Source organism: Pseudomonas sp. B35(2017) (assembly GCF_002113645.1).
GTDB lineage: Bacteria > Pseudomonadota > Gammaproteobacteria > Pseudomonadales > Pseudomonadaceae > Aquipseudomonas > Aquipseudomonas ekonensis.
This window is the reverse complement of sequence record NZ_NEIZ01000004.1, coordinates 1-223,625: the sequence shown is the minus strand read 5'-3', so window position 1 is coordinate 223,625 and position 223,625 is coordinate 1. Positions and strand designations below refer to the sequence as shown.

212 protein-coding genes and 2 pseudogenes (1 of these 214 running past the window's edge) are annotated in these 223,625 nt (G+C 64.8%); 109 read left to right on the top strand and 105 right to left on the bottom strand.

Annotation, left to right across the window (positions count from 1 at the left end; genetic code table 11):
* A protein-coding gene (locus CAG41_RS10060; protein WP_085706951.1) for an AMP-binding protein crosses the window boundary here: on the top strand, positions 1-134 show its 3' portion. Its footprint begins 1,564 nt before the window's first position; only the last 134 of its 1,698 coding nucleotides appear in the window; the start codon falls outside the window, past its left edge; the stop codon is at positions 132-134.
* Positions 135-771: 637 nt separating this feature from the next.
* Here CAG41_RS10060 and CAG41_RS10055 read toward each other — a convergent pair.
* The 3 genes from CAG41_RS10055 to CAG41_RS10045 all read right to left on the bottom strand — a co-directional run bounded on the left by CAG41_RS10055 (position 772) and on the right by CAG41_RS10045 (position 3,335).
* On the bottom strand, positions 772-1,671 hold the full coding sequence (locus CAG41_RS10055; RefSeq protein WP_085630577.1) for a hydroxymethylglutaryl-CoA lyase: 900 nt from the start codon (positions 1,669-1,671) through the stop codon (positions 772-774).
* A 146-nt stretch (positions 1,672-1,817) separates the two neighbouring features.
* Positions 1,818-2,219, bottom strand: coding sequence for a MerR family DNA-binding transcriptional regulator (locus CAG41_RS10050; protein WP_085579717.1), 402 nt, complete (start codon positions 2,217-2,219; stop codon positions 1,818-1,820).
* A 186-nt stretch (positions 2,220-2,405) separates the two neighbouring features.
* Positions 2,406-3,335 carry a LysR family transcriptional regulator gene (locus CAG41_RS10045; RefSeq protein WP_085579719.1) on the bottom strand — a complete coding sequence of 310 codons (930 nt, stop codon included), beginning with the start codon at positions 3,333-3,335 and terminating at the stop codon, positions 2,406-2,408.
* 159 nt (positions 3,336-3,494) lie between these two features.
* Between CAG41_RS10045 and CAG41_RS10040 the strand changes: the two genes are divergently transcribed.
* A complete protein-coding gene (locus CAG41_RS10040) occupies positions 3,495-4,724 on the top strand; it encodes an acyl-CoA dehydrogenase (RefSeq protein WP_085630575.1) in 1,230 nt (409 codons plus the stop codon).
* A 46-nt stretch (positions 4,725-4,770) separates the two neighbouring features.
* Here CAG41_RS10040 and CAG41_RS10035 read toward each other — a convergent pair whose 3' ends face one another.
* Positions 4,771-6,111 carry a substrate-binding domain-containing protein gene (locus CAG41_RS10035; protein ID WP_085706950.1) on the bottom strand — a complete coding sequence of 447 codons (1,341 nt, stop codon included), beginning with the start codon at positions 6,109-6,111 and terminating at the stop codon, positions 4,771-4,773.
* A 205-nt stretch (positions 6,112-6,316) separates the two neighbouring features.
* Positions 6,317-7,129 (bottom strand): exodeoxyribonuclease III, encoded by an 813-nt coding sequence (gene xthA / locus CAG41_RS10030; RefSeq protein WP_085579725.1) that lies wholly within the window; start codon positions 7,127-7,129, stop codon positions 6,317-6,319.
* A 198-nt stretch (positions 7,130-7,327) separates the two neighbouring features.
* Here xthA and CAG41_RS10025 point away from each other — a divergent pair, with 198 nt between their 5' ends.
* The 7 genes from CAG41_RS10025 (at position 7,328) to CAG41_RS09995 (ending at position 18,514) form a co-directional block, all read left to right on the top strand.
* Complete coding sequence (locus CAG41_RS10025; RefSeq protein WP_085706949.1) at positions 7,328-7,978, top strand: N-acetyltransferase; 651 nt, start codon at positions 7,328-7,330, stop codon at positions 7,976-7,978.
* A 66-nt stretch (positions 7,979-8,044) separates the two neighbouring features.
* On the top strand, positions 8,045-9,772 hold the full coding sequence (locus CAG41_RS10020; RefSeq protein WP_085706948.1) for an autotransporter assembly complex family protein: 1,728 nt from the start codon (positions 8,045-8,047) through the stop codon (positions 9,770-9,772).
* Positions 9,769-13,443 carry a translocation/assembly module TamB domain-containing protein gene (locus CAG41_RS10015; RefSeq protein ID WP_085706947.1) on the top strand — a complete coding sequence of 1,225 codons (3,675 nt, stop codon included), beginning with the start codon at positions 9,769-9,771 and terminating at the stop codon, positions 13,441-13,443. Before CAG41_RS10020 ends, CAG41_RS10015 begins: the two co-directional genes overlap by 4 nt.
* Before the next feature lie 261 nt (positions 13,444-13,704).
* On the top strand, positions 13,705-14,187 hold the full coding sequence (locus CAG41_RS10010) for a MarR family winged helix-turn-helix transcriptional regulator (RefSeq protein ID WP_085579733.1): 483 nt from the start codon (positions 13,705-13,707) through the stop codon (positions 14,185-14,187).
* On the top strand, positions 14,177-15,646 hold the full coding sequence (locus tag CAG41_RS10005) for an efflux transporter outer membrane subunit (RefSeq protein ID WP_085630567.1): 1,470 nt from the start codon (positions 14,177-14,179) through the stop codon (positions 15,644-15,646). The genes CAG41_RS10010 and CAG41_RS10005 overlap by 11 nt, the downstream gene beginning before the upstream one ends.
* A 15-nt stretch (positions 15,647-15,661) precedes the next feature.
* Positions 15,662-16,864 carry an HlyD family efflux transporter periplasmic adaptor subunit gene (locus CAG41_RS10000; protein WP_085630565.1) on the top strand — a complete coding sequence of 401 codons (1,203 nt, stop codon included), beginning with the start codon at positions 15,662-15,664 and terminating at the stop codon, positions 16,862-16,864.
* A gap of 120 nt (positions 16,865-16,984) precedes the next feature.
* Entirely contained in the window at positions 16,985-18,514 is a 1,530-nt protein-coding gene (locus CAG41_RS09995; RefSeq protein WP_085579739.1) for a DHA2 family efflux MFS transporter permease subunit, read from the top strand.
* Between the two features lie 52 nt (positions 18,515-18,566).
* Here the strand turns inward: CAG41_RS09995 and lpxH are convergent, their stop codons facing one another.
* Positions 18,567-19,319, bottom strand: a complete 753-nt coding sequence (gene lpxH, locus CAG41_RS09990) for a UDP-2,3-diacylglucosamine diphosphatase (RefSeq protein ID WP_085706946.1) — start codon at positions 19,317-19,319, stop codon at positions 18,567-18,569.
* Positions 19,316-19,822 (bottom strand): peptidylprolyl isomerase, encoded by a 507-nt coding sequence (locus CAG41_RS09985; RefSeq protein ID WP_085579743.1) that lies wholly within the window; start codon positions 19,820-19,822, stop codon positions 19,316-19,318. Before CAG41_RS09985 ends, lpxH begins: the two co-directional genes overlap by 4 nt.
* Positions 19,823-20,075: 253 nt before the next feature.
* Between CAG41_RS09985 and CAG41_RS09980 the strand changes: the two genes are divergently transcribed.
* Entirely contained in the window at positions 20,076-21,773 is a 1,698-nt protein-coding gene (locus tag CAG41_RS09980; protein ID WP_085706945.1) for a glutamine--tRNA ligase/YqeY domain fusion protein, read from the top strand.
* An 18-nt stretch (positions 21,774-21,791) separates the two neighbouring features.
* Positions 21,792-23,174, top strand: a complete 1,383-nt coding sequence (gene cysS, locus CAG41_RS09975) for a cysteine--tRNA ligase (protein WP_085579747.1) — start codon at positions 21,792-21,794, stop codon at positions 23,172-23,174.
* 201 nt (positions 23,175-23,375) lie between these two features.
* Here the strand turns inward: cysS and CAG41_RS09970 are convergent, their stop codons facing one another.
* A complete protein-coding gene (locus CAG41_RS09970) occupies positions 23,376-25,208 on the bottom strand; it encodes a sigma-54-dependent Fis family transcriptional regulator (RefSeq protein WP_085706944.1) in 1,833 nt (610 codons plus the stop codon).
* Between the two features lie 250 nt (positions 25,209-25,458).
* Between CAG41_RS09970 and CAG41_RS09965 the strand changes: the two genes are divergently transcribed.
* From CAG41_RS09965 to CAG41_RS09940, 6 genes are read left to right on the top strand one after another with little or no spacing between them, the layout of a single operon-like run.
* Entirely contained in the window at positions 25,459-26,553 is a 1,095-nt protein-coding gene (locus CAG41_RS09965; protein ID WP_085706943.1) for an ABC transporter ATP-binding protein, read from the top strand.
* A complete protein-coding gene (locus CAG41_RS09960; RefSeq protein ID WP_085579753.1) occupies positions 26,553-27,668 on the top strand; it encodes an ABC transporter ATP-binding protein in 1,116 nt (371 codons plus the stop codon). The genes CAG41_RS09965 and CAG41_RS09960 overlap by 1 nt, the downstream gene beginning before the upstream one ends.
* Positions 27,665-28,531: a carbohydrate ABC transporter permease gene (locus CAG41_RS09955; RefSeq protein WP_085656379.1), complete on the top strand. Its 867-nt coding sequence runs from the start codon at positions 27,665-27,667 to the stop codon at positions 28,529-28,531. Before CAG41_RS09960 ends, CAG41_RS09955 begins: the two co-directional genes overlap by 4 nt.
* Before the next feature lie 9 nt (positions 28,532-28,540).
* Positions 28,541-29,341, top strand: a complete 801-nt coding sequence (locus tag CAG41_RS09950) for a carbohydrate ABC transporter permease (protein WP_085579757.1) — start codon at positions 28,541-28,543, stop codon at positions 29,339-29,341.
* Between the two features lie 10 nt (positions 29,342-29,351).
* Positions 29,352-29,624, top strand: coding sequence for a DUF2160 domain-containing protein (locus CAG41_RS09945; RefSeq protein ID WP_085580095.1), 273 nt, complete (start codon positions 29,352-29,354; stop codon positions 29,622-29,624).
* 47 nt (positions 29,625-29,671) lie between these two features.
* Positions 29,672-31,414, top strand: a complete 1,743-nt coding sequence (locus CAG41_RS09940; RefSeq protein WP_085706942.1) for an ABC transporter substrate-binding protein — start codon at positions 29,672-29,674, stop codon at positions 31,412-31,414.
* A 59-nt stretch (positions 31,415-31,473) separates the two neighbouring features.
* On the opposite strand, the gene CAG41_RS09935 is transcribed toward CAG41_RS09940, so the two are convergent.
* From CAG41_RS09935 to CAG41_RS09920, 4 genes are all read right to left on the bottom strand, one after another.
* The gene (locus CAG41_RS09935) at positions 31,474-31,851 is read right to left on the bottom strand and encodes a type II toxin-antitoxin system VapC family toxin (RefSeq protein ID WP_085630556.1); all 378 of its coding nucleotides are present in this window, start codon (positions 31,849-31,851) and stop codon (positions 31,474-31,476) included.
* Complete coding sequence (locus tag CAG41_RS28810) at positions 31,848-32,279, bottom strand: type II toxin-antitoxin system Phd/YefM family antitoxin (protein WP_256575478.1); 432 nt, start codon at positions 32,277-32,279, stop codon at positions 31,848-31,850. Before CAG41_RS28810 ends, CAG41_RS09935 begins: the two co-directional genes overlap by 4 nt.
* 177 nt (positions 32,280-32,456) lie before the next feature.
* Positions 32,457-33,857: a heavy metal sensor histidine kinase gene (locus CAG41_RS09925; protein WP_085579763.1), complete on the bottom strand. Its 1,401-nt coding sequence runs from the start codon at positions 33,855-33,857 to the stop codon at positions 32,457-32,459.
* Positions 33,854-34,528, bottom strand: a complete 675-nt coding sequence (locus CAG41_RS09920) for a heavy metal response regulator transcription factor (protein WP_085580099.1) — start codon at positions 34,526-34,528, stop codon at positions 33,854-33,856. Before CAG41_RS09920 ends, CAG41_RS09925 begins: the two co-directional genes overlap by 4 nt.
* A 467-nt stretch (positions 34,529-34,995) precedes the next feature.
* Here CAG41_RS09920 and CAG41_RS09915 point away from each other — a divergent pair, with 467 nt between their 5' ends.
* From CAG41_RS09915 to CAG41_RS09885, 7 genes are all read left to right on the top strand, one after another.
* Positions 34,996-36,276 (top strand): TolC family protein, encoded by a 1,281-nt coding sequence (locus tag CAG41_RS09915; protein WP_085630554.1) that lies wholly within the window; start codon positions 34,996-34,998, stop codon positions 36,274-36,276.
* Between the two features lie 58 nt (positions 36,277-36,334).
* Positions 36,335-37,534, top strand: coding sequence for an efflux RND transporter periplasmic adaptor subunit (locus tag CAG41_RS09910; RefSeq protein WP_085579767.1), 1,200 nt, complete (start codon positions 36,335-36,337; stop codon positions 37,532-37,534).
* Between the two features lie 24 nt (positions 37,535-37,558).
* On the top strand, positions 37,559-40,708 hold the full coding sequence (locus CAG41_RS09905) for a CusA/CzcA family heavy metal efflux RND transporter (RefSeq protein ID WP_085706941.1): 3,150 nt from the start codon (positions 37,559-37,561) through the stop codon (positions 40,706-40,708).
* A gap of 223 nt (positions 40,709-40,931) precedes the next feature.
* Positions 40,932-41,132, top strand: coding sequence for a co-regulatory protein PtrA N-terminal domain-containing protein (locus tag CAG41_RS09900; protein WP_085706940.1), 201 nt, complete (start codon positions 40,932-40,934; stop codon positions 41,130-41,132).
* Positions 41,133-41,212: 80 nt separating this feature from the next.
* Positions 41,213-41,545 carry a DUF2790 domain-containing protein gene (locus CAG41_RS09895; RefSeq protein ID WP_085579773.1) on the top strand — a complete coding sequence of 111 codons (333 nt, stop codon included), beginning with the start codon at positions 41,213-41,215 and terminating at the stop codon, positions 41,543-41,545.
* 213 nt (positions 41,546-41,758) lie between these two features.
* Positions 41,759-42,232: an antitoxin Xre/MbcA/ParS toxin-binding domain-containing protein gene (locus CAG41_RS09890; RefSeq protein WP_139831330.1), complete on the top strand. Its 474-nt coding sequence runs from the start codon at positions 41,759-41,761 to the stop codon at positions 42,230-42,232.
* Complete coding sequence (locus CAG41_RS09885; protein ID WP_085579777.1) at positions 42,229-42,714, top strand: RES family NAD+ phosphorylase; 486 nt, start codon at positions 42,229-42,231, stop codon at positions 42,712-42,714. Before CAG41_RS09890 ends, CAG41_RS09885 begins: the two co-directional genes overlap by 4 nt.
* A gap of 125 nt (positions 42,715-42,839) precedes the next feature.
* Here CAG41_RS09885 and CAG41_RS09880 read toward each other — a convergent pair whose 3' ends face one another.
* The 24 genes from CAG41_RS09880 to CAG41_RS09765 form a co-directional block, all read right to left on the bottom strand.
* Positions 42,840-44,165, bottom strand: a complete 1,326-nt coding sequence (locus tag CAG41_RS09880) for an OprD family porin (RefSeq protein WP_085630548.1) — start codon at positions 44,163-44,165, stop codon at positions 42,840-42,842.
* 174 nt (positions 44,166-44,339) lie between these two features.
* Positions 44,340-44,654: a DNA-binding transcriptional regulator gene (locus tag CAG41_RS09875; RefSeq protein ID WP_085694833.1), complete on the bottom strand. Its 315-nt coding sequence runs from the start codon at positions 44,652-44,654 to the stop codon at positions 44,340-44,342.
* Between the two features lie 269 nt (positions 44,655-44,923).
* On the bottom strand, positions 44,924-46,387 hold the full coding sequence (gene nuoN / locus CAG41_RS09870; RefSeq protein WP_085579783.1) for an NADH-quinone oxidoreductase subunit NuoN: 1,464 nt from the start codon (positions 46,385-46,387) through the stop codon (positions 44,924-44,926).
* A gap of 7 nt (positions 46,388-46,394) precedes the next feature.
* Positions 46,395-47,927 (bottom strand): NADH-quinone oxidoreductase subunit M, encoded by a 1,533-nt coding sequence (gene nuoM / locus CAG41_RS09865; RefSeq protein WP_085579785.1) that lies wholly within the window; start codon positions 47,925-47,927, stop codon positions 46,395-46,397.
* A gap of 39 nt (positions 47,928-47,966) precedes the next feature.
* Positions 47,967-49,820 carry an NADH-quinone oxidoreductase subunit L gene (nuoL, locus tag CAG41_RS09860; RefSeq protein ID WP_085706939.1) on the bottom strand — a complete coding sequence of 618 codons (1,854 nt, stop codon included), beginning with the start codon at positions 49,818-49,820 and terminating at the stop codon, positions 47,967-47,969.
* Positions 49,817-50,125 carry an NADH-quinone oxidoreductase subunit NuoK gene (gene nuoK, locus CAG41_RS09855; RefSeq protein ID WP_003180046.1) on the bottom strand — a complete coding sequence of 103 codons (309 nt, stop codon included), beginning with the start codon at positions 50,123-50,125 and terminating at the stop codon, positions 49,817-49,819. Before nuoK ends, nuoL begins: the two co-directional genes overlap by 4 nt.
* A gap of 3 nt (positions 50,126-50,128) precedes the next feature.
* Positions 50,129-50,629 carry an NADH-quinone oxidoreductase subunit J gene (gene nuoJ, locus CAG41_RS09850; protein ID WP_085579789.1) on the bottom strand — a complete coding sequence of 167 codons (501 nt, stop codon included), beginning with the start codon at positions 50,627-50,629 and terminating at the stop codon, positions 50,129-50,131.
* Positions 50,630-50,638: 9 nt separating this feature from the next.
* Positions 50,639-51,187: an NADH-quinone oxidoreductase subunit NuoI gene (gene nuoI / locus CAG41_RS09845; protein ID WP_085579791.1), complete on the bottom strand. Its 549-nt coding sequence runs from the start codon at positions 51,185-51,187 to the stop codon at positions 50,639-50,641.
* 11 nt (positions 51,188-51,198) lie between these two features.
* Positions 51,199-52,206: an NADH-quinone oxidoreductase subunit NuoH gene (gene nuoH / locus CAG41_RS09840; protein ID WP_085579793.1), complete on the bottom strand. Its 1,008-nt coding sequence runs from the start codon at positions 52,204-52,206 to the stop codon at positions 51,199-51,201.
* On the bottom strand, positions 52,203-54,917 hold the full coding sequence (gene nuoG, locus CAG41_RS09835) for an NADH-quinone oxidoreductase subunit NuoG (RefSeq protein WP_085579795.1): 2,715 nt from the start codon (positions 54,915-54,917) through the stop codon (positions 52,203-52,205). Before nuoG ends, nuoH begins: the two co-directional genes overlap by 4 nt.
* 138 nt (positions 54,918-55,055) lie before the next feature.
* Entirely contained in the window at positions 55,056-56,411 is a 1,356-nt protein-coding gene (gene nuoF / locus CAG41_RS09830; RefSeq protein ID WP_085579797.1) for an NADH-quinone oxidoreductase subunit NuoF, read from the bottom strand.
* Positions 56,408-56,905: an NADH-quinone oxidoreductase subunit NuoE gene (gene nuoE, locus CAG41_RS09825; RefSeq protein ID WP_085579799.1), complete on the bottom strand. Its 498-nt coding sequence runs from the start codon at positions 56,903-56,905 to the stop codon at positions 56,408-56,410. Before nuoE ends, nuoF begins: the two co-directional genes overlap by 4 nt.
* A gap of 2 nt (positions 56,906-56,907) precedes the next feature.
* Positions 56,908-58,692, bottom strand: coding sequence for an NADH-quinone oxidoreductase subunit C/D (gene nuoC, locus CAG41_RS09820; RefSeq protein ID WP_085579801.1), 1,785 nt, complete (start codon positions 58,690-58,692; stop codon positions 56,908-56,910).
* A 73-nt stretch (positions 58,693-58,765) separates the two neighbouring features.
* Positions 58,766-59,440: an NADH-quinone oxidoreductase subunit B family protein gene (locus CAG41_RS09815; protein ID WP_085579803.1), complete on the bottom strand. Its 675-nt coding sequence runs from the start codon at positions 59,438-59,440 to the stop codon at positions 58,766-58,768.
* 10 nt (positions 59,441-59,450) lie between these two features.
* Positions 59,451-59,864, bottom strand: a complete 414-nt coding sequence (locus CAG41_RS09810) for an NADH-quinone oxidoreductase subunit A (protein ID WP_003223812.1) — start codon at positions 59,862-59,864, stop codon at positions 59,451-59,453.
* 611 nt (positions 59,865-60,475) lie between these two features.
* A complete protein-coding gene (gene aceA / locus CAG41_RS09805; RefSeq protein ID WP_085579805.1) occupies positions 60,476-61,801 on the bottom strand; it encodes an isocitrate lyase in 1,326 nt (441 codons plus the stop codon).
* Positions 61,802-62,276: 475 nt separating this feature from the next.
* Positions 62,277-63,038 (bottom strand): secretin N-terminal domain-containing protein, encoded by a 762-nt coding sequence (locus tag CAG41_RS09800; RefSeq protein WP_085706938.1) that lies wholly within the window; start codon positions 63,036-63,038, stop codon positions 62,277-62,279.
* 196 nt (positions 63,039-63,234) lie between these two features.
* Entirely contained in the window at positions 63,235-63,660 is a 426-nt protein-coding gene (locus CAG41_RS09795) for a GNAT family N-acetyltransferase (protein WP_085579809.1), read from the bottom strand.
* Complete coding sequence (locus CAG41_RS09790; protein ID WP_085579811.1) at positions 63,653-64,825, bottom strand: cupin domain-containing protein; 1,173 nt, start codon at positions 64,823-64,825, stop codon at positions 63,653-63,655. Before CAG41_RS09790 ends, CAG41_RS09795 begins: the two co-directional genes overlap by 8 nt.
* Positions 64,826-64,911: 86 nt before the next feature.
* A complete protein-coding gene (gene purB / locus CAG41_RS09785) occupies positions 64,912-66,282 on the bottom strand; it encodes an adenylosuccinate lyase (RefSeq protein WP_085706937.1) in 1,371 nt (456 codons plus the stop codon).
* Positions 66,283-66,409: 127 nt separating this feature from the next.
* Positions 66,410-67,033, bottom strand: coding sequence for a high frequency lysogenization protein HflD (gene hflD / locus CAG41_RS09780; protein WP_085579815.1), 624 nt, complete (start codon positions 67,031-67,033; stop codon positions 66,410-66,412).
* Complete coding sequence (mnmA, locus tag CAG41_RS09775; protein ID WP_085630538.1) at positions 67,030-68,154, bottom strand: tRNA 2-thiouridine(34) synthase MnmA; 1,125 nt, start codon at positions 68,152-68,154, stop codon at positions 67,030-67,032. The genes hflD and mnmA overlap by 4 nt, the downstream gene beginning before the upstream one ends.
* A 59-nt stretch (positions 68,155-68,213) precedes the next feature.
* The gene (locus CAG41_RS09770) at positions 68,214-68,660 is read right to left on the bottom strand and encodes an NUDIX hydrolase (protein WP_085630536.1); all 447 of its coding nucleotides are present in this window, start codon (positions 68,658-68,660) and stop codon (positions 68,214-68,216) included.
* 199 nt (positions 68,661-68,859) lie between these two features.
* Positions 68,860-71,085, bottom strand: coding sequence for an NADP-dependent isocitrate dehydrogenase (locus CAG41_RS09765; protein ID WP_085579822.1), 2,226 nt, complete (start codon positions 71,083-71,085; stop codon positions 68,860-68,862).
* Positions 71,086-71,568: 483 nt separating this feature from the next.
* Between CAG41_RS09765 and icd the strand changes: the two genes are divergently transcribed.
* On the top strand, positions 71,569-72,825 hold the full coding sequence (icd, locus tag CAG41_RS09755; RefSeq protein WP_085579824.1) for an NADP-dependent isocitrate dehydrogenase: 1,257 nt from the start codon (positions 71,569-71,571) through the stop codon (positions 72,823-72,825).
* Positions 72,826-72,905: 80 nt separating this feature from the next.
* Here the strand turns inward: icd and CAG41_RS09750 are convergent, their stop codons facing one another.
* Positions 72,906-73,187 (bottom strand): cold shock domain-containing protein, encoded by a 282-nt coding sequence (locus tag CAG41_RS09750; RefSeq protein ID WP_085579826.1) that lies wholly within the window; start codon positions 73,185-73,187, stop codon positions 72,906-72,908.
* Positions 73,188-73,411: 224 nt separating this feature from the next.
* On the opposite strand from CAG41_RS09750, the gene clpS reads away from it, so the two are divergent.
* Both clpS and clpA read left to right on the top strand, forming a co-directional pair.
* Positions 73,412-73,774 carry an ATP-dependent Clp protease adapter ClpS gene (clpS, locus tag CAG41_RS09745; protein ID WP_015094394.1) on the top strand — a complete coding sequence of 121 codons (363 nt, stop codon included), beginning with the start codon at positions 73,412-73,414 and terminating at the stop codon, positions 73,772-73,774.
* Between the two features lie 30 nt (positions 73,775-73,804).
* Positions 73,805-76,075 (top strand): ATP-dependent Clp protease ATP-binding subunit ClpA, encoded by a 2,271-nt coding sequence (clpA, locus tag CAG41_RS09740; protein WP_085579827.1) that lies wholly within the window; start codon positions 73,805-73,807, stop codon positions 76,073-76,075.
* Positions 76,076-76,336: 261 nt separating this feature from the next.
* On the opposite strand, the gene infA is transcribed toward clpA, so the two are convergent.
* From infA to aat, 3 genes are all read right to left on the bottom strand, one after another.
* A complete protein-coding gene (gene infA, locus CAG41_RS09735) occupies positions 76,337-76,555 on the bottom strand; it encodes a translation initiation factor IF-1 (RefSeq protein ID WP_002553999.1) in 219 nt (72 codons plus the stop codon).
* Between the two features lie 113 nt (positions 76,556-76,668).
* Positions 76,669-77,376, bottom strand: a complete 708-nt coding sequence (locus CAG41_RS09730; RefSeq protein ID WP_085579829.1) for an arginyltransferase — start codon at positions 77,374-77,376, stop codon at positions 76,669-76,671.
* A gap of 57 nt (positions 77,377-77,433) precedes the next feature.
* Positions 77,434-78,114, bottom strand: a complete 681-nt coding sequence (gene aat / locus CAG41_RS09725; RefSeq protein ID WP_085579831.1) for a leucyl/phenylalanyl-tRNA--protein transferase — start codon at positions 78,112-78,114, stop codon at positions 77,434-77,436.
* 496 nt (positions 78,115-78,610) lie between these two features.
* Here aat and CAG41_RS09720 point away from each other — a divergent pair, with 496 nt between their 5' ends.
* The 6 genes from CAG41_RS09720 to cysG all read left to right on the top strand — a co-directional run bounded on the left by CAG41_RS09720 (position 78,611) and on the right by cysG (position 86,172).
* Positions 78,611-81,022, top strand: a complete 2,412-nt coding sequence (locus CAG41_RS09720; protein ID WP_085579833.1) for a DNA translocase FtsK — start codon at positions 78,611-78,613, stop codon at positions 81,020-81,022.
* A gap of 79 nt (positions 81,023-81,101) precedes the next feature.
* Positions 81,102-81,722 (top strand): outer membrane lipoprotein chaperone LolA, encoded by a 621-nt coding sequence (gene lolA, locus CAG41_RS09715; RefSeq protein ID WP_085630532.1) that lies wholly within the window; start codon positions 81,102-81,104, stop codon positions 81,720-81,722.
* 61 nt (positions 81,723-81,783) lie between these two features.
* Complete coding sequence (locus CAG41_RS09710) at positions 81,784-83,109, top strand: replication-associated recombination protein A (protein ID WP_085579837.1); 1,326 nt, start codon at positions 81,784-81,786, stop codon at positions 83,107-83,109.
* A complete protein-coding gene (gene crcB, locus CAG41_RS09705) occupies positions 83,106-83,480 on the top strand; it encodes a fluoride efflux transporter CrcB (protein ID WP_085579839.1) in 375 nt (124 codons plus the stop codon). Before CAG41_RS09710 ends, crcB begins: the two co-directional genes overlap by 4 nt.
* Positions 83,481-83,495: 15 nt before the next feature.
* The gene (gene serS / locus CAG41_RS09700; RefSeq protein ID WP_085579842.1) at positions 83,496-84,776 is read left to right on the top strand and encodes a serine--tRNA ligase; all 1,281 of its coding nucleotides are present in this window, start codon (positions 83,496-83,498) and stop codon (positions 84,774-84,776) included.
* 1 nt (position 84,777) lies between these two features.
* Complete coding sequence (gene cysG / locus CAG41_RS09695) at positions 84,778-86,172, top strand: siroheme synthase CysG (protein ID WP_085579844.1); 1,395 nt, start codon at positions 84,778-84,780, stop codon at positions 86,170-86,172.
* A gap of 103 nt (positions 86,173-86,275) precedes the next feature.
* Here the strand turns inward: cysG and CAG41_RS09690 are convergent, their stop codons facing one another.
* The 7 genes from CAG41_RS09690 to CAG41_RS09660 all read right to left on the bottom strand — a co-directional run bounded on the left by CAG41_RS09690 (position 86,276) and on the right by CAG41_RS09660 (position 90,540).
* Positions 86,276-87,283 (bottom strand): glutathione S-transferase family protein, encoded by a 1,008-nt coding sequence (locus tag CAG41_RS09690; protein ID WP_085706936.1) that lies wholly within the window; start codon positions 87,281-87,283, stop codon positions 86,276-86,278.
* Between the two features lie 91 nt (positions 87,284-87,374).
* The gene (locus CAG41_RS09685; RefSeq protein WP_085706935.1) at positions 87,375-88,376 is read right to left on the bottom strand and encodes a glycosyl transferase family protein; all 1,002 of its coding nucleotides are present in this window, start codon (positions 88,374-88,376) and stop codon (positions 87,375-87,377) included.
* Positions 88,373-88,708: a TusE/DsrC/DsvC family sulfur relay protein gene (locus tag CAG41_RS09680; protein WP_085579851.1), complete on the bottom strand. Its 336-nt coding sequence runs from the start codon at positions 88,706-88,708 to the stop codon at positions 88,373-88,375. Before CAG41_RS09680 ends, CAG41_RS09685 begins: the two co-directional genes overlap by 4 nt.
* Positions 88,705-88,998 carry a sulfurtransferase complex subunit TusB gene (gene tusB, locus CAG41_RS09675; RefSeq protein WP_085706934.1) on the bottom strand — a complete coding sequence of 98 codons (294 nt, stop codon included), beginning with the start codon at positions 88,996-88,998 and terminating at the stop codon, positions 88,705-88,707. Before tusB ends, CAG41_RS09680 begins: the two co-directional genes overlap by 4 nt.
* A complete protein-coding gene (gene tusC / locus CAG41_RS09670) occupies positions 88,998-89,354 on the bottom strand; it encodes a sulfurtransferase complex subunit TusC (RefSeq protein WP_085580101.1) in 357 nt (118 codons plus the stop codon). Before tusC ends, tusB begins: the two co-directional genes overlap by 1 nt.
* Before the next feature lie 2 nt (positions 89,355-89,356).
* Positions 89,357-89,749 carry a sulfurtransferase complex subunit TusD gene (gene tusD / locus CAG41_RS09665; RefSeq protein ID WP_085580103.1) on the bottom strand — a complete coding sequence of 131 codons (393 nt, stop codon included), beginning with the start codon at positions 89,747-89,749 and terminating at the stop codon, positions 89,357-89,359.
* Positions 89,750-89,835: 86 nt separating this feature from the next.
* Complete coding sequence (locus CAG41_RS09660; RefSeq protein WP_085579855.1) at positions 89,836-90,540, bottom strand: YoaK family protein; 705 nt, start codon at positions 90,538-90,540, stop codon at positions 89,836-89,838.
* A 146-nt stretch (positions 90,541-90,686) separates the two neighbouring features.
* Between CAG41_RS09660 and CAG41_RS09655 the strand changes: the two genes are divergently transcribed.
* On the top strand, positions 90,687-91,037 hold the full coding sequence (locus CAG41_RS09655) for a hypothetical protein (RefSeq protein ID WP_085579857.1): 351 nt from the start codon (positions 90,687-90,689) through the stop codon (positions 91,035-91,037).
* Between the two features lie 168 nt (positions 91,038-91,205).
* Here the strand turns inward: CAG41_RS09655 and CAG41_RS09650 are convergent, their stop codons facing one another.
* Positions 91,206-91,631: a GNAT family N-acetyltransferase gene (locus CAG41_RS09650; RefSeq protein ID WP_085630524.1), complete on the bottom strand. Its 426-nt coding sequence runs from the start codon at positions 91,629-91,631 to the stop codon at positions 91,206-91,208.
* A 317-nt stretch (positions 91,632-91,948) separates the two neighbouring features.
* On the opposite strand from CAG41_RS09650, the gene CAG41_RS09645 reads away from it, so the two are divergent.
* The 3 genes and pseudogenes from CAG41_RS09645 to CAG41_RS09635 all read left to right on the top strand — a co-directional run bounded on the left by CAG41_RS09645 (position 91,949) and on the right by CAG41_RS09635 (position 94,382).
* Positions 91,949-92,584 carry a lytic polysaccharide monooxygenase auxiliary activity family 9 protein gene (locus CAG41_RS09645; protein WP_085580105.1) on the top strand — a complete coding sequence of 212 codons (636 nt, stop codon included), beginning with the start codon at positions 91,949-91,951 and terminating at the stop codon, positions 92,582-92,584.
* Positions 92,585-92,624: 40 nt separating this feature from the next.
* Positions 92,625-93,626: pseudogene (locus CAG41_RS09640) on the top strand (chitinase); the annotation flags it as partial.
* A 165-nt stretch (positions 93,627-93,791) separates the two neighbouring features.
* On the top strand, positions 93,792-94,382 hold the full coding sequence (locus tag CAG41_RS09635; protein WP_085706933.1) for an NUDIX domain-containing protein: 591 nt from the start codon (positions 93,792-93,794) through the stop codon (positions 94,380-94,382).
* Between the two features lie 85 nt (positions 94,383-94,467).
* On the opposite strand, the gene CAG41_RS09630 is transcribed toward CAG41_RS09635, so the two are convergent.
* A complete protein-coding gene (locus CAG41_RS09630; protein WP_085637635.1) occupies positions 94,468-94,983 on the bottom strand; it encodes a methylated-DNA--[protein]-cysteine S-methyltransferase in 516 nt (171 codons plus the stop codon).
* Between the two features lie 150 nt (positions 94,984-95,133).
* On the opposite strand from CAG41_RS09630, the gene ggt reads away from it, so the two are divergent.
* The 3 genes from ggt (at position 95,134) to CAG41_RS09615 (ending at position 98,663) form a co-directional block, all read left to right on the top strand.
* Entirely contained in the window at positions 95,134-96,861 is a 1,728-nt protein-coding gene (gene ggt, locus CAG41_RS09625) for a gamma-glutamyltransferase (RefSeq protein WP_085706932.1), read from the top strand.
* Between the two features lie 68 nt (positions 96,862-96,929).
* On the top strand, positions 96,930-97,463 hold the full coding sequence (locus tag CAG41_RS09620; protein WP_085579869.1) for a cysteine hydrolase family protein: 534 nt from the start codon (positions 96,930-96,932) through the stop codon (positions 97,461-97,463).
* 180 nt (positions 97,464-97,643) lie between these two features.
* On the top strand, positions 97,644-98,663 hold the full coding sequence (locus CAG41_RS09615) for a lysozyme inhibitor LprI family protein (protein ID WP_085694840.1): 1,020 nt from the start codon (positions 97,644-97,646) through the stop codon (positions 98,661-98,663).
* 21 nt (positions 98,664-98,684) lie between these two features.
* On the opposite strand, the gene CAG41_RS09610 is transcribed toward CAG41_RS09615, so the two are convergent.
* Entirely contained in the window at positions 98,685-99,326 is a 642-nt protein-coding gene (locus CAG41_RS09610) for a TetR/AcrR family transcriptional regulator (protein ID WP_085706931.1), read from the bottom strand.
* A 124-nt stretch (positions 99,327-99,450) separates the two neighbouring features.
* Here CAG41_RS09610 and CAG41_RS09605 point away from each other — a divergent pair, with 124 nt between their 5' ends.
* The gene (locus tag CAG41_RS09605) at positions 99,451-99,909 is read left to right on the top strand and encodes a GNAT family N-acetyltransferase (RefSeq protein ID WP_085706930.1); all 459 of its coding nucleotides are present in this window, start codon (positions 99,451-99,453) and stop codon (positions 99,907-99,909) included.
* Between the two features lie 5 nt (positions 99,910-99,914).
* Here the strand turns inward: CAG41_RS09605 and CAG41_RS09600 are convergent, their stop codons facing one another.
* Entirely contained in the window at positions 99,915-100,211 is a 297-nt protein-coding gene (locus CAG41_RS09600; RefSeq protein WP_085630516.1) for a hypothetical protein, read from the bottom strand.
* Between the two features lie 138 nt (positions 100,212-100,349).
* Here CAG41_RS09600 and CAG41_RS09595 point away from each other — a divergent pair, with 138 nt between their 5' ends.
* Positions 100,350-101,795 carry a SulP family inorganic anion transporter gene (locus tag CAG41_RS09595; protein ID WP_085694842.1) on the top strand — a complete coding sequence of 482 codons (1,446 nt, stop codon included), beginning with the start codon at positions 100,350-100,352 and terminating at the stop codon, positions 101,793-101,795.
* Between the two features lie 413 nt (positions 101,796-102,208).
* On the opposite strand, the gene CAG41_RS09590 is transcribed toward CAG41_RS09595, so the two are convergent.
* Positions 102,209-102,721 (bottom strand): carboxymuconolactone decarboxylase family protein, encoded by a 513-nt coding sequence (locus CAG41_RS09590; RefSeq protein WP_085579881.1) that lies wholly within the window; start codon positions 102,719-102,721, stop codon positions 102,209-102,211.
* 133 nt (positions 102,722-102,854) lie between these two features.
* On the opposite strand from CAG41_RS09590, the gene CAG41_RS09585 reads away from it, so the two are divergent.
* Positions 102,855-103,676, top strand: coding sequence for an AraC family transcriptional regulator (locus CAG41_RS09585; RefSeq protein ID WP_085579883.1), 822 nt, complete (start codon positions 102,855-102,857; stop codon positions 103,674-103,676).
* 3 nt (positions 103,677-103,679) lie between these two features.
* On the opposite strand, the gene CAG41_RS09580 is transcribed toward CAG41_RS09585, so the two are convergent.
* Positions 103,680-104,573 (bottom strand): DMT family transporter, encoded by an 894-nt coding sequence (locus tag CAG41_RS09580; protein WP_085579885.1) that lies wholly within the window; start codon positions 104,571-104,573, stop codon positions 103,680-103,682.
* A gap of 90 nt (positions 104,574-104,663) precedes the next feature.
* On the opposite strand from CAG41_RS09580, the gene CAG41_RS09575 reads away from it, so the two are divergent.
* On the top strand, positions 104,664-105,995 hold the full coding sequence (locus tag CAG41_RS09575) for a PLP-dependent aminotransferase family protein (protein WP_085706929.1): 1,332 nt from the start codon (positions 104,664-104,666) through the stop codon (positions 105,993-105,995).
* Between the two features lie 77 nt (positions 105,996-106,072).
* Positions 106,073-106,462, top strand: coding sequence for a cytochrome c family protein (locus CAG41_RS09570; protein ID WP_085579889.1), 390 nt, complete (start codon positions 106,073-106,075; stop codon positions 106,460-106,462).
* A gap of 1 nt (position 106,463) precedes the next feature.
* On the opposite strand, the gene CAG41_RS09565 is transcribed toward CAG41_RS09570, so the two are convergent.
* The gene (locus CAG41_RS09565) at positions 106,464-107,369 is read right to left on the bottom strand and encodes a LysR substrate-binding domain-containing protein (RefSeq protein WP_085637623.1); all 906 of its coding nucleotides are present in this window, start codon (positions 107,367-107,369) and stop codon (positions 106,464-106,466) included.
* A 160-nt stretch (positions 107,370-107,529) separates the two neighbouring features.
* On the opposite strand from CAG41_RS09565, the gene CAG41_RS09560 reads away from it, so the two are divergent.
* Positions 107,530-108,831: an FAD-binding oxidoreductase gene (locus CAG41_RS09560; RefSeq protein WP_085706928.1), complete on the top strand. Its 1,302-nt coding sequence runs from the start codon at positions 107,530-107,532 to the stop codon at positions 108,829-108,831.
* A 51-nt stretch (positions 108,832-108,882) separates the two neighbouring features.
* The gene (locus CAG41_RS09555) at positions 108,883-109,971 is read left to right on the top strand and encodes a polyamine ABC transporter substrate-binding protein (RefSeq protein WP_085579895.1); all 1,089 of its coding nucleotides are present in this window, start codon (positions 108,883-108,885) and stop codon (positions 109,969-109,971) included.
* 12 nt (positions 109,972-109,983) lie between these two features.
* Here CAG41_RS09555 and CAG41_RS09550 read toward each other — a convergent pair whose 3' ends face one another.
* Complete coding sequence (locus tag CAG41_RS09550) at positions 109,984-111,660, bottom strand: diguanylate cyclase (RefSeq protein ID WP_085706927.1); 1,677 nt, start codon at positions 111,658-111,660, stop codon at positions 109,984-109,986.
* A gap of 174 nt (positions 111,661-111,834) precedes the next feature.
* On the opposite strand from CAG41_RS09550, the gene CAG41_RS09545 reads away from it, so the two are divergent.
* On the top strand, positions 111,835-112,170 hold the full coding sequence (locus CAG41_RS09545; protein WP_085579899.1) for a hypothetical protein: 336 nt from the start codon (positions 111,835-111,837) through the stop codon (positions 112,168-112,170).
* 69 nt (positions 112,171-112,239) lie between these two features.
* On the opposite strand, the gene CAG41_RS09540 is transcribed toward CAG41_RS09545, so the two are convergent.
* Positions 112,240-112,719, bottom strand: a complete 480-nt coding sequence (locus CAG41_RS09540; RefSeq protein WP_085706926.1) for a phage infection protein — start codon at positions 112,717-112,719, stop codon at positions 112,240-112,242.
* 135 nt (positions 112,720-112,854) lie between these two features.
* A complete protein-coding gene (locus CAG41_RS09535; RefSeq protein ID WP_085706925.1) occupies positions 112,855-113,415 on the bottom strand; it encodes a chorismate mutase in 561 nt (186 codons plus the stop codon).
* A 173-nt stretch (positions 113,416-113,588) separates the two neighbouring features.
* Here CAG41_RS09535 and CAG41_RS09530 point away from each other — a divergent pair, with 173 nt between their 5' ends.
* On the top strand, positions 113,589-114,947 hold the full coding sequence (locus CAG41_RS09530) for an MATE family efflux transporter (RefSeq protein ID WP_085579905.1): 1,359 nt from the start codon (positions 113,589-113,591) through the stop codon (positions 114,945-114,947).
* A 53-nt stretch (positions 114,948-115,000) separates the two neighbouring features.
* Here CAG41_RS09530 and CAG41_RS09525 read toward each other — a convergent pair whose 3' ends face one another.
* Positions 115,001-116,434, bottom strand: coding sequence for an amidase (locus CAG41_RS09525; RefSeq protein WP_085694852.1), 1,434 nt, complete (start codon positions 116,432-116,434; stop codon positions 115,001-115,003).
* 120 nt (positions 116,435-116,554) lie between these two features.
* Here CAG41_RS09525 and CAG41_RS09520 point away from each other — a divergent pair, with 120 nt between their 5' ends.
* Entirely contained in the window at positions 116,555-117,460 is a 906-nt protein-coding gene (locus CAG41_RS09520; RefSeq protein ID WP_085630500.1) for a LysR family transcriptional regulator, read from the top strand.
* A 51-nt stretch (positions 117,461-117,511) separates the two neighbouring features.
* Positions 117,512-118,069 carry a YceI family protein gene (locus tag CAG41_RS09515; RefSeq protein ID WP_085706924.1) on the top strand — a complete coding sequence of 186 codons (558 nt, stop codon included), beginning with the start codon at positions 117,512-117,514 and terminating at the stop codon, positions 118,067-118,069.
* 6 nt (positions 118,070-118,075) lie between these two features.
* Here the strand turns inward: CAG41_RS09515 and CAG41_RS09510 are convergent, their stop codons facing one another.
* Positions 118,076-118,288 (bottom strand): YXWGXW repeat-containing protein, encoded by a 213-nt coding sequence (locus CAG41_RS09510; protein WP_085637608.1) that lies wholly within the window; start codon positions 118,286-118,288, stop codon positions 118,076-118,078.
* A gap of 41 nt (positions 118,289-118,329) precedes the next feature.
* On the bottom strand, positions 118,330-118,656 hold the full coding sequence (locus tag CAG41_RS09505; RefSeq protein ID WP_085706923.1) for a YXWGXW repeat-containing protein: 327 nt from the start codon (positions 118,654-118,656) through the stop codon (positions 118,330-118,332).
* A 213-nt stretch (positions 118,657-118,869) separates the two neighbouring features.
* On the opposite strand from CAG41_RS09505, the gene CAG41_RS09500 reads away from it, so the two are divergent.
* Positions 118,870-119,556, top strand: coding sequence for a GNAT family N-acetyltransferase (locus CAG41_RS09500; protein ID WP_085579917.1), 687 nt, complete (start codon positions 118,870-118,872; stop codon positions 119,554-119,556).
* A 203-nt stretch (positions 119,557-119,759) separates the two neighbouring features.
* Here CAG41_RS09500 and CAG41_RS09495 read toward each other — a convergent pair whose 3' ends face one another.
* Positions 119,760-120,389 carry a TetR/AcrR family transcriptional regulator gene (locus tag CAG41_RS09495; protein WP_085637602.1) on the bottom strand — a complete coding sequence of 210 codons (630 nt, stop codon included), beginning with the start codon at positions 120,387-120,389 and terminating at the stop codon, positions 119,760-119,762.
* A 99-nt stretch (positions 120,390-120,488) separates the two neighbouring features.
* Here CAG41_RS09495 and CAG41_RS09490 point away from each other — a divergent pair, with 99 nt between their 5' ends.
* On the top strand, positions 120,489-121,076 hold the full coding sequence (locus CAG41_RS09490) for an NAD(P)H-dependent oxidoreductase (protein ID WP_085706922.1): 588 nt from the start codon (positions 120,489-120,491) through the stop codon (positions 121,074-121,076).
* A gap of 21 nt (positions 121,077-121,097) precedes the next feature.
* Here the strand turns inward: CAG41_RS09490 and CAG41_RS09485 are convergent, their stop codons facing one another.
* The gene (locus tag CAG41_RS09485; protein ID WP_085706921.1) at positions 121,098-122,213 is read right to left on the bottom strand and encodes a P1 family peptidase; all 1,116 of its coding nucleotides are present in this window, start codon (positions 122,211-122,213) and stop codon (positions 121,098-121,100) included.
* A 160-nt stretch (positions 122,214-122,373) separates the two neighbouring features.
* Entirely contained in the window at positions 122,374-123,477 is a 1,104-nt protein-coding gene (locus CAG41_RS09480) for an extracellular solute-binding protein (RefSeq protein WP_085656356.1), read from the bottom strand.
* A gap of 111 nt (positions 123,478-123,588) precedes the next feature.
* On the opposite strand from CAG41_RS09480, the gene CAG41_RS09475 reads away from it, so the two are divergent.
* Positions 123,589-124,362, top strand: a complete 774-nt coding sequence (locus CAG41_RS09475) for a helix-turn-helix transcriptional regulator (RefSeq protein WP_085630494.1) — start codon at positions 123,589-123,591, stop codon at positions 124,360-124,362.
* 266 nt (positions 124,363-124,628) lie between these two features.
* On the opposite strand, the gene CAG41_RS09470 is transcribed toward CAG41_RS09475, so the two are convergent.
* Complete coding sequence (locus CAG41_RS09470; RefSeq protein WP_085630492.1) at positions 124,629-125,570, bottom strand: class I SAM-dependent methyltransferase; 942 nt, start codon at positions 125,568-125,570, stop codon at positions 124,629-124,631.
* A gap of 189 nt (positions 125,571-125,759) precedes the next feature.
* Here CAG41_RS09470 and CAG41_RS09465 point away from each other — a divergent pair, with 189 nt between their 5' ends.
* A complete protein-coding gene (locus CAG41_RS09465; protein WP_085706920.1) occupies positions 125,760-126,176 on the top strand; it encodes a response regulator in 417 nt (138 codons plus the stop codon).
* 65 nt (positions 126,177-126,241) lie between these two features.
* Positions 126,242-126,922, top strand: a complete 681-nt coding sequence (locus tag CAG41_RS09460; RefSeq protein ID WP_085656353.1) for an HAD-IA family hydrolase — start codon at positions 126,242-126,244, stop codon at positions 126,920-126,922.
* 132 nt (positions 126,923-127,054) lie between these two features.
* Here CAG41_RS09460 and CAG41_RS09455 read toward each other — a convergent pair whose 3' ends face one another.
* On the bottom strand, positions 127,055-127,714 hold the full coding sequence (locus CAG41_RS09455; protein ID WP_085630486.1) for an isoprenylcysteine carboxylmethyltransferase family protein: 660 nt from the start codon (positions 127,712-127,714) through the stop codon (positions 127,055-127,057).
* Positions 127,715-127,880: 166 nt separating this feature from the next.
* On the opposite strand from CAG41_RS09455, the gene CAG41_RS09450 reads away from it, so the two are divergent.
* A complete protein-coding gene (locus CAG41_RS09450; RefSeq protein ID WP_085630483.1) occupies positions 127,881-128,801 on the top strand; it encodes a pyridoxal-phosphate dependent enzyme in 921 nt (306 codons plus the stop codon).
* A 72-nt stretch (positions 128,802-128,873) separates the two neighbouring features.
* Positions 128,874-129,467 carry a DinB family protein gene (locus tag CAG41_RS09445; RefSeq protein WP_085706919.1) on the top strand — a complete coding sequence of 198 codons (594 nt, stop codon included), beginning with the start codon at positions 128,874-128,876 and terminating at the stop codon, positions 129,465-129,467.
* Here CAG41_RS09445 and CAG41_RS09440 read toward each other — a convergent pair.
* A complete protein-coding gene (locus CAG41_RS09440) occupies positions 129,388-130,308 on the bottom strand; it encodes a LysR substrate-binding domain-containing protein (protein WP_085579940.1) in 921 nt (306 codons plus the stop codon). The two genes, CAG41_RS09445 and CAG41_RS09440, sit on opposite strands and share 80 nt — an antisense overlap.
* 137 nt (positions 130,309-130,445) lie before the next feature.
* Between CAG41_RS09440 and CAG41_RS09435 the strand changes: the two genes are divergently transcribed.
* The gene (locus CAG41_RS09435; RefSeq protein ID WP_085637588.1) at positions 130,446-131,243 is read left to right on the top strand and encodes an SDR family NAD(P)-dependent oxidoreductase; all 798 of its coding nucleotides are present in this window, start codon (positions 130,446-130,448) and stop codon (positions 131,241-131,243) included.
* An 82-nt stretch (positions 131,244-131,325) separates the two neighbouring features.
* Here the strand turns inward: CAG41_RS09435 and CAG41_RS09430 are convergent, their stop codons facing one another.
* The gene (locus CAG41_RS09430) at positions 131,326-132,720 is read right to left on the bottom strand and encodes a HAMP domain-containing sensor histidine kinase (protein ID WP_085579944.1); all 1,395 of its coding nucleotides are present in this window, start codon (positions 132,718-132,720) and stop codon (positions 131,326-131,328) included.
* The gene (locus CAG41_RS09425; protein ID WP_085579946.1) at positions 132,698-133,381 is read right to left on the bottom strand and encodes a response regulator transcription factor; all 684 of its coding nucleotides are present in this window, start codon (positions 133,379-133,381) and stop codon (positions 132,698-132,700) included. Before CAG41_RS09425 ends, CAG41_RS09430 begins: the two co-directional genes overlap by 23 nt.
* Positions 133,382-133,557: 176 nt before the next feature.
* On the opposite strand from CAG41_RS09425, the gene CAG41_RS09420 reads away from it, so the two are divergent.
* From CAG41_RS09420 to hcnC, 5 genes are all read left to right on the top strand, one after another.
* On the top strand, positions 133,558-133,884 hold the full coding sequence (locus CAG41_RS09420) for a hypothetical protein (RefSeq protein ID WP_085630843.1): 327 nt from the start codon (positions 133,558-133,560) through the stop codon (positions 133,882-133,884).
* Between the two features lie 192 nt (positions 133,885-134,076).
* Positions 134,077-135,000 carry a hypothetical protein gene (locus CAG41_RS09415; protein WP_085579948.1) on the top strand — a complete coding sequence of 308 codons (924 nt, stop codon included), beginning with the start codon at positions 134,077-134,079 and terminating at the stop codon, positions 134,998-135,000.
* A gap of 372 nt (positions 135,001-135,372) precedes the next feature.
* Positions 135,373-135,687 (top strand): (2Fe-2S)-binding protein, encoded by a 315-nt coding sequence (locus tag CAG41_RS09410; protein WP_085579950.1) that lies wholly within the window; start codon positions 135,373-135,375, stop codon positions 135,685-135,687.
* On the top strand, positions 135,684-137,093 hold the full coding sequence (gene hcnB / locus CAG41_RS09405; RefSeq protein ID WP_085579952.1) for a cyanide-forming glycine dehydrogenase subunit HcnB: 1,410 nt from the start codon (positions 135,684-135,686) through the stop codon (positions 137,091-137,093). Before CAG41_RS09410 ends, hcnB begins: the two co-directional genes overlap by 4 nt.
* Positions 137,086-138,345, top strand: a complete 1,260-nt coding sequence (gene hcnC / locus CAG41_RS09400) for a cyanide-forming glycine dehydrogenase subunit HcnC (protein ID WP_085637581.1) — start codon at positions 137,086-137,088, stop codon at positions 138,343-138,345. The genes hcnB and hcnC overlap by 8 nt, the downstream gene beginning before the upstream one ends.
* Positions 138,346-138,540: 195 nt before the next feature.
* Here hcnC and CAG41_RS09395 read toward each other — a convergent pair whose 3' ends face one another.
* The gene (locus CAG41_RS09395) at positions 138,541-140,349 is read right to left on the bottom strand and encodes a monovalent cation:proton antiporter-2 (CPA2) family protein (protein WP_085579956.1); all 1,809 of its coding nucleotides are present in this window, start codon (positions 140,347-140,349) and stop codon (positions 138,541-138,543) included.
* Positions 140,350-141,705: 1,356 nt separating this feature from the next.
* On the opposite strand from CAG41_RS09395, the gene CAG41_RS09390 reads away from it, so the two are divergent.
* The 11 genes from CAG41_RS09390 to CAG41_RS09340 all read left to right on the top strand — a co-directional run bounded on the left by CAG41_RS09390 (position 141,706) and on the right by CAG41_RS09340 (position 153,995).
* Positions 141,706-145,317: an indolepyruvate ferredoxin oxidoreductase family protein gene (locus tag CAG41_RS09390; RefSeq protein ID WP_256575674.1), complete on the top strand. Its 3,612-nt coding sequence runs from the start codon at positions 141,706-141,708 to the stop codon at positions 145,315-145,317.
* Positions 145,318-145,391: 74 nt separating this feature from the next.
* Complete coding sequence (locus tag CAG41_RS09385) at positions 145,392-146,477, top strand: AfsA-related hotdog domain-containing protein (protein ID WP_085630471.1); 1,086 nt, start codon at positions 145,392-145,394, stop codon at positions 146,475-146,477.
* Positions 146,474-147,655: an NADH:flavin oxidoreductase gene (locus CAG41_RS09380; protein ID WP_085630469.1), complete on the top strand. Its 1,182-nt coding sequence runs from the start codon at positions 146,474-146,476 to the stop codon at positions 147,653-147,655. Before CAG41_RS09385 ends, CAG41_RS09380 begins: the two co-directional genes overlap by 4 nt.
* Positions 147,652-148,425, top strand: a complete 774-nt coding sequence (locus tag CAG41_RS09375) for an SDR family NAD(P)-dependent oxidoreductase (RefSeq protein ID WP_085579964.1) — start codon at positions 147,652-147,654, stop codon at positions 148,423-148,425. The genes CAG41_RS09380 and CAG41_RS09375 overlap by 4 nt, the downstream gene beginning before the upstream one ends.
* A complete protein-coding gene (locus CAG41_RS09370; protein ID WP_085630467.1) occupies positions 148,425-149,231 on the top strand; it encodes an SDR family oxidoreductase in 807 nt (268 codons plus the stop codon). Before CAG41_RS09375 ends, CAG41_RS09370 begins: the two co-directional genes overlap by 1 nt.
* A 40-nt stretch (positions 149,232-149,271) precedes the next feature.
* The gene (locus tag CAG41_RS09365) at positions 149,272-149,583 is read left to right on the top strand and encodes a hypothetical protein (protein ID WP_085579968.1); all 312 of its coding nucleotides are present in this window, start codon (positions 149,272-149,274) and stop codon (positions 149,581-149,583) included.
* 32 nt (positions 149,584-149,615) lie between these two features.
* The gene (locus CAG41_RS09360; RefSeq protein WP_085706918.1) at positions 149,616-150,974 is read left to right on the top strand and encodes a class I adenylate-forming enzyme family protein; all 1,359 of its coding nucleotides are present in this window, start codon (positions 149,616-149,618) and stop codon (positions 150,972-150,974) included.
* 35 nt (positions 150,975-151,009) lie between these two features.
* Positions 151,010-151,252 (top strand): acyl carrier protein, encoded by a 243-nt coding sequence (locus CAG41_RS09355; protein WP_085579971.1) that lies wholly within the window; start codon positions 151,010-151,012, stop codon positions 151,250-151,252.
* A gap of 2 nt (positions 151,253-151,254) precedes the next feature.
* A complete protein-coding gene (locus tag CAG41_RS09350) occupies positions 151,255-152,307 on the top strand; it encodes a ketoacyl-ACP synthase III (RefSeq protein ID WP_256575480.1) in 1,053 nt (350 codons plus the stop codon).
* 80 nt (positions 152,308-152,387) lie between these two features.
* The gene (locus CAG41_RS09345; RefSeq protein WP_085706917.1) at positions 152,388-153,008 is read left to right on the top strand and encodes a DUF2867 domain-containing protein; all 621 of its coding nucleotides are present in this window, start codon (positions 152,388-152,390) and stop codon (positions 153,006-153,008) included.
* Positions 153,009-153,086: 78 nt separating this feature from the next.
* Entirely contained in the window at positions 153,087-153,995 is a 909-nt protein-coding gene (locus CAG41_RS09340; RefSeq protein WP_085579977.1) for a LysR family transcriptional regulator, read from the top strand.
* On the opposite strand, the gene CAG41_RS09335 is transcribed toward CAG41_RS09340, so the two are convergent.
* The 4 genes from CAG41_RS09335 to moaA form a co-directional block, all read right to left on the bottom strand.
* Positions 153,985-154,752 carry a substrate-binding domain-containing protein gene (locus CAG41_RS09335; RefSeq protein ID WP_085706916.1) on the bottom strand — a complete coding sequence of 256 codons (768 nt, stop codon included), beginning with the start codon at positions 154,750-154,752 and terminating at the stop codon, positions 153,985-153,987. The two genes, CAG41_RS09340 and CAG41_RS09335, sit on opposite strands and share 11 nt — an antisense overlap.
* Before the next feature lie 10 nt (positions 154,753-154,762).
* A complete protein-coding gene (locus tag CAG41_RS09330; protein ID WP_085579981.1) occupies positions 154,763-156,055 on the bottom strand; it encodes an MFS transporter in 1,293 nt (430 codons plus the stop codon).
* 212 nt (positions 156,056-156,267) lie between these two features.
* Positions 156,268-157,167, bottom strand: coding sequence for a bestrophin family protein (locus tag CAG41_RS09325; RefSeq protein WP_085706915.1), 900 nt, complete (start codon positions 157,165-157,167; stop codon positions 156,268-156,270).
* Between the two features lie 27 nt (positions 157,168-157,194).
* Positions 157,195-158,193, bottom strand: a complete 999-nt coding sequence (moaA, locus tag CAG41_RS09320; RefSeq protein WP_085579985.1) for a GTP 3',8-cyclase MoaA — start codon at positions 158,191-158,193, stop codon at positions 157,195-157,197.
* 353 nt (positions 158,194-158,546) lie between these two features.
* Between moaA and CAG41_RS09315 the strand changes: the two genes are divergently transcribed.
* From CAG41_RS09315 to CAG41_RS09300, 4 genes are all read left to right on the top strand, one after another.
* Entirely contained in the window at positions 158,547-160,871 is a 2,325-nt protein-coding gene (locus CAG41_RS09315; protein WP_085706914.1) for an FdhF/YdeP family oxidoreductase, read from the top strand.
* Between the two features lie 109 nt (positions 160,872-160,980).
* Positions 160,981-162,396, top strand: coding sequence for a cytochrome ubiquinol oxidase subunit I (locus tag CAG41_RS09310; RefSeq protein WP_085580109.1), 1,416 nt, complete (start codon positions 160,981-160,983; stop codon positions 162,394-162,396).
* A 17-nt stretch (positions 162,397-162,413) separates the two neighbouring features.
* Positions 162,414-163,430, top strand: coding sequence for a cytochrome d ubiquinol oxidase subunit II (gene cydB / locus CAG41_RS09305; protein WP_085579989.1), 1,017 nt, complete (start codon positions 162,414-162,416; stop codon positions 163,428-163,430).
* A complete protein-coding gene (locus CAG41_RS09300) occupies positions 163,417-163,572 on the top strand; it encodes a DUF2474 domain-containing protein (protein WP_085579991.1) in 156 nt (51 codons plus the stop codon). The genes cydB and CAG41_RS09300 overlap by 14 nt, the downstream gene beginning before the upstream one ends.
* A 215-nt stretch (positions 163,573-163,787) precedes the next feature.
* Here the strand turns inward: CAG41_RS09300 and CAG41_RS09295 are convergent, their stop codons facing one another.
* On the bottom strand, positions 163,788-164,639 hold the full coding sequence (locus CAG41_RS09295; RefSeq protein WP_085579993.1) for a CAP domain-containing protein: 852 nt from the start codon (positions 164,637-164,639) through the stop codon (positions 163,788-163,790).
* Positions 164,640-164,839: 200 nt separating this feature from the next.
* Here CAG41_RS09295 and CAG41_RS09290 point away from each other — a divergent pair, with 200 nt between their 5' ends.
* Entirely contained in the window at positions 164,840-165,460 is a 621-nt protein-coding gene (locus CAG41_RS09290; RefSeq protein WP_085579995.1) for a cell wall hydrolase, read from the top strand.
* On the opposite strand, the gene CAG41_RS09285 is transcribed toward CAG41_RS09290, so the two are convergent.
* A complete protein-coding gene (locus CAG41_RS09285) occupies positions 165,457-166,344 on the bottom strand; it encodes a LysR family transcriptional regulator (protein WP_085579997.1) in 888 nt (295 codons plus the stop codon). The genes CAG41_RS09290 and CAG41_RS09285 overlap by 4 nt on opposite strands.
* A 102-nt stretch (positions 166,345-166,446) precedes the next feature.
* On the opposite strand from CAG41_RS09285, the gene CAG41_RS09280 reads away from it, so the two are divergent.
* Positions 166,447-167,838, top strand: a complete 1,392-nt coding sequence (locus tag CAG41_RS09280; RefSeq protein WP_085706913.1) for an MFS transporter — start codon at positions 166,447-166,449, stop codon at positions 167,836-167,838.
* Between the two features lie 296 nt (positions 167,839-168,134).
* On the opposite strand, the gene CAG41_RS09275 is transcribed toward CAG41_RS09280, so the two are convergent.
* From CAG41_RS09275 to CAG41_RS09260, 4 genes are all read right to left on the bottom strand, one after another.
* Positions 168,135-169,553 (bottom strand): heavy metal sensor histidine kinase, encoded by a 1,419-nt coding sequence (locus CAG41_RS09275; RefSeq protein ID WP_085579999.1) that lies wholly within the window; start codon positions 169,551-169,553, stop codon positions 168,135-168,137.
* Positions 169,550-170,221 (bottom strand): heavy metal response regulator transcription factor, encoded by a 672-nt coding sequence (locus CAG41_RS09270; protein WP_085580001.1) that lies wholly within the window; start codon positions 170,219-170,221, stop codon positions 169,550-169,552. Before CAG41_RS09270 ends, CAG41_RS09275 begins: the two co-directional genes overlap by 4 nt.
* Before the next feature lie 12 nt (positions 170,222-170,233).
* The gene (locus CAG41_RS09265; RefSeq protein ID WP_085580003.1) at positions 170,234-170,491 is read right to left on the bottom strand and encodes a DUF2790 domain-containing protein; all 258 of its coding nucleotides are present in this window, start codon (positions 170,489-170,491) and stop codon (positions 170,234-170,236) included.
* Between the two features lie 232 nt (positions 170,492-170,723).
* Positions 170,724-171,449 carry a murein L,D-transpeptidase catalytic domain family protein gene (locus CAG41_RS09260; protein WP_085580005.1) on the bottom strand — a complete coding sequence of 242 codons (726 nt, stop codon included), beginning with the start codon at positions 171,447-171,449 and terminating at the stop codon, positions 170,724-170,726.
* A gap of 148 nt (positions 171,450-171,597) precedes the next feature.
* On the opposite strand from CAG41_RS09260, the gene CAG41_RS09255 reads away from it, so the two are divergent.
* Positions 171,598-173,226: a murein L,D-transpeptidase gene (locus tag CAG41_RS09255; RefSeq protein WP_085633953.1), complete on the top strand. Its 1,629-nt coding sequence runs from the start codon at positions 171,598-171,600 to the stop codon at positions 173,224-173,226.
* A gap of 2 nt (positions 173,227-173,228) precedes the next feature.
* On the opposite strand, the gene CAG41_RS09250 is transcribed toward CAG41_RS09255, so the two are convergent.
* Together CAG41_RS09250 and CAG41_RS09245 are read right to left on the bottom strand one after the other, a co-directional pair.
* Positions 173,229-173,744: a DoxX family protein gene (locus tag CAG41_RS09250; protein ID WP_085580009.1), complete on the bottom strand. Its 516-nt coding sequence runs from the start codon at positions 173,742-173,744 to the stop codon at positions 173,229-173,231.
* Positions 173,745-173,803: 59 nt separating this feature from the next.
* Positions 173,804-174,001, bottom strand: a complete 198-nt coding sequence (locus tag CAG41_RS09245; protein ID WP_085580010.1) for a hypothetical protein — start codon at positions 173,999-174,001, stop codon at positions 173,804-173,806.
* 418 nt (positions 174,002-174,419) lie between these two features.
* Between CAG41_RS09245 and glsB the strand changes: the two genes are divergently transcribed.
* Positions 174,420-175,328, top strand: a complete 909-nt coding sequence (gene glsB / locus CAG41_RS09240) for a glutaminase B (RefSeq protein WP_085580012.1) — start codon at positions 174,420-174,422, stop codon at positions 175,326-175,328.
* A 186-nt stretch (positions 175,329-175,514) separates the two neighbouring features.
* Positions 175,515-177,017, top strand: a complete 1,503-nt coding sequence (locus tag CAG41_RS09235) for an aldehyde dehydrogenase family protein (protein WP_085580014.1) — start codon at positions 175,515-175,517, stop codon at positions 177,015-177,017.
* 48 nt (positions 177,018-177,065) lie between these two features.
* Here CAG41_RS09235 and CAG41_RS09230 read toward each other — a convergent pair whose 3' ends face one another.
* The 4 genes from CAG41_RS09230 to cynS all read right to left on the bottom strand — a co-directional run bounded on the left by CAG41_RS09230 (position 177,066) and on the right by cynS (position 179,473).
* Positions 177,066-177,842 carry an alpha/beta fold hydrolase gene (locus CAG41_RS09230; protein WP_085580016.1) on the bottom strand — a complete coding sequence of 259 codons (777 nt, stop codon included), beginning with the start codon at positions 177,840-177,842 and terminating at the stop codon, positions 177,066-177,068.
* A gap of 172 nt (positions 177,843-178,014) precedes the next feature.
* Positions 178,015-178,674 carry a carbonic anhydrase gene (locus tag CAG41_RS09225; protein WP_085580018.1) on the bottom strand — a complete coding sequence of 220 codons (660 nt, stop codon included), beginning with the start codon at positions 178,672-178,674 and terminating at the stop codon, positions 178,015-178,017.
* Between the two features lie 12 nt (positions 178,675-178,686).
* A complete protein-coding gene (locus tag CAG41_RS09220) occupies positions 178,687-178,923 on the bottom strand; it encodes a DUF2790 domain-containing protein (RefSeq protein WP_085580020.1) in 237 nt (78 codons plus the stop codon).
* A gap of 82 nt (positions 178,924-179,005) precedes the next feature.
* Positions 179,006-179,473: a cyanase gene (cynS, locus tag CAG41_RS09215; protein ID WP_085580022.1), complete on the bottom strand. Its 468-nt coding sequence runs from the start codon at positions 179,471-179,473 to the stop codon at positions 179,006-179,008.
* A gap of 118 nt (positions 179,474-179,591) precedes the next feature.
* Between cynS and cynR the strand changes: the two genes are divergently transcribed.
* Together cynR and CAG41_RS09205 are read left to right on the top strand one after the other, a co-directional pair.
* Positions 179,592-180,473 carry a transcriptional regulator CynR gene (gene cynR, locus CAG41_RS09210; RefSeq protein WP_085580024.1) on the top strand — a complete coding sequence of 294 codons (882 nt, stop codon included), beginning with the start codon at positions 179,592-179,594 and terminating at the stop codon, positions 180,471-180,473.
* A 46-nt stretch (positions 180,474-180,519) separates the two neighbouring features.
* Positions 180,520-181,581, top strand: a complete 1,062-nt coding sequence (locus CAG41_RS09205) for an MBL fold metallo-hydrolase (protein WP_085706912.1) — start codon at positions 180,520-180,522, stop codon at positions 181,579-181,581.
* A gap of 30 nt (positions 181,582-181,611) precedes the next feature.
* Here CAG41_RS09205 and CAG41_RS09200 read toward each other — a convergent pair whose 3' ends face one another.
* The gene (locus CAG41_RS09200) at positions 181,612-181,941 is read right to left on the bottom strand and encodes a hypothetical protein (protein ID WP_085580111.1); all 330 of its coding nucleotides are present in this window, start codon (positions 181,939-181,941) and stop codon (positions 181,612-181,614) included.
* 127 nt (positions 181,942-182,068) lie between these two features.
* Between CAG41_RS09200 and CAG41_RS28265 the strand changes: the two genes are divergently transcribed.
* Positions 182,069-182,440, top strand: a complete 372-nt coding sequence (locus CAG41_RS28265) for a hypothetical protein (protein ID WP_085580026.1) — start codon at positions 182,069-182,071, stop codon at positions 182,438-182,440.
* Positions 182,441-182,453: 13 nt separating this feature from the next.
* Here CAG41_RS28265 and CAG41_RS09195 read toward each other — a convergent pair whose 3' ends face one another.
* Together CAG41_RS09195 and CAG41_RS09190 are read right to left on the bottom strand one after the other, a co-directional pair.
* A complete protein-coding gene (locus tag CAG41_RS09195; protein ID WP_085580028.1) occupies positions 182,454-182,957 on the bottom strand; it encodes a GNAT family N-acetyltransferase in 504 nt (167 codons plus the stop codon).
* A gap of 44 nt (positions 182,958-183,001) precedes the next feature.
* On the bottom strand, positions 183,002-184,948 hold the full coding sequence (locus CAG41_RS09190; protein WP_085706911.1) for a DNA topoisomerase III: 1,947 nt from the start codon (positions 184,946-184,948) through the stop codon (positions 183,002-183,004).
* A 434-nt stretch (positions 184,949-185,382) separates the two neighbouring features.
* Between CAG41_RS09190 and CAG41_RS09185 the strand changes: the two genes are divergently transcribed.
* The 4 genes from CAG41_RS09185 to CAG41_RS09170 all read left to right on the top strand — a co-directional run bounded on the left by CAG41_RS09185 (position 185,383) and on the right by CAG41_RS09170 (position 189,752).
* Positions 185,383-186,858 (top strand): alkaline phosphatase D family protein, encoded by a 1,476-nt coding sequence (locus CAG41_RS09185; RefSeq protein ID WP_085580032.1) that lies wholly within the window; start codon positions 185,383-185,385, stop codon positions 186,856-186,858.
* Positions 186,859-186,882: 24 nt separating this feature from the next.
* Positions 186,883-187,644 (top strand): hypothetical protein, encoded by a 762-nt coding sequence (locus CAG41_RS09180; RefSeq protein WP_085580034.1) that lies wholly within the window; start codon positions 186,883-186,885, stop codon positions 187,642-187,644.
* 198 nt (positions 187,645-187,842) lie between these two features.
* On the top strand, positions 187,843-189,249 hold the full coding sequence (locus CAG41_RS09175) for a serralysin family metalloprotease (protein WP_085580036.1): 1,407 nt from the start codon (positions 187,843-187,845) through the stop codon (positions 189,247-189,249).
* 143 nt (positions 189,250-189,392) lie between these two features.
* The gene (locus CAG41_RS09170) at positions 189,393-189,752 is read left to right on the top strand and encodes a DUF427 domain-containing protein (protein WP_085580038.1); all 360 of its coding nucleotides are present in this window, start codon (positions 189,393-189,395) and stop codon (positions 189,750-189,752) included.
* 10 nt (positions 189,753-189,762) lie between these two features.
* Here the strand turns inward: CAG41_RS09170 and CAG41_RS09165 are convergent, their stop codons facing one another.
* The 4 genes from CAG41_RS09165 to CAG41_RS09150 all read right to left on the bottom strand — a co-directional run bounded on the left by CAG41_RS09165 (position 189,763) and on the right by CAG41_RS09150 (position 196,002).
* Positions 189,763-190,182 carry a hypothetical protein gene (locus tag CAG41_RS09165; protein ID WP_085580040.1) on the bottom strand — a complete coding sequence of 140 codons (420 nt, stop codon included), beginning with the start codon at positions 190,180-190,182 and terminating at the stop codon, positions 189,763-189,765.
* 16 nt (positions 190,183-190,198) lie between these two features.
* Positions 190,199-192,430, bottom strand: a complete 2,232-nt coding sequence (locus CAG41_RS09160; RefSeq protein ID WP_085706910.1) for a C1 family peptidase — start codon at positions 192,428-192,430, stop codon at positions 190,199-190,201.
* A gap of 175 nt (positions 192,431-192,605) precedes the next feature.
* Positions 192,606-194,228 carry an MFS transporter gene (locus CAG41_RS09155; protein WP_085580044.1) on the bottom strand — a complete coding sequence of 541 codons (1,623 nt, stop codon included), beginning with the start codon at positions 194,226-194,228 and terminating at the stop codon, positions 192,606-192,608.
* 127 nt (positions 194,229-194,355) lie between these two features.
* A complete protein-coding gene (locus CAG41_RS09150) occupies positions 194,356-196,002 on the bottom strand; it encodes a GMC family oxidoreductase (protein WP_085706909.1) in 1,647 nt (548 codons plus the stop codon).
* Between the two features lie 133 nt (positions 196,003-196,135).
* On the opposite strand from CAG41_RS09150, the gene CAG41_RS09145 reads away from it, so the two are divergent.
* Positions 196,136-197,020, top strand: a complete 885-nt coding sequence (locus CAG41_RS09145; protein ID WP_085637527.1) for a LysR family transcriptional regulator — start codon at positions 196,136-196,138, stop codon at positions 197,018-197,020.
* 122 nt (positions 197,021-197,142) lie between these two features.
* On the opposite strand, the gene gcvH is transcribed toward CAG41_RS09145, so the two are convergent.
* From gcvH to CAG41_RS09130, 3 genes are all read right to left on the bottom strand, one after another.
* A complete protein-coding gene (gcvH, locus tag CAG41_RS09140; RefSeq protein ID WP_085633932.1) occupies positions 197,143-197,511 on the bottom strand; it encodes a glycine cleavage system protein GcvH in 369 nt (122 codons plus the stop codon).
* 381 nt (positions 197,512-197,892) lie between these two features.
* Positions 197,893-198,636, bottom strand: a complete 744-nt coding sequence (locus CAG41_RS09135) for an anti-sigma factor (protein WP_085706908.1) — start codon at positions 198,634-198,636, stop codon at positions 197,893-197,895.
* Positions 198,629-199,141, bottom strand: a complete 513-nt coding sequence (locus CAG41_RS09130) for a sigma-70 family RNA polymerase sigma factor (RefSeq protein WP_085580054.1) — start codon at positions 199,139-199,141, stop codon at positions 198,629-198,631. The genes CAG41_RS09135 and CAG41_RS09130 overlap by 8 nt, the downstream gene beginning before the upstream one ends.
* 153 nt (positions 199,142-199,294) lie before the next feature.
* On the opposite strand from CAG41_RS09130, the gene CAG41_RS09125 reads away from it, so the two are divergent.
* The 6 genes from CAG41_RS09125 to CAG41_RS09100 all read left to right on the top strand — a co-directional run bounded on the left by CAG41_RS09125 (position 199,295) and on the right by CAG41_RS09100 (position 203,865).
* A complete protein-coding gene (locus CAG41_RS09125) occupies positions 199,295-200,263 on the top strand; it encodes a metallophosphoesterase (protein ID WP_085580056.1) in 969 nt (322 codons plus the stop codon).
* Positions 200,264-200,277: 14 nt separating this feature from the next.
* The gene (locus CAG41_RS09120) at positions 200,278-200,586 is read left to right on the top strand and encodes a cupredoxin family copper-binding protein (RefSeq protein ID WP_085633924.1); all 309 of its coding nucleotides are present in this window, start codon (positions 200,278-200,280) and stop codon (positions 200,584-200,586) included.
* A gap of 94 nt (positions 200,587-200,680) precedes the next feature.
* Positions 200,681-201,109, top strand: a complete 429-nt coding sequence (locus CAG41_RS09115; protein ID WP_139831332.1) for a hypothetical protein — start codon at positions 200,681-200,683, stop codon at positions 201,107-201,109.
* Positions 201,110-201,478: 369 nt separating this feature from the next.
* A complete protein-coding gene (locus tag CAG41_RS09110) occupies positions 201,479-201,895 on the top strand; it encodes a hypothetical protein (protein WP_085637516.1) in 417 nt (138 codons plus the stop codon).
* Between the two features lie 454 nt (positions 201,896-202,349).
* Positions 202,350-202,712, top strand: coding sequence for a DUF6124 family protein (locus tag CAG41_RS09105; RefSeq protein ID WP_085637513.1), 363 nt, complete (start codon positions 202,350-202,352; stop codon positions 202,710-202,712).
* 79 nt (positions 202,713-202,791) lie between these two features.
* Positions 202,792-203,865, top strand: a complete 1,074-nt coding sequence (locus CAG41_RS09100; protein ID WP_371917466.1) for an NAD(P)/FAD-dependent oxidoreductase — start codon at positions 202,792-202,794, stop codon at positions 203,863-203,865.
* Between the two features lie 27 nt (positions 203,866-203,892).
* Here the strand turns inward: CAG41_RS09100 and CAG41_RS09095 are convergent, their stop codons facing one another.
* Together CAG41_RS09095 and CAG41_RS09090 are read right to left on the bottom strand one after the other, a co-directional pair.
* Positions 203,893-204,261 carry a hypothetical protein gene (locus tag CAG41_RS09095; protein ID WP_085706906.1) on the bottom strand — a complete coding sequence of 123 codons (369 nt, stop codon included), beginning with the start codon at positions 204,259-204,261 and terminating at the stop codon, positions 203,893-203,895.
* 36 nt (positions 204,262-204,297) lie between these two features.
* Positions 204,298-205,650: a hypothetical protein gene (locus CAG41_RS09090; protein WP_139834964.1), complete on the bottom strand. Its 1,353-nt coding sequence runs from the start codon at positions 205,648-205,650 to the stop codon at positions 204,298-204,300.
* A 169-nt stretch (positions 205,651-205,819) separates the two neighbouring features.
* Between CAG41_RS09090 and CAG41_RS09085 the strand changes: the two genes are divergently transcribed.
* The 3 genes from CAG41_RS09085 to CAG41_RS28260 all read left to right on the top strand — a co-directional run bounded on the left by CAG41_RS09085 (position 205,820) and on the right by CAG41_RS28260 (position 208,256).
* Complete coding sequence (locus tag CAG41_RS09085; RefSeq protein ID WP_256582550.1) at positions 205,820-206,161, top strand: hypothetical protein; 342 nt, start codon at positions 205,820-205,822, stop codon at positions 206,159-206,161.
* 3 nt (positions 206,162-206,164) lie between these two features.
* Positions 206,165-206,776, top strand: a complete 612-nt coding sequence (locus CAG41_RS09080; protein ID WP_085706904.1) for a hypothetical protein — start codon at positions 206,165-206,167, stop codon at positions 206,774-206,776.
* A gap of 352 nt (positions 206,777-207,128) precedes the next feature.
* Entirely contained in the window at positions 207,129-208,256 is a 1,128-nt protein-coding gene (locus CAG41_RS28260) for a hypothetical protein (protein ID WP_139834963.1), read from the top strand.
* A gap of 262 nt (positions 208,257-208,518) precedes the next feature.
* Here CAG41_RS28260 and CAG41_RS09070 read toward each other — a convergent pair whose 3' ends face one another.
* From CAG41_RS09070 to CAG41_RS09060, 3 genes are all read right to left on the bottom strand, one after another.
* On the bottom strand, positions 208,519-210,303 hold the full coding sequence (locus CAG41_RS09070; protein ID WP_085706902.1) for a DUF262 domain-containing protein: 1,785 nt from the start codon (positions 210,301-210,303) through the stop codon (positions 208,519-208,521).
* 258 nt (positions 210,304-210,561) lie between these two features.
* Complete coding sequence (locus CAG41_RS09065) at positions 210,562-211,680, bottom strand: DNA alkylation repair protein (RefSeq protein WP_085706901.1); 1,119 nt, start codon at positions 211,678-211,680, stop codon at positions 210,562-210,564.
* A 2-nt stretch (positions 211,681-211,682) separates the two neighbouring features.
* Entirely contained in the window at positions 211,683-212,288 is a 606-nt protein-coding gene (locus CAG41_RS09060; RefSeq protein WP_085657207.1) for a glutathione S-transferase, read from the bottom strand.
* A gap of 313 nt (positions 212,289-212,601) precedes the next feature.
* On the opposite strand from CAG41_RS09060, the gene CAG41_RS09055 reads away from it, so the two are divergent.
* Positions 212,602-213,900: a hypothetical protein gene (locus CAG41_RS09055; RefSeq protein ID WP_139834962.1), complete on the top strand. Its 1,299-nt coding sequence runs from the start codon at positions 212,602-212,604 to the stop codon at positions 213,898-213,900.
* A gap of 54 nt (positions 213,901-213,954) precedes the next feature.
* On the opposite strand, the gene CAG41_RS09050 is transcribed toward CAG41_RS09055, so the two are convergent.
* Positions 213,955-214,830 carry a MurR/RpiR family transcriptional regulator gene (locus CAG41_RS09050; RefSeq protein WP_085586362.1) on the bottom strand — a complete coding sequence of 292 codons (876 nt, stop codon included), beginning with the start codon at positions 214,828-214,830 and terminating at the stop codon, positions 213,955-213,957.
* Between the two features lie 464 nt (positions 214,831-215,294).
* Here CAG41_RS09050 and CAG41_RS09045 point away from each other — a divergent pair, with 464 nt between their 5' ends.
* The 3 genes from CAG41_RS09045 (at position 215,295) to CAG41_RS09035 (ending at position 217,843) form a co-directional block, all read left to right on the top strand.
* Positions 215,295-215,699, top strand: a complete 405-nt coding sequence (locus CAG41_RS09045) for a TraR/DksA family transcriptional regulator (RefSeq protein ID WP_065260998.1) — start codon at positions 215,295-215,297, stop codon at positions 215,697-215,699.
* A 223-nt stretch (positions 215,700-215,922) separates the two neighbouring features.
* The gene (locus CAG41_RS09040; RefSeq protein ID WP_085586363.1) at positions 215,923-217,527 is read left to right on the top strand and encodes a methyl-accepting chemotaxis protein; all 1,605 of its coding nucleotides are present in this window, start codon (positions 215,923-215,925) and stop codon (positions 217,525-217,527) included.
* Positions 217,528-217,639: 112 nt separating this feature from the next.
* On the top strand, positions 217,640-217,843 hold the full coding sequence (locus tag CAG41_RS09035; protein ID WP_085633224.1) for a hypothetical protein: 204 nt from the start codon (positions 217,640-217,642) through the stop codon (positions 217,841-217,843).
* A 5-nt stretch (positions 217,844-217,848) separates the two neighbouring features.
* Here CAG41_RS09035 and CAG41_RS09030 read toward each other — a convergent pair whose 3' ends face one another.
* Entirely contained in the window at positions 217,849-218,103 is a 255-nt protein-coding gene (locus CAG41_RS09030) for a hypothetical protein (RefSeq protein WP_085657205.1), read from the bottom strand.
* A gap of 432 nt (positions 218,104-218,535) precedes the next feature.
* Between CAG41_RS09030 and CAG41_RS09025 the strand changes: the two genes are divergently transcribed.
* From CAG41_RS09025 to CAG41_RS09015, 3 genes are all read left to right on the top strand, one after another.
* Positions 218,536-218,985 carry a hypothetical protein gene (locus CAG41_RS09025; RefSeq protein ID WP_170930065.1) on the top strand — a complete coding sequence of 150 codons (450 nt, stop codon included), beginning with the start codon at positions 218,536-218,538 and terminating at the stop codon, positions 218,983-218,985.
* Positions 218,982-219,179, top strand: coding sequence for a hypothetical protein (locus tag CAG41_RS09020; protein WP_085586371.1), 198 nt, complete (start codon positions 218,982-218,984; stop codon positions 219,177-219,179). The genes CAG41_RS09025 and CAG41_RS09020 overlap by 4 nt, the downstream gene beginning before the upstream one ends.
* A 127-nt stretch (positions 219,180-219,306) precedes the next feature.
* Positions 219,307-220,317, top strand: coding sequence for an ABC transporter substrate-binding protein (locus tag CAG41_RS09015; RefSeq protein WP_085586373.1), 1,011 nt, complete (start codon positions 219,307-219,309; stop codon positions 220,315-220,317).
* A gap of 43 nt (positions 220,318-220,360) precedes the next feature.
* On the opposite strand, the gene CAG41_RS09010 is transcribed toward CAG41_RS09015, so the two are convergent.
* Together CAG41_RS09010 and CAG41_RS09005 are read right to left on the bottom strand one after the other, a co-directional pair.
* Positions 220,361-222,493 carry a TonB-dependent siderophore receptor gene (locus tag CAG41_RS09010; RefSeq protein WP_085706899.1) on the bottom strand — a complete coding sequence of 711 codons (2,133 nt, stop codon included), beginning with the start codon at positions 222,491-222,493 and terminating at the stop codon, positions 220,361-220,363.
* A 93-nt stretch (positions 222,494-222,586) separates the two neighbouring features.
* On the bottom strand, positions 222,587-222,973 hold the full coding sequence (locus CAG41_RS09005; protein ID WP_085586377.1) for a DUF2946 domain-containing protein: 387 nt from the start codon (positions 222,971-222,973) through the stop codon (positions 222,587-222,589).
* 93 nt (positions 222,974-223,066) lie between these two features.
* Here CAG41_RS09005 and CAG41_RS09000 point away from each other — a divergent pair, with 93 nt between their 5' ends.
* Positions 223,067-223,507, top strand: a complete 441-nt coding sequence (locus CAG41_RS09000) for a DUF3995 domain-containing protein (RefSeq protein ID WP_085586379.1) — start codon at positions 223,067-223,069, stop codon at positions 223,505-223,507.
* Positions 223,508-223,525: 18 nt separating this feature from the next.
* On the opposite strand, the pseudogene CAG41_RS28805 reads toward CAG41_RS09000, so the two are convergent.
* Positions 223,526-223,625, bottom strand: a pseudogene (locus CAG41_RS28805) (Na+/H+ antiporter subunit G); the annotation flags it as partial.

Below are 223,625 nucleotides of genomic sequence, written 5' to 3'. Positions count from 1 at the left end.
AGCGCATCGCCCACTTCAAGACGCCGCGTTACTTCCGTTTCGTCGAGGAGTTCCCGATGACGGTGACCGGCAAGATCCAGAAGTTCCGCATGCGCGAGATCAGCATCGAGGAGTTGCGCGACAGGCTGGGCTGACGCCATCGCCGGCAGGCTGCTCCCACAGGCTTTGCTTCGCGCATTGCCGTGTGGGAGCGCGGGGGGATCGGTCGTCGGGGGTGTTTTCAGGATCGCAGACAGCACAAAGGGGAGCCGAAGCTCCCCTTTAATTTTGTCGTCGCGTGCTCTTTTTTATTATTGAGGGGCGGCCTGTTGTTGTTTTTGGTGACCGTGGCCCTTTGCTGCGTTTTTGGCGATCCCCATCCGGGATCAAGAGCAAACGTATTTTTTTGAGCGCTGATCTGCTTTCTCGCTAGGCGATCCAACCGATACGGGAGCTACCTGAAGGTAGTTTTATTGTTCTCTGCCCGGTTGCGGGTCACTCCGAAGAGCACCCTGAAAAGCACACCTTCTCCAAAAAAATCTGTTAGCTGCGTCTCTGCCGTGTTGTTTTTGTTATGTCAGAGTCGTTTCGTCTTGTTTTTATTGGTTTGCCACTTTTTTATTCTTGTTATGCCATAGAGATAGCAGTTGCCGTGCCAACTTTTAAAAATCCTTTAAATTCAATGATTTAGGTTTTTTGAAGGATTTTTCACTCAGGCAAAACCAGACAATTTGTTTCCGTGTTACTCGTTCGTGCCCGCATTCCGGGCCGCAGCGGTAACACCGTGTCCCCTCACTGTGCGCTGCGGGCCTTGGCCACGCGCGAACCGGTCGGGCGGCCCAGCACGGCGCTGATCTGCAGGCCCGCGGCAATCAAGGCGTCCAGGTCGATGCCGGTCTCGATGCCCAGGCCGTTGAGCAGGTACACCACGTCTTCGGTGGCGACGTTACCGCTGGCGCCCTTGGCGTACGGGCAGCCGCCGAGGCCGGCGATGGAGCTGTCGAACACGTTGATGCCTTCGAGCAGGCTGGCGTAGATGTTGGCCATGGCTTGGCCGTAGGTGTCGTGGAAGTGGCCGGCGAGCTTCTCCCGCGGCACCTGGGCCGACACCACCTCGAACAGCCTGCGGGTCGCGCCCGCCGTGCCGGTGCCGATGGTGTCGCCGAGGGAGACTTCGTAGCAGCCCATCGCGTACAGCTCGCGGGCGACCGCCGCGACCTGCTCCGGTGCCACCGCACCTTCATACGGGCAGCCCAGCACGCAGGACACGTAACCGCGCACAGTGACGCCATGCTGTTTCGCCGCTTCCATGACCGGTGCGAACCGCGCCAGGCTTTCGTTGATCGAGCAATTGATGTTGCGCTGGGAGAAGGCTTCGGACGCGGCGGCGAACACCGCGACTTCCTTGACCCCGGCCGCCACGGCGTCCTCGAAACCGCGCAGGTTCGGCGCCAGCGCGCCGTAGGTCACGCCCGGCGTGCGCCGGATCTGGGCGAACACCTCGGCGGAGCCGGCCATCTGCGGCACCCATTTGGGCGACACGAAACTGCCGACTTCTATATAGCCAAGGCCGGCGGCGCTGAGCGCGTCGACCAACTGCACCTTGTCGGCGACGCTGATGGGCCGGGCTTCGTTCTGCAGGCCATCGCGCGGGCCGACTTCGATCAGGCGTACTTGGGAGGGGAGGGACATGGCGTTGACCTGTTGTATGTGTCTGGCGTCTACGAGAGCCCTTATGGCAGCCGGCCTGCCGGCGATTGCGGTGGTTCAGCCACGTCGATGTCGCCTGACGCTCCGCCATCGCCGGCAGGCTGGCTCCCACAGGGGATGGGGTGGGGCTATTGCACGGCCTGCTGACTCTTGAGCGTCTGCTCCAGCGCCTGCACGCAGCGTTCTTCGGCGGTGTCGAGTTCCAGCTTCATCTGTTCGATGTCCAGCAGTTGCTGTTCGAGCTGCGCGCGGCGTTCGCTGATTTTCGCCAGCATGCTGTTGAGCTGTTTGGTGTTGCCGCTGGACGGGTCGTAGAGCTCGATCAGTTCGCGGCATTCGGCCAGGGAGAAACCGATGCGCTTGCCGCGCAGGATCAGCTTCAGGCTGACCTTGTCGCGCGGTGAGTAGATGCGTTCCTGGCCTCGGCGCTCGGGGCTGAGCAGGCCTTGCTCTTCATAGAAGCGGATCGCCCGGGTGGTGATGTCCAGCTCGCGGGCGAGGTCGGAGATGCTGTAGGTCTGGCTGCTCATGGAAGCGCTCGAAAAGGGGTACTTGGCGCTAAGCTAATGGCAGGTTGACGTTTACGTCAAGGGGCGGCGGATTCGGTGTCTGTGTCGGCCCCATCGCCAGCAGGCTGACTCCTACAGCCATGTGCGCAACACAGGCCCATGTGGGAGCCAGCCTGCTGGCGATGAACGATGACGCGCAGAAAAGCCCTACACGCTGTCCAGCTTCTTCTCCTGCGCCGTCACCTGCTGGCACAGCTCGATCATCTGTTCGCGCATCCAGCGGTTGGCCGGATCCTGGTCGGTGCTTTCGTGCCAGTACAGGTGGGTCTCCACCGGCGGCACATCGTTGACCGGCAGGTTGAACGTCAGCAGGTCATGGCGGCGGGCGAAGCGTTCCGGGACGGTCATGACCATGTCGGTCTGCTGCAGCACCTGGGACGCCATCAGGTAATGCTGGGAACGCAGGGCGATCTTGCGCTGGATGCCCATCTTGCCCAGCGCCAGGTCCACATAGCCCAGCCCGTTGCGGCGGCTGGAGATGTGGATGTGGGTCAGCCCCAGGTAGTCGTCGAGGGTGACCTTTTCCTTGCCCGCCAGCGGATGGCCCTTGCGCATGGCGCACACGTAACGGTCTTCCATCAGCTTGACGTGGCGCACCTGCGGGTCGGTGTTGAGCGGGGCGTCGACGGCGAAGTCCAGGCGTCCGGCCGCCAGTTCCTTGGTGGTTTCCCGGCGTTTGGACAGGAAGCTTTCGATGACCACCGTCGGCGCCAGGCGCCGCAGGCGCTGGAACAGCGGCGGCAGGATCACGGCTTCCGTGAGGTCGGTCATGCTGATGCGGTAGGTCTTGACGGCCTGGGCCGGGTTGAAGATCCGGCTTTCCTGCACCGACACCCGCAGCAGCGAGAGCGCGTTGCGCACCGGGCCGATGATGTTCTGCGCCATGGGCGTGGGCACCATGCCCTGGGCGGTGCGCACGAAGAGCGGGTCGTTGAAGGTCTCGCGCAGGCGGGCCAGGGCGTTGGACACCGCCGGCTGAGTGATGCCGACGATCTGCCCGGCGCGGGTCAGGTTCGCTTCGGTGTAGATCGCGTCGAAGACGATGAAAAGGTTGAGGTCGACCTTGCTCAGATTCATTGCGCGGCTTCTCTTGTTTTGTAGGCGGCCCGGAAAATCAACCGATCATATATCGGTGATGAATGTTTATACATGCCGAGAATAGGCTAGGTAAATTATCAGCGCTGTTCTAGCATCGATTGCATGATCTGAACAACCTCTCACCAAAAGGTAGTGCCCATGGATTTCGCTTATTCGCCCAAGGTTCAGGAACTGCGTGAGCGCGTGACCGCGTTCATGGACACTTACGTTTACCCCGCCGAGGCCGTGTTCGAGCGCCAGGTGGCCGAAGGCGACCGCTGGCAGCCGACGGCGATCATGGAAGAGCTCAAGGCCAAGGCCCGGGCCGAAGGCCTGTGGAACCTGTTCCTGCCGGAATCGGAACTGGGCGCCGGCCTGACCAACCTCGAATACGCGCCGCTGGCGGAGATCATGGGCCGCTCGCTGCTGGGCCCCGAGCCGTTCAACTGCTCGGCGCCGGACACCGGCAACATGGAAGTGCTGGTGCGCTACGCCAACGAAGAGCAGAAGCAGCGCTGGCTCGAACCGCTGCTGCGCGGCGAGATCCGCTCGGCGTTCGCCATGACCGAACCGGACGTCGCGTCCTCCGACGCCACCAACATGGCCGCCCGGGCTGTGCGCGACGGCGACGAGTGGGTGATCAACGGCAAGAAGTGGTGGACCTCCGGCGCCTGCGATCCGCGCTGCAAGATCCTGATCTTCATGGGCCTGAGCAACCCGGACGCGCCGCGTCACGCCCAGCACTCGATGATTCTGGTGCCGGTGGACACCCCCGGCGTGAAGATCGTCCGTCCGCTGCCGGTGTTCGGCTACGACGACGCGCCCCACGGCCACGCCGAAGTGCTGTTCGACAACGTGCGGGTGCCTTACGAAAACGTGCTGCTGGGCGAGGGGCGCGGCTTCGAGATCGCCCAGGGTCGCCTCGGCCCGGGCCGGATCCACCACTGCATGCGTTCGATCGGCATGGCCGAACGGGCACTGGAACTGATGTGCAAGCGCTCGGTGAGCCGCACCGCCTTCGGCAAGCCGCTGGCGCGCCTGGGCGGCAACGTCGACAAGATCGCCGACTCGCGCATGGAGATCGACATGGCGCGCCTGCTGACGCTGAAGGCGGCGTACATGATGGACACCGTCGGCAACAAGGTGGCCAAGAGCGAGATCGCGCAGATCAAGGTCGTGGCGCCGAACGTCGCGTTGCGGGTGATCGACCGGGCGATCCAGATCCATGGCGGGGCCGGGGTGTCGAACGACTTCCCGCTGGCCTACATGTACGCGATGCAACGCACCCTGCGCCTGGCCGACGGCCCGGACGAAGTGCACCGCGCGGCCATCGGCAAGTTCGAGATCGGCAAGTACGTGCCCAAGGAAATGCTGCGCAGCGAGCGCTGAGCCGGCGCTTTGTTGTGGCGAGGGAGCACGCTCCCTCGCCCGACGCTCAGTAGACCCACACCTCCACCCGCCGATTCTTGATCCGCCCCTCGTCGGCGTTGTTGGCCGCCACCGGCATCAGCGCGCCGAACCCCCGCACCTCGCGCAGCGTCACTCCGTTTTTCACCAACTCCCGCCGCACCGCCATCGCCCGCAGCTTCGACAGCAGGTCGGCCCTTGCCGGATCGTCCTTGGCGTCGCCGAAGCCCACCAGGGTCACCGCCCGGTCGGTCTTGCCGTGGCGTTGCAGGTAATCGAGCACCCGGGCCAGGTCTTGGCGGGCCTTGTTGTCCAGGCTGGCGCTGCCTTCTTCGAAACGGAAGTTCACCGTCAGGCGCTGGGCGTGGCGGCTGAGGGATTGATAACCCTCGGGCATCAACGCGTTCGGGGAGACGGCGATGGGATGGATGGTCTGGGCGATGAACCCGTTGGCCGCCACGATCGCCTGGCCTTGAGGGCTTTGCGCGAACGCCGCCAACGCCATGGCCCAAGGGTTCCGGCTGGCGGGCGGCAAATAGAAGAACAGGCGCCGGGACAGCGGGTAGTCCTCGGTGGCGATCAGCCCCGGCAACGGTGGCATGGCCTGGGACTGGCCATCGATGATCGCCACCGCTTTGGCCTGGCGGATGTAAGGCAGGCCGATGAAGCCGATGGCCTGCGGGTCGGCGCTCACCGCGTCGGACAACTGCTCGCTGGACTCGAAACGCTTGGCTGCGCTGCTCAAGGTCTTGCCGCGTCCGCTGAGCACCAGTTCCTTGAAGGTGTCCCAGGTGCCGGACTGATCATCCCGCGCATACAGGTGGATCGGCCCGCCGCTGGCGCCGACGGCTTCCCAGGTCTTCGCCTCGCCGCTGAAGATCCGGGCCAGCTGTTCGGTGTCCAGTTGCCGCACGGGGTTGTCGGGGTGAAGGATGATCGCCAGGCCGTCGATGGCGATCACCTGTTCGGCGGCGGGGCTCTTCAGGTCGCCGAGGGCTTGCAGGGCGGCCAGTTCGCTGTCCTTGACCGGGCGCGACGACGCTGCGAGGTCGGCACCGGCGTTCTTGAGCGCGGTGAAGCCGGTGCTGGAGCCATGGGCGGCGATCTCCACCACCACGCGCCGGCCTTGGACGGTCTGGCCGACGATGCGTTGTTCGTTGGCGGTGTCCGGGTCTTCGTGGTGGATCTTGAGCAGGCCTTGCTCTTGCAGCAGCCCTTCGACCAGCGCAGGCCCCAGCGCCGCGCCGATGGTGTTGGAACCCTGGATGCGCAGCGCCGGGCCGTGTTCCGGGATCGGCAAGCCGTCGGCGCAGGCCATCGCCGGCAGCCAGGCGCCCAGCACAAGGATCAACAGAACACGCAGGGTCATGCCGGCACCGTTTGCGGCCAAGGGGATTGCCGGGGAGATTAAGTCAGAAGGGTTTCGGAAAAATGACAGCGGCCCCACAGGATCTGCGGTCACCGCAAAACCTGTGGGAGCGAGCCTGCTAGCGATGAGGCCGTTTTAGTCACCATTGCGGCGACGGAGTGGACGCTATCGCCGCCCGGAGCAGGCCCGCTCCCACAGGTGGGGATCAGCTCAGCTCAAGCCAGATCGGCGCATGGTCCGACGGTTTTTCCATGCCGCGCAGCTCGTAGTCCACGCCCGCCGCCTTCACCCGCGGCAGCAAGGCCTGGGAGGTGAGGATCAGGTCGATGCGCAGCCCGCGCTTGGGCTCGTCCTCGAACCCGCGGCTGCGGTAGTCGAACCAGCTGAAGGTGTCGGCCACGTCCGGGTTCAGGTGCCGGAAGCTGTCGGTCAGGCCCCAGTTCTTCAGGCGCGCCATCCACTCGCGCTCCTCGGGCAGGAAGCTGCATTTGCCGGTCTTCAGCCAGCGCTTCATGTTGTCCGGGCCGATGCCGATGTCGCAGTCCTCCGGGGAAATGTTCACGTCGCCCATCACCACCAGCGCCTGATCGTTCTTGAACTGGCTTTCCAGCAACTGTTGCAGGTCGCTGTAGAAGCGCTGCTTGGCCGGGAACTTGGTCGGGTGGTCGCGGCTTTCGCCCTGGGGGAAGTAGCCGTTCATGATGGTGACCTGTGTGCCGTCGGCATCGGCGAAGGTGCCCCAGATGAAGCGGCGCTGGGCGTCTTCCTCGTCGGTGGCGAAGCCCTTGTGCACGGCGATGGGCGCCTGGCGCGAGAGCAGGGCGACGCCGTAGTGGCCTTTCTGGCCGTGGAAATGCACGTGGTAGCCCAGGGCGCGGATCTCTTCCAGCGGGAACTGGTCGTCGTGCACCTTGGTTTCCTGCAGGCCGATGACATCCGGCTGATGTTTCTCGATCAGCGCCGTCAACTGATGCGGACGGGCGCGCAGTCCGTTGATGTTGAAGGAAACAATCTTCATGGTCGGCAGTCCTGGCAAAAGGGCGATGCTAGCTGACATGTGGGATGGGGGCCAGTGTGGGGTAGGGGGATTCGCGGTGTTCTGTCAGATGTGCGTTGTCCTGACGTGGTCTATACCTTTTGGGAACTGCGCCGCCACCGGCAGGTTCGTACCAACAAGAGCGCCGCCGCAGCCGCGCCACCGGGGAGAATCACCGCCATGCCTGAGACCTCGACCGCCATCGCCGACATCCACATGCTCGACCGCGGCTATTCCCGCGAGGCGCGATCGCTGCTGTACCAGGCCTACCGTCATGAGCCGACGTTCGCCTACCTGTTCGAGGCCGAGCGCCCGGGCTACGAGCAGCGGGTGCGGGCCACGGTGCGCGAACTGGTCAAGCAGCATTTCGCCCAGGAGCTGCCGGCCATCGGCCTGCTGGTCAACGACCGCCTGATCGGCATCGCCCTGATCGCGCCGCCGCAGCGGCGGCTGGGCGTCACCGAGAGCTGGGCCTGGCGCCTGCGCATGGTGCTGAGCACCGGTCTGCGCTGCACCCGGCGCTACCTGGAATACCACGCCGCCGTGGCGGCCTGCGTACCCGGCGAGGCGGTGCATGTGCTGCCGCTGCTGGGCATTCACCCGCAGTTCCAGGGCAAGCATTTCGGCGAGCAGTTGCTGCAGGCGGTGCACAACTGGTGCGCGGTGGACGAGCACTCCCGCGGCGTGGTGCTCGACAGCGGCAACCCGCGCTATCTGGCGTTCTACCAGCGCCAGGGCTATGAAGAAATCGGCGAGGTGGCGGTCGGGCCGGTGCGCGAGCATGTGTTTTTCCACACCAATCCGCAGGTGTTACATACTGCAACGGCTTGAGGGGCGAACTTTCCGCGCCCCCCAAGGCTCTATCACGCTCCCGAGCTCGTGATAGCATCCGCGCCTATGAAGTTTCCAGGAAGATTTACCGGTGGCGTGCTCCTGCTGTTAACCAGCTGCGCGGCGCTGGCGCAAAGTGAATTGGATGTGCGGGTCAAACCGTCCAACGATGAACTCAAGGCCAATATAGAAGGCTATATCGGCAGCCTCGGCGACCGCGACGAAGAAGCCTTGCTGCGCTTCAGCCGCGGCGCCGAAGAGCAGGCGCGCAAGGCTGCCCAGGCCTTGGGCTATTATCAGCCGCAGATCGACAGCGAAGTGAAGGGCGGCGACAAGCCGCGCCTGGTGCTCAAGGTCGATCCGGGCGAGCCGGTGCGCCTGCGCAACGTCACCGTGCGCATCGACGGCCCGGCCGCGTCGCTCAAGGTGTTCCGCGTACCGAAAAGCGACGCGCTCAAGCCCGGTTCGGTGCTCAACCATGGCCGCTACGAAGACGCCAAGCGGCTGATCCAGAACCAGGCCTCGCGCTACGGTTTCTTCAGTGGCCGCTTCACTCGTCAGAAGCTGTCGGTCGATCCCCGCGCCGGCGTCGCCGACATCGAACTGATCTACGACAGCGGCCCGCGCTATGCGCTGGGCCCGGTCAAGTTCGAAGGCGACACGCCGTTCGACGAAGACCTGCTGCAACGCATGGTGCCGTTCAAGGCCGGCGAACCGTACGATTCGGAGCTGATCGCCGAACTCAACCGGGCCCTGCAATCGAGCGGCTACTTCGAAGGCGTGCGCGTCGATGCCGCGCCGACGGCGGCCAAGAACGACGTGATCCCGGTGGACGTCAAGCTCGACACCCGCAAGCCGCGCACCATGGGGCTGGGCCTGGGCTACTCCACCGACGTCGGCCCGCGGGTCAAGGCCAACTGGACGCGCCATTGGGTCAACCCCCAGGGCGACAGCTACGGCTGGGAGGCCGAACTGTCGGCGCCCCGGCAGAACGTCGGGCTGTTCTACGACATCCCGCTCGACCCGCCCTTGACCGACAAGCTGCGCTGGGCCGGCGGCTACCAATACGAAGACATCGACGGCTCCGACACCCTGAGCAAGCTGCTCACCTTCGGCCCGGAGTGGCACAGCAAGCTGCCCAGCGGCTGGCAGCGGGTGATCTCGCTGAAATGGCAGCGCGAGGAATACCAGCTCGGCGATGACTCCGGCCTCAGCAACCTGCTGATGCCCGGCATCAGCTATGCGTACCTCAAGAGCGACAACCGCATCGACCCGCACAACGGCTATCGCCTGGCGTTCGAAAGCAAGGTGGCGAAGGAAGGGCTGGGCTCGGACAACAACCTGTTGTACGGCACGGCGCTGGTCAAGGGCCTGACCACGGTGTTCGACAAGCACCGTTTCCTCGGGCGGGTGCAGGTCGGCGGCAGCGCCACCAACGGCTACACGTCGGTGCCGCCGTCGCTGCGGTTCTTCGCCGGCGGCGACCAGAGCGTGCGCGGCTACGACTACCAGAGCCTGTCCCCGGAAAACGCCAAGGGCGACCGCATCGGCGGCCGCTACATGGTGGCCGGCAGCGTCGAGTACCAATACTCGATCGCCGAAAAGTGGCGGGTGGCGACCTTCGTCGATCAAGGCAACTCTTTCAACAAGCTCGAACTGCCGAACCTCAAGACCGGGGTCGGCATCGGGGTGCGCTGGGTGTCGCCGGTGGGGCCGATCCGCCTCGACCTGGCCCACGCGCTGGACGACGACGGCGGCATCCGGCTGCACTTTTCGATGGGGCCTGAGCTGTGAAGCGTGCTGTGAAGATTTCGTTGCTGGCGCCCGGGGCGCTGGCGCTTTTGCTGGTGTCGGGCGCCGGGCTGGTGCTCGGCACCGAGACCGGCAGCCGTTGGGCGTTGGGCCTGGTGCCGGGCCTGAGCGTGGACAATTTCCAGGGCCGGCTCGGCGGGCAGTGGAGCGCCGATCACCTGCTGTGGCAACAGGACGGCAACCGGGTCGAGCTGGACCGGCCGGTGTTCGAGTGGTCGCCGCTGTGCCTGGCCCGCATGACCCTGTGCATCGAACAGCTCAAGGCCGGACAGGTGCGCCTGCACTTTGCGCCGGGCACGGAAACCACCGAGAGCGGCCCGGTCAAGCTGCCGGATCTGCAACTGCCCGTGGCCATCGAGCTGGGCGACGTGCAGGTCGACAGCCTGCTGCTGGACGGCAATGAACAGCTCAAGGACTTGCGCTTGGCCGCGCACTGGACGGCCAAGGGCATGCAGATCGACAACGTGCAGTTGCAGCGCGACGACCTGAGCCTGAAGCTGGCCGGCCTGCTGCAACCGACCGGCGACTGGCCGCTGACCGTCGAAGGCCAGCTGACGCTGCCGGCGCCGGGCACCAAACCGTGGACGCTGGCGCTGAAGGTCGACGGCGACCTGCTGAAAACCCTCAATCTGCACGCCGACAGCCACGGCTACCTCGACGGCCAGTTGAGCGGCGAACTGCAGCCGCTGGCGGAACACCTGCCCGCCAAGGTGCGCATCACCAGCGACGCCTTCAAGCCGAGCGCCGATCTGCCGGACACCCTGCAATTCAACCAATTGCTGCTGACCGGCGAAGGCGACCTGAAAAACGGCTACCGCCTGCAAGGCAACGCCACGCTGCCCGCCGAGCAAGGCCCGGTGGCGCTGGTGCTGCAAGGCCAGGTGGATGCCAGCGGCGCGCAGATCGCCGGCCTCGACCTGAACGCCAACGACAAGCAAAGCCTCAAACTCACCGGTCATATCGACTGGAGCAAGGGCTTGAGCGCCCAGGCCAACATCGACTGGCGGGACTTCCCGTGGCGTCGGCTCTACCCGGAGATCGACGAGCCGCAAGTCGCCTTGCGCACCTTCACCGGCGAAGTCTCCTACACCGACGGCCAGTACCTCGGCAATTTCGCCGCCGCCCTGGACGGCCCGGCGGGGGCGTTCAGCTTGAGCAGCCCGTTCAGCGGCAACCTCAAGCAAGTCTTTCTGCCGCAACTCAAGCTGGAGGCCGGGCAGGGCAAGGCCGAGGGCCATGTGAACGTGCAGTTCGCCGACGGCATTGCCTGGGACACCGCGCTGGAACTGTCGGCCCTCAACCCGGCGTACTGGCTGGCGGAGCTGCCGGGCACCCTGGCCGGGCCGCTGAAAAGCAAAGGCGAGATGAAAGGCGAACGCCTGAGCCTCAACGCCGACCTCGACCTCAAGGGCAAGCTGCGCGGTCAGCCGGCGGTGCTGCAAGCCAAGGCCGACGGCGCCGGCGAGCAATGGAACCTCAACGCCCTGCAGATCCGCCTCGGCGACAACAGCATCAGCGGCAAGGGCAGCCTGCAGCAGAAGTTCACCGGGCAGATCGACATCAAGCTGCAACGCCTGGCCCAGCTCTGGCCGCAACTGCGCGGGCAGGTCAATGGCCGGGTCGATGTGGCCGGCACGCTCAAGGCGCCGCAGGGCAAGCTGGATCTGCAAGGCTCGCAACTGGCGTTCCAGGACAACCGCCTGCAAAGCCTCAACCTCGACGCCACCCTCGACGGCGCGCAGCGCGCGAAGATCGACCTCAAGGGCAGCGGCATTCAGGCCGGCGACACCTCGCTGGGCACGCTGACCGTCAGCGGCCAGGGCGACATCCGGCAGCAGAAGCTCAATCTCGACCTGCTCGGGCCGAAGCTCAAACTGGCCCTGGGCCTGGACGGCAATCTGGACAAGGGCAACTGGCGCGGGCGCCTGGCCAGCGGCGACATCCAGGCCGGCGGCCAGGACTGGAAGCTGCAAGGGCCGGCGAAGCTCGAACGCCTGGCCGACGGCAAAATCAACTTCGGCGCCCATTGCTGGATCTCCGGCAACGCCAGCCTGTGCGGCGAAGACCAGCGGCTGATGCCCGACCCGAAACTGCGCTACCACCTCAAGCAATTCCCGATCGAAAGCCTGGCCGCCTGGCTGCCCAAGGATTTCGCCTGGCAGGGCCGGCTCAACGCCGACCTGCAACTGGACCTGCCGGCCAGCGGCCCCAACGGCCTGATCAGCGTCGACGCCAGCGGCGGCACCTTGCGCGTGCGTGAAAAGGACCAATGGCTGGACTTCCCGTACCAGACCTTGCGCCTGTCCAGCAAACTCACGCCCAAGCGGATCGACACCGACCTCAACTTCGTCGGCGGCAAACTGGGCGAACTGATGGTGCAGGCCCAGCTCAACCCGCTGCCGAAGAATAAACCTTTGAGCGGTTCGTTCCGCCTGACCGGGCTGGACCTGTCGGTGGCGCGGCCGTTCGTGCCGATGGTCGAGAAACTCACCGGGCGCCTGAACGGCAGCGGCACGGTGTCCGGCGGCCTGCTGGCGCCGCAGGTCAACGGCACCGTGCAGTTGAGCGACGGCGAAGTCTCGGGGCCGGAGCTGCCGATGGAGTTGCAGGCCCTGCAGCTGCAAGCGGTGATCGCCGGGGAAAGCGTGCAACTGAACGGCGGCTGGAAAAGCGGCAAGGCCGGGCAGGGCAGCCTGAACGGCAATGTCGCCTGGGGCCAGGCGCTGGCGGTCGACCTGGCGCTCAAGGGCACGCAGTTGCCGGTCACGGTCGAACCTTACGCCAAACTGGAAGTGGCGCCGGACCTGAAGATTTCCATGGCCGGCGACGAACTGGCCATCGCCGGCAAGGTGATGGTGCCCAAGGGCGAGATCACCGTGCGCGAATTACCGCCATCGACCGTGAAAGTCTCCGATGACACAGTCATCGTCGGCCAACAGACCGAAGAGGGCAAAACGCCGCTGGCCATGAAGATGGACATCGACGTGATCGTCGGCCAGGACAAGCTGAGCTTCGCCGGGTTCGGCCTCACCGCCAACCTGCAAGGCCAGGTGCACATCGGCGACAACCTCGACACCCGCGGCGAACTGTGGCTCAACGACGGCCGCTACCGCGCCTACGGCCAGCGCCTCAACGTGCGCCGGGCGCGGCTGCTGTTCGCAGGCCCCATCGACCAGCCGTACCTGGACATCGAAGCGATCCGCCAGACCGACGACGTCATCGCCGGCATCCGCTTGAGCGGCAGCGCCGAACAGCCGACCACGCAGATCTTCTCGGAGCCGGCGATGAGCCAGGAGCAGGCACTGTCCTATCTGGTGCTGGGCCGTCCGCTGAGCAGCAACGGCGAGGACAACAACATGCTCGCCCAGGCCGCGCTGGGGCTGGGGCTGATGGGCAGCTCCGGGGTCACCAGCGGGCTGGCCAAGAACCTGGGGATCCAGGATTTCCAGCTCGACACCCAGGGCAGCGGCAACACCACCAGCGTGGTGGCCAGCGGCAACATTTCCGAGAAGCTCAGCCTGCGCTACGGCGTGGGGGTGTTCGAGCCGGCCAACACCATTGCCTTGCGCTACAAACTGAGCAAGAAGGTTTACCTCGAAGCCGCCAGCGGCGTGGCCAGTTCGCTGGACATCTTCTACAAGCGGGATTTCTAGGCCGCTCACTCCGAAACCGAGTCGTTCCCATCGCGGGCAAGCCCGCTCCCACAGGTTCCTGGGTCGTATACACAATTAGTGCACGACGCCGAACCCTGTGAGAGCGGGCTTGCCCGCGATGGCGTCCGCCTGTGTGCAACCAAAGACCCAGTCCGGCAGTCAACTAATAACAAAGCAACCTAACGATTGCGTTGACATTCGCTGCCTAAGCAGTAATATCTCGTCACACATTCACTGCCTAGGCAGTCATTAGGTGCGCAAATGAAGCATTTCACCCCCGACGAATTCAAGAACTGCCATCTGGGCCTGCTGCTGGGCCGTGCCGCGTTGCTCAAGGACCGGATCATCGACACCCACATGGAGCCCCACGGCATCACCGCCGCGCAGTTCAAGGTGCTGATCATCGTGGCCCAGTACGGCGTCGATACACCGGCCGAGCTGTGCCGGCACCTGTCGCTGGACAGCGGTTCGATGACCCGCATGCTCGACCGTCTGGAGCAGAAAGGCTTCCTGATCCGCCAGCGCAGCGAAGACGATCGCCGTCAGGTGCGGCTGAAGCTGACGGAGCAGGGCCAGCAACTGGCCGACCGCCTGCCGCAGATCGGCGCCGACGCCATGAACGAACTGGCCGGGGCGATCACGCCCGACGAGCTGGTGACCCTGCAACACATCCTCAAGAAAATTCTGCTGGCCGCCGGGGACTCGATCACCGTGCTGCGCCTGGGTGAGCACAATGAGCGGTAAGACCTTGCGCAGCGGCGTGACGCTGCTGCTGTCGGCGATGATCCTCGCCGGCTGCGCCAATTACAGCGGCCTCGAAACCGAAGGCGTGCGGCTCGACGCCAAAAGCCTGAAGGCAGGACAGTCGCTCGACGGCGTGACCCTGTCGCCCGCCGCCTGGCCGAAAAGCGACTGGTGGACCGGCCTCGGCGATCCCCAGCTCGACGGCCTGATCCGCGAAGCCCTGCGCGACAGCCCGGACATGCAGATCGCCGAAGCCCGCGCCCACCAGGCCAACGCCGCCGCGTCCGCCGCCGATGCCGAACGCTACCCGACCCTCGACGCCAGCGCCGGCATCAGCCGTTCGCGCCTGGCCCGCGACCAGGATCCGCGGGGGCAGGGCGGGGCGTACTCCACCGTGCGCAACCTCAGCGCCGGCTTCAACTACAACTTCGACCTGTGGGGCGGCCAGCGTGACGCGTGGGAAGCGGCCCTGGGCCAGGCCCGCGCCGCCGAAGTCGACCGCCAGGCCGCGCAACTGACCTTGGCCGCCGACGTGGCCCGGGCCTACAGCGACCTCGGTCAGGCGCACATCGTCCACGACCTGGCCAGCGAAGACCTCAAGCGCACCCGGCAGATGCTCGACCTGAGCGAGCGGCGCCTGCGTTCCGGCATCGACAGCCAATACCAGCTGCAACAGACCCAAAGCCTGGAGGCCAGCTCCGAAGCCAGCCTGGTCGACGCGGAAAAACGCCTGAACAGCGCCAAGATCGCCCTGGCCGTGCTGCTCGGCAAAGGCCCGGACCGCGGCAACGAAATCGCCCGGCCGAACGTCCTCAAGGCCAGCGCCGTGGCGCTGCCGTCGGTGCTGCCGGCCGAACTGCTCGGCCGTCGCCCGGACCTGGTGGCCGCACGCTGGCGCGTGGAGGCCGCGAGCAAGGACATCGCCTCGGCCAAGACCCGCTTCTACCCCAACCTGAACCTGACGGCCGCCGCCGGCGCCGAGTCCTTGCTGGGCGACGCGATGTTCGGTTCCGCCAGCCGCTTCTTCAACATCGCGCCGACCCTGTCCGTGCCGATCTTCGACGGCGGACGCTTGCGGGCCAACCTCGACGCCAAGGACGCCGACTACGACCTGGCGGTGGCGCAGTACAACAAAAGCCTGGTGAAAGCATTGGGCGATGTCAGCGACAGCCTCAACCAGTTGCGTGACATCGGCCGGCAGATCGGCGCCCAGCAGCACGCGACCGAGATCGCCCAGGAGTCCTACAACACCGTCGTCCAGCGTTACGGTTCCGGCATCGGCAACTACCTGGACGTGCTCAGCATCGAGCAGCAACTGCTGCAGGCCCAGCGTCAGCTGGCCAGCCTCAACGCCGAGCAGATCGACCTGTCGATTCAACTGATGCAAGCGCTGGGCGGCGGCTTCCAGGGTGACACCCTGAGCGCAGCCAACGCCGTTCCAGCCACGCCGCACAACTAATTCAAGGTACTTGCCATGGCCACTGCGCAAAACACTCAAGCTCAAGACAACGCTCAAGACACCGGCAACCCGCGCAAGCGCAAGGCGATGCTGGCGGGGCTGGCCGTTGCGGTCGCCGTCGCCTGCGCCGGCGTCTGGGGCTATCACCAGTTCTACGGCCGCTTCAGCGAAAGCACCGACGACGCCTACGTCAACGGCAACGTGGTCGAGATCACGCCGTTGGTGACCGGTACCGTGGTCAGCATCGGAGCCGACGACGGCGACCTGGTGCAAGAAGGCCAGGTGCTGGTGAACTTCGACCCGAACGACGCCGAAGTCGGCCTGCAGAGCGCCCAGGCCAAACTGGCCCGCACCGTGCGCCAGGTGCGCGGCCTGTACAGCAACGTCGACGGCATGAAAGCCCAGGTCAACGCCCAGCAGGCCGAAGTGCAGAAGGCCCAGGACAACTTCAACCGCCGCAAGAACCTCGCCGCCGGCGGGGCGATTTCCCAGGAAGAGCTGTCCCACGCCCGTGACGACCTGACCTCGGCGCAGAACGCCCTGGCCAACGCCAAGCAGCAACTCAAGACCACCAGTGCGCTGGTCGATGACACCGTGGTGTCGTCGCACCCGGACGTGATGGCCGCCGCCGCCGAACTGCGTCAGGCCTACCTGAACAACGCGCGCAGCACGCTGATCGCGCCGGTCACCGGTTATGTCGCCAAGCGCACCGTCCAGCTGGGCCAACGCGTGCAGCCGGGCACCGCGCTGATGGCGGTGATCCCGCTGAACCAACTGTGGATCGACGCCAACTTCAAGGAAACCCAGTTGCGCGACATGCGCATGGGCCAGCCGGTGGAGATCGAGTCGGACATCTACGGCAGCGACGTGAAGTACAGCGGCACCGTGGACAGCCTCGGCGCCGGCACCGGCAGCGCGTTCGCCCTGCTGCCGGCGCAGAACGCCACCGGCAACTGGATCAAGATCGTCCAGCGCGTGCCGGTGCGCATCCACATCAACGCCGAAGAGCTGGCCAAGCATCCGCTGCGCGTGGGTCTGTCGACCAACGTCGAGGTCAACCTGCACGACCAGAGCGGTCCGGTGCTGGCCCAGCAGCCGCCGCAGAAGGCGTCGTTCACCACCAGCGTGTATGACCGTCAGCTGTCCGAGGCCGACGCGATGATCACCCAGTTGATCCACGACAACAGCGCCGCCGTCAGCAAGACCGCGCAACGCTGACACCCTCCCTGTGGGAGCGGGCTTGCCCGCGAAGGCGACCATCCCGGCAACGCAGATGCCGGCAAGAGCGTCGCCCTCGCGCGCCCGCTTGCTCCTACAAACAGGCTCCAAGGATCCGCAATGAGCAATAACGCCTCTTTTGCGCCGCCCAGCCTGGTGCTCAGCACCATCGGCCTGTCGCTGGCGACCTTCATGCAAGTGCTCGACACCACCATCGCCAACGTGGCGCTGCCGACCATCTCCGGCAACCTCGGCGTGAGTTCGGAGCAGGGCACCTGGGTGATCACCTCGTTTGCCGTGAGCAACGCCATCGCGCTGCCGCTCACCGGCTGGCTGAGCCGGCGCTTCGGCGAGGTGAAGCTGTTCCTGTGGGCGACCATGCTGTTCGTGCTGGCCTCGTTCCTGTGCGGCATTTCCACGTCGATGCCGGAACTGATCGGCTTTCGCGTCCTGCAAGGGCTGGTGGCCGGTCCCCTGTACCCGATGACCCAGACCCTGCTGATCGCGGTCTACCCGCCGGCCAGGCGCGGCATGGCCCTGGCGTTGCTGGCGATGGTCACGGTGGTGGCGCCGATCGCCGGCCCCATCCTCGGCGGCTGGATCACCGATAGCTACAGCTGGCCGTGGATCTTCTTCATCAACGTGCCCATCGGGATCTTCGCGGTGATGGTGGTGCGCCAGCAACTGGCCAAGCGGCCGGTGGTCACCAGCCGTCAGCCGATGGATTACGTGGGGCTGATCTCATTGATCATCGGCGTCGGCGCGTTGCAGGTGATCCTCGACAAGGGCAATGACCTGGACTGGTTCGAGTCGAGCTTCATCATCATCGGCGCGGCGATCTCGGTGGTGGCGCTGGCGGTGTTCGTGATCTGGGAAATGACCGACCGGCATCCGGTGGTCAACCTGCGCCTGTTCTCGCACCGCAATTTTCGCATCGGCACGCTGGTGCTGGTGCTGGGCTACGCGGGGTTCTTCGGCATCAACCTGATCCTGCCGCAGTGGCTGCAGACCCAGATGGGCTACACCGCCACCTGGGCCGGGCTGGCGGTGGCGCCGATCGGCATCTTGCCGGTGGTGCTGTCGCCGTTCGTCGGCAAGTACGCGCACAAGTTCGACCTGCGCCTGTTGGCGGGGCTGGCGTTCCTGGCGATCGGCCTGAGCTGCTTCATGCGCGCCGAGTTCACCAACGAGGTGGACTTCCAGCACGTCGCCCTCGTGCAGCTGTTCATGGGCATCGGCGTGGCGCTGTTCTTCATGCCGACCCTGAGCATCCTGATGTCCGACCTGCCGCCGCACCAGATCGCCGACGGCGCCGGGCTGGCGACGTTCCTGCGTACCCTGGGCGGCAGCTTCGCGGCCTCGCTGACCACCTGGATCTGGATCCGCCGCGCCGACCAGCACCATGCCTACATGAGCGAAAGCATCAGCACCTACGAGCCGGCCACCCGGGAGGCGCTGAACAACCTGGGCGGGGCGGGCAACCCGGCGTATGCGCAACTGGATCATGTGCTGACCGGCCAGGCCTACATGCTTTCCACCGTGGACTATTTCACGCTGCTGGGGTGGGGGTTCATGGCGCTGATCCTGATCGTGTGGCTGGCCAAGCCGCCGTTTTCCGCCAAGGCGGGGCCGGAGGCCAGCGGCCACTGAGGTGTGCGCTTTGGCGTCCTTGCGGACGCTATCGCCAGCAGGCGCCGCAGGATTAAGGCGCGGGAGAAGGCAACGCCGGCGGCGGAGCGAAATCGAACGGCGCCAGCGCAAAGCCGTTGTCGTCCACCTGCAATGCCCAGCCCTGGCGGTCCCAGTCCCCCAGCACGATCCGCTTGGCCGCCTGGTCGCCCAATTGGAGCTTGTGGATGGCCGGCCGGTGGGTGTGGCCGTGGATCAGGGTCTTCACCCCGTGTTCCTCCATGATCCGCGGGATTTCCTCGGGCGTGACGTCGACGATGTCGTTGGCCTTCATCCGCGTCTGCGCACGGCTTTCGCTGCGCAGCTTGCGCGCCAGCTTGTGCCGCGTGCCCAAGGGCAGGTGGCGCAGGATGAACAGGGTGACGGGGTTGCGCAGGTAGCGGCGCAGCTTCATGTAGGCTTCGTCGCGGGTGCATAGGCTGTCGCCGTGCATCAGCAGGACGGGTTCGCCGTTGAGTTGCACGACACTCGGATCCTTCAGCAGCGTGCAGCCGGCCTCTTTGCAGAAGGCCTGGCCGAGCAGGAAGTCGCGGTTGCCGTGCATCAGAAAGATTGCGGTGCCGCTGTCGCTCAGTTCGCGCAGGGCCCGGCAGATGGAACGCTGGAACGCAGTCATGGCATCGTCGCCGATCCACGCCTCGAAAAAGTCGCCCAGGATGTACAGCGCACTCGCCGAGCGGGCGCGTCCGGCGAGCAAATCCAGAAACGCCCGGGTGATGTCCGGGCGCTCCTCTTCCAGATGCAAGTCTGAAATCAGCAATATCACGCTTCGATGATCTCGGCTTTCTCGATGATCACGTCGTCTTTCGGCACGTCCTGGTGGCCGGCCTTGGAGGTGGTGGACACGCCTTCGATCTTGTCGACCACGTCGGTGCCTTCAACCACTTTGCCGAACACGGCGTAGCCCCAGCCCTGAACGGTCTTGCCGGTGTGGTTCAGGAAGCTGTTGTCGGAGGCGTTGATGAAGAACTGCGCCGAAGCCGAATGCGGCTCCATGGTGCGGGCCATGGCGATGGTGTACTTGTCGTTCTTCAGGCCGTTGTCGGCTTCGTTCTGGATGCTCGGGCTCTTGTCTTTCTTTTCCGACATGCCCGGCTCGAAACCGCCGCCCTGGATCATGAAGCCCTTGATGACGCGGTGGAACACGACGTTCTCGTAGTGACCTTTCTTAACGTATTCGATGAAGTTGGCCACGGTGATCGGGGCCTTTTCAGCGTTCAGTTCGATGACGATGTCACCGTGGTTGGTGGTCAGTTTGACTTGAGTCATGGTCAGTACTCTTTATAAGGAATTCGTGGTCTTGGAGCCTCAGGCCCCGCAACCGGTTCAGCCGGTTTCGGCCAAGGTGCGCAGTTTAGCGTGACGGGCGCGAATTTCGAGGCTGTTTTTCACCGGTCCGCGATTAAATGCGTTCCTTTTGTGGGGCCTGCTCTGTCAGCCCCTTGACGGCATCGGCTATGATAGCGGCTTTGTTTTGTCTGGCCCCCTCACGGCGGCCGCGCACATGTACGTCAAGGATCCTATGAGCAAGCCCACCGTCGACCCGACCTCGAACGCCAAGACCGGCCCAGCCGTGCCGGTCAATTTCCTGCGCCCGATCATCCAGGCGGATCTGGACTCGGGCAAGCACACGCAGATCGTCACCCGTTTCCCGCCTGAGCCCAACGGCTACCTGCACATCGGCCACGCCAAGTCGATCTGCGTGAACTTCGGCCTGGCCCAGGAGTTCGGCGGCGTCACCCACCTGCGTTTCGACGACACCAACCCGGCCAAGGAAGACCAGGAATACATCGACGCCATCGAAAGCGACGTCAAATGGCTGGGCTTCGAATGGGCCGGCAAAGTGCGCTACGCCTCGCAGTACTTCGACCAGCTGCACGACTGGGCCGTCGAGCTGATCAAGGCCGGCAAGGCCTACGTCTGCGACCTGACGCCCGACCAGGCCAAGGAATACCGCGGCAGCCTGACCGAGGCCGGCAAGGACAGCCCGTTCCGCGACCGTTCGGTGGAAGAGAACCTGGACTGGTTCGCCCGCATGCGCGCCGGCGAGTTCCCGGACGGCGCCCGCGTGCTGCGCGCCAAGATCGACATGGCCTCGCCGAACATGAACCTGCGCGACCCGATCCTGTACCGCATCCGCCACGCCCATCACCACCAGACGGGCGACAAGTGGTGCATCTACCCCAACTACGACTTCACCCACGGTCAGTCGGACGCCATCGAAGGCATCACCCACTCGATCTGCACCCTGGAGTTCGAAGGCCACCGTCCGCTGTACGACTGGTTCCTCGACAACCTGTCGGTGCCGGCGCACCCGCGCCAGTACGAGTTCAGTCGCCTGAACCTGAACTACACCATCACCAGCAAGCGCAAGCTCAAGCAACTGGTCGACGAGAAGCACGTCAACGGCTGGGACGATCCGCGCATGTCCACGCTGTCGGGCTTCCGCCGCCGTGGCTACACGCCGAAATCGATCCGCAACTTCTGCGAAATGATCGGCACCAACCGTTCCGACGGCGTGGTGGACTTCGGCATGCTTGAGTTCAGCATCCGCGACGACCTCGACCAGAGCGCGCCGCGCGCCATGTGCGTGCTGCGTCCGCTGAAGGTGGTCATCACCAATTACCCGGAAGGCCAGGTCGAGAACCTCGAACTGCCGTGCCACCCGAAAGAGGACATGGGCGTACGCGTCCTGCCGTTCGCCCGGGAAATCTACATCGACCGCGACGACTTCATGGAAGAGCCGCCCAAGGGCTACAAGCGCCTGGAGCCGGCCGGCGAAGTGCGCCTGCGCGGCAGCTACGTGATCCGCGCGGACGAGGCCATCAAGGATGCCGACGGCAACATCGTCGAGCTGCGCTGCTCGTACGACCCGGACACCCTGGGCAAGAACCCTGAAGGCCGCAAGGTCAAGGGCGTTATCCACTGGGTGCCGGCGGCCGCCAGCGTCGAGTGCGAAGTGCGCCTGTACGATCGCCTGTTCCGTTCTCCGAACCCGGAGAAGGCCGAGGACGGCGCCAGCTTCCTGGACAACATCAACCCTGACTCCCTGCAGGTCCTCACCGGTTGTCGTGCCGAACCTTCGCTCGGCAACGCACAGCCGGAAGACCGTTTCCAGTTCGAGCGCGAAGGCTACTTCGTCGCAGACATCAAGGACTCGAAACCGGGCGCACCGGTATTCAACCGTACCGTGACCCTGCGCGACTCCTGGGGTCAGTGATTCAGTCAAGGAATTAACGTGCTTACGATCTACAACACGCTCACCAAGAGCAAAGAAGCCTTCAAGCCGCTGGACGGCAACAAGGTGCGCATGTACGTGTGCGGCATGACCGTGTACGACTTCTGCCACCTGGGCCACGGCCGCAGCATGGTCGCGTTCGACCTGGTGACCCGCTGGCTGCGGTTCAGCGGCTACGACCTGACCTATGTGCGCAACATCACCGACATCGACGACAAGATCATCAACCGGGCCAACGAGAACGGCGAGTCGTTCGAAGCGCTGACCGAGCGCATGATCGCGGCGATGCACGAGGACGAAGCGCGCCTGAACATCCTCAAGCCGGACATGGAACCGCGTGCCACCGACCACATCCCGGGCATGCACGCGATGATCCAGACCCTGATCGACAAGGGCTACGCCTACGCGCCGGGCAACGGCGACGTGTACTACCGCGTCGGCAAGTTCATGGGCTACGGCAAGCTGTCGCGCAAGAAGATCGAAGACCTGCGCATCGGCGCGCGGATCGAGGTCGACGAGGCCAAGCAGGATCCGCTGGACTTCGTGCTGTGGAAAGCGGCCAAGCCGGGCGAGCCGAGCTGGGAATCGCCGTGGGGCGCCGGGCGTCCGGGCTGGCACATCGAGTGCTCGGTGATGTCCACCTGCTGCCTGGGCGAGACCTTCGACATCCACGGCGGCGGCAGCGACCTGGAGTTCCCGCACCACGAGAACGAGATCGCCCAGAGCGAGGCGGCCACCGGCAAGACCTACGCCAACGCGTGGATGCACTGCGGCATGATCCGCATCAATGGCGAGAAGATGTCCAAGTCCTTGAACAACTTCTTCACCATCCGCGACGTGCTCGACAAGTACCACCCGGAAGTCGTGCGTTACTTGCTGGTGTCGAGCCACTACCGCAGCGCGATCAACTATTCGGAAGACAACCTCAAGGACGCCAAGGGCGCCCTGGAGCGTTTCTACCATGCGTTGAAAGGCCTGCCGGCCGTGGCGCCGGCCGGTGGCGAGGCGTTCGTCGAGCGTTTCACCACGGTGATGAACGACGACTTCGGCACGCCGGAAGCCTGTGCGGTGCTGTTCGAGATGGTGCGCGAGATCAACCGCCTGCGCGAAAGCGACATCGACGCGGCGGCCGGTCTGGCGGCGCGCCTGAAGGAACTGGCCAGCGTGCTGGGCGTGCTGCAGCTGGAGGCCGACGACTTCCTGCAGGCCGGCGCCGAAGGGCGTGTCGATGCGGCCGAGGTCGAAGCGCTGATCGCTGCACGCCTGGCGGCGCGGGCCGGCAAGGACTGGGCCGAATCCGACCGCATCCGCGACCAGCTCACCGCCATGGGCGTGGTGCTGGAAGACGGCAAGGGCGGCACGACCTGGCGTCTGGCTGACTGATTGCCGTTGCTTGCCGCAAAACAAAACCCGCCTTGTGCGGGTTTTGTTTTTTTGCTGCCTCAGGATCCTGAGGCGTCCGGGCTGACGCTATCGCTGGCAAGCCAGCTCCCACAGATTTCACAGGTGTTCATCAGTTTTGCGGACGACTCAATTCCCTGTGGGAGCTGGCTTGCCAGCGATGAGGCCCGCCCGTCTAGTGCGTCATTCAGCCTGGCGCAACCGCTTGTACAGGGTGTTGCGGCTGACCCCCAATCGCCGCGCCAAGTGGGAAATGTTCCCTCCGGCCGCCCGCAACTCCCGGTTCAGCGCTTCGGCATCGTTCAGGTCGATCCCCAACGGCGCCATCGTCTCCACCGGCTCCATCTCCAGATCGACAAAAAAATCATCCGGCAAGTGTTCGGGTCGCACCGGTTGATCTTCGGCCATGGCCAGCGCCACCTGCATCACGCTGCTGACCTGGCGCAGGTTGCCGGGCCACGGATGACGGCCAAACAATTCCAGCACCTCCTGGCTCAACCCCGCCCATTGCGTGGGTTCGCGATGCTGTTCCCATAACCGTTTGAACAGCGCCTCCTTATCGCTGCGCTCGCGCAAGGGCGGCAGTTCCAGCGTCAGGCCGCCGATGCGGTAATACAGGTCTTCGCGAAAGCGCCCCAGCTGCACCTGTTCGCGCAACGAGCGGTTGGTGGCGGAGATGATCCGCAAGTCCACCGGGAACAGCTCGCCGCTGCCCACCGGCTGCACGCAACGCTCCTGCAGCACCCGCAGCAGGCGGGCCTGGGTTGGCAGGGGCATGTCGCCGATCTCGTCGAGGAACAGCGTGCCTTTGTCGGCCTTGCGGATCAGGCCGATGCTGCCTTTCTGGTTGGCGCCGGTGAACGCGCCCTTTTCGTAGCCGAACAGTTCGGACTCCACCAGTTCGGCGGGGATCGCCGCGCAGTTGACGGCGATGAACGCCTGTTTGCTGCGGGAGCTGGCCTGGTGCAAGGCCTTGACGAAGACTTCCTTGCCGACGCCGGTCTCGCCGTGGATCAGCAGCGGAATGTCTTTCTCCAGCAGGCGTTCGGCCTGGCGCACGGCCTTTTCCACGCGGCTGTCGCCGAAGTGCAGGGTGCCCAGGCTGACGGCGGCGGGCGCAGCCGCCTTCGGTTCGGCGAACACCCGGGGCTGGACGAGCGCCTGTTTCGGCCGCCTCAGCAGGCACTGGAAGCGGTTGCGCCCTGCGGTCTGCAACGCGAACGGCAGGCCGTCGGGCTGGTTGATCAATTCCAGCAGCGACACCTGGAACAGGCTTTCGACGCTCACCCGCGACAGGCGCAGGCCCAGCAGGTTGTCGGCCCGGCGGTTGGCCGACAGCACCTGGCCGCTTTCGTCGAAGACCAAAAGCCCGGCCCACTGGCTGTCGAGGTTGTTCAACCCGGTGTTGAAGGTCAGCTCGAAGTGCTGGCCGCGGAACAGGTTGAGGATCAGCCGGTTCTCCACGGTCTGGCTCATCATCTTGACCATGCCCAGGGTGTGGGAGGGCGGCAGGTAGCTGTCGCTGGAGACATCCAGCACCGCGATCACCTTGCGTTCGGCGTCGAAGATCGGCGCGGCCGAACCGGTCATGAAGCGGTTGGCCTTGAGGAAATGCTCGTCATGCTCGATGTGCACCGCCTGCTCGCAGGCCAGGGCCGTGCCGATGGCGTTGGTGCCGCTGGAGCGTTCCATCCAGCTGGCGCCGGCCTGGAAACCCCGGGCCAGGTTCGGCTCGATGAAGCGCTGGGTGCCCCAGGACGTCAGCACCTGGCCCTGGTTGTCGGCGAGCATGATCAGGCAGTTGGAGTTGCTCAGGATGTTCTCGTAGTAGGGCAGCACTTCCTGGTGGGTGGTCTGCACCAGCGAGTGGTGGCTGTCGAGCAGGCGGGCGATGCCGGCGGCGGGCAACTGGTCGAACGCCGGGACGCTCTGATGGCTCAGGCCGTAGGCGCGGCAGCGGGACCAGGAGGTCTGGACGATGGCGTCATGGGACAGCGGCGAGGCGGGTGCGGCCATGGCGGTCAGCCTCCGGATGCAGCGTTCTTATTGTTGTTATGGGGCCCACGGGACCGGGCGAAAGCCTCGGTAGAGTGTTGTTCACCTGTGTTCATTGTCAATCGCCGAGGTGTTCAAATGTGTTCAGCAATGAACAGGGTTTGTCGGCGCTTTCGGCGATTTTCGCGACAAATCAACGGCTTGGGATTTCTGGCACGAATGTCGCTCTGCTGCACACGCCACAGGACTCCAACAATAAAAAGGCCGAGCCATGTCACTCACCCTGGAGCATGTCAGCCGCACCGTCGAGGGCCAGACCTGGATCGACGATGCCTGCCTGACCTTCGAACCCGGATCCTTCAACGTTCTGCTGGGGCGCACGCTGTCCGGCAAGACCAGCCTGATGCGCCTGATGGCCGGGCTGGACAAGCCCGACAGCGGCCGCATCCTGATGAACGGCGTCGATGTCACCCAGCGCCCGGTGCGGTTGCGCAACGTGTCGATGGTCTATCAGCAGTTCATCAATTACCCGACCATGACGGTGTTCGAGAACATCGCCTCGCCGCTGCGCCAGGCCGGGATCGCCGACGACGTGATCCAGGCCAAGGTGCTGGAGACGGCGAAGATGCTGCGCATCGAGAAGTTCCTCAAGCGCCATCCGCTGGAACTGTCCGGCGGCCAGCAGCAGCGCACGGCCATGGCCCGGGCGCTGGTCAAGGACGCCGAGCTGATCCTGTTCGACGAACCGCTGGTCAACCTCGACTACAAGCTGCGCGAGGAACTGCGCCAGGAAATGCGCGAGCTGTTCAAGGCCCGCCACACCATCGCCGTCTACGCCACCACCGAGCCCAACGAGGCGCTGGCCCTGGGCGGCACCACCACCATCCTTCACGAGGGCCGGGTGATCCAGAGCGGCGTCTCGACCGAGGTCTACCAGCAGCCCAAGACCGTGCTGGCCGCCGAGCTGTTCTCCGAGCCGCCGATCAACCTGATGCCGGGCCGGATCGCCGGCAACGAGGTGAGCTTCGCCAACTTCGTGCACTTCCCGCTGAACGTCGACCTGCGCCCGGTGGGCGAGGGCGAATTCCGCTTCGGCGTGCGTCCCAGCCACATCTCGCTGGTGCCGAGCAACGATGACGACCTGGAGCTGGCGGTCACCGTCGAAGTGGCGGAGATCAGCGGCTCGGAAACCTTCCTGCACGTGCGCAACGAGCATTTCCTGCTGGTGCTGCACCTGCCGGGCGTCCACGAGTACGACGTCGACGCGCCGATCCGCATCTACATCCCCACCCATAAACTGTTCGTGTTCGATGCGCAGGGCCGTCTGGTGCAGGCACCGGGCCGGCGCGTCGCGAGGGTCGCCTGATGGCCGAGATCCGCTTGCAGCACCTGGCCCACAGCTACACCCGCACCCCGGCGGGGCCTGAGGACTACGCGATCCGCGAGATGGATCACGTCTGGGAGCAGGGCGGCGCGTATGCCTTGCTCGGCCCGTCGGGCTGCGGCAAGTCCACCTTGCTCAACATCATTTCCGGCCTGCTCAGCCCGTCGCAGGGTCATGTGCTGTTCGACGGCAAAGCGGTCAACGACCTGTCGCCGGAGCAGCGCAACATCGCCCAGGTGTTCCAGTTCCCGGTGGTCTACGACACCATGACGGTGTTCGACAACCTGGCGTTCCCGCTGCGCAACCAGGGGCTGGCGGAGGCGAAGGTGCACAGCAAGGTGCAGGAGATCGCCGACGTCCTCGACCTGCAGAGCCTGCTGAACAAGAAGGCCCGCAACCTTACCGCCGACGAAAAGCAGAAAGTCTCCATGGGCCGCGGGCTGGTGCGCGACGATGTCTCGGCGATCCTGTTCGACGAGCCGCTGACGGTGATCGACCCGCACCTGAAATGGAAACTGCGGCGCAAGCTCAAGCAGATCCACGAGCAGTTCAACATCACCATGGTCTACGTCACCCACGATCAGCTGGAGGCCTCGACCTTCGCCGACAAGATCGCGGTGATGTACGGCGGCCAGATCGTCCAGTTCGGCACGCCGCGGGAACTGTTCGAGCGGCCGAGCCACACCTTCGTCGGCTACTTCATCGGCAGCCCGGGGATGAACCTGATCGAGGTGCAGCCGCAGCCCGGCGGGGTGGGGTTCGCCTCGACCCACCTGCCGTTGTCCGAGGCCCTGCAGCGCCACATCGAGCACGGCCAGTGGAAGAACCTCAAGGTCGGCATCCGCCCCGAGTTCGTCCATGTCTGGGACGAGCCGTTCGAGGACGCCCTGCAGGCCAAGGTCGTGCACGTCGAAGACCTTGGCACCTACAAGATCCTCACCCTCAACCTCGACGGCGTGCCGCTCAAGGTGCGCCTGGCCGAAGACAAGCCGGTGCCCCAGGGCATTGCGCACATCAGTTTTCCGGCCCAGTGGCTGATGGTCTATGCCGACGAGTTCCTGCTCGACACCACCGACGACAGCGAGGTGCTGCCATGAACAAGGTGCAGAACAACAAGGCCTGGTGGCTGGTGCTGCCGGTGTTCCTGCTGGTGGCGTTCAGCGCCGTGATCCCGATGATGACGGTGGTCAACTATTCGGTGCAGGACATCTTCGACCAGTCCAGCCGCTACTTCGTCGGCGCCGACTGGTACCGGCAGGTGCTGCTCGACCCGCGCCTGCACGACTCGCTGCTGCGCCAGTTCATCTATTCGGCCTGCGTGCTGGCGATCGAGATCCCGCTGGGCATCGCCATCGCCCTGACCATGCCGACCAAGGGCCGCTGGTCGTCGGTGGTGCTGATCGTGCTGGCGATCCCGCTGCTGATCCCGTGGAACGTGGTGGGCACCATCTGGCAGATCTTCGGCCGCGCCGACATCGGCCTGCTCGGGGCGGGCCTCAATGCCGTGGGCATCAGCTACAACTACGCGGCCAACACCATGGACGCCTGGGTCACGGTGCTGGTGATGGACGTGTGGCACTGGACGTCGCTGGTGGCGCTGCTGTGCTTCTCCGGCCTGCGGGCGATCCCCGACGTGTACTACCAGGCGGCGCGGATCGACCGGGCCTCGGCCTGGGCGGTGTTCCGCCACATTCAGTTGCCCAAGCTGAAAAGCGTGCTGCTGATCGCGGTGATGCTGCGCTTCATGGACAGTTTCATGATCTACACCGAGCCGTTCGTGCTCACCGGCGGCGGGCCGGGCAACGCCACCACGTTCCTGAGCCAGACGCTGACCCAGATGGCCGTCGGCCAATTCGATCTGGGGCCGGCGGCGGCGTTCTCGCTGGTGTACTTCCTGATCATCCTGCTGGTGTCCTGGCTGTTCTACACGGCCATGACCCACAACGACGCCAACCGCTGAGGCCCGGCCATGAGCAAGAGAAAGCTGATTCCGCTGCTGGTGTACATCCTGTTCCTGCTGGTGCCGATCTACTGGCTGCTGAACATGTCGTTCAAGAGCAACACCGAGATCCTCGGCGGGCTGACGGTGTTTCCCCAGGACTTCACCTGGCACAACTACAAGGTGATCTTCACCGACCCGAGCTGGTACACCGGCTACCTCAACTCGCTGTACTACGTGAGCCTGAACACGGTGATTTCCCTGAGCGTGGCGCTGCCGGCGGCCTATGCGTTCTCGCGCTACCGGTTCCTGGGCGACAAGCACCTGTTCTTCTGGCTGCTGACCAACCGCATGGCGCCGCCGGCGGTGTTCCTGCTGCCGTTCTTCCAGCTGTATTCGTCGATCGGCCTGTTCGACACCCACATCGCGGTGGCGCTGGCCCACTGCCTGTTCAACGTGCCGCTGGCGGTGTGGATCCTGGAGGGCTTCATGTCCGGGGTGCCCAAGGAAATCGACGAGACCGCCTACATCGACGGCTACAGTTTCCCCAAGTTCTTCGTGAAGATCTTCATCCCGCTGATCGGCTCCGGCATCGGCGTCACGGCGTTCTTCTGCTTCATGTTTTCCTGGGTCGAGCTGCTGTTGGCGCGCACGCTGACGTCGGTGAACGCCAAGCCCATCGCGGCGGTGATGACCCGCACGGTGTCCGCGTCGGGCATCGACTGGGGCGTGCTGGCGGCGGCGGGGGTGTTGACCATTTTGCCGGGCATGCTGGTGATCTGGTTTGTCCGCAACCACGTGGCCAAGGGCTTTGCCCTGGGCCGGGTATGAGGAACCGATGATGGAATGGATGAGCTGGACGATCCCGACGGCGGCGTTCTTTGGCGTCATCGCCCTGATCCTGGTGGCCATGACCACCTGGGAGCTGCGTTCGCCAAGCGTTGTGCGCAAAGGTTTCCTGCCGATCGCCACCACCCGTGGCGACCGCTTGTTCATCGGTCTTCTGGGCAGCGCCTACCTGCATTTGCTGGTGATCGGCGTCACCGGTTGGAGCATCTGGATAGCGTTTGCGTTGTCTGTGGTGTGGCTGTTGGCTGTGATGCGTTGGGGGTGACCGAATCGCTCGGCGATGCGGCTCCGGAACTTAAACAGGAGGTCTCTATGTTCGACAAAAACAATAAGCTGCGACATAGCATTTCATTGGCGGCCCTGCTGGCCTTGAGCGGTCTGAGCGCTTCGGCCTGGGCCGATGCCTACGAAGAGGCGGCGAAGAAGTGGATCGGCAGCGAGTTCAAGCCGTCCACCCTGACGGCCGATCAGCAACTGGCGGAACTGAAGTGGTTCATCAAGGCCGCCGAGCCGTTTCGCGGGATGGACATCAAGGTCGTCTCGGAAACCCTGACCACCCACGAGTATGAGTCCAAGGTGCTGGCCAAGGCCTTCACCGAAATCACCGGGATCAAGGTCACCCACGACCTGCTCCAGGAAGGCGACGTGGTGGAGAAGCTGCAGACCGTGATGCAGTCGGACAAGAGCATCTATGACGGTTGGGTCAACGACTCCGACCTGATCGGCACGCATTTTCGCTACGGCAAGACCGAAGCGATCAGCGACCTGATGGCCAACGAAGGCAAGGACTTCACTTCGCCGACCCTGGATCTCAAGGACTTCATCGGCACCTCGTTCACCACCGCGCCGGACGGCAAGCTGTACCAATTGCCCGACCAGCAGTTCGCCAACCTGTACTGGTTCCGCGCCGACTGGTTCGAGCGCGCGGACCTGAAGGCCAAGTTCAAGGAAAAGTACGGCTATGAGCTGGGCGTGCCGGTGAACTGGTCGGCCTACGAGGACATCGCCAAGTTCTTTAGCGAAGACGTCAAGGAAATCGACGGCAAGCGCATCTACGGGCACATGGACTACGGCAAGAAGGATCCGTCCCTGGGCTGGCGTTTCACCGACGCCTGGTTCTCCATGGCCGGCGGCGGCGACAAGGGCCTGCCCAACGGCTTGCCGGTGGACGAGTGGGGGATCCGCGTCGAGGACTGCCATCCGGTGGGCTCCAGCGTGACCCGCGGCGGCGACACCAACGGCCCGGCGGCGGTGTTCGCCACCACCAAATACGTCGACTGGCTGAAGAAGTACGCGCCGCCGGAAGCCGCAGGCATGACCTTCTCCGAATCGGGGCCGGTGCCGTCCCAGGGCAACATCGCCCAGCAGATCTTCTGGTACACCGCGTTCACCGCCGACATGACCAAGCCGGGCCTGCCGGTGGTCAACGCCGACGGCACGCCGAAATGGCGGATGGCGCCGTCGCCGCGCGGGCCGTACTGGGAAGAGGGGATGAAGCTGGGCTATCAGGACGTGGGTTCTTGGACGTTCATGAAGTCCACGCCCGAGAAGCAGAAGCTCGCGGCCTGGCTGTACGCGCAGTTCGTGACCTCGAAAACCGTGTCGCTGAAGAAAACCATCGTCGGCCTGACGCCGATCCGCGAGTCGGACATCAACTCCCAGGCCATGACCGACCTGGCGCCCAAGCTCGGCGGCCTGGTGGAGTTCTACCGCAGCCCGGCCCGCATCCAGTGGACGCCGACCGGCACCAACGTGCCTGACTACCCGCGCCTGGCGCAGCTTTGGTGGAGCCACATCGCCGAGGCCGCCAGCGGCGACAAGACCCCGCAGGAAGCCCTCGACGGCCTGGCCAAGGATCAGGACGCGATCATGACCCGCCTGGAACGCTCCAAGGCCCAGGCCACCTGCGCGCCGAAAATGAACCCCGAGCGCGATGCGCAATACTGGTTCGACCAACCCGGCGCACCGAAGCCGAAACTGGCCAACGAAAAGCCCAAGGGCGAGACCGTGAGCTACAACGAACTGCTCAAGTCGTGGGAGGCGGCGCGCAAGTGAGGGCGGGGACGTAACGAATGAACGGCACCGGAAGGTGCCGTTCTTGTTTCTGCATCGGATTAAACCAGAACAGCCAGATCGGTGTATTGAGCCACCACAGGGTCGGCGGTCAGCAATTTCATGGGCTCTGTCAGTGCGGCGGCGATGATCAGACGGTCGAAGGGGTCGCGGTGATGAGGCTGAAGATCCTTCACGGCGATGGCGTGTTCGGTGGATACGGGCAGTTCGATGAAACCGCTTTCGAGGCAGTATTGGCGGATTTCCTCCAGATCGACACTCAGCTTGCCGAGCCCCACTTTGATCGCCATCTCCCAAAACGATGCTGCACTGACATAGATGTCGGCAGCGTTGTCGATGAGCTTTCTGGCCTTGATCGACAGTCTCGGGTTGTCATCGAGTGTCCAGAGCAGGATATGGGTATCGAGCAACAACCTCATGCTTGAGTGCCTTCGAAGGCATCCAGCATCTCGTCTGACAATGGGGCGTCGAAGTCATCGGGTAGCGTCAGTTTTCCCTTCATGGCTCCGATGCGCCGGGCATCGGGTTTTCCGGCGGGAACGAGGCGTGCGAGTGCACGACCATGTTTGGCAATCGTGATGATTTTTCCGGCTGCGGCTTCATCGACGAGTTTGGACAGGTTGTTTTTGGCTTCGGCCAACGGAACGATGATCATCATGTTTCCCCTGAGTTCTGGACAAATATAGCCAGAATGTTGTGGGGCCGCAAAAGGGTGCGATTGTTCAGCGCAGACAAGTGCCCGGCGGACTGATCCCGCTCCGTATGCCGTTGCCGCGCCCCAAACCTGTTGTCGAACGGCCAACGTATCAAGGCCTTCAATCCATTCGCAAAAGGTGTCCCGTTTCATCATCCGGCCTCGCTCCGATAGTCCATCCGTCAGGCACTACCCTAAAGAGTTTCACTGAGGCTGGCTGTAGGACGAAACGGACGTTACGGCGCGAGCTTTCGGCGTTTGTGGGGGGATGGGGCGCAGCGGTAACGAATCCTACAAGAGCTGCGGTGCACCCCATCGAGCCGGAGCGACTCACGTATCCGAATTGGGAAACCCCAACCTGAACACCGTCATCGCGCCCGGCAGGCTCTTCACCTCGGCCACGCCCCGGTGCAGGCTCATGATCGAGCGCACAATGGCCAGGCCCAGGCCGGTGCTGCCCTGGGTGCGCGAGCGGCTGCTGTCGACCCGGTAGAAGCGGTCGAACAGGTGCGGCAGGTGCTGCGCCTCGATGCCGGCGCCGGGGTTGCTCACCAGCAGCGAGGACTGGGCGGCGCCCCGTTCGATCAGCAGGGTGACCGTCTTGCCGTCCGGGCAGTGGCGCAGGGCGTTGGAGAGCAGGTTGGAGATCGCCCGCTGGATCATCAGGCGGTCGCCCAGCACGCGGGCGCTGCCGATCACGCTCAGCTGGATCCGCTTGTCCTGGGCCGTCAGGGCGAACATCTCGGCCACTTTGCGCGCTTCGTCCGCCAGCTCGACCGGTTCGAACGGCGCCAGCGCCGAAGGATGGCTGACCTGCGCCAGGAACAGCATGTCGGACACGATCCGCGCCACCCGTTCCAGTTCCTCGATGCAGGACACCAGCACGTCCTGGTACTCCTCCACGCTGCGTTCCCGGGACAGCGTCACCTGGGCCTTGCCCATCAGGTTGTTGATCGGCGTGCGCAGTTCATGGGCCAGGTCGTCGGAAAACTGCGACAGTTGCTGCACCCCCGCGTCCAGGCGATGGAGCATGACGTTGATGCCCTGGGCCAGCTCGCTCAGTTCCTGGGGCATGTTCACCACCGACAAGCGATGATCCAGGTCCTGGGTCGAGACCATCGCCGCCACCTTGCGGAACTCGCGCATCGGCGCCAGCCCCCGCTGCACGGCGCCCCAGGCGCTGAGCCCGATGAAGATCAGCAGCAGCGGCAGCGCCATCAGCGTCGAGCGCAGGTAAGCGCTGAGCAAGGCCTGGTCGTGGGCGTTGTCCACCGACAGCAGCAGCGGCACGCGGGTGCCGTCCTTGAGGCGCACGAGCTTGGTCGCCGTGAGGAACTTGGCCCCGGCGGAGTCGGTGCTGGCGGTGTAGGCCAGTTCGTCGGTCGCCGTCCGCGCGGCCTTGAGCTCCAGACGCGGATCGGCCATGCCGGCGCCGGACTTGAGCAGCGGCGTGCGCGGGTTGTCGAGGTCGTAGAGGGTCAGAGTGAGGTTGTCATGGCCCATGACCTGATCCAGCAGGATGTGGGGTTTGGAGCGGATTTCGCCGGGGTCGGTGTACAGCGAAAGGCTGTGTTCGACCTGTTCCATCTTGCTGGCCAGGCTGTCCCGGGACAGCGCGTTCAGTTCGTGGGTCAGGGCGAAGTAGGCCAACACCGCCAAGAACACCACCAGCAGCGCGCCCAGCGCGCTGACCGTGATCCCCAGGCGCATCGACAGGCTGACCGGCTTCATTCCCGCGCCTCCAGCACATAGCCGACGCCGCGCAGGGTGTGGATCAGCTTGCTGGCGAACGGGTCGTCGATCTTGGCCCGCAGGCGACGGATCGAGACCTCCACCACATTGGTGTCGCAGTCGAAGTTCATGTCCCAGACCAGCGAGATGATCTGGGTGCGGGTCAGCACCTCGCCGGACTGGCGCATCAGCAGGTGCAGCAGGGCGAATTCCTTGGTGGTGAGGTCGATGCGCTGCCCGTCGCGAAAGGCCCGGTGACGGCCCGGGTCGAGCTCCAGGTCGGCCACCTTGAGCACCTGCGGCACCGGAATGTTCTCGCTGCGGCGCATGAGCGTGCGCACCCGCGCCAGCAGTTCGGGAAACTCGAACGGCTTGACCAGATAGTCGTCGGCGCCCAGGTCCAGGCCGCGGATCTTGTCGGCCAGGCGGCCGCGGGCGGTGAGCATCATCACCCGGGTGGAGCGGGTGCGGCGCAGTTGCTCAAGCACGCTCCAGCCGTCCAGTTCCGGCAGGTTGACGTCGAGGATCATCAGGTCATAGGCCTGCTGTTGCGCCAGGTGCAGCCCGTCGGCGCCGTTGGCCGCACGGTCGACGACATAACCGCTTTCCGTCAGCCCCTGGTGCAAGTATTCGGCAGTTTTAAGCTCGTCCTCGACAATAAGGATTCGCATGGTCAATCACCACTTTCATTGAAGGGTCAATTAATGGATCAGGCTGTGGAAGTTGTTGTTCTTATCGGCCGGTTCAGTTGTTTAGTTGCGGCGGTCCAATGTGTTTCCTGCGGGCATTTGGCCGAAGGAAGGCGTGCAGGATAAAGTCTGTAGTCACTTCAGGGTCAAACGAAGACGTTGATCGGATGCGCCTAAATCGGCCTTCTGCGACGGTCTGTCGCAGCGCTGAGGGCGATTTTTCATGCACTTCATGAATCCAGGAGTGCGGCAAGTGCTGTTCGGCAGATACTCGAAGAGTAAGTGTTTCGTTGTATTTCTAATTGGCCGTGCACACTTCCATGCTAGAGCAAAAGTTACCGGGCCAACGCTGGATAACGTATTTGTAATGTTCCAGTCACCTTGTCGATAAGTTCAAAACCCTACCGTGGCGGCATCGAAGATTCCCGAATCGAAAAGGAAACATTCAATTGCCCGGTTTAAATGAACGGACGGCGCGCCCGCGCCTGAAAAACACGCGGCGGGTGTTGTATGCCGCCGGCCTCCTGCTGTGGGGCGGCTGCGCCATGGCGGTCGTTTCGCCGGGCCCGGCGCTGACCCTCGACCAGGCCCTGCAGGCGGCCTTCGCCGGCAACCCCGAGTTGGCGGCGGCCGGCTGGGAAATCGGCATCGCCGCGGGCGAACGGCAGCAGGCGGGGCTGATCCCCAACCCGGAGGTTTCCTGGGAGGCCGAAGACACCCGCCGCGAGTCGCGCACCACCACGGTGACCCTCAGCCAGCCCATCGAGCTGGGCGGCAAGCGCGGGGCCCGGATCGACGTGGCGAGCCGGGCCCAGGACGCGGCGGGCATTGAGCTTGAGCGCAAGCGCCTCGGCCTGCGCGCCGACGTGATCCAGGCCTACACCGCCGTGCAGACGGCCCAGCAACGGCTGCAGCTGTCCCGTCAGTCGCTGGCGTTGGCCGAGCATGGCTTGCGGGTGGCGCAGGGACGGATCGGGGCGGGCAAGTCGTCGCCGGTCGAAGGCACGCGGGCCGAGGTGCAATTGTCGGAGGTGCGCCTTGAGCTGAGCCGGGCCGAGCGCGACCGGGCCAACGCCTGGCAGCAACTGGCGCAGGTCATGGGCGCGCCGTTGCCGGACGCGGCCGAGGTGCCGCCGGCTGCCGCGAGTCTGCCGGCGGTGCCGCCGTCGTCCCGGTTGCTCGGGCGCCTGAACGAGACCGCCGAACTGCGCCTGGCGGCGTTGCAGATCGACCAGCGCGAAGCCTCGTTGGGGCTGGAGAAAGCCCAGCGGATTCCGGACCTGACCGTCAGCGTCGGCAGCCAGTACAGCGAAACGGAACGCGAGCGGGTCAACGTCGTCGGGCTGTCGATGCCCATTCCGCTGTTCAACCGCAATCAGGGCAACGTGTTGGCCGCCGCGCGCCGCGCCGATCAGGCCCGGGATCTGCGCAACGCCACGGAGCTGCGCCTGCGCACCGAAATCCAGACCGCGCTGGAGCAATGGCGGACCGCCAACGGCGAAGCGCAGGCGTTCGACCAGAACATCCTGCCGGCCGCGCAACGGGCCGTGGACAGCGCCACCCGTGGCTTCGAAATGGGCAAGTTCGCCTTTCTCGACGTGCTCGACGCCCAGCGCACCTTGATCGGCGCCCGCACCCAATACGTCCAGGCCGTCGCCGAGGCGACCGACGCCCGGGTGCGCGTCGAGCGCATTTTCGGCGATCTCGACGCGTTCGCCGCCGGTCGCTGAATTTCATTGTTTCGATCACCGCAGCGCGGCATCGGCGGCGCGGCGCAGAGGAGTTTCCATGGATAAAAAACTGATGGCGGTCGCGGTGGCGACCTTGAGCCTGGGCATCGGAATCGGCGCGTTGTGGGTGGGCAACCTTTCCGATGGCGCCCATGCCGACGAGGCGGCCGAGCACGCGGAGCATGCGGCCGAAAGCGCAGCGGCCGAAGGCGGGCACGATGAAGGCGAAGAAGGGCAACTGACCCTGAGCGCCGAACAGATCGCCGCCTCGGGCATTCAACTGGCCCAGGCCCAGGCGGCGGGGCTGAGCTTCGGGTTGCCGTTCCCCGGCGAAGTGCGCTTCGACGAAGACCGCACCGCGCACGTCGTGCCGCGGGTGCCCGGCGTCGTGGAGTCGGTGCCGGTGGTGCTCGGCCAACCGGTGAAGAAGGGCCAGTTGCTGGCGGTGATCGCCAGCCAGCAGATCTCCGATCAGCGCAGCGAGCAGGCGGCGGCGCAACGCCGCCTGGCCTTGGCGCGCACGACCTATGAACGGGAGAAGCAGCTGTGGCAGGACAGGATTTCCGCCGAGCAGGATTTCCTTCAGGCCCGCCAGGCGCTGGAAGAGGCTGAGATCGCCCTGGCCAACGCCCGGCAGAAGATCAGCGTGCTCAGCGGCAGCATGGCCGCCGCCGGAGGCAACCGCTATGAGCTGCGCGCGCCGTTCGACGGCGTGGTGGTGGAGAAGCACCTGACGCCGGGCGAGGTGGTCGACGAGACCACCAACGCCTTCACCCTGTCGGACCTGTCGCGGGTGTGGGTGACCTTCGGTGTTTCGCCCAAGGATCTGAACCGGGTGCAGGTGGGCAAGCCAGTGACCGTCAGCGCGCCGGAACTCAATGCCGAAGTGGCCGGCACCGTGGCTTACGTCGGCAATCTGCTCGGTGAGCAGACGCGCACCGCGACGGTCCGCGTGACCCTGGCCAACCCGCAGGGCGCCTGGCGTCCGGGGCTGTTCGTGACGGCGTTGGTGGCCACCGACAGCCGGCAGGTCAAGGTGGCCGTGCCGGAGGCCGCGATCCAGACCGTGGAGGACCGGCCCACGGTGTTCGTGCGCACCGGCGATGGCTTCAAGGCGCAAGCGGTGGTGCCGGGCAGCCGCGCCGCCGGACTGGTGGAAATCACCGAAGGGCTGGAGGCCGGCACCCAGGTCGCCGCCGCCGGCAGCTTCATTCTCAAATCGGAATTGGGCAAGGCCTCGGCCGAGCACGCTCACTGATCCGTCTTCGACAAGAAGGTCCTCATGTTTGAACGCCTGATTCAGTTCGCCATCGAGCAGCGCTTCATCGTGCTGCTCGCCGTATTGCTCATGGCCGGCCTCGGCGTCGCCAGTTATCAGAAGCTGCCGATCGACGCGGTGCCGGACATCACCAACGTCCAGGTGCAGATCAACACCGGCGCCGCCGGGTTCTCGCCGCTGGAGACCGAGCAGCGCATCACGTTCCCCATCGAGACGGCGATGGCCGGCTTGCCGGCGCTGGAGCAGACCCGTTCGCTGTCGCGTTCGGGCCTGTCCCAGGTCACGGTGATCTTCAAGGACGGCACCGACCTGTTCTTCGCCCGGCAACTGGTCAACGAACGCCTGCAAGCGGCCAAGGAGCAGTTGCCCGAAGGCGTGGAGGCGGTGATGGGGCCGATCTCCACGGGCCTGGGCGAGATCTTCCTGTGGACGGTGGAGGCCCGCGAAGGTGCGCTCAAGGACGACGGCACGGCGTACACGCCGACCGACCTGCGGGTGATCCAGGACTGGATCATCAAGCCGCAGCTGCGCAACGTCCCCGGTGTGGCCGAGATCAACACCATCGGCGGGTTCGCCAAGGAGTACCAGATCGCCCCTGACCCGAAACGGCTGGCGGCCTACAAGTTGACGTTGACCGATCTGGTGACGGCGCTGGAACGCAACAACGCCAACGTCGGCGCCGGCTACATCGAGCGCAGCGGCGAACAGCTGCTGATCCGCGCGCCGGGGCAGGTGGCGGGCACCGAAGACATCGCCAACATTGTGATGGCCAACGTCGACGGCACGCCGATCCGGGTGAGGAACGTGGCCACCGTCGACATCGGCCGGGAACTGCGCAGCGGCGCCGCCACCGAGAACGGCCGCGAAGTGGTGCTCGGCACCGTGTTCATGCTTATCGGCGAGAACAGCCGCACGGTCTCCCAGGCGGTGGCCGGCAAGCTTGAGCAGATCAACCGCTCGCTGCCCAAGGGGGTGGTCGCGGTGCCGGTGTACGACCGCACGCACCTGGTGGACAAGGCCATCGCCACGGTGAAGAAGAACCTGGTGGAAGGCGCGGTGCTGGTGATCGCGATCCTGTTCCTGTTCCTGGGCAACATCCGCGCTGCGCTGATCACCGCCATGGTGATTCCGCTGTCGATGCTGTTCACCTTCACCGGCATGTTCACCAACAAGGTCAGCGCCAACCTCATGAGCCTGGGGGCGCTGGACTTCGGCATCATCGTCGACGGCGCCGTGGTGATCGTGGAAAACACCCTGCGCCGGCTGGCCCATGCGCAGCGGCATCACGGGCGGCTTTTGACCCGCTCCGAACGCTTCCATGAGGTGTTCGCGGCGGCGAAGGAGGCGCGGCGTCCGCTGATCTTCGGCCAACTGATCATCATGGTCGTGTACCTGCCGATCTTCGCCCTGAGCGGCGTCGAAGGGAAAATGTTCCACCCGATGGCGTTCACCGTGGTCATCGCGTTGCTCGGCGCGATGCTGCTGTCGGTGACGTTCGTGCCGGCGGCCATTGCGCTGTTCGTCACCGGCAAGGTCAAGGAAGAAGAGGGCGCGGTCATGCGGGGCGCGCGCCGGGCGTATGCACCGGCGCTGGCCTGGGTGATGGGCCACCGCAAGGCGGCGCTGGGCCTGGCGTTGGGCACGGTGGTGCTCAGCGGCGCGGTGGCCGCCCGCATGGGCAGCGAATTCGTGCCCAGCCTCAGCGAAGGCGATTTCGCCCTGCAGGCCTTGCGCGTGCCGGGCACCAGCCTGACCCAGTCGGTGGACATGCAGCAGCGCCTGGAAACCCTGATCCTGGGCAAGGTGCCAGAAGTCGAGCGGGTGTTCGCCCGCACCGGCACCGCCGAAATCGCCTCCGACCCGATGCCGCCCAACATCTCCGACAGTTACGTGATGCTCAAGCCCAAGGACCGGTGGCCGGATCCGGGCAAGTCCCGCGAGACCCTGATGGCCGAGCTGCAACAGGCGGCGGCGACCTTGCCGGGCAGCAACTATGAGCTGTCGCAGCCGATCCAGCTGCGCTTCAACGAGCTGATCTCCGGCGTGCGCAGCGACGTGGCGGTCAAGGTGTTCGGCGACGACATGGACGTGCTCAACGCCACGGCGGCGAAGATTGCGGCGTCGATGCAAAAGGTCGGCGGCGCATCCGAGGTCAAGGTCGAGCAGACCACCGGGCTGCCGGTGCTGACCATCAACATCGACCGCGACAAGGCCGCCCGCTACGGGCTCAACGTGGGCGATGTGCAGGACACCATCGCGGTGGCGGTCGGCGGGCGGCAGGCCGGCACGCTGTATGAGGGCGACCGGCGGTTCGACATGGTCGTGCGCCTGTCCGACGCCATGCGCAAGGACATCGACGGCCTGTCGGCGCTGCTGATCCCGGTGCCGGCGCTCAACGGCGCCGCCGACCGGGTCGGGTTCATCGCGCTCAAGGAGGTCGTCAGCCTCGACCTGGTGCTGGGGCCCAATCAGGTGAGCCGCGAGAACGGCAAGCGCCTGGTGATCGTCAGCGCCAACGTGCGCGGGCGCGACATCGGCTCGTTCGTCAGTGAGGCCGCCGAGGCGATCGGGCGCGACGTGCAGGTTCCGGCCGGTTACTGGACGAGCTGGGGCGGTCAGTTCGAGCAGTTGCAGTCGGCGGCCAAGCGTCTGCAGATCGTCGTGCCGGTGGCGCTGCTGCTGGTGTTCGGGCTGCTGTTCATGATGTTCAACAACCTCAAGGACGGCCTGCTGGTGTTCACCGGCATTCCGTTTGCGTTGACCGGCGGCGTCATGGCCCTGTGGCTGCGAGACATTCCGCTGTCGATCTCGGCGGGCGTGGGTTTCATCGCGTTGTCCGGGGTGGCGGTGCTCAACGGGCTGGTGATGATCGCGTTCATCCGCAACCTGCGGGAGCAGGGACGCTCACTGGCCGAGGCGATCGACGAGGGCGCGCTGACGCGGTTGCGGCCGGTGCTGATGACGGCGCTGGTGGCGTCCCTGGGCTTCATTCCCATGGCCCTGGCCACCGGCACCGGCGCGGAGGTGCAGCGCCCGCTGGCCACGGTGGTGATCGGCGGGATCCTGTCCTCGACCGTGCTCACGCTGCTGATCCTGCCGCTGCTCTACCGCCTGGCCCACCGTCGGGACGAGGACGTGGCCCCAGGCCGATAGCGGTCTCCCTGTAGGAGCGAGCCTGCTCGCGATAGCGTTTTGTCAGCCGGCATCGTAGTCGACTGACACGCCGCTATCGCGAGCAGGCTCGCTCCCACAGGTGGTTTTGGTGCGTGGTGCCTGCGGCGGCAGGCACATGACGGATATGTAATGTGCGCGCCACCGTCACGAAAGGTACGGGTTGTTACCTTGGATCCGTCAGTTACCCAATGAGGAATCAAGCATGAAACCTGTACAGATCGGTGCCTTTCTGGCGGCGTTGGCGGTGTCTTTCCTGGCCATGGCCGAAGGCGGCGGCGACCGGACGTTCGAGCGGATGATGACGGCCAACGAGCGTTCGGTGGAGCTGTTCGTCGCCAAGGAGAAGGCCCGCGAGCCGGTGGTCGTCAACGAGAAGAAAGACGACGCCACCCCAGACCTGTAAGCGTGCCGCGCTTGCGCAAGCCCGTCATCGCGCGTCGATGCCGGGCTTTTTCATGAGTCAGCTACGGAAAGGAAACGGATATGAAAGCCATCCGATCGATTGTGTTCGCCGGTGCCCTGGCGATGTCCCTGAATGCGTTGGCCGAGGGCGGCGGTGACCGTACGTTCGAAAAGGCCCTCGGCGCCAATGCCAAGGCCATGGAGCAGTACGCCGCCAGCCAAGGCAAGGCGGCGCCGGTGGTGCAGGCGTATGAGTACGGGATGAAGCTGGATGTGGTCAAGGTGGTGAGTGTCGTGCGCCCGCAGACAGCCTGCGCGGTGGTGCCGACGGCGATGACCTATGAGGATTCGCAAGGACGGCTCAACACGGTCACCTACACCGTGGCGGGCGATTGCCGCAAACGGGGAGGGTGAGCGCCTACAGCAAAGACCCGGTTTTCATGAAAAGCCCTGAATTCTCTGACAGCTTTTTAAGGTTGGCTTCAGAAGACTCGTCACTTACCCTCAGGGCGGATGGATTTCATTGGATACCAAAAGGACGGGTCAATCTTGGAAGCAGCATTCACTTGCCTGAGTGGCGACATTTGGCGTTATGATTGCGTCAAATGTCGTATGGAGGGCGTCGATATGTCCACGGTAACAACGGCCTCGGTCCCGAGGGTGCGCAAGACCATCAGAAGGCCGACCGAGGTGCTGCTTCATGGCCGCAAGGGCGACACGCGCCTGTCGATCCTCCAGTACACCAAAGAGGGTTTCAGCCTGAGCGCGGTCAAGGACATGCTGGCCCTGTCGGCGCTGTACATGGAGCACGACCTTGTCCAGCGCATCACGGGGAAGTCCATCCGCACCGTCCAGCGCCTGGCGAAGGAGACCGGTTCGGTTCGCCTGAACCCGCAGCAGAGCGCCGTCGCTTTCCAGTACGCGCAAGTGCTGGAGCATGCCACCGAGGTGTTCGGCAATCAGTTGCTGGCCGAGGACTGGCTGAAGAAGCCCTGCAAGTACCTGGACGGCAATGTGCCGCTGGAACTGATCGACAATCCGCTGGGCTTCCAGGTGGTGGAGGACTACCTGACCCGGATCGAGCACGGGGTCTATCAGTGAATCCCTTGCCCTGGGACGGCAAGTGGTACGCCTGGCGCCTCGACCGTGAGGTCTACAAGACGACCTGGGACAGCGGCATCGGTGCGCAACGCTCCGGCGGTCGCTGGAACCCGCCCGGTCGCCGGGTGATCTACGCATCGGCCGACCCGGCCACCGCCATCCTGGAGGTGGCGGCCCACCTGGGCTTCGATGCGCTGGACACCGTCCCGCACGTGCTCACCTGTTTCGAAGTGCGGGATCCCTCGACGATCAAGGTCGTCCAGCCCGAAGACGTCCCCAACCCCAACTGGCTCATCCCGGCCCAACCTTCCCCCAATCAGCAACAGTTCGCCGAGAGGCTGCTGGCGCAACATCCCTTTGTGCTGATCCCGTCGGCCGTGACACGGCATTCGTGGAACCTGCTGGTGAGCTGCGACCTGGCGGCGGATCAATTCACCTTGGTCTCGCAGGAGCGGTTCGGCCTGGACACGCGGTTGGTCTAGCAGGACTGTCCCGTCGGGCGACGTCATTGCCGGGCAAAAAAAAGGCGCCCCGAAGGACGCCAAAGATTCACCTCTTACCAAAGGAGCAAGGAGCTTCTAAAGGTGAATGGGGTTGATCCGCTCGGTCAGAGAATCGCCAGCGGGTACTCGACGATCACCCGCACCTCATCCAGATCCGACTCGAACGCCGTGGCTCGGGTCGTGGCTTGACGCAGGCGCAGCGACATGTCCTTGAGCGAACCGCTCTGCACCACGTATTTCACTTCGATGTCCCGTTCCCAGCGCTTCTGGTCGGTCAGCGGATTGCCCTCGGCGTCACGGCGCATGTACACGGCATTGGCGTTGGAGTAGTCGGCGTCCGTGCCGCGGGCGTAGCGGGTCATGAACGACAGGCCGGGCACGCCGTAGGCGCTCATGTCGAGGTCATAGCGCACCATCCACGAACGTTCCTTGGGCGAGTTGAAGTCGCTGTACTGGATGGAGTTGTCGAGGAAGATCGAGTCTGACTGACGCAGGTAGTCGAAGTCGTCGTCGCCGTTGTTGCGCTGGTGGGACAGGGCCACGGAGTGCGCGCCGAGCTTCACGCCGACCCGGCCGCTCCAGATGTCGTTGTCGAACTTGCCGAGCAACTGTTTGCCCTCATCGACCGCCTTGTAATAGTTCAGGCCGCCGAACAGCGACAGGTCGTCCGACAGCGGATACGTCCAGGCGGTGCCGGCGTAGTACTGGTTCCAGGCATCTTTCAGGCGACTGGAGTACAGGCTGAAGCTCAGGTTCTTGTTCAGCGCATAATCGCCGCCGCCGTAAGCGATCCAGGGCGAATTGACGGGGCCGGCATAGAAGGTCGCGAAGTTGTCGCGCAAGTCGCTGGACACCGGTTGGCTCATCGCATGCAACCGGCCGCCCTGGATCGACAGGCCTTCGATGCTGGTGTTGGTCGCCGTCACGCCGCGAAAGCTTTCCGGCAGCAATCGCGAATCACCCGCCGCCACCACCGGGTTGGCCGGGAACACGTCGCCGATCTTCACCACCGTATCGAAGGCCCGCACCTTGGCGGCGCCGCCGACCTTGGTGTATTCGTCCCGGGCTTGACCGTCACGATCCACCGGCAACACATCGAACGAACTGCGGCCGCCGTTGCGGCCGTCGCCGGTGTCGAGCTTCAGGCCGATCATCGCGAACGCATCCACCCCGACCCCGACGGTGCCCTGGGTGAAACCGGATTCGAACTTGCTGATGACGGCGTGGGCCCAGGCTTCGGAGTAGCCGTTGCCGGTGGGGCTGGATTGGCCGTCGCGGTGATCGCGGTTGAAGTAGTAGTTGCGGTTGAGCACCGTCAGGCTGCTGCCCTCGATGAAACCCTCGGCCTTTTCCTGCGCAAGCGCGGCGGTCGGTCCGGAGCCGACAACCACGGCCAATGCGGCCATCGACATTCTTGAATTGTTAACCATCAATCACTCCTGGAGTTCGGCAGAACGGGAACGTGCTTCGGCGTGGGTCTTGTTGTTCGGCGGAAAGGGCCGCCGTTGGGGTCGCCGGGTGACATCGTTGCAAGCTGCGGATAACGCCAAGGTGATGGGGGAATTACATTTTCGTCATGTGGGTGAGGGGACGGTCCTGAACGGTCAGGTCAGGGCTGCAAGTTGTTTGATCGTCTGCGGAAAACGCTCGACCAAGCGGATCAGGGTGGTGGCCTGGGCATTGGGGGTTGCCCGTCCCTGTTCCCAGTTTTCGAGCGTTCGGGTGTTGGTGCGCAGGTACATCGCGAACACCGAGCGCGAGAGATTGAGCTGTTGGCGGATAGCGATCAATTCATCGGCGGTGACAGGCATCAGTTTGGGCAACTGAACCTTGTGGGTTCGCAGTGTGATCTTGCCTTGGCGCTCGTCGGCCAGGGCTTCGACGCCATCCATCAGCTCGGAAAAAATGTCACGTTTCATAGTGGGAGCATTCATCTTCTGTACGTTACCTGCGTATAGTTTTGTCCCGAAAACCGAATGGGTCAAGGCCTCTAGGCCATCCTTTTCGCCCCCTTTTCAACGGTAGTCACGGATCGTAAAAACGCCTGTAGGAAGAATCGACCACTCACGCGAGAGACTTCGGGAATGGTTGAAGGTGGAAGGGGTAGGGCGCTCGCAACCGATCCCCTAAACGCAAAAACGGCACCCGAAGGTGCCGTTTCTGTTTACCGCCGAAGGTCGCCGGGGGATCAGCCCGCCAGACCCGATTGCTGAACCAGGTTCAGCAGCGGCTGAGGGTACAGGCCGAGGAAGAACGCCAGGACGGCGATGGCCAGCAGCATCACGCCGCCTGCCTTCTGCTCCCAGTGCAGCTGGGCGTCGTGGCGGCGCAGGTTCGGCTCGATCAGGTACAGGGTGACCATCACGCGCAGGTAGTAGAACACGCCGATGGCGCTGCCCAGCACCAGCGAACCGACCAGCCACCATTGGTGCGACTCGACACCGGTGGCGATGATGTAGAACTTGCCGATGAAGCCGGCGGTCAGCGGGATGCCGGCCAGGGACAGCATCATCACGGTCAGCACGGCGGTCAGGTACGGACGGCGCCAGAACAGGCCGCGGTATTCGTACAGGGCATCGGCGTCACGGCCGTTGTACGGCGAGGACATCAGGGTGATCACGCCGAACGCGCCGAGGCTGGTGATCACGTAGGTGACCAGGTACACGCCGATGGCTTCCACCGCCAGGCCCTTGCTTGCCACCAGTGCGATCAGCAGGTAGCCGAAGTGCGCGATGGACGAGTAGCCGAGCAGACGCTTGAGGTTGCTCTGGGTCAGGGCCAGCAGGTTGCCGAACAGGATCGAGGCGATGGCGATGACGGTCAGCACGTTGCTCAGCACGCCGCTGCTGGCGGCAGGGGAGATCTGGAACAGACGCACCATCACGGCGAACACGGCCACTTTCGACGCGGTGGCCAGGAACGCGGCCACCGGCGCCGGAGCACCTTCGTACACGTCCGGGGTCCACAGGTGGAACGGCACCAGCGACAGCTTGAACGCCAGGCCGATCAGCATCATGCCCAGGCCCAGCTGGGCCATCGAGCTCGGCAGGCCGGTGGCGGCCAGCGCCTGGCCGATGCCGTTGAAGCTCAGGGAGCCGGCGTCGGCGTAGAGCAGGGCCATGCCGAACAGCAGGAACGCGGAACCGGCCGCCGACAGCACCATGTACTTGATGCCAGCTTCCAGCGAACGCTTGTTGAAGAAGGCGTAGGCCACCAGACCGTAGACCGGCACCGACAGCAGTTCCAGGCCGATGAACAGGCCGGCCAGGTGCTGCGCGCTGACCAGGACCAGGCCGCCGGCGGCGGCCATCAGGATCAGCAGGTACAGTTCTTCACGGTTGCCCGGATAACCCGAACCGCCGTCGCCCAGGTAGGCGTGGGCGAGGGTGACGCAGGCGAGGGTGGCGACCAGGATCAGCGCCATGTACAGGCAGGCGAACGTGTCGATCTGCAGCAGCGGGGTCACGGCCAGGGGCGCGACTTTCAGTGCCGGCAGGATCGACAGCAACGCCAGGTTCAGGCCCGCCACCGAAATCAGGAAGGTCTGCGAGTGGTTGCGGCGCCAGGCGATGGCCAGCATCACCACGATGATGGTGAGGCTGGTGATCAACAGTGGCGCTAGCGCAATAAAGTGTTGGATCGTGAATTCCATAGCGCTCTTACCGGGCCGAAGCGAGTTGAGTGAAGGCGGAGCCGAGCCACTGCTGCACGCCATGCATGGTGGCGGCAGAGGTGTCGAGGAACGGCTGCGGGTACACGCCGAGGTAGATCAGCAGCACCGCAAGGCCCAGCACCATGATCAGTTCGCGACCGTCCATGCCGTGCAGGATCGAGTCCGACTTGGACGGGCCGAAGTAGGCGCGGTGGATCATGATCAGCGAGTAGACCGAACCGAACACCAGGCCGGACGTGGCGATCGCGGTGATCCACGGTGCGCTGGCGAAGGTGCCGATCAGGATCAGGAACTCGCCGACGAAGTTGCCGGTGCCCGGCAGGCCCAGCGAGGCCGCCGCGAAGAACAGGCTGATCGCCGGCAGGTACGCGATGCGCGACCACAGGCCGCCCATCTCGCGCATGTCACGGGTGTGCAGGCGCTCGTACAGCTGACCGCTGAGGATAAACAGCGCCGCCGCCGACAGGCCGTGGGCCAGCATCTGGATCACGGCGCCCTGCAGGGCCAGTTGGCTGCCCGAGTAGATGCCGATCAGGACAAAGCCCATGTGGGAAACGGACGAGAAGGCGATCAGACGCTTGATGTCGGTTTGCGCGAACGCCAGGAACGCACCGTAGAAGATCCCGATCAGACCGAGGGTCATGGCGATCGGCGCGAACTCGGCCGAAGCGTTCGGGAACAGCGGCAGGGCGAAGCGCAGCAGGCCGTAGGCAGCGGTCTTCAGCAGGATGCCGGCGAGGTCGACGGAACCGGCGGTCGGCGCCTGGGCGTGGGCGTCAGGCAGCCACGAGTGGAACGGCACGACCGGCAGCTTCACCGCGAAGGCGATGAAGAAGCCGAGCATCAGCACGTACTCGGTGGTGGCCGACATCTTGGTCTTCAGCAGGTCCGCGTAGTTGAAGCTGATCACGCCGGTGCTGTTGTAGTTCACCAGCACCAGACCGAGGATCGCCACCAGCATGATCAGGCCGGAAGCCTGAGTGAAGATGAAGAACTTGGTCGCGGCGTAGATCCGGGTCTTCTTGCCGTCCGAGGAGCTGTGACCCCAGAGCGCGATGAGGAAGTACATCGGCACCAGCATCATTTCCCAGAAGAAGAAGAACATGAACAGGTCGAGGGCCAGGAACACGCCGACGACACCGCCCAGGATCCACATCAGGTTCAGGTGGAAGAAACCGACGTGACGCTGGATCTCTTTCCACGAGCAGAGCACCGAGAGGACGCCCAGCAGACCGGTCAGCAGGATCATCAGCAGCGACAGGCCGTCGAGGGCCAGGTGCACGTTGATGCCGAAGCGCTGGATCCAGACATGCTTGAACTCAAGCGCCCAGGTCGGGTCGGCACCGGGTTTGGGTGCAAACGAATAGTCGCCGTGGGCCCACAGCCAGAGGCCGAGGGCGAGCAGCAGGGACATGGTGATCAGCGCAATCCAGCGGGGGAGGGTGGCGCCGAAGCGCTCACCCAGCCAGCACAGCAGGCCGCCGATGAAGGGGATCAGGATTAGCCAAGGCAGAATCATGACGGGCTCGTTTCCTTTCGCAAATTCGCAAGGTTCATATCAGACCGCTACCAGCACGACAGCACCGATGACCAACACGGCACCGGCTGCCATCGAGGCGGCGTACCAACGCAGTTGACCGGTCTCGGTACGGCTCAGGGCGGTGTGGCCGCCCTTGGCCATGCGCGGGATCAGACCGATGGTCTGGTCGAGCGGGTCTTTGCGCAGTGCATGGCTGATCGCAAGGTACGGCTTGACGAACAGTTTGTCGTAGATCCAGTCGAAGCCCCAGGCGGCGAACCACCAGGCCGACAGCAGACGGCCGATGCCGCTGTTGGCGACGGCGGTCACGAAGCGGCGCTTGCCCAGGAACAGCAGGGCGGCCAGCAGGATACCGGCCAGGGCGATGGCGCCCGAGGCGATCTCCAGGCTGTGCTTGGCTTCGCCGCCGGCGTGGCCGACGCTTTCCGGCAGCACACCGTGCAGCGGCGGAACGATCATGGCGCCGACGAAGGTCGACAGCACGATCAGCACCGACAGTGGCAGCCAGTGGGAGATGCCGTGGCCGGCATGGGCTTCGGTCTTGGCTTCACCGTGGAACGCGATGAAGATCAGGCGGAAGGTGTACAGCGAGGTCATGAACGCACCGACCAGGCCGGCATACAGCAGGCCCTCGTGGCCGCTGGCGAACGCTTCCCAGAGGATCTCGTCCTTGGAGTAGAAGCCTGCGGTCACCAGCGGCAGGGCGGCCAGGGCCGCGCCGCCGACGATGAAGCTGGCGTAGGCCAGCGGCAGTTTCTTCCACAGGCCGCCCATCTTGAAGATGTTCTGCTCGTGGTGGCAGGCGACGATCACCGCACCGGAGGCGAGGAACAGCAGGGCCTTGAAGAAGGCGTGGGTCATCAGGTGGAAGATCGCGCCTTCCCACGCGCCCACGCCCAGGGCCAGGAACATGTAGCCGATCTGGCTCATGGTCGAGTAGGCGAGGATGCGTTTGATGTCGGTCTGCACCAGGGCCGCGAAACCGGCCAGCACCAGGGTAACGCCGCCGACGATGCCGACCAGGTGCAGGATGTCCGGCGCCAGGGCGAACAGGCCGTGGGTACGGGCGATCAGGTAGACGCCTGCGGTCACCATGGTCGCGGCGTGGATCAGTGCCGAGACCGGGGTCGGGCCGGCCATCGCGTCCGCGAGCCAGGTCTGCAGCGGCAGCTGGGCCGACTTGCCGACCGCGCCGCCCAGCAGCATCAGGGTCGCCAGGACGATCCAGAAGTCGCCGGCCTTGAAGTGCTCAGGCGCCTTCACCAGCAGTTCCTGGACGTTCAGCGTGCCCAGTTGCTGGAACAGGATGAACAGGCCGATGGCCATGAACACGTCGCCGATGCGGGTGACGATGAACGCTTTCAGGGCTGCGTTGCCGTTGTTGCGGTTGCTGTAGTAGAAACCGATCAACAGGTACGAGCACAGGCCCACGCCTTCCCAACCGAAGTAGATGAACAGCAGGTTGTCGCCCAGCACCAGGAACAGCATGCTGGCGATGAACAGGTTGGTGTAGGAGAAGAAGCGCGAGTAGCCCGCTTCACCGCGCATGTACCAGGAGGCGAACAGGTGGATCAGGAAACCCACGCCGACCACCACGCCCAGCATGGTCACGGACAGGCCGTCCAGGTACAGGGTGAAGTTCGGCTGGAAGCCTTCCACCGACATCCAGCGCCACAGCACCTGGGTGTACACGCCGCCTTCCGGCGGTGCGACGTTGAATTGCCAGATCACGTAGGCCGCGACGATGGCGGACAGGCCGATGGAGCCGACGCCGATCAGCGCCGACAGGTTTTCCGAAAGGCGCCCGCGGGAGAACGACAGCAGCAGGAACCCGATCAGGGGAAATACGAAAGTCAGAAAGAGTAGGTTCATCCGCGCATCTCACTGGCAGCGTCGATATCGAGCGTGTGGAAGCGGCGATACAGCTGCAGCAGGATCGCCAGGCCGATGCTGGCCTCGGCGGCGGCAAGGCTGATCACCAGGATGAACATGATCTGTCCATCCGGCTGCGCCCAACGGGCGCCCGCCACGATGAACGCCAGGGCAGAGGCGTTCATCATCACTTCCAGGCTCATCAATACGAACAGAATGTTGCGGCGGACCATCAGGCCGACGAGGCCGAGGCAGAACAGGATGCCGGCGACCGCCAGACCGTGTTCGAGAGGGATAGCAGGCATACGTTACTCCTTCGCCTCGTTGCGGCCCACGTGGAACGCCGTGACGGCTGCGGCGAGCAGCAGCATCGAGGCGAGTTCGACCACCAGCAGGTACGGGCCGAACAGGCTGATGCCCACGGCTTTCGCGTCCACGGTGGTTTGGCCGATGGCCTGGCCGCTCTGGTGAGCGAACAGGACATACAGCAGTTCGGCCAGCAGCAGCGCGGCGAGGATCACCGGCCCCGCCCAGATGCCGGGCCGCAGCCAGGCGCGTTCCTGCTGAACCGAGGCCGGGCCCAGGTTCAGCATCATCACCACGAACACGAACAGCACCATGATGGCGCCGGCGTAGGCGATCACTTCCAGCACACCGGCGAACGGCGCGCCGAGGGCGAAGAACGTCATGGCCACGGCGATCAGCGAAATGATCAGGTAGAGCAGGGCGTGCACAGGGTTGGTGTTGGTGACCACGCGAAGCGTGGAGACAACCGCGATACCCGATGCGAAATAGAAAGCGAATTCCATCGTTCTTCCTTAAGGCAGCAAGCTCTTCACGTTGATCGGCTCGGCTTCGTTCTGTGCGGCGCCTTTCGGCTTGCCCGCAACGGCCATACCTGCAACACGATAGAAGTTGTAATCAGGGTTTTTGCCGGGGCCGGAGATCAGAAGGTCTTCTTTCTCGTACACCAGGTCCTGACGTTTGAACTCGGCCATCTCGAAATCCGGGGTCAGCTGGATCGCGGTGGTCGGGCAGGCTTCCTCGCAGAGGCCGCAGAAGATGCAGCGCGAGAAGTTGATGCGGAAGAAGTCCGGGTACCAGCGACCGTCTTCCGTTTCGGCTTTCTGCAGCGAGATGCAACCGACCGGGCAGGCCACGGCGCACAGGTTGCACGCCACGCAGCGCTCCTGGCCGTCGGGGTCGCGGGTCAGCACGATGCGGCCACGGTAGCGCGGCGGCAGGTAGACCGGCTCTTCCGGGTATTGCAGGGTGTCGCGCTTGCGGAAGCCATGACCGAAGATCATGACCAGGCTGCGCAACTGGGTACCGGTACCCTTAATGATGTCGCCAATATATTTGAACATGGGTCAAGTCCTCACTGAACCGCGACTGCAGGCGTGTTCCACAACACGATCGCAGCGGTCACCAGCAAATTGATCAGGGTCAGTGGCAGGCAGAATTTCCAGCTGAAGTCCATCACCTGGTCATAGCGCGGGCGCGGGATCGAGGCGCGCAGCAGAATGAACAGCATGATGAAGAACGCGGTCTTGAGTGCGAACCAGACGAAGGACAGTTGCGGCAGGATGCCGAACGGGCCGTGCCAGCCGCCGAAGAACAGCGTGACCAGCAGCGCCGAGATCAGGATGATGCCGATGTACTCACCGACGAAGAACATGCCCCATTTCATGCCGGCGTATTCGATGTGGTAGCCGTCGGCCAGTTCCTGTTCCGCTTCCGGCTGGTCGAACGGGTGACGGTGAGTCACGGCCACGCCAGCGATGAAGAAGGTGCAGAAGCCGAAGAACTGCGGAATGATGAACCACAGGTTCTGCGCCTGGTACTCGACGATGTCGCGCATGTTGAACGAGCCGACCTGCACCACGATGCCCATCAGGGCCAGGCCCATGAACACTTCGTAGGACACGGTCTGGGCCGAGGCGCGCAAGCTGCCCAGGAGGGCGAACTTGTTGTTGCTCGACCAGCCGGCGAACAGCACTGCGTACACCGACAGACCGGCCATGGCGAAGAAGAACAGCAGGCCGATGTTCAGGTCCGCCACGCCCCAGGTCGGGGTGATCGGGATGATCGCGAAGGCGATCAGCAGGGCGCTCATGGCCACCACCGGCGCCAGGGTGAAGATCACCTTGTCGGCGAACGGCGGCGTCCAGTCTTCCTTGAAGAACATCTTCAGCATGTCGGCGGCGATCTGGAACATGCCGAACGGGCCGACACGGTTCGGACCGTAACGGTCCTGCCACCAGCCCAGCAGGCGACGCTCGACGAAGCTGAGCAGCGCCCCGCAGACCACCACGGCCAGCAGGACGACGACCGCTTTGATGACCGTCAGGATCACATCGATCACTTCAGGGGTGAACCAGGTCATTGCGCTGCCTCCTGCAGACCGTCGACGGAAACGCCGGCGAACGCCGGAGGAATGCCGGCGATGCCCGCAGGCAGCGCCACCAGGCCTGCGCCCAGCTCTTCATTGATGCGCAGCGGCAGGCGCAGGCTGACGCCGGCGACGTTCAGGCTCAGCATCGCGCCGTCGTTGACGCCCAAACGGTCGGCCTCGGACTTGGCCAGCGCGACGTAGGCGGCCGGAATGCGCTCCTGCACCGGGGCGGCCTTGGAAGAGTTCTCTTCGCTGCCGAACAGGTGATGGAACGGCACGGCTTGCCAGGTGCCCTGGGCCGGGTTGAACGCGCGCGGAACGCTGGCGAACCAGTTCAGCGCATCGCCGGTGCTTTCGATCAGGCGGGTGCCCGGATCGCCGGCGCGCAGATGGCCGCCGACCTCGTCCTGGAACTTGTTCCAGGCCTGCGGCGAGTTCCAGCCCGGCGACCAGGCGAACGGCACTTGCGAGCGCGGTTCGGCGGAGCCCGAGTAGCCTTCCATGGAGAAGGCGAACGCGGTGTCCTTGTCTTGCGGGGTGCGCGGTTCGTGAACGCTGATGTTGGCGCGCATCGCGGTGCGGCCGGAGTAGCGCAGCGGCTCACGGGCCAGCTTCAGGCCCTTGATGCGGAACGCGGCGGACGGTGCGGCGTCGACGATGCCGGCCAGTTGCGCGGTGCTGGAAGCGACGGCAGCGGTGACCTGGTCGAGCTGGGTCCAGTCGATCGACCGGTTCAGCAGGGTGGCGCGCAGGGCGTGCAGCCAGCGCCAGCCTTCGTGCACCAGGATGCCTGCGTCCATGTATTGCGGGTCGAAGACCTGGAAGAAGCGCTGGGCGCGGCCTTCCTGGCTGACCAGGGTGCCGTCGCCTTCGGCGAAGCTCGCCGCCGGCAGCACCAGGTGGGCGCGGTCGCTGGTGGCGGTCTTCTGATGGTCGGCGACGATCACCACTTTCGCGGCGTTCAGCGCGGCATCGACCTTGGCCTGGGCGGTGCGGGTGTACAGGTCGTTTTCCAGCACGACGATGGCGTCCGCACGGCCGTCGATCACGGCTTGCAGCGCGGCATCGACCGATTCGCCGCCGAGCATGGCCAGGCCGAGGCTGTTGGCCTCAGGCACGACCAGGCTGATGGAACCGTTCTTCTCGCGCAGCTTCAGGGCCTTGGCGATGTTCGCGGCCGCTTCGATCAGCGCCTTGGAGCCCAGCGAAGTGCCGGCGATGATCAGCGGACGCTTGGCCGCGAGCAGGGCGTCGGCGATGCGCTTGGCCAGTTGCAGCGCTTCGGCGTCCAGGCCTTCGACGGCCGGGGCGCTGGCGTCCAGGGCGTGGGCGACGGCGAAGCCGATGCGGGCCAGGTCGTCGGGAGCGGCGTGCACGCACTCTTCGGCGACGTCATCAAGCTTGGTCTCGGCCAGGCTGGCGATGAACAGCGGGTTCAGCGCGTGCTGACCGATGTTCTTCACTGCGGCGTCGAGCCAAGGCTGGACGCGCATGGCTTCGGCCATGTCTTCGGCCTTGCCCTTGACCGACTGGCGCAGGGCCAGGGCCATGCGGGCGGCGGTCTGGGTCAGGTCTTCGCCGAGGACGAACACGGCGTCGTGGTCTTCGATGTCGCGCATCGTCGGAACCGGCAGCGGGCTGTCCTTGAGCACTTGCAGCACCAGGCGGATGCGCTCCAGCTCGGAGGCTTCGATGCCGCTGTAGAAGTGCTCGGCGCCGACCAGCTCACGCAGCGCGTAGTTGCTTTCCAGGCTGGCGCGCGGCGAGCCGATGCCGACGATGTTGCGGCCGCGCAGCAGGTCGGCGGCCTTGTCCAGCGCGTCGTCCAGGCTGAGCTTGGTGCCGTCGGCCAGCAGCGGCTGGCGCGGGCGGTCGGTGCGGTTGACGTAGCCGTAGCCGAAACGGCCGCGGTCGCACAGGAAGTACTGGTTCACCGAACCGTTGTAGCGGTTCTCGATGCGACGCAGTTCGCCGTAGCGCTCGCCCGGGGAGATGTTGCAGCCGCTGGAGCAGCCATGGCAGATGCTCGGGGCGAACTGCATGTCCCATTTGCGGTTGTAGCGCTCGGAGTGGGTCTTGTCGGTGAACACACCGGTCGGGCAGACCTCGGTGAGGTTGCCGGAGAACTCGCTTTCCAGGGTGCCGTCTTCGACGCGGCCGAAGTACACGTTGTCGTGGGCGCCGTATACGCCCAGGTCAGTGCCGCCGGCGTAGTCCTTGTAGAAGCGCACGCAGCGGTAGCAGGCGATGCAGCGGTTCATCTCGTGGGAGATGAACGGGCCCAGGTCCTGGTTCTGGTGGGTGCGTTTGGTGAAGCGATAACGGCGCTCGTTGTGGCCGGTCATCACGGTCATGTCTTGCAGGTGGCAGTGACCGCCTTCCTCGCACACAGGGCAGTCGTGCGGGTGGTTGGTCATCAGCCATTCGACGACGCTGGCGCGGAACGCCTTGGATTCTTCATCGTCGATGGAGATCCAGGTGTTGTCGGTGGCAGGGGTCATGCAGGACATGACGATGCGACCGCGGGTGTCGTTCTCGTCGGTGTACTGCTTGACCGCGCACTGGCGGCAGGCCCCGACGCTACCGAGCGCGGGGTGCCAGCAGAAATAAGGGATGTCGAGGCCCAGCGACAGACATGCCTGTAACAGGTTGTCTGCCCCGTCGACTTCGAGCGCTTTGCCGTCTACGTGGATAGTGGCCATGGTTCAAAGGTCTTCGTTGGCCCGGTGTCAGCGGGCGTGGCTAATGGAATCTTGTTGTCCGTCCGAATCCAACCAGCCCCGAAAGGCGTCATCGGACGCAAGGCGAAGGGCACGGACCCTTCGCCTCTCTTTAAGCGTTTACGCGCCGACGGTGATCGGCTTCGCCAGAGGCGGGACGGCGGCGCTTGCAGGCGCGATGCCGGCCTCGAACTCCGGGCGGAAATATTTGATCGCGCTGCCCAGCGGCTCCACGGCACCCGGTGCGTGAGCACAGAAGGTCTTGCCCGGGCCGAGGAAACCCACCAGACCCAGCAGGGTCTCGATGTCGCCTGGCTGGCCCTGACCCTTCTCGAGGGCCATCAGCAGCTTCACGCTCCATGGCAGGCCGTCGCGGCAAGGGGTGCAGAAACCGCAGGACTCGCGGGCGAAGAACTGCTCCATGTTGCGCAGCAGGGACACCATGTTGATGCTGTCGTCCACGGCCATGGCCAGGCCGGTGCCCATACGGGTGCCCACCTTGGCGATGCCGCCGGCGTACATCTGCGCATCGAGGTGCTCCGGCAGCAGGAAGCCGGTGCCGGCGCCGCCCGGCTGCCAGGCCTTGAGCTTGTAGCCGTCGCGCATGCCGCCGGCGTAGTCCTCGAACAGCTCGCGGGCGGTCACGCCGAACGGCAGTTCCCACAGGCCTGGGTTCTTGACCTTGCCGGAGAAGCCCATGAGCTTGGTGCCCATGTCTTCGCTGCCGTCGCGGGCCAACGATTTGTACCAGTCCACGCCGTCGGCGATGATCGCCGGCACGTTGCACAGGGTCTCGACGTTGTTCACGCAGGTCGGCTTGCCCCACACGCCGACGGCGGCAGGGAAGGGCGGCTTGGAGCGCGGGTTGGCGCGGCGGCCTTCCAGGGAGTTGATCAGCGCGGTCTCTTCACCGCAGATGTAGCGCCCGGCGCCGGTGTGGACGAACAGCTCGAAATCGAAGCCGCTGCCCAGGATGTTCTTGCCCAGCAGGCCGGCGGCCTTGGCTTCTTCCACGGCACGGTTCAGGTGCTTGGCGGCGGTGGTGTACTCGCCGCGCAGGAAGATGTAGCCACGGTAGGTCTTCAGCGCGCGGGCGCTGATGAGCATGCCTTCGATCAGCAGATGGGGCAGTTGCTCCATCAGCATGCGGTCCTTCCAGGTGTTGGGCTCCATTTCGTCCGCGTTGCACAGCAGGTAGCGGATGTCGATGGATTCGTCCTTCGGCATCAGGCCCCACTTCACGCCGGTGGGGAAGCCTGCGCCGCCGCGGCCCTTGAGGCCGGAGTCCTTCACGGTCTGGACGATGTCGTCCTGGCTCATGTCGGCGAAGGCCTTGCGGGCGGCGGCATAGCCGTTCTTGGCCTGGTACTCGTCGAGCCAGACGGGCTCGCCGTCGTCGCGCAGGCGCCAGGTCAGCGGGTGGGTCTCGGCCGAACGCTGGATGCGGTTGGCAGGACCGAAAGAAGTCAGGGTCATACGTAGCCCTCGAGCAGTTTGGCGACGCCGGCAGGCTGTACGTCGCCAAAGGTGTCGTCGTCGATCATCAGCGCCGGCGCCTTGTCGCAGTTGCCCAGGCAGCAGACCGGCAGCAGGGTGAAGCGGCCGTCGGCGGTGGTCTGGCCGAGGCCGATGCCCAGTTCGCTCTGGATCTGGCTGACGACGGACTCGTGGCCGCCGATGTAGCAGACCATGCTGTCGCAGACGCGGATGATGTGGCGGCCCACCGGCTGGCGGAAGATCTGGCTGTAGAACGTGGCCACGCCTTCGACGTCGCTGGCGGGGATGCCGAGGACTTCGCCGATGGCGTACACGGCGCCGTCCGGCACCCAGCCGCGTGCCTTCTGCACGATCTTCAGGGCTTCGATCGACGCCGCGCGCGGGTCTTCGTAGTGGTGCATCTCGTGCTCGATGGCCGAGCGCTCGGCTTCACTCAAGGTGAAGCGGTCAGTCTGGATAAGCGTGCTGTTCATGCTTAGCGGTCCACGTCGGCCATAACGAAGTCGATACTACCCAGGTACGCGATCAGGTCCGCGACCATGCTGCCTTTGATCACCGAAGGGATCTGCTGCAGGTGGGCGAAGCTCGGAGTGCGGATCCGGGTACGGTAGCTCATGGTGCCGCCGTCGCTCGTCAGGTAATAACTGTTGATGCCCTTGGTCGCTTCGATCATCTGGAAGGATTCGTTGGCCGGCATGACCGGGCCCCACGAAACCTGCAGGAAGTGCGTGATCAGGGTTTCGATGTGTTGCAGCGTGCGCTCTTTGGGCGGCGGCGTGGTCAGCGGGTGGTCCGCCTTGTACGGGCCTTCCGGCATGTTGCGCAGGCACTGGTCGATGATGCGCACGCTCTGGCGCATCTCTTCCACGCGCACCATGCAGCGGTCGTAGGCGTCGCCGTTGGCGGCCAGCGGTACGTCGAACTCGAAGTTCTCGTAGCCGGAGTACGGGCGCGCTTTACGCAGGTCGAAGTCGCAACCGGTGGAGCGCAGGCCGGCACCGGTGACGCCCCATTCCAGGGCCTCTTTGGTGTTGTACTGGGCGACGCCGATGGTACGGCCCTTGAGGATGCTGTTCTGCAGGGCGGCCTTGGTGTATTCGTCGAGGCGCTTGGGCAGCCACTCGACGAAGTCGCGCACCAGTTTGTCCCAGCCGCGCGGCAGGTCGTGGGCGACGCCGCCGATGCGGTACCAGGCCGGGTGCAGACGGAAGCCGGTGATGGCCTCGATCACGGTGTAGGCGCGCTGGCGGTCGGTGAAGGTAAAGAACACCGGGGTCATCGCGCCGACGTCCTGGATGTAGGTGCCCAGGAACAGCAGGTGGCTGGTGATCCGGAAGAACTCGGCCATCATGATGCGGATGACGTCGACCTTCTCCGGCACCTTGATGCCGGCCAGCTTCTCGACCGAGAGCACGTACGGCAGGTTGTTCATCACGCCGCCGAGGTAGTCGATGCGGTCGGTGTACGGGATGTAGCTGTGCCAGGACTGGCGCTCGCCCATCTTCTCGGCGCCGCGGTGGTGGTAGCCGATGTCCGGCACGCAGTCGACGATCTCTTCGCCGTCCAACTGCAGGATGATGCGGAACGCACCGTGGGCCGACGGGTGGTTCGGGCCGAGGTTGAGGAACATGTAGTCCTCGTTCGGGCCGGAGCGCTTCATGCCCCAGTCTTCAGGACGGAAGCGCGCGGCCTCTTCCTCAAGCTGCTGCTTGGCCAGGTTCAGGCTGAACGGATCGAATTCGGTGGCGCGGGCAGGGAAGTCCTTGCGCAGCGGGTGACCTTCCCAGGTCGGCGGCATCATGATGCGCGACAGGTGAGGGTGGCCTTTGAAGTCGATGCCGTACATGTCCCAGACTTCGCGCTCGTACCAGTTGGCGTTCGGCCAGATGCCGGTGACGCTTGGCAGGCTGAGGTCGCTCTCGGACAAGGCGACTTTGATCATCACGTCACTATTACGCTCCAGCGACATGAGATGGTAGAACACGGTGAATTCGGCGCCGTCCGGCAGCCCTTGACGCTTGGTGCGCAGACGCTCGTCCACGCCGTGCAGGTCATAGAGCATGACGTACGGCTTGGGCAGGTTGCGCAGGAAGGTCAGGACTTCGACGAGCTTGGCGCGGGCCACCCACAGCACCGGCATGCCGGTGCGGGTCGGCTGGGCGGTGAAGGCCTCGGCGCCAAAGCGGTTGTTCAGTTCGACGACCACATCCTGGTCGTCTGCCTTGTAAGGCGGGATGTACAGAGCACTGCCTGTAGTCATGGTTATTTTTTCGCTTTCGGTCAACGTAAAGAATGAAGCCAGCTTCTCGTTTCTATGGCAGAACAGATCTGGATCAGACTTCGTCAGGGCTGCGCAGGTTGGTTACCTGAATGCGCTGTTCGCGGCGCTGTTCCTTTTGCGAAGGCATGTCGGCGCGATAGACGCCTTGATCGCCAACGACCCAGGAAAGTGGGCGACGCTCCTGGCCAATCGATTCCTGCAGCAGCATCAGGCCTTGCAGGAACGCTTCTGGACGGGGCGGGCAGCCAGGCACGTAAACGTCCACCGGCAGGAACTTGTCCACCCCTTGGACCACGGAGTAGATGTCGTACATGCCACCGGAGTTTGCGCACGAACCCATGGAGATAACCCACTTCGGCTCGAGCATTTGCTCGTAGAGACGCTGGATGATCGGCGCCATCTTGATGAAGCAGGTACCGGCGATAACCATGAAGTCCGCCTGACGCGGTGATGCCCGGATGACTTCGGCGCCGAAGCGGGCGATGTCGTGGGGCGCCGTGAAGGCGGTGGTCATTTCCACGTAGCAGCACGACAGGCCGAAGTTGTACGGCCACAGGGAGTTCTTACGTCCCCAGTTGACCGCGCCGCTCAGCACGTCTTCCAGCTTGCCCATGAAAATGTTTTTGTGGACCTGATCCTCTAACGGATCGGCGACGGTTTCCCGTTTGCCGATCGGGTACTGCTCGTTAGGCGCATCGGGGTCGATTCGGGTGAGATTGTATTGCATTGCCAAAGCCTCATTGTTTCAGCTTCGCCTGCCGCTTACGACGAGCTTCCGGAGCCCAGTCAAGGGCGCCCACTCGAAATAGGTAGACAAGACCTGCCAACAGAATTGCTATGAAAACGAGAGCTTCGACGAATCCGGTCCAGCCGCTTTCGCGGACGGACACAGACCATGCAAAGAGAAAGAGGGCTTCGATATCGAAGATCACGAACAGCATCGCGACCAGATAGAATTTGGCTGAGAGCCGCAAGCGGGCGCCACCGGTGGGCAGCATGCCGGACTCGAACGGTTCGTTCTTGCTGCGACCCCAGGCTTTTGACCCGAGGAGGCTGGATACGCCGAGCATGAAGGCGCACAGGCCGACGACACCCAGAAGGAAAATGGCAAAGCCCCAGTTGTGGGCCATGAGTCCGGTCGCTTCGGGCATGCTGGTAATCCTTAACAGAGAGCAAAGGTCTCTGAGCTTGATAAAGAAATAAGGCAGTGACGATATGTCGCAGCAATCAATCGCGCTGATTTTATGGCTAAACACCCTGCAAGTAAAATTCCTATAGCGAAATTATTTATTGGAATAAGGACATAGCGCGCCTCGAATGCCCCGCAGCCCGCGGGTTTCGGGCATTAGCCGGGATTGCGTCAATGATGTTTTGTGAGGGATGTAACGAACATAGTTGCTGCTAAATGATAATTAATATCGTTTGGAGTGGGTTTGTTACTTTTTAGCGGTGCGGCAGTTGGGAAGTTGTCTTATATCTGCGTTACTGCAAGTAGCGGCGGCGCCCGTTTTAGCCGGTTTTTCTGCTGCCGGCACTGCGCTGGATCAAGGTTTGCGCGAAGACTTTGCGGGAGGGGTTGGCCTCGGCATGCGCCATCGCCAGCAGGCTGGCTCCCGCGGCGATCTCGGTTGACCCCGGAACCGATGGCGTTCGTTGAATAACGGGCAAAAAAACGCCCCGAACGAGTCGGGGCGTCAGTGGTGCGGCTGGGCGGTTAGCTTTCTGTACGATCCGCCAGGGCCGTTCGCTCAGGCGAAGTCGATCAGTGGAACTGCTCTTCTTCGGTCGAACCGGTCAGCGCGGTCACGGACGAGGTGCCGCCCTGGATCACGGTGGTCATGTCGTCGAAGTAGCCGGTGCCCACTTCCTGCTGGTGAGCCACGAAGGTGTAACCCTTGGCGGCGTCGGCGAATTCCTGCTCCTGCAGCTTCACGTAGGCGGTCATGTCGTTGCGGGCGTAGTCGTGCGCCAGGTTGAACATGCTGTGCCACATGTTGTGGATGCCGGCCAGGGTGATGAACTGGTGCTTGTAGCCCATCGCGGACAGTTCGCGCTGGAACTTGGCGATGGTCGCGTCGTCCAGGTTTTTCTTCCAGTTGAAGGAAGGCGAGCAGTTGTACGACAGCAGCTGGTCCGGGTATTCCTTCTTGATCGCTTCGGCGAAGCGACGGGCCTCTTCCAGGTCCGGTTTAGCGGTTTCGCACCAGATCAGGTCGGCGTACGGCGCGTAGGCCAGGCCGCGGGCGATGGCTTGGTCCAGGCCGGCGCGAACCTTGTAGAAGCCTTCCTGGGTGCGCTCGCCGGTCACGAACGGCTGGTCGTACGGGTCGCAGTCCGAAGTCAGCAGGTCGGCGGCGTTGGCGTCGGTGCGGGCCAGGATGATGGTCGGGGTGCCGGCGACGTCAGCGGCCAGACGGGCAGCGACGAGCTTCTGCACGGCTTCCTGGGTCGGAACCAGTACCTTGCCGCCCATGTGGCCGCATTTCTTCACGGAAGCCAGTTGGTCTTCGAAGTGAACGCCGGCGGCGCCTGCCTCGATCATGCTCTTCATCAGCTCGTAGGCGTTCAGAACGCCGCCGAAACCGGCTTCGGCGTCAGCCACGATCGGTGCGAAGTAGTCGATGTAGCCGTCGTCGCCCGGGTTCTTGCCGGCTTTCCACTGGATCTGGTCGGCGCGGCGGAAGGCGTTGTTGATGCGCTTGACCACGGTCGGCACCGAGTCCACCGGGTACAGCGACTGGTCAGGGTACATCGATTCGGCGGAGTTGTTGTCCGCAGCCACTTGCCAGCCGGACAGGTAGATCGCCTGGATGCCGGCCTTGACTTGTTGCACAGCCTGGCCGCCGGTCAGGGCGCCCATGCAGTTGACGAAATCTTTCTCAGGACGGAAGGCCGGCTTGGCACCCTGGGTCACCAGGTTCCACAGCTTCTCGGCGCCCATTTTCGCGAAGGTGTGCTCAGGTTGGACCGAGCCACGCAGGCGGACGACGTCAGCGGCGGAGTAAGTGCGAGTCACGCCTTTCCAGCGCGGGTTTTCAGCCCAGTCTTTTTCAAGGGCTGCAATTTGCTGTTCGCGTGTCAGTGCCATGGAGATAAACCTCGTCGCGTCTTTATGAAAAGTTGTTCTGCGGTGGAAAATTCCTGCGCTCGCTGACCAGAGATCCGGGTGGTCAAGTCGGGTTCGGCGGGATGGCGACGGGATGAACGACGGGCTCGAGGGGAAAGTGAGCAGGTAAAGGCGAACTGGCGGGCGCAGTCGGGGCGTCGTGGGCCTTTTCTGCGGGCTGCAGCGTGATGCCGGGTTACCTAAAAACGCTTCCGTCCCTCGGGACAACTTCGTTCCAGTCGCAACCTCGTCAAACACACCTTGTGGGCGGTACAGACACGAAACGGTTCGCGGGGTAGGTGCGAACATCGCTTCGAAGGCCCTTGCCAGGGCCTCTGATTAGCGGGAGCGAGGCCATCATGCCTTCGCTTTTTTGGCCCGTCAAACGTTTTGTAGTGCTTTTTTTCAAGCACTACATCTTTCGTCTAATACGACTGTGCGGTCAGTTTTCGGGGCTTCAGTCCAGGCTGTCGACTTTCACCCGCAAGGTCATGTCATTCCGGCCCTGAGTCGAGTAGCTGCGGGTCAGGCCCTGTTTGTCGGCCTGGGTCTGGCGATTCACGCCCGCCAGGGTGATCCACTCCCCGAGGCGTCCGGTGACGGTTGTGTCGGTGCTTTGCACGTTCACTACATCGGGACGTTCCTGGCTCATACGGTCACGGTTGGTACTGATGGCCAGATGAACGATGTCGCCGGTGACGCTGGCGGTGACGTAGAAACCCTGAGTGACGTTACGGTATTGGGTCTGGCTGCTGTAGCCGCCCCAGGAGTCGCTCTGGCTGCTGGTGATCGGCACGCTCTGGCCGACCTGGATCAGCGCCGGCATGCCTTCGCTGGCCTGCACCTGCTGGACGCCGCCGTCGCGGCTGGCGGTGCTGCGGCTGATGATGCGGGTCTGGTTCGGTTGGGCGCCGTTGACCGAGTAGCCTTCGTCGCCGCGGCCGTTGTTCTCGTTGGTGTCGACGGTGATCAGCAGGCGCTTGGGCGCGGTGTCGAGTTGCGTCAGCAGATCCTTGAGTTCCTGGATCTTGCCGGGTTCGGCCTTGACGATCAGTTGGTTGCCGTAGGCGCTGACCTGGCCGTCCTTGCCCATCAAGTCCTGCGCCATGGGCAGCATGTCGGCGCTGGTGCGGTACTTGAGGGGCACGATTTCTGTGGCTGCCATCGCCGACAGGCTGCAGCCGAGCAGCAGGGTGGCGAGCAGGGTGCGTAGGGACATGTCCGTTATCTCCGCTTTCGAAAGGCTTGATATTGCCACTTTGTCGGCCCGGGGTGGGGCAAGTTGAATCCCGGGCGGCAAAACGCCCCGGCATCGGCAGATGGCGGGGCGTTTTGGGTGTTCTTGCCGGCCTTGTCGCCAGCAGGCTGGCTCCCGCAAGGTTTGCTCTGCGAAAGCTGGCCTGGTGGTGATGGGCTCAAGCCGAATGGCGGACCATGTCGACATGGGGAATCCCGGCCTCGAGGAACTCCTCGCTGACCAGGTTGAACCCCAGACGCTCGTAGAACGGCGTCGCCTGCACCTGGGCGCTGAGCATCTGCTGCTTGAGCCCACGCGCTTCGGCTTCGGCGATCACCGCCTGCATCAGCGCATCGCCGACCTTCAGGCCGCGCCAGTCCTTGAGCACCGACACCCGGCCGATGTGCCCGTCGGGCAAAAGGCGGGCGGTGCCGATGGGGAAGTCGCCTTCGAACGCCAGGAAATGCACGGCGGTGGCGTCATCGGCGTCCCATTCCAGCTCCGGCGGCACCGATTGCTCAGCGATGAACACGGTTTCGCGGATGCGCCGGATCTCGGCGTTGTCCTTTTGCCAGTCTGCGACATGCACGCGAATCTTATTCATCGTCGGCGAACCCCAGGCTGCCTTGCTTGACCAGTTCGTACAGCAGGCCGCGGCCGTCCTCGTCGTCCATCCACTCGCCGAGGTTGTCGATGTGCAGCGCGTCGGCGGCGCAGATCATCTTCAGCAGCTCGCGCAGCTTGCCCGGCAGGTAACGGCTCTGGCCGCTGGCGAACAGCAGCAGGTCGTCGTCGACTTCGGACCAGGCCAGGCGGGCGCTCGGGTTGCGGATCAGCACCGCGCCGTCTTCCAGGGCGCCGAGGAAGTCGTCTTCCGCGACTTCTTCAAGGCCCACCACCAGTTCCGGGTAGCGCGGCTCGGTCATGTACTGGCCGAACCAGGTCAGCAGCAGGCGTTCATCGCCCATGTGCTCGGCCAGCAGGGACTTGAGGCGGTCGAGCGCGTCGTGCTGGATCTGGTGCGGATCGCTGACCGGCTTGGCGTCGGCGTCGGTGTAGCGCTCTTCGTCCGGCAGGAACTGGCTCAGGAAGTCGGTGAAGTGGGTCAGCACTTCGGCGGCGCTCGGCGCGCGGAAGCCGACCGAGTAGGTCATGCAGTCGTCCACGGCGACGCCGCAGTGGGCCAGGCGCGGCGGCAGGTAGAGCATGTCGCCCGGTTCCAGCACCCACTCGTCGGTCTGTTCGAATTCGGCGAGGATGCGCAGATCCGCATGCTGCAGCAGCGGGCTCTCGGAGTCGCACATCTGGCCGATCTTCCAGTTGCGCTTGCCGTGGCCCTGCAGCAGGAACACGTCGTAGTTGTCGAAGTGCGGGCCGACGCTGCCGCCGGGGGCCGCGAAGCTGATCATCACGTCGTCGACGCGCCAGCTCGGCAGGAAGCGGAAGTTCTCCAGCAGTTCGCTGACTTCCGGCACGAACTGGTCGACCGCCTGCACCAGCAAGGTCCACTCGCGCTCAGGCAGCTTGGTGAACTCGTCCTCGGCGAACGGGCCGCGACGCAGCTCCCACGGACGCTCGCCGTGTTCGATGACCAGGCGCGATTCGACTTCTTCTTCGAGGGCCAGGCCGGCCAGCTCGTCAGGGTCGATCGGGCTTTCGAAGTCAGGCATCGCCTGACGGATCAGCAGCGGTTTTTTCTGCCAGTAGTCGCGCATGAACTCGCGCGCCGTGAGGCCGCCCAGAAGTTGAAGAGGAGTATCTGGATTCATATGTAACCTATTGAAAAAAAGCACTTTTCAGACGGGAATAAAAACGCCCGGCGCGGCCGGGCGTCTCAAACGGTTCAAACGGTCGATCAGATGCGCTTGGCTTGCGCCACGGCGTTGCCGATGTAGCTGGCCGGCGTCAGGCGCTTGAGCTCGGCCTTTGCTTCGGCCGGCATGTCGAGACCGTCGATGAAGGTCTGCAGCGCTTCAGGGCTGATGCCCTTGCCGCGGGTCAGTTCCTTCAGTTTTTCGTACGGGTTCTCGATGTTGTAGCGGCGCATCACGGTCTGGACCGGTTCGGCCAGCACTTCCCAGCAGGCGTCCAGGTCTTCGGCGATCTTCTGCGCGTTCAGTTCCAGCTTGCTGATGCCTTTGAGGCTCGCTTCGTACGCGATCACGCTGTGGGCGAAGCCCACGCCGAGGTTGCGCAGCACGGTGGAGTCGGTCAGGTCACGCTGCCAGCGGGAGATCGGCAGTTTGCTCGCCAGGTGCTGGAACAGCGCGTTGGCGATGCCCAGGTTGCCTTCGGAGTTTTCGAAGTCGATCGGGTTGACCTTGTGCGGCATGGTCGACGAACCGATTTCGCCGGCGATGGTGCGCTGCTTGAAGTAACCCAGGGAGATGTAGCCCCAGATGTCACGGTCGAAGTCGATCAGGATGGTGTTGAAGCGCGCAATGGCGTCGAACAGCTCGGCGATGTAGTCGTGCGGCTCGATCTGCGTGGTGTACGGGTTGAAGGCCAGGCCCAGCTCGTCTTCGATGAAGGCACGGGCGTTGGCTTCCCAGTCGATCTGCGGGTAGGCCGACAGGTGGGCGTTGTAGTTGCCCACGGCGCCGTTGATCTTGCCCAGCAGCGGAACGGCGGCCACCTGAGCGATCTGGCGCTCCAGGCGGTAGACCACGTTCGCCAGCTCTTTGCCCAGGGTGGTCGGCGAGGCCGGCTGGCCGTGGGTGCGCGACAGCATCGGCACGTCGGCGAAGCGCTGGGCCAGTTCGCGGATGGCGTTGGCGGTCTGGCGCATCAGCGGCAGCATCACGTCGTCACGGCCTTCGCGCAGCATCAGGGCGTGGGACAGGTTGTTGATGTCTTCGCTGGTGCAGGCGAAGTGGATGAATTCGCTGACCTTGGCCAGCTCCGGCAGCTTGGCCGCCTGCTCCTTGAGCAGGTATTCGATCGCCTTGACGTCGTGGTTGGTGGTGCGTTCGATCTCTTTGACGCGCTCGGCGTGCTCCAGCGAGAAGTTTTCGGCCAGTTCGTTCAGAACGGCGTTGGCCTCGGCGGAGAAGGCCGGCACTTCCGGGATGCCGGCGTGGGCGGCCAGGCGCTGGAGCCAGCGCACTTCGACCAGGACGCGGGCACGGATCAGGCCGTACTCGCTGAAAATAGGGCGCAGGGCCTGGGTTTTGCCGGCGTAGCGGCCGTCTACAGGGGAAACCGCAGTGAGCGAAGAGAGCTGCATGGGGTGTTCTCGGACAGTCGGGCAACGAAATGGGGCGCGTATCATACATGAAAAAGTCCGCCGATCCGTCACCAACTGACCGGCGTATTACGCGTTACAGACTACAAAGCAATTGTCGCGGGTCGGTTCACTCGCTGCGCATCAGCGTGTACAGCTCTTTGAGCAGCTTGCGGCGGCTGATCACCAGTTGCCAGCGGTGGCCGCCGAGCTGGCGCCAAAGGCGCGCCGAGCGGATGCCGGCCAGCAGCAGGGCGCGGATCTTCGAGGCGTTGCTCGGCTGCTGCAGGTTGCGCATGTCGCCGTGCACCTGGATCCGCTGGCGCAGGGTGCTCAGGGTGTCCTGGTACAGCGCGCCGCACGCGGCGATCACGTTTTCGTGGGCCGGGCCGAAATGCTCGACCTGGGACTGGATCTGCGGCAGACGCTTGCCGATGGTGTCGAGCATGTCGTCGCGCTTGGCCAGTTGCCGCTCCAGGCCCAGCATCGACAGGGCGTAGCGCAACGGCTCGCGCTGCAGGGTGCTCGGGTCGCGTTCGAGGGCGCCGACCAGCGCGCGGTAGCCGTCGCGCAGGTTGATGTCGTCGCCGCCGTAGACGTCCAGCGTGTCCTTGGGGTCGCGCACCAGCAGGCTGCCGAGCATGCAGGTCAGGCCGGCCTCGTTGGTCTGGCCGGTCTTGGCGATCCGGTCGACCAGCACGGCGGCGAGAAACACGCCGCCCAACGCCGTCAGTTGTTCCTGGATCGGGCTCATGCCTGGCCGCTCCACGGCTCGGCGACTTCGATCACGCCGCCGCCGAGGCAGACCTCGCCGTCGTAGAACACCACCGACTGGCCCGGCGTGACGGCGCGCTGCGGCTCGTCGAACACGGCGCGGTAGCCGGTGGCGGTCTGCTCGAGGGTGCAGGCCTGGTCGTTCTGGCGGTAGCGCACCTTGGCGGTCAGGCGGCGCGGCTGGCTCAGGTCGATAGGGTTGACCCAGTAGATCTCGGAAGCGAGCAGGGCGCCGGAGAACAGCCACGGATGGTTGTTGCCCTGGCCGACGATCAGTTCGTTGTGCTCCAGGTCCTTGCGCAGCACGTACCACGGCTCGTCGCCGGCGTCCTTCAGGCCGCCGATGCCCAGGCCCTGGCGCTGGCCGATGGTGTGGTACATCAGACCGTGGTGACGGCCGATGACCTCGCCTTCGGTGGTCTTGATCTCGCCGGGCTGCGCCGGCAGGTACTGCTTGAGGAAGTCGCTGAAGCGGCGCTCGCCGATGAAGCAAATTCCGGTGGAGTCCTTCTTCTTGGCGGTGGCCAGTTCGTACTTCTCTGCGATGGCGCGAACTTCGGGCTTTTCCAGTTCGCCGACCGGGAACAGGGTCTTGGCGATCTGTTCGCCGCCGACGGCGTGCAGGAAGTAGCTTTGGTCCTTGTTCGGATCCAGGCCCTTGAGCAGTTCGGTGCGGCCGTCGATGTCGCGGCGGCGCACGTAGTGACCGGTGGCGATCAGGTCGGCGCCCAGGCTCATGGCGTAGTCCAGGAACGCCTTGAACTTGATTTCGCGGTTGCACAGGATGTCCGGGTTCGGCGTGCGGCCGGCCTTGTATTCGGCCAGGAAGTGCTCGAACACGTTGTCCCAGTACTCGGCGGCGAAGTTGGCGGTGTGCAGCTTGATGCCGATCTTGTCGCACACGGCCTGGGCGTCCGCCAGGTCGTCCATGGCGGTGCAGTACTCGGTTCCGTCGTCTTCTTCCCAGTTCTTCATGAACAGGCCTTCCACCTCAAAGCCCTGCTCGATCAGCAGGAGAGCGGAAACGGAAGAGTCCACGCCGCCGGACATGCCGACAATGACGCGCTTCTTGGATGTGTCAGAAGGGGCTGGATCACGCATAGGGATTCAATGAGTGTCTTGAAAAAGGACGCGATTCTAACAGGCTCACGGCCTCAAGGCTAAAGGGAAGGGCGGATCAGTTCGAGGCCGAAGCGATTGCCGGCCAGGTAATCGTCGATGCAGCGGATGATCAGTTCGCTGCGCCAGTGATCGCGCTGCTCCAATAATTCGTCGCGGGTCAGCCACTTGGCGCCGACGATGCCGTCGTCCAGTTGATAATCCGGGTGGTGCTTGACGGCCTTGGCGCTGAAGCACACGCGCTGGTAGGTCACGCCGTTGCTGGGGGCGGTGTACAGATAAATGCCGATGACGCCGGTGGGCTCGACGTCCCAGCCGGTTTCCTCAAGGGTTTCGCGCACGGCGGCCTCGATCAGGGTCTCGTCCGGATCCAGATGGCCGGCGGGCTGGTTGAGCACGTTGCGGCCGGCCTTGTGCTCTTCGACCATCAGGAAGCGGCCGTTGTCCTCGACGATGGTGGCGACGGTGATGTGGGGTTGCCAGTCCATGAACCTTCCTCAATTCCCAAAACTTGAAACACTATCCCTGTGGGAGCTGGCTTGCCAGCGATAGCGGTGGGCCAGTCACCATGATTGTTGGCTGATCGGCCGTCATCGCTGGCAAGCCAGCTCCCACAAGGGTTTGTGTCGTCTTCAGAAACGCAAACCCCGGCACTTGGCCGGGGTTTGTGATGTTGCCTTTACTGCCTTACACCAGCGCCGCGATGGCCGCGTTGAGCGTGGCGCTCGGGCGCATGGCCTTGCTGATCAGCTCGGCGTCGGCGTGGTAGTAGCCGCCGATGTCCACTGGCTTGCCCTGAACGGCGTTGAGTTCGGCGACGATGGTCGCTTCGTTCTCGGTCAGGGTCTTGGCCAGCGGCGCGAACTGCGCTTGCAGCGCGGCGTCTTCGGTCTGGGCGGCCAGGGCCTGGGCCCAGTACAGCGCCAGGTAGAAGTGGCTGCCGCGGTTGTCGATGTTGCCGACCTTGCGCGATGGCGACTTGTTGTTGTCCAGGAACTGGCCGGTGGCCTGGTCCAGGGTCTTGGCCAGCACCAGCGCTTTCGGGTTGCCGTAGTTCACGCCCAGGTGTTCCAGGGACGCGGCCAGGGCCAGGAATTCACCCAGCGAGTCCCAGCGCAGGAAGTTCTCTTCGACCAGTTGCTGCACGTGCTTCGGAGCCGAACCGCCGGCGCCGGTCTCGAACAGGCCACCGCCGTTCATCAGCGGCACGATCGACAGCATCTTGGCGCTGGTGCCCAGTTCCATGATCGGGAACAGGTCGGTCAGGTAGTCACGCAGTACGTTGCCGGTCACCGAAATGGTGTCCTTGCCTTCGCGGGTGCGCTGCAGGGTGGCCTTCATCGCCTCGACCGGGGCCATGATCTGGATGTCCAGGCCGGCGGTGTCGTGGTCTTTCAGGTAGGCCTGGACCTTCTCGATCACCACGCCGTCGTGGGCGCGCATCGGGTCCAGCCAGAAAATGGCCGGGGTGCTGCTTGCGCGGGCACGGTTGACGGCCAGCTTGACCCAATCCTGGATCGGCGCGTCCTTGGTCTGGCACATGCGGAAGATGTCGCCGGCTTCGACAGCCTGTTCCATCAGCAGGGTGCCCTTGCTGTCGGTCACGCGGACGACGCCGTCGGCCTTGATCTGGAAGGTCTTGTCGTGGGAGCCGTACTCTTCGGCCTTCTTGGCCATCAGGCCGACGTTCGGCACGCTGCCCATGGTGGTCGGATCGAAGGCGCCGTTGGCTTTGCAGTCTTCGATCACGGCCTGGTAGATGGTCGCGTAGCAGCGGTCCGGGATCACGGCCTTGGTGTCGTGCAGTTGGCCGTCGGTGCCCCACATCTTGCCGGAGTCACGGATCATGGCCGGCATCGAGGCGTCGACGATCACGTCGCTCGGCACGTGCAGGTTGGTGATGCCCTTGTCGGAGTTGACCATCGCCAACGCTGGACGAACGGCGTAGACCGCCTGGATGTCGGCTTCGATGGCGGCTTGCTGCTCGGCCGGCAGGGTCTTGATGCGGGCGTACAGGTCGCCGATGCCGTTGTTCAGGTTGAAGCCGATCTGCGCCAGCACGTCGGCGTGCTTGGCCAGGGCATCTTTGTAGAACTCGGCAACGATCTGGCCGAACATGATCGGGTCGGAGACCTTCATCATGGTGGCTTTCAGGTGAACCGACAGCAGTACGCCTTGGGCCTTGGCGCTTTCGATTTCGGCGGCGATGAAGGCGCGCAGAGCGTTTTTGCTCATCACGGCGCAATCGAGGATCTCGCCGGCCTGAACGCTGGTTTTTTCTTTCAGGACGGTGGCGGTGCCGTCCTTGGCGATCAGTTCGATCTTCACCGCGTCGGCGGCTTCGATCAGGGCAGCCTTCTCGCTGCCGTAGAAGTCACCGGCGCTCATGTGGGCGACGTGGGACTTGGAGTCCTTGGCCCAGGCGCCCATCTTGTGCGGGTGCTTGCGCGCGTAGTTCTTGACCGACAGCGGAGCGCGGCGGTCGGAGTTGCCTTCACGCAGAACCGGGTTCACGGCGCTGCCCTTGACCTTGTCGTAACGGGCCTTGGCGTCTTTTTCGGCGTCGGTGGCCGGGGTTTCCGAGTAGTCCGGCAGGTTGTAGCCCTGGGCCTGCAGCTCTTTGATGGCGGCCTGCAGTTGCGGTACCGAAGCGCTGATGTTCGGCAGCTTGATGATGTTGGCTTCAGGCGTGACCGCCAGTTCGCCCAGTTCGGCAAGGTGGTCGGCTACGGCTTTGTCGCCCAGTTGCTCGGGGAAGCTGGCCAGGATGCGTGCTGCAAGAGAGATATCGCGGGTTTCCACGGCGATATCGGCCGAAGCGGTGTAGGCCTCGATGATCGGCAGCAGGGAGTAGGTGGCGAGGGCTGGAGCTTCGTCGGTGAAGGTATAGATGATCTTCGAGCGGGTGGGCATATTCGGATTAACTCTCTCTTCTTTGCTAAAGCGTGCGCAGAAACTCGAGGGGCGCCGGGTAAGCGCGTTCGTTCAAAGTCATCCATGAACCGAGTGTCGAGGTTTCTTCGCGGTGATGTTGGGTGCATCAGTAGAGCGTCATGCGGTCAGGCTGCGGTATCAGCCCGGCCAAATCAGGCGGAAAGTCTCGTCGTAGAGAGGCCAGCCGTCGTGACCCTGTGGTCAGCGGGCGGCATTATACATAGGTAGCTGGCAATCTGCCGATGGTTCATATGCAACGATTCTCGTCCATTGGTCTAAAGGTCGCAGGGCAGCGGCGGGCGGCAAGTTGCCGGCAATGCTTGAGATTGGCGCTTTTCCCTTTGCTTTCAGGCTTGTAGGAAGCGGGATGGGCCCGTGCCCGGAACAGAGGGTTTGCGTGTTGATTCAAGTGGGTTACGCTCGGACGAAGCCAGATGTTCAATCCAATGAGTGGAGTTCAGCATGGGTTACAAGAAGATTCAGGTTCCGGCCGTCGGCGACAAAATCACCGTCAATGCAGACCATTCTCTCAATGTCCCTGATAACCCGATCATTCCCTTCATCGAAGGCGACGGCATTGGCGTCGACGTCAGTCCGGTGATGATCAAAGTGGTGGATGCTGCCGTGGCCAAGGCCTACGGAGGCAAGCGCAAGATTTCCTGGATGGAGGTCTACGCCGGCGAAAAAGCGACCCAGGTCTATGACCAGGACACCTGGCTGCCTCAGGAAACCCTGGACGCCGTGAAGGATTACGTCGTCTCCATCAAGGGCCCGCTGACCACCCCGGTCGGCGGCGGTATCCGCTCCCTCAACGTCGCCCTGCGCCAGCAGCTCGACCTGTATGTCTGCCTGCGGCCGGTGGTGTGGTTCGACGGCGTGCCGAGCCCGGTGAAAAAGCCAGGCGACGTCGACATGGTCATCTTCCGCGAGAACTCCGAGGACATCTACGCCGGCATCGAGTGGAAGGCCGGTTCCCCGGAGGCCACCAAGGTCATCAAGTTCCTGAAAGAGGAAATGGGCGTCACCAAGATCCGCTTCGACCAGGATTGCGGCATCGGCATCAAGCCCGTCTCCAAGGAAGGCACCAAGCGCCTGGTGCGCAAGGCCCTGCAGTACGTGGTGGACAACGACCGCAAGTCGCTGACCATCGTGCACAAGGGCAACATCATGAAATTCACCGAAGGTGCCTTCAAGGACTGGGGCTATGAGGTGGCGAAGGAAGAGTTCGGCGCCGAGCTGCTGGACGGCGGCCCGTGGATGAAGTTCAAGAACCCTAAGACCGGCCGCGAAGTCATCGTCAAGGACGCCATCGCCGACGCCATGCTCCAGCAGATCCTGCTGCGTCCGGCCGAGTACGACGTGATCGCCACGCTGAACCTCAACGGTGACTACCTCTCCGATGCCCTGGCGGCGGAAGTGGGCGGCATCGGCATTGCGCCGGGCGCCAACCTGTCCGACACCGTGGCCATGTTCGAGGCCACCCACGGCACGGCGCCCAAGTACGCCGGCAAGGATCAGGTCAACCCGGGCTCGGTGATCCTCTCGGCCGAGATGATGCTGCGCCACCTGGGCTGGACCGAGGCAGCCGACCTGATCATCAAGGGCACCAACGGCGCGATCAAGGCCAAGACCGTGACCTACGACTTCGAACGCCTGATGGAAGGCGCGAAGCTGGTGTCGTCTTCGGGCTTCGGCGAGGCGCTGATCTCGCACATGTAAGCGAATCCGCCGCAATGCAAACCGCCCGGTTCGATGATTCGAACCGGGCGGTTTCGTTTAGGGCGGCAGGTGCGCTCGGATCAGTGGGCGACCGTCTGCGCCTGGCCGGCGGCCGCTGTGCGTTCTTTGGTGGCGTCGGTAGTCGTGATCTTGACGGCATGCAGGCCTTTTGGCCCTTGTACGATCTCGAAGTTGACGAGCTGCCCGGCCTTGAGGGTCTTGTAGCCATCCATCTCGATGGCGGAGTAGTGGGCAAAAAAGTCGATTTCCTTGCCGTCCTCGTCCCGGCCTTCGCGGGCGTCGGTGTTGATGAAGCCGAATCCCTTGGCATTGTTGAACCATTTCACCTTGCCGACAGCCATGCTCAAATCCCTCTGCAACAGACTCCAACGCTGGAGTATCATCCGATTCATCCGCAGTCGAATTCGTTTGCGAACAGGACTCCGCGGATCTTTTTTACCCACCGTGGGTTCTATTGGTTGTAACACCGTTTTCCCGATAGTCAAGGTGACCGGGCAATCGGAGTTGAAAACGCGTGCAGCCGCCCCCACCACTGTATTTGCACAACTGACGAACCTTTCTTTCCATGCATGCAATCAGCCAGATTCGACTAACATTCAATCAGGATCGCCCTGATTTACACGACGACGATTCAGCGGGCATTGCTGTTCAGGAAGCAAAGCCTGCATTGCAGGCGCCGCCGATGTACAAGGTGGTTTTGTTCAATGATGACTACACACCGATGGATTTCGTCGTCGAAGTGCTCGAGGTGTTTTTTAACCTGAATCGCGAGCTGGCGACCAAGGTCATGCTGGCCGTCCATACAGAAGGGCGGGCAGTATGTGGAGTGTTTACCCGCGACATCGCCGAGACAAAGGCCATGCAGGTCAACCAGTACGCCAGGGAAAGCCAGCATCCGCTACTCTGTGAAATCGAGAAGGACGGTTAATCGCCGACCACTTGGGTATGAGGTGAAGCTATGTTAAACCGCGAGCTCGAAGTCACCCTCAATCTTGCCTTCAAGGAGGCCCGTTCGAAGCGTCATGAGTTCATGACCGTCGAACACCTGCTGCTGGCCTTATTGGATAACGAGGCTGCCGCCACCGTTTTGCGTGCCTGCGGCGCAAACCTCGACAAACTCAAGCACGACCTGCAGGAGTTCATCGACTCCACCACGCCGCTGATCCCCGTCCATGACGAGGACCGCGAAACCCAGCCGACCCTGGGCTTCCAGCGTGTGCTGCAACGTGCTGTCTTTCATGTTCAGAGCTCGGGCAAACGCGAAGTGACCGGCGCCAACGTGCTGGTCGCGATCTTCAGTGAGCAAGAGAGTCAGGCGGTTTTCCTGCTGAAGCAGCAGAGCGTCGCACGCATCGATGTCGTCAACTATATCGCCCATGGCATTTCCAAGGTGCCTGGGCATGGCGAACATTCTGAGGGTGAGCAAGATATGCAGGACGACGAGGGCGGTGAGTCTTCTTCTTCAGGCAATCCTTTGGACGCGTATGCCAGCAACCTCAACGAACTGGCGCGTCAGGGCCGGATCGACCCGCTGGTCGGCCGCGAGACGGAAGTCGAGCGCGTCGCGCAGATCCTCGCGCGCCGGCGCAAGAACAACCCGCTGCTGGTGGGCGAGGCGGGCGTGGGCAAGACCGCGATCGCCGAAGGCCTGGCCAAGCGCATCGTCGACGGCCTGGTGCCGGATCTCTTGATCAACAGCGTCGTCTATTCCCTCGACCTCGGTGCCTTGCTGGCCGGCACCAAGTACCGCGGCGATTTCGAGAAGCGCTTCAAGGCGCTGCTCAACGAGCTGAAGAAACGTCCGCAGGCGATCCTGTTCATCGACGAGATCCACACCATCATCGGTGCCGGCGCGGCGTCCGGCGGCGTCATGGACGCCTCCAACCTGCTCAAGCCGCTGCTGTCGTCCGGTGACATCCGTTGCATCGGCTCGACCACGTTCCAGGAATTTCGCGGCATCTTCGAGAAGGACCGGGCCCTGGCGCGGCGTTTCCAGAAGGTCGATGTCGTCGAACCGTCGGTGGAGGATACCATCGGCATCCTGCGGGGCCTGAAAGGGCGCTTCGAGCTGCACCACAACATCGAGTACAGCGACGAGTCCCTGCGCGCCGCCGCCGAACTGGCCTCGCGCTACATCAATGACCGGCATATGCCGGACAAGGCTATCGACGTCATCGACGAGGCGGGCGCCTACCAGCGCCTGCAGCCGGCGGACAAGCGCGTGAAGCGCATCGACGTGGCCCAGGTCGAGGACATCGTGGCGAAGATCGCGCGGATTCCGCCGAAACACGTCACCAGCTCCGACAAGGAACTGCTGCGCAACCTCGAACGCGACCTGAAACTGACGGTGTTCGGCCAGGACGCGGCGATCGACTCCCTGTCGACTGCGATCAAGCTGTCCCGTGCCGGGCTGAAGTCGCCTGACAAACCGGTGGGTTCGTTCCTGTTCGCAGGTCCCACCGGCGTCGGCAAGACCGAAGCCGCTCGGCAGTTGGCCAAGGCGCTGGGCATCGAGCTGGTTCGCTTCGACATGTCCGAGTACATGGAACGCCACACCGTTTCGCGTCTGATCGGTGCGCCTCCGGGTTATGTCGGCTTCGACCAGGGCGGCCTGCTGACCGAGGCGATCACCAAGCAACCGCATTGCGTGCTGCTGCTCGACGAAATCGAGAAGGCGCATCCGGAAGTCTTCAACCTGCTGCTGCAGGTGATGGACCACGGGACGCTGACCGACAACAACGGGCGCAAGGCGGATTTCCGCAATGTGATCATCATCATGACCACCAACGCCGGTGCCGAGACCGCGGCGCGCGCTTCGATCGGTTTCACCCATCAGGACCACTCATCCGATGCGATGGAAGTGATCAAGAAGAGCTTCACGCCGGAGTTCCGCAACCGCCTGGACACCATCATCCAGTTCGGTCGCCTCAGCCACGAAGTCATCAAGAGCGTGGTGGACAAGTTCCTCACCGAGCTCCAGGCGCAGCTGGAAGACAAGCGGGTGCTGCTGGAAGTCACCGACGCGGCCCGCAGCTGGCTCGCGGCCGGCGGCTACGACTCGGCGATGGGTGCCCGTCCGATGGCGCGCCTGATCCAGGACAAGATCAAGCGTCCGCTGGCGGAGGAAATCCTGTTTGGCGAACTGGCCGAGCATGGCGGTGTGGTGCACATCGACATCAAGGATGGCGAGCTGACCTTCGAGTTCGAAACCACGGCGGAAATGGCCTGAGGCCAAAACCGCGACACAGCAAAAAGGCGCCTTATGGCGCCTTTTTGCTGTCCGGGTATTCTTGGTCGTCCCTGTGCCGGTCGACATCATGGCCGACCGCGCGGACGCTATCGTGAGCAGGTTCGCTCCCACATTGGACCTGCGTGGTGCATTAACCTGTGGGAGCCAGCCTGCTGGCGATGGCGTCAGTCCGGGCGCCGCAGGTCAAATCCCGCGCAAACAAAAACGCCCGGCAGGGCCGGGCGTCTTGTATTGACTTGCTTAGCGAGCGCGGTAAGTGATGCGCCCTTTGCTCAAGTCATAGGGCGTCAGCTCGACGCGCACTTTGTCACCGGTAAGAATACGAATGTAGTTCTTGCGCATCTTGCCGGAGATATGCGCGGTAACGACGTGCCCATTTTCCAATTCCACGCGAAACATGGTGTTTGGCAGGGTGTCGACGACAGTGCCTTCCATTTCGAAGCTGTCTTCTTTCGACATGCAGTAAAGCCCTCGGTGTCCAGTGAATGGCCCGGTGCAACTGCGCCAGGCAAAAGCGGCGTGCATTGTGCCCGAAAAGTGGTGTTTACGCCAAGGGGTTTAAGGGTTTGCGTTCAGTTGAGGATGACCCAGCGCTGATTGATCAACAGTTCGATGGGGCGGTACTGGGTCTTGTAGTTCATCTTTTTGCAGTTTTTGATCCAGTAGCCCAGATAGACCGCGTCCAGCCCGAGGCGCCGGGTTTCGGCGATCTGCCAAAGGATGGCGTAGCGCCCCAGGCTGCGGCGTTCTTCCTCCGGCTCATAGAAGGTGTAGACCGCCGACAGCCCGTTGGGCAGCAGGTCGGTGACGGCCACGGCCAGCAACCGTCCGTCGAGCCGGAACTCGTAGAAGCGCGAGAAGGGCAGGTCGCGCACCAGGAACGTGGCGAACTGGTCACGGCTGGGCGGGTACATGTCGCCGTCGGCGTGCCGTTGCTCGATGTAGCGCTGGTACAGGTCGAAATACTCTTCGCTGAAGCCCGGCTTCACCGGTCGCACCTGCAGGTCGGCATTGCGCTTGAAAATGCGCTTCTGCTGGCGGTTGGGGCTGAACTGCAGCGCCGGGATGCGCGCCGGCACGCAGGCATTGCAGTTCTGGCAGTGCGGACGGTACAGATGGTCGCCGCTGCGACGAAAACCCATTTCCGACAGGTCTGCGTAGACATGCACATCCATGGGCTGACTGGGGTCGAGAAACAGGGTCGTGGCCTGCTCCTGCGGCAGGTAGCTGCAGGAATGAGGCTGAGTGGCATAGAACTTCAAACGCGCCAACTCGGTCATGATCAACCCTCGGGGTAAGCTTGTGAATTAAGTGTAAGCCAGGTGCGCAAAAGTCGCTCAGCAAACCCAGGTGGCCTGGTTCGGCCGATCCAGGTGCCGCGCCAGGTAGTCGGCGAAGGTGCGGCGCGAGATCGCCCGGGCGCCGAGGCTGTGCAGATGGTCGGTGGGCATCTGGCAGTCGATCAGGACGAACCCCGCGTCCTTCAGGTGCTGCACCAGCGTGGCAAAACCGTACTTGGAGGCATTGTCGGCGCGGCTGAACATCGATTCGCCGAAAAACAGTTGGCCCATGGCCAGGCCGTACAGGCCGCCGACCAGTTCGCCCCCGTCCCAGACTTCCACCGAATGGGCAAAGCCGCGCCGGTGCAGTTCGAGGTAAGCGTCCTGCATCGCTTGAGTGATCCAGGTGCCGTCGGCATAGTCCCTCGGCGCGGCGCAGGCGCTGATCACCGCCGCGAAATCCTGGTCGAACGTCACCCGGTAGCGCTGTTTGCGCATCAGCTTGGCCAGGCTGCGGGAGACGTGCAGTTCGTCGGGAAACAGCACCGTGCGCGGATCAGGCGACCACCAGAGGATCGGCTGGCCTTCGGAGAACCACGGAAAGCAGCCGTGGCGGTAGGCCTGGATGAGCCGGTCGGCGGACAGGTCGCCGCCGGCCGCCAGCAATCCGTTGGGATCGCGCATGGCCTTTTCCAGGGGCGGAAATGTCAGGGTGTTGCGTTGTAACCAGGTCAGCATGGCATTCGGGCTTGCGGAAGAGGGGAGGGCGGTGGCTGCGCTAGAGTGTGCCGCTAAATGACGGGAATGTCCTCCCGATCCTGCGCGGCTGCAACTTGGCCGGGCGGGCGCGGTCGTAATCGGGCGTCGCGCAGACGGGTGGCGCGGCAGGCGTCGGGCATTGTGCGGCGATCGGCGCCGGGCGCTTCGTGACGTTCATCAAATACACCTCATAAGCCTTTGTCACAAAAGGTAATGCATGCTCAAATTGAGCCGCAGGATCCGTGCGCTTGGCTATGCTTGTTGCACGGGCGCGGGCATGGCAACACGCGTGCAAACCCGTACAATGCCGGGCTGTTGCAGAATATTCTCCGTGTGCCGAGTTTATTAAGGCACCGATGCAGTGTTAAAACGGGTTTCGGTTGTGCCCGTCAATATTTTGCCTGCCTGGGATCGGGCAGTTCTTTATCGTCAATTCAATAGATGGACGCGCCTCAGGCGCAGGAAAAGAAGCGTTTTGAAGAAATCCACGGAAGCACCAAAAGCAGTCGTTCCGCTCTGGCGTCAGCAGTTGCACTACCGGCTCAAGGAAGGTGCGCTGATCGCCATCGGTGCCTTGTGCCTGTTCCTGATGATGGCCTTGCTGACCTACGGCAAGGACGATCCGGGTTGGAGCCACAACAGCAAGATCGACGACGTGCAGAACTTCGGCGGTCCGGCCGGCTCCTACAGCGCCGACATCCTGTTCATGGTGCTGGGTTACTTCGCGTACATCTTCCCGCTGCTGCTGGCGATCAAGGCCTACCAGATCTTCCGTCAGCGCCACGAGCCCTGGCAGTGGAGCGGCTGGCTGTTCTCCTGGCGCCTGATCGGCCTGGTGTTCCTGGTGCTGTCGGGCGCCGCGCTGGCCCACATCCATTTTCATGCCGCGGCCTCCAGCCTGCCGGCCGGCGCCGGCGGGGCGCTGGGCGAAAGCCTCGGCGACCTGGCCAGGAACGCTCTGAACATCCAGGGCAGCACCTTGCTGTTCATCGCCTTGTTCCTGTTCGGCCTGACGGTATTCACCGACCTGTCGTGGTTCAAGGTGATGGACGTCACCGGCAAGATCACCCTCGACCTGTTCGAACTGTTCCAGGGCGCGCTCAACCGCTGGTGGGCGGCGCGCACCGAGCGCCGGCAACTGGTTGCCCAGCTGCGCGAAGTCGATGACCGTGTGGACGAGGTCGTCGCCCCGGCGGTGCCGGACAAGCGCGAGCAGGCCAAGGTCAAGGAACGCCTGATCGAACGCGAACAGGCCCTGAGCAAGCACATGTCCGAGCGGGAGAAACAGGTGCCGCCGGTCATCATGCCGGCCCCGGTCAAGGCGCCGGAGCCGAGCAAGCGCGTGCAGAAGGAAAAGCAGGTGCCGCTGTTCGTCGACAGCGCCGTGGAAGGCACCTTGCCGCCGATCTCGATCCTCGATGTGGCGGAAAAGAAACAGCTCAACCATTCCCCCGAGTCCCTGGCGGCGATCGGTCACCTGCTGGAGATCAAGCTCAAGGAATTCGGCGTCGAGGTCACGGTGGACTCGATCCATCCGGGCCCGGTCATCACCCGCTACGAAATCCAGCCGGCCGCCGGCGTGAAGGTCAGCCGCATCGCCAACCTGGCCAAAGACCTGGCGCGTTCCCTGGCCGTGACCAGCGTGCGGGTGGTCGAGGTGATTCCGGGCAAGACCACCGTCGGCATCGAGATCCCCAACGAAGACCGGCAGATCGTGCGGTTCTCCGAGGTGCTGTCGACGCCTGAGTACGACAACTTCAAGTCGCCGGTCACCCTGGCCCTCGGCCACGACATCGGCGGCAAGCCGGTCATCACCGACCTCGCCAAGATGCCGCACCTGCTGGTGGCCGGTACGACCGGTTCCGGTAAGTCGGTGGGCGTGAACGCGATGATCCTGTCGATCCTGTTCAAGTCGGGCCCCGAAGACGCCAAGCTGATCATGATCGACCCGAAGATGCTCGAACTGTCGATCTACGAAGGCATTCCGCACCTGCTGTGCCCGGTGGTCACCGACATGAAGGACGCGGCCAACGCCCTGCGCTGGAGCGTCGCCGAGATGGAGCGGCGCTACAAGCTGATGGCGAAGATGGGCGTGCGCAACCTGGCCGGCTTCAACGCCAAGGTCAAGGAAGCCCAGGACGCCGGCGAGCCGTTGAGCGATCCTTTGTACAAGCGCGAAAGCATCCACGACGAGGCGCCGCTGCTGCAGAAGCTGCCGACCATCGTCGTGGTCGTGGACGAGTTCGCCGACATGATGATGATCGTCGGCAAGAAGGTGGAAGAGCTGATCGCCCGCATCGCCCAGAAGGCGCGGGCCGCCGGCATCCACTTGATCCTCGCGACCCAGCGGCCGTCGGTGGACGTGATCACCGGCCTGATCAAGGCCAACATCCCGACGCGGATGGCGTTCCAGGTGTCGAGCAAGATCGACTCGCGCACCATCATCGACCAGGGCGGCGCCGAACAGTTGCTCGGCCACGGTGACATGCTTTACATGCCGCCGGGCACCAGCCTGCCGATCCGGGTGCACGGCGCGTTCGTCTCCGACGACGAAGTGCACCGGGTGGTGGAGGCGTGGAAACTGCGCGGCGCGCCGGAATACAACGACGACATCCTCAACGGTGTCGAAGAGGCGGGCAGCGGTTTCGAAGGCAGCAGCGGCGGTGGCGAAGGCGACGATCCGGAAGCCGACGCGCTGTACGACGAAGCCGTGCAGTTCGTGCTCGAAAGCCGCCGGGCTTCCATCTCTGCGGTGCAGCGCAAGCTGAAGATCGGCTACAACCGCGCCGCCCGGATGATCGAAGCCATGGAAATGGCCGGGGTCGTCACGGCGATGAACACCAACGGTTCGCGTGAGGTGCTGGCCCCGGGGCCGGTGCGCGACTGAGTCAAACCCCCGGATTCAACAGCCGGGACGGCGCAATGAGGCGCCGTCCGCTCTCCCACGAGTATTCAAGAGGACTCCCATGCGTCTGATCCGCATGCTGCTGCCGGTACTGGCCCTGACCACGCTTTCGGCCCACGCCGACGAAAAGGACGTGGCGCGCCTGACCCAACTGCTGGAAACATCCAAGACCCTCACCGCACGCTTTTCCCAGCTGACCCTCGACGGCAGCGGCACCCAATTGCAGGAAACCGCCGGCGAGATGTCGCTGCAGCGCCCGGGCCTGTTCTACTGGCACACCGACGCGCCGGCCGAGCAGACCATGGTCTCCGACGGCAAGAAGGTCACCCTGTGGGACCCGGACCTTGAGCAGGCAACGATCAAGAAGCTGGACGAGCGCCTGACCCAGACCCCGGCCCTGTTGCTGTCGGGCGATGTGTCGAAGATCAGCCAGAGCTTCGACATCACCGCCAAGGAAGCCGGCGGCGTGATCGACTTCACCCTCAAGCCGAAGACCAAGGACACCCTGTTCGACAGCCTGCGCCTGTCGTTCCGCAACGGCCTGGTCAATGACATGCAACTGATCGACAGCGTCGGCCAGCGCACCAACATCCTGTTCACCGGGGTGAAGGCCAACGAAGCGATTCCGGCGTCCAAGTTCAAGTTCGACATCCCCAAGGGTGCCGACGTGATCCAGGAATAACCCCTGAACCCTGTGGGCGAGAGCCCGCAGGATCAACGCCTAGAGGTTTCAACGGTACGTGATGGATCTGTTTCGCAGAGAGCCCCTGGCCCAGCCTTTGGCGGCCCGGTTGCGCGCCACCAACCTGGACGAATACGTCGGCCAGGAGCACGTGCTCGCCCGCGGCAAGCCGCTGCGCGAGGCGCTGGAGCAGGGCGCGCTGCATTCGATGATCTTCTGGGGCCCGCCGGGCGTGGGCAAGACCACCCTGGCGCGGCTGCTGGCGGAAGTGTCGGATGCGCACTTCGAAACGGTGTCGGCGGTGCTGGCCGGGGTCAAGGAGATCCGTCAGGCGGTGGAGATCGCCAAGCAGCAGGCCGCGCAGTACGGCCGGCGCACGATCCTGTTCGTCGACGAGGTGCACCGCTTCAACAAGTCCCAGCAGGACGCGTTCCTGCCGTACGTCGAGGACGGCACGCTGATCTTCATCGGCGCCACCACCGAAAACCCGTCATTTGAACTGAACAACGCGCTGCTGTCGCGGGCCCGTGTGTATGTGCTCAAGAGCCTGGACGAAGCTGCGCTGCGCAAGCTGGTGCACCGGGCGCTGACCGAAGAGCGGGGCCTGGGCAAACGCCACCTCACCCTCAGCGACGAAGGTTTCCAGATGCTGCTGTCGGCTGCGGACGGCGACGGCCGGCGCCTGCTCAACCTGCTGGAGAACGCCTCGGACCTGGCCGACGACGACAGCGAGATCGGCACCGACCTGCTGCAGAGCCTGCTCGGCGACACCCGCCGGCGTTTCGACAAGGGCGGCGAAGCGTTCTACGACCAGATCTCCGCGCTGCACAAGTCGGTGCGCGGCTCCAACCCGGACGGTGCGCTGTACTGGTTCGCGCGGATGATCGACGGCGGTTGCGATCCGCTGTACCTGGCCCGGCGTGTGGTGCGCATGGCCAGCGAGGACATCGGCAACGCCGACCCTCGGGCCCTCAGCCTGTGCCTGGCGGCGTGGGACGTGCAGGAGCGCCTCGGCAGCCCCGAGGGCGAACTGGCGGTGGCCCAGGCCATCACCTACCTGGCCTGCGCGCCGAAAAGCAACGCGGTGTACATGGGCTTCAAGGCCGCGATGCGCGCCGCCGCCGAGCACGGTTCGCTGGAAGTGCCGCTGCACCTGCGCAACGCCCCGACCAAGCTGATGAAGCAGTTGGGCTACGGCGACGAATACCGCTACGCCCACGACGAGCCGGACGCCTATGCCGCCGGCGAAGACTATTTCCCGGAAGCGCTCGAGCCGATTCCGTTGTACCAGCCGGTGCCCCGTGGCCTGGAGCTGAAGATCGGCGAAAAGCTCAAGCACCTTGCCCAACTCGACCGGTTGAGCCCCCGCCAGCGGAGAAAACCGTGATTCCAGCGATCGTTGCAGTCTCCATCGGCGGCGTCACCGGCACGCTGCTGCGCTTTGCCGCCGGCAATTGGGTCAACGCCAACTGGCCGCGGCACTTCTATACCGCGACGCTGGCCGTTAATATCGTGGGCTGTCTTTTGATCGGCGTGCTGTACGGCCTGTTTTTGATACGCCCGGAGGTGCCTTTCGAGGTGCGTGCCGGGTTGATCGTCGGCTTCCTCGGAGGGCTGACGACCTTTTCATCCTTTTCACTGGATACGGTGCGCCTGCTGGAAAGCGGGCAGGTGCCGCTGGCCTTGGGCTATGCGGCGCTCAGCGTATTCGGCGGGCTGCTCGCCACCTGGGCCGGCCTGTCCCTGACCAAACTTTGACAACGAGAGACCGACATGCTCGATTCCAAACTGTTACGTAGCAACCTTCAGGACGTAGCGGACCGCCTGGCTTCCCGTGGCTTTGCCCTGGACGTCGCGCGCATCGAAGCGCTGGAAGAGCAGCGCAAGGAAGTCCAGACCGAAACCGAAAAGCTTCAGGCTGAACGCAACGCGATCTCCAAGAGCATCGGTCAGGCCAAGCAACGCGGCGAAGACATCGCCCCGCTGATGGCCAATGTCGAGAACATGGGCAGCCAACTGAACGAAGGCAAGGCTGCGCTCGACAAGATTCAGACCGAGCTGGACGCGATCCTGTTGGGCATCCCCAACCTGCCGCACGAATCGGTGCCGGTCGGCGAAGACGAAGACGGCAACGTGGAAGTGCGCCGCTGGGGCACGCCGACCGCCTTCGACTTCCCGGTGCAGGACCACGTCGCTCTGGGCGAGAAGTTCGGCTGGCTGGATTTCGAGACCGCCGCCAAGCTGTCCGGCGCGCGTTTTGCCCTGCTGCGCGGCCCGATCGCCCGTCTGCACCGCGCCCTGGCGCAGTTCATGATCAACCTGCACGTCACCGAGCACGGCTACGAAGAGGCCTACACCCCGTACCTGGTGCAGGCGCCGGCGCTGCAAGGCACCGGCCAGTTGCCGAAGTTCGAGGAAGACCTGTTCAAGATCGGCCGCGACGGTGAGGCCGACCTGTACCTGATCCCGACCGCCGAAGTGTCGCTGACCAACATCGTGGCCGGCGAAATCGTCGACGCCAAGCAGCTGCCGATCAAGTTCGTCGCCCACACCCCGTGCTTCCGCAGCGAAGCCGGCGCGTCGGGCCGCGACACCCGCGGCATGATCCGCCAGCATCAGTTCGACAAGGTCGAGATGGTGCAGATCGTCGAGCCGTCCAAATCCATGGAAGCCCTGGAGAGCCTGACCGCCAACGCCGAGAAGGTGCTGCAGCTGCTGCAGCTGCCGTACCGCACCCTGGCGCTGTGCACCGGTGACATGGGCTTCAGCGCGGTCAAGACCTACGACCTGGAAGTGTGGATCCCGAGCCAGGACAAGTACCGCGAGATCTCGTCGTGCTCCAACTGCGGCGACTTCCAGGCCCGCCGCATGCAGGCGCGCTTCCGCAACCCGGAAACCGGCAAGCCTGAGCTGGTGCACACCCTCAACGGTTCCGGCCTGGCGGTCGGCCGCACCCTGGTGGCGGTGCTGGAGAACTACCAGCAGGCCGACGGTTCGATCCGCGTGCCGGACGTGCTGAAGCCGTACATGGGTGGCCTTGAGGTCATCGGCTGACATGGACTATCTGCCGCTGTTTCACAACCTGCGCGGCAGTCGTGTGTTGGTCGTCGGCGGGGGGGAGATTGCCTTGCGCAAGTCCCGCCTGCTGGCCGACGCCGGTGCGCTGCTGCGGGTGGTCGCACCTGAAATCGAAGCCCAACTGCGTGATCTGGTGACCGCCAGCGGCGGTGAGTGCCTGTTGCGCGGTTATCTCGACACGGATCTGGACGGCTGCGGGCTGATCATCGCCGCCACCGACGATGAAGCGCTGAACGCGCAGGTCTCCGCCGATGCCCATCGGCGGTGCGTGCCGGTCAACGTGGTGGATGCGCCGGCCCTGTGCAGCGTGATCTTCCCGGCCATCGTCGACCGTTCGCCGCTGATCATCGCGGTGTCCAGCGGCGGCGACGCGCCGGTGCTGGCCCGGCTGATCCGCGCCAAGATCGAGACCTGGATCCCTGCCACCTACGGCCATCTGGCCGGTCTCGCCGCGCGTTTCCGGCATCAGGTCAAAAACCTGTTTCCCGACGTGCAGCAGCGTCGTGCCTTCTGGGAGGACGTGTTCCAGGGGCCGATCGCCGACCGGCAACTGGCCGGGCAGGGCGCCGAGGCCGAACGTCTGCTGCAGGCCAAGATCGATGGCCAGGCACCGGTGGCCACCGGCGAGGTGTATCTGGTGGGCGCAGGGCCCGGCGATCCGGATCTGCTGACCTTCCGCGCCTTGCGCCTGATGCAGCAGGCTGACGTGGTGCTGTACGACCGTCTGGTGGCGCCGGCGATTCTGGAGCTGTGCCGCCGGGACGCCGAGCGGGTCTACGTCGGCAAGCGCCGCGCCGACCACGCGGTGCCCCAGGATCAGATCAACCGGCAACTGGTGGATCTGGCCAAGGCCGGCAAGCGCGTGGTACGGCTCAAGGGCGGCGATCCGTTCATCTTCGGCCGCGGCGGCGAAGAGATCGAAGAACTGGCGGCCCACGGCATCCCGTTCCAGGTCGTGCCGGGCATCACGGCGGCCAGCGGTTGCGCGGCCTATGCCGGGATCCCGCTGACCCACCGCGACTACGCGCAGTCGGTGCGTTTCGTCACCGGGCACCTGAAGGACGGTTCCACCGATCTGCCCTGGGCCGACCTGGTCGCGCCGGCGCAGACGCTGGTGTTCTACATGGGCCTGGTGGGGCTGCCGGTCATCTGCGAGCAGTTGATCAAGCACGGGCGCGGCGCGGACACCCCGGCGGCGCTGATCCAGCAGGGCACCACGGTCAATCAGCGGGTGTTCACCGGCACCCTGGCCGACCTGCCCGGGTTGGTGGCGGAGCATGAAGTGCATGCGCCGACCCTGGTGATCGTCGGCGAAGTGGTGCAACTGCGCGAGAAACTGGCGTGGTTCGAAGGGGCTCAGGGGCAAGTCTGACGACAGACCGCATTGTGCCGATCACCAGCAGGCTGGCTCCCACATTGGATTCGTGAACGACACAGATCCCCTGTAGGAGCCAGCCTGCTGGCGATTTGGGCCCTCAAACGCTGATGTGATTCCAGATCCCTTTCCCGCTCAGCCGCGCCCGGTCATGGGCCGCGGTGAAGTCCTGCTCCGGACCTTTGGGCACGACGCCGGTCGGGTTGATGGTCTTGTGGCTGCCGTAGTAGTGGTGCTTGATGTGCTGGAAATCCACCGTGTCGGCGATGCCCGGCCACTGGTACAGCTCGCGCAGCCAGTTCGACAGGTTCGGGTAATCGGCGATCCGCCGCAGGTTGCACTTGAAGTGCCCGTGGTACACCGCGTCAAAGCGGATCAGGGTGGTGAACAGACGGATGTCCGCTTCGGTGAGGAACTCTCCCGCCAGGTAGCGGTGGGTGCCCAATAGCCTTTCCAGGTGATCCAGTTCGGCGAACACATCGTCGAACGCCGCTTCATACGCCTGCTGCGAGGTGGCGAAGCCGGCGCGGTACACGCCGTTGTTGACCGCCGGGTAGATCCGCTCGTTCAGCCCATCGATTTCACTGCGCAAAGGTGCCGGGTAGAAGTCCAGGCCGTTGCCGGTCAAGCCGTCGAACGCGCTGTTGAACATGCGGATGATCTCCGCCGATTCGTTGCTGACGATGCGCTTGAGCCGTTTGTCCCACAGCACCGGCACGGTGACGCGGCCGGTGTAGTCGGGGGTGTCTGCGGTGTAGCGCTGGTGCATGAAGTCGAAGCCGTCGAGCCGGTCGCCCGTGGAGCCCAGCGCCTTGTCGAAGGTCCAGCCGTTTTCCAGCATCAGCCAACTGACCACCGAGACGTCGATCAGGCTTTCCAGTCCCTTGAGTTTGCGCAGGATCAGCGTGCGGTGGGCCCACGGGCAGGCCAGCGACACATAGAGGTGGTAGCGCCCGGCCTCGGCGGCAAAGCCGCCTTCACCGCTGGGGCCGGGGCGGCCGTCGCGGGTGACCCAGTGGCGGCGTTGCGCCTGTTCACGCCGGAAGGCGCCGTCCTTGTCGCTTTCGTACCATTTGTCCTGCCAGCGGCCATCGACCAGTAAACCCATGTTCAAGACTCCGCAAACCAATAATCGTTGGAGTGGAGTCTATTCCGATGGGTTCGAACAAAAAGCGCAAAGATCGGGCAGCTATGATCGATTAAATCGATTTGTTCCGTGCGGCCCAGTATTGTTCGGCCGTTTCGAAGGCTTGCTCACGGCTCTGGCCCAGCCCCCGGAGGGCGAGCGCCATGGTCGAGATCAAAGCCATGCGGGCGTAGCTGTCGTCCGACTCGCCGCGCCAGACCGCCTTCAATTGGCGGGTCTCCAGCGATGCCGGTTTGACGTGTCGCTGGGCCGACAGCCGCGGCCATTCCTCGTCCCAGCTTGCGCCGCCGGCGGTGCCGTACAGGTGGCTGTCGGCGTCCGGGTTGATCTCGATTTCGCCGCCGTCGCCCTTGATCACGATGGCCGTGTCGCCCAGCAGGCCGCTGGCTTCACGGTGCACCGCCTGATAGCCGGGATGGAAAATGCTTTGCAGGCCGCAACGGGCGCCCAGCGGATTGAGGATCCGTGCCAGCGAGTGGATCGGCGAGCGCAGGCCCAAGGTGTTGCGCAAGTCGATCATCTTCTGCAACGGCGCCGCCCAGTCCACCAGCGGCATGAACGCCAGGCCGCCGTTGTCCAGCGCCGAGCCGACCTGCTGCCAGTCGCGGCACAGTGGGATGTTCAGCTCACCGAGCAGCTGTTCGCTGTACAGACGCCCGGCGGTGTGGGCGCCGCCGCCGTGCATGAAGATGCGCACGCCGTTCTGCGCCAGGCACTTGGCCGCCAGCAGATACCACGGCAGGAGGCGTTTCTTGCCGGCATAGGTCGGCCAGTCCAGGTCGACGGCCAACGACGGGGCATGCAAGCGTTCGCGCAGGGCTTCGGTGAAGCCGGCCATCTCTTCGGCGCTTTCCTCCTTGTGCCGCAGCAGCATCAGGAAGGCGCCGAGCTGGGTGTCCTCGACCTTGCCGTCCAGCACCATGCCCATGGCCTCGCGGGCCTCGGCGCGGGTCAGGTCGCGGGCGCCGCGCTTGCCTTTGCCCAGGATCCGCACGAACTGGGCGAACGGATGCTCGGCGGGCGTTTCGAGGGTCAGCGCTGGAAAGTCGGTCATAGGCAATTCGTCGGTTTGGGCAGGCCCGCCAGTTTCGCGGCGAGCTTGGCGGGGGTGCCTTTGAACAGGCGGTTCAGGTGCAGGCTGTTGCCCTTGTCCGGGCCCAGCTTCAGGGCGGTGTACTTGATCAGCGGCCGGGTGGCCGGGGACAGCTCGAACTCCGCGTAGAAGGCGCGCAGCAGCTCAAGGACTTCCCAGTGGTCGGGTGTCAGCTCGATGTCTTCGGCGACGGCGAGGGCAGCGGCGACCTCGGCCGACCAGTCGCTCAGGTCCACCAGGAAGCCGTCCTTGTCCAGTTCGATGGCGCGGGCGCCGACGGTCAGGGTCTTCATAGCCAGGTGTTGACCTTGTCGTGGCGCACCGACAGCTCGACGAAGGCCGGGTAGTCGATGGCGTCGGCCCAGTCCGGAACCTCAAGCCCTCGGGCCAGGGCGTCTTCGGCCAGCACGTACAGCCTGGCGTTGCGGGCCTGGAGCGCAGTGAACGGCGCGGTGCCGGGTCGCAGGGCATAGGCGGCGTCGCCGCACAGCAGCAAGGCGTCGGCGCTGCCCAGCAGGCGCAGGCAACTGGTCAGGCGTTCGTCGCCGAACGGGGAATGGGACAGCACATGCAAAGTCGACATCAGAGCGTGATCACTTGGTCGTAACGGTCAATGAGGGCGGTGATGCGGTCGGCGGCCAAGGGCTGCGCCTCGTCCAGCGACAGATCGCCGAGGCCGCGCAGGGCGGCGCTGTCGGCGCAGTAGAACAGTTCTTCGACGCCGAACATCGGCAGCGCCTGCAGATTGGCGCTCAGGTCCTTCTGCTGCAAGGCCTTGGCGTTCTGCCCGGCGGCCAGTTGCAGCACGCCGTCGTCGAGGAACAGCAGGCCGATCGGCAGATCGAACGCGCCGCCGGCCAGCACGATGTCCAGCGCCTCGCGGGCGCCGGGGCCGGACCATGGCGACTGGCGGCTGATGATCAACAGGGATTTAGCCATGTTCATGCGCCTCCGAAGCAGATGAGACGGTCGGCGTCCTGCACCGCATCGTGCAGTTGGCCCAGGCCGGACAGTTCCCACGGCGCACTGACGGCCACGGCGTCACGCTGGTAGCGTGCGGCCTCTTCGGCGTTCAGCACGCCACGGCGCAGGGCGGCGGCGATGCACACCACGCCGTCCAGCCGCTGTTCGGTGATGAAGGCGCGCCATTGCTTGGGCAGGTCCTGTTCGTCCTGCGGGGTGACCACGCTGTCCGAGGCGTTGTGCACGCCGTCCTGGTAGAAAAACAGCCGGACGATCTCATGCCCGCCGGCCAGCGCCGCCTGGGCGAACAGCAGGGCACGGCGCGAGGAGGGCGCATGGGCGGCGGAAAACAGCGCGATGGCGAACTTCATGACGGACTCGATCAGCGAAACTGCGGCCATGATAAAGCTTTCTCGCCGGGGCGGCGAAGCGGATGTTGCCGCAGGCGCGGTGAGTGTCAGCGCGGCATGTAGCCCAGTTGCCAGCGGCGGGGGATCTTCAGGGCGACCACCCCGAGCACGCCGGCCAGCAATGCGCTGAAAAACAGGGCCTGAAGGCCCAGATGGCGTTCCAGCAGCGCACCGATGACCGCGCCGACGAACATGCCCGTCCAGGGCACCAGTTGCACCCGCCAGCCGTTGCGTCGTTCGCCCAGCAGCCAGCGGCCCAGTCCCCGGCCGAACCGTGACAGGGCCCCGGTGACGTAGGTCAGCCCCACCGGCAGCCCGTTCACTTCCTCGACGCAGGCGTTGAGCATGCCCATGGCGGTGATCGCCGCCAGCAGGGCCGGCAATTGCTGCTCGAACGGCCAGGCCGCCGCGGCGCACAGCAGCGCGGCGATGCACAGCAGCAACGGCAGCGCCCGACGCCCGCTCAGCCGGCTGACGATGACGCCGAGGGCATTGCCGAAGACGAACGTGGCGACCAGGATCGACAGGCGCAGGGTCAGGCCCAGGTCGCCGTCGCTGATCGCCACCGCCAGGCGGGTCGTGTTGCCGCTCATGAACGAGACGAAGTCGCCGCTGGCCATGAAGCCGATGGCATCGGTCATGCCGGCCAGCACCGACAGGCAGGCGACCAGCGTCAAGCCGACGCGGCCGCGCCATTTCTGGGTATGCAGATGGCCGGGCGTGGCGCGGTGAGTGGTGGCGGACGGCAGCATGGGCGGGTTCCTGGCCGGGTTCCTGGGTGGGAAAACACGGTTTTACTCCATAGCGCGAGGGTTGTCGCGCCGTCCGATGCGGTAAAGCTGAACGAAACCTTGCCGGGCAGTGATACAGTCCGTTCTTTTTTGAATGAGCGAATGCAATGCGAATGCTGACGGTGGCGCTGGCGGCGGTTTTGCTGGCCGGTTGCGCGGGATCGGTGATGGAAGACGCCCGCACCCGAACCCCTTACAAGACCCTGACCTCGGAAAAGCCCGGCAAGGACGTGGCGCAGTGCGTGCAGTTCTCCTGGCAGGACGAAGCGGTGTTCGGTGTGGACGCGGCGGCTTATCTGGAGCCGGGCAAGCAGGGCGGCACCACGGTGTACACCCGCTCGGCGGAATCGTTCGTCGATGTGGTCAGCGACGCGTCCGGCACCACGCTCAAGTACTACGCGCAGAAGGACGACTTCGTCGCCAAGCGCCGGCTGGCGGCGCTGGCGACCTGCCTGTAGGTCGGTTGAGGCGGAGGCTGTTCCGGCCTCATCGCGGGCAAGCCCCACAGTGGATCTGTGCCATGCACCGATCCCTGTAGGAGCCAGCCTGCTGGCGATGGCATCAGCCCAGGCCCCGCAGAGCGAAAGCAAGGGCAATGCCGTTGCACTCGCAGGAGGCCTGCCGGCTCAGTCCTTCAACCGCTTCTGAAAGAACAGCCGCTTGTGCCCCGGCGGATAATCCGCCAGTTCACCGAATTCGCTGTAGCCAAGCTTTCGGTAGAACACCGGCGCCTGAAAATCGAAGGTGTCGAGCCAGATCCCGAAGCAGCCTTTCTCCCGCGCCAGCTCCTCGGCCATGCCCATCAGCCTGGAGCCGATGCCTTGGCCCCGTCCTTCTTCAGGCACCGACAGCAGGTCGACGAACAGCCACTCGCAGACAAAACGGCCATAAAGTCCGCCGAGAATCGCGCCGCTGTCGTCGCGCACCAGCAAGGTGAGGGGGGTGGAGGGCGCGATGCCGGCCTGGGCGACGTTGTAGGCGTGCAGCGGCGCCAGGATGGCCAGGCGTTCTTCTTCCGTATTGGTGTGCGACAGCTCGATTCGCAGGTTCATGTGCAACTTCCTTTTGGCAACGAAGGCGCAGCCTAACCCGGCGTTGACCTTTGATCCATCCCCTGGGTCGGCCTTGCGCCGTCGCCGGTGCCTTGATCCGCCGATGCCGGTTTTCATGCCTTTGGCGTGTAGGTTTTTTGCTACAGGATGAGTACGCGCTGACTTAGGGTGCTGTATATCCATCCAGTATTTATTGGCGATTGCTGGCGCAAGGCCGCCCGCTGCGACAAATCCGCCGATGGACAAAAAATCCCCCTCCGTTAGCTTGAAGGCCTCTCCTCGGGAAGGAGAGTTCTTAAATCAATGGAGTGAACAACATGAATCAAGCAACCCCTGAAACCCAACTGCGACACGGTCGCGTCACCTCTCCGGCCAGCCGTGGTTCGGTGGCCATCGAGCAAGGCCTGCTGGGCGGTTGGCAGGTCAATGAAATGGAAGGCGGCAAGAACTTCCCGGCGCTGGCGGCCGGCCCGTTCCCCGCGCCGTTCGGCACGGACAACCCGAGCGTCGTGCCGCCGGCCGACGGCTACATCCTCAGCGGCGGCAAAGATGACGCCCGCGACTGCGTGAACTTCACCGACGAGGAAATGAGCAAGAAGCTCGGTCGCCCGTTCACCTGGCCGCTGCTCAACGTCACACCGGGCCAGACCCTGGACATCAAATGGGAGTACACCGCCCCGCACACCACCCGCGGCTACCGCTGGCTGATCACCAAGGACGGCTGGGATCCGAAGACCCGCATCACCCGTGCGCAACTGGAGGCGCAACCGTTCTTCGAGGATTTCTACCCGCAGGTTCCGTACTACAGTCATGCGGGCGAACTGAAGGCCAAGGTCAACCATTCGGTGAAACTGCCGGCCAACAAGAAGGGGCGTCACGTGATCGTCCTGATGTGGATCGTCGCCAACACCGGCAACGCCTTCTATCAGGCCTTCGACGTCGACTTCAAGTAAGTCCGCGCCAACCGACCCACACGTTCTGAAGGATTAGAACATGTCGAACATTGATTTCACCCTGTTGCACAACCAGGCGGGCGACGCGGCGTCGCTGATGCCGAGCATCGCCGGCAAGAAGATCCTCATGGGCTTCTGGCACAACTGGCCGGCGGGGCCGAGCGACGGCTACCGGCAAGGGCAGTTCGCCAACATCGCGCTTGAAAACGTACCCAAGGAGTACAACGTGGTCGCTGTGGCCTTCATGAAAGGCAACGGCATCCCGACCTTCAAGCCCCACAACGTCTCCGACGCCGAGTTCCGCCGCCAGGTCGGCGTGCTCAACAGCCAGGGGCGGGCGGTGCTGATCTCCCTGGGCGGCGCCGATGCGCACATCGAGTTGCGCGCCGGCCAAGAACAACCGCTGGCCAACGAGATCATCCGTCTGGTGGAAACCTACGGCTTCGACGGGCTGGACATCGATCTTGAACAGAGCGCGATTGATTTCGCCGCCAACAAGACCGTCCTGCCGGCGGCGCTGAAACTGGTCAAGGATCACTACGCAGGACAGGGCAAGCACTTCATCATCAGCATGGCGCCGGAGTTCCCGTACCTGACCGCCAACGGCAAGTACGTCGGCTACCTGCAAGCGCTGGAAGGCTACTACGACTTCATCGCCCCGCAGTTCTACAACCAGGGCGGCGACGGGGTCTGGGTGCCGGAGGCCAACAACGGCAACGGCGCGTGGATCGCGCAGAACAACGACGCGATGAAGGAAGACTTCCTTTATTACCTGACCGAAAGCCTGGTGACCGGCACCCGCGGGTTCACCAAGATCGCGGCGGACAAGTTCGTCATCGGCCTGCCGTCCAACGTCGATGCCGCCGCCACCGGCTACGTGATCGACAAGACCGCGGTGGGCAACGCCATGAAGCGGCTGGCCATCAAAGGACATCCGATCAAGGGGCTGATGACCTGGTCGGTGAACTGGGACAACGGCATCAGCAAGGACCGGGTGCCGTACAACTGGGAATTCAGCCGCCGTTACGGGCCGCTGATCCATGGCGCCAAGCTGTCTGAGCACGCGTCGGACGACATGACGGTCGACATCGGCCAACAGCAGTAAGCGAACAGAAAGCCCGGTAGCGCTGCCGGGCTTTTTTTCGTCCGTGGGCCGCGTCTTTTCGCCTACCATGGGCGTCCTTCAAGGACACAAGGGTCAGGCGTCATGTCCAACACGACCGAACGGGTCAAATTCATCGATACGCAGGTGCTGTCCCACGATTGGTACTTGCTCAAGAAAATCACCTTCGACTACCGGCGCAACAGCGGCGACTGGCAGCGCCAGACCCGTGAGGTCTACGACCGCGGCAACGGTGCTGCGATCCTGCTGTTCAACCGCGAGAGGCGCACGGTGGTGCTGACCCGGCAGTTCCGTCTGCCGGTGTTCGTCAACGGCCATGACGGGCTGCTGATCGAAGTGGCCGCCGGGCTGCTTGAAGGGGCCGATCCCGAGCAACGCATCCGTGCCGAAGCCGAGGAGGAAACCGGCTACCGCGTGCATGACGTGAGGAAGGTGTTCGAGTCCTACATGAGTCCGGGTTCGGTGACCGAGAAGCTGCACTTTTTCGTTGCCGAGTACGACGCGTCGTCGAAGGTCGGCGCCGGCGGCGGCCTGGAGGAAGAGACCGAAGAGCTGGAGGTGCTGGAGTGGCGCTTCGATGATGCGCTGGCCGCTTTCGGGCGCGGCGAGATCTGCGATGCCAAGACCATCATGCTGTTGCAGTATGCGGCGATGAACGACCTGTTCTCCGCTTGAGGCCCTTTGGTGAGGGAGCAATCTCCCTCACCCCCATTGAAAATAGCCGTAGCGCCACAGTGGGCCGATCACTGAAGACAGGCGATCAGAACAGCTCCCCCGTCCGGCCGACCTCGGCCCACCGGCAACCTTCCAACTTCAATAGCCGCTCCTTGGCCTCAAGCCCTCCGGCGAACCCCGTCAGTTTGCCCGATGCGCCGATCACCCGATGGCACGGCGCAACGATCGAGATCGGATTGCGCCCGTTCGCCGCGCCCACTGCCCGCACCGCGCTGGGGTGGCCGATCTGCTCGGCGATCTGGCTGTAGGTGCGGGTCTCGCCGAAGGGAATGGTCAGCAGCGCCGTCCAGACCCTTTTCTGGAAGTCGGTGCCGGCGAAATCCAGCTCCAGCTCGAAGCGGTTTCGCGTGCCGGCGAAATATTCCTGCAGCTGCTGCGCGGTCTTGAGCAGCACCGGGTTGTCCGGCGCCTCGACCATCGGTCCCAGGCGCACCCGGTCGGGTCTGTCGTTTTCCCAGAGGATGGCCGCCAGTCGCTGGCCGTTCGCGACCAGCTTCAGTTCGCCGACCGGCGAGGGCAGGGTGATGAACGTGTAGGCCATAGGTCGGACTCCGTGGGGGGGCGGGAACAGCGCACAGCATACGGCGTGTTCCGGGAGGCGCAAATCGCAATCGCGGCCATACTGCTTGTGGCTCTTGCAGCGCTTCTCCCTGCTTTCCTGAAAAGCCTAATAACAAGAAGGGACCGACCCATGAAGTACGAACCTTTTGCCAAGACCCTGATCGCGACCTCCTTCGCCCTGGCCTGTCTCACGGCCCATGCCGCTTCGGTGGCCCCGGTGGCGGCGGAGAACGGCATGGTGGTCACCGCCCAGCACCTGGCCACCCACGTGGGCGTCGATGTGCTGAAGAACGGCGGCAACGCGGTGGATGCGGCGGTCGCCGTCGGTTACGCGCTGGCGGTGGTCTACCCCGCGGCGGGCAACCTGGGCGGCGGCGGTTTCATGACCATTCAACTGGCGGACGGGCGCAAGACCTTCCTCGACTTCCGGGAAAAGGCTCCCCTGGCCGCCACCGCGAACATGTACCTGGACAAGGACGGCAACGTCATTCCGGACCTGAGCACCCGCGGCCATCTGGCGGTCGGCGTGCCGGGCACGGTGTCGGGCATGGAGCTGGCGCTGAAGAAGTACGGCACCAAGCCGCGCAATGAGATGATCGCCCCGGCCATCAAGCTGGCCGAAGACGGGTTCGTGCTGGAGCAGGGCGACGTCGATCTGCTGGAGTACGCCACCGACGTGTTCAAGAAGGACATGCGCGACTCCGGCTCGATCTTCCTCAGCAACGGCGAGCCGATGCAGGTGGGGCAGAAGCTGGTGCAGAAGGATCTGGGCAAGACCCTGCGCACCATTTCCGAAAAAGGCGCGGACGGTTTCTACAAGGGCTGGGTGGCCGACGCCATCGTCACCTCAAGCCAGGCCAACAAAGGCATCATCACCCAGGCCGACCTGGACAAATACAAGACCCGCGAACTGGCGCCGGTGGAGTGCGACTACCGCGGCTACCACGTGATCTCGGCGCCACCGCCCAGCTCCGGCGGCGTGGTGATCTGCCAGATCATGAACATTCTCGAAGGCTATCCGATGAAGGACCTGGGCTTCCATTCCGCCCAGGGCATGCACTACCAGATCGAAGCCATGCGCCACGCCTACGTGGACCGCAACAGCTACCTGGGCGACCCGGACTTCGTGAAGAACCCCATCGAGCACCTGCTGGACAAAAACTACGCGACCAAGCTGCGCGAGGCCATCGCGCCGCAGAAGGCCGGCGTCTCCGCCGAACTCAAGCCGGGCGTCGCGCCCCATGAGGGCAGCAACACCACCCACTACTCGATCGTCGACAAGTGGGGCAACGCCGTGTCGGTGACCTACACCCTCAACGACTGGTTCGGCGCCGGCGTGATGGCCAGCAAGACCGGGGTGATCCTCAACGATGAGATGGACGACTTCACCTCCAAGGTCGGCGTGCCGAACATGTACGGCCTGGTGCAGGGCGAGGCCAACGCCATCGCGCCCGGCAAGGCGCCGCTGTCGTCGATGAGCCCGACCATCGTCACCAAGGACGGCAAGGTGGTGATGGTGGTCGGCACGCCGGGCGGCAGCCGGATCATCACCGCGACCCTGCTGACCATGCTCAACGTCATCGACTACGGCATGGGCCTGCAGGAAGCGGTCGATGCGCCGCGCTTCCATCAGCAGTGGATGCCGGAGCAGACCAACCTCGAAGACTTCGCCGCCAGCCCCGACACCAGGAAGATCCTCGAAAGCTGGGGCCACAAGTTCGCCGGCCCGCAAGATGCCAACCATATCGCGGCGATCCTTGTCGGCGCGCCGTCCCTGGGCGGCAAACCGGTGGGCAAGAACCGCTTCTACGGCGCCAACGACCCGCGGCGCAACACCGGGTTGTCATTGGGTTACTGACGCGCGTAAAAAAGAGGGGCGGGCGTTTGTCCGCCCCTGTCTCACGGATCGATCAAGGAAGGCCTGCCATGTCCACCGCATTGTTGATCATCGACGTCCAACGCGCCCTGTGCTCGGGCCAATACGCGTGCTACGACATCCCCCGCGTCATCGACACCCTCAACCGCCTCAGCGCACGCGCCCGCCAGGCCGGCGTGCCGGTGGTGTTCATCCAGCACGAAGAAGAGGGCGACCTGCTGGCCCACGGCAGCGACGGCTGGCAACTGGCGGACGGCCTGGAGACCGCGCCGGGCGACCTGTACGTGCGCAAGACCGCCCCGGACTCGTTCTGCCAGACTACGCTGCAGAAGCTGATCCCCAAGGAAGACTTCGACCGGTTGGTGATCGGCGGCCTGCAGACCGATTACTGCGTCAACGCCACCGTGCGCCAGGCGCATCAACTGGGCTATGACGTGGTGCTGGCGGCCGACGCCCACTCCACCGTGGACAACGGCAGCATGAGCGCCGAAGACATCATCGCCGAGCACAACAAGGATCTGGCTCATCTGAGCAGCTCGGTGGCGCGGATCGACGTCACGCCGGCGGCTCAGATCACCTTCTGACCCGCCGAGCAGCCTTCCCTGTAGGCGCGAGCCTGCTCGCGAGGCGTCGTGTCGTTCGCCTCGGACATTGAGGGGGATGACGCTTTGGCGAGCAGGCTCGCTCCTGCAGGCGGTGAAAACTCCGGGCATCGACCGGTCGCTCCCGGCATACTGCCGGCGCCTCAGGAATGGAATCTGTCGATGCCCGCGTTCAATGCCCGTCATGCCTGGCTGCTGGCCAGCCTCGTAATCGCCCCGATGTCCCACGCCGCCGGTTTCGACTGCGCCAAGGCGTCCGGCCCGGTCGAGAAAACCCTTTGCGCCGATCCGTACACCTCCGCCCTCGATGAGAAGCTGAGCGCGGTTTGGCGCACCACGCTGGCGGAGGTCGCCGACCCGAAGGCACTAAGGGCGGATCAACGAGCGTGGCTGAAGAACCGCGACCTTTGCGGCGAAACGTTGGGTTGCCTGCGCCGCCTGTACCTCATGCGCCTCACCGAACTTGAATACGCCGCAAAGCCGTTCAGCTGGAACGCGGTGTGGCAGCGGATTCCCGAAGGCGTGGCCTCGGGTGCAGAGCTGAACACGTCCCTACGGGACGATTCGCACGTGTCCTTCGCCGTGGAGGCCACCGCCGGCGCCAACGAAGGCAGCCTGGAGGGAACCGCCACACGCCGTGCCTCGGGGGCGGACTACGCCGAGGGCGAGTGCGCGTTGAGCTTCACGGCGATCAACGGCGTGCTGAACGTCGCGCAACAGGGTGACGACGCTGACTGCGGGGCAGGAATGGGAGTGTTCTATGCCGGGCGTTATGTCGCTTCGCCAACGCCCTTGAAGCTGGACTACGATCTGCTGGCGCTGAGCCTGGTGCGCACGCAACAGGAAGACGACACACTGCGCACGCTGCTCAAGGGCGACTACCCGGCACTGGTGCAAAGCGCGGGGACGATGACGATCGGCGATCCGTCCGCCGACGTGCCGGGCAGCGAGGTCGATGAGCTGTGGGTGCGCGGTTTGGGCAACTTCAACGCTGCCATCGTGATGAGCGCCGCCGGCAACCGCTTCTGGATCGCGCTGCTGGTGCCCGATGCCCAGGGCGAGTCCCGCGCCCGCTACTACACCAACGTCCCCGACTGGAAGGATCGCCTGCCCGCTGCCGTGCACGCCTGGTACGAGCGCATGCAGGGCGGCAGAACCCTGCCGCTGGAGCGCATGCCGTAACGCAAGCCTGTCGCCGCCACCTCAGGTCGCGAACATCAACCGGTACACAGGGGCTGCCGGCTCCCGCACCACGCCGCCCAGCACCAGCCGCGTGACGGTGTCCGCCGCCGCGGCGTAGTCCTCGTCCTGCGGCACTTCGCGCCCGGTGATGCACCCCATCTGCCAGCCGATGTTGGTGTAGGTGCGGGTCGCCGACCAGATGAACAGCATCAGGTGCTCGGGATCCACCGGGGCCAGCAGGCCGCGGTCGATCCAACTGCGCAGGCACTCGACGTTGCGCCTCGCTTCGGCGTGCAGCAGGTCGCGGCACTCGGGCGGCAATTGCGGGCCGCCGAGCAGCAGTTCGCCGCTGAACACCCGGGCGATGGCCGGGTGCTCGCGGGCGATGCGGATCCGCGCCGCCACGTACGCCCGCAGGCCGATCAGCGGGTCGTCGCTCTCGCGCAGCGCCGCCGAGGCGTCCAGCAGCGGTTCGACGAAACCCAGCAGCACCTTGGCGTAGAGGTTTTCCTTGGTCTGGAAGTAGTAATACAGGTTGGCCTTGGGCACGCCGGCACGGGCGGCGATGTCGCGGGTCTGGGTGGCGTCGAAACCCTTGGCGGCGAATTCCTCGCTGGCGGCGGCGAGGATCAGTTGCTCGTTGCGTTGACGGATGCTGCTCATGGAAGGCACGGCGGAGTCTGGCGGTTTCGGGTTCGCAATATACAAAACTATATAGCGATGAAGCCAGCAGACTCGGCAGACAACGCTATGCTGTGCCGATTCAATCGATCCCGGAAAAAACCACATGACCCTTCGCACCTTGCGCGCCGATGCCTCTCACCTCGATGCGGTGGCCGCGCTGTTCGACGCCTACCGCGGCTTCTACGGCCAGCCGTCCGATCTGGCGCAGTCGCGGGCGTTCATCGCCGAGCGCCTGGCCGCCGGCGAATCGGCGATCTACATCGCGCAGGACGCCGACGGCCAGGCGCTGGGCTTTGTGCAGCTGTACCCGTCGTTCTCATCCATCGACGCCCATCGCACCTGGCTGCTCAGCGACCTGTTCACCACTCCGGCCGCCCGTGGCCGTGGGGCAGGAAGGCTGCTGATGAACACGGCGCGGGACTTTGCCGTGCAGAGCGGGGCCAAAGGCCTGGTGCTGGAAACCGCCACCGACAACTTCACCGCCCAAGGCCTGTACGAGTCGCTGGGCTGGGTGCGCGACACCGGGTACTTCACCTACACCCTCGATCTGCGCAAGGGCTGAGCCGGTCACTCGGCCAGCAGCCGCTCGATCTGCGCCAGCTCCCAGGTGCTCAGCAGGCTGACCGGGTCGGTGCCGAAGCGTTGCGAGGTGTCGAGCCGCCAGGCCCGGCCATCGGGGCTGCGGCATTCGAGGCAATGCAGCAGGCGTGGCCCGTCGAGGTCGAGCGCCAACCGCCAGCCGTCGATATCGACCGTGACCCGCGCCGATCCGCACGGCTCAGCGGTGCGGCGCAACGGACACACGCCCAGCGCGGCATCGCGCAGGCGCTGGCAGACTTCCCGGGCGTTCAACGGGGTGGGCATGACGGGCTCTCGGTCAACGGAACAGGCGCGCCAGCTTAGAGCGCCCGACGGCGGTTGTCAGCGTCCGCTGGTTTGCCTGCGGGCACTTGCGTAACATCCGCAGCCCTGTTTTTCCGTCGACCCCGTATCAGGTAAGCCATGAAACCGAAACGTCTGCGCGCCGATGTCCTGGCCGGACTCACCACCTCGTTCGCCCTGTTGCCCGAATGCATCGCGTTTGCGCTGGTGGCCCACCTCAATCCGCTGATGGGCCTGTACGGCGCGTTCATCATCTGCACGCTGACCGCGCTGTTCGGCGGCCGGCCGGGCATGGTGTCCGGGGCGGCCGGCTCGATGGCGGTGGTGATCGTCGCGCTGGTGGTGCAGCACGGCGTGCAGTACCTGCTGGCCACCGTGCTGCTCGGCGGTCTGGTGATGATGGCGTTCGGGCTGTTGCGCCTGGGCAAACTGGTGCGGATGGTGCCGCACCCGGTGATGCTCGGCTTCGTCAACGGCCTGGCGATCATCATCGCGTTGGCGCAGTTGGAGCATTTCAAGGACGGCGAACACTGGCTCAGCGGCGCGCCGCTGTACCTGATGGCTGGGCTTGTGGGGCTGACGATGGCCATCGTCTACCTCCTGCCGCGCCTGACCCGCGCGGTGCCGCCGGCACTGGTGGCGATCCTCGGCGTGGGCGCACTGGTCTATCTGCTGGATCTGCCGACCCGCACCCTCGGCGACATGGCGCACATCGCCGGCGGCCTGCCGGCCCTGGCGCTGCCGGACATCCCGTGGAACCTGGAGACCCTGCGCATCATCGCGCCGTATGCGGTGCTGATGGCGCTGGTCGGCCTGCTGGAAACCCTGCTGACCCTGAACCTCACCGACGAAATCACCGAGACCCGTGGCTACCCGGACCGCGAATGCGTGGCGCTGGGGGCGGCGAACATGGTGTCGGGCGCATTCGGCGGCATGGGCGGCTGCGCCATGATCGGCCAGACCGTGATCAACCTCAGTTCCGGCGGGCGCGGGCGGGTATCCGGCGTGGTGGCCGGGGTGGCGATCCTGCTGTTCATCCTGTTCCTGTCACCGATGATCGAGCGCATTCCGCTGGCGGCGCTGGTGGGGGTGATGTTCGTGGTGTCGCAGCAGACGTTTGCCTGGGCCTCCTTGCGGGTGGTGAACAAGGTGCCGCTCAACGATGTGCTGGTGATCATGGCGGTGACGGTCATCACCGTGTTCACGGACCTGGCCACCGCGGTGATGTGCGGCATCGTCATCGCCGCGCTCAACTTCGCCTGGCAGCAGGCCCGCGAACTGTACGCCGATGCGCATCTGGAGGCCGACGGCAGCAAGCTCTACCGGCTGCACGGCACGCTGTTCTTTGCCTCGACCACGCCGTTCCTCAACCAGTTCGACCCGGCCGGCGATCCGGCCCGGGTGACCCTGGATTGCCGCCACCTGAGCTTTGTCGACTATTCGGCCATCGCCGCGCTGAAGACCCTGCGCGAGCGGTACGCCAAGGCCGGCAAGCAGTTGCAGGTGTTCCACCTGTCCGAGCGCTGCAAGAAACTGCTCAAGCGCGCCGGGGTGGAGCACGCTTGAGCAGGTGGGAGAGGGTGTCACTGCCGGCATCTTGGGTCGCTTGCAGGCCGCTATCGCCAGCAGGCTGGCTCCCACAGGATCGATGTTGGCCTGTCATTTCTGAGGATGCCGCTGAACCCTGTGGGAGCTGCGGTGCGACGACTCGACTTGCCAGCGATGGGATCGGCACAGGCAATATCTTGGGTGGCTGATAGACCGCTATCGCTGGCAAGCCAGCTCCCACAGGGCTTTGTGGTGTGCCTGGATCCTGCTAACACCCGGGATACCTGTGGGATTGCCTGCAAGCGATGGGGCCAGCACGGGCAACATCTTTAGCTGACAGACCGCTATCGCCAGCAAGCTGGCTCCCACAGGATCGATGGTGGCCGGTCATTTGTGCGGACACCGCTGAACCCTGTGGGAGCCGGCAGGTTTCAGATGGCGGGGAAGTCGATGTCGGTCAGCGCCACGTTGTTGAGGTAGTTGGTCAGGGTCTGCACGGCGACGAGTGCGACCGTTTCGATGATCTGCTTGTCGTCGATGCCGGCGGCGCGGGCGGCGGCGATCTGTTCGTCGCTCAACTGGCCGCGGGTCTCGGTCAGTTGGCGGGCGAGGGCGGCGAAGGCGTTCAGCCGGCCGTGGCGCGCCTGGGCGATGTCCTCGGCCGACAGCCCGGCCTTGCTGGCGAACAGCGTATGGGCGCTCAGGCAGTAGTCGCAGCCGTTGACCTGCGAGGTGGCCAGGTACACCGCTTCTTTCTCCTTGGCGCTGAGCGAGGTCTTGCCCAGGATGGCGGAGGCTTGCAGGTAGGTGTCCAGTGCCACGGGCGCCTTGGCCAGGGTCGTGAACACATTGGGCAGGAAGCCGATTTTCTTCTGCACGCCTTCCAGCACGGTGCGGGTGGCGTCGGCGGCGGTGTCGAGGCTGATCGGGGTGATGCGGCTCATGATGAATCTCCGAATGTCCGGTGCGGAGTGCACCGGGGATGGAGCTCATGTTAGGGAGCGCGGCTGGTGCTTTGGGTGCAAATCGTCGAGGATATGCGGCAGATCGTCCAAACCCGTCGCCGAGGATGCCGTCATGGATCGCCTCTCCACCTTGCTCACCCACTTCGGCGTCAATGCCGGCACGTTCCACAGCGGTGCGTTCTGCGGCGTCAGCGCCTATGGCGGCGAACAGGCGTGCGGCCATGTGCACCTGCTGCAGGCCGGCGAGGTGCTGCTCAAGCCCGGCAACGACCCTGAGCTGACGCTCAACGAACCAACCCTGATTTTCTTCCCCCGGCCCTTGGCCCACCGACTGTTCGCCGACGAATCGATGGGCACGCAACTGGTGTGCGCCTCGCTGACGTTCGACGGCGGTTCAGGCAACGCGCTGGCGTCGGCCTTGCCTGACTACTTGGTGCTGAAGCTCACCGACATCCCGGAGCTGGGCAGCACGCTGGCGTGGCTGTTCAAGGAAGCCTTCGACGGGCATTGCGGGCGCGAAGCGGTGATGGACCGGTTGTTCGAGCTGCTGGTGATCCTGCTGCTGCGCCACCTCATCAGCCGGCGCGACCAGCAGCCGGGCATGATGGCCGGGCTGGCCGATCCGAGGCTGTCGCGGGCGTTGGGGCTGATGCACGACGAGCCCGCCCGGGCCTGGAGCGTGGCCGAGCTGGCGGCGGCCGCCAACCAGTCCCGCGCCGGGTTCGCCGAGCACTTTCGCCGGGTGGTCGGGCAGACGCCGCTGGACTATCTCTTGAGCTGGCGGATCAGCCTGGCGCAGAAGCGTCTGCGCGAGGGCCGGCCGATTGCGCTGATCGCCGAAGAGGTCGGCTACGAGAGCCCGTCGGCGCTGGCCCGGGCGTTCCGGCGCAAGACCGGGCTAAGCCCGAGGCAATGGAAGGCCGACGCCCGCTGAGGGCTAGCGGGCGAACTTCTTCGCCCCGGCCACGCACAGGATCACCCCCAGCGTCACGGCCAGCATGCCCAGGCTGACCTGTTCATGCACCAGCGTCGCGGCCAGCGCCAGGCCGAAGAACGGCTGCAGCAGCTGCAGTTGCCCGACGGCGGCGATCCCGCCCTGGGCCAGCCCGCGATACCAGAACACAAAACCGATCAACATGCTGAACAGCGACACGTAGGCCAGGCACGTCCAGGCCGTGACGCTGATGCCGGAGAACGAGGCAGGCATCCGCCACAGGCTCAAGCCCGCCATCGCCGGCAGCGCCAGCACCAGCGCCCAACAGATCACTTGCCAACCGCCGAGGGTGCGCGACAGTTTCGCGCCTTCGGCGTAACCCAACCCGCAGGCCAGGATGGCCGCCAGCATCAGCAGGTCGCCGGTGGGCGAGGCGCTCAATCCCTGTGCCAGCGCGAAACCGACCACCAGCGCACTGCCCAGCAACGAGAAGATCCAGAACACCGGGCGCGGCCGCTCGCCGCCGCGCAGCACGCCGAACACCGCCGTGGCCAGCGGCAGCAAGCCGACAAACACGATCGAATGGGCCGACGTCACGTATTGCAGGGCGAGCGCCGTGAGCAGCGGAAACCCGAGCACCACGCCCAGCGCCACGATCACCAGCGGCCACCACTGGTCGCGCGCCGGGCGCCGCTCGCGGAACAGCCACAGCAGGCACAGCCCGAGCAGGCCGGCGAGCGTGGCGCGGGCCACGGTGAGGAACACCGGGTCGAATTCCAGCACCGCCAGCCGGGTGGCCGGCAATGAGCCGCTGAAGATCACCACGCCAATGAATCCGTTGATCCAGCCGCTGGTCTTCTCCAGGGCGGGGTGGGGCAGGTTCGACGTTCGTTCCATACAGGGTCGCACTCAAGGTTGGGGGTTGCCTGGGGCGAATCCTATGGCTGAGAATCAAGACAATCAAAGAATTGTCATGGATACGCCCGCATGCCCCGTTCCCGCTACAAGTCCCTGGTCGACCTCTACGCGGCCGACATCCGCGCGGGGCGTCTGGCGCCCGGCACCCGCCTGCCCACCCACCGACAACTGGCCGCCCGCGAAGGGCTGGCGCTGGTCACCGCCTCGCGGGTGTACGCCGAACTCGAGGCCATGGGGCTGGTGAGCGGCGAGACCGGGCGCGGCACGTTCGTGCGCGAAACCTCGCTGTCGCCGGGGCAAGGCATCGACCAGAAAGACGTCGCCGTCGGCATGATCGATCTCAATTTCAACTATCCGTCGCTGCCCGGTCAGGACGACCTGTTGCGCACCGCGTTGCGGCAACTGGCATTGTCCGGCGACCTGGAGGCGCTGCTGCGCTATCAGCCCCACGCCGGACGCCAGCACGAACGGGCCTCGGTCGCCCGTCACCTGCGCAGCCGCGGATTGGCGGTCGAGGCCGGCCAGGTGCTGATCGTCAACGGCGCGCAGCAGGGGCTGGCGGTGACGTTGATGGCATTGCTCAAGCCCGGCGATGTCATCGCCGCCGATGCCTTGACCTATTCCGGCTTCAAGGTGCTGGCTGAGGCGCTGCACCTGGAGGTGGTGGCGATCCCGGTCACCGCCCAGGGGCCGGACCTGGCGGCGCTGGATGCCCTCTGCCGCAGCCGTCCGGTGCGCGCCGTGTACTGCATGCCGACTTTGCACAATCCGTTGGGTTGGGTGCTGCCTCAGGGGCCGCGCGAGCAATTGGCGGCGATTGCCCGCTGGCATGACCTGACCCTCATCGAAGACGCGGCCTACGCCTTTCTGGCCGACAGCCCGCCGCCCCCGCTGGCGGTGCTGGCGCCGGAGCGCACGGTGTACGTCTCAGGCCTGTCCAAGAACATCGCCACCGGCCTGCGCGTCGGCTACATCGTCGCACCGCCGGCGACGGTGCCGGCGCTGGAGCGCATCATCCGCGCCACCACCTGGAACACCCCCGGTGTGATGACCGCCATCGCCTGCGGCTGGCTGGATGACGGCACGGTCGAGCGGCTGGAGGAGGAAAAGCGCCAAGACGCCCGGGCCCGTCAGGCGCTGGCGGTGAAGGTGCTCGAAGGGCTGCCGGTGGTGGGCCATCCTTCGTCGTATTTTCTCTGGCTGCCGCTGCCGGAAGACGCCCGGGCCGATCAGGTGGTGGCTGAGCTGATGCGCGGGCAGGTGTCGGTCACCACGGCGGAACCGTTCACCGTGTCGGCCCATGTGCCGCACGCGATCCGGCTGGCCCTGGGGTCGGTGGGCATGGACGTTTTGCGCCAGGCCTTGATCAAGGTCAGGCGGGTGGTGGGCGCTTATCTGTAATGTCCTCGGCGGCTTGAAGCTTGCGGCTTACGCAATCTGCTACCTTGCGCCGCCCGTCTGGCCTGTCTGGAACCCCGATGAAAAACGCTGCCCTGCTGACCCTCGCCCTGATCCTCAACACAGCCCTTTTGAGCCTTCCGGCCCGCGCCGCCGGCGACGCTGAGGCTGGCGGCAAGCTCTTCCCGCGCCTGTGCGGCGGTTGTCATCAGGTGGGCGAATCCGCCCGTCCCGGGTTCGGCCCGCAGCTCAACGGCATCATCGGCCGGGCGGCGGGGACGTCGGCCAACTATGTGTATTCCGAGGCCATGAAAGGCTCGGGCATCACCTGGGACCGCGAGACGCTGACGGCGTACCTCAAGGACCCGAAAGGCGTGGTGCCGGGCACGCGGATGATCTTCTGGGGGCTCAGCGACGAAGAGAAGATCGACAACCTGCTGGCGTATCTCCAGACCTTTCAGGCCGAATGACTCATGCGTCCGGGCCGTTGCGGATCCATCCCGTTTGCGCCTGCCCGGCGAACCATTGCTTTACCGCGGCGCAGTCGGGATGCGCGGCCGCTGAAGGCTGCAGGCACAAGGTGTAGGTGCCGCCTGTCTTGAGCGGTTGGCCGAACGGCACCGTCAGCACGCCCCGTTCGATGGACTCGGCCGCCAGGGTCATGTCCGTCACCGCGACCCCCAGGCCCCGCGCCGCCGCATCCAGCGCCAATTCATCCAGGTTGAACGGTATGTGCCGGTAGTCCTCCAGCGGCCTGCCGCCGTTCATCGCCAGCCATTCGATCCACGCTTGCCGGTCCGCCGAGCGGTGCAGCAGGGCAAAGTCCGGCAGTGCTTCGACCGACCGTGGGGCGTGCGGCAGATCCGGTGCGCAAACGGGCACCAGCGCCTCCTCGAACAACGTCAGGCAATCGGCGTCGCTGGACGCCGTCGGCAGGTAAAGGATGTAGGCGTCACTGTCGCTGGCCGGTTCGACGACTTCGGTGGCGACGGTCTCGATCGCCAGCGACACCAGGGGATGGCGCAGGTAGAAGTCGCTGAGCCGGGGCAGCAGCCAGCGCACCGCCAGCGACACGTGCATGCGGATCCTGAACGGGCGTCGCTGCGGGGCCAGGCGCTCTGCAAGGCTGCTGAGTTGGTCGAGGATGCTGTGGGCGCTGGCCAGCACCTGCTCGCCTTCGGGGGTCAGGAGCAGGCTGCGGCTGGTGCGCAGGAACAGGGCGACGTTGAAATGGCTTTCCAGTTGCTGGATCTGCCGGCTGACGGCGCTTTGGGTCAGGCACAGCCGCTGCGCGGCGCGGGTGAAGCTGCCGCAGGCGGCGACTTCCACCAAGGCCTGCATGGCTTGCAGCGACGGGACATGGCGGATTTTATCCATGCGTTTTCGGTATGCCTCGATGATTTTATAGCGTTGGTTCGGCCAGCGAAGACCTTATAGATTCTAGTCGTCAGGCTGAGCTTGCTTCGGATGGCATGCGATTCACGCATGGCTGGCCGCAAGAGGCAAGGCGCGCAACGACCGTCGAACGAGGTGAGGCATGGAAAACGTATGTGGCTGGATTGCGCAAGCGGGGGATACGCCGCAGCGCAGCCGCCTGGAGGGGGCGCAAAAGGCCGACTGGCTGGTGATCGGCGCCGGCATCACCGGCCTCAGCGCGGCGCTGACGCTCGCCGAACTGCACCCTCAGGCGCGCATCGCGGTGGTGGACCGCCAGCGGGCGGCCCAAGGAGCTTCGGCGCGCAATTCGGGTTTCGTCGTGGCCCATGAACACCCGGCCGGCGACGAACTGATCGGTGCGCAGGGCTTCGCCGGGTTCGAGACCGACACGATGATTGCCCGGGCAGCCAACGAAGAAGTCCGTCAGCGCATTGCCCGGCATGCCATCGAATGCGACTGGCGCGACAGCGGCTATTTTTTTGCGGTCAGCGACCCGGCCAAGCTCAGCCAGGTGGACGCCAAGCTGGCCACGCTGCGGGCGCTGGGTGCCCGTGCGGAGCTGCTGCAAGGGCAAGCGCTGCAACAACGGCTCGGCACGCCGCACTACCGGGCGGCGATCTGGTGCGGCAACGGCAACGCCTTGCTGCAGCCGGCCAAGTATGTGAAGGGTTTGCTCGATGCGGTGCCGGACAACGTCACGGCGTTCGAGAGCAGCGACATCACGGGCCTTGAGCGACTCGGCCACGGCCGTCTGCGCGCCAACGGGCCCGGGGGCAGCGTGGAAGCCGCTCGTGTGCTGGTGTGCCTCAACGCCTTCGTGCCCCGGGTGGGCATCGACGACAGCGCCACGTTCCCGATGGAACTGAGCGCCAGTCTCACCCGGCCGCTCACCGACCAGGAGTATCGGGCCATCGGTGCGGTCGAGCCCTGGGGCGTGCTTTCGACCCGCCCCCTGGGCGCCACGGTGCGGCTGACGCCGGACCGGCGGGTGATGATCCGCAACACCGCCGAATACCGCACGCGGGATCTGTCGGACCGCGAGCTCGCCGAGCGCCGGCGTCACCATGTCCGTGGGCTGCAGCGGCGTTTCCCGTTTCTCGGCGAGCAGGACATCCGTTACACCTGGACCGGTCACCTGAGTGCGACCCGCAGCGGGCAGGCGTATTTCGAGCGGGTGCAGGAGGGCGTGTTCGCCGTGGCCGGTTGCAACGGCTCGGGGGTGGCGCGGGGCACCCTGTGGGGACGGTTGCTGGCGGAGTTGGCGTCGGGCGTCGATTCGCCGCTGCTGCGCACGGTGATGCAGCGGGCGCAACCCGGCTGGCTGCCGCCGCGTCCGTTCTTCGACATCGGCGCAAGGCTGCGCATGCGCATGGAGGCGGTCAGGGCCCGGACAGAAGTCTGAAGTTGCGCACCTCAAACAAAAACAACCGCTCCACGACACAGGTGATCCACCATGCGCGTCCATGCACTTTCCCTGGCGATCCTGCTGGCGGCCGGCTCGTCCGCCGCCCTCGCCGATGAAACCGTCAACATCTCCAACTGGAACGGCTACATCGCCGACGACACGTTGCCCGACTTCACCCGGCTCACCGGCATCAAGGCGACCTACGACATCCACGACAGCAACGAGGTGCTGGAGTCCAAGCTGATGACCGGCAACACCGGGTACGACGTGGTCAGCCCGTCGAACCATTTCCTGTCGCGCCTGATCAAGGCCGGCGCGATCCAGAAACTCGACAAGTCGCAGCTGCCGAACTGGAAGAACCTCGACCCGGTGCTGATGAAAAAGCTTGAGGTCAACGACCCCGGCAACCAGTACGGCTATCCGTACATGTGGGGCACGGCGGGCATCGGCTACAACGTCGAGAAGATCAAGGCGATCTTCGGCAGCACCGACGTGACCCGTTCATGGAAGCTGTTCTTCGACGAGGACAACATCCGGAAGCTGAGCCAATGCGGCGTGGCGATCATCGACAACCCGACCCAGGTCTTGCCGGTCACCCTCAACTACCTGGGCCTGCCGCCCCACAGCCACGAACCGGCGGACTACAAGCAGGCCGAGCGGCTGTTGCTGAAGATCCGCCCGTATGTGCAGTACTTCCATGCCTCCAAGTACATCAGCGACCTGGCCAACGGCAACGTCTGCGCGGTGATCGGCTTCAACGGCGATGTGGTCCAGGCCGCCGCCAGCGCCCGGGATGCGAAAAACGGCATCGACATCGCGTACTCGATTCCCGAAGAGGGCTCGACCCTGTGGTTCGACATGGTGGTCATGCCCAAGAACGCCCCGCACGCCCGCAACGGCTACACGTACATGAACTACCTGCTGGAGCCCAAAGTGATCGCCAACATCAGCAACAGCATCCACTACGCCAACCCCAACGCCGCCGCAGACGCTCTGGTGACGTCGGCGGTGAGGCAAGACCTGGCGATCTACCCGCCCAGGGAGGTGATGGACAAGCTGTTCACCGTGGAAGAGTTGCCGGCGGCGATCGCCCGGTTGACGACGCGGCTGTGGACCCGGCTGAAAACCAACACCTGAGTGCCCGGGCCTTCATCCTTGCCGGTTCATCTCGCTGAAGGACGCCTGGCACACCACCCGGTTCCGGCCTTCGGCCTTGGCCTGATACAGCTGGCGGTCGGCCCGGGTGACCAGCGCGGCGGGGGCGTTGTCGGCCGGATCCGCCAGGCCGACGCCGATGCTCACGGTGATCTGGCCGACCACCGGAAAGTGCGCCTCGGCGACGGCGGCGCGGATCTTCTCGGCGACGATGTCCGGGGTGTCCGGCTGGGCGATCTCCGGCAGCAGCACGGCGAATTCCTCGCCGCCGTAGCGGGCCACGAAGTCGGTGGCGCGGGTGTTGGCCTGGATGAGCTGCGCCAGTTGCCGCAGCACGTCGTCGCCCACCGCGTGGCCGTGGGTGTCGTTGGTGCGCTTGAAGTGATCGGCGTCGATCAGCAGCAAGGCGAACGGGCGGCCGGTGCGGCGGAACAGCAAGCTGTATTCGGTGAGTTTCTCGTCGAAGCGGCGACGGTTGTGGACGCCGGTCAAGGCATCGTGGGTCGCCAGCGTCAGCAGTTCGGCGTTGGCCTGGACGAGGGCGGCGGTGCGCAGGGCGACCGTGGCTTCCAGCGAGGCGTTGGCCTGTTGCAGTTCGCGTTCCTTGCCGAGCAGGGAGCGGGTCATGGCGTCGATGGACTGGCCGAGCTGGGCGATCTCCTGCACCGGGTGCTGCAGTGCGAAGCGCACGCCGGATTCGTGGTTCTGCACCTGCCGGGCCGAGCGCGCCAGGTGTTCGATCGGACGGCTCAGGTACAGCGCCAGGTAGTGGCCGACCAGCGCGAACCCGACGGCGGCGAGGCCGCCCAGCAACAGCAGTTTGTAGAACAGCGAACGCGCCGGCTGCAGGGCGGTGTCCAGCGGCTGGCGCACGGCGATCGACCAGGACAGCGCCGTGCTGGCGGGGGTCGGCACCGTGACCTGGGCGGTCAGGTAACCGTTGGCGGCGATCCAGCCGGGCGAGGCGGGGTCGGTGGGCGCCAATTGCTGGCCGACCAGCGCTTCGGGGTACAGCACTTTGCCGTCGTGGTCGATGATCAGCGCTTCGATGTCCGGTGCGGCGTCCTTGTGCGAGACCGCCGAATCGACGATCCGCGTCACCCAGCTCCAGTGGGCGTGGGCGCCGAGCACGCCGATCACCCGGCCTTCGGCATTGTGGATCGGCGCGGCGAAGTCGATGAAGCGCAGCGGCTCGCCGTTCGGCAGGCCCGGCAGCAGTTTGGCCAGCAGCACGGCCTCGTGCGGGTCGCCGGTGTACTCACCGCGCAGGCCGGCCTGGAACCACGGCCGCTGCTGCACCGACTGGCCCACCAGCAGCCCGTTGACGGCCTGGTGCACCCGGCCTTCGGCGTCGGCCACGCCCATCCACGCGTATTCGGCGCGGGCTTCGCTGCGCAGTTTCATCGAGGTCAGGATGGCCGGATTGCCCAGGTCGCCGCGCTCCAGGTGCGGCGCCCGGCTGAGCAAGTAGACCTCCAGTTGCCGTTCGCGCAACTGCTGGCCCAGCAGCGCCGCCGCCGAGTGCGCGTTGCTCAGCAAGGCGTTGCCGCTGGCCTGCTTCATTTGTTCGGTGGCGATGTGGCCGATGTAGAAACCGACGCTCAGCAGCGTCAGGAGAGAAAGACCGGCAAACCAGAGAGTCAGGTGGCTTCGCAGACTGGCTTTGAGCATGGGCGGTGTCTGTTCTTATTGGAGTGGCGCCATGGTAGGCGCATTCGCGCTCGGGCTGCCAGTGAGTGCGGGACGAGAAAACCGCCAAGTTTGATATCAATGAGCTATCGCGTCCGGTAAAGTGTGCGCCGCCCGAGAGATGGATCCCGGGCGTTCACCTTATGGAGTCACGCAGTGAAGTACCTCAGCAAAGTCGTCGCCGCCGCACTGTTCGGTGCGGTTCTGGCAGGTTGCACCGGCACCCCGATGAACACCCAGCATTACGACAGCAGCCAATACACCGTGATTGGCCACAGCGAAGCCAGCGCCACCGGCATGCTGCTGTTCGGCTGCATCCCGATCCGTCAGAACAGCCGTTTCGTCCGCGCCCAGAGCGCCGCGATCCAGGCCCGCGGCGGCGATGCCATGATCAACACCCAGGTCCAGGAAAACTGGTTCTGGGCCTGGGTCCTCACCGGCTACACCACCAAGGTGTCCGGCGACGTGATCAAGCTGAAAACCGCGCAGTAAGCGACGGCGAAGGCGAAAAAAAACCGGCTGATCAGGCCGGTTTTTTTATGGGTGATGCAGTTGTAGGGATTAGGCGACGCGGCGCTCCAGCAGGCGGTCGGAACCACCTTCGGCGATGCGGCGCTCCAGCAGACGATCCGAGCCACCTTCGGCGACGCGGCGTTCCAGCAGACGCTCCGAACCACCTTCGGCGACGCGGCGTTCCAGCAGACGGTCCGAACCACCTTCAGCCACTCGACGCTCCATCAGACGATCCGAGCCACCTTCGGCGACGCGGCGCTCCAGCAGACGCTCCGAACCACCTTCGGCGACGCGGCGCTCCAGCAGACGGTCCGAACCACCTTCGGCGACGCGGCGTTCCAGCAGACGCTCCGAACCACCTTCAGCCACTCGACGCTCCATCAGACGGTCCGAACCGCCTTCGGCCAAACGGCTTTCGATCAGTTTGTCCGAGCCGCCTTCGGCGATCATCGTGTGGGCGGAAGGGGCTGCAAAAGCGTTCAGCGCAAGTACCGAGAAAGCGATGCCGAGGATGGTTTGGCGTTTCATGATCGTGTGCTCCAGGGTGTTGTCGGTGGGTATGGAGCCGATGTTACGCCCGGGATTTTTTAAGAGAACTTCATTGCGCTGATGGTGACTATCGATGCCGCCGATGAGGGCCGCAATCAAGGTCAGCCATCCGGATCAAGGCCTCACGGGGCGAACGCACAACTCGCCCGTGGCGCGGATCAGGGCCAGTTCATGCAGGGCGTCCTGAGCCAGCCCCTTACGCGCCCCGGCCAGCCACGCCGTGCAGTCCGGATCCTGGCGATAGGGTGCGAAGGCGGCCCATTGCTGCAGCAGCCGGGTCTGCAGTTCATCGAGGCGGGGCCTGATCTGCTTGCCCAGATCCGGGCGCGGCGTGTCCGGCGCGGCGCCGGCCGCCTGCCACTGTGACAGGAGGCCGTACTGCACCAGTTTGTTGGCTTCCATCTGGGCGGCGATCAATTGCGCGACGTCTTCCGGGTCGAGCTTTTGCTCGGCGGCCAGGGTCCGGGCGTTGGCGATCACCTGGGCTTCCCGGGCACTGTCCTGGATCGGCTTGCCGCTGTCCCATTTGGTCAGCGCCACCAGGTCGCCGATGTTCAGGCGTTCGTTGAGCGTCGTCAGCAAGGGTTTCAAGGACTCGGGAGATGGAGCAGCCTGGGCGGTGAGGGTGATCGTCGCAAGCAATGCGCACGTCATCAAACGCAGGGAGTGGGGCACGTCGGCAACCTCTATGAAGGGGCGTGTTGTTTACCACAACGGCGCGGCGGAACCCACCGATGGGTCACACCGGAGCATTTGCGGCAGAGGCCCGAAATGTTCATTGCGCCTTTGCGGCAACTCGCTGAAGCTATCGGTCATCAGCCCCGACCGCCGAGACGGATCTCTACCCCATGCAAAACCCTGCCGCCCAACGCCCCCTCTGGCAAACCTACTTTCTGTTCCTGGCGCCGATGGTGCTGTCGAACTTCCTGCAATCGATGTCCGGCACGGTCAACAGTATCTACATCGGCCAGATGCTCGGCACCCAGGCGTTGGCGGCGGTGTCGGGAATGTTCCCGATCATCTTTTTCTTCATTGCGCTGGTCATCGGCCTGGGTGCCGGGGCGGGCGTGCTGATCGGCCAGGCCTGGGGCGCGCGGGAGGCGCACATGGTCAAGGCGATCTCCGGCGCAACGTTGCTGTTGGGGGTGCTGATCGGTCTGGCGGCAGCGGTGCTGGGCAGCGTGTTTGCGCGGCCGGCGTTGCAGGGCCTGGGCACGCCGGCGGATGTGCTGGACGACGCGGTGGCCTATGCCCACGTGATGATGTGGATCTTGCCGTCGATGCTGGTGTTCGTGCTGTTCACCCAGTTGCTGCGCGGGGTGAGCGACACGCTGTCGCCGCTGCTGGCGCTGATGGTCTCGACCGGCGTCGGCCTGGCGCTGACGCCGGCCTTGATCCGCGGCTGGCTGGGGTTGCCGCAGATGGGCATCCAGAGCGCGGCGTACGCAGGGCTGGCGGGCAACCTGGCGGCGATGGGCTGGCTGGCGTGGCGGCTGATCCGCAAGGGGCACCCGCTGGCGCCGGACCGGGAGTTCTTCGCGGCGCTGCGCCTGGACGGGGCGATCCTGGGCAAGGTGTTGCGCATCGGCCTGCCGACCGGGGTGCAGATGATCGTGCTGTCGCTGTCGGAGCTGGTGATCCTGGCGCTGGTGAACCAGCACGGCTCCCAGGCGACGGCGGCCTATGGCGCGGTCACGCAGATCGTCAACTACGTGCAGTTCCCGGCGCTGTCGATCGCCATCACCGCGTCGATCCTCGGCGCCCAGGCCATCGGCGCCGGCCGGCTCGAACGGCTGGGACCGATCCTGCGCACGGGGCTCTGGATCAACGTGGGCCTGACCGGCGGCCTGATCGTGCTGGGCTACCTGGCGTCGCATTGGCTGTTGGGGCTGTTCCTGACCGAGGACGCGACCCGGGCGATGGCCGAGCACCTGCTGCACATCATGCTGTGGAGCCTGCTGGTGTTCGGCTTCCAGGCGATCATCGGCGGGATCATGCGCGCCAGCGGCACGGTGCTGGTGCCGGTGGGGGTGGCGATCTTGTGTGTGGTCGGCGTGCAATTGCCGGCCGCCTACTGGCTGGACGGGCACTACGGCCTCCAGGGCGTGTGGATGGCTTTTCCGCTGGCTTACCTGGGGATGCTGGTGCTGCAGACGCTGTATTACAGAATGGTCTGGCAGCATCAGAAGATCGAACGGCTGGTGTAATCCCCTGAGGCGAGGGAGCAAGCTTCCTCGCCTCAGGGATGGCCGCTTGCCGGTCAGGCGTTGCCGGCCCATAGCGCAGGACGGCGACCCTGCCACGGCAGGGCCTGTTCCAGTTGCGCCGCCAGGCGCAGCAGCACGTCATCGGCGCCGAAGCGGGCGGCCAGTTGCAGGCCGATCGGCAGGCCGTTGCGGGAGATGCCCAACGGCAACGAAACCGCCGGGGTTCCCGCCACGTTGAACACCGGCGTGAACGGCGAATGCTCGAACACCCGTGCCGTCCATTGCCGGCCGTCCAGCCGCTCGGCGCCGTGGTTGTAGGCGCCGAGGGCTTGCGGCAATTGCGGCAGGGTCGGGGTCAGCAGCACATCGATCGTCCCGAACCACGCGGCGACCTGCCGGGCAATGCTGTTGCGCAACTCCAGCGCCGCCGCAAAGTCCGTGCCCCGGGATTGCTGGCCGAAGGCGTAGCAGGCGAGGGTGGCCGGCTCCAGGGTGCTGCGGTCGATGGGGCGGCGGGCGGCACCGGCGAGGTGGTCGATCCAGCGCACCAGGCTCGCGCACCAGATGTGCGCGTTGGCGTTGACGAAGGCGTCCCACGAGACGCCGAGCGGCGCTTGCACGGTTTCGACCCGGTGGCCGAGCGCTTCGAGTTCGCGGGCGGTGCCGGACAGCGCCTCCTTGATCTCTGGGTCGACGGCGGCGCCGTTCCACGGCGTGTCGAGCACGCCGATGCGCAAACGGCCCGGATCGCGGCCGACCTGGGCCAGAAAGCCCTCGGCCGGCGCGGCGGTGTGGTACGGATCCCCCGGCGCCCAGCCCTGCACCACGTCCATCAACGCTGCGCTGTCACGCACCGAACGCGACAGGCCCAACTGCACGCCGAGGCCGGCGAACACTTCGTCCATCACCGGCCCGTGGGAACTGCGGCCCCGGGTCGGTTTGAGCCCCACCAGGCCGTTGAACGCCGCCGGCACCCGGATCGAGCCCGCCGCATCGGTGGCGTGGGCGATGGGCACGATGCCGGCGGCGACGGCCGCCCCGGCGCCGCCGCTGGATCCGCCGGCGGAGCGTTGCGCATCCCACGGGTTGCGCGTCGGGCCTTGCAGGGTGGAATCGGTTTCGGTGCTGAACGCCATTTCCGGCGTGGTGGTGCGGCCCAGCGTGAGCAGGCCGGCGGCGTTGAAGCGTTGCATCAGGTGGGAGTCGTTCGGTGCCACGAGCCCTTGGGCGAGGCGGCTGCCCAATTCATTGCGGCGGCCGGCGGCGGTGATGGCCAGATCCTTGATCAGGAACGGCACGCCGGCCAACGGGCCGCTGCCGGGCGTCACGGTGGGCGCCCAGTGTTCGATCACCGCATTGAGCGACGGGTTGACCCGTTGCACGGCTTCGCTGGCCAATGCGGCCAACGTCTGGGGGGTGACGTCACCGGCGGCGACCAACCGCGCCAGGCCGATGCCGTCGTGGGCGGCGTATTCTTCGAGCTTCATCAGGGGCACTCCAGTAAGGGGAGGCTTGATCCTAAGTCGCGCCAGCGGCGGTGATTAGCCCATAATCCCGGCATGCAATGTGCCGCAAACGGCACAGTCCGCCGTCGGGAAGGTGTACGGATGAAACGCGATTTGAATGACACGCTGGTGTTCGTGCAGGTGGTGCGCCTGGGCAGCTTCACGGCGGCGGCCCATGCCTTGCAGATTCCCAAGACCACGGTCAGCCGGCGGGTGCGGGAACTGGAGCAGGCCATCGGCGCACAGCTGCTGCGCCGCACCACGCGCCAGCTGAGCCTGACCGAGGCCGGCGCCGTGTACTACGAGCGATGCCAGTCCGTCGCCGACACCCTGGAGCAGGCCGAACACGCCGTGCAGCAATTGCGCGAAGGGCCCCGCGGCTGGCTGCGGGTGACGGTGCCGTTCTCGTTCGGCGTCAGTTGGTTCGCGCCGATGCTGGCCGGGTTTCGCCAGCGCTATCCGCAGGTGCGCCTGGAGATCCTGGCGTCCCATGTGCCGCTGGATCTGGTGGGCGAGAAGATCGACCTGGCGCTGCGCCTCGGCGCGCTGCCGGATTCGAGCCTGATCGCCCGGCGGCTGGCGAGCTTTCCCACGGGCCTGTTCGCCGCGCCGGCCTACCTTGAGCGCGAGGGGCATCCCGCAGGTCCCGAAGAACTGATGCGGCACCGGACGCTGACCTTGCACCAGGCCCGGCGCGATGTCGGTTATGTCTGGCCGTTGCGCCGGGCCGGCGGGCGGCTCAAGGATTACCGCGTCGACCCGCAGATCCTGGCCAACGACCCTGCGCTGCTGCGCGACGCCTTGCTGGCCGGCGAGGGGCTGACGCTGGCGATGGAGCAGAGCCTGGACGAGGATGTACGGGCCGGGCGGCTGGTGCGGGTGCTGCCCGAGTGGATCGGCCCGCCCCAAGACCTGAACGCGGTGACCGCCCGCGAGCATGTGCCGTCGCCGAAGGTCACCGCGCTGATCGCTTACTTGAAGGCGCACATGGCCGGCGAGGTGGCATGAGCGGCGGATGTTTGCTTAAGTCAATCGAGGTGCCCGAGAGCGGAGAGTCCCATGTCGATCCGATGGCTGTTGGCGGCAATGTCGTGTCTGGGCGCAGTGTCCGCCGCGTCGGCGGCCGAGTACGAGCGGGTCAATACGGCAGCCAGCCAGATCAGTTTCACCTACAGCCAGATGGGCTCGCGGATGTACGGTACGTTCGGCCGGTTCGACGCCACCCTGGCGTTCGACACCGACCGCCTCGCCGACGCCCGCACCACGCTGCGCATCGACCTCACCAGCATTGACGCCGGCAGCGAGGACGCCAACACCGAACTGGTGAAGCCGGCCTGGTTCGACACCGTGAAATACCCGGTGGCGGTGTTTGAGTCGACCCGCTTCGATCCGGCCGGCGCCGACCGCTACCGGGTCACCGGCCGGCTCACCCTCAAAGGCATTTCCCGCGAGGTGCAGGTGCCGGTGCACCTGAAGCCGGGCGACGGCATCGGCATCTTCGACGGTGCGCTGACGCTCAAGCGCGAAGACTTCGGCCTCGGTGCGGGGGAGTGGGCGGACACCGTGGTGTCGAAGGACATCGACATCAAGTTCAAGGTGGTGGCGCCGCAGCAGTGACGGGCCTCAGTAGGCCCGCCAATGCCCCGGCACCCAGCGCCATTGGTTGCCGCCCCAGCGGTAATGGCCCTGTACCCAGTGATAGCCCGGCGCAGGCATGACCGGCACCACTTCCACCGGCGGGGGGGGCCGGTGCGGCCGGGCCGGGGCGACGACGCAGCCGGACAGGGTGATCGCCGCCAGCGCGGCGGCGATCAGGGTTTTGACGGATCGCGACATGACGGTGTTCCTGAAGAGGGGCGTTTGCGGTCGGTTCACGGTCAGCGCACCCAATGGCCTTCGACCCAGTACCAGTTAGATCCGCGCGCCTGCCAGTGCCCCGGTTTCCAGCGGGCACCATGGCGCGCCACCGGCTGCCAGTGACCGGGCACCCAGGCGTAGCCGCGTCCTTCCCAGCGCCAGTGGCCTTGGTCCCAGGCGTAGCCGGGGCGAGCGCCGGGCATCGGTTCCACGCGCATCGGCGGCGGCGCTTCCCGGATGATGACTTCGGGTTGGGCGAACGCCGGCGTGCCGGCCAACGCCGCGAACGTCAACGGCACCAGCAGCAGGGCTTTGCGCCAACGGGACAACGAACGGACAACGTTCATGACAACTCCTCAAGGCCTGCCTCGGAAAGTGAGCGCAGTTGAAGAATTGGACGCCGAATCGGCGAAAGATCCGCTGCCGGGCAGATGAAATTTTTGTCAGCCATGCACCGCCAGATCCGACGGACACCGCAATCCCCCGCACAAGGTATGATGTCGCCGCTTGCCGGGCATCAGTCGCCCGGCGACTGTGCCTTACGCCGGAGTCCGCCCGCCATGCCCCGCATCACCCACTTCAAGTCACCGTGCCCCGAAGGCATCAACAGCCAGATTCTGCAGATGGTCGTCGATTACCTGACCGACATCAGCGCCATCGGCCTGGGCCCCAGCAACCTGCTGTACAACGTCTACCAGTACGCGGTCGGCTACGAGGTGCACCTGTACCTGGAGGCGTTGAACGGGGAGAAGGGCACGGAGGTGGAACTGTTGGTCGCCACCGACGAGGACGATCCGGAGCAGGTCGCCGGGTTCTTGCTGTACCTGCCGGTACAGGGCGATTGGGAGGCGTGCAACGTCGCCTACCTGGCCGTGCGTGAAGGGCATCGGCGCCAGGGCCTTGCGCGGGCGATGGTCGGCGAGATGCTGGCCCGTTACCCCCATGCCGAACTGACGTGCACCGTGGGCAAGGTGCCGTACTTCGAAGCCATGGGCTTTCAGGTGATCGGCCAACGGGCGACGCAGGTGCTGATGAGCACCCGCCATCACCGCAGCAGCGGACTGAGCGGCTACATCGACACGACGCCGATCTACCGCTCGCTGGAAGTGCAGCAGATCCACACCTACCTTTTGCAGAAGCACGGCAAGCGGGCGATGCTCGATGCGGAAAAGCAGCGCGACCGGCATCTGGACCAGGTGACGCGGCGCACGGAAGCGTTTGTCCGCCAGCGCCTGACCCTGCACTGATTCCCCGCGCGGCGGCACCGGTTTACGCAGACAAAAAAAGAGCCTCAAGACTCTTTGATGGGGAGGAAGTAGAGCCCGTGAGGCTCAAGATGCGCATGAAGCGAAGCGCGGGCTTGATAGGGGTTCAATGCACCCGCGCCTACGCAGCGGTCTGGCGGACCAGCGGCTGCGTAACTCCATCGTAGGAAGGTGCGCGGGCGGCCTCAAGTACCGTCAGTCACCTGCTTTGCGGCTCTTTCGACCAAGGCGAAAACCACGGCGAACAGCTCGTCGCGGGCCTGGGCGGCAGTGATCTCTTCGCTCGCCGCCGCCTGGGACAGCGCCTCGGCGGCGCCCAGCATCGCGCGCAGGCTCGCTTGGGTGATGGCTGCACCCTGAGTGAAGGGCAGCAATGCATTTCGGCACTTTTCCAGGAAGATCGCTTCGTACTCCCGTTTGATCTTCTCCAGCTCCGGTGTGCTGGCCAATGCGGCGATCACCCCGGGAATCTCTTTGCCTTGGGTCAGCACGCAGTCGACGTATTGCGTGGCGATCACCTGCGCAGTGTCGGTCAGGCGCGGCGCGCAGGTGGCCAGCGCGGCGTCCATCAGAGCGGTCTGGCGCCGGTCGAAATCCTGGTACAGCGCGGCCAGCAGGCCGGCCCGGGTGGTGAAGTGGTCGTAGACCACCGGTTTGGTCACGCCGGCCTTCTCCGCCAGATACCCGAGGGTCAGGGCGTCGGTGCCTTGTTCGCGAATCAGCTGCCAGGCCTGTTCGAGCAGTTGGCGATGGCGATCCGCCCGCGACAGGCGTCGCCGGGGCTGGGCGGGTTTGGGGATTTCGGTGGTTGACATGGGTTATATACCAAACGTAGTTTACTTTCGGTAGATTACCGATAGTAGCTTGCCTGGAGTATAGAGCCCCCGGCGCGCGTCCACCACCTGGAGATTCCCATGCACGCATTGATTGTTGTGGATCATCACGATGACCGTTCATTGACCCATGCGCTGGCGCAGCGGATCGCGCAAGGCGTGACGGCGGCCGATCCGGCCCACACGGTCGAAATCGCCGACCTGCATGCCGAAGGTTTCGATCCGCGTTTCACCCGGACGGACTGGGCCGTGCACCACCGCGAATCGTCGCCGCCAGCGGATGTCCTGGCCGAGCAGGCGCGCATCGACCGCGCCGATGCGTTGGTGCTGGTCTTTCCGGTGTTCTGGTGGGCGATGCCCGGGCTGCTCAAAGGTTGGATCGACCGGGTGTTCAGCAACGGCTGGGCCTTCGATTTCGACGGCGGAACGGGGCTTTCGAAGAAGCTGGGCCGCTTGCACGTGCACTTGGTCGGCCTCGGCGGGGCGGACGCTGGCACTTACGAACGGCACGGCTACGGTGCGGCGATGAAGGCGCAGATCGAGCACGGCATCTTCGACTACTGCGGGGCGACGGTGGGTCGTTCGACGCTGTTGCTGGAATCGGAGCTGCAGGATCCGGCGCTGCATCTGCAAACCGCCCACGCGCTGGGGCTCGGCCTGTTCAAGTGAAGGCCGGCCCCGCACGAAACATCAGGCGCCGGGCCAACCGGCCTTGTCGAGCGCGGCGAGCAAGGTGTCGGCGTCCAGCGCCGGCACCGTGTGCCCGTTGCCTTCGGTGGTCTCGGCCGCCAGCAAGGCGTTGATGATGGCTTCTTCGACCGCTTCGGTGGCCGCCAGGAACAGCGCGCTGATGTGGTCGTTGGTGACCATGCGCAGCCCGTCGCAGGTCGGTGCGCCCTTGCGTTCGTAGGCGGCGGGCGGGATGTGGTCGTTGCCGGTGGCGAAGGCGATGAACAGGTCGCCGCTCTGGTCTTCGTTGCCGCCCCCGGTGCGGGCCAGGCCAAGGCTGGCCCGTTGCGCCAGGCGTGTGCATTGGTGCGGCAGCAACGGCGCGTCGGTGGCCAGGCAGACGACGATCGATCCCATGCCCGGATGCGGCAGGGCCGCGTCCGTGAACGGTGAGGCCTTCGGTTCCAGAAAACGGCCCACCGGGTAGCCGTCCACCCGCAGTTCCCGGCGCACGCCATGGTTGGCCTGGACGATGGCCCCCACCGTCCAGCCACCTTGGGTCGTGTCCAGGCGGCGCGACGCGGTGCCGATGCCGCCCTTGAACTCGTGGCAGACCATGCCGCTGCCGCCGCCGACGGCGCCTTCCGCCACCGGGCCGCCCGTCGCCGCGTTGGCGGCGTCGAATACATGTTCGGGTTTCACGTGGAAGCCGTTGATGTCGTTGAGCAAGCCGTCGAAGGTCTCCAGCACCACCGGCATGTTCCAGTACAGGCGGCCGTCGTCCGGTTGCTGCGCCCGGTCCTGCGCGATCAACGCATCGCGCACCACGCCCAGGCTGTGGGTGTTGGTGAAGGCCACCGGGCTGGTCAACAGGCCCGCTTCGCGAATCCACTCCAGCCCCGTGGCGTCGCCGTTGCCGTTGAGCACATGCACCCCGGCGAAGCACGGTTGACGGTTGGTCGAACCGGCGCGGGGCTCGATCAGGGTGACGCCGGTGCAGATGTCGCGGCCGGCGGCGCTGCGGCCGCGCACGCTGCTGTGGCCGACCCGCACGCCGGGCACGTCGGTGATGGCGTTGAGCGGGCCGGGCTGCAACCGGCCGATGCGGATGTTCAGGTCTCTGGCGCGGAGTTTCATCGGTTCAGTCTCTCGGTAAAGGTGAAGGGTTGTGCACAACGGTCTTGCCTGGGCCCTGCGGCGATTTGGATGACGCCATCGCCAGCAGGCTGGCTCCCACAGGGGATCGTGGGTGTGCATGGAATCTGCGGTCAGCTCTCAAACCTGCAGTTGATGCTTGCTACTGACCATTCTTGACCTTGCTCCACACCCGCGTGCGCACCCGTTCGGTGGCTTTGGGCAGCGGTTCGAGGGTGAACAGCGTCGCCATCGCCGAGGCGGGCGGGTAGACCGCGAGGTTTTCACGGGTGGCCGCGTTGAGCAGCGCGGTGGCCGCGCGGTTGCCGTTGGGGTAGGACAGGTGGTCGGTGACCGGCGCGATGACCTCCGGGCGCAGCAGGTAATCGATGAACGCCAGGCCTTGGGCCGGGTGCGGTGCGTCCTTGAGCAGCACCAGCGTGTCGAACCACACCGGCGCGCCTTCCTTGGGCAGACTGTAGGCGATTTTCACGCCGTTGCCGGCCTGTTCGGCGTTGGTCTTGGCTTCGAGCATCGCCCCCGACCAGCCGACCGCCACGCAGATGTTGCCGTTGGACAGGTCGCTGATGAACTTCGACGAATTGAAGTAGGCGATGTGCGGGCGCAGCTTGAGCAGCAGCGCTTCGGCCTTGCGGTAGTCCTCGGCGTCGGTGCTGTTGGGCGGCAGGCCGAGGTAATGCAGGGCCACCGGCAGCATCTCCGAGGGGGAGTCGAGCATGGCCACGCCGCACTCGCCAAGCTTGGCCAGGTTCTCTTCCTTGAACACCAGGTCCCAGGAATCCACCGGCGCCTTGTCGCCGAGGGCGGCGCGCACCTTGTCGATGTTGTAGCCGATGCCGTTGGTGCCCCACAGGTAGGGCACGGCGTAGCGGTTGCCGGGGTCGTTGTCGGCCAGTTTGCCGAGCAGGCCGTCGTCCAGGTTCTTCCAGCCCGGCAACCGGTCGCGGGGCAGCGGGGCGAGGGCGCCGGCCTGGATCAGGGTCGGCAGGCTGTAGTTGCTGGCCACCACCACGTCGTAGCCGCTGCGGCTGGTCATCAGCTTGCCTTCCAGCACCTCGGCGCTGTCGAAGGTGTCGTACACCGGCTCGATGCCGCTGTCGCGCTTGAAGTCATGCAGGGTCGTCGGGCCGATGTAGTCGTACCAGTTGTAGACGTGCACGCTCGGCGCGTCAGTGGCCATGGCGGCCGAAGCCACCGCCACGCAGGCGCCAAGGCCCAGGTTGATATACCCACGGTGACGACGCATGATGCGGCACTCCTGGCCTGCGGCAGGCCGGTGATTGACGGGAGCGCTCAGGCTATCGGGCCGGCGGCGGCCCACCCATTCCCATCAAGGGTTACTCAAAAGGGGTAGTGCGTGGACGCATTGCTGAAGGAACTGCCCGTTCACCAGAGCCTGGCGCGGATGTTCGGCGCCGTGGGCCAGGACGGCTTCTGGCGCGCGCTGGTGGATACCCTGCGGTTGCTGGTGCCGCTGGACAATGCCCTGGTGGCGCTGATGGCGCCGGGCCGGGCGCCGCAGTTGCTGACCGATTTCGACAGCGCGGCCCACCCCGACGAGCAGGAAGACCTGGCCGGCTACAGCGCCGGCCTGTACCAGCTCGACCCGTTTCACCAGGCGGCGGTCGCCGGCATCGCCGACGGGCTGCACAGCCTGGCGTCGGTGGCGCCGGACCAGTTCATGCAGAGCGAGTACTACCAAAGCTACTTCCGCTCGGTGGTCGGGGCCGATGAGCTGCAGTTTCTGGTCAACGTCGAGGGTGGGGTGCTGAGCCTGTCGTTGGGCCGTTCGACGGTGTTCGGCACTGAAGAGCAGGGGCGCCTGCTGTGCGTGCGCGACTGGGTGCTGGCGGCGATGCGCCGGCATGCGCAGTTGCTGCCGCCGCAAGGGGCGGTCGCCGAAGCGCCGGCCGGGGATCTGGCGACGTTGCTCGACCGCTTCGACGCGCGCCTGACATCGCGGGAAATCGACACCGCGCGGCTGATCCTGCAAGGCTTCTCCAGCAAGGCCATCGCCCGGGAGCTGGGCATCTCGCCGGAGACCGTGAAGGTGCACCGGCGCAACCTCTACCACAAGCTCAACGTCACCGGGCACGGCGAGCTGTTCGCGCTGGTGCTGCGGCCTGTCTGACACACCGCTATCGCCAGCAGGCTGGCTCCCACAGGGATCCGGGTGTTCACGGGCTCGGTGTTCAACCGCAATCCCCTGTGGAACCAGCCTGTCAGGCCCATCATTCTTGGCTGACAGACCGCCATCGCGGGCAAGCCCGCTCCCACAGTGTCCGAGGTGTTCGCGGATTCTGCATACACCCGCGATACCTGTGGGAGCGGGCTTGCCCGCGATGGCGGTGCGTCAGTCTCCCACGATGCTGGTAATGCGCACGATGGACCGCAGCGTCAGTCCAGGCGCCGGAACACCAAGGCCTTCAGGCCGCTTTGCGGATCGATGTCGGGAAACTCCGGCGGGTTCTCCAGCCGCCGTTCGAAACGCAGCCCGGGCGCTTCCCGCGTCACGCCCTCGATCAGGAAGTCCGGGCCGAACGACGGATCGTTCATGCAGGCCAGCACCGTGCCTTGCGGGGTCAGCAGTTCCGGCAGGCGGCGCAGCACGCGCTGGTAGTCCTTGGTCAGCAGGAAGCTGCCTTTCTGAAACGACGGCGGGTCGATGATCACCAGGTCATACGGCCCGCCGTTGATCACCTTGCCCCAGGACTTGAACAGGTCGTGGCCGAGGAAACTCACCTTGCCCAGGTCATGGCCGTTCAGGCGGTGGTTGTCCCGGCCCCGGCTCAGGGCGGCGCGGGACATGTCCAGGTTGACCACATGGCTGGCGCCGCCCTCGATGGCCGCCACGGAAAAGCCGCAGGTATAGGCGAACAGGTTCAGCACCCGCTGGCCCGCCGCCTGCCCGCGCACCCAGTCGCGCCCGTAGCGCATGTCGAGGAACAGCCCGGCGTTCTGCTTGCGGCCCAGGTCCACCCGGTACTTCAGGCCGCCCTCGACGAGCGTCATCTCGTCGATTTCCTCGCCCAGCAGCCATTCGGCGGTGCTTTGCGGCAGGTAACGGTGCTGGATCAACAGGGTGTGGGCGCCGGACTGGCGCCACTGCGCCGATCCGGTGAGTTCCAGCAGCATCCCCTTGAGCGCTTCGAGCCGCTGCGCCTCCGGTTCCTTGAACAGCGACACCAGCACCACGCCCTGCAGCCAGTCCACGGTGACCTGCTCCAGATCCGGCCAGCAACGCCCGCGCCCATGGAACAGGCGGCGGGTCTCGGCGGGGGGCGAGGCCAGCGCGTCGAGCAGATGGGCGTGGAGGAGGGCAAGGGCTTGAGGGGTCATCAATCGGAATCGGCAAACGAAAAGGGCGGGCATTTTACCCACAAAAAACCGGCGTCGCGGACTCTGCCTGCGGGCAGCGGGAAAATCGTCTGTATCAAAAATGAATTTCCTCGCAGGCATCGGCTCATACCAGATAAGAAGCGGATCCGATCCGCGACACTGTTCATGCAATTCAGGGAGTGACCGTTCATGTGCCCAGTACCGACGGCGAATTCGCAACGGCCTGGCGAGTTGATTCTGGTGGTCGAGGACGATCCGCTGATTCTGGAGTTTCTCTGCGAAATCCTGCAGGAGGAGGGTTTCCGGGTCGAGCCGCAGACCAGCGCCGACGCGGCGTCGGAGTATCTGAAGGCCCACGCGCCGGAGGTGGCGCTGCTGCTCACCGACATCACCATGCCGGGCACGCTCAACGGGGCGGATCTGGCCAATCTGGTGGGTGACCGTTGGCCGGACAAGCCGGTGATGGTCATGTCCGGCTACGAGACGCCGCAGACCTCCGGGGTTCGGCATCCGGTGGCGTTCATCAAGAAGCCCTGGGCCATCGGCCAACTGCTCGACTGCGTGGCTGTCGCCTTTAAGTCCAAGGCCCCGCGCCTGCTGCACTGATCCTTTGCGCAAGTGTTACATTGCCGGGCACATTTGCCCGGCCCCTTGCCTGAGGATGCGACCCCTTGCCTGCCCTTGATGCTGTGCTCAACCGCGCGTTCGGCGCGTTCCTGTTCGACATGGACGGCACCGTCCTCAACTCTATCGCCGCCGCCGAGCGGATCTGGTCGGCGTGGGCGGTGCACCACGGGGTGGACGTCGATTCGTTTCTGCCGACCATCCATGGCGTGCGGGCCATCGACACCATCCGGCGGCTGAACCTGCCGGGGGTGGATGCGCAGGCGCAGGCGGCGTACATCACCGTGGCGGAAATCGAAGACGTCGAGGGCGTTGTCGAGATTCCCGGCGCGGCGGCGTTCCTCAAGGCCTTGCCGGCGGATCGCTGGGCCATGGTGACCTCGGCGCCGCGGGATCTGGCCCTGCGGCGGATGGCGGCGGCGGGGATCCCTGAGCCGGCGGTGATGATCACCGCCGAAGACGTGACCACCGGCAAGCCGGATCCGGCCGGCTACAGGCTGGCGGCCGAACGCCTGGGCGTCGAGCCGGGCGATTGCCTGGTCTTCGAGGACGCGACCGCCGGCATCCTCGCCGCCGAGGCCGCCGGCGCGCCGCTGATGGTCATCACCGCGACCCACCAGTACCCGCTTGAGACCCCGCACGCGACGATTGACCGTTATGACGGCTTGGAGATCCGCGCCGGCAGCGACGGGCGGTTGTCGCTCAGCGCAAAACGGCGGGATGGCTGACCGCAGGCAACCGAGGCAAGGCATGCAGGGTTCTGTGGGGTACAGGGATTTTGTAGGCGCCCGGGATCCTCGTGGGAGCCAGCCTGCTGGCGATGGCGGCGTGTCAGGCGCCGCGGATGTCGGCGCCCCGGGTCAATAGATGCCCGGCAGCAAGCGCCAGGTGCGGGCGCAATAGGCGTCGTACTCGCTGCCGAACTGCGCCCGCAGCAGGGCTTCCTCGGAGTGGATGCGCGCGATCAGCGGGATCAGCGTCACCGCCGCCAGCAGCAGGCCCACCGTTGAACGGAACGCCAGCGCCCAGCCGACCGCGTTCACCACCAGCCCCAGGTAGCTCGGGTTGCGCAGGCGCCGGTAGATGCCGTCGGTAACCAGCCGGTGCCCCGGCTGGATGGCCACCAACCCGCTGAAGCGGTGCCCCAGCACGAACACCGGCCACAGGCGCAGCGCGCCGCCGGCGATGAACAGCACAGCCCCCACCCAACGCACGCCTTCGCGGCCGAATGTCCAGAAGCCGATCCTGTCGCAATACGCCGGCAGCACGGCGCTGACCAGCCCGATCACGCCGAACGCCGGGATCACCCAGCGGTTGGCCCGGTCTTCCCGTTCGCCGGCACTCAGGTTCACCTCGCTGAACAGCGAGGCCACCACCATCGCCAGGGTCGCCAGCGCCACCACCACCAACGCCCCGTGGGAGAAGAACACCGCCACGCCGCCGATGCCCCACATCGCCAGGCCCAGGTACGCGAGCGTGGCCAGCACCGCGACGACGGTCATCTGTGCAGACATCTTCATGGAACCCTCAACCCTGGCTGCCGTTGCGTTGAGTGTAGTTGCCGGTTTCGTCGTGCGGGGCCCCGGCGGCGGGGTGGGCTACGCTTGAGGAAGGGACATCCGCCATCCTCACCGACCGCGGCCCGGCGCGGATGTCGCCGGGCCGCGGCGCACTCCGGAGGCCGTCATGCTGCACATCCGCACGCCGTTGATCCTTCATCCGACGCTCTCGACACCGCAGCGCCGCATTTGGCTGAAACTGGAGAACCTGCAACCGGGCGGCTCGTTCAAGCTGCGCGGCATGGGCCTTCTGTGCAGCCAGGCGGCGGCGCAGGGCAAGCTCAAGGTGGTGTGCCCGTCCGGCGGCAACGCGGGGCTGGCCACGGCGGTGGCGGCGGCCCGGTTGGGCCTGCAGGCCTGTATCGTGGTGCCGCACACCACCCCGGAGGCGACCCGCGCGCGCATTCGCCGGGCCGGGGCCGAGGTGATCGTGCACGGCAAGGTCTGGGACGAGGCCAACCAGCGGGCGCGGGAACTGGCGGGCGCGGCGGACACCGAATACGTGCCGGCCTTCGACCACCCGGTGCTGTGGCGCGGGCACAGCTCGATGGTCGACGAAATCCTCGAGGACTGCCCGCAGGTCGACACCGTCGTCACCTCGGTGGGCGGCGGCGGGCTGCTGGCGGGGATCCTCACCGGGCTGCTGCGCCACGGGCGCCGCGACTGCCGCATCGTCACCTGCGAGACCCAGGGCGCCGCCTCGTTCGCGGCGGCGGTCGAGGCCGGTCATCCGGTGCGCCTGAGCCGGATCGACACCGTGGCCACGTCCCTCGGCGCGGCCCAGGTAGCGGCCTGGCCGGTGGCGCACATCGGCGAATTTGCCCACCGATGCCTGGTGCTGTCCGACGACGACGCGATCCTGGGCGTGGTGCGCTACGCCAGCGACCTGCGCCAACTGGTCGAGCCGGCCTGCGGCGTTTCGCTGGCGGTGGCCTACCTCGACCACCCGGCGCTGGCCGGTGCCCACGACGTGGTGATCATCGTGTGCGGCGGGGTCAGCATCAGCGCGCAACTGGTGGCGGGGTGGGCGCGCACCACCGACCAGTAGTCGGTGCCGGCGCCGCTGCGGCGCACAGGGACTATTCTGGACGGATCCTTTTTTGCGCCTAAGGTGCCCGCGATGATCAACCTGGCCACAGCCCATCTGTTCGCCGGCTACAAGCGCTGGGCCAACCGGCGTCTGTTCGACAGCCTGCAAGCGTTGCCGGCGGAGGAAATCACCCGGGAGCGCAAGACCATCTTCAAAAACATGATCGGCACGCTGAACCACATCTACGTGGTCGACCGGATCTGGCAGGCGCACCTGGAAGGGCGCAGCCACGGCTTCGAGACGTCCCACGATCTGGTCTACGCCGATCTCGCCGAACTGCGCCGGGCCCAGGAGGAAGCCGATGACTGGTACTGCGCCTGGAGCGCCGGGCAGACCGAAGCGTCGTTGAACCATCCGGTGGACTTCACGTTCGTGTCCGGCGACGGCGGCACGATGAGCGCCGGGGCGATTTTCCTGCACGTGGTCAACCACAACAGCTACCACCGGGGCTGGGTGATCCAGATGTATTTCGAGATCCCGCAGATGCCGCCGATGACCGACCTGCCGGTGTACCTGCGCGAGGTCGACCCCGGCTTCAAGGCGTTCAGTGCGCCGGCAGCGGCGCCGACATGTGACGGGCAATCAGCGAGCGCAGCCAGCGTTCCGCCGGATCGTTGTCGTTGACCCCGTTCCAGACCATCGACAGCTCCGAGGGAATGATCTCGAACGGCGGCTCGTCGGCCCGCAGCACGCCGCTGCCCTCGACCAGCGCGCAGGCGGCGAAGTCCGGCACGGTGGCGAGCATGTCGGTGCCGGCCAGGATCGCCCGCAGCGGCGCGAACTGCGGCACCGCCAGCACCACCCGGCGCGAACGGCCGACCCGGGCCAGGTCGTTGTCGATGGCGCCGCCCAGGTCCCCGGAGAACGACACCAGCGCATGGGGCCGTTCGCAGTAGTCGTCCAGGGTCAGCGCGCCGGGGCGGTCGTCGCCGCGCAGGATCTTGCAGCGCAGGTCGCGCAGTTTCTTGCGCTTGGCGTTGGCCGGCAGGTCGGTGGTGTAGCTGACGCCGACGGAGATCTCGCCGGAGGCGAGCATCGACGACATCAGCAGGAAATTCACCCGGCGGATCACCACCACGACATTCGGCGCCTCTTCGCGCAGTTGCTTGAGCAGCGGCGGCAGCAGGCCGCACTCGGCGTCGTCGGACAGGCCGATGCGGAACACGTCGCGGCTGCTCAGCGGGTCGAAGTCCTTGGCCCGGCTGACCGCGCCGGAGATGGTGTCCATCGCCGGCTGCAACTCCTTGAGGATCGCCAGGGCCCGTTGGGTCGGTTCGAGGACGCGGCCGTTGCGCACCAGCAACGGGTCGTCGAACAGATCCCGCAGCTTGGCCAGCGAGGCGCTGACGGCGGGCTGGCCGAGGAACAGCTTCTCCCCGGCGCGGGTCAGGTTCTTCTCGAACATCAGGGTCTCGAAAATCACCAGCAGGTTCATGTCGACGCGGCGCAGGTCGTTGCGGTTCATGCCGATGGACTCCGGGGTTGGCGGAGTCTTCAGTGTAGGAGTCGTTGCGGGATCCGGGCGGCTTGACGTTGGATCCACCGCGGGCGCAGCCTGTGGGCTTTCGAACGAACACCGTTACCCATCGATGAGGTGAAGGCATGAAGATCGATTTGAGCGCAAAACTGGCCATCGTCAGCGGCAGCACCGGCGGGATCGGCCTGGGCATCAGCCGGTCGCTGGCCGAGGCGGGCGCCACTGTGGTGGTGATCGGCCGCGACCCGGCCAAGGTCGAGCAGACGCTGGCGGGCATCCGTCGCCAGGTGCCGGGAGCGCAGCTGCGCGGCCTAGCCGCGGATCTGGGCACCGCCGAAGGCGCGCAGGCGCTGTTCGCGGCGGAGCCGGTGGCCGACATCCTGGTGAACAACCTCGGGATCTTCAACGATGTGGACTTCTTCGAGGCGTCGGACAGCGAGTGGGCGCGCTTCTATGAGGTCAACGTGATTTCCGGCGTGCGCCTGGCCCGCCATTACGTGCCGGCGATGGTCGAGCGCGGATGGGGGCGGGTGATCTTTCTGTCTTCGGAGTCCGGCGTGGCGACACCGGCCGACATGATCAACTACGGCGTGACCAAAAGCGCCAACCTGGCGGTGTCCCATGGCTTGGCCAAGCGCCTGGCGGGCACCGGCGTCACGGTCAACGCGGTCCTGCCGGGGCCGACCTTCACCGACGGCCTGGAAGAGATGCTCAAGGACGCCGCCGCCGAATCCGGCCGCACCCTGCGCGACGAGGCCGATGCGTTCGTGCGCAAGGCGCGCCCCACCTCGATCATCCAGCGGGTGGCCGATGTGGAGGAGGTCGCGCACCTGGTGACGTACATCGCATCGCCGCTGTCGTCGGCCACCACCGGCGCGGCGCTGCGGGTCGACGGGGGCGTGGTCGACAGCCTGACGATCTGAACGGGCGGGGTTTGCCGGCGGAGTCTGACCGGTCGCCATCGCCAGCAGGCTGGCTCCTGCCGTTCAGCGGGGAAGGGGGATTTCAGGGCTGTGAAATCAGGCTCTCCCGGCAGTCCAGCGCCAGCTTCGCGCCACCCAGCTCACTGCGGCCGACCTCCAGGCTGAAGCCGTGCAGGCTGACGATCGCCGCGACGATCGACAGCCCTAGGCCGAAGCCGTTTTTCGGTTGCCCGCCCTCGGCGCGGTAGAAGCGCTGGAACACCGCTTCGCGTTCGGACTCCGGAATGCCGGGGCCGGAGTCGTGCACTTCGATCCGCGTGTGCCCCGCCGCGTCGACCCCGCGCAGGATCACCGTGCCGCCGGGCGGCGTGAACTTGATCGAGTTGCTCAGCAGGTTCGCCACGGCCTCGAACAGCAGCGCCCGGTCGCCGTTCAGGGGCGGCAGGGACTCGGGCATCTGCAGTTCGAAGCGCAGTTGGTCTTCCTCGGCCAACGGCAGGTAGAACTCGTGCAGCTCCTCAAGCAACTGCACCGGCTCCAACTCGACGAACCCCGAGCGGCGCTGCCGGTCCTCCAGCTCGGAGATCCGCAGCAGGCCGCGAAAGCGCGCCATCAGCGTATCGGCCTCGGCCAGCACCAGATCCAGTTGCGCCGCCTCCTGCGAGCCTTCGCCGGCCTGTTGCTGCATCCGGTACAGCTGCGCCCGCAGGCGGGTCAGCGGGGTGCGCAGGTCGTGGGCGATGTTGTCGCACACGCCTTTGACTTCGTTCATCAGCCGCTCGATGCGCTCAAGCATGGCGTTGACGATGGCGGCGAGCATGTCCAGCTCGTCGCGACGGTTGGACAGCGGCAGGCGCCGGGTCAGGTCGCCGGCGACGATGGCCTGGGCGCTGGCCTGGATCGCGCGGATCCGGCGCAGCGGCCGGCGGCGCAGCAGGTGCCAGCCGGCGATGCCCGGCAGGATGGTCAGCGACACGCCCCAGAGCAGCGCGTGCAGGATGATCCGGGTCACGGCGAACAGCGAGCCGTTGTCCCGCAGCAGGATCAACCAGCGCCCGTCGCGGGTCTGGGTCGCCACGGCGTCGCAGCTGTCGGCGGGCAGGGTCGGGTCGTCGGAGTCGGCGCAGTCGGCCAGGGTGTGGATCTTGCCGTCCAGCGGCAGGCCGTCGGGGATCTGCTGCAAGGCGCCGCCCAGGTAACGGCGGTGCGCATCGAACAGGCCATAGGCGTCGATGCCGCGGATGTCGAAGGTCATGCTCGCGGCCAGCGCGTCTTCCAGCTGCTCACCGCGAAAGTGGGAGAACAGGTGCTGGCGCTGCATCAGCGAATGCTTGGCCAGGTTGTCGAGGTAGCTCGACACCTCGAAGTACATGACCCCCATCAGGATCGCGCTCCAGGCCACGAACAGCGAACTGTAGAGCGCCAGCAGCCGGCTGCTGGAGGAACGCCAGCCGTCAGACGGGTTCGGCAATGACATAACCCGAGCCTCGCACCGTGCGGATCAGCGGGACATTGCCCGGCGGGTCGATCTTCTTGCGCAGGCGGCCGATGTGCACGTCGATCAGGTTGGTGCCGGGGTCGAAGTGATAGCCCCACACCTCTTCGAAAATCATCATGCGCGACAGGATCTGGCCGCTGTTGCGCATCAGGAACTCCAGCAGCTTGTACTCGGTGGGCAGCAGCGTCAGCACCTGTTCGGCGCGGCGGGCCTCGTGGCTGATCAGGTCCAGCTCAAGGTCCGCCACGCGCAGCGTGGTGGGTTGGGCGCCGCCGTTGTGCTGGCGGCGCAGCAGCACTTCGACCCGGGCCGCCATCTCGTCGGTGGCGAAGGGTTTGGTCAGGTAGTCGTCGCCGCCGGCCCGCAGCCCGCGCACCCGCTCATCGACGTCGGAGAGGGCGCTGATCATCAGGATCGGCGTGGCCACGCCCATGGTGCGCAGGGTGGTGACGATGGCCAGGCCGTCGAGCTCGGGCAGCATGCGGTCCAGGGTGATCAGGTCGTAATGGCCGTTGACGGCGCGTTCCAGGCCTTCGCGGCCGTTGTCGACCCAATCCACGTCGAGCCCGTGGCTGCTCAGTTCGGCGACGATCTCCCGGGCGGTCACGGCGTCGTCTTCGATGGTCAGGATGCGAGTCATGAGGGGCCTGCTGATCGGTTCAAACGGAATGGCTGCATTTTGCCAACATTTATCGGTGACGCTTTAAATTAACTTTCATGTTGTAGCCGCCAATGAGCGAAACCGGAAATCCCATTCACTGCCAACATTGATATCATCTGGCCACAATTTCAATCGGAAGGGACACCGTGGCCACCATGATCGGCAGAGGCTGGATACCGTTGACGGGGGTGTTGCTGGCGCTGGCTTGCGCGTCGGCATCGGCGGCCAACACACCGTGCTCGGGCAAGAAGGGCGGGATCGCCCGGTGCGACGGGGACCTGTTCCTGTGCAACGACGGTTCCATCAGCGGTTCGAAGAAAAGCTGCGCGGCGATGTTCGGCGATCGGCGCGCGGCAAGACCGCAGACGCTGCTGCAAAGCGACGACGGCTGCGCCTGCGGCACCGGCTCGTTCTGCACCGGGCCGCGCGGCGGGGTCTACTGCCTGACGCCGAGCGGCAACAAGAGCTATCGGCGCAAGTGACCTTCCCCCGGGCCAATGCATAACGCCCGCTGCGACCGTCCGGTCGTTGCAAAGTGCATGGCCGATGCATATCGGCGAATTACAGCCCATTGAAAAACAACGATTTATTCAAAGTCGTGGTCTGGCACGGTCGGTGCAATTGGTCTGATGACGAGTTGTAACACCATCTTTCATGCCGGGAGCGCCACAACAATGAATAGATCCTCCGATGGGTTTTATCCTGACTTTGAAGCCGGGGCGGGCACTGTCTCGGGCGTGTCTTGGGGCGCCATCTTCGCCGGTGCGGCGGCGGCTGCTGCCTTGTCGACGATCCTGGTGCTGCTGGGCATCGGCCTGGGGTTTTCGGCGGTTTCTCCATGGGCCGGGGAGGGCGTCAGCGCCAAGGGCCTGGGCATCTCCGCCATTGTCTGGCTGGCGGCGACGCAGATTGTCGCCTCAGGCCTGGGCGGCTACATCGCCGGGCGCTTGCGGGTGAAGTGGGCCGCCCTGCACGGTGACGAAGTGTACTTTCGCGACACCGCCCACGGCTTCCTGGCCTGGTGCGTGGCGACGCTGGTCACCGCGACCCTGGTCGCCGGCTCGGTCAGCGGCGTGGTCGGCGGCGGCCTTCAGGCCGGAGCCCAAGCGGTCGGCGGTGCAGCCGGCAGCCTGACGCAGGCGGCGGGCACCGACACCGACCGGTACGGTTACTTCGTCGACAGCCTGTTCCGCGACGGGCGTCCCGCCGCCGTGAGCGACGATGCCGTGCGCGGCGACGTGACCCGGATCTTCGCCCAGAGCCTGGCCAACGGTCAGCTCAGCGCCGAGGACCGTACCTACCTCGCCCAGTTGGTCGCGCAGCGCACCGACCTGACCCAGGCCGACGCCGAACGCCGGGTCGACGACGTGTACGCCCGCACCCAGAAAGCCATCGCCGACGCCAAGCTCAAGGCCCAGCAAGCGGCCGACGCCGCCGCCAAAGCGGCCGCCTGGACTTCGTTGTGGATGTTCGTCGCCCTGTTGGCCGGCGCGTTCTTCGCCAGCCTCGCCGCCACGTTCGGCGGTCGCCGCCGGGATGCGGTCGAGTATGTCGAGGTCGAGACCTACGCCGCCGTCAGCGTTCCCCCTGTCCGTTAACCGAGGAGTTTGGCCATGCGCTCACTACTGCTGTTTTTCCTTGGCGTGCCGATCCCGATCATCATCCTGATCGCCCTGTTCGTGCACTGAAGCCTCGTTCCCCTCAGGCCTGCCTGTCCCGGTCGTCGGATCGACCCCGGGCAGCAGGCCTTTCACTGGCCTGGATCAATATTCCCTCTCGCGGTATCCCCTACCGTAAAACTTCCACGCCCTTGCCGCTGGATCGACTACATTGCTTGCGCGCGCACTGTTGTTGCGCTGACGCAGGACCGCTGCCTGCCCGATAGAGAGACAAATCCCACGGGCCGGCAAAGGTGTAGTGCAGCAAGGAGCTGACGCAACCTCACCTGAACTTTTCACGGATGATTCGCAATGCACTGCCAAGAAAGAACCTTTGATATCCAGCCGTTGGCGCAGGCGGATATGACTGTCCACATCAACGGCCAACCCGTCACCGCCGCCATCGGCGAAACCGTCCTCAGCGTCATTCAGTCCCTGGGCGTGCGCCAGGTCGCGCGCAACGACCACAACCAGATCAGCGGGGCCTACTGCGGCATGGGCGTGTGCCAGTGCTGCCTGGTGAAGATCAACGGGCGGCACAAGCGCCGCGCCTGCCAGACCGTGGTGCGCGAGGGCATGCGCATCGAGACCCAGGTCAACCGCATCCACGGGCAGGAGGTCGTATGAGCCAGCATCCGGTCATCGTCGGCGGCGGTCCGGCGGGCATGGCGGCGGCCACCGAACTGGCCCGCCATGGTGTGCGCTGCATCCTGCTCGAAGAGGCTTCGCGGCTGGGCGGCGTGGTCTATCGCGGACCTCTGCGCGACGGCGTGCAGCTGGACTACCTGGGGCCGCGCTATTCCGAGGTGCTGGGCAAACTGCACGGCGAATTCCGCGAGCAGGCCGGGCTGATCGACGTGCGCCTCAACCACCGGGTGGTCGGCGCCGAGGGCACGCGTTCGCTGGTGGTGCTGGACGGCGACGAGCGCCTGCACGAGATCGCCTATCCGCAACTGCTGCTGGCGGCCGGCTGCCATGAGCGCAGCGTGCCGTTCCCCGGCTGGACGCTGCCGGGCGTGATCATGCTCGGCGGCCTGCAATTGCAGATCAAGAGCGGCGTGGTCAAGCCGCAAGGGCCTGTGGTGATCACCGGCACCGGGCCGCTGCTGCCGTTGGTGGCGTGCCAGTTGCACGCCTCCGGCGTCAGCGTAGCGGGCGTCTACGAGGCCTGCGCGTTCGGCAAGATCGCCCGGGAAAGCCTGGCGCTGCTGAACAAGCCGCAGCTGTTCCTTGACGGCGTGAGCATGCTGGCCTACCTCAAGCTGCACGGCATTCCGATGAACTACGGCTGGGGCGTGGTCGAGGCCCATGGCGAAGGCGAACTGACGAGCGTCAGCGTGGCGCCGTACTCGGCGACCTGGGAGCCGGACATGAGCCGCGCCGAGCGTATCGAGGCCAAGACCCTGGCGGTCGGCTACGGCTTCATCCCGCGCACCCAACTGAGCCAACAGATGGGCCTGGACCACGGCTTCAGCGACGACGGCTACCTGCGCGCCAACGCCGATGTCTGGCAGCAGAGCAGCGAGCCCCACGTGCACCTGGCCGGCGACATGGGCGGCATCCGCGGCGGCGAGGCGGCGATGCTCGCCGGCAAGATCGCCGCGACCTCGATCCTGTTGCAGCGGGGCGTGCTGGAAGAAGAACTGGCGCGGGTGCGGCGCGACCGCTACCTGGGCAAGCTCAAGGCCATCGTGCGCTTCCGTGCGGCGGTGGACCGCTACACCGAACGCGGCGTCGGCCAGACCGCGTTGCCGGCGGCGGACACGGTGATCTGCCGCTGCGAGCACGCGACCCGCGCCGACATCGACCGGGCGCTGGAGCAGGGCGTGCAGGACATCGCCAGCCTGAAGATGCGCACCCGCGTGAGCATGGGCGACTGCCAGGGGCGGATGTGCGTCGGCTATTGCAGCGACCGTCTGCGCCAGGCCACCGGCCGCCGCGATGTGGGCTGGCTGCGGCCGCGTTTCCCGATCGATCCGATTCCTTTTTCCGCGTTCCAGTCCCTCGGCACGGAGGCCGTTTCCCATGAGTAAGTTCTATGACGTGGTCATCGCCGGCGGTGGCGTGATCGGCGCGTCCGTCGCCTATCAGCTGTCCAAGCGCAAGGACCTGAAGATCGCCCTGATCGACGCCAAGCGCCCCGGCAACGCCACCCGCGCCTCGGCCGGCGGCCTGTGGGCCATCGGCGAGTCGGTGGGGCTGGGCTGCGGAGTGATCTTCTTTCGCATGATGTCGGCCAACCGCAAGCGCGAGACCCAGGGCGCGGCGGTGGCGGTGGACGCCAGCACGCCGCACATCCTGCCGCCGTCGTTCTTCGACTTCGCCCTGCAGTCCAACGCCCTGTACCCGGCGCTGCATCGGGAGCTGGCCGACAACCACGGGATGGATTTCAAGTTCGAGAAGACCGGCCTCAAGTTCGTCATCTACGACGACGAGGACCGGATGTACGCCGAGCACATCGTCGGCTGCATCCCGCACCTGGCCGACCAGGTGCGCTGGCTCGATCAGGCGGCCCTGCGCGAATCGGAGCCGAGCGTCAGCCATGAGGCGCGCGGGGCGCTGGAGTTCCTCTGCGACCATCAGGTCAGCCCGTTCCGCTTGGCCGACGCCTACACCGAAGGCGCCCGGCAAAACGGCGTGGACCTGTTCTTCAACACCAACGTCACCGGGGTGCTGCACCACGGCTCACGGGTGACCGGCGTGCAGACCGCCGAAGCCGGGGTGTTCCATTGCAAGACCCTGGTCAACGCCGCCGGCGCCTGGGCGGCGGACTTGAGCGAATGGGCCACCGGGGTGCGGATCCCGGTGAAACCGGTGAAAGGCCAGATCCTGCTGACCGAGCGCATGCCCAAGATCCTCAACGGCTGTCTGACCACCAGCGACTGCTACGTGGCGCAGAAGGACAACGGCGAGATCCTGATCGGCAGCACCACCGAGGACAAGGGCTACGACGTGACCACCACCTGGCCGGAAATCGCCGGGCTGGTGCAAGGCGCGGTGCGCTGCCTGCCGGAACTGGCGGACATCAACCTCAAGCGCACCTGGGCCGGGCTGCGGCCGGGCTCGCCGGACGAACTGCCGATCCTCGGGCCGATGGCGGGGGTGGAGGGTTACCTCAACGCCTGCGGGCACTTCCGCACCGGGGTGCTGACCTCGGCGATCACCGGCGTGCTGCTCGACAAGCTGATCAACGATGAACCGCTGCCGCTGGACATCACCCCGTTCCTGGCGGACCGCTTCGGGGCGACACCGGTCAAGGAAGAGCGGGAGCTGGAAATGGCGTGATCCGGAAGCGGCCTGCCCTCGGCGGTGGCTGACACACCGCCATCGCCAGCAGGCTGGCTCCCACAGGGGATCTCTGGTGTTTGCAGAATCTGGGCTCACCGCAAAGCCCTGTGGGAGCTGCGGTGCGACGACTCGACTTGCCAGCGATGAGGCCGGCACAGCTGGCCTCTTCGACGGCTGACACTCCGCATGGGCCTAGGCCTTGCGCGATTGCTCTTCCAACTGATCCGACTCGAACAGCCTTGCCAGTTCCGCCCGGGCTTCCTGGGCGGTCTGCAGCACCTTGGCCGCGTCGTCGTACACCGCGTGCTGGGCTTCGAGCACCTGTTCGTCGTGGTGCTTGAAGCGCTTGATCCGCGCATCGGCCTGTTCCTGGGTCAACCCAAGCCCGACCAGGGTGCGGCGGCTCATCTCCAGGCTGGAGTAATACGTCTCGCGCACCGCTTCGGCCCCCACATCCACCAGCCGGTGCACGTGCTGACGGTTACGCGCCCGGGCGATGATCTTCATGTGCGGGTAGAGCTTGCGCACGACCTCGGCGGTCTTGATGTTGGTCTCCGGATCGTCGGTGGCGATCACGAAGTATTCCGCATCGCCGACCTTGGCCGCGCTGAGGATTTCCGGACGCATCGGGTCGCCGTAGAACACCGGCACGCCGCCGAAGCTGCGCGACAGCTCGATGGTTTCCACCGAGGTGTCCAGGGCCACGAACTTGATGTTCTGCGCCCGCAGGATCCGCGCCACGATCTGGCCCATCCGGCCCATGCCGGCGATCACCACCCGCGGGGTGTCGGTGTCGATCTGGCGGAACTTCTCCGGCACTTCCACCGGCTGCACCTTGGGGCTGACCAGCCGCGCGCAGATCAGCATCAGCAGCGGCGTGAGCGCCATCGACAAGGTGATGGTCAGCACCAGCAGGTCGTACAGGCGCGGTTCGAACAGGCCTTGATCGCGGCCGATCTTGAACACCACAAACGCGAATTCACCGCCGGCCGCCAGCACGATGCCCAGGCGCACGGCACTGATCTTGCTCAGCCCGCCGGCCAGCCGCCCGACCACGAACAGCAGCGGCAGCTTCAGGGCGATCAACAGCAGCGTCAGCCCCACCACGGTGACCGGCGCGCTCAGCAGCAGGCTGAGGTTGGCGCCCATGCCGACGCTGATGAAGAACAGGCCCAGCAGCAAGCCCTTGAACGGTTCGATCTGCGCTTCCAGCTCATGGCGGTATTCCGAGTCCGCCAGCAGCAGACCGGCGAGGAACGCCCCCAGCGCCATCGACACGCCCACCAGATCCATCAGCCACGCCGTGCCGATCACCACCAGCAGTGCGGTGGCGGTGGAGACCTCCGGCAGCCCGGTCTTGGCCACCACGCGAAACACCGGACGCAGCAGATAGCGCCCGCCGATCACCACCACGGCGATGCTGCCGAGCACCTGCAGGCTATGGCGCACATCGTCGGCGCCGCTGGTGTGGTGATCGACGCCGGCCAGCATCGGCACCAGCGCGATCAGCGGGATCGCGGCGATGTCCTGGAACAGCAGGATCGCGAACGCCAGCCGCCCATGGGGGCTGGTCAGTTCCTTGCGCTCGGCCAGGCTCTGCAGGCCGAACGCCGTGGACGACAACGCCAGGCCCAAGCCCAGCACAATGGCGCTGTTGAGCGTTTGGCCGAACACCGACAACGCCACCACGCCGATCACCGAACCGGTCAGCAGCACCTGGGCCAGGCCCACGCCGAACACCGATTTGCGCATTACCCACAAACGTCGCGGCGACAGTTCCAGGCCGATGATGAACAACAGCAGCACCACGCCCAGTTCGGAAATGTGGCTGACGCTCTGCGGATTGCCGATCAGGCCCAGCACCGATGGGCCGATGATCACCCCGGCGAACAGATAGCCGAGCACCGCGCCCAACTGCAGGCGCTTGGCCAACGGCACGGTGAGCACGGCGGCGAAGAGAAAGACGACGGCGGCTTGCAACAGGTTGCCTTCATGGGGCATGGCACAACTCCAGAACTCGGTACGGCGGGGGAGCAAGGATAAAGGCTCATCCCGCGACGTACCACCGGCGCAGACCTGGTGCGACTGTCCCTCGGATCACTGTGGAGGGCCAGCCTGCTGGCGATGGCGGTGTGTCAGGCACCTTCGATGTCGGCTGAACTGGCCTCATCGCTGGCAAGCCAGCTCCCACAGGCATCTCGGGTGTTCGCAGGACTCATGTACACCACAAGGGAGAGGTGGCATCCGAAAGCGTTTACTTATGTAAAGTTAGACTTTGGTCTTAGGTTAATTCAGCTGAAAAGTTACCGAGTAGTTACTCGAAAAACAGCAGGCAGTGTTCTTGAGGCTTTTTATTGATTCAAGTCACATAATGATCAAGTCCCCGGCCCGTGGGCGGCTGATTCGTTAAAGTCGACTTGAATCTGGAACGATGGTTTCAGGTTTTATTAGTGTACTGGATAGTTCATATGTGCCCCGGCTGTTAAACTTTCGTTGCAATGATTGACAAAGCGTTTGTCCTGACTCTACTATTTTTCCCGCATCACAAAGTACTAACGGCAATTATAAGAAACCGCCGGAAGTCACCCGAGATTCAACCCGTCGGAACCACGACTTCAGGAGAGGTGGGTTCCGGTCATTCGCTTGTGTTGTCATGACATTTGCCAAGTGTGCAGAGCACGTCGTGAAGCCGCATCCAGGACGGATGGGCAGACAAGCGATCTTCAGTGAAGTTTTCATAGGGACTTGAAACCTTGTACTCGCATTCCGTCAGCCCGCCTTGTATGCGGACATCATCTATTCGATCCATGATCCGCCCGTCAGCGGGGCTGCGTCGGCCTCACTCGGTTGCCGGGTCATCTGCTTGCCCAGCGCATGCCCGTCGCCCGCAGCGTTCCGCTGAACGGTCGACGTCGGCAAACACCTCCCGTCTGCGGCCGGCCCTTGCGTGCCCGGCGCTTTCGCAGCGACATTCAAATGAAGTTTTCACAAGGAGTTGAAACTTTGAACTTTGAATTGATCGATCCCGAATAACGACGGTTTTCGTCTGGCCGGCGGAGAACGTCTGTCATACACCTGAAAATAGAACAATGTTTTTCGCTTAATGCCGCGAAGGCAGGCGTATGCGCGTTGTTTGGAGCAATTGATGATTGCTCGTGCATTCGTTCGCCTTTGATTTGTGAAGTTGCATCTCTGTTGTTTTATGGCGCGGCCGGAAGTTCCTGCTGCGGTGAGCAAACAAGCACATTTAATGTGAAGTTTTCATAAGGACTTGAAACCGTGCACTCAGACTCCATTGGATCAGCGCGTCAGCGAACCCAGACCGATCAGATGCCGGCCGGCGCATCCAAAGGAGCAGTGCCGGACGGGGCAAACGCTCAGGCCCAGGCGTCGTCGCTGCGTATCCAGCACTACGACAGCCGCGCGGTGTACGCGCAGGATGCGGCCCCCGGCGAACGCATTTTCCTGAGCGGCCAACAGATGCTGGTGCGGCTGCTGTTCACCCAGGCCGCGCTCGACCGGGCCAACGGCCTGCGCACGGCGGGGTTCGTGAGCGGCTACCGCGGCTCGCCGCTGGGTGGTGTGGACCGGGAACTGATGAAGGCCAGCGGCGCGCTGGAGAAATCGGACATCCGCTTCCTGCCCGCGATCAACGAAGACCTGGCGGCCACCGCGCTGATCGGCACCCAGCGTGTCGAAACCGACCCGAACAAACGCTACGACGGCGTGTTCGGCATGTGGTACGGCAAAGGCCCCGGCGTCGACCGCTCCGGCGATGCGATCAAGCACGGCAACGCCTACGGCTCCTCGGCCAAGGGCGGCGTGCTGGTGGTCACCGGCGATGACCACGGCTGCGTGTCGTCGTCGCTGTCCCACCAGTCCGACCGCACCCTGATCGCCTGGGGGCTGCCGGTGATCCACCCGAACGGACTCGAAGACTACGAACGCTGCGGCCTGTGGGGCTGGGCGCTGTCACGGGCATCTGGCCTGTGGGTGGGCTTCAAGGCCATCACCGAGACGGTGGAGGCGACCACGTCGGTCGATGCGTCCCCGTTGCCTGAGTTCGTCACCCCCGAAGTCGATCCGGGGCCGGACGGCCTGCACTGGCGCTGGCCGGACCTGCCCGGCATGCAGATCGAACGGCGCATGCCCTTCAAGTTCGCGGCGGCCCGGGCTTTCGCCCTGGCCAACCCGCTCGACACCGCCGTCACGGCACCGGAACAACCGAAACTGGTCATCGGCGCGGTCGGCAAGGCCTACGGCGATGTCCGCCAGGCGCTGCAGCAGTGCGGCGTCACCCTGCAACAGCTGGAAGACGCCGGCGTGGCGCTGCTCAAGATCAGCCTGGTCTATCCGTTGTCGCCGGTGCTGGACGAGTGGGCGACGCGGGCCGACCAAGTGCTGATCATCGAAGAGAAGCAGGCCATCGTCGAAGAGCAGCTCAAGCACAAGCACTACAACACCGTGGCCGACCAGCGCGCGGTGATCATCGGCAAGACCGACGAAAACGGCCAGCCGCTGGTCTGCGATCACGAAGAGCTGCGGCCGTCGCGGATCGCGGCGATGCTCCAGCAGCGGCTGCAGGACCTGGGCATCGCGGTGCAGATGCCGACCTACTGGCTCATGCCTGCGGTGACGCGTGACCACGCCTGGATCCGGCGCACGCCTTACCTGTGTTCGGGCTGCCCGCACAACACCTCGACACTGGTGCCCAAGGGCAGCGAGGCGCGCCTCGGCATCGGTTGCCACGCCATGGCGGCGCGCATGCCCGAGCGCTCCACCAGCGGCAGCGTGCAGATGGGCGGGGAAGGGGTGGACTGGATCGGCCAGGCGCCCTTCGTCGAGACGCCGCACATCTTTCAGAACATCGGCGACGGCACCTTTTTCCATTCCGGTTTCCTGGCGATCCGCCAAGCCATAGCCGCCGGTGTGACCATCACCTACAAGCTGCTCTACAACGACGCGGTCGCCATGACCGGCGGCCAGCCGATCGACGGCAAGCTGACGGTGAAGAAGGCCGTGGAACTGGTGAAGGCCGAAGGCGCCCAGCGCATCGTCGTGGTGGCCGATGACCTGGAGCGCTACCGCGAACAGGACTGCCTGCCCGACGGCATCGAGCTGTATCACCGCGACCGGCTGGAGGACGTCCAGCTGCAGTTGCGCCAGACCCGCGGCGTCAGCGTGCTGGTGTTCGACCAGGTCTGCGCCACCGAAGGCCGCCGACGCCAGAAGCAATTGCCGGCCCCGGCGGTGAAGACCCAGGTCGTCATCAACGAAGCGGTGTGCGAAGGTTGCGGCGATTGCCAGGTCAAGTCCAACTGCCTGTCGGTGACCCCGGTGCAGACGCCGTTCGGCACCAAGCGCCGCATCGACCCGCATTCCTGCAACACCGACCTGTCGTGCATCAAGGGCTTCTGCCCAAGCTTCGTGACGGTGACCGGCAAGCCGCGGGCACAGCGGCGCCGGGTGGCCGACAGCGCCCAGGTGCTGGCGCGGGCCGCGGCATTGGCGGCGCCGCTGCCGTCCCGTTCGCTCGACACCCCTTACGAAATGCTCCTGGTGGGCATCGGCGGCACCGGGATCGTCACGGTGGCGCGCACCATCGCCCTGGCCGCCCACCTGGACGGCCGCGCAGTCAGCGTGCTCGACTTCACCGGCTTCGCCCAGAAGGGCGGCGCCGTGCTGAGCCACATCCGTCTGGCCAACCAGGCGCAGACCCTGCACCAGCACCGCATCGACATCGGCGGCGCCGACCTGCTGCTGGCCGCCGACCTGGTCGTGGCCAGCGAGGACGATGCGCTGGCCACGCTGCGGCCGGAAAAGACCGTGGTGATCGCCAACAGCGCGCAGACCCAGACCGGCGCGATGCTGCGCAGCACCGACCTGCGCATCGAGACCCAGGCGATCGTCGACCTGCTCAAGCAAAAGGTCGGCGCGGACAACTACCACAGCCTGGATGCCGGGCAACTGGCGGACACCCTGGTCGACCCGATGCAGGCCAACATGCTGATGCTGGGCTACGCCTGGCAGCGCGGCACGGTGCCGGTGTCGCAGGTAGCGCTGAACAAGGCCATCGACCTGGCGGGCAGCGCCGCCGCCAACCACCTGGCCTTTGCCTGGGGCCGGCTGCTGGCGCAGGACGCCGCGTTCGTCGCGCCTTACCTCGACCCGAGCGCTACCGCAGGCGAGGCCGTGAAGACCATCGCGCTGCACGACATCAGCGCTGCGTCCAACCCCCGTGACAGCCTTGTCCGGTTGATCGAGCGCAACAGCGAATACCTGACGCACTACCAGAACGCAGACTACGCCGCCCGTTACCGCCGCGTGGTGAACATCGTGCGCGCCGCGCCGTCCGTCGGCGACGGCAGCGCGCTGACCGAAGCGGTCGCCCGCAACCTGTTCAAGCTGATGGCCTACAAGGACGAATACGAAGTGGCGCGGCTGCTGACCTCTGACCGTTTCCTGCAATCCCTGGCCAGCCGCTTCGAAGGCCGCACCCGTTTGACCTTCCACTTCGCCTTGCCGTGGCTGCGCGACAAACAGAAGAAGACCGAGTTCTCCGGCTGGGTGTTGCCGTTCCTGAAGATCCTGGCCAAGGGCCGCGTCCTGCGCCATACCCGGTTCGACCCGCTGGGCTGGTCCGCCGAGCGGCGCGAGGAACGGCGCCTGATCCAGGACTATGAAGCCATGCTGCAGCGCCTGCTGCCCGAACTGACCCAGGAGAACCTGCCGCAGTTCATCGCCTGGGCCAACCTGCCGGATTCGATCCGTGGCTACGGCCACGTCAAGGAACGCTCGATCGCCGCTGCGCGCCTGCGCGAGAAGGCGCTCATCGAACAGATCCTGCTGGGCCAGCACCCCGTCCCGATCCACCGCGAAGCCGCCGGCGTCGAGTCGTGGGTGCCGCCCGCGATCCATGCCGCGCCTTCCAGCAACGAAGCCGAACGCGATGTGATGGAAGCGTCGTGATTGCCGGGGGGGCTGCCGGCCCCCTTGCCGAAAGAGAGCAGGCCCATAACCTCTTCAAGGATGAGTTGACCGATATGAACAACGACACCATTGCACCCGACCTGCTGCACAAGGGCTCGGCGGACGACGTTCTGATCTGCGCGCCGAAAATCGCGCTGCCGCTGCACCTGGACGAAGCGACCCTGGCGGCCGCTGCGCACAACCCGCTCTCGCGCCGCTTCGGTGCAGGCACCGACGGCCAGGCCGCCTTCGGCGTGGCCCCCGAGCTCATGAAGCGAAACCGCTTGGGCGCGGCGTTCGCCGAAGGCGGCGAGGCGCAGAACGAGTGGGAACGGGTGAGGGCGCTGCCTTACCAGATCGTCGCCCCGCAGGGCGCCCTGGAGGGCGACGACCCTGAGCAGGCCGTGGCGCAGCTGTGCGAAGCGATCCCGGCCATCCGCCGCTCCAGTTCGTTCCGTTTCATCAACAACGCCGACAACTACTTCTTCTACCGCAAGTCCCACGAGCACGTGCCCGGCACGATGTTCATCGAGGCGGCGCGCCAAGCGGTCTATCACCACCTCTACCACCACACCGGCCATGCACGGGGTGATGTCACCGTCAGCGTCAACGAGCTGAACGCGAGTTTCTTCGCCTACGCCGAGCTGATGTACCCCATCGAGCTGGTGGTCGACAACATGACCCCGACCGACGCCGAATCGCCGAAGAAGATCTTCTTCCGGGTCTCGTTCTATCAGCGCCAGACCCTGTTCGCCACGATCGACACCAAGGCGACCGTCATCGACATGCGCCTGTTCGAGAAGACCCGCAACATCTTCATCCACGCCAGCGATTGGTTCACGCCGATCCACCAGTCGAAGCTGACCTGCACCCTCAGCGACAGCCAGGGCCGCAAGGCCGACGTGCTGCTGGTGGGCCTGGGCAAGGACGGCTGCGTGACGACGACGCCGGAGGTCGGGTTCATCGATGCCGTCACGCTGCACCTCGGCTACGAGGGCAAGTTCGAGTTCTCCAGCGCCGTGCGCAGCGTCGGCGAGGGCAAGTACACCTCGTGGGAATTCCCGACGTTGGGCTTCAACGACCTGCAGGTCCTCAGCGACATGATCAAGCGCGGCTTCGTTCACCTGGACGAGGCGGCCCTCGGGGCGCTGAGGCAATGACCGTGACCACCGGCAAACCGATGCCCGCCACCGTGGCCCTGCATTTCGGCGCGCAGGCGGTCGCGAAGAATCGACTGTACTTTTCGTCGCTGGGCATGGACCTGTGCGACGGGAACGGCTTTCCCCGGCCGGAATTCTTCAAGGTCTACCAGTCGCTGATGGACGGCGGCAGCGGCTTCGGTTTCCTGGGCAACGCCAGCGTGGACGCCGAGGCGCGCTACAACGGCCGTGGCCTGCGGCTGACGTCGCCGGCCCACGCCGAGGCCCTGCGCCCGCTGTTCGAGGCGGCCCGCCAGCGCGACTTTCCGCTGGGCGTGCAGCTGCAGCACTACGGACCGCAGGCGTTGCCGTCGGCGCAGGGCGAGATCCTGACGCCCAGCGGCATCGCGTCCCCCGCCATCCTCAAGGCGTTTCCCGAGGCGCGGGCGGTGGCGATGACGCACACGCAGATCCTGCGCTGCATCGACCAGTTCGCCGCCGCCGCGCTGCACGCCCAGCAGGCCGGCGCCGCGCTGATCCAGATCCAGGCCTCGAACGGTTACCTGGTCAGCAGCTTCCTGTCGCCCCGCACCAACCGCCGCGAGGACGAGTGGGGCGGCAGCCCGCTCAAGCGCGCCCGGCTGCTGCTGGCCATCGTCGACGGCATCCGCCGGGCCACCGGCGACCGGGTGCCGGTCACCGTCCGCCTGGGCATCGACGACGGCCTGGGCGAGGACGGGCAGCAAGCCGTGCTGCTGGGCGATGTGGTGGTCGCCCTGGAGGCCGCCGGGGTGGCGGCCATCACCTGTTCCACCGGCGTCAGCGAGACCTTTCCGTTCTTCTTCAAGAACAAGGACAAGGCGCTGGCGATGTCTCGCGAAGGCTGCCGCTACCTCAAGGGGTTCGTGCGCATCCCGATGGGCTTCACCGGCTCGGTCAGCGGCGTGGCCCAGGCCAACGAAATCATCGGCTGCGGCGACGCCGACTTCATCGGGTTCGGCCGCGCCATGCTGGCCGACAACCGTTTCGTCGCCAAGGAACTGGCCGGCCGCGACGCTGAGGTCACGCGCTGCCGGGGCGATGCGTTTTGCTTTCGCGACAAAAAGGATCCCATGGCCGAGCGGGTGTACTGCTGCGTCAACCCGGATTACCGGCGGCCGGAAAAACTGCAATTGCACTATGAGGAAAGCCTGAAATGAACTTCACCGGAAAAATCGCCCTGGTTGTCGGCGGCACCCGCGGCATCGGTTTCGACGTCAGCCAGAAACTCGTCGAAGCCGGCTGCATCTGCTACATCACCGGCCGCAACGAGGACGACGGCCTGACCGCGCAAAGCCGCCTGGGCGACAACTGCACCTTCATCAAGAGCGACGTCACCGACGAAGCCTCCGTGGCCGAGCTGTTCCGCGTCATCCACGACCGGCACGGGCGGCTGGACCTGGCGGTGAACAACGCCGGCGTGACCTCCAAGCATGCGCCGATCCGCGAGATGGACTTCGCCGACTGGAAACGCGTGCTGGAGATCAACCTGCTGGGCCCGCTGCTGCTGCTCAAGCACGAGACCAACCTGATCTCGAAACACGCCGGCGGCGCGATCGTCAACGTGTCGTCCTGCGCCGGCCTGCTCGGCGTGGCCAAGCAAAGCGCCTACTCCACCAGCAAGGCCGCCCTGAACATGCTGACCCAGGTGTGCGCCATCGAGTCCGCCGAGGAATCCCTGCCGGAGCGCCATTCGGTGCGCGTCAACGCGGTGTGCCCCGGCCCGACCATGGGCGGCATGAACTCGGAAGAGCGCCTGAAGGCCAACCCCGAATCCACCAAGCACAAACTGCAGGTCACGGTGATGAAACGGTTCGCCGCCGCCAGCGAGATTTCCGCCGCGATCCTGTGGCTGCTCAGCGACTCGGCCTCGTTCGTCACCGGCACTGTGATGCCGGTGGACGGCGGTTTCTCGGCCGGGAAATTCTGATGGGCCGGCCAGAGCGCGACCCGGCCCGGACGCCGGGCAAGCGGGTGTTCATCACCGGCGTGAGCAGCGGCATCGGCGAGGCGCTGGTGGAGCGGCTCCTGCAGGACGGCTGCACCGTCTTCGGCACCGCCCGGCGCGAACCGTACCGGTTCATGAACCACCCGAATTTCCGGTTCCGGCCGTTCGACCTCTCAAAGACCGGCGACATCGGCGAGCTGTTCAAGGGGCCGTTCGCCGAGATCCTGAGCCAGGGCGTCGACGTGCTGTTCCTCAACGCCGGCGTCAGCGGCAACGTGCCGGCTCGCGCCGAGGCGTTTTCGCTGGAGGACGTGCAGCACGTGCTCAACGTCAACGTGCTGGCGAACAAGGCCATTCTGGACCTGGTCCTGGCTTCGCCCCATCGGCCGGCCACCTGCGTGCTGTCGGCGTCGATGGCGGGGGTGCGCTTCCGTGCGGGCACGCTGACCTACAGCCTGTCGAAGGCGGCGCTCAAGGCGCTGGGCGGTGTCTATGCGCAAGAGAACCCGGAGATCTTCTTCGCCGTGCTGGGCCTGTGCAACGTCAACACCGGGCTGTCCCGGCAGGTGAGCTTCAGCGAGCGGACGGCGCAGTTTCCGGAGCTGCTGTCCCTGCAGCAACGGGCCCTGGTGCCCGGTTACATGGTCTCCGCCGCCCAGCGCGCCGAGGACATCCGCAACGTGATCGCCGCGCCCGCCGACTACGGGGTGAAGAGCGGCGAGTTCGTCGACATGCGCACGGTGCTGGCCCATCACGAGAAAACCCGGGAACCGTTGCCCCAAGCCTGACGAACCCCTGAACGCGCACCCCCAATAAAGGAATGTTGGAATGCTGAACACCGTCAAAACCCTCGTCGAAGCCGTCGTGCGGCAACAGGACCTGCTGCTGCCCGAGCCCATCGATCTGTCCCGGGGCGAGGACAGCCCGCTGTATGGCATCGAAGGCACCATCGACTCCATGACCCTGGTGTCGATCATCGTCGACACCGAAGAGCAGATCCGCAGCCGGTTCGGCGTCGAGGTCCACCTCGCCGACACCTCCGACCTGCCGCCGACCGCCACGCCGTTCGCCACGCTCGGCACGCTGGCCGCCTACGTCATGAGCCGCCTGTCGCCTGCGCTTGAAGCCCAAGCGAGCTGATCCGGCGACCGCACTTTTATCGAGAGGTGGATATGCAAGTTGTCGAGTTTCTGAATCACCTGAAAGACGGCGCGGACAAGCCGGCCATCGTCAGCGACGAGGGCCGTTTCTCCTACGCCCAACTGCATGAGCGGATCCACGCCTATGGCGAGGAACTCGCGTCCCGAGGCATCAGCGACGCCTGCGTCCTGCTGGTGGACAACTACAGCTTCGACAGCGTCTGCATGCTGTTCGCGCTGTGGCTGCGCAACAACGTGGTCGCGCTGTCGGTGCCCAAGGCCGACGAGCAGTTGGCGCACCTGGCCGAAGCGTCGGGCGCGCGGTTCACCGTGACGGGCGGCGGTTCCCAAGGCTTCGCGTTCGCGGCCCATGAAGCACGTGCGCTGCCGGCGACCGTCGAAGGCCTGCTGTCGCGCCGCGAGGCCGGCTTCATCGTGTTTTCGTCGGGTTCCACCGGGCCCGCCAAAGGCGTGGTGCACGGTGTGGCACCGTTCTTCGACCGCTACATGAATGCCGAGCGGTGCGGCGCCATCCTGGCGTTCCTGCTGTTCGACCACATCGGCGGGCTGGTCACCGTGCTGCAGGCGCTGGCGACCCACGGCACCCTGGTGCTGCCGAAGGAGCGTTCGCCCCAGGAGGTCGGCCGCTGCGTCGAGGCGTTCCAGGTGCAGACGCTGCACGTGTCGCCGACGCTGCTGAACCTGGCGACGATCACCGGCGTGTTCCAGAAGTGGGACACCCGCAGCCTGCAACGCATCTACTTCGGTTCCGAGCCGAGCTCCCCCGACGCCATCCAGCGCATCGCGAACCTGCTGCCGGACGTGAAGCTGCGCCAGCTCTACGGCATGTCGGAAATCGGCGTGCTGCCGTGCGACGTCAAGGCCGGCGACAGCGCCTGGATGAAGATCGAGGATCCGGCCTACCGCCTGCGGGTCGTCGACGGGATTCTGCAGGTGCGCGGGCCGACCAACATGCTCGGCTACCTGACCGGCCCCGGCGACCTGACGGACGACGGCTACCTGATCACCCACGACCTGACGGATGAGCACGAGGGGTTTTTCCGGGTTTCCGGGCGGGCGGTGGACGTGATCAACGTCGGCGGCAAGAAGGTGTTCCCGGCGCACGTCGAGAGCGTATTGATGGGCGTCGACAACGTGTCCGACGTGGTCGTGTACGGCCAGCCCAACCCGTTGCTCGGCCAGATCGTCGCGGCGCGCTTCACCTTGCTGGCGCCCCAGGCGCTGGAGGACTTCAAGGCCGTGCTGTACGCCAAGATCCGCGGCGTGCTGGCGCCGGAACAATTGCCCAGGGTGGTGTCCGTCAGCGATACGCCGCTGATCACCAGCCGTTTCAAGAAAATGCGCCATCCCGGCGTCCTCAGCGGGTCGTGAGCCCCGATTGCCATCAAACGATAAGGAAATGACACATGGCTGACATGGAAAAAATGCGCGCAAGCATCGCCGACATCCTGTCCATCCCCCTGGACGAACTGAAGGGCGACACCTTGCTGGAAAGCAGCGACTTCTGGGACTCGATGGCGCGCATCTCGATTGTGGCGCTGGTGTTCGAAACCACCGGCACGACCATCTCCGGCGAAGAGATCGAAGGCGTGGTGACGGTGCAGGACATCTTCGACCTGGCCGCCGGGAAAGTGAAAGGAGTGGCCTGACCATGCACACCATTTCCGGGGTTGCGGTGCGCGCGGTCACGGCCGCGCTGCCCGAACGCAGCGTGGGGCTGGACGGCTTCGCCGAGCTGTTCGGCGCCAAGGAAGTCGCCCGCATCGCGAAAAGCACGGGCATCGAGTCGGTCAGGGAAACCCAGACCCTGCACACGTCCGATCTGGTGATCGCCGCGTGCCGCCACCTGCTCGATCAAGGGCTGTGCGCCGCCGACGACATCGACGGGCTGATCGTGGTGACCCAGACGCCGGATTCCTGGGCGCCGGGGGTCGGCTACATCGTCCAGCAGGCGCTGGGCCTGCCGCAGCATTGCCTGGTCATCAACGTGACCGCCGGCTGTTCCGGCTATGTCAGCGCGCTGGTGCAAGCGGGGGCGCTGATCTCGGCCGGGGCCTGCAAAAGGATCCTGCTGTGCACGGGCGACGTGACCACGCGGATTCTCGACGAGCGTGACCGGCACGTGAAAATGCTGTTCGGCGACGCGGCGTCCGCCACGTTGCTGGAGGCGGGTGACAGTTCGTTCGAGTTCGTGTGCGGCACCGACGGCAGCGGCCGCGAGGCCCTGGCCTCCGACATCGCCTACACCCGGGACGCGGACAGCCAGGCCTGCGCAAGCATCCGCTGCCTGCAGATGGACGGCACGGCGGTGATGAACTTCGCGCTCGCCCGGGTGCCGCAGACCGTCAAGGCGCTGCTGGACGACACGGGCCTGAGCCCTGAGACGCTCGACCTGCTGGTGCTGCACCAGGCGAACGGCTTCATGCTCAATTACCTGCGCCGGATGATCGGCGTCGCCCCGGAGAAAATGCCGGTGGACATCGACGGCGTCGGCAACACCAGCTCCACGTCCATCCCGATCGTCCTGTCGCGGCATGCCGCCGTCGGCACGCCGCAGGCGCAGCACGTCGTGCTGTGCGGCTTCGGCGCCGGGCTGTCGTGGGGCGCGATGAAGGTCGACCTTCGCCAGACCCGTGCCGTGGCGCCGTGCTTCGTGCCGGAAAAGGCTGAACCGGCGGACGCAGAGGTGCGTGCGCAAGCCTAAGCTGTCTGTGCGGCGTGGCGGTGCCCTGGGTTTTCAGGGGCACCGTCACGTCCGCTCGTTTGCCCCTCAAGGGAGATTTCATGACCCCGACATTCTGGACGGCACTGGGCATCATCCCGAGCCGGGCCGTTCCGCCCTGGATTTCGCCTTCGCCGTTTCTGCCGACGTTCCAATTCTATGAATGCCATGAGTCGGGCACGATCCTGGCGTCACCGGAGCGCATCATCGACGCGGTCTGCGCCTTCGACATGCGCGAGGACCGCGTCGTCAACGCGCTGCTGTCGCTGCGCGAGCTGCCGGCGAAACTGCTGAGGATGCTGGGCAACCGGCGCACGCAGCCGGCCGGCGCGCCGTTCGGCTTTGATTCGTTCACGCCGCTGCAACGCACTCCGGACGAAGTGTCCATGGGCCTGGCGGGGCGTTTCTGGCGCCCGGACCTGAACGTGAACCGCGTCCCGGATGCGCAGGCGTTCACGGCGCTGGACGACCCGCGCATCGCCCGGCTGGTGCTGCGTTTCCAGGTCATCGAGCAAGGGCAGGGCGCGCGCACGCTGCGCACCGAGACCTTCGTGCATTGCCCCAACACCCGCACCCGCCTGCTGTTCACGCCTTATTGGCTGGCGATCCGTCTGGCCAGCGGCTGGATACGCCGACGCAACCTGGCCGCCATCGAGCGGCAGCTGTCGACGGCGGCCCGGTAGGGCGTCCGCTGCTGTAATGATTTGCATCAATTGGTAACATTCATAGCCTCCGCGAATCAATCCAGCCCGAGTCCCGACATGGCCATCAACTTCGACCTCAACGACCTGCAAGCCTTTCGCGCCGTGGTCGAGCAGGGCAGTTTCCGCAAGGCCGCCGACACCGTGCGCCTGTCGCAGCCGGCCCTGAGCCGGCGGATCGAAAAGCTCGAAGACGCCCTCGGCGTGAAGCTGTTCGAACGCACCACGCGCAAGGTCAGCCTGACCCAGGCCGGGCGCGGTTTCATGCCCAGCGTCGAGCGCCTGCTGGACGACCTGGACGTGGCGCTGCTGGGCATCAGCGAAGTGGCCTCGACCCGCCTGGGCCACGTCACCGTGGCGTGCGTGCCGTCGGCGGCGTACTACTTCATGCCCCGGGTGGTGGCCCGCTATCACCGGCAGTTCCCGAGGATCAAGGTCAAGGTGCTCGACTCCAGCGCCCACGACGTGCTCAGCGCGGTGGTCAATGGCGAAGCGGACTTCGGGCTGAGTTTCATGGGCACCCAGGAGGCGGGGGTGGATTTCGAGCCGTTGGTGCAGGAAAGCTACGTGGTGGCCTGCCGCCGCGACCATCCGTTGGCCGGGCGCAGCAGCGTGACCTGGGACGAGTTCTACCGCCAGGACTACATCTCGCTGGACAAGACCTCGGGCAACCGGTTTCTGCTGGACCAGGCGTTGACCCACGTGGTGCCGCAGCGCCCGAGCATCTGCGAAACGCGGCACGTGACGACCATGATCGGTCTGGTGGAGGCGGGGCTGGGGGTGGCGGCGGTGCCGTTGATGGCGATGCCGGCGGCGGACCATCCGATCCTGACGCGGATCCCGCTGACCGAACCGCAGGTGATGCGCAGCGTCGGCATCATCAAGCGCCGGGGTCGCACCCTGACCCCGGCGGCGTTGGAGCTGGAACGGCTGGTGGTGGAGATGAAGGTGCAGCCGGTCAGCGCTTGACCGAGTCCAGCCCGGTGGCCTGCACGTCGGTTTGGGCGGCCGGTGCGGCGAGGTAGGCGAGCAGCGCCTTGGCTTCCTGCGGGTGCTGCGCGCCCACCGGGATGCCGGCGGCGAAACGGGTCACCGACTGCACCGCTTCCGGGATCTTCGCCACGAAACTCACCCCCGGCACCGGCAGCAGTTCGCTGACCTGCTGGAAGCCCAACTGGTAATCGCCGCTGGCGACCACCGAGCCCACCGGAATTTTCGGGATCATCTTGGCCTTGGGCTTCAGCTGATCTTCGATGCCCAGTTTCTTGAACAGCTGCTGCTCGATGTACACGCCGCTGGCGCTGTCGGAGTAGGCCCCCGAGTGCGCGTCCAGCAGGGTTTTCTTCAGGCCTTCGACGCTGCCGATGTCCGGCTTCGGCGCGCCTTCGCGCACCACCAGGCCGATCCGCGAGTCTGCCAGTTCCACCCGCGAGGCGGGGTCGACCTTGCCTTGCTTGATCAGGTCGTCGAGGGCGTAGCCGACCATGATCACCACGTCGGCCTGCTCGCCACGGGCGAGTCGGTTGGGGATCGCTTCCGGCGCCTTGCCCATCGACGGGCCGAGCACGGTGTCGAGGGTGTTGCCGCTGCTGGCGGCGAACTTCGGGCCGAGGATCTTGTAGGCCGCGGTGAAGCCGCCGGAGGTCATCACCCGCAGCTCTTCGGCCTGGGCCCACGCGCTGACGGCGAACAGGGCGAGGGCGGTGAGGCTGATCAATTTTTTCATGGCAGGCTCCTTACGCCGCGACCGGTTGCAGACGGCCGCCGGCCCGGCGGTACAGGTACAGCGTCGCGCACAACGCACACAGTGCGCCGACGCTCATCCAGTAACCGGGTGCGGCCTTGTCGCCGGTGTATTCGATCAGGAACGTCGACATCGCCGGGGTGAAGCCGCCGAACACCGCCGTCGCCAGGCTGTAGGCCAGCGAGAAGCCCGCCACCCGTACTTCCACCGGCATGATTTCGGTGAGCGCCGGGATCATCGCGCCGTTGTACAGGCCGTAGATGAACGACAGCCACAGCAGCGCCAGCAGCATGTGGCTGAAGCTCGGCGCCTGCACCAGGAACGACAGCGCCGGGTAGGTGGTGGCCAGGGCCAGCAACGCCATGGCGATCAGCACCGGACGCCGGCCGATGCGATCCGACAGCGCGCCGCCGACCGGCAGCCAGCAGAAGTTCGACACACCCACCAGCAAGGTCACCAGCAGCGCGTCGGAGGTGCTCAGGTGCAGCACGGTCTTGCCGAAGGTCGGCGCGTACACGGTGATCAGGTAGAACGCGGTGGTGGTCAGGGCCACCATCAGCATGCCGCCCAGCACCACGGTCCAGTTGCGACCCAGGGTGCGGAACACTTCGCCCATGTTCGGGCGGTGCTTGCGTGCGGCGAACTCTTCGGTCTCCGCCAGGTTGCGCCGCAGCAGGAAGATGAACGGCACGATCATGCAGCCGACGAAGAACGGAATCCGCCAGCCCCAGTCGGCGATCGCCTGCGGCGCCATCCATTGGTTCAGCGCATAGCCCAGCGCCGCCGCGACGACGATCGCCACCTGCTGGCTGGCCGACTGCCAGGCGGTGAAGAAGCCGCGGTTGCCCGGTGTGGCGATCTCCGCCAGGTACACCGACACGCCGCCCAGCTCCGCACCGGCGGAGAAGCCCTGCAGCAGGCGCCCGATCAGCACCAGCGCCGGGGCGAACAGGCCGATGGTCTCGTAGCCGGGCACCAGCACGATCAGGATCGTGCCGCTGGCCATGATCGACAGGGTGACGATCAGGCCTTTGCGCCGGCCCACGTCGTCGATGTACGCGCCGAGCACGATGGCCCCCAGCGGACGCATCAGAAAGCCTGCGCCGAACACCGCGAAGGTCATCATCAGGGAGGCGAACTCACTGCTCGCCGGAAAGAACACCGCCGCGATCTGCGTGGCGTAGAAGCCGAACAGGAAGAAGTCGAACTGTTCGAGGAAGTTGCCCGAGGTGACCCGGAAAATGGCGCCGGCCCGCGAGCCGCCGTGTGGGATTGAGGCTGTCATAGAAAAGTACTCCACCGCTTTTATGACGTGCGCGACGGGAGGGCGGCGCACGGTTTTTATTGGGGCGGATAGTGGCGCAGCAGGATCGATCTGTTAATTGCATTGTTGGCATGGATTGATGCGCCTGGCGGATCAATGCCCGTTCCCGCGCGAGCCCCTGGCTGGCGATGACGTCAGTGAAGGCGCCGCAGGACAGGGCAGGCGCGAGGCGATCAGCTCAGGACATAGTCCACCGGCGTGAGCGCCGGCGGCAGTTGCGCGGCGCCGAGTTCCGAGAGGATGTCGCGCTCGATGTTGCGTACCAGCGCATCGGTCGGCAGGTCGTTCTCGTCGCGGCCGAAGGGGTCTTCCAGTTCGTCGGCGATGGCGTCCAGGCCGAAGAAGGTGTAGCTGACGATGGCGGTGAACAACGGCGTCAGCCAGCCCAGCGGCTCGGCCATGGCGAACGGCAGCAGGATGCAGAACAGGTAGATCGTGCGGTGCAGCAGCAAGGTGTAGGGGAAGGGCAGCGGCGTGTTCTTGATCCGCTCGCACACCGCCTGCGCCTGGGTGAGGCTGGTCAGGTGGTTGGCCAGCAGCATGTAGCGCCACTCGCTCAGCGCACCGCTTTGATGCAGGTCCGAGCATTGCTGGCCGATCTGCTGCAGGATCCGCCCGCTGTAGTCCGGCACCTGCGCATCGGGTTTGGGCGTGACCCACTCGGCGCTGGCCGCCGCTTCGTCTTCCCGGCGCAGCCGCGCATTGAGCGCATGGGCGAAGCCGCAGAGGTTGCGCAGCAGCGAGCGGCGCTCGGCGGACTCGCGGATGACGTGGGTCTCGCGGATCACCGAGCGGACGTGCACGATCACCTCGCCCCAGGCCTTGCGCGCCTCGTACCAGCGGTCGTAGCAGGCGTTGTTGCGAAAGTTCATGAAGATCGACAGCGACAGCCCGAGCAAGGTGAACGGCGTGGCGTTGACCTTGGTGAAGTTGCTCGGGTGCAGGATCTCCACCAGCACGATGGCCGACGCCAGCAGCGTGACCATCAGTGCGCGCATCGCGATGCGTTTGGCGATCGACCCCTTGAGGGTGAAGAGGATGGCGAACTGGTTGACCTTGGGTCGGATGATCATGCACGTCTGCCTTGAAGGGGTGGCGGGTCAGCCGCCGGTCATGTTCATGAAGCGCACGACCTGGACGTCGTCGTTCACTTCGAAATTATGGCGGTAGGGCTTGAGCTTCATCGCCTCGATGATCGCCTTCTCCAGCCGTTCCGGTTGCCCCGGGTGGGCCCGCAGCACCGCTTTCAGGTCCACCGAATGTTCGTTGCCCAGGCACAGCAGCAGGCGGCCTTCCACCGTCATCCGTACCCGGTTGCAGGTGCCGCAGAAGTTGTGGCTGTGGGGCGAGATGAACCCCAGCCGGATCTGCGGCGCCTCGGCCAGGCGCCAGTAGCGCGACGGGCCCTGGGTGGACTCGGCCGAATCGATCAGGGTGTAGCGTTCGGCGATCCGCTCGCGCACCTGGCTGCTGGAGAAGAACGACTCGGCGCGGCTGTGTTCGCTGATGGCGCCCAGGGGCATTTCCTCGATGAAGGAAATGTCCAGCTCCCGGTCGATGGCGAAACGCACCAGATCGTTGATCTCATGGTCGTTGCGGCCCTGCATCACCACGCAGTTGAGTTTAGTGCGGGTGAATCCGGCCTTGCGCGCGGCATCGATGCCATTGATCACCTGGGCCAGGTCGCCGGTGCGGGTCAGCTGCTTGAAACGGTCCGCGTCGAGGCTGTCGAGGCTGACGTTCAGGCGCTTGACCCCGGCGTCGAACAGCGGCGCGGCGAGCTTGCCCAGCTGCGAGCCGTTGGTGGTCAGGCACAGCTCGCGCAGGCCGGGCAGGGCGGCGATCTGCTCGCACAGCTTGACCGCGCCGGGGCGGATCAAAGGTTCGCCGCCGGTGAGGCGGATCTTGCGGGTGCCCAGCTTCACGAAGCTTTGCGCCACCTGAAAGATCTCTTCCAGGGTCAGCACCCGTTGGCGCGGCAGGAACTGCATGTCCTCGGCCATGCAATACACGCAGCGGAAGTCGCAGCGGTCGGTGACCGACAGACGCAGGTAGTCGACGCGGCGGTTGAAACCATCGATCAAGACGCGCTCTGACATGACAGCCTCGCTTGGGTGACGCCGCGAAAAACGGCGGGAGTCGGCGCAGGTTATGGGCAACTTTTAAATACGTCCAATCACTCTTAATGAACGACTGATTGATGCTGTCGATGATGAACTTTTTTTTGCCGTCCTGATGTTTCGTTAGTTCTGCAACTGCCTATGAATAAAGGGTTTTTCGTCGTGATAGATGGTTTCGATAAGGTGGTCGTTAATAGCGATTAGACAATGTTTTGCCCTCGTTCCTATCCTTGGCCCGGCAAATGAAACGACGGCGTTTTAGTTCAAAGACAGTCGTCGCCGTTCAACCGAGATCAGGTTCTAGCCTGTGTGCACCGTCATGGAGAAGTCCCATGTCACAAGTCGACCGCTACAAACCCTACAAGGGCGCCGCTGCAGGATGGGGGGCGGTGATCAGCCTCACCAAGAACTGGCTGGGCAGTGAAAACGCCCTGAAGAACATCCGCGCCATGCTCAAGACCAACCAGAACGGCGGCTTCGACTGCCCCGGCTGCGCGTGGGGCGAGGCGCCCGGCGCCGGCCTGCTGAAGTTCTGCGAGAACGGCGCCAAGGCCGTGAACTGGGAAGCCACCGGGCGCCTGGTGGACCCGGCGTTCTTCAACAAGTACACGGTCTCGACCCTGGCCGAGCAGAGCGACTACTGGCTCGAATACCAGGGCCGGTTGACCCACCCGATGCGCTACGACGCACGGATCGACCGTTACGTGGAAACTACCTGGGAGGAAGCCTTCGCCCTGATCGCCCGCCACCTCAAGGGCCTGAAGTCGCCCAATGAGGCCGAGTTCTACACCTCGGGCCGGGCCAGCAACGAGGCAGCGTTCCTGTACCAACTGTTCGTCCGCGCCTACGGCACCAACAACTTCCCGGACTGCTCGAACATGTGCCACGAGGCCAGCGCCGTGAGCATGATCGAAAGCCTGGGCGTGGGCAAAGGCACGGTGGTGTATGAGGACCTGCACCATGCCGACGCGATTTTCGTGATCGGCCAGAACCCCGGCACCAACCACCCGCGCATGCTCGAACCGCTGCGCGAAGCGGTCAAGCGCGGCGCCCAAGTGGTGTGCTTCAACCCGCTCAAGGAGCGTGGCCTGGAGCGTTTCCAGAACCCGCAGAACCCCATCGAAATGCTCAGCAACGGTTGGGAGGCGACCAACACCGCGTACTTCCGTCCGGCCCTGGGCGGCGACATGGCGGTGTTCCGCGGCATGGTCAAGTTTCTCCTGCAATGGGAGCGCGAAGCCCTGGCCACCGGCGGCGAGCCGGTGTTCGACCGCGCCTTCATCGCCAGCCACACCTCGGGCCTCGACAGTTACCTGGCCCAGGTCGACGCCACCTCCTGGGAACACATCGTCGAGCAGTCCGGCCTGACCCTGGCCGACATCGAACTGGCCGCGCGCATGTACGCCCGGGCCAAGAGCGTGATCATGTGCTGGGCCATGGGCCTGACCCAGCACGTGCATTCGGTGCCGACCCTGCAGGAGGTCATCAACCTGCAGCTGCTGCGCGGCAACGTCGGCCGTCCGGGCGCCGGGCTGTCGCCGGTGCGCGGGCACAGCAACGTGCAGGGCGACCGCACCATGGGCATCAACGAACTGGCGCCCAAGGATCTGATGGATGCCCTGGAGAAACGCTTCAAGTTCAAGGTGCCGCGCCTGCACGGGCACAACACCGTCATGGCCATCGGCGCCATGGAACGGGGCGAAGCCAAGGTCTTCATCGGCCTGGGCGGCAACTTCGCCCAAGCCACCCCGGACACCCCGCGCACCCACGCGGCGATGCGCAACTGCGACCTGACCGTGCACATCTCCACCAAGCTCAACCGCAGCCATCTGGTGACCGGCCGCGACGCGCTGATCCTGCCGTGCCTGGGCCGCACCGACATCGACATCCAGGCCGAAGGCCCCCAAGGCGTGACCGTGGAGGACACCTTCAGCATGGTGCACCTGTCGTTCGGCCAGCTCAAACCCAAGTCGCCGCACCTGAAATCGGAACCGGCGATCATCGCCGGCATCGCCGCCGCGACCCTGGGCAAGCACCCCATCGACTGGGAATGGGCGGTGGGCGACTACGGGCGCATCCGCGACCTGATCGCCGACGTGATTCCGGGCTTCGAGCGGTTCAACGAAAAACTGCTGACCCCCGGCGGCTTCCATCTGGGCAACGATGCCTCCGACCGGGTCTGGAACACCGCCAGCGGCAAGGCCCAGTTCACTCCGTGCGTGCTGCCCGAGCACCTGATCAGCGAAGGCGTGCGCAACCTGCCGGTCAAGCCGCACCTGATCCTGCAGACCATGCGCTCCCACGATCAGTACAACACCACCCTGTACGGGCTCGACGACCGCTACCGCGGGGTGTACGGCATGCGCGACGTGGTGTTCGCCAACGAACAGGACATCCGCCGGCTCGGGTTCGAACCGGGGCAGAAGGTCGACCTGGTGGCGCTGTGGGACGACGAGCGCGAGCGGCGGGTCAGCGGTTTCACCCTGATCGCCTACGACATCCCCGCAGGGCAGGCCGCCGCGTACTACCCGGAGACCAACCCGTTGGTGCCGCTGGAAAGCTACGGCGACCGCACCTACACGCCGACCTCCAAGTTCGTGGCGATCCGCCTTGAGGCGGCCGAGGCGAGCAACCTGATTCCGTCGTCGGTGGCGTAACCGCCCGAAGCGATCCGACCCTTTCGCAATTCGACTGGCTGCAGGCGTTCGCGCCTGGCGGTGGCCCGGCCGTGTGCCGCCGCTTTTCAGCCTTGATGAGGACATCATCATGTTCAACCTGGAGGCACTGGACCTGGCGCGGATTCAATTCGCGTTCACGGTTTCGTTCCACATCATTTTCCCGGCGATCACCATCGGCCTGGCGAGCTTCCTGGCGGTGCTCGAAGGCCTGTGGCTCAAGACCGGCAACGACACCTACCGCGACCTGTACCATTTCTGGTCGAAGATCTTCGCCGTCAACTTCGGCATGGGCGTGGTGTCCGGCCTGGTCATGGCGTACCAGTTCGGCACCAACTGGAGCGGCTTCTCGGACTTCGCCGGGAGCGTCACCGGGCCGTTGCTCACCTATGAGGTGCTCACGGCGTTCTTCCTTGAGGCCGGGTTCCTCGGCGTGATGCTGTTCGGCTGGAACCGCGTGGGCCGGGGGCTGCACTTCTTCGCCACGGTGATGGTCGCCATCGGCACGCTGATCTCGACCTTCTGGATCCTCGCGTCCAACAGCTGGATGCAGACCCCGCAGGGCTTCTCGGTGGTGGACGGGCGGGTGATGCCGCTGGACTGGCTGGCCATCGTGTTCAACCCGTCGTTCCCCTTCCGCCTGGCGCACATGGCCATCGCCGCGTTCGTCGCCACGGCGTTCTTCGTCGGTGCGTCGGCGGCCTGGCACCTGCTGCGGGGCAACGACACCCGGCAAGTGCGCAAGATGTTTTCCATGGCGCTGTGGATGGCGCTGATCGTCGCGCCGATCCAGGCGGTGGTCGGTGACGCCCATGGCCTGAACACCCTGGAGCACCAGCCGGCGAAGATCGCCGCCATCGAGGGCCACTGGGAAAACCACGGCAACGAGCCGACCCCGCTGGTGCTGTTCGGCATCCCGGACATGCAGGCGGAGAAGACCCAATACGCGCTGGAGATCCCGTACCTCGGCAGCCTGATCCTGACCCACAGCCTCGACAAGCAGATCCCGGCGCTCAAGAGCTTCCCCAAGGAAGACCGGCCGAACTCGACCGTCATCTTCTGGAGCTTCCGGGTCATGGCCGGGCTGGGCATGTTGATGATCCTGGTCGGCGTGCTCGGCTTTGCGCTGCGGCGCAAGGGCGCGGTCTACCGCCACCGAGGCTTCCAGCGCCTGGTGCTGCTGATGGGGCCGAGCGGTCTGGTCGCGCTGCTGGCCGGCTGGATCACCACCGAAGTCGGGCGTCAGCCGTGGGTGGTGTACGGCCTGCTGCGCACCCATGACGCGGCGTCGCACCACTCGGTGGCGCAGATGAGCACGTCGCTGGCGCTGTTCGTGGTCATCTACTTCTCGGTGTTTACCGTGGGCATCGGCTACATGATGAAACTGGTCGCCAAGGGCCCGCAGCCGCACCACGACCACGATCCTGAGGACGACAGCCAGCAGGCACCGCGCCGGCCGCTTTCGGCCGCCAACGTCCACCTCGAATCCGCCAGCCGGATCCACTGAATAAGGAGCGTTGAGACATGGGTATTCAAGGCATCGACCTGTCATTGATCTGGGGCGTGATCATCGCCTTCGGGGTGATGATGTACGTGATCATGGACGGCTTCGATCTGGGCCTCGGGATCCTGTTCCCGATGATCCCGGACGGGCAGGAGCGCGACGTGATGATGAACACCGTCGCGCCGGTGTGGGACGGCAACGAAACCTGGCTGGTGCTGGGCGGGGCGGCGTTGTACGGCGCGTTCCCGCTGGCCTACGGGGTGATCCTGGAGGCGCTGTACCTGCCGCTGGTGTTCATGCTGGCGGGGCTGATCTTCCGGGGCGTGGCGTTCGAATTCCGCTTCAAGGCGCCGGCCGAGAAGCGGCATCTGTGGGACTTGGCGTTCATCGGCGGTTCGCTGCTGGCGACGTTCTCCCAGGGCGTGGTGATCGGCGCCTACGTGGCCGGGATCCCGGTGGTGGACCGTCAGTTCGCCGGCGGCAGCCTCGACTGGCTGGCACCGTTCCCGCTCGCCTGCGGCGTCGGCCTGGTGGTGGCGTATGCGCTGCTGGGCAGCACGTGGTTGCTGGTCAAGACCGAAGGCATGCTCGAATCGCGGATGCGCCACTACAGCCGTCCGCTGGCGTGGCTGCTGCTGGCGATGGTGGTGGTGATCGGCGTGTGGACGCTCAAGCTGCATCCGGAACTGGCGGGGCGCTGGTTCACCCATGCGCACCTGACGGTGTTCGCGGGGCTGGTGGTGTTGGCGCTGCTGGCGCTGTTCGGCCTGCTGCGCTCGCTGCGCCGGCGTCACACCCATTGGCCGTTCGTGTTCACCCTGGTGCTGATGTTCCTGGGCTACATCGGCCTGGCGCTGAGCATCTGGCCGAACATCATCCCGCCGTCGGTCAGCCTGTGGGCGGCGGCGTCACCGGCCACCAGCCAACTGTTCGCCCTGATCGGCGCGCTGTTCATCCTGCCGGTGATCCTGATGTACACCTTCTGGAGCTACTACGTGTTCCGCGGCAAAGTGAGGATCGGCGATGGCTACCATTGAGCGACGTGACGTGAAACCGCAGCGCTGGCATCGGCGCCTGGGCTGGCTGTTGCTGATCTGGCTGGGCAGCGTCGCCTCGCTGGCGGTGGTGGCCAGTGTGCTGAAGCTGCTGATGTATGCGGCGGGGATGAGAACCCACTGACCCTGCAAAAAAACCGGAGCCTGGCTCCGGTTTTTTATTGCGCCCAGGAAACCTGTGGGAGCCAGCCTGCTGGCGATGACGGTGGGTCAGGCGCAGGAGATGTCGGCAGTGTGGACCTCATCGCCAGCAGGCTGGCTCCCACCGTTTTATTGCGGTGAGCACAGCATCTGCTAGCACCACCATTCCCTGTGGGAGCCAGCCTGCTGGCGGTGGCGTCACTCGGCGCCGAACAGGGCGGTCCAGTAGATGCCCGCGTCGCTCTTCGGGTCCACCGCGTAGGCGGCGCCGAGTTCGCGGTACTGCGGGTTCATCAGGTTGGCGCAATGGCCGGGGCTGGCGAGCCAGCCGGCCACCACTTTCTGCACGGTGTCTTGGCCGGCGGCGATGTTCTCGCCGACCTGCTGGCCGCCGTAGCCCGCCAGTTCGGCGCGGTCGCCCGGCGTGCGGCCGTCGCGGTCCTTGTGGTCGAAGTAGTTTTTGTTGGCCATGTCGCGGCTGTGGTCCTGGGCGACGGTGCCGAGCACCGCATTCCACGCCAGCGGTCCGGCGGCGGAGAACGCTTGGCCGCCGCACTGGCGCGGCTGGGCTCGGGCGGCGTTGAGCTGCTCCAGCAGTTTCTGGCCTTCGCTTGGCCCGTCGCCGAGGCGGGCGGACAGCAACGGCCGGGCCAGGGTGATGCGCCAGTCGCGGTCGCTGCGGCTGACGCCGACATCGACGAACTGCGGATCCAGCACCACCTGGCAGAAACTCTCCTGGATCGCCTTCATCGCCGCCGCCGCATCCCTCGGCCCGTTGAGGCTGATCGCCTGCACGTTGACCATCGGGTAGCTGGCGCGGGCCATGGCCTGCTGCAGGTCGACGACGCCGCTGGCCGGCAGGATCAGGCGCGGGTCGGCCGACAGCGGCGGCAGCTCGCTGGACGCCTGGGTGCCGCAGCGCTGGGGCTGGCTGCGGTAGCTGTTGATCGACTCGACCAGTTGCGACTCGTCGGTGGCCATGGCCGAGGCGGCGAACGCCAGGCCCACGGACAACGCGGCAAGGCGCAGAGCGGATGGCATGAAGCGCATGGAAATCTCCCTTGGGCTGAGTGCGCACATCATGCGCGAAAGGGCCCCGGTGGGTGCAATGCCTTTTTCTTCGCGGCGGCGATTTTTCCGCGCCCCATGGCCTCGGATTTTGCCGTCTACACTCTGCGAGAGCCCCGCAATCCGGGTGTCTCAGCCGCACAACACATTGCCCGGACCGGGCGCTGCCGGAAGTGTCGATCATGGGATTCAAAGGCGTGGTTGTCTGTCTTGCGTTGACCTTGTCGTGCGGCCCGGCGTTGGCCGCCGAACAAGCCCCGATCCAGGAAAAGGCCGAAGCCAAGGCCCAGGTGCTGGAGGAAAAGGCCGCCGACCAGGTCAGCGCCGCACCGGCGCCCAAGTCGCAAGCCATCACCCCGACCGAAGTGCAGGCGGTCGATCCGGCGGGCGCGGCACCGTTGGACGATCCCATTACGTGCCTGGCGCGCAGCATCTATTGGGAAGCCAAGGGCAAGGACACCGCCGACATGGAAGGCGTGGCCAGCGTGGTGATGAACCGGCTCGGCCACGACGGGTTTCCCGGCACGGTCTGCGAGGTGGTCAAGCAGGGGTCGGAGACCAAGAGCTGCCAGTTCTCGTGGTGGTGCGACGGCAGGCCGGACCAGGTCAAGGAAGATGCCGAGTACGCGCTGGCCAAGGAGATCGCCGCCAAGGCCCTCAACCGCCAGCTGACGGATCGCACCCACGGCGCGTTGTATTTCCATGACCGCAACGTTCACCCGAGCTGGGCGAACGAGTACCGCAAGACCGCCGAGACGGCGAAATTCCTCTTCTACAAACCCGCCGGCGGCGACGCCCGTTAGGCGCAGACCTGGCGCACGCAGTCGCGCAGCCAACGGTGGGCGGGATCGGCGTCCATCCGCGGGTGCCAGAGCATCGAGACGGTCAGCGGCGGCAACGTCACCGGCAGGCTGAAACTGTGCAGGCCTGCGCGCAGGGAGCCGGTGTGGCGCTCCGGCACCGTGGCGATCAGGTCCGAGTCGCGCACCAGCGCCAGGGCGGCGGAAAAGCCGCCGACCAGCGTGACGATCTCCCGCGCCAGCCCTTGGGCGTGCAGCGCATCGTCCACCAGGCCGGTCTCGCGCCCGTGCCGCGACACATGGACGTGCGCGCCGGCGGCGAAACGCTTGGCGCTGACCTTGCCCGACGCCAACGGATGGCCCGCCCGCACGACACCGACCCAACGGTCCTCGAACAGGATGCGGCTGTGCAGGGTGTCGTCGGTGCGCGTGCCGACCACCCCGGTCTCCAGGTCGACCCGTCCTTCGCGCAGGGGGGCGCTGTCCTGGTCGGCTTTCTGCAGAAAGCGCAGGCGCACGCCGGGCGCCTGCGCCGCGATGAGGGCGAGCAGGGCGGCGGCGAAAGTCTCGACGAAACCGTCGCTGCTGCGCAGGGTGAAGGTGCGTTGCAGTTGGCCGAGATCCAGCGCCTGGACGGGGCGCAGCACCGCTTCGGCTTCCTGCACCAGGCGGCCGACCTGTTCGCGCAGGGCCACGGCCCGAGGCGTCGGCACCAGGCCGCGCCCTGCGCGCACCAGCAACGGATCGCCCGTGGTGTCGCGCAGACGGGCGAGGGCGCGGCTCATGGCCGACGGGCTCAGGCGCAGCCGCTCGGCGGCGCGGGCGACGCTGCCTTCGCTGAGCAGCACGTCGAGGGTGATCAGCAGGTTCAGGTCCGGTGCATTCATGACATGGCGTTTCATGCAGGTATGGAGTGCAAAGCATGCGTCTTCCGCCTTATCTCGTCCAGACATAGGCTGCGCCCATGACCTTCGCGAAGAGCGCCTGCCATGTCCCCACAGCCTTTACACTGTTCCTCCCGCTGGGCCCTGACCGGCCTTTCCCTGTCCATGCTGATGCCGTCCCTGGACACCAGCATCGCCAATGCCGGCCTGCCGACGCTGGCGGCCGCCTTCGGCGCCGCGTTCGCGCAGGTGCAGTGGGTCGTCCTCGCTTACTTGCTGGCGATCACCACGTTGATCGTCAGCGCAGGTCGCCTCGGTGACCTGATCGGGCGGCGTCGCCTGATGCTGATCGGCATCGGCCTGTTCACCGCCGCGTCGTTGTGTTGCGCGCTGGCGCCCGGATTGGGGTGGCTGATCGCGGCGCGGGCGGTGCAGGGGCTCGGCGCGGCGGTGATGCTGGCACTGACGGCGGCACTGGTGGGCGATGCGGTGCCCAAGGCGCAGACCGGCCGGGCGATGGGGCTGCTGGGCACGATGTCGGCCATCGGCACTTCGTTGGGGCCGTCGTTGGGCGGGCTGCTGATCGCGCAGACGGGGTGGCCGTCGATCTTCCTGATCAACGTGCCGTTGGGACTGCTCAACGGCTGGCTGGTGTGGCGTCACCTGCCGGCGGATCGGGGGGGGGAGAAGCGGGTGCGGTTCGACCACGCCGGGACGTTGGCGCTGGCGCTGACCCTGGCGGCGTATGCGTTGGCGATGACCGTCACGGGAACGCCGGGCGCCACGGTGGCGCTGTTGTCGATCAGCCTGCTGGGCCTGGGCCTGTTTGTCGCGGTCGAGCGGCGTGCGGCGGCGCCTTTGATGCGCATGGCGCTGTTTGCCGATCCGCGCCGTGCTGCCGGTCTGGCGATGACGGCGTTGGTGGCGACGGTGATGATGACGACGCTGGTGGTGGGGCCGTTCTACCTGAGCCGAGGGTTGGGGCTGGGCAGCGTGGCGGTGGGCCTGGCGCTGTCGGTCGGGCCGTTGGTGGCGGCGCTCGGCGGCGTGCCGGCGGGATGGCTGGTGGATCGCTTCGGGACGCGGCGCATGGTGGCGGGCGGATTGGCGGCCATGGCCGGCGGCTGTGTGTTGCTGGCGGTGTTGCCGACGGGCCTTGGGTTGCCGGGGTATCTGCTGCCGATCGCGTTGGTCACCGCCGGGTATGCGCTGTTTCAGGCGGCCAACAGCAGCGCCCTGATGGCGGACGTCGGCCAGGACCTGCGCGGGGTGATGTCGGCGATGCTGGGGCTGGCCCGTAATCTGGGGCTGATCACCGGGGCGGCGGCGATGGGAACCGTGTTCGCCCGGGTCGCCGGCGATCCGGCACAGGCACCGGCCGCCATGATTGCCGCAGGCTTGCACCTGACCTTTGGCGTCGCCGCGACGCTGATGGTCATCGCCATTGCCGTAAACGGCACGGCCCGCAACCTGTCGGCGTTGGTGGGGCAGCGGTAGCGGAGTGTCAGGTGATGGGGATGTCGGCAGTGCCGGCCTCATCGCTGGCAAGCCAGCTCCCACAGGTTTTGTGGTAACACCCAGGATCCCCTGTGGGAGCCAGCCTGCTGGCGATGGCGGTGGGTCAGGCGACGGGGATGTCGGCTGGGCTGGCCTCATCGCTGGCAAGTCGAGTCGTCGCACCGCAGCTCCCACAGGGCCCAAGGTGAATACTGAACCCGCGCACACCACAAAAACCTGTGGGAGCCGGCTTGCCGGCGATGGCGGTGGGACAGGCGATGGGGATGTCGGCGGGTTCAGGGGTGTTCTCTGGACGGCGTTTGGCGGGCGGGGAAGAAGAGTTCGAAGCAGGTCTCGCCGTCGGCGCTGCTGGCGCTGTAGCGGCCTTGATGCAGTTGCATGATGGTGGCGACGATGGACAGGCCCAGGCCGTTGGACTGGGCCGAGCGCTGGCGGGACTGGTCGACCCGGTAGAAGCGTTCGAACAGCCGCGGCAGGTGTTCGGCCGGGATGGTCGGGCCGTGGTTGCGTACCCGCAGGCGGCTGCCGTCCGGTCCGGCGGCGGCTTCGACCCGCACCGTCGAATCCGCGGCGCCGTACTTGATCGCGTTGGCGCACAGGTTGGCCAGGGCCCGGCGCAGCAGCATCGGTTCGGCCCAGATCACACCGCTGCCGCGGGCCTCGATGCAGATGCCCGCGTCCGCCGCCAGGCCTTCGAAGTAGTCGGCGATGCGCTGCATCTCGTCGGCGGCGTCCAGCTCCTGGCGCTGGCTCATGGCGCTGGCCGGATCGGTGCGGGCCAGGAACAGCATGTTGTCGAGCATCCGCGCCAGCCGTTCCAGTTCCTCGACGTTGGAGGCGAGCAGTTGCTGGTAGGCCTCGACGCTGCGGTTCTGCTGCAGCGCGACCTGGGTTTCGCCCAGCAGGTTGTTGATCGGCGTGCGCAGTTCGTGGGCCATGTCGGTGGACACCTGGCTCAGTTGCGCAAAACCCTTGGCGAGCCGGTCCAGCATGGCGTTGAACGCATCGATCATCGGCTTCAGCTCCCGGGGCGTGCCGTGGCTGTCGAGGCGCTCGCCCAGGTTGCCGACGCCGATGCCGTGGGCATGCCGCGCCAGCCGGCGCAACGGCAGCAGGCCACGGTACACCAGCAGGCAGCCGATCAGCGCCAGCACCGCCGCCGCCAGCGTCGCCAGGCCGTAGACGCTGAGTCGGTAGGTGGCGAGCATCGCCGTGCGTTCGGTCATCAGGCGGCCGGTGAGCACTTGCAGGTTGCCCAGTTCGCCGGAGTCGATGGTCGCCGCCACCGCCGAAAACGGCACGCCGTTGATGCTCGGCAGATGCTTCACGTCGCTCAGCGCCATCGGGTGGCCGATGGGCACGGCGGGCACGCTGGGGGTGGCGAGGTTGCCGGGGTTGACCACCAGCAGCGGCGGCTGCCCCGGCGCGCCGATGGTGAGCAGGGCCTCGCGGTTGCCGAGCATGTTCTGGAACAGCGCCGGCTTGTTCTTGATCAGCTCCAGGGTGTTGCTGTCGTTGAGGAAGGTGCGCAGCTGATCGACCCGGCTGGCCAGCTGGATGTCGTCGCGGCGGATCAGCTGTTCTTCGAGTTCGTTGTACAGCGCCGCCCCCAGGCCCGCCAGCGACGCGAAGGCGAGCAGGGCGAAGACCAGCGCCAGGCGCAGGGTCAGCGAATAGGTGCCGTTGGTTTTCATGGCTGAATGTCGAAGCGGTAGCCGATGCCGCGCACGCTGTGGATCAGCTTGAGCGCGAACGGATCGTCGAGCTTGGCCCGCAGGCGACGCACCGCGACATCGACCACGTTGGTGTCGCTGTCGAAGTTCATGTCCCATACCCGCGAGGCGATCAGCGAACGCGACAGCACTTGGCCGGTGTGGGTGGCGAACAGTTGCAGCAGGGCGAACTCCTTGTTGGTCAGGACGATCCGCGTGCCGGCGCGGGTGACCCGGCGCTTGAGCACGTCGATCTGCAGGTCGGCCACCTGCAACTGTTCCTCTTCATGGATCGGCCCGCGCCGGGTCAGGGTGCGCAGGCGCGCCACCAGTTCGGCGAAGGAGAACGGCTTGATCAGGTAATCGTCGGCGCCCAGCTCCAGGCCCTTGACCCGGTCGGCGATGTCGTCGCGGGCGGTGAGGAACAGCACCGGCGTGTCGGCTTCCTTGCGCAGCCGGCGCAGGACTTCCCAGCCGTCCATCTGCGGCATCATCACATCCAGCACGATCACGTCGAAGCCGTGCTCCAGCGCCAGGTGCAGGCCGTCGGCGCCGTTGCGCGCCAGGCTCACGCTGTAGCCCAGTTCCTGCAAGCCGTTGAGCAGGTAGTTGCCGGCCTTGGGTTCGTCTTCGACGACGAGGATGTTCATGGGCGTTTGGCCTCAATGGTCATTGGTGCAGCCGCTGCCTTGCACCTGATAGTCCAGCACATGTTCGCGGCCCTGGTGGTCGAGGTAGTTGAGCCGCGCCGGAATCACGCCGCAGGCCTGGGAAATATCGGTGCTGGACAGGACTTTGTCGATATCCAGATGAACGAAGAAGCCGCTTTGGTCGTGGATCACGGTCGGTTCCGGCGCAGGCGCGGCGAACGCGGAACCGGTGGCGAGGAGGGCGGCGAAGGCGAGGATCAGGGTTTTCATGATGGGGTCGCTCGGTGCGTGAAGTGGGTCGGCACAGGTGCCGGGACAACTTCAGGCTACCGGGCGATCCGCTCGGCAAACCGACAGCTTGATTACAAAGCTGTAATGAAACGGTGTTCGCGAAGGTCGGCGTGAGCGACGGTCTTGGCCGGTTCTGCGGTGCCTTCACTGGCGCCATCGCCAGCAGTCTGGCTCCCACAGAGAACCGTGCAGGGCTCCAATGATGCAGGGATCAGTTGCCGGCGGAGCTGATGATCCCGGCGACCTGCTGCGGCTGGCAGTTGAGGTACGGCGAGGACTTGAGCCAGTGCTGGTCGGGGTACCAGGAGAACATGAACTGGCCGTCCTTCAGGCTGTCGATCACTCGCTTGGCCACCTGCGGGCGCACCGCCGGGCAGCCCTGGCTGCGGCCGATGCGGCCCTGGCGCTGGCTCCACAACGGGTTCACGTAGTCGGCGGCGTGGATCACGATGGCGCGGTCGCGGGCCATGTCGTTGAAGCCCGGTTCCAGGCCGTCCATGCGCAGCGAATAGCCGTGGGTGCCTTCGTAGCTTTCCTGGGTGCGGAACAGCCCGAGGCTGGACTGGTAGCTGCCCTCGCGGTTGGAGAACTGGGTGGCGTAGTTTTCCCCGGAGTTGGAGCCGTGGGCGACCAGGTCGCGCAGCACCAGTTTCCGGCGGGCGAGGTCGAAGATCCACAGGCGGCGGGCCGTGGACGGCTGCGAGTAGTCGATGATCGCCAGGTGGCGCGATTGCCGGGCGCCGCTGTTGACCGCGCACTGCATGGCGTTCAGGGCACCTTTCAGCGCCTGGGGATTGAGTTCCGGTGCGGCGTGCGCGAGGCTGTTGTAGAGGGATGGCCGGGCAGTGCCGGCGGCAATGGCTGGGCTGGTCATCGAGGCGGCGATCAAGGCCGGGACGATGGCAGTCAGCAGAAGTCGGCGAAACGTCGTCAACATTTACAGAGAGTCCTCACTTGCTGCTTGTCTGGCTAGGCTCCTGACGTCCAGTCGTCCCCCGCAAGCCCGGGAATCGGGCCTGACTGTTCACCGCACCTGATGTAAGGTTGACCGTCATTCAGGACGGCCATGGATTGGAGTAAAGCAGTTGTTCAAAAAACATGCATGCTACTTGAGCATTTGTTTGCTCGCTGCGCCGTTTGTCGCTTGTGCCGGTGAGCCGTTGCCGGGGCTGCCGACGTTGCCGGCGGACGTGACGGTCGATGCGCCGGTGGCCGCGCCGGCGCCGGTGCAGAGCCCGTTGCAGGCGTCGCTGGTCAGCCTGCCCCAGGCCTGTCCGGCCGTGGCGGCCCGGCTCGACGCCCCCGCGCTCCAGCAGTTGCAGGCGTTCTATCAGCAGCAGGACTGGCTGCCCGTGTGGGCAGACCGCGAGCGGCTCACGACATTGCATGCGCAACTGCAACTGCTGGCCGATGACGGCCTCAATCCCCAACGCTATCCGGTGGCGGGCAGCGTACCCCAGGACGGCGACCTGTGCGCCGACATCGACATCAGCCGCCACTACCTGCAAGCCCTGCAGGACCTGCATTACGGCCGCCTGCTGCAATCGCACTTCGAACCTCTGTGGCATGCCGACGACACGCCCCGCGACCGGCAGGCCGAACTGCTGGACATCGCCGTGCCGGGCATGCACGACATCGCGGCGGCGTTCGACCGCGCCCGTCCGCGCCTGGCGCAGTACCGGGACCTGCGTCACCTCTACGCCGCCCAGCGCCAGCAAGCCTTGCCGCATTGGGGGCCCGTGAGCAACGGGCCGCTGCTGCGCCCGGACATGGCGGACAAGCGCGTGCCGGAACTCGCTCAGCGCCTGTACAGCGAAGGCTACCTGCACAGCGCGGCCGGTACGCCGGGCAACGCCTACGACGGCGTGCTGGTGGAGGCGGTGAAGAGCTTCCAGGCCAACCATTCGCTGCAGGCCGACGGCGTGGTCGGCCCCGGCACCATCGCCGAACTCAACATCAGCCCGCTGACCCGCCGTGACCAGTTGCGGGTCAACCTCGAACGCTTCCGCTGGCTGGCCCAGGACATGGAGCCGGACGGCCTGCTGGTCAACGTCGCCGCCGCCGAGCTGACCCTGTACCAGGGCGGCCTGCCGGTGTGGCAGACCCGCACCCAGGTCGGCCGCGCCGAACGCCAGACCCCGCTGCTCAAGTCCCGGGTCACCCGGCTGACCCTGAACCCGACCTGGACCGTGCCGCCGACCATCTGGAAGGAAGACAAGCTGCCGGAAATCCGCAAGGACCAGACCTTCCTCAGCCGCCAGAACCTGCAAGTGCTCGACGCCAACGGCCAGCCGCTGGCCGCCGCCGACATCGACTGGGACAACCCCGGCAACATCCTCCTGCGCCAGGACGCCGGGCCGCGCAACCCGTTGGGGCAGATGGTCATCCGCTTCCCCAACCCGTTCTCGGTGTACCTGCACGACACGCCGAGCAAGGCGCTGTTCGACAAGGGGCCGCGGGCGTTCAGCTCCGGTTGCGTGCGGGTCGAGCATCCGATGAAGCTGCGCGACCTGCTGCTCAGCCCGGCGGAAAAGGCGCGCACCGATACCTTGCTGGCCACCGGCACCACCCACGAATTCCGCCTGGCCAACCCGGTGCCGATCCTGATGACCTACTGGACCGCCCAGGTCGACAGCCACGGGCGCGTGCTCTACGCGCCGGACATCTACAGCCGCGACAGCGCGCTGCTGGCGGGGCTGGACCGGGCGCACTGACCTCAGCGGGCGTGGCGCCGCCAGAACACCCTGGCCAGCCACGCATCCACGCTGAGCTTGCCGGCCCCGGCGAACACCAGCGGCAGCAGCGCCGCCAGGTAAATGGCCGGCAGCTTGAAGTTGCCGAAGCCCTTGTTGGTGATCGCGTAGCCTTGGGCCAGTTCGCTCAGCGACGACCAGTCCGCCGGCCAGTGCACGGCGGCGGTGGCGACCACGGTCACCACGATCAGCGAGACCGCCGAGAAGCGTGTGCCGAGGCCGATCAGGATCGCCAGCGCGCCGATCAGCTCGGCCCACATCGACAGTTCCCAGTTCAGGGTCGCCGGCAGATGGTCGAAGGGGAAGGGGAACCGATCCTGGATGTCTTCGAACCAGTTCTGGCCGTTGAACTTCTCCAGGCCCGATTCGAAGAATTCCCAGGCGATGAACAGCCGCAGCGTCAGCGGCGCGAGCCATTGGCCGGCGCGGTCGAGGTTCAGGTGCAGGCCTTTGACGGCGGAGGAAAGAGAGGGGGTCATGATCAAACGCTCCATGGTTTACAGGGGAAACGGGGCAACGGCGTGCCCCGTGCCGGGCGTCATTCGCCGGCGCCGCACTTGCCTTCGCCGCATTTGCCTTCCGACGACTTTTCCGTGGCGTCGGCCTTGGCCTGGCTGTAGCCGTGATCCAGTTGCTTGACGCTGAAGGCCTCGGAGGCCGAAGCGGCGTTGGACAGGGCCAGGCCCGAGGCGATCAGCAGGCCGAGGGCGAGGGACTTTTTCGAGAGCTGAGTCATGGTGGTTCTCCGACGTATCGAGTGGTTTGAAAGGCTTGACCGGCAGTGCCGGTCGACAGGTTCATTTGAACGCCGGGGTGTATCGGCGATGTGTCGCGCAGAGGCGAAAGTGTGGGCGCCGTGTGTCTGCGGCGAGGCGGTACACACTGCGATACAGGCCTGGGTGTGCTTGACCGTGCGGGCCTCATCGCGGGCAAGCCCGCTCCCACAGGTTCCGAGTCGTTCACAGATGTTGGGTTCAACCCAAGCACCGTGGGAGCGGGCTTGTTCCGGGCGGCGATCCGACGATGAGGCCGGTACAGCCACCGCCGCACTGACCGGGACAGGGATTTGATCGGGCGCTGTGATCCGGCAGCGGTCCGCAGCGTCTAGCCACGGTGTCCCCGCGATCCCATGGGGCGAGACTTCGGAACCCGGCATGCAAGCGCTGTTGAACGAGATCCTTGACGCTGTCCGGCCCCTGATCGGGCAAGGCAAGGTGGCTGACTACATTCCCGCCCTCGGCACCGTGCCGGCCAATCAACTGGGCATCGCCGTGTACGGCAACGACGGCGAAATGTACTGCGCCGGCGACGCCGACACGCCGTTCTCGGTGCAGAGCATCTCCAAGGTGTTCAGCCTGGTGCAGGCCATCGAGCATTCCGGCGAGGCGATCTGGGAACGCCTGGGCCACGAGCCCTCCGGCCAGCCGTTCAACTCGCTGGTGCAGCTGGAGTTCGAGCGCGGGCGGCCGCGCAACCCGTTCATCAACGCCGGGGCGCTGGTGATCTGCGACATCAACCAGTCGCGCTTCGCCGCGCCGGCGCTGTCGATGCGCGATTTCGTCCGGCGGCTGTCGGGCAACCCTCAGGTGATGGTGGACGGCAAGGTCGCCGAGTCCGAATACCAGCACCGCGCCCGCAACGCAGCGATGGCGTACCTGATGCAGTCGTTCGGCAATTTCCACAACGACGTCGAGGCGGTGCTGCGCAGCTACTTCAGCCACTGCGCGCTGCGCATGAGCTGCATCGACCTGGCCCGCGCGTTCTGCTTCCTGGCCAACGATGGCTTCTGCAAGCACAGCGGCGAACAGATCCTGACCCGCCGCCAGACCCAGCAAGTCAACTCGATCATGGCCACCAGCGGCCTGTACGACGAGGCCGGCAACTTCGCCTACCGCGTCGGCCTGCCGGGCAAGAGCGGCGTGGGCGGCGGCATCGTCGCGGTGGTGCCGGGGCAGTTCACGGTGTGCGTGTGGTCGCCCGAGCTCAACACGGCGGGCAACTCGCTGGCAGGGATGGCGGCGCTGGAGATGCTCAGCGCGCGGATCGGCTGGTCGGTGTTCTGACCGGCACAGCCATTCGCCGAGTGTAGGAGCGAGCCTGCTCGCGATGGCGGTGGGCCAGGGACATAGGGGCCGGCTGACCTGACGCCATCGCGAGCAGGCTCGCTCCCACAGGGTTCTGTGGGTTGCCTTGGTGGCGGGCCTTCCTATACATTTTTTGCCCGCTCATTCCTATGGTGAATCCGCTTCATGTCTCTCGCGCTCGAACGTCTCGTCGCTGGCACGCCCATCCCTTTCGCCGGCAACCGCGTCACCGTGGTCAGCCCCGAACTGGCTGAGCGTTTCCGACCCGGTGACCACCTGCTCGTGGAGCAGGTCAGCGGTGAGCTGCTGCTGATTCCCGTGGCCGACCAGCAAGCGGCGGCGGTGGCGATCGAACGCGCCGCCGCTGCCTTCAGCGCATTGTCTTCGGTGTCGGACGAAGCCATCGGCCGCTTCTTCGACCTGTTCGCCCAACGCCTGGAGTCCGCCGAGTGCTGGGCCCTGATCGAAGCGGCCAACCTGGCCGACATCGAAAGGGCCAAGGCCCGTGGCCGTTCCACTACGCGCCTGCTGGCCGACGAGCGCATGCGCCGCGACATGATCGCCGGCCTGCGGGCGTGGCGCGATGCGCCGGCCACCCGTGGCCAGGTCATCAGCTGCGTCGAGCACGACGGCTGGAAAGTGGAGCAAGTGGTGTCGCCGCTGGGCATCGTCGCCTTCGTGTTCGAAGGCCGCCCGAACGTGTTCGCCGACGCGGCCGGCGTACTGCGCACCGGCAACACCGCCGTGCTGCGGATCGGCAGCGATGCGCTGGGCACCGCGCAAGCCATCGTCGCCCATGCGCTGAACCCGGCGTTGGCCGATGCCGGTCTGCCGGCCGGTGCGGTGTCGCTGGTGGAAAGCGTCAACCACGCCGCCGGCTGGGCGATGTTCGCCGACCGGCGCCTGTCGCTGGCGGTGGCCCGGGGTTCGGGCCGGGCGGTCAGCCAGTTGGGCAGCATCGCCCAGCAGGCCGGCACCGCCGTCAGCCTGCACGGCACCGGCGGCGCGTGGCTGATCGCCGACCGGGAGGCCGACGCCGAACGTTTCGCGGCGGTGGTGCGCAACTCGCTGGACCGCAAGGTCTGCAACACCCTCAACGTCTGCCTGATCCACCGCGAGCGCGCCGCCGAACTGGTGCCGCTGTTCCTCGATGCGCTGCGACAGGCCGGCGCCGCGCGCGGTCAGGCCTGCAAGCTGCACATCGTCGAGGGCAGTGAAGGATGCCTGCCGGATGAGTGGCGCAACGCGACGGTCGAGGTCTACCGCGCCGAAGGCTACAAAACCGAGGCCCAGGCTGAAGCGCTGCCCGAGGCGCAGCTGGGCCGCGAGTGGGAATGGGAAGAGACCCCGGAAACCAGCCTGATGATCGTCGACGGCCTGGACCAGGCGATTGCCTTGTTCAACCGCTACAGCCCGCAGTTCACCGTGTCGCTGATCAGTGAGAACGTCGCCGAACAGCAGCGCTTCTACAGTGCGGTCAACGCGCCGTTCGTGGGCAACGGCATCACCCGCTGGGTCGATGGCCAATACGCGCTGAACAAGCCGGAACTGGGGCTTTCGAACTGGGAGAGCGGACGCCTGTTCGCCCGCAGCGCGATCCTGTCCGGCGACGGTGTGTTCACCGTGCGCAGCCGCATGACCCAGGTCGACCTGGGCGTCAAACGCTGAACGGCAAAAGGCCGCGCCCGTCGGGATGACGGGCGCGGCCTTTTCGTTTCACTTCGCGGTGGCGGCCGCTTCGATCAGGCTGGCCACGGTTTTCGGATTCGACACCATCACCACATGGGACGCGCCTTTGACCACCACGGTCTGCCGGGCGTGGGCCCGTTCGGCCATGAACGCCAGCGCCTGGGGCGGGATGTTCTTGTCCTTGTCGCCGTACACGAACCACGACGGGATCGACTTCCACGCCGGCTCGCCCGACGCCTCATTCAGCGCCGCTTCGGTGATCGGGCGTTGGGTGGCGGCCATCAGTTTCGCGTCGGCGTTCGGCACGTCGGCGGCGAACTGGTCGTGGAACTTGTCCTGCTGGATGTACAGATCCTTGCCGCCATCCTTCAAGGCCACGGGCGGGGCGAGGGTCGGGCCCAGGGTGCTGCCGGGGAAACGGCCGGCCAGCCCGGCCACGGTTTCGCCCGCCTCAGGGGCAAACGCGGCGACGTAGACCAGTGCCTTGACGTTGGCGTTGCCGTAGGCCGCCGCGCTGATCACAGGTCCCCCGTAGGAGTGGCCGACCAGCACCACCGGCGACTTGATCCCGGCCAGCACGTCGGCCACCGATTGCGCGTCGCCCTTGACGGAGCGCAGCGGGTTGGCGGCGGCCACCACCGGATAGCCGTCCTTTTCCAGAATCTTCACCACGCCGTTCCAGCTGCTGGAGTCGGCGAAGGCGCCGTGCACCAGCACGACGGTGGGCTTGGCGTCGGCGGCCATGGCCGAGGCGGCGCCGGCCATGGCGGCGGTGAGGGCAAGTCCTGCAAACCACTTGTTCATCGTGTGTTCCTTGTGTCGGGAGGAGGGATACCGCGTTCAGGCCTATTGAAGGCGCTGGCTGTATCGGCGATGTGTCGGGCTCCCGTCGTGGATGCGTTGAACTGTGTCTGGGGGGCGCGCAGGCTACAGAGCGATACAAAGCGAACGCCCCGAAGGGTTCGGGGCGTCGGGTTCAGGCGGCTGCGGCGGACGTGGCCGGTATCGCGCAGGTGGCCGGGTGCTCGGCCAGCGACACGAACGTGCGGCGGTCGCTGCCGAGGGCGTCGACGGAGCCGGTCTCGATGTCGTAGACCCAGCCGTGCAGGTTGAGCAGGCCTTTTTCCTGGGCCAAGCGCACGCTGGGGTGGGTCTGGATGTTCGCCAGTTGCGCGATCACGTTCTCCCGCACCATCGAACTCAGCTTCGCCGCGTCATCGGCATGGGGCCGGGACTCGTTGACCACCTTCGCCGACTCGGCGTGCTGCAGCCAGCCGCTGACGGCGGGCAGGTGATCCATGCATTTGCATTGGGCGATGGCGGTCATCGCGCCGCAGTCGGAGTGGCCGCAGACGACGATGTCGGTGACGCCGAGCACGGCCACCGCGTACTCCACCGTGGCCGATACCCCGCCTGGGTGCGGGCTGTAGGAGGGCACGATGTTGCCGGCGTTGCGGATCACGAACAGCTCGCCGGGTTCTTGCTGGGTCAGCAGTTCCGGCACCACGCGGCTGTCGGAACAGGTGATGAACAGCGTGCCGGGCTGTTGGGTGGTGGCCAGGTGCTTGAACAGTTCGGTGCGTTGCGGAAACGCTTCGCTCTGGAATTTCAGGAAGCCTTCGATCAGGTTTTTCATGGTGTCGTCCTCTCAGTTGGAGCAGCCGGTGCCGAATTCGCTGTATTGAAGGATGTGTTTGTCGCCGTGTGAATCGAGGTAGGTCATCTCGACGGGCACCACGCCGCAGATGTCCGCGACCGGGGTGACGCTCACGACCTGGGCAATGTCCAGCGCCATGCCGTAGCGGTAGGCGACGGCTTCTTCATCGGCCTGGGCCTGGGCGGCAAGACCGGCGAGCAGGGCGAGGAGCAACGGAATCTTTTGCATGGGGCAGCCTCCAGACAAGTGGTGTGACGGTGTCGGCTATCGGGGTAGGGGAGGCCCGCACGCCGGGTGCGGGCCGGGTGGATCAGAACGGACGCAGCGGCAGGAACTTGCCGTCGAGGGTGACCACGGCGCGGGAGCCGCCTTCTGGGTCTTCGACTTTCTTGATGTCGAGCTTGAAGTTGATCGCGCTGATGATGCCGTCGCCGAACTGCTCGTGGACCAGGGCTTTGAGGGTGGTGCCGTAGATCTGGATCATCTCGTAGAAGCGGTAGATGGTCGGGTCGGTCGGCACGCCGCTCAGGCTGCCGCGCAGCGGGATGACCTGCAGGGCGGCGACGTCGGCGGCGTCCAGTTCCAGCTTGTCGCCGACGGTCTGCGCGGCGGCCGCCGGCAGCGGGTGCTGGCCGAGCAGGGCGGCGGTGACGTAGGCCAGGCTCAGGCCGGTGTCGTCGGCCAGGTCCTGCCACGACAGGTCTTTGCGGGCCTTGGCGTCGAGGACGCGGGTGGTCAGGGCCAGGCTGGTGTCGTTGTAGGCGTGGGACTGTTGCATGGTGTCACTCCTTTCGGGGTTGGCTTGGGTGTGGAAGCGATCTTGCGCCGATCGATCCATAGCGTCCAAGATCGATATACAATGCTTCGCATAAGTCCTGCCTATAGATGGTGTGCCCATGCTGCTGCGACATCTGCGTTACCTGCTGGCCGTGGCCGACCACGGCGGCTTCACCCGCGCGGCGGAGGCGCTGCACGTGTCGCAGCCGACCCTGTCGCAACAGATCCGCCAACTGGAGGACAGCCTCGGCGTGACGCTGTTCGACCGCACCTCGCGCACGGTCCGCCCCACCGACGCCGGCCTGGCCTACATCGAATGCGCGCGGCGGGTGCTGGTGGAGCTGGAGGCGGGTAAGCGGGCGCTGCATGACGTCAAGGACCTGACCCGCGGCACCTTGCGCCTGGCCATGACCCCGACGTTCATGGCGTACCTGGTCGGGCCGCTGGTGCGGGATTTCGCGGCGCGGTTTCCCGGCATTCACCTGGAGATCTTCGAGCTGTCGATGGACGACATCGAGGCGGGGCTGGCGGACGACTCGCTGGACATCGCGATCGCGTTCGCACCGGCGCGCCATCCCGACATCGAGTGCATTCCCGCATTCGTCGAGACGTTGGGGATCATGGTCGGGCGCGGCCATCCGCTGTACGGACGTGAGTCGCCGCTGAGCCCGGACGAGGTGGCGCAGCTGGATTTCGCCTTGCTGGCGCCGGGGTTCATCACGCGCCAATCCACCGACGAATACTTTCGCCGGCAGGGCATCTCCCCCCGGGTGCAGATCGAGGTCAACTCCGTGAGCACGCTGCTGGAAGTGATACGCCACACGCCGATGGCGACCATGCTGCCGGAGGCCATCGCGACCCTGGACCGGGGGCTGCACAAGGTCCGCGCCGAAGGCGAGGCGCCAGAGCGCGGAGCGGCGGTGTTGCGGCGCCGCAACAACTACCACAGCGCCGCGTCGGTGGCGTTCATGAACCTGCTGCTGGGGACGCCTGACGCCTGAGCCTTCCTCCGCTAGGCTTTGGACAGCCTCACGGAGGAATGCAGCGATGCCGGTGATTGTGCTGATCGTGCTGATGGTGTTGACGGGCTGCACCCGGGATCCGCTGGATCAGGGCCTTCGGGTCTCGGACGAACACCACCTTGCCGGGCCGAAGATCCAGTTCCTCGGTGTCGGCGGGTGGCTGCTGCACTGGAAGGGCGAGGGCCTGATGTTGGCGCCGTCGTTCAGCAACCCCAGCCTGTTCGGCCTGCGCGGCGTGCCTTCGCCGCTGGTGCTGGCCAATGAGCGCAAGATCGATGACGCCATGCGCGACGTGCCCGACGCCGCTGACGTGCGGATGCTGCTGGTGGGGCATGGCCATTACGACCATCTGCTGGATGTGCCGATCATCGTCCGCAAGTACACGCCTCAGGCGACGATCTACGGTTCGGAGACGGTCAAGCACATCCTCCAGGGGTTCGATGAGCTGAAGCGGTTTCCCGTTGTCGATGTTCAAGACGACATGGCGAAACTGAAAGGCTTCGGCGAGCCCGGCCCGCTGATGAAGGAGGGGCAATGGTTCCCGTCCCCCAGCGGCCGCATCCGGGTGATGCCGATCCAAAGCGAACACGCCGGCCATGTCGCCGGCCTGAACCTGGTGCCCGGCGACTATCACACCGACCTGACGAAACCCGAGCTGTCGCTGTGGCAGTGGAAGTCCGGCCAGAGCCTGGCCTGGGTCATCGACCTGATGGACGACGCCGGAAAGTACCCGGTCTATCGCATCCACTATCAGGATTCGGCGGCCACGCCGCCGCTCGGCTACATGCCGGCGCTGGCCGACGGCAAGGGCGTCGACGTTGAAATACTCTGCGCCTCGTCGTGGAAACAGGTACGCCACTATCCGCAGCGGGTGCTGGAGCGGCATAGGCCACGGATGGTGCTGATCGGCCATTGGGAAAACTTCTTCGGCAACGATCCCCATGAACCGAGGCTGTTGGTCGGGCAGGATGTGCGCTCGATGATCCGGGTGGTGCAGACCACGGTCGGCCCGCAGGTGCCGGTCGTGCTGCCGGCGCCGTTGTCCGAGGTGCGCTTTCCGGCGCCCGAAAAAAAACCGCTCCCTTGAAGGGGAGCGGTTTTTCATGGCGTTCGCCGATCAGCAGAGGCGGTCGATGACCCGGGCCTCAGTCTGGTTCTGCATCGAGTCCCACGCCTGTTTCAGCGTCTGCAGGACATTGCCGATGAAGTCCTTGTCGGCGGCGGCCTTCTTGCCGACATAACCCTGGCCGCGGCGGTACATCTTCAGGCGGGCCAGCAGGTTCTGGTTGTTCTTGTCGAACTCTTCTTCACCGGCGTGGGGCGACAGGCAGTCGATCTGTACCTGCCCCGACTTGCTGATCCACAGGATATGGCTGTCGTGGGTGTCTTTCTTCGCTGCGAAAAGACGAGCCAATTCTTCGATGGTAGGTTGATTGTTCAGATTCATGTTCATGCCCCTTGACCAGTTTGGTGATCTTGCAAAGTTGATTCGCTAATACAGGTAGCCCATCGGTTAGTTGATCCCTGGCACCGAAACCAGGACGTCAGCGGTCGCCCGTGATAAGTACGGGGTCATGCGTCTGCTGCATGTAGTCGTGTTGAATAACTGCTACGCGATAGCGTCACAACGAAGAGAAACAGCGAAAACCGGGAGGCTCCTTGACGACTTTTTCAGGGTTCGCCACAAGCGACTTGAGAATTTTCGCCAGCGTTTCCCGTCCTTGTACTGGACGTTCAGGCCAGGTCAGCTTCTTCAATCTGCCTTGTGGGCAGCGTGTATCCGGAAAAAACAACTCGGCGGTCAGACGAGCTTGCTCAAGCGTGTTGCCAGTGCTCCCGATCGGGGAGACGTCTGCATCATGCAAAAGCCGAACGACGTCGTCAACGGTTTTGTAGTGATTATTTTTGGTCACTACATATTGTCGGACAAAGTCGTTTTGGAATGAGGAAAAGGGGAGTTCAGGCCATGGGAGCGGGGCTTTGGAGGCCGTAGACGGTGCAGGGGTAGCCGTCTATCACGCGTTGCTCGCAGGTGAATGCGCCGCTGCTCAGCGCCGGAATGGCTCCGGCCCAGAACCGCTGTGCCGGGCGGTTGGCGTCGATGTGGAAAATCTGCCATTGGCCGGGGATGCGGCTCAAGAGGTCAGAGACGACAAATTGCGCGACGCCTCGGCCACGCCAGCGCCGGCAGACGAAGAGATAGCCCAGGTTGTGCTCGGCGCCCTTGAGGTGTGTGTTGCCGTCCACGCTGATGAACCCCGCCAGTTCGTTGTCCACCCGGATCAGGAAGGCGCGGGTGGCGGGGTGGCGCCAGTAGTCGAGCGTCGGCCCGATGGGATAGAACCCGTTCTCCCCGAGTTTCAGCGGCAGCCATTCGCTGAAGTCGTGCAGGTAGAACTGCATCAGGCTGTCGAGGGTGTCGTGGTCGTCGCGGTGGGCGGCGTGCAGTTCGATGCTGGGCATGGCGCGGGTTCCTGGCAATCGCTTCAGAAACTCTAGTGCGCGGTTTACGGTTTGGCGGCCGCTTTCGCCGTGCGTCTTCCGGCGCCGGCGGTTTTGCGTCCGGTGCTCTTGCGTTTTTTCTTCCACGGCGCCGCAGCCTTGCCGGAGGGCGGCGGGCCGCTGATGGTCAGGCTCAGGCCGGCGCAGCGGGTGACTTGCTTGCTCATCCAGGCCGCCTGTTTGGTGACGAACTCTTCCAGGCTCATCTCGCCGCTCTGCACCATGTCCAGCGCCTGTTCCCAGATCGCCGTGGTGCCGGGGTCGGCGATGGCCCGTGGCACGGCGTCGATCAGGCTGAACGCCGCAGGCGTCGCCGACAGTGCCTTGCCGTTCTTCACCAGGTAACCGCGGTCCAGCAGGCCCTGAATGATCGAGGCGCGGGTGGCTTCGGTGCCGATGCCGGTGGTGTCCTTGAGTTTCTGCTTGAGCAGCGGATCCTCCACCAGTTTGGCGACGTTCTTCATGGCCTTGATCAGGTCGCCTTCGGTGTAGGGCTTGGGCGGCTGGGTCCACAGATCCTTGAGCTTCACGTCCGCCACCGTGCAGTCGTCGCCCTGGCTCAGCGCCGGCAAGGTTTGCGGCGCCGGTGCCTCGCGCCCCCTGGCCGCGGCCAGCGCTTCAGGCAAGGCGCGTTTCCAGCCGGGCTCGACGATCTGTTTGCCGACGGCGCGCAAGGCCTGGCCGGCGCAATCGAAATCCGCCTGGGTGCGGTCGTATTCGTGGTCGGGCAGGAACTGCGCCAGATACCGTGCGCGGATCAGCGTGTACACCGCGCGGTGCTTGCCGGTGAGCCGTTCGAGGTTTTTCGCGGCGGCGGTGGGGATGATGCCGTGGTGGGCGCTGACCTTGGCGTCGTTCCAGGCGCGGGAGCGGCGTTGCGGTTGCAGGTGGCCGTGCAGGGCTTCGAGGCTCGGGTCGGCCTGACGCAGCGCCGCCAGGATCCCCGGTGCCTCGGCGTGCTGGCTCAGGGGCAGGTAGCCGCAGTCGCTGCGCGGGTAGGTGATGACCTTGTAGGTCTCGTAGAGGGCCTGGGCGACGTCGAGGGTCTCCTGGGCGCCGAGGCCGAGCTTCTTCGAGCAGACTTCCTGCAAGGTGCCCAGGTCGAAGGGCAGGGGCGCCACTTCCCGCAGGCGTTCGGTGCGCAGCTTCACCACCCGGGCGCTGGCGGCGCCGCGGATCGCGTCGGCCGCCTGCTGCGCCAACGCCTGGTTCAGGCAGCGGTCCTGGTCGTCGCAGGCATCGGACGGTGCGCGCCATTGGGCGGTGAACGGCAGGCCGTCGTGCAGCAACTGCACGTCGATGGCCCAGTAGGGCACCGGTACGAAGTCCGCGATGCTGCGGTCGCGATCCACCACCAGGCGCAGGGTCGGCGTCTGCACCCGGCCCACCGGCAGCACGCCCTGATAGCCCGATTGGCGGCCTAGCAGGGTGAACAGACGGCTCATGTTCATGCCGATCAGCCAGTCGGCCCGTGAGCGTCCCAGCGCCGAGTGATAAAGGCTGAAGGTCTCGGCCCCCGGCTTGAGCGCGGCCAGGGCCTTGCGGATCGAGGCTTCGTCCAGGGCCGACAGCCACAGGCGGAGGATCGGCCCGCGGTAGCGGCAATGCTCCACCAGTTCGCGGGCGATCATTTCGCCCTCGCGGTCGGCGTCGGTGGCGATGACCAGTTCGCTGGCCTCGCCGAGCAGGCGCTTCACTGCCTTGTACTGGCTGGCGGTGCGCGGCTTGACGGTCATTTTCCAGCGGTCGGGGATGATCGGCAGGTCCGCCAGCACCCAGCGCTTGTAGCGGGCGTCGTAGGCGTCCGGCGGCGCGGTCTCCAGCAGGTGGCCGATGCACCAGGTCACCGTGACGTCCGTTCCCAGCCAGCAGCCGTCGCCCCGGCGCTTGGCGCCCAGCACGGCGGCGATGTCTTTCGCCTGGGAAGGTTTTTCGCAGAGGTACAGCCGCATGGACACCGTCGTCGATCAAAGTCCGAAGAGGCGCACAGGATGGCTGGAGTTGCGCCGATGGGCAACTTTTATCTGTATGGATGTACAGCCTTCGTGTTGCCGGAGGTTGCCGCGCCTTGCGTTCCTGCCGACCGTTGCTTAACTGAGCAATCAGGGCGCCCCCGAACGGTTTCGGCGGAGCCCGTTTCGTTCGATGGCTGTGTCCTGCGGCGAATTCTCGGAACGAGACTCCTTATGGATCAGGCCCGGCCCGCTTCATCGGTGAAGCGGCGCGGCCACCTTGGAGCGTCCAGTGGAGAGGGCATTTGCATGATGCAGCCGAGCCGCGTTTCCCGTGCTTTCCTCCGGCATCCTTCCTTGCGCCAGCGTCGCCCGGCCATTGGCGGACTCTGCCTGTCACCCAGATCTTCCGGCCTCGCGGCCCAGGAGTTGCCATGGCCTATCTGATCGCTCGTCCCCTGCTCGGCGCGCCCGATGAGATCAAGCTGTGGGTGGGGGCGTTTGACGTGCCCAAGCCGCCCACCGTCAGTTTCACGGTCGGTTCCCAACCCTTCGTGCCGGTGGCTGCCGGCGTGTTTGCGCCGATCCGTGACCGCAAGCCGGGCAACCCGTACTCCAACTTTCAGGCGGTGTTCACCTTCAAGGCGCTGGGCGCCGGGGTCGAGCACCCCGTCCGGGTCGACGCCGGGGCCGGTTTCACGCCGTATTTCTTGCGGGTGACCTCGTTGCCGGCCAGCGTGCCGGCGAAGTTGCAAGGCAGCTTCAAGATCCTGCTCGCCTCGTGCTACTGCTGCGAAACCGACGCGGTGGACGTCGGCCGGTTCATTCAACGCCTGCCGGTCAAGCCGGACATGGCCCTGTTCGCCGGCGACCAGGTCTACCTCGATGCCCCGGCGCTGGAGTCCATGCCCCAGACCGAAGACGCGCTGCGCCAGGCCATCTCGCGCAAGTACCGGCACAACTGGCTCTCGGAGATGACCGGCGGCATCGGCCTCCAGCAAGGGCTGAGCAAGGCCCCGGCCTTTTGCCTGCCGGACGATCACGAGTTCTGGAACAACTACCCGTGGAGCCAGTTCTGGAAGAACGGCACCCAGACCGCGCCGACACCCGCCGGCGGCGTCAACCTGTGGGCCGACGCCGCCCGTGAGATGTACGCCGACTACCAGCAGGGCGGCACCGTGGCGCAGACCAGCCTGCGCCTGGACATCGAGCCGCTGAGCATGCTGTTTCTCGACACGCGCAGCCAGCGCATGGCCGATTTCAACCACCCCCAGGGCCTGATGCCGATCGATGCCGAGAACGCGTTCAAGCTGTGGGCCAATGACCTGATCGCTTCCCAAGGCAAGGGTCAGCCGCGCATCGGCGTGCTGGCCACCGGGCAGACGCTGTCGGCCCAGCCGGCCTTCATGGACAAGCTGGGCGACGCCGAGCTGGCCAACTACGGCGTCCAGTACAAGATGATGATCGACACCCTCGACCGGTTGGGGCAGCACGGCATCCAGGTGGTGTTCCTCACCGGCGACGTGCACTGGAGCCGGGTGATGCAGGCCAGCAACATGAAGACCTCGCGCACCTGCCTGACCGAGGTGGTCTGCTCGCCCACCAGCCTGGTGCCGACGCCGGTGGTGGATCAACTGGCCAAGGCGGGCGACTTCCTGCACGGCATCTTCGGCGACCGCCAGCAATGGCCGTTGCACTCCGATCCCGAAAAGGCCCCGGCCTCTTTCGGCAACAAGGCGTTCCGGCCGGACGAGCCGACGCGGCCGCAGGGCTGGCGGGGCAACCATGTCGCGCTGGTGGAGTTTTCCCGTTCAGGGTTCGGCGTGGAACTGAAGGTCACCTACTACCCGATCACCGCGCCACCCACGCCGGCGTCGTCCGCCGGCCCTTTCACGTTGCTCAATGCCTGATGACCCCGTTCATGGAGAACCGACATGCCCGTCAAATTCACAGAGGTCGCGCGGTCCAACCCGCAGATCAGCACCTTCAAGCGCAAGGCCAAGGAAGACAACGTCGGCTGGCTGGAGCGCGCCGTCGGCGAGCTGGCGGACAAGAAGAACCCCGACCAGTCCTATGTGCTGCTGGCCGGCGCCAACGACACGATGGCCTGGCGCTTGCGCACCGGCCAGTCGCACTTGCGCTTTGACCTGCTGCCGTCCTACTGGTCAACGTCAGCCTTCCTGAAACTGTCGCCCAAGGGCGTGGCGCACTCGACGATCCTGCACGTGCCGTTGTTCCAGCCCGAAGGCGGCGTGTTCGCCACCGAGCGCAACGGTGTGGTGGAGTCCCCGGTGCAGCTGCTGGCGGACGAGGGCCGCTGGAAAAACATCGCCGTGATCGCCTGGCCCCGTTCGCAGGAGGACGTGCTGAGCAAGCGCGAACTGTTCGAGAAGGGCCGGGCCTATGTCGATGCGCTGGAGCACGTCGTGCGTTGGCTGGCGTTTTCCTGGGGCGTGGCGCGCACGCCCAACCCGATCCACGACGGCATCGGGCTGCCTACGGCCTGCATGCTGGAAACCCTCTACGCGGCCACCGGCCTGGACCTCACGCCCGGCCTCGAATCGCGCGCCTCCAGCCCCGAAGCGATCTGGGCGACGGCGATGTACTGGTACGAATACTTCACCAAGAACAACGTGGCGCCGCCCAAGGGTCGGTACACCGCACCGCACGACTACAACATCCACGACGGCAAGTGAGCCGACGGCAACTGAGGTGAAGGGAAGAGCGGGGACGCGGGCGGGAGTATCGAGAAATTGATTGGCGCCCTGTTTCGGGCTGTGTCAGGTTCACCGCGCCTGCCGTTTCGCGACGGCAGGGGCGAGTGACAGGACGGTCTCGCCGGAGATCGCCGTGGTCTGTCGGACACCGACAATTCTGAAACAAGGACGTACACCATGCCTCAAGCCTCTTCCCAGGCCAGCAACGCCTTCACCGAAATCGACACCTTCCGCCACCTGTACGACCGCGGCGACGGTCAGGTCAACGGCAAACCGTCGTTCACCGCCGACCAGGCCGCCGCCGAGATCCTGCGCAAGGGCATGTCCTGGCAGGACAAGAACGGCGACGGCAAGATCGACCTCAGCTACACCTTCCTGACCGACAAGCCTGCCAACTACAACCCGAAACTGGGCAACTTCGGCGAGTTCAGCGCCCTGCAGAAAGCCCAGGCCGTGCTCGCCATGCAATCCTGGGCCGACGTGGCCAACGTCACCTTCACCGAAGGCAACGGCGGCGACGGCCACATGACGTTCGGCAACTACGACGTCAGCACCGGCGGCGCGGCGTTCGCCTACCTGCCCCAAGGCAGCAGCTACGACGGCCAGTCCTGGTACCTGATCAACGACCAGTACCAGGTCAACAAGACCCCGGGCACCAACAACTACGGGCGCCAGACCCTGACCCACGAAATCGGCCACACCCTCGGCCTGTCGCACCCCGGCGCCTACAACGCCGGCAACGGCAACCCGACCTACGGTGACGCCAAGTACGCCGAAGACACCCGCGGCTACAGCCTCATGAGCTACTGGAGCGAAAGCAACACCGCCCAGAACTTCAGCAAGGACGGCAGCGGCGCCTACGCGTCGGCGCCGTTGCTGGACGACATCGTGGCGGTGCAGAAACTCTACGGCGCCAACCTGCAGACCCGTGCCGACGACACCGTCTACGGCTTCAACTCCAACGCCGAGCGCGACTTCTACAGCGCCACCTCCAACAGTTCCAAGGTGGTGTTCTCGGTGTGGGACGGCGGCGGCAACGACACCCTGGACTTCTCCGGCTTCAGCCACAACCAGAAGATCAACCTCAATGAAGGTTCGTTCTCCGACGTCGGCGGCCTGGTGGGCAACGTGTCCATCGCCTATGGCGTGACCCTGGAGAACGCCATCGGCGGTTCGGGCAACGACCTGCTGATCGGCAACGCGGCGGCCAACGAACTGGTGGGCGGCGCCGGCAACGACCTGATCTACGGCGGTGGCGGCGGCGACACGCTGTGGGGCGGGGAAGGGGCCGACACCTTCGTGTTCGGCGCGGCCAGCGACTCGACCATGACCGCGCCGGACTGGATCATGGATTTCACCAGCGGCCTGGACAAGATCGACCTGTCGGGCATCGCCGGCTTCGCCACCGGCGCGGCCACGCTGAACTTCGTCAGCGGCTTCACCGGCCATGCCGGCGATGCGATCCTCACCTACTTCGCGCAGACCAACCAGACCAGTCTGATGATCGACCTGACCGGCCAAGGTTCGGTGGACTTCGCCGTGGGCGTGGTGGGGCAGGCGCTGGCAAGCGACATCGTCGCGTGACCTGACCTGCGCAAAAAGAAACCGCAGCCTGCGAAGGCTGCGGTTTTTTCATGGGCGGTGCGCCGTTCGGCTGTGGATCCGGCGCGGTCGGGTCGCATGGGTTATACCTGAACCGATCCCTGTACCGCCGTCAGGAGCAGTCGATGAAACGTTCAGGCCCCAGACCCGTCATCTCCCTCGAAGAGCTTTCCGGTTGCCTGCTGGTGAAATTCCACGGCATCCAGGTGGCCGCTTCCTCCCACGTGCTGATCCTCAAGGAAGCCAACTACCCGCCGGTCTATTACGTCCCCCGCGAAGACATCGACGAGAAATACTTCGCCCGCACCGACCACACCAGCTACTGCCCGTACAAGGGCGACGCCAACTACTTCAGCCTGCAGGTGCCCGGCCATGAAGGCGCCAACGCGGTGTGGACCTACGAACGCCCCAAAGTGTCGGTGGCGGCGATCCGCGACTACGTGGCGTTCTACCCCGATCAGGTGAAGTTCCAGGTGATCAGTTGAACCGCCGGGCTCAGCGCCAGACCTGCAACGTGACTGCCCCGGTGTTGTTGAAGTACATGATCCGCACATCGTTGGCGAAGCACCTGAGCTGACCGCTGGCCGGTGCGACCCAGCCGTCGGGCCAGCGCAGGCCGTCGCCGATGGGGAAGAAACTGTCCCGGTCCTTGTCGACCGCGCCGATCAGCGTGAACCAGGTGGCGCCTGGTGCCTTGCAGCGGATGTACGGCAGGAACTTGTCGAGTTTGGGTTGCGGCTCACCGTTGGCGTTGTGCTGTGTGCCCCAATCGAACCAGTTTCCCCAGGCCCGGAAGAAATAGCGTTCCCCGGCGGTCAGCATCACCGAGGTGGGGAACCAGGGTTCGACGGCCCGGACGTCGACGGTGCGCAGCAGTTCGCTTGCGCCCGGTGGAGCGAGGGTTGAAGGCGTCATGTGCGGGCTCCGGTGCTCAATAGTTCAGGTCGACGATGCGCTCTTTCAGGTTGACGTCGGGGTCGAGCCGCAGAATGGTCTTAAGGGCCGAGGTCATGACATTCACGTCGTTGTCGAATCCGCCGTGGGAGGTGTCGTGCTTGTCTTTGTCGTCGGGCCCGTACTTCATTTTCGTGTCGTTGTAGATGTGCAGGGTTCGTGCGGCCTCCTCGGTCAGGCCTTTGCCCGTCAGGGCGAAACCCGAAGGCGCATTGCCGTTCCAGTAGAAGTTGTTCCACTGCAGGGTCATGTCTTTGGCGGCGGGGTTCCATTCGCTCAGTTTGGGGTCGCTGAAGGTGTGATAGGCACCGTCGAGGCTCTTGGCCATGCCCAGCAGCGGCATGCGTTGCAGTTCCTCGAACGAGCGGGAGACGAGGTAAAGCAGCGACTTTTGATAGACGTGGATGACGTTGTCGTCCTGTTCGCGATTGTCGGACATGATGTGCAAGTGGAAGTCGCTGCGTTGCAAGCCGCCGTCTTCGATGACCCTGCGATAGGTCCGGTTGGCGAAGTCGAGCGTGCAGGCCGGCGCCAACAGTGTGGACGTGGCGGTGGGCAAATGCCTGGACCAGAGCAACTGGATCAGATGCCCATTGATCAACGACCCGGCGGAGTGGCCGATCAGGTGCAGTTCGACGTTGGCTGGCCCCAGGTCGGCGGCGAGCGCCTGCAGATTGTCGGCTATCTCCACCAACGCCTGCGGTGTGAATCCGCTGACCGAACCGGCCAGCGCGTTCTGCTTCGTCTGGCTCCATTGGTCGCCGCCGAATTGTTTGGTGAGCATTTCCAGCGTGCGATCCATGTCCTCCACGAATTCGTCCTTGGCGTCTTTGATCGAGTCGATGATGCCGCCCGAGGAGAAAAGCAGGCCGGGGAAGTTGTCTTTGACGATATCCGCCACGGTCTCCAGCACGCCGGTGCGCCAGGTGATGAACAACGGGTAGACGCCGTTTGCGAGGAAGTAGGGGGCCATCGCGCAGATGCGATCGATCGAATCGCTCTCGGTGTTGAGGCCGCCGTGGGAGAAGACCGCGATACGCAGCTTGTCCGGCCGGTCTGAGTCCTTGAGGTTGCCGTACCACACCTTCGGCGCTTGCCGAACGATATGCATCACGGCGGTGCGCACGTTTTCCATGTCTACGAGGCGTGGGCCGATGGCGCCGTTGTTTTCCATGACCACCGTCATTCCATAGGCGGCTTTCGGCTCCAGGGCGGGCAGGCCCTTGCGGGGCTTCTTGAACAGGTCGAACGACAACAGGGAAAGACCTGCGCGCTTGGCGTTGACCGGAGACAAGGCATCGATGAACGGGGACGAAGCACCGCCCCGGACGTCGGCAGGCTGCAGATTGCGCGCAACCGTTCCGTGCTTGATCGGCACCCCCAGCGACACTGTCCAGGCATCGGTGCCGTTGGCCAGCCAGTCTTCGAACGTCAGGATCGCAAAGCCCGAAAAGCCCCAGGCCGTGGACCAGGAGTTCTGCACGATGAACCCCTCGTGGGTGTAGCCGAGGAGGGCGAACGCGTGTCCGCCTTCGGGCTTGGACGTCCACTTGATCACCGGCAGCTGGGAGGTGCTGTGGAACGCCTGGGTGCCCGACTTGCCCTTGTGCTGCAGATCCCAGCCCTTGTGCACATTGGCCGACACGTAGAGCACTTTCGTTTCATGCAGCGCCGCCATCATCGCGGTGATGTCGTCTTTCTCGACGCGGTAGTAAACGCCCAGCGGCCGGGTCACGGCGTCCTGCGCCCAGTTGGCGGCCGGCGCTTCGAAGTCCGGCGCCGAGCCGTTCGGCGCGACGGTGTAGGGCCACAGGCTGCGTTCGCAGGCACCGTGCTTGTGCCAGCCCTTCAAGGCCCCGCGGCAGCTGGAGCCGGTGTAGTCCTCGCCCGGCCACTCGTCGTAGAGCTTGGCCAGATGGTAGAGCTGGCGCGGGCTGGTCAGCACCGACTGGCGGTCGCGCCACCACAGCAGGTAGTTGATGACCGCCGAAAGGCCGAAACCGGTGCAGGCCCCTTCGTTGCCTTGGTACAGCACCATGCCGCGGTTCAGGTAGTCGGCCAGCTCATGGATGATGTCGTCATCCGAGGGGAACGCGGCGGGAAGCGACTGCACGCGCGGGGTGAAGATTCGGTCGCGCAGGTCCAGGCGGTCCGGGCGGGCGTCGAGGGTGAGGGGAGTCTTGGCGAAGGAAAACACGGAGGCAGGCATGGGGAAATCCTCGATCCGAGAGGCGCGTACCCCCACGCCACGAACGCTTTCTGCGTCGCAGGGTTTCGTTGGTGAGGTTTAGCGTAGACGAGAATTTCCGGGCGCAGGCGCGGGGTACGGCGAGCCGATGAAGCGTGGTCGGCGAAGGGGTGCCCCTCGCCGACAAGGACCGGCGTCAGTTCTTGTTCAGGTCGATGTTCTTGGTCTCCCGCAGGCACAGCATGCCCACCACCAGGCTCACCCCGGTGATCAGCACCGGGTACCACAAGCCGTAGAAGATGTCCCCGGTGTACACCACCAGCGCAAACGACACGGTCGGCAGGAAGCCGCCGAACCAGCCGTTGCCGATGTGGTAGGGCAACGACATCGAGGTGTAGCGGATGCGGGTCGGGAACAGTTCGACCATCAGCGCCGCAAGGGGGCCGTAGCACATGGCGGAGATGATGATCAGCGCCACGATCAGGGCGACGATCATCGGTTTGTTGATCTGCTGCATGTCGGCCTGCTGCGGGTAGCCGGCCAGGGTCACGGCGCCGCGCAGGGCGGCTTCGTCGAAGCCGTCGAGCTTGACGTCGCCGACGCTCACCTGCACGCCGCTGCCGGCCGGCAGGGCTTCGCTGTTGTAGGGCAGGCCCTGCTTGACCAGGAAGGTCTTGACCTTGTCGCACGGGCTGTCGAATTTGGCCTTGCCCACCGGATCGAACTGGAAGGTGCAGGTGGCCGGGTCGGCGGACACGGTGATCGGCGCCTGGCGGCTGGCCTGGTCGATGGCCGGGTTGGCGTAGTGGGCCAGGGACTTGAAGATCGGGAAGTACAGCGCCGTGGCCAGCAGCAGGCCGATCATCAGCACCGGTTTGCGCCCGACCTTGTCCGACAGCCAGCCGAAAATGATGAAGAACGGTGCGCCGATCACCACGCTGACGATCAGCAGACTGTTGGCCACCGCCGCGTCCATCTTCAGGAACTGGGTGAGGAAGAACAGCACGTAGAACTGCGCCGCGTAGAAGGTCACCGCTTGCCCGGCGTTGATGCTGAACAGCGCGGTCAGTACCACCTTGAGGTTTTCCCACTTGCCGAACGACTCGCGGATCGGCGCCTTGCAGGTCTTGCCTTCCTCTTTCATCTTCAGGTACGCGGGCGACTCGTGCAGGCTCAGGCGGATCCAGGTGGAGATGCCCAGCAGCACGATCGACAGCAGGAACGGAATGCGCCAGCCCCACACCTCGAACTGATCGCCGGTGAAGTAACGGCAGCCGAGCACCACCAGCAGCGACAGCAGCAGGCCGAGGGTGGCGGTGGACTGAATCCAGCTGGTGTGGAACCCACGCTTGCCGATGGGCGCGTGCTCCGCCACATAGGTCGCGGCGCCGCCGTACTCGCCGCCCAGGGCCAGGCCCTGGAGCATGCGCAGCACCACCAGAATGATCGGCGCGGCGATGCCGATGCTGGCGTATGTCGGCAGCAGGCCCACGGCGAACGTCGCCACGCCCATCAGGATGATGGTCGCCAGGAAGGTGTACTTGCGCCCGATCATGTCCCCCAGCCGACCGAACACCAGCGCTCCGAACGGCCGCACGATGAAGCCTGCGGCGAACGCCATCAGCGCGAAGATGAACGCCGTGGTGTCGTTGACCCCGGCGAAGAACTGCTTGCTGATCACCGCCGCCAGGGCGCCGTAGAGGAAGAAGTCATACCACTCGAACACCGTCCCCAGGGACGACGCGAAGATGACCTTGCGGGTATCGGGGGTGGTCTGCGTGGCGCCCACGGCGTCCAGCGGCTGAACGTGTTCTGACATATCGGTATCCCTCACAGTGATTGTTTTTGTTGTTTCCACTGGTGTTGCGTGTCCCGGTGAAGCGCGATGTCTGTGAAGCGGGTGCAGCGTCCCCTGTAGGCGCCAGCCTGCTGGCGATAGCGGTAATTCAGGAGATCGCCAGCAGGCTGGCTCCCGCAAGGTCTGCGGCGACGGTCGGGGAAAGGATCAGTTGCGCCGCCTTCTCGGCAATCATCAGCGTAGGCGAACAGGTGTTGCCCGAGGTGATGCGCGGCATGATCGAGGCATCGGCGATGCGCAGGCCCGGTACGCCGTGCACGCGCAACTGCGCGTCCACCACCGCGTCCGCCCCGTGGCCCATGCGGCAGGTGCCCACCGGATGGAAAATCGTCGTGCCGATCTTCGCCGCCGCCTCGTGCAGTTCCTCTTCGGTCTGCAGGTTGGCGCCGGGCAGGTACTCCACCGGGTTGAACGCGCGCAGGGCCGGGGCGGCGACGATGCGCCGGGTCAGGCGGATCGCGTCGGCGGCCACGCGCAAGTCTTCGGGATGGCTGAGGTAATCGGGCTGGATCAGCGGCGCCGCCTGGGGATCCGCCGAGCGGATCTCCACCCGGCCGCGGCTCTGCGGACGCAGGTCGCACACCGAGGCGGTGAAGGCGGGGAAGGGGTGCAGCGGTTCGCCGAAACGCTCCAGCGACAGCGGCTGCACGTGGTACTCAAGGTTGGCCGAGGTCTGCTCCGGCCCCGAGCGGGCGAACGCGCCCAACTGGCTCGGCGCCATCGACAGCGGCCCGCTGCGGTCATACAGGTAGCGCAGGCCCATGCCCATCTTGCCCCACGGGCTGGCGGCGATCTGGTTGAGGGTGCGGGCGTTCTCCAGCTTGTAGATCAGCCGCAGTTGCAGGTGGTCCTGCAAGTTGCCGCCCACGCCCGGCAGTTCATGGACGACACCGATGCCGAGGCGCTCCAGCAACGGCCGCGGGCCGATCCCGGAGCGCTGCAGAATGCTCGGCGACCCCACGGAGCCGGCGCACAGCACGATCTCCTTGCGCGCCTTGAACGCCTTCGCCTGGCCTTGCCAGCGTGCACGGACCGTATTGGCCCGGCCGCCCTCGAACAGCACCCGGTCCACTTCGGCCCCGGTCAGCACGGTCAGGTTGGCCCGGTCGCGGATCGGCTTGAGAAACGCCTTGGCCGCATTCCAGCGCACCCCGGCCTTCTGGTTGACCTGAAAGTAGCCGCAGCCCTCGTTGTCGCCCAGGTTGAAATCGTCGATGCGGGCAATGCCGCTTTGCTCGGCGGCCTCGCGGAACGCATCCAGGATCGGCCACGACAGGCGCTGCTGCTCGACCCGCCATTCGCCTTGGTCGCCATGGAACTCGGCGGCGCCGGCAAAGTGGTTTTCGCTCTGCTTGAACAGCGGCAGCACGTTGCGCCACGCCCAGCCGGGATTGCCCTCAGCGGCCCAGCCGTCGTAGTCGCCGGCCTGGCCGCGCATGTAGATCATGCCGTTGATCGAGGAACAGCCGCCCAGCACCTTGCCGCGCGGGTAGCTCAGCGCGCGGCCGTTGAGGCCGGGTTGCGCTTCGGTCTTGAAGCACCAGTCGGTGCGCGGGTTGCCGATGCAGAACAGGTAACCCACGGGGATGTGGATCCAGGGATAGTTGTCGCGCCCGCCGGCCTCCAGCAGCAGGACGCGGTGCCGGGCATCGGCCGACAGCCGATTGGCCAGCAGGCAGCCGGCGGGACCGGCGCCGACCACGATGTAGTCGTATTCATCAAGGGAAGTCTGCATTCCCTGACCTCGCTTCTTGTTTTTGTTGTCGGTCATCCTAGTTGTTAGCTTTCGTCAAAAGAATGTTAGTTTTTGCGCAGCCGCTGTGCGTTTTCAAACAGCGCCCCTCCCGCGTAGCCAACAAGGACAAGCGATGTTCGACTGGAATGACCTGCGCTTCTTTCTGGAACTGCAACGCAGCGGCCGCCTGCTCACCGCCGCCCGCCGGCTCAACACCACCCACGCCACCGTCGCCCGGCACATCGAGGCCATCGAGAAGAGCCTGGGCACCGCGCTGTTCGTCCAGCACGCCCAGGGCTACGAAATGACCCCGGCGGGGGAGGCGCTGCTCAAGCACGCCGAAGCCATGGAAAACGTCGCGCTGCTGGCCCAGGAAGAGATCACCCAATCCACCGCGCCGCTGGGCAAGATCCGCGTCGGCGTCACCGAGGGGTTGGGCATCATGTTCCTGGCCAGCCGCATGGGCGGGCTGTTCGAGCGGTATCCGGGGCTGGAGGTGGAACTGGTGGCCGTGCCGCGCTTCGTCAGCATCCTCAACCGCGAGGCGGAAATCAGCATCCACCTCGAACGCCCGGCGGCCGACATGCTCGTCACCCGCAAACTCACCGACTACCGCCTGGCGCTCTACGCCAGCCGCGCCTACCTCGACGGCGCGCCGCCGCTGCGCAGCCGCGAAGACCTCGGCCGCCACGCGTGGATCGGCTACGTCGACGACTTGCTGTTCAGCCAGGAGCTGATGTTCCTCAACAGCTTCTGCCGCAACCCCCGCGTGGTGTTCCACAGCACCAGCGTGATCGCCCAGCAACAGGCGGCGCGCTCGGGGCTGGGGATCGCCGTGCTGCCGTGCTACATGGCCGCGTCCGACCCGGAGCTGGTGCCGCTGCTGCCCGACGAAAGCATCGAGCGCAGCTACTGGATCAGCACCCGGCGGGAACTGCACAAGTCGGTGCGGCTGCGGGTGGTCTGGGATTATGTGGTGAGCCTGTGCGAGGCGGAGCGGGGGTTGTTGCAGGGGTGAAGTGGCGCAGAACGTTGCTGGGTTGAAGCATTGTTTCTGTGGTAAAGGGGCTTGTCGAATCGTCGCACCGTCCCGCTGGGGTGCGACGATTCGACAAGCCCTCTCACCACAGGTGCGGTGTCCTAGCGGTTCTTCACGTACTCGTCGTAGGCCGATTTGCTCATCCAGGCCGGATTGCTTCTTTCAGAGGTTCTGATCTTGAACAACCATCCCTTGTCCTCCGGGCTTTCATTGACGAGTTCGGGGGAGTCATTCAGCGCCTCATTGATCGCAATCACTTCTCCGGAGACAGGAGCCAATATTTCGGATTTTGACTTCACCGACTCTACTTCAGCTATGTATTCACCCTGACTGGCGTTTGTGCCGATGTTCGGTAAACCAACGTAGACAATATCGCCCAACGCATCCTGGGCATGAACCGTAATGCCCACCGTCACGATATCCCTGTCGAACAACAGCCACTCATGTTCCGTCGTATACATTTTCCCCATCTCGATCCACTCCAGGTCGATTGAATTATCCCTGTGGCGAGGGAGCTCGTTCCTGCGCAGCAGGTCACGCTTTTTTGGCTCGCTTCGCCATCCAGCCATTCCGTGAATGGGGCCAGCGTAATCAGAACCCGGCCAAAAGTGACCTGACAGAAATGACAGTCCGTTAGAGCGTTTGGCGATTCCCTCAATCACGGATAGATCGAAAAAAGCGTCGTCCGCTGGACGCCCCGGGCGTTCTGGACTTCAATCCGTCATCAAACCCAGGAGCCCGCCCCATGACCGATGACACCAAACCCAAGGGCCCGGCCTCGTACTTCCCGTCCATCGAAAAAAAGTAACGTCGGGCAAACGGCATTGCGGCGCACGCGCCAACGCTGCCGCTCAAGCCCCGTTGCCCAACAACCGGCTCAACGCCTCCAGCTCACCTTTCTCCACATCGGACACCAGCACGAAACGCATGTGATCCGCCTGCCACGACACCACGTTGAAGCCGCGTATCGTCTGCACCTGCTGCGGCTGATCGGCCCCCGGCGTGGGCAGGATGAACACATTGATCACGTGTTTGGCCCGGCCATAGGTCAGGGCCGCCGCCGTCTGGTGCTGCAGGTAGTCCAGCCGCCCGCCCAGCAGCGGGAAGCCTTGCGCCGCGTAGTCGGCCACCGGCGGCGAGAAGTCGAGCTTGCCGGTGAACCAGGGCTTGACGGTGTGGCGGTCGGAGGACACCACATCGTTCAGGTGCCCGCCCATCAGCGAGCGCACGTGGCTGGAGACCGCCTCATCCATCAGCGGCTGTTCGCCGCCCGGCGTCGCCACGTAAAGCACCATCGCCAGGGCCAACGCGGCGGCGGAGAACGCCGGCGCGAACCATGAGCGCCAGCGCCCGGCGGTGCGCGGGGCCGGTTCGACCGCCGCCAACACACTGGCCGCCAACCCGGGCGGCGCCGGGTAATACGCCGCGTGCTGCTTCACGGCGGCCTTCAGCGATCGGTACTCGTCATGCAATTGCGCACACCCGACGCACGTGGCCAGGTGCGCCGCGACCTGTGCCGCTGCCGCCGGGTCGAGTGCCTGATCCAGGTAACCATGCAGCTGGGTGCGGCAAACCGTGCAGTCGAATTCATTCATGGTCGTGCAACTTCAGCAGTTCGAGCTTGAGCAGGGCGCGGGCCCGGGCGAGCCGCGACATGACGGTGCCGATGGGAATGTCCACCACCAGGGCGATGTCCTTGTAGGGCATGTCTTCCAGCTCCTTCAGCACAATCACCTCGCGAAAGGCCGGCGGCAGGGCACACAGCGCCTGCTGGAGCAACGCCGCGTTTTCCGTGTGGATGGCCGAAAGCTCCGGGCCCTGCTGGTGGGCGGGCGCCGTTTCGTCGACGCTCAGGTCGTCATCGATGGCCACCCAGCGGTGCCCGGCCGACGCCTTGAGCCAGGTGTAGCTTTCGTTGCGCACGATGGTCAGGAACCACGCCTTGGCGTTGCCCTCGGCGAAACGCTGCAAGAACCGAAAGGCGCGCAAGGCGCTTTCCTGCACGACGTCGCGCGCGGCGCTGTCGTTGCCGGTGAGCCAGCGCGCGAGGTTATAGGCGGCGTCCAGATGGGGCGCAATCAGTTCCTCGAATCGCGTCATAGTGATTCCCGCACCGTCACACCCCTATAACCGTGATGCTTCGCCTTTTATTCCCTGAAAAGAATTTGTTTTTCGGCGCGGAATAAACCCGCGCCCCGAAAGGTTCATTCCCTGTCGGCTACATCACTGTAGCCCGCCAGCGAGGACACACCGATGGACATTCGATCAAAACACCCCCGGCGCACCGACGGCCCGGCCAACCCCGACCGCCGCACACTGCTCAAATGTTCGGCGTGGGCCGGCGCCGGGGTGCTCTGGGCCCTGAGCGGCGGCGTACCCCGGGCGTTCGCGCTGGACGCGGCGGGCAACGTCAGCGACCCCAAGGCCCTGGACAGCACCTTCCACTTCGTGCAGATCAGCGACTCGCACATCGGCTTCAACAAGGAAGCCAACCCGGAGCCGGCCAAGACCCTGCAAGCGGCCATCGACAAAGTCGTCGCGCTGCCCAAGCGGCCTGCGCTGATCCTGCACACCGGCGACATCACGCACCTGTCCAAGGCCGAAGAGTTCGACACCGCCGCGCAATTGCTCAAAGGCCTGCCGTCCCCCGTGCACTACGTGCCGGGCGAGCACGACACCCTCGACGAGGGCGGCGGCAAGCTTTACCTGGAACGCTACGGCAAGGGCACCAAGGGCAACGGCTGGTACAGCTTCGACGACCACGGCGTGCACTTCATCGCGCTGGTCAACGTGTTCAACTTCCAGGCCGGCCGCGAAGCCAACCTCGGCGCCGAGCAACTGGCGTGGCTGGCCGATGACCTGCGGGCCGTGGCCACCAGCACGCCCGTCGTGGTGTTCACCCACATTCCGCTGTGGACGATCTACCAGCCCTGGGGCTGGGGCACCGAGGACGGCGACCAGGCCATCGCGATGCTGCGCAAGTACGGCTCGGTCACGGTGCTCAACGGGCACATCCACCAGGTCATCCAGAAGGTCGAAGGCAACATCACCTTCCACACGGCCCGCGGCACGGCGTACCCGCAGCCGGCACCGGGGGCGGCGCCGTCGCCGGGGCCGATGACCGTCGCCGCCGACCAGTTGCGCAACTACCTGGGCCTCACCGACGTGCGGGCGACCCAGGGCGAGCACCCGTTGGCGCTGATCGACTCGACACTGGTCTAGGGGAGGGCAGGCAAATGAAAACGCGACTGTTGGCCGTGGTCGGCCTGATGCTGTCGGTGCCGGCGTGGGCGCAGGACGTGAAGATCGACATCAAGGAATTCATGTTCGGCCCCAAGGACCTGACCGTGGCCGTGGGCACCAAAGTGACGTGGGTGAACGACGACCAGATCCCCCACACCGTGGCGGAAACCCACAAGGCGTTCCGCTCGGGGGCGCTGGACACCGATGACACGTTCTCCTGGGTGTTCGATACGCCCGGCGAGTTCGACTACTTCTGCGTGCTGCACCCGCAGATGATCGGCAAGATCGTGGTGACCCAATGATCACCCGCCCAAGCGTGCCCCGTGCCGCGGCCTATAGTGAAGGAGTGGTCCTGCGGGGCCACCCCCCATGAACCCTGCGCGCGAAGAGACCGTTATGGACAACACTCTGATTTCATTGATTGGTTTTGTACTGGGCATGAGCATCGCCACCGAACGGCTGGTCGAGATCGTCAAAGGCTTCATCCCGATGCTGAATCAGACCAGCGACGATGCGAAGGTCGAGGCGCGGCGCCGATCCTACCTGCAGATACTGGCCGTGGTCGGCGGCGTGGTGACGGTGCTGTTGTCCCGGGAAGCGATTCCGGCGGACATCCCGTTCTTGAGAAGCGACTTCGGCGTCGTCTGCCTGGGCCTGTTGGCCAGCGGCGGCTCCGGCTTCTGGAACACCGCCCTGACGTACGCCACCCAGGCCAAGGAACTGAAGAAAGTCGCGGTGAAGAAGGCCCAGGAGGCGCCAGTGATCGCACCGGTGGCAGCGGTTGCCGCTGTCGTGCCGGTGGGGCCTGCCGGTGACCCTGTCTGAGTTCTGCGACACCCTCCTGTTTGCCTGACCCCCTTCGCCCGGAGGGGGCCAGGTTTCATGTTGAAGCGGTTCGGTGGCGGGTTGTTTCAACAGCTGTCGGCGCTGCTGTTTAAGTGACGCATCCGGTCATGGGTCAGTGCCCACGATGCCTTGCGCCATGGCCTACGCGTGGGCCAGAATCCGCCGCTTTGTGCGCTTTGTGCGCTTTGTGCGCTTTGTGCGCTTTGTGCGCCTTGGGGTGCGGGTTTTATCGTTTTCGGGTCACTGGGTCCCGGAAGGGCCTGGCAAGAAGAACCACTATCCACCCCAACCCTACGCCGAGTATCCCAAGTTCTTGGCGAGCTACAAGTCAGCTGGAGGCACTGCGAAATGAAGGCCCCGATCCTCTTGCTCCTCGCAATGTATGGCGCGGGAACCAGCTTGGCATTTGCCGGTGGTTCACAGGCGATAAACGACAAACAGGGGCCAGCAGGCATCGCCGTCGGTGAATCTTTGGTGGCGGCCAGGTCCAAGTTGATCAAACAAGGATGGAAGCCAACCCCGATGCACACCGGCGATGGCTATGAGTACAGCGGTGTCGAGCGCGAGCTGGCTGCACGCAAATTTTTGGAACTTGATACCTGCTCCTTTGATAGCTCGCGCTGCATCCTGTTCTATTCAAAGAAAGGCGCCTGCTTGCGCGTCGACACCATCGGTGAGCAACTCAAAGACATGACGGTGACGCGATGGGCCGATGAATGCCCGCAGGCGCCTGCCGAACCCAATGGCGGCGACGCGGGTCAGTAACGAGCTTGTGAATGGGGGCAAATGGGGACTGATGTATTGCTCAAATACACCAGTCCCCTTTTTCTGAAGCGGTTCGGTGGCGGGCCGTTTCAACAGCTGTCGGCGTTGCTGTTTAAGTGACGCATCCGGTCATGGGTCAATGCCCACGATGCCTTGCGCCATGGCCTACGCGTGGGCCAGAATCCGCCGGCTTGTGCGGCTGGGGTGCGGGTTTTATCGTTTTCGGGTCACTGGGAAACAGTGATCGGGTTTGGTAGCCCGTCTTCCGTCAGAAGCACAAGACTACTGTCTTGCGGGGACTTCATCGTCTCTGTTTTATGGTGGTCATGCGCGGGGCACCCTCGGGTGCGCCGGGGTTCCTGACGACCGGTCTACCAACCTGCGTATGGCCTCCACCCATCGTTTGGTAGCGAGGGTGCTGGCTCCTAACCGTTCTTGCGTCGGGAGTTACACCATGATCAAACCCACACCCAATCCGCCCATCCTCGATCCGGCATCCCCCTACGAATCCATCGATTCCAGAAAACTCAACGAAGCCGCCGAACGCGCCCTCGACCACTACCTCAACCCGGCCCCCTCCATCATGGCCAGCGCCAACGCGGCCGAACCCATGTACCTGCCCAACCCGGCCTACGACACCGAATCCCTGCTGGCCAACGCCTGCGAAAACCTCGGCGCCGCCTCCGAAATGCTCAACAACTTCGCCGCCGTCCTCGACACCGGCCACCGCCGCACCGCGATCGGCATCGCGCAGTTGGTGATGCTGGGGGAAGTGGCGGTGGGGCAGGCGTTGGATAACGTCGAGCCGAAGGGGTAGGGCCGAGGCGTTTTGCGACGACGGCGGGGCCTGCATCTGATGGCTTGGGTTGCAGGCCCCTCTGTCCTACCATCGGCACATCGACAGAACGGAGGTTGATATGGAAGGTGGTCAGGACAAACGAATCATCATCGTGGGCGCAGGCATCGTCGGTGCATCGCTGGCGTATCACTTGGCCCGGCACGGTGCGCAGGTCACCGTGGTCGAGGCCGAAGAGATCGCATCGGGCGTGACCGGCCGCTCATTCGCCTGGCTCAACACCTCGCACCCCGAACCCGACCCGATTGCGCCACTGCGCGGGGTTGCCATCGAGGAATACCACCGGCTCGAAACCCAGGTGCCCGACCTGAAGATTCGCTGGACAGGCGCCTTGACCTACGGCGTGACGGCGGGTGACGTACCGCCGGCCAACCGGGTGACCCGTTCGCAGATTCTCGACCTCGAACCCAACCTCAAGAACCCGCCTCAATCCGCCGGGTACGCGGCGCAAGAAGGCGCGCTGGACGCCGTGGCCGCCTCGCATGCACTGATCGCAGGCGCCGAGGCACACGGAGCGAAAACGCTCCCCCAGACGCGAGTGCTCGGTTTCGTGACGCAGGCCGAAAGGGTGACCGCCGTCGAAACCACCCGAGGCACCCTCCATGCCGATGTCGTCGTATTGGCTGCCGGCACAGGCACCGCGAAGCTGACAGAGAGGCTGGGCGCGCCCCTGCCCATCAACGCCTCGCCCGCCATTTTCATCCGCTACAGCGCACCGCCCAACCTCGTCCACACCCTCATCTCCAGCCCCGACATGGAAGTGCGGCAAAGCGCGGACGGCGCGTTGCTGGCGGCAGAGGATTACCTGGACGACACCGCAGAAAACCAACCGGCAGCGATCGCACGCCGAACGGCCCAAGCCATCCAGAATGCACTCCATGGGGCTGAGCCCCTTGAACCGGAGTGGGCCTGCGTCGGCCTCAGGCCCATGCCGGCCGATGGCGTTCCCGTCATTGGTTATCTGCCCAATGTGGGCGGTGTCTATGTGTGCGCCATGCACCCTGGGGTTGTGTTGGCGGCGGTGGTGGGGCGGCTTGTCAGTGAGGAGATCATCGACGGAAGGGTGGCAGGAGAGCTTGATCCTTGTCGGCCGGATCGGTTTTTCCGGGCTTAGTGAGGGCTGGCAGATCTCGGACAAATCCTAGAACCGGGACGGCGGCTCATTCCCGGCGTTGATGTGGGAAAAGACAGCGTCTGGATCCGCCTGGCACCCATACCTGAACAGCAGCGAAGGTTCGGCCCCCGCAAAAAATTGACCGACAGTGCGCTCGGCCGGGACAACCCATTTCGGGGCGGGCCATTGCTGAGCAAAAACACCGATGGGCTTGCCGGATGAACAAATGATCCAGGTCGCCAGTCCGCCGCTGATGCCGGGAAGGTAACCGATGCGTTGTATCGCTTCGAACAAGCCGCCCAGCGTGGCGGCGGGATCGATCCTGATCGAAGTCCTGTGGCTGTGCAGGTCATCCCCGGCATGCACGCTGTCTCGATCGAGGGTGATGATCTGCATGAGTGTTCCTTCTTCCCGTTCTGGGCTAACGCCCTTTCAAATCAGCCTGGCCACGGAGCCCGCAGGCAATGTCCGAGCGGCCTCCATTGCCTTCAGCTGTTCAACGATCCGGTCACGCTCGTCCTTTGGCGTCTCTCGGTCGTTGATGGCGTAGGGCTGGGTGTCGACCCAAACGCTGAGCTGCTCAAGCGCCGACGGCTCGCTAGGGCTGTGGTTGAGTTGCTGGAGCAGATACCCTGCCTGGCTCCACTTGGGCATCAGTCCAAGGAGCGCCAGGCGTCGGGTGGGTGACAGCGTTGCCCAGATCGTGTCGAGCTGATGGGTGAACGGCGAGCCGATGACGCTCCAAGGCTGAGTGCGTAAACCCAGGACGCCGGCCTCAAAAACGGCCCGGGCCGGCTCTGCGACCGCGGCGATCAGCCTCTCAGGGTTGCCTTCCCCTTCGAGCATCAACACGAGCGAACGCACCGCGCCGCTGCTTTGGCTCAAGGCTGCGGTCATCCAGTGTTCAGGAATACGCAGCTTCAGGTCCTGCGCCAACCCGAGCAGGCCGAGCCAGCGGGCCTTTGTGGCAGGCAGCTCGCCCGCCAACTGGGCCTGCAGCATCTGCAACGGGTCGACGCCGTACTTTCCGGCGGCCCATAGCGCAGTGGACCGTGCCGCTGGCGACGGATCCAGCAAAAACGCTTCGATCAATTGGGTGCGGCCGGTCTGCAAGCGGATCGCTTCCAGGAACGACTGCCTCCTGAGGATGCTGCTCTTGCTGGCGAGCCCGAACGCGATGGCCCGCTGAGCCGACGCCGGCTCAAGCTCCATCGCCTTGCCGAGCGCCAAGCGGCGCACGCTGAAGTCGACGTGGTGAAGGCACGCCACCAGAAACGCCTCCCGTTCATCCTCAACCTTCGTCTGAACGAGCACCCGAAACAGCAACCGCGCGCACGAGCCTCGGCTGGCGTCGAAACCCGCCGCGCAGCGCTCGACGCATTCAGGCGTTGCCAGCAATGCTTCAAGCTTGTTGATCGTCGAACGGTGGTCGTCGCGATGGCGATGCTCAAGCGCCAGAATGGCGGGCATTTGAGCGACCAGCCAACCGGCCTGCTGCGGCGTCAGGTAGTCTTCGAAAGCCTCACGCGCGACTGCGCGAACCTGAGGCACCCAATCATTGAGCCGCACGATGATCGCCGCCAACCGTTCCGCCGACAGAGAAGACCGAACCGCCCGCAGGCCGGCTTCCCGGTCGAATCCGCTCCACGAGGTGATAAGCAACGTCCAGTCACGGAGGGGGGAGGGATCTGGTGGCGTGGCTGTGGTGCTTGGGGTTGCGATGGCTGCGGCTGTGTGGCTTAGGGTGTCTGCCGTGGCGGGTGTTTTGCCGATGAAACGTTGCAACCAACTTTTCCACATGAAGCTGAATATCCCTGAGTTTGAACGGTGGCGTGGGGGTAGCATGCCTGTTCAGGGGGTGTTTTGGAACGGCTCGCTGGAAACCGTCGGGTCAGCCCTGCACTGAGTGCGATGAAGTGGAAAAAACACATAAGGGATTTGGTGGTACGGCTAAATGGAACTTAGAAAAATGCTTGTCGGCCTCTTTGGGGTGGTCAGCTTCTCTGCTCAGGCGGTCGATGTTCCTATCAAAGAAGGAATGCCGTTTGTCAGTGCCAGAAAGGCGTTGATCAACAGTGGGTGGAAACCGAACGCTACCTACGCGGGTGAGTTTGGGGTGGAGAGCATCCTTGTGAGGAAGGGCTACTCGGAGATTGAGTCTTGTACGGAGGGGGTTAGGTATTGCAGCTTCAATTACATCAAGGATGGGGTGTGTCTGGGTGTGGGGGTTGTTGGGGAGGAGGTTGAGGGAATGAAGGTTTACGCTTGGGTGTTTAAGTGTCCTGGGAAGGAGTGAGTGTTGTTTGACTTTATTAAGCGGTTTTTTAAGCCTGCCTCCGAAGAGAGCGTTCTTGGGTATTCGATTTCGGAGCTTAAGGCGATTTTTAGGGCCGAATTGCAAGAGTTTCCTCGTGGGGAGTGTTGCTATCCTGTTTTTGCATCGTTAGTTGGTTTGGGGGTGCAGGCGTTCTATTCGGATTTTGTTATGGATGTGGCGGATGTCGGTGAGTTTCAAGCTCTGGTAGATGAACGTTTTAGTGCTTGCGATGAAATTGATTTAAATGGCTTGGTGATGCGGTGCTGTCTGGATGAAATTCAAAATATTCGATTAGTTGTTTCTGTATCAAGAAGGGAGTTTAAAGTCGCGACGGTTCGGTTAATTACCAATGATATTGGTTTCTTGGAAAGTCTTTGCGAGAAGAGGTTTGCAGTTCCTCCGCCGTGGATTGTGTTTGAGAATTACAATGCGTCTTGGTGGGGCGGTGATATGCAGGGTGCACAAGGCTACTATGACGATAGCTACTTTTTTGGGTTCTTTTCTAATTTAAGTGCGTCTGAGAGGATTGACTACTATGCGAGGTATTCAGCGTCAGAGGAATGGGTTAGGAGCTTGGAGTTAACGTTGTTGTAGCCTAGGTGGTCAGGGAGCGGCGCAAAATCCACTGCTGTAAACCGCGATAGTCCGCCCAATTAAAAGGACCGCCCCGTGCCCAATCCATTGATCAGGCACGCTCCCCGATACACCACCACTTTACCTCGACTTCATCATCATCCTGGGTTACATCATGCCCATGCTCAATGAATTGTTCAGGCACATCCAGTAGCAAAGGGGGCAGATCTATTAAAAAAATAGATCTGCCCAATTTTTTATCTTATTGTAATCGGGTTTGTGCTAGTTTTGGCCGAGGTGTTCACCTCAGGACTATGACAGCTAATCGTCAAGGCAAAGGGACTATACTGTTTAACAATCTAAGGATAAGAAAATGAGCAACGCATGTACCGGGTTTCGAAAAATCTTCAATTTTGAACGCAACCTCAAATTTGAGGGGTCGTTCGATGTTGGCCCCTTTCGAATTATTGTACCCGAGGAGCTTATAGGTGGGCGATTCGCGCAGGCGAAAACATTGACTTTTGAGAAAGTACTCAGTTCGTCTGGATCGAAACATACCGTAACGGAGCGGGCTGCTGCTGCTGGTGATTGGAACCTGACTGCGTTAGTTGTTGAACATGCCGCGCTCGATTCGCCTTCTATGCTAATGCCTGACAATCCTTGGGTAAATGGAGCCTACGATCTGTCTTTGATCCTCTCGTTGTTGACCGGCGCATACGTAGCGGTCAATAACGAGTCTTTGCCGGACTTTCAACTAAGCCCAGCCTTGCCGATTGTCAGTAAAAATTTTTTCTCGGGAAGCTTCAAAATTGATTGGGCGTTATTACCTGCTATGCGAGCAGCGGGTGCTGGGGAAGCACTTTACGCATTGTCCCTAGCCCGTGATAGTAAAGAAGGTGTAGTTAAACTTGCCATGGGCTCAGCAGCGTTGGATGGTCTGGTATCGCGCTGGCACAGTACTTCAAAAGCGAATCGATACACGCCAGAGGTGAAGGAACATGTTAAGGCGGCCCTACAGGTATTTGAGGCTCATCTGATCAAGGCAGAAGTGGATAGTGAACTAATCAAGGATATGATGCCTCGGACAACCAACCTTTCGAGCGAATCAGCGTTATCCAAGCTTACATCTTTTTTGACCGCGTTTAATATGTACCCGAAAGATCCAGATGACGCAGTCGTGAAACGCTTAAGGTACTTTAATGCCCTACGCAATTCGGTTGCGCATACTGGCTCGCTTCGCCTAAATGTTGCTGGCCCAGCTGATGTCACTGGCAGGGTTGCGGGCGCGGTTGCGATCCTTCTCCAGCACATTTGTCGGGTGTATGTTGCGAAGTACCTTTTACAAATCTCAGACGCAGAAATTGAAAGTGCCCAGAAAATGGTGTGGGAGTTCTTTGTGCAAGGAACTTTGCTGGGTCAGGATATTCTCGCAGAGGACTACGATACTTACCGGCAGCGGCTTATCGATACTTACGAAATGTATGGAAGTCTAGATCTCTGATGCAGAGGGAGTTATAGGTGGTTGAAGTATTTTTCTTTTGAAAAAAAGTGGGAGGGTAAGTGGGGCTGCGTGGAAACGGGGTGGATCTGTTTTTAATAGACCTGTCTCCCTTTGTTTTCCTCGCCTAGCTCCCTTACGTAACCCATATCAGAGGGAGGGGGTAGAAGCTGGAGAAAAGCTGAGTGAAAGCTTTTAGAGGGTAGTACAATATTTTGCTGAAGCCTATCTAAAGGCTCCAGCGCTTCGGGCCGATGATGACTATCTAGAACCGCTTTGCTACAGCGGCAACTTCTTTTGCTGTTTTGGCTTCTGTTGTGGAGTCACCAGTTCGCCAATATAGATGCTCGTTGTAATAAGAGACATCCTGTTGTGGTGGTATTGTTATGACAATAATCCCAAGTCCAAAATAAGGATTGTAGTCGATGTGAGAAAGAACCGATGTTTTTAATGGTTCGGAAAGAGCTGCTTGCTTAATAGACTCCTTGATTTTTATAAAGTAATCCTCCGTGCTGATGTTGAGGATTCGTGCTTCCCGATTTATTCCTACTACGTCCCGCTTGCCTACTTTTTTGGCTGAGACCTTATCCAATCTAGCGACTCTTTCTGTGTCAGCTGGCTTGTCGCTCACACCTATTATGAGCTTTCCTGTTCGTTGGGGGCCGTTATTTGCGATGGCGCATAAGGTTTCGTGGATTTTTTGCAATATTCCTGGATCAATTTTCCTATCGGGACTAAGGCTCAAAATCCCTTGCTTGAATTCAAAGTCAGATTGCTCAACCTCCGAACGACGGAGCAGAGAGTCGATATCAGCGATTGCGTGATTTCCATAAATTGGCGGCGCAGGTTGGGCAGGAGTAAAGAATTCCGAGATCAAGCCTTTAACAGAATTAATATTTTTGCGACGTTGTGCTGCAGAAGTAGCGCCTTGCCCTTTACCGATTCGCTCAGTGAGATCAAATATCGCCTCACGAATACCGTTGTAATCGGTAATTATCATGTTGTCTTTGACGATGATCTCGTGAAATGCAATCAGTACGACAGCGAAGGCCGCTGGGAATGGGTTTGTTGATTTCGTTTTAAAGATGATGTTGCGCAGTTTTTCAGGCTTAGGTTTTTCGGGGTTTCCAGATGCACAAACTTCGAGTATTTGGGCTATACAGTATTTCAGTTCATCTGATAGACGTTCAGCTCCATAAACTTCGAGGGCTGCAAGGATCCTGTCTGATTCCGGCGAGTCAGAAGTGTAGATTACATCGAGAGCTTCCTTGGAACGTTCTATAAGTTGGCCGCCTACAATACATGCTGCAATATCTGCGATACATTGCTCATCGATGCTGTCACGAAGCTCTGTCGATCTGAGAATTCCATGCTCCACCCAAAATACTTCATCAGCCTGAACTAGGTAGCCATGCTTGGTCTTTGGTAAGTCGATACTAATCGATGGCATTAAATTTAGGGGCAATATTTCATGGGATTCATCGCCCCTCAACGTACAGGCTATGGATCTGACGAGTTCCGAAAAAGAGTTTTGAATGCCCGCTTGACGGCGCTCTTGATCACTTAGTCGGTGGCCATAAGTATTTATGCGGCCAAAGACGTCGTTAATCTCATCTTCGGTTGCACCGCGCATTACAGACATTGCAAAAGGGTAATCTAGTATCGTGCCAACTTCCCTTTGTGTCAGATATATCTCGGACTCGTTGGGTGTAAACGCACCTTCGTCAGCACGGCGTTTTGCTGAAGGAAAGTGTTCAAGTGAAAACATACTTCCACGCGTGTCCGAAAAAGATGTTTCGATAAAAGACATAATGGCGTGAAGTCGCTGAAGTCCGTCGATGATTTCGTAAGTGCCAGGCGACTCCTCTCGCTCTGCGATTAGAATTGCAGGTATTGGATACTTTTTGAGAATGGATTCAATAAGTTTTTGTTTTTCTTCAAGTGTCCATACCAGTTTTCTTTGATAACGGCGATTTACGTATAAAAGGTTGTCGCTATACATGGCGTAGAGCGACTGAATTGTGGTCGGTTGTGAGGTCAGCTCTGCCATGCGTAACTCCTGTAATTTTGGAGTATCAGTCTCGCTAAGATCGCACCGTTGATCAAGAGACTCTAGAGAGGATCGCAACGTTTATTTTTCGAAGGGGGGACTCGACGAGTCTACATCTCCGTGCCATTGCAGAGGCTTTGCCTTCATCCCAGTTCTTGTGTTTTGGGGAGTAAGACCGGATTTCTTTGGAGGACAGAGCGGCACGAAGCGGTACTTGGTGAGCGCGTCCGCATTTGGCTGAACGCAGACGCTCCCCAATCAAAAAGAACTCTCCCGGCCCCCAACCTCAACCCCCCCACCCCCCAACCGCTCTCCATTCACCATCACCTCCACCCCATGCCACCCCGCATAATGCTTACGCGTCGTGAAATCCTTGATCTGCTGCCGCCGCACCACCTCAACCTCCCCAAACCCCGCCAAATCCAACCCCTTCAACTTGAACACCTTGCGCGACGTCCCGCCGTTTGCCTTCACGTAGTCGATCGCGTAATCGATCACCAACCGCTGTACCTCGGGCACGGTGGACTTTACGGTGAACGACAGTGTGATCGTGTCCCCCAGCCGTACCACTGCCGGTTCCACCTTCACGTCCAGCAACTCGACCTCGGCCTTCGCGCCGGCGCCGATGAGGCTCAGGGCGCGGGGGTTGCCTTGTTTGATCAGGTTGCGCAGGGCGTGTTTGGCGATCCAGGCGGTGTGTTTGTTGTCCAGCGACCAGCCTTCGACGGTGTCGAGCACCCAGTGCGGGTGTTCCTTGGTGATGTCGTTGAGGTGGTTGGCCACGGATTTGCGCACGTAGAGGCTGTCGTCGGCCTTGAGCCGGTCGAGGATGCCGGCCGCCAGTTGCGGGTCGGCCTGCACCGGTTCGAGGCGGAACGACCAGGGCAGGCGCGGGCGGCTGCCTTCGCTGGCGAGGCGGCGGACGTGGTGGTTGTCGTCGCGGGCCCAGTCGTGCATGCGTTCCAGGGTGCGGGCCAGGTCGCTGCGCAGGAAGTGGCGGATGGCGAATTCAGAGGAGCCGAACGCGGTGAAGTAGTGGAGCGCGTCCAGCGAGGTGTCGAACGCGTGGCCGCCGTAGCTCGCGACGTAGTGCGGCAGGGTCATGCCGACGAAGGCGCTGTTGAGCCGGGGCGCGAGGTCGCGCAGGACGGCGAGCGAGTCTTCATAGCTCAGCGGCAGCACGGCGTGCAGGCATTCGCTGACGCGGGCCATGCGTTGCATCACCGAGAGCTCGTCGAGGCCGTCGTTGGCCTGTTTGAGGAAGGCCTTGGCCTTGAACGCCGGGTACACGGCGCTCATCTCGTCGGCGATGTGCCGCAGGCGTTCGGCGTTGAAGATTTCCTTGAGCGCCGGGGCGGCGGTGGCGGGGGTGCTCATGGTCAGTTCATCGGCGTGCGGGCGAAGGCGTCGAGGCCTTCGGCGTACGCGGTGTAATGGGCGATGTGCGGGAAGCGGGCGGCGTCGATCCGGTCGGGCACCACCAGGCCGGTGAAGCTCCAGGCGACGGCCAGGGTGATGCCGTCCTGCATCAGTGCGCCGTCGGTGGGCAGCGGTTGCCGTTGCAGTTCGAGTTCAAGGGCGGTGAAGGCGGCGGCGAGTTGGCCTTCGACCCGCTCGACCCACGGCTGGTACTGGATTTCCGCCGGGCGCAGGTTGCGTTCGTAATAGAGCTGCACGGCTTTTTCGCATGCGGCCAAACCCAGGCCGATGAGGTGCAGGGCGCGTACGCGCGCGGCGAGGTGGGCGGGCAGCAGGGATTGGCCGGAGAGGGTTTCGAGGTGGTCGATGATCAGGGTCGAGTCGATCAGCGTCTGGCCGTCGTCGAGGATCAGGGTAGGGGCCTTGACCACCGGGTTGATCTGTTGGAAGCGCTCGAAATGGCGGAACACCGACACCGGTTCGTGCGCAAGCTCGATGCCCAGGCACTGGGCGGAGATGGCCACGCGGCGGACATAGGGTGAGTCGAGCATTCCGATCAGTTTCATGTGCAGCTCCCTGGGTGTTTGTTATGGGTGTCGAATGTAGCGGTTCGGTCTGGCGGTTGACTACACCCGCATGCCGTAACGGGGATGAAACACCCGAAAATAAAGGGCTTCGCTGGCCTTGCCGGGGGTGGTTCCGGTTCTATAGTCAAAGTGCCAGCATCGGCCAGGGATGGTAAAAGCAGACAAGTTCAGACCCACTGATTCAGTACTTGTCGGCATGTGTCCCTTGCAGTCCAAGGCCTTGCGAACGTGGAGGCCTTGGAAGGTGCGAACGCATCAGGTCGTGCTTTACGGACAGCAAGGGGGGCGGGACATGTACGGTTATAGATTCACGGTGTTGTGTCTTGTGGGCATGGGACTGACCGGATGTGGCAGTTCAAAGCCCGAGCCGGGCGTTGTTGCCGAGAATTGGACACTCAATACGGAGCAACTGGGTATCAAGGCGATCTATCCGCCCCGTAGCAATGTTGAAGTGGGTGACCTGTTTATTGCGCGTGCGGCAAAGGCGGGCGAGAAACTTTCCACCGGCGACTACGTCCTCGCTTCGACGAAATTCGATTACATCGATATCGATGCGCAGATTGTCGAATCCGCGCGCAAACACACGTTCACGTCGTTGGCCACCTATGACGACGGTTCGGGAAACGGCTCGGTGCAGGCCCGGGCGCTCATCCCCATGGAAATCGATGGCACACAGGTCAACAGTCTGGTGGCGTTTCCTGGGTTTACCTTTGCCTCACTGGCCGAGAGCGACATCGGGGTCAACGTTACCAGCAGCGCCATCGCGTCCGCCCTGGGGTTTGGGCGCCGTTCTCAATACAGCGTTTCGTATTCGGTTCCCAGCGCTGAAACGTATGGGGCCAGGTATCTGCTGGCGAGAAAGCGATTCGACGAAGAGACGTCCACCCGTTACACGGAAGATGATCTTCGCAGAATGCGCGAGGCGGCTGATCAACTGCAGGCAACTCAGATGAAAACGGCAAACGCCGCTGCCCCGATACTGGTGTTTGTCACGGATGTCTATTTGGCCCGTGCCCTTGATGTGGTGGTGACCTCAGAGGAGGGTATGAGCGGCACGTTCAAGGCTGTGACCTTGGCGATGGTCGATTTAAGCGACAAGAAAAAATCCCTTGAGGCACAACTGGGCAAGTTGACCGGGGAAGCGGCAGCGAAGCCTCAAGCACCTGCGGAGGCGCCCAAACCCAAACCGGAGGATCCCAAACCCGCTGTCGCAGGCGAGAAGCCTAAGGAAGACAAGCCCCCCAAAGAAGGTTCAACGCCGCCTAAACCGCCGGCCAAGCAAGCCGAGATCGATCGGGTCAAGTCCGAGTTGGCACAGGTTAACGATCAGCTGAGGGAGAAGGTCAGCCAGATCGTGCCGGACTTGCCCGGGGTCACCGGATCGGTGGTCCGGTCATCGGCGTTGGGCATCACGTTGCGGCAAGCCTTTGCGGAACCTGTCGCCATCGGATATCGAGGCATCCATTTCAAAATTGCGGCGCTCAAGCCTTCTGGTGCAACTGGCAAGCCTTTTGAGCCAGATTCCGTCGGTGATCCTGGGCCGTTGCTGCGCATACTTCCGGGGGTCAAGATCAAAGGCATAGGCCAGTAACACCGAATCTGGCCCTCAACAGGTGGCGAGTGCACCGCACTCGCCACCTGCTCACTAGTCCTCAAACCCCACCTGCTCCTGCATCTCCTCCACCTTCAACCCCAACCGGTACGCCAGCGCAATGAACAACGCCTGGCACAGGCACAACGTCGCGCTCAACGAGCGGAACGCGAACGAACGCCCCTCGTTGACCAGCAGCACCGCGCCGGCGCCCTTGGTCAGCGGCGAGAGGTGGCTGTCGGTGATGACCAGGGTGTTGGCCTGCTGCTGCCGGGCCAGGCGCAGGCAGTGCTGGGTTTCCTTGGCGTAGGGGGTGTAGCTGATGGCGACCACCAGGTCGTTGGCGCGCACGCTGCGCATCTGTTCGCGGTAGCTGCCGCCCAGGCCGGAGATGAGCTGGATGCGCTTTTGGGTGTGGCGCAGGTTGTAGGCCAGGTAGTCGGCCGCGGCGAAGGAGCGGCGCACGCCGATGACGTGAATGTGGTCGGCGCCGGCCAGCAGGTCCACGGCCTTTTCGAACGCGGCGTCGTCCAGTTCCAGGCCCAGCCGTTCGATGCCGGAGAGGGTGGCGGCGATGCATTCGCGGGCCAGGTCGCTGTCGGTGGTGGGCCGGGACTTGTCGGCGATCAGCGTGCGGATGCGTTTCTGGTGGCTCTGCACCGGCGTGGTCTTGTGGGTGTAGGCCTCGCGAAACAGCGCCTGCATCTCGCTGAAGCCGCTGAAGCCGAAGCGCTGGCAGAAGCGCACGATGGCCGACGGGTGCACTTCGCACTCATGGGCGATGTCGCTGATGCGGTCGAGCATGATCCGCTCGCTTTGCTGGCTCATGTAGGCGGCGATGCGCTTGAGCTGGCGCGGCAGGGAGTCGTGTTCGTCGGTGATCCGCTGCAGCAGGCGCTCGGCGTTGACCGGCTGATCGGTGGACGGCATGGACAATCCTTCTGGCTGTTCTTTTATAAGGGCACGCGGCTGCGGCGAGGGGGCGCCGGCCTTGAGGATAGCCAGTCCGGGCGGCGTTTTGTGAAGCCTAAGTCCATGGTTTTGCTGCTGAATCGATGCACCGCGCCGGCCTGCGCGTTCAGGGTGGGGTGCGACAAAGCGCCACGCCCAATCGCCGTTTGTCTTCTATATACAGCCGCTGGACTGAATTTCTTGCTATAAACGCACTCCGATGGCCGCTGCGAACCCCGTCTGCGGGCGGTTTCCGGGCTTTGTCGGACAAATTCCCTGTATTTCCAGTTGCTGAGGCCTCAATCGGGCCTTAGACTGCCGCCCCTTCGTAAATTGAGTGCCGGGTGGCGTTTGCAATAAACGATGCCTTTCCGATGACCGCAGGCGGTTCGCCGGAACGCTCCCTAATTCGCCTTAATGCACGTTTTTTATTAGAGATATCAATGACAAAGGACAAGTTGCTGGCCATGCCGGCAGATGACTACATGAATGCCGAGCAGCACGCTTTCTTCACTGAGCTGCTGCAGAACATGAAAGTCGAAACCCACGAGCGCATTGAGCAGAACCGTATTGCCATCGAAAGCCTGGACACCCCGGCTGACCCGGCGGACGCCGCCTCGGTGGAAGAAGAGCGCACCTGGCTGGTGAACGCGATCGACCGCGACCAGCGCATGCTGCCGCAACTGGAACAAGCCCTTGAGCGCATCAAGGAAGACAGCTTCGGCTGGTGCGACGACAGCGGCGAGCCGATCGGCCTCAAGCGCCTGCTGATCAGCCCGACCACCAAATACTGCATCGAAGCCCAAGAGCGCCACGAGCAGATCGACAAGCACCAGCGCCAGGCCTGATTGCGCCGACGCGGTCATCGCGGGCAAGTCCGCCTCCACAAGGTTTACGGTGATACCCGGACCTTTGTGGGAGCGGGCTTGCCCGCGAAGCGTTTTGCCGTCCGTAACAATCCCGCCGTTCCATTGACCTGCCACAGACCCCACGACTAACGGACCATGGATAATGGCGTTGTAGTGGCGTTTAATGCGGCCACAACAATGAGAACACGCGTGGGGTTACGAAATGACGAGAGATGGATCTCTGGTTGAGGCTCTGCCTGCACCAGTTGTTTTGCCGAAGAACCGCTGGCTGTCGCCGACGCTGCAGAGCATCGCCCTGATGCTGTTGCTGGCGGGCATGGCGCTGGGGGGCTGGCCGCTGTACGCGGGCATGCCGCTGGCGGTGCTGATCGTATGGCTGCCGCGACTGCGTTCCCGCGCCACCCCTGAGGCCCGGCCTGTCGACACCGGCAGCGCGATGGCCGAACTGACCCGCGACCTTTCCTACACCACCAGCCATAACGCGCTGTCCGCCGCCGGCGTGGCGTTTTCGGTCAAGGCACTGGCCGGCAAGCTGCAATCCCAGCTCGATGCGGCGCAGCAGATCGTCAGCAACGCCGAGGTGATGATCGCCACCGAACAGGCCACGTCGCAGCTCAGCCGGCAGGCGTTGGGCGCCGCCAGCGAGGCGCACCACAGCAGCGCGGCGGGGCATACCGTGCTGGTCGATTCCATTTCGCGCATGCATCAGCTCAGCCAGCGCGCCAACGACAGCCGCGAGCTGATCGAAGCCCTGAGCCAGCGCAGCGACGACATTCAGCGCGTCACGCTGGTGATCCAGTCCATCGCCAGCCAGACCAACCTGCTGGCGCTCAACGCCGCCATCGAGGCGGCCCGCGCCGGCGAGCACGGGCGCGGGTTTGCGGTGGTGGCGGACGAGGTGCGCGGTCTTGCGGCGCGCACGGCGTCGGCCACCGACGAGGTCGGCGAAATGGTCGCCGACATCCAGCAACGCACCGCACAGGTGGTGGAGCAGATCCGCCAGCTCTCCGATGACCTGCACACAGGCGTGGAGCAGGTCGAGCTCACCGGCCAGCACCTGGAAAACATCGCCCGGCTGGCCGCCGGGGTGGAAACCCAAGTGGGCGAGATCGCCCAGGGCGCCGAGACCAACCGCGAGCAGCTCGACAGCCTGTTCACCGCCATCGAGCAGATGCGCGCCGACCTGGCCATCAGCGACCAGCAGACCCGCCGCCTCGCCGAAGCCGCCGTGCAGATGGAAGGCCAGGCCGAGACCATCAGCGAACGGCTGGCCGAGGTCGGGCTGGATGACTACCACCAGCGCATCTACGACCTGGCCCGCGAAGGGGCCGAACAGATCGCCGCGCGCTTCGAGGCCGATGTCGATCAAGGCCGGATCAGCCTCGACGACCTGTTCGACCGTCACTACCAGCCGATCCCCGGCACGCGGCCGGAGAAGTATCAGACCCGGTTCGACCGCTACACCGACCAGGTGCTGCCGGCGATCCAGGAACCCTTGCTGCCGCGGCACGAAGGTTTGGTGTTCGCCATCGCCTGCACCCAGCAGGGTTACGTGCCGACCCACAACCAAGTGTTCAGCCAGCCGCTGACCGGCGACGAGCAGGCGGACACCGTCAACAACCGCACCAAACGCAAGTTCGCCGACCGCACCGGCATCCGCTGCGGCAGCCACCAGCAGCCGGTGCTGTTGCAGACCTACACCCGCGACACCGGCGAGCTGATGCACGACCTGTCGGTGCCGATCACCGTCAAGGGCCGGCATTGGGGCGGATTGCGCCTGGGCTACAAGCCTGAGGCGCCGCGCTGAGGATTGTTGCCGCACCTGCAATGAAGCTGTGCATCCCGGCGGCTGTTTCCCTGGGGCCTGAGTCATTACTCTGCCTGCATAGTTAGGTAGCTAATGGTCTCGGGAGGTCAGCATGCAATGCAGGGTCGATGTGGCGGCGGTGATCGGCAGTGCCGTGCCCGCCGGCTTGCGGGCGCGGGGGCAGCGCGTGTGCTGGGTGGTGCTGCTCAACGGCGAGCCCCGGGGGACGGCGTTCGCCAGCCGCGACGAGGCGGAAGAGTGCAGGGCCGCTTGGCTGGCGCAGTTGAGTGCCGGGCTTGAAGGCCACCTGCACTGACCGGCTCAGAGGCCCATTTGCGCTTCCAGTGATCGGGCGAGGACGCAGGCTTGGTTGTGATCCTTGCGGAATCCTCTCACACGTCCTGTCGACGTTTCCTTGATGTGAAAGAACCCGTTACCGGCCGGCACCACGCGATAGCGCGGCCCGTCGGTAACGGGTTCATTGCGTTGCAGGCCGTAGCCGTCCGCCGTCGGCGGGAATGGGAGGGCGTCGGGACGGGCTTGGGCGGGCAGGGCGAAGTGGGTCAGGTTGCACATGTGAAGTCCTTTTCGTGGTCGGATCGGCATTGGTTTACCGTTGCGGGTAGTCGTATCGAGCATCGGTGCTCTAGAATCGCCAGTGCCTGTTGGCGAACGTTGTTTATCTAAAGCAATTTTTTACCGGCGATATGTCGGAAAAATGCTTTTTTTAGTAAGTTTTTTCCCTAAAGTTCGTAGTCGGTTTTGTCCGGCCCATGACGAGGCGTTTTCCTTCAACGTCCGGCGAACTTCAGGGCAGATTCCGCGAGCGGCATTCCGTTAGTCTTACCGAACCTCGCGATGAAGGGGCCGCTGCCCCGCTCAGGCTTTCACCTGATTCATTCGGCAATACCGTCGGCCCGGCCGTCACTTTTTTGCCGTGCGCGTTTTCCGGCGCGCGGCACTCTTTTCCAGTGTGGGGATGTTTCTTTGGCAGTCAGTAACCTCGATATGCATGCCTTGTTCGTGTTGGGCGATTTGCGGGCAAAGCTGGTCAAGCAGTTCCAATCGCGTTTCGTGTATGTCACCGAACAGAACGCCGAAGGCATTTACGTGGCGGAGATCGACACCGAAAGCGCCTTGGTGGTGGACGACAAGCCGGGGCTCAAGCTCAAGGTCGGCGACCATTTCAGCGCGTCGGTGCTGCCCAGCCGCGAAGGCGGCAAGTTCGACATCCGCTTTCGTGACATCAAGCTGGTGGTCTACGGCCTGGGCGACTACGCCTTCGTCACCACCGCCGACGGCCATGCCATCGTGTTCAAGGAAGGCCACAACGTGGTGACGGTGTTCGCCGCACACGCGCAGTTGACCGAAGGCCTGACCAAGACCCTCAAGGCCGTCACCGCCAAGGCCGCCAAGTGGCGCAAGGGCGAGCTGGTGACGTTCAAGGCCAGCGAGTGAGCCGCGCCGACTTTCATGGGCAGCACCTCGACCGCGCCCGTGAGGAGGCCCGCAGGCTCTACGCCGCGAAGGCCGAGCTGAAAGGCGCCTGGCTCGGTTGGGTGGCCTCGCAGATCTACGGCCTGCGCCCGGCGGAATACGCCAGCATGGTCAGACGCGAGCTGCAGCGCTTGCAGGAAATGTCTGAAAACTGATCTTCGTCCGTGTCATGCCCTGAAAAAGCAGGAACCTCGTCTACAGTCAGTTGACTGAGTATTCAGAGGCTTGCGGTCTTCTGTCAGGCCGTCCTGCTATTGCTGCGAACAGCACGAGGTGCAACGCATGAACGGATTACGACAGTGGTTTTTCGCCTGCCTGAGCGCATGGGCCCTGCTGGCGACGCCGGCGGCGAACGCTGCGCAAAAGCCCATCCATTTCGCCGACCTTAACTGGGAGAGCGGCAGCCTGATCACCGACGTGCTGCGGATCATCGTCGAGAAGGGCTACGGCCTACCCACCGACACCTTGCCGGGCACCACCATCACCCTGGAGACGGCGCTGGCCAACAACGACATCCAGGTCATCGGCGAAGAGTGGGCCGGCCGCAGCCCGGTGTGGGTCAAGGCCGAGGCCGAAGGCAAGGTCGCCAGCCTCGGCGACACGGTCAAGGGCGCCACTGAGGGCTGGTGGGTGCCGGAGTACGTGGTCAAGGGCGACCCGGCCAAAGGCATCAAGCCGCTGGCGCCGGACCTGCGCAGCGTCAGCGACCTGATCAAGTACAAGGATGTGTTCAAGGATCCGGAGAACCCGGCCAAGGGGCGCTTCCTCAACAGCCCGATCGGCTGGACTTCGGAGGTGGTGAACAAGCAGAAGCTGATCGCCTACGGATTGCAGGATGCCTACACCAACTTTCGCAGTGGCTCCGGTGCGGCCCTGGATGCGGAAATCAGTTCATCGATCCGCCGGGGCAAGCCGGTGCTGTTCTATTACTGGTCGCCGACGCCGCTGCTCGGCAAATTCAAGCTGATCCAGTTGCAAGAGCCACCCTTCGACGCCGAGGCCTGGAAAACCCTGACCGACGCCGACAACCCCAACCCGAAACCGACCCGTTCGCTGGCCTCGAAGCTGTCGATCGGCGTGTCGGCGCCGTTCCAGAAGGAATACCCGGAGATCGCGGCGTTCTTCGCCAAGGTCGATTTCCCCATCGACGCGCTGAACAAGGCTTTGGCCGGCATGAGCGAGAAACACACACCGCCGCGGGAGGCGGCGGTGGCGTTCATGAAGGATCACCCGCAGGTGTGGCAGGCTTGGTTGCCCAAGGACGTGGCGGACAAAGTGGCCGCCGGCCTGTGACCAAGGCCGGCGCCTTCAATGGTCAACCGCTCTGGTCGCGCCCTCAGAACCGCGTCTGCACCGCCAGCTCGAAGGTGCGCGGCGTGCCCAGGTAGTACGCGGGCGACACATGGGCGAACTCGGCATACACCTCGTTGGTCAGGTTGCGCACCCGGCCGGTGACGGTGGTGTGCGCATCGACCTTGTAGCTCAGGAAGCTGCCGAACAGCGTGTACGACGGCACGGTCATGGTGTTGGCCGTGTCGGCGTACACCGACGCCACGTACCGCGCATCGACCCCGCCTTGCCATTGCGGCGAGAAGTCATAGGTCAGCCACAGGTTGCCCACGCGGTCCGGCACGTTGGTCGGCGTGTTGCCCTTGCGCGAGACCACCACGCCGGCGGCGTTCTTCTCCGTGAAGTCGTCGTATTGGGCATCGACCCAGGCGAAGTTGCCCTCGGCCAGCAACCGGTCGGTGATGCGCAGCGAACTGGCGACCTCGATGCCTTTGGAGGTCTGCTGGCCCACCGGGATGCTTAGGGTCGGGTCCAGCGGATCGGTCACGGCGAAGTCCTTGCGCTCGATCGTGTAGGCCGCCACTGTCGCCGAGCCACGTCCGTTCAGGTAGTCGAACTTGCTGCCGATCTCCCACTGCTTGCCCGTCGAGACGTCAAAGTCCTGGGTGCCGTTCGGCTGTTCGGCGGCGGTGCTGTACTGCACGTAGACGTTGGCCGACGGAATGAATTGGTAGGTCAGCCCGACGCGGCCGGTGACCGGTTCCCAGCTGCGTTTGAGGTGCTTGGGGTTGCTGGCGGTCACGGTGCGGTGGTTGGTCACGTCCAGGTCGATGTCGTCGTAGCGCAGCCCGGTGAGCAACGCCAGCTTGTCGGTCAGCGCCAGACGGTTTTCGGCGAACAGGGCCTTGGTGGTGACCTCGTTGGTCTTGTCGCTGACGAAGCCAGGCTTGGTGCCGGGAATGTCGTAGAAGTGCCCGGGCCGGTAGTTGTCGGGGTCGACCGTGCTCGCGCCCTTGACGTTGAGCGGCGAGTTGGTGGTCTGGTTGACCTTGTACTCGAAGCCGCCGGACCACGTGGTGTCGAGGCCGAACAGGGTGTTGTCGTGGCGCAGTTCGAACTGGTTGCCGTTCTGTTCGCCCTGGTGCCGCACCTGATACGCGGTGGAGCGGTTCACCGCGCTGTTGTCGGCGTTGTACTGGTAAGTCTCCAGGTTGCGGTAGTCGCGCTGGCTGTCCAGGTGGTAGAGGGTGTTGCGCAGGGTGGTGCTGTCGTTGATCCGGTAGTCGATGATCGAGCGCACCCAGATCGTACGCTGCTCGTAGCGGCCGTCCTCGACGTTGTAGTTGTTGAAGCGGTTGTGCTTGTCGATCTTCAGCTCGCCCGCCTTGGGGTTGAGCACCGGCGTGCCCCAGTACGGGCTGTCTTCGTGCTCGTCCTGGTATTCCAGGGCCAGGGTGTGCGACAGGTCGGGCGTCAGGTCGCTGAGCAGGGAGAACGCCACGCTCCAGGCGTCCCGCTCCTGGCGGTCGATGTAGCCGTTGCCGGTGTTGTGGCTGACGTCCAGCCGCGCGTAGTGCTGCACGTCGGCGCCGGGTTCGCTCAGGGCATGGTTGAGGCCGAAGGCGGTTTCGACGGTGTCGAAGGTGCCGTAGCTGACCCGGCCTTCGACGGCCTGCTCGTCGCGGGTGGCGAGCTTGGTCACGTAGTTGAGCGAGCCGCCGACCGAACCTGCGCCGTTGATCAGCGACGACGGGCCGCCGACCAGTTCGACCCGGTCGTAGATCCACGCATCGACCGGCCGCGCCAGCCCGCCGGAGACGTTGACGCCGTTGAACATCTGGGTGATCTGGCTGCTGGTGAAGCCGCGGTAGGACACGAACCCGCCGAAGCCCGGCGGGGCGCTGGCGTTGACGCCGGGCAGGGTGTTGGCGGCGTCCTGGAAGTTCTGCGCGCCGTGGCGTTCGATGTCGTTGCGGTTCGCCACCGCCACCGAGGCCGGCGTGTCGCGCACGCTCAGGCCCAGGCGCGAGGCCATGCCGCTGGAGCCGTCCAGGCTCAGGCCCGGTTCGGCGGCGGACTCGCCGTCGATGGTGATCGGCGCCAGGTCCACGGCCGATTGCGCCCAGGCGTTGACGGACAGGCAGCCGCACAGGCTCGCCAGCAAAGTGAGTTGTTTCATCGTTTGAATCCTGAATGCTTGTCTAGGAATCAGCGCACAGGCGAACGCCGCGCGTTGGCGCAGTGGGCTGACGAATCAAAAAGGCAAGGGCACTCAGGCGAGCGGCGGGGCGCGGGGGTTGGCCGAAGGCCAGGTGAAGCGGGCGGGGAGGTCGGCGCTGACGATGGCCGGCCGCGGCGGGCTGTGCTGTTCCGGCAGGATCGCCAGGGTCAGGCTGGAGTTGAACGCCGGCCCCATGCCGCCGGTGGAGCACAGCGGGCAGCCGAAGGCCTTGGCCAGGGTCGGCAGTTTTTCTTCGGAAGGGGTGGCGGCGAGCGGCGCCTGGGTGGCCGGATCGACCGCGCAGAACTGGCCGCCGAGGCCGTTGAGCTGCATCCCGACCATTTGCCCGTGACCGATGCTGCAGGCGAACACGTTGAACAGGACGCAGCAATAGAGCATCCAGGCCAGCAGTGAGCGATCGGAACGGGTGAATTTCATGGGCGGCACTTTACCCAAGGTCGAACGGTCGTGCACATGGAAAAATGCCGTCTAGGATGATTTTGTTCAAATCGAAAACAAGGAACCGCGACCATGACGTTTGTCTTGGCTCGAGGGTTGGTCACGGTGTTCGCGGTGATCAGCCTGGTGCATGTGTATTGGGCCCTGGGCGGGCAGTGGGCGGCGGCTGCGGTGGTTCCGCACGTGCCCGTGGCCGAAGGCGCGGCGACGTTGCGGCCGGCGTTCAAGCCGTCGGGCTGGCTGACGTTGCTGGTGGCGGCGGCGCTGCTGTCGGTGGCCGCGCTGGTGTGCCTGCGGGTGGGGTGGTGGTTGCCGACGGTGCAGCACTGGTCGCTGCAATGGGTGATCAGCGCGATTGCGCTGCTGATGTTCGCCCGGGCCATCGGCGACTCGGAGCTGGTGGGCTTCTTCAAGGAGGTGAAGGCCTCGCGGTTCGCCTGGCTCGACACCTGGTTCTACTCGCCGCTGTGCACGGTGTTGGGGGCGGGGTTGCTGGCGGTGGCCTGGGTTTGAGGTGGCCTGTGCCGGCCTCATCGCCAGCAGGATCGGAATCAGCCAGGCGTGCACCACCGGCCCTTCGCTGAACGCGGAAAAACACAGGATCGACGCCAGCGCCACGCACCACGAACCC

What these genes read in the sequence shown, in the direction of transcription:
- CAG41_RS09115 (WP_139831332.1), top strand. Translation starts at nt 200,681, where the DNA reads ATGGACAACACTCTGATTTCATTGATTGGTTTTGTACTGGGCATGAGC.
- nuoG (WP_085579795.1), bottom strand. Translation starts at nt 54,917, where the DNA reads ATGGCCACTATCCACGTAGACGGCAAAGCGCTCGAAGTCGACGGGGCA.
- CAG41_RS10000 (WP_085630565.1), top strand. Translation starts at nt 15,662, where the DNA reads ATGGCCACTGCGCAAAACACTCAAGCTCAAGACAACGCTCAAGACACC.
- clpS (WP_015094394.1), top strand. Translation starts at nt 73,412, where the DNA reads ATGCATGCAATCAGCCAGATTCGACTAACATTCAATCAGGATCGCCCT.
- CAG41_RS09380 (WP_085630469.1), top strand. Translation starts at nt 146,474, where the DNA reads ATGACCGTGACCACCGGCAAACCGATGCCCGCCACCGTGGCCCTGCAT.
- CAG41_RS09270 (WP_085580001.1), bottom strand. Translation starts at nt 170,221, where the DNA reads ATGAACATCCTCGTCGTCGAAGACGAACCCAAGGCCGGCAACTACCTG.
- CAG41_RS09605 (WP_085706930.1), top strand. Translation starts at nt 99,451, where the DNA reads ATGACCCTTCGCACCTTGCGCGCCGATGCCTCTCACCTCGATGCGGTG.
- CAG41_RS09485 (WP_085706921.1), bottom strand. Translation starts at nt 122,213, where the DNA reads ATGAAACTCCGCGCCAGAGACCTGAACATCCGCATCGGCCGGTTGCAG.
- CAG41_RS09415 (WP_085579948.1), top strand. Translation starts at nt 134,077, where the DNA reads ATGAATAGATCCTCCGATGGGTTTTATCCTGACTTTGAAGCCGGGGCG.
- CAG41_RS09360 (WP_085706918.1), top strand. Translation starts at nt 149,616, where the DNA reads ATGCAAGTTGTCGAGTTTCTGAATCACCTGAAAGACGGCGCGGACAAG.
- CAG41_RS09055 (WP_139834962.1), top strand. Translation starts at nt 212,602, where the DNA reads ATGTACGGTTATAGATTCACGGTGTTGTGTCTTGTGGGCATGGGACTG.
- CAG41_RS09095 (WP_085706906.1), bottom strand. Translation starts at nt 204,261, where the DNA reads ATGCAGATCATCACCCTCGATCGAGACAGCGTGCATGCCGGGGATGAC.
- CAG41_RS09050 (WP_085586362.1), bottom strand. Translation starts at nt 214,830, where the DNA reads ATGCCGTCCACCGATCAGCCGGTCAACGCCGAGCGCCTGCTGCAGCGG.
- CAG41_RS09125 (WP_085580056.1), top strand. Translation starts at nt 199,295, where the DNA reads ATGGACATTCGATCAAAACACCCCCGGCGCACCGACGGCCCGGCCAAC.
- CAG41_RS09815 (WP_085579803.1), bottom strand. Translation starts at nt 59,440, where the DNA reads ATGCAATACAATCTCACCCGAATCGACCCCGATGCGCCTAACGAGCAG.
- CAG41_RS28265 (WP_085580026.1), top strand. Translation starts at nt 182,069, where the DNA reads ATGCGTCTGCTGCATGTAGTCGTGTTGAATAACTGCTACGCGATAGCG.
- CAG41_RS09690 (WP_085706936.1), bottom strand. Translation starts at nt 87,283, where the DNA reads ATGGGTTTACTGGTCGATGGCCGCTGGCAGGACAAATGGTACGAAAGC.
- CAG41_RS09995 (WP_085579739.1), top strand. Translation starts at nt 16,985, where the DNA reads ATGAGCAATAACGCCTCTTTTGCGCCGCCCAGCCTGGTGCTCAGCACC.
- CAG41_RS09520 (WP_085630500.1), top strand. Translation starts at nt 116,555, where the DNA reads ATGAAACGCGATTTGAATGACACGCTGGTGTTCGTGCAGGTGGTGCGC.
- nuoC (WP_085579801.1), bottom strand. Translation starts at nt 58,692, where the DNA reads ATGACTACAGGCAGTGCTCTGTACATCCCGCCTTACAAGGCAGACGAC.
- CAG41_RS09790 (WP_085579811.1), bottom strand. Translation starts at nt 64,825, where the DNA reads ATGAATCCAGATACTCCTCTTCAACTTCTGGGCGGCCTCACGGCGCGC.
- CAG41_RS09395 (WP_085579956.1), bottom strand. Translation starts at nt 140,349, where the DNA reads ATGCCCCATGAAGGCAACCTGTTGCAAGCCGCCGTCGTCTTTCTCTTC.
- nuoF (WP_085579797.1), bottom strand. Translation starts at nt 56,411, where the DNA reads ATGACCCTGACTTCTTTCGGTCCTGCCAACCGCATCCAGCGTTCGGCC.
- CAG41_RS09335 (WP_085706916.1), bottom strand. Translation starts at nt 154,752, where the DNA reads ATGAAAAAATTGATCAGCCTCACCGCCCTCGCCCTGTTCGCCGTCAGC.
- xthA (WP_085579725.1), bottom strand. Translation starts at nt 7,129, where the DNA reads ATGAAGATTGTTTCCTTCAACATCAACGGACTGCGCGCCCGTCCGCAT.
- CAG41_RS09260 (WP_085580005.1), bottom strand. Translation starts at nt 171,449, where the DNA reads ATGTTGACGACGTTTCGCCGACTTCTGCTGACTGCCATCGTCCCGGCC.
- CAG41_RS09750 (WP_085579826.1), bottom strand. Translation starts at nt 73,187, where the DNA reads ATGGCTGTCGGCAAGGTGAAATGGTTCAACAATGCCAAGGGATTCGGC.
- CAG41_RS09185 (WP_085580032.1), top strand. Translation starts at nt 185,383, where the DNA reads ATGGCCTATCTGATCGCTCGTCCCCTGCTCGGCGCGCCCGATGAGATC.
- CAG41_RS09515 (WP_085706924.1), top strand. Translation starts at nt 117,512, where the DNA reads ATGTCGATCCGATGGCTGTTGGCGGCAATGTCGTGTCTGGGCGCAGTG.
- CAG41_RS09435 (WP_085637588.1), top strand. Translation starts at nt 130,446, where the DNA reads ATGAAGATCGATTTGAGCGCAAAACTGGCCATCGTCAGCGGCAGCACC.
- CAG41_RS09630 (WP_085637635.1), bottom strand. Translation starts at nt 94,983, where the DNA reads ATGGCCTACACGTTCATCACCCTGCCCTCGCCGGTCGGCGAACTGAAG.
- CAG41_RS09155 (WP_085580044.1), bottom strand. Translation starts at nt 194,228, where the DNA reads ATGTCAGAACACGTTCAGCCGCTGGACGCCGTGGGCGCCACGCAGACC.
- CAG41_RS09680 (WP_085579851.1), bottom strand. Translation starts at nt 88,708, where the DNA reads ATGAAGACCCTGACCGTCGGCGCCCGCGCCATCGAACTGGACAAGGAC.
- aat (WP_085579831.1), bottom strand. Translation starts at nt 78,114, where the DNA reads ATGCTGACCTGGTTACAACGCAACACCCTGACATTTCCGCCCCTGGAA.
- CAG41_RS09350 (WP_256575480.1), top strand. Translation starts at nt 151,255, where the DNA reads ATGCACACCATTTCCGGGGTTGCGGTGCGCGCGGTCACGGCCGCGCTG.
- mnmA (WP_085630538.1), bottom strand. Translation starts at nt 68,154, where the DNA reads ATGCGTGATCCAGCCCCTTCTGACACATCCAAGAAGCGCGTCATTGTC.
- clpA (WP_085579827.1), top strand. Translation starts at nt 73,805, where the DNA reads ATGTTAAACCGCGAGCTCGAAGTCACCCTCAATCTTGCCTTCAAGGAG.
- CAG41_RS09225 (WP_085580018.1), bottom strand. Translation starts at nt 178,674, where the DNA reads ATGAAAAACCTGATCGAAGGCTTCCTGAAATTCCAGAGCGAAGCGTTT.
- CAG41_RS09325 (WP_085706915.1), bottom strand. Translation starts at nt 157,167, where the DNA reads ATGATCATCCGACCCAAGGTCAACCAGTTCGCCATCCTCTTCACCCTC.
- CAG41_RS09340 (WP_085579977.1), top strand. Translation starts at nt 153,087, where the DNA reads ATGGCCATCAACTTCGACCTCAACGACCTGCAAGCCTTTCGCGCCGTG.
- CAG41_RS09175 (WP_085580036.1), top strand. Translation starts at nt 187,843, where the DNA reads ATGCCTCAAGCCTCTTCCCAGGCCAGCAACGCCTTCACCGAAATCGAC.
- CAG41_RS09770 (WP_085630536.1), bottom strand. Translation starts at nt 68,660, where the DNA reads ATGGACTGGCAACCCCACATCACCGTCGCCACCATCGTCGAGGACAAC.
- ggt (WP_085706932.1), top strand. Translation starts at nt 95,134, where the DNA reads ATGAAGTACGAACCTTTTGCCAAGACCCTGATCGCGACCTCCTTCGCC.
- cynR (WP_085580024.1), top strand. Translation starts at nt 179,592, where the DNA reads ATGCTGCTGCGACATCTGCGTTACCTGCTGGCCGTGGCCGACCACGGC.
- CAG41_RS09330 (WP_085579981.1), bottom strand. Translation starts at nt 156,055, where the DNA reads ATGACAGCCTCAATCCCACACGGCGGCTCGCGGGCCGGCGCCATTTTC.
- nuoJ (WP_085579789.1), bottom strand. Translation starts at nt 50,629, where the DNA reads ATGGAATTCGCTTTCTATTTCGCATCGGGTATCGCGGTTGTCTCCACG.
- CAG41_RS09985 (WP_085579743.1), bottom strand. Translation starts at nt 19,822, where the DNA reads ATGACTCAAGTCAAACTGACCACCAACCACGGTGACATCGTCATCGAA.
- CAG41_RS09970 (WP_085706944.1), bottom strand. Translation starts at nt 25,208, where the DNA reads ATGGCCGCACCCGCCTCGCCGCTGTCCCATGACGCCATCGTCCAGACC.
- CAG41_RS09480 (WP_085656356.1), bottom strand. Translation starts at nt 123,477, where the DNA reads ATGCGTCGTCACCGTGGGTATATCAACCTGGGCCTTGGCGCCTGCGTG.
- CAG41_RS09385 (WP_085630471.1), top strand. Translation starts at nt 145,392, where the DNA reads ATGAACAACGACACCATTGCACCCGACCTGCTGCACAAGGGCTCGGCG.
- CAG41_RS09275 (WP_085579999.1), bottom strand. Translation starts at nt 169,553, where the DNA reads ATGAAAACCAACGGCACCTATTCGCTGACCCTGCGCCTGGCGCTGGTC.
- glsB (WP_085580012.1), top strand. Translation starts at nt 174,420, where the DNA reads ATGCAAGCGCTGTTGAACGAGATCCTTGACGCTGTCCGGCCCCTGATC.
- moaA (WP_085579985.1), bottom strand. Translation starts at nt 158,193, where the DNA reads ATGTCAGAGCGCGTCTTGATCGATGGTTTCAACCGCCGCGTCGACTAC.
- CAG41_RS09570 (WP_085579889.1), top strand. Translation starts at nt 106,073, where the DNA reads ATGAAAAACGCTGCCCTGCTGACCCTCGCCCTGATCCTCAACACAGCC.
- CAG41_RS09420 (WP_085630843.1), top strand. Translation starts at nt 133,558, where the DNA reads ATGATCGGCAGAGGCTGGATACCGTTGACGGGGGTGTTGCTGGCGCTG.
- CAG41_RS09495 (WP_085637602.1), bottom strand. Translation starts at nt 120,389, where the DNA reads ATGTCAACCACCGAAATCCCCAAACCCGCCCAGCCCCGGCGACGCCTG.
- tusD (WP_085580103.1), bottom strand. Translation starts at nt 89,749, where the DNA reads ATGAAGTTCGCCATCGCGCTGTTTTCCGCCGCCCATGCGCCCTCCTCG.
- hflD (WP_085579815.1), bottom strand. Translation starts at nt 67,033, where the DNA reads ATGAGCCCGATCCAGGAACAACTGACGGCGTTGGGCGGCGTGTTTCTC.
- CAG41_RS10005 (WP_085630567.1), top strand. Translation starts at nt 14,177, where the DNA reads ATGAGCGGTAAGACCTTGCGCAGCGGCGTGACGCTGCTGCTGTCGGCG.
- CAG41_RS10025 (WP_085706949.1), top strand. Translation starts at nt 7,328, where the DNA reads ATGCCTGAGACCTCGACCGCCATCGCCGACATCCACATGCTCGACCGC.
- gcvH (WP_085633932.1), bottom strand. Translation starts at nt 197,511, where the DNA reads ATGGGGAAAATGTATACGACGGAACATGAGTGGCTGTTGTTCGACAGG.
- CAG41_RS09135 (WP_085706908.1), bottom strand. Translation starts at nt 198,636, where the DNA reads ATGAATGAATTCGACTGCACGGTTTGCCGCACCCAGCTGCATGGTTAC.
- CAG41_RS09295 (WP_085579993.1), bottom strand. Translation starts at nt 164,639, where the DNA reads ATGCGCTTCATGCCATCCGCTCTGCGCCTTGCCGCGTTGTCCGTGGGC.
- CAG41_RS09315 (WP_085706914.1), top strand. Translation starts at nt 158,547, where the DNA reads ATGTCACAAGTCGACCGCTACAAACCCTACAAGGGCGCCGCTGCAGGA.
- CAG41_RS09105 (WP_085637513.1), top strand. Translation starts at nt 202,350, where the DNA reads ATGATCAAACCCACACCCAATCCGCCCATCCTCGATCCGGCATCCCCC.
- CAG41_RS09595 (WP_085694842.1), top strand. Translation starts at nt 100,350, where the DNA reads ATGAAACCGAAACGTCTGCGCGCCGATGTCCTGGCCGGACTCACCACC.
- CAG41_RS09945 (WP_085580095.1), top strand. Translation starts at nt 29,352, where the DNA reads ATGGAATGGATGAGCTGGACGATCCCGACGGCGGCGTTCTTTGGCGTC.
- cydB (WP_085579989.1), top strand. Translation starts at nt 162,414, where the DNA reads ATGGGTATTCAAGGCATCGACCTGTCATTGATCTGGGGCGTGATCATC.
- CAG41_RS09465 (WP_085706920.1), top strand. Translation starts at nt 125,760, where the DNA reads ATGTGCCCAGTACCGACGGCGAATTCGCAACGGCCTGGCGAGTTGATT.
- CAG41_RS09145 (WP_085637527.1), top strand. Translation starts at nt 196,136, where the DNA reads ATGTTCGACTGGAATGACCTGCGCTTCTTTCTGGAACTGCAACGCAGC.
- nuoN (WP_085579783.1), bottom strand. Translation starts at nt 46,387, where the DNA reads ATGGAATTCACGATCCAACACTTTATTGCGCTAGCGCCACTGTTGATC.
- CAG41_RS09500 (WP_085579917.1), top strand. Translation starts at nt 118,870, where the DNA reads ATGCCCCGCATCACCCACTTCAAGTCACCGTGCCCCGAAGGCATCAAC.
- CAG41_RS09940 (WP_085706942.1), top strand. Translation starts at nt 29,672, where the DNA reads ATGTTCGACAAAAACAATAAGCTGCGACATAGCATTTCATTGGCGGCC.
- CAG41_RS28810 (WP_256575478.1), bottom strand. Translation starts at nt 32,279, where the DNA reads ATGAAACGGGACACCTTTTGCGAATGGATTGAAGGCCTTGATACGTTG.
- CAG41_RS09070 (WP_085706902.1), bottom strand. Translation starts at nt 210,303, where the DNA reads ATGGCAGAGCTGACCTCACAACCGACCACAATTCAGTCGCTCTACGCC.
- CAG41_RS09410 (WP_085579950.1), top strand. Translation starts at nt 135,373, where the DNA reads ATGCACTGCCAAGAAAGAACCTTTGATATCCAGCCGTTGGCGCAGGCG.
- CAG41_RS10050 (WP_085579717.1), bottom strand. Translation starts at nt 2,219, where the DNA reads ATGAGCAGCCAGACCTACAGCATCTCCGACCTCGCCCGCGAGCTGGAC.
- CAG41_RS09250 (WP_085580009.1), bottom strand. Translation starts at nt 173,744, where the DNA reads ATGACCCCCTCTCTTTCCTCCGCCGTCAAAGGCCTGCACCTGAACCTC.
- CAG41_RS09150 (WP_085706909.1), bottom strand. Translation starts at nt 196,002, where the DNA reads ATGCAGACTTCCCTTGATGAATACGACTACATCGTGGTCGGCGCCGGT.
- CAG41_RS09905 (WP_085706941.1), top strand. Translation starts at nt 37,559, where the DNA reads ATGTTTGAACGCCTGATTCAGTTCGCCATCGAGCAGCGCTTCATCGTG.
- CAG41_RS09200 (WP_085580111.1), bottom strand. Translation starts at nt 181,941, where the DNA reads ATGAATCTGAACAATCAACCTACCATCGAAGAATTGGCTCGTCTTTTC.
- infA (WP_002553999.1), bottom strand. Translation starts at nt 76,555, where the DNA reads ATGTCGAAAGAAGACAGCTTCGAAATGGAAGGCACTGTCGTCGACACC.
- CAG41_RS09450 (WP_085630483.1), top strand. Translation starts at nt 127,881, where the DNA reads ATGCTGCACATCCGCACGCCGTTGATCCTTCATCCGACGCTCTCGACA.
- tusC (WP_085580101.1), bottom strand. Translation starts at nt 89,354, where the DNA reads ATGGCTAAATCCCTGTTGATCATCAGCCGCCAGTCGCCATGGTCCGGC.
- CAG41_RS09540 (WP_085706926.1), bottom strand. Translation starts at nt 112,719, where the DNA reads ATGAAACGCCAAACCATCCTCGGCATCGCTTTCTCGGTACTTGCGCTG.
- CAG41_RS09555 (WP_085579895.1), top strand. Translation starts at nt 108,883, where the DNA reads ATGCGCGTCCATGCACTTTCCCTGGCGATCCTGCTGGCGGCCGGCTCG.
- hcnC (WP_085637581.1), top strand. Translation starts at nt 137,086, where the DNA reads ATGAGTAAGTTCTATGACGTGGTCATCGCCGGCGGTGGCGTGATCGGC.
- CAG41_RS09575 (WP_085706929.1), top strand. Translation starts at nt 104,664, where the DNA reads ATGCCCCGTTCCCGCTACAAGTCCCTGGTCGACCTCTACGCGGCCGAC.
- nuoE (WP_085579799.1), bottom strand. Translation starts at nt 56,905, where the DNA reads ATGAACAGCACGCTTATCCAGACTGACCGCTTCACCTTGAGTGAAGCC.
- CAG41_RS09445 (WP_085706919.1), top strand. Translation starts at nt 128,874, where the DNA reads ATGATCAACCTGGCCACAGCCCATCTGTTCGCCGGCTACAAGCGCTGG.
- CAG41_RS10010 (WP_085579733.1), top strand. Translation starts at nt 13,705, where the DNA reads ATGAAGCATTTCACCCCCGACGAATTCAAGAACTGCCATCTGGGCCTG.
- CAG41_RS09025 (WP_170930065.1), top strand. Translation starts at nt 218,536, where the DNA reads ATGCATGCCTTGTTCGTGTTGGGCGATTTGCGGGCAAAGCTGGTCAAG.
- CAG41_RS09925 (WP_085579763.1), bottom strand. Translation starts at nt 33,857, where the DNA reads ATGAAGCCGGTCAGCCTGTCGATGCGCCTGGGGATCACGGTCAGCGCG.
- CAG41_RS09610 (WP_085706931.1), bottom strand. Translation starts at nt 99,326, where the DNA reads ATGAGCAGCATCCGTCAACGCAACGAGCAACTGATCCTCGCCGCCGCC.
- CAG41_RS09235 (WP_085580014.1), top strand. Translation starts at nt 175,515, where the DNA reads ATGTCTCTCGCGCTCGAACGTCTCGTCGCTGGCACGCCCATCCCTTTC.
- CAG41_RS09440 (WP_085579940.1), bottom strand. Translation starts at nt 130,308, where the DNA reads ATGAACCGCAACGACCTGCGCCGCGTCGACATGAACCTGCTGGTGATT.
- CAG41_RS09685 (WP_085706935.1), bottom strand. Translation starts at nt 88,376, where the DNA reads ATGACCGACTTTCCAGCGCTGACCCTCGAAACGCCCGCCGAGCATCCG.
- CAG41_RS09370 (WP_085630467.1), top strand. Translation starts at nt 148,425, where the DNA reads ATGGGCCGGCCAGAGCGCGACCCGGCCCGGACGCCGGGCAAGCGGGTG.
- CAG41_RS09160 (WP_085706910.1), bottom strand. Translation starts at nt 192,430, where the DNA reads ATGCCTGCCTCCGTGTTTTCCTTCGCCAAGACTCCCCTCACCCTCGAC.
- CAG41_RS10035 (WP_085706950.1), bottom strand. Translation starts at nt 6,111, where the DNA reads ATGACCCTGCGTGTTCTGTTGATCCTTGTGCTGGGCGCCTGGCTGCCG.
- CAG41_RS09955 (WP_085656379.1), top strand. Translation starts at nt 27,665, where the DNA reads ATGAACAAGGTGCAGAACAACAAGGCCTGGTGGCTGGTGCTGCCGGTG.
- CAG41_RS09180 (WP_085580034.1), top strand. Translation starts at nt 186,883, where the DNA reads ATGCCCGTCAAATTCACAGAGGTCGCGCGGTCCAACCCGCAGATCAGC.
- CAG41_RS09910 (WP_085579767.1), top strand. Translation starts at nt 36,335, where the DNA reads ATGGATAAAAAACTGATGGCGGTCGCGGTGGCGACCTTGAGCCTGGGC.
- CAG41_RS09425 (WP_085579946.1), bottom strand. Translation starts at nt 133,381, where the DNA reads ATGACTCGCATCCTGACCATCGAAGACGACGCCGTGACCGCCCGGGAG.
- CAG41_RS09455 (WP_085630486.1), bottom strand. Translation starts at nt 127,714, where the DNA reads ATGAAGATGTCTGCACAGATGACCGTCGTCGCGGTGCTGGCCACGCTC.
- CAG41_RS09965 (WP_085706943.1), top strand. Translation starts at nt 25,459, where the DNA reads ATGTCACTCACCCTGGAGCATGTCAGCCGCACCGTCGAGGGCCAGACC.
- CAG41_RS09060 (WP_085657207.1), bottom strand. Translation starts at nt 212,288, where the DNA reads ATGAAACTGATCGGAATGCTCGACTCACCCTATGTCCGCCGCGTGGCC.
- CAG41_RS09550 (WP_085706927.1), bottom strand. Translation starts at nt 111,660, where the DNA reads ATGCTCAAAGCCAGTCTGCGAAGCCACCTGACTCTCTGGTTTGCCGGT.
- CAG41_RS09165 (WP_085580040.1), bottom strand. Translation starts at nt 190,182, where the DNA reads ATGACGCCTTCAACCCTCGCTCCACCGGGCGCAAGCGAACTGCTGCGC.
- CAG41_RS09015 (WP_085586373.1), top strand. Translation starts at nt 219,307, where the DNA reads ATGAACGGATTACGACAGTGGTTTTTCGCCTGCCTGAGCGCATGGGCC.
- CAG41_RS09800 (WP_085706938.1), bottom strand. Translation starts at nt 63,038, where the DNA reads ATGTCCCTACGCACCCTGCTCGCCACCCTGCTGCTCGGCTGCAGCCTG.
- CAG41_RS09960 (WP_085579753.1), top strand. Translation starts at nt 26,553, where the DNA reads ATGGCCGAGATCCGCTTGCAGCACCTGGCCCACAGCTACACCCGCACC.
- CAG41_RS09950 (WP_085579757.1), top strand. Translation starts at nt 28,541, where the DNA reads ATGAGCAAGAGAAAGCTGATTCCGCTGCTGGTGTACATCCTGTTCCTG.
- CAG41_RS09650 (WP_085630524.1), bottom strand. Translation starts at nt 91,631, where the DNA reads ATGAACCTGCGAATCGAGCTGTCGCACACCAATACGGAAGAAGAACGC.
- CAG41_RS09920 (WP_085580099.1), bottom strand. Translation starts at nt 34,528, where the DNA reads ATGCGAATCCTTATTGTCGAGGACGAGCTTAAAACTGCCGAATACTTG.
- purB (WP_085706937.1), bottom strand. Translation starts at nt 66,282, where the DNA reads ATGCAGCTCTCTTCGCTCACTGCGGTTTCCCCTGTAGACGGCCGCTAC.
- aceA (WP_085579805.1), bottom strand. Translation starts at nt 61,801, where the DNA reads ATGGCACTGACACGCGAACAGCAAATTGCAGCCCTTGAAAAAGACTGG.
- tusB (WP_085706934.1), bottom strand. Translation starts at nt 88,998, where the DNA reads ATGTCGACTTTGCATGTGCTGTCCCATTCCCCGTTCGGCGACGAACGC.
- serS (WP_085579842.1), top strand. Translation starts at nt 83,496, where the DNA reads ATGCTCGATTCCAAACTGTTACGTAGCAACCTTCAGGACGTAGCGGAC.
- nuoM (WP_085579785.1), bottom strand. Translation starts at nt 47,927, where the DNA reads ATGATTCTGCCTTGGCTAATCCTGATCCCCTTCATCGGCGGCCTGCTG.
- nuoH (WP_085579793.1), bottom strand. Translation starts at nt 52,206, where the DNA reads ATGACCTGGTTCACCCCTGAAGTGATCGATGTGATCCTGACGGTCATC.
- CAG41_RS09205 (WP_085706912.1), top strand. Translation starts at nt 180,520, where the DNA reads ATGCCGGTGATTGTGCTGATCGTGCTGATGGTGTTGACGGGCTGCACC.
- CAG41_RS09470 (WP_085630492.1), bottom strand. Translation starts at nt 125,570, where the DNA reads ATGACCCCTCAAGCCCTTGCCCTCCTCCACGCCCATCTGCTCGACGCG.
- CAG41_RS09280 (WP_085706913.1), top strand. Translation starts at nt 166,447, where the DNA reads ATGTCCCCACAGCCTTTACACTGTTCCTCCCGCTGGGCCCTGACCGGC.
- CAG41_RS09810 (WP_003223812.1), bottom strand. Translation starts at nt 59,864, where the DNA reads ATGCCCGAAGCGACCGGACTCATGGCCCACAACTGGGGCTTTGCCATT.
- CAG41_RS09590 (WP_085579881.1), bottom strand. Translation starts at nt 102,721, where the DNA reads ATGAGCCGCATCACCCCGATCAGCCTCGACACCGCCGCCGACGCCACC.
- CAG41_RS09120 (WP_085633924.1), top strand. Translation starts at nt 200,278, where the DNA reads ATGAAAACGCGACTGTTGGCCGTGGTCGGCCTGATGCTGTCGGTGCCG.
- CAG41_RS09875 (WP_085694833.1), bottom strand. Translation starts at nt 44,654, where the DNA reads ATGAAACGTGACATTTTTTCCGAGCTGATGGATGGCGTCGAAGCCCTG.
- CAG41_RS09430 (WP_085579944.1), bottom strand. Translation starts at nt 132,720, where the DNA reads ATGTCATTGCCGAACCCGTCTGACGGCTGGCGTTCCTCCAGCAGCCGG.
- CAG41_RS09530 (WP_085579905.1), top strand. Translation starts at nt 113,589, where the DNA reads ATGCAAAACCCTGCCGCCCAACGCCCCCTCTGGCAAACCTACTTTCTG.
- CAG41_RS10045 (WP_085579719.1), bottom strand. Translation starts at nt 3,335, where the DNA reads ATGAATCTGAGCAAGGTCGACCTCAACCTTTTCATCGTCTTCGACGCG.
- CAG41_RS09265 (WP_085580003.1), bottom strand. Translation starts at nt 170,491, where the DNA reads ATGAAAACCCTGATCCTCGCCTTCGCCGCCCTCCTCGCCACCGGTTCC.
- CAG41_RS09935 (WP_085630556.1), bottom strand. Translation starts at nt 31,851, where the DNA reads ATGAGGTTGTTGCTCGATACCCATATCCTGCTCTGGACACTCGATGAC.
- CAG41_RS09655 (WP_085579857.1), top strand. Translation starts at nt 90,687, where the DNA reads ATGCGAATGCTGACGGTGGCGCTGGCGGCGGTTTTGCTGGCCGGTTGC.
- icd (WP_085579824.1), top strand. Translation starts at nt 71,569, where the DNA reads ATGGGTTACAAGAAGATTCAGGTTCCGGCCGTCGGCGACAAAATCACC.
- CAG41_RS09600 (WP_085630516.1), bottom strand. Translation starts at nt 100,211, where the DNA reads ATGCCCACCCCGTTGAACGCCCGGGAAGTCTGCCAGCGCCTGCGCGAT.
- CAG41_RS09030 (WP_085657205.1), bottom strand. Translation starts at nt 218,103, where the DNA reads ATGTGCAACCTGACCCACTTCGCCCTGCCCGCCCAAGCCCGTCCCGAC.
- cynS (WP_085580022.1), bottom strand. Translation starts at nt 179,473, where the DNA reads ATGCAACAGTCCCACGCCTACAACGACACCAGCCTGGCCCTGACCACC.
- CAG41_RS09645 (WP_085580105.1), top strand. Translation starts at nt 91,949, where the DNA reads ATGAATCAAGCAACCCCTGAAACCCAACTGCGACACGGTCGCGTCACC.
- CAG41_RS09190 (WP_085706911.1), bottom strand. Translation starts at nt 184,948, where the DNA reads ATGCGGCTGTACCTCTGCGAAAAACCTTCCCAGGCGAAAGACATCGCC.
- CAG41_RS09170 (WP_085580038.1), top strand. Translation starts at nt 189,393, where the DNA reads ATGAAACGTTCAGGCCCCAGACCCGTCATCTCCCTCGAAGAGCTTTCC.
- CAG41_RS09110 (WP_085637516.1), top strand. Translation starts at nt 201,479, where the DNA reads ATGAAGGCCCCGATCCTCTTGCTCCTCGCAATGTATGGCGCGGGAACC.
- lolA (WP_085630532.1), top strand. Translation starts at nt 81,102, where the DNA reads ATGCGTCTGATCCGCATGCTGCTGCCGGTACTGGCCCTGACCACGCTT.
- CAG41_RS09880 (WP_085630548.1), bottom strand. Translation starts at nt 44,165, where the DNA reads ATGGTTAACAATTCAAGAATGTCGATGGCCGCATTGGCCGTGGTTGTC.
- CAG41_RS09565 (WP_085637623.1), bottom strand. Translation starts at nt 107,369, where the DNA reads ATGGATAAAATCCGCCATGTCCCGTCGCTGCAAGCCATGCAGGCCTTG.
- nuoL (WP_085706939.1), bottom strand. Translation starts at nt 49,820, where the DNA reads ATGAACCTACTCTTTCTGACTTTCGTATTTCCCCTGATCGGGTTCCTG.
- CAG41_RS09730 (WP_085579829.1), bottom strand. Translation starts at nt 77,376, where the DNA reads ATGACCGAGTTGGCGCGTTTGAAGTTCTATGCCACTCAGCCTCATTCC.
- CAG41_RS10020 (WP_085706948.1), top strand. Translation starts at nt 8,045, where the DNA reads ATGAAGTTTCCAGGAAGATTTACCGGTGGCGTGCTCCTGCTGTTAACC.
- CAG41_RS09000 (WP_085586379.1), top strand. Translation starts at nt 223,067, where the DNA reads ATGACGTTTGTCTTGGCTCGAGGGTTGGTCACGGTGTTCGCGGTGATC.
- CAG41_RS09635 (WP_085706933.1), top strand. Translation starts at nt 93,792, where the DNA reads ATGTCCAACACGACCGAACGGGTCAAATTCATCGATACGCAGGTGCTG.
- CAG41_RS09310 (WP_085580109.1), top strand. Translation starts at nt 160,981, where the DNA reads ATGTTCAACCTGGAGGCACTGGACCTGGCGCGGATTCAATTCGCGTTC.
- CAG41_RS09300 (WP_085579991.1), top strand. Translation starts at nt 163,417, where the DNA reads ATGGCTACCATTGAGCGACGTGACGTGAAACCGCAGCGCTGGCATCGG.
- CAG41_RS28260 (WP_139834963.1), top strand. Translation starts at nt 207,129, where the DNA reads ATGAGCAACGCATGTACCGGGTTTCGAAAAATCTTCAATTTTGAACGC.
- CAG41_RS09560 (WP_085706928.1), top strand. Translation starts at nt 107,530, where the DNA reads ATGGAAAACGTATGTGGCTGGATTGCGCAAGCGGGGGATACGCCGCAG.
- CAG41_RS09895 (WP_085579773.1), top strand. Translation starts at nt 41,213, where the DNA reads ATGAAAGCCATCCGATCGATTGTGTTCGCCGGTGCCCTGGCGATGTCC.
- CAG41_RS09345 (WP_085706917.1), top strand. Translation starts at nt 152,388, where the DNA reads ATGACCCCGACATTCTGGACGGCACTGGGCATCATCCCGAGCCGGGCC.
- CAG41_RS09085 (WP_256582550.1), top strand. Translation starts at nt 205,820, where the DNA reads ATGGAACTTAGAAAAATGCTTGTCGGCCTCTTTGGGGTGGTCAGCTTC.
- CAG41_RS09580 (WP_085579885.1), bottom strand. Translation starts at nt 104,573, where the DNA reads ATGGAACGAACGTCGAACCTGCCCCACCCCGCCCTGGAGAAGACCAGC.
- CAG41_RS09980 (WP_085706945.1), top strand. Translation starts at nt 20,076, where the DNA reads ATGAGCAAGCCCACCGTCGACCCGACCTCGAACGCCAAGACCGGCCCA.
- CAG41_RS09285 (WP_085579997.1), bottom strand. Translation starts at nt 166,344, where the DNA reads ATGAATGCACCGGACCTGAACCTGCTGATCACCCTCGACGTGCTGCTC.
- CAG41_RS09660 (WP_085579855.1), bottom strand. Translation starts at nt 90,540, where the DNA reads ATGCTGCCGTCCGCCACCACTCACCGCGCCACGCCCGGCCATCTGCAT.
- CAG41_RS09585 (WP_085579883.1), top strand. Translation starts at nt 102,855, where the DNA reads ATGGATCGCCTCTCCACCTTGCTCACCCACTTCGGCGTCAATGCCGGC.
- nuoK (WP_003180046.1), bottom strand. Translation starts at nt 50,125, where the DNA reads ATGCCTGCTATCCCTCTCGAACACGGTCTGGCGGTCGCCGGCATCCTG.
- CAG41_RS10040 (WP_085630575.1), top strand. Translation starts at nt 3,495, where the DNA reads ATGGATTTCGCTTATTCGCCCAAGGTTCAGGAACTGCGTGAGCGCGTG.
- CAG41_RS09505 (WP_085706923.1), bottom strand. Translation starts at nt 118,656, where the DNA reads ATGAACGTTGTCCGTTCGTTGTCCCGTTGGCGCAAAGCCCTGCTGCTG.
- CAG41_RS09490 (WP_085706922.1), top strand. Translation starts at nt 120,489, where the DNA reads ATGCACGCATTGATTGTTGTGGATCATCACGATGACCGTTCATTGACC.
- CAG41_RS09795 (WP_085579809.1), bottom strand. Translation starts at nt 63,660, where the DNA reads ATGAATAAGATTCGCGTGCATGTCGCAGACTGGCAAAAGGACAACGCC.
- CAG41_RS09010 (WP_085706899.1), bottom strand. Translation starts at nt 222,493, where the DNA reads ATGAAACAACTCACTTTGCTGGCGAGCCTGTGCGGCTGCCTGTCCGTC.
- CAG41_RS09615 (WP_085694840.1), top strand. Translation starts at nt 97,644, where the DNA reads ATGCCCGCGTTCAATGCCCGTCATGCCTGGCTGCTGGCCAGCCTCGTA.
- CAG41_RS09220 (WP_085580020.1), bottom strand. Translation starts at nt 178,923, where the DNA reads ATGCAAAAGATTCCGTTGCTCCTCGCCCTGCTCGCCGGTCTTGCCGCC.
- CAG41_RS09620 (WP_085579869.1), top strand. Translation starts at nt 96,930, where the DNA reads ATGTCCACCGCATTGTTGATCATCGACGTCCAACGCGCCCTGTGCTCG.
- nuoI (WP_085579791.1), bottom strand. Translation starts at nt 51,187, where the DNA reads ATGTTCAAATATATTGGCGACATCATTAAGGGTACCGGTACCCAGTTG.
- CAG41_RS09355 (WP_085579971.1), top strand. Translation starts at nt 151,010, where the DNA reads ATGGCTGACATGGAAAAAATGCGCGCAAGCATCGCCGACATCCTGTCC.
- CAG41_RS09045 (WP_065260998.1), top strand. Translation starts at nt 215,295, where the DNA reads ATGACAAAGGACAAGTTGCTGGCCATGCCGGCAGATGACTACATGAAT.
- CAG41_RS09900 (WP_085706940.1), top strand. Translation starts at nt 40,932, where the DNA reads ATGAAACCTGTACAGATCGGTGCCTTTCTGGCGGCGTTGGCGGTGTCT.
- CAG41_RS09510 (WP_085637608.1), bottom strand. Translation starts at nt 118,288, where the DNA reads ATGTCGCGATCCGTCAAAACCCTGATCGCCGCCGCGCTGGCGGCGATC.
- CAG41_RS09065 (WP_085706901.1), bottom strand. Translation starts at nt 211,680, where the DNA reads ATGAGCACCCCCGCCACCGCCGCCCCGGCGCTCAAGGAAATCTTCAAC.
- CAG41_RS09245 (WP_085580010.1), bottom strand. Translation starts at nt 174,001, where the DNA reads ATGACTCAGCTCTCGAAAAAGTCCCTCGCCCTCGGCCTGCTGATCGCC.
- CAG41_RS10055 (WP_085630577.1), bottom strand. Translation starts at nt 1,671, where the DNA reads ATGTCCCTCCCCTCCCAAGTACGCCTGATCGAAGTCGGCCCGCGCGAT.
- CAG41_RS09890 (WP_139831330.1), top strand. Translation starts at nt 41,759, where the DNA reads ATGTCCACGGTAACAACGGCCTCGGTCCCGAGGGTGCGCAAGACCATC.
- CAG41_RS09230 (WP_085580016.1), bottom strand. Translation starts at nt 177,842, where the DNA reads ATGAACAAGTGGTTTGCAGGACTTGCCCTCACCGCCGCCATGGCCGGC.
- CAG41_RS09040 (WP_085586363.1), top strand. Translation starts at nt 215,923, where the DNA reads ATGACGAGAGATGGATCTCTGGTTGAGGCTCTGCCTGCACCAGTTGTT.
- CAG41_RS09375 (WP_085579964.1), top strand. Translation starts at nt 147,652, where the DNA reads ATGAACTTCACCGGAAAAATCGCCCTGGTTGTCGGCGGCACCCGCGGC.
- cysG (WP_085579844.1), top strand. Translation starts at nt 84,778, where the DNA reads ATGGACTATCTGCCGCTGTTTCACAACCTGCGCGGCAGTCGTGTGTTG.
- CAG41_RS09035 (WP_085633224.1), top strand. Translation starts at nt 217,640, where the DNA reads ATGCAATGCAGGGTCGATGTGGCGGCGGTGATCGGCAGTGCCGTGCCC.
- CAG41_RS09290 (WP_085579995.1), top strand. Translation starts at nt 164,840, where the DNA reads ATGGGATTCAAAGGCGTGGTTGTCTGTCTTGCGTTGACCTTGTCGTGC.
- CAG41_RS09525 (WP_085694852.1), bottom strand. Translation starts at nt 116,434, where the DNA reads ATGAAGCTCGAAGAATACGCCGCCCACGACGGCATCGGCCTGGCGCGG.
- CAG41_RS09195 (WP_085580028.1), bottom strand. Translation starts at nt 182,957, where the DNA reads ATGCCCAGCATCGAACTGCACGCCGCCCACCGCGACGACCACGACACC.
- CAG41_RS09130 (WP_085580054.1), bottom strand. Translation starts at nt 199,141, where the DNA reads ATGACGCGATTCGAGGAACTGATTGCGCCCCATCTGGACGCCGCCTAT.
- CAG41_RS09765 (WP_085579822.1), bottom strand. Translation starts at nt 71,085, where the DNA reads ATGCCCACCCGCTCGAAGATCATCTATACCTTCACCGACGAAGCTCCA.
- hcnB (WP_085579952.1), top strand. Translation starts at nt 135,684, where the DNA reads ATGAGCCAGCATCCGGTCATCGTCGGCGGCGGTCCGGCGGGCATGGCG.
- CAG41_RS09005 (WP_085586377.1), bottom strand. Translation starts at nt 222,973, where the DNA reads ATGAAATTCACCCGTTCCGATCGCTCACTGCTGGCCTGGATGCTCTAT.
- CAG41_RS09710 (WP_085579837.1), top strand. Translation starts at nt 81,784, where the DNA reads ATGGATCTGTTTCGCAGAGAGCCCCTGGCCCAGCCTTTGGCGGCCCGG.
- CAG41_RS09365 (WP_085579968.1), top strand. Translation starts at nt 149,272, where the DNA reads ATGCTGAACACCGTCAAAACCCTCGTCGAAGCCGTCGTGCGGCAACAG.